We start from the raw sequence: 230,686 nt of genomic DNA, 5'->3' as shown, positions 1-230,686 counted from the left end.
AATTTTTGCCACAGAGATTTTGTTGTCCAAAAGATTGGATAAACTGTTCAATTCACTCACCTAATTACTTTTAAGATAAATTTCTTATCAGGATCTTTTTTTGCTGCGTTTAAAAGAATGTTTATGGATTTAATAGTTCTACCGTCTTTTCCAATTATTTGTCCAACATCTTCAGAATTTGCATATATTTCAAATATTACGTTTTGTTCCTCGTTGGACTCTACTATCTTTATTTCATCTGGATGTTTAACGATGTTATTCAAAATGTCTAAAAGCAGATTTTTCATTCTTTAACTTCTTCTCCTTCTGGTTCAACAATTTCATTAGATTCTTTGACACCCTTTTCTTTTCTAGCTTGAAATTTTATTTCATCATATCTTTTCATAACACCCATTTTTCTAAGAATTCTTCTTGCTGTGTCTGTGGGTTGAGCACCTTTTAAAAGCCAATCTAAAGCCTTGTCTTCATCGACTTTGTACTGGTTTGAGTTATTTAGAGGATCATAGTATCCTATTGATTCTATATATTTTCCGCTCCTTTTGTTTCTTGAGTCTACGATAACTATTCTGTAAAACGGTTGATGTCTCCTTCCCATCCTGTTCAATCTGATTTTTACCATTAATACACCTCCATATATTTTTAATTATTATTGGTATTTCAAAACGGTAGATTGTTCATTAGTTTTCTGCCCTTTAGTTTCTTCATTTGCTTCATAGTTTTTTTCAGTTGATCGTATGATTTCAATAGTCTGTTAATATCTTGCAGAGTTGTCCCACTTCCCTTGGCTATCCGCTGTTTTCTTGAATAAGTAAGTATTCCTGGGTTTTTACGTTCCTTAGGGGTCATTGAATTTATTATTGCCTCGAATTTTTTTAATTCTTGCTCACCTTTTGTTACATCTACTTGCTCCTTTGGGACACCAGGAACCATTTCTAAAAGACTACTTAGAGGCCCTAATTTTCTTATTTGTCGAATTTGCTCGAGAAAGTCTTTTAAATCAAACTTTCCATCCATAAACCTTTCGGCATCTTCTTCTGCTTTCTTTTTATCTATATCTTGTTCTACTTTTTCTATGAAAGAAAGTACGTCTCCCATTCCCAAAATTCTTCCAACATATCTATCTGGGTAAAACTCTTCCAAATCATCTATCTTCTCACCAACACCAACTAATTTGACGGGTTTTCCAGTTATGTACCTAATAGAGATGATGACCCCGCCTCGAGAATCACCGTCGAGTTTTGAAACAACAAAACCAGAAAGATCCAATTTATCGTTAAATTCTTTTGCTGAATTAACTGCATCTTGACCAACCATTGAATCGACAACCATCAAAATTTCATCAGGATTGATTAATTTTTTTATATTTTCTAGCTCTTCCATCATCTTTTCATCGATGTGTAAACGCCCTGCGGTATCTACAATAACAATATCATGCAAAAGCTTTTCTGCATATTTTTTACTTTCTTCTATAATTTTCAAAGCGTTTACTCTGTCACCAGTAAAAACGGGAATGCCAATATCCTCACCCAACTGTACAAGTTGATCGATAGCCGCTGGTCTGTAAGTATCGGCAGCAACTAACAAAGGGTTTTTTCCTTTTTTCTTATAAAAATTTGCTAACTTAGCGGCGGTTGATGTTTTACCGCTTCCTTGCAAACCCGTAAGCATTATAAAACCTGGATTACGAGAAATGGTAATTTTATTGTTTTCTTTACCACCCATCAATTCTATTAAATCGTCTCTAACTATTCTGATAAATTCTTGATCAGGGGTTAAACTTTCGAGAACCTTAGATCCAATTGCTTCTTCTTTGACTCTGTCAATCAGTTCTTTTACCACTTTATAGTGAACGTCTGCTTCCAAAAGAGAAAGTTTCACTTCTCTAACAGCATCTTTTATATTTTTTTCGGATAATTTTCCTTTACCCGATAGGTTCTTGAAGACTCCTGTCAGCTTTTTTTGTAAGTTTTCAAACATTATTTGCTCACCCCATGACTTAAAATAATCCTTCCTTAGTATACTATAAAAAGAAAGAAATTTGGTAAAAAGTATGAAAAAAGTAGAAGACGAGGTATAATTTAAAGTTACTATTACATTAAATTTTTTATAATATAAATAGAAGAACACTTATTTTAAAATACGCGTTGTATTTCTCTATTCATAAGCTTATCACATTATTGTTAACAAATCAATTCACTCTAATTTAAAGAAAAAAATGCTTGATAGATCTCTATTTTTATGTTATAATATTGAAGCAATACGCCTGTAGCTCAACTGGCAGAGCGGCGGTCTCCAAAACCGCAGGTTGGGGGTTCGATTCCCTCCGGGCGTGCCATTTTTATTTCTCCTTTGCTCCCCCACCCATCGAAATTCTAAAAAATTCCCTTAAATGCACTTAAAACGTCTTTTACTATCTTTCCTTTCCCCATCGTAAAAAGATGTACTCCTGGAACTCCCAGTTCTAAAAGTTGCTCAATTAGTTTTATTGCGTGCCTTACTCCTATAATATATTCATCTTGAGATGATTTTGCGTTTTCAAACTCTTCCACAATGGATTTAGGTATATTAACATGAAAAGTTTTAGGAATGTTGTATAGTGTTTTTTTGCTTCCCAACGGTTTGATGCCTGGGATTATTGGCACTTCTATGCCGAGATCTCGAACTTTATTAACGAAGTTTTTGTAATACTCAATGTCAAAAAACATCTGAGTTATTATGAATGTTGCCCCCATATCGACCTTTAATTTCAAATAGTCCAAATCTTTTTCAAAGTTTGGGGATTCAAAATGTTTTTCTGGGTATCCTGCAACGCCCACGCAGAAATTTGTAGAATTATGTTCTTTTGTTGGGAACGTGTATATTCCTCTGTTCATATTTGCTATTTGCTCAACTAATTGACTTGCATGTTCGTATTCATCGGTTTCTTTCCATGTATACCTTTTCTTATCTCCTCTTACGACGAATATGTTTTCTATCCTGAGATAATTTAGATCTATTAGTATGTCTTCCAGTTGATATTTGTTAAAGCCCGTACATATTAAGTGAGGGACTACTTCGATATTATATCTATGTTTTATTGAAGCACTTACTCCGACGGTCCCAGGTCTCTTCTTTTGGATGATTTTCATAATCTTCCCATTTTCTTCAACATAGTCTATTTCGTTGGCGTGCTTAGTGACATTGATATATTTAGGAGAAAATTCGATTAAATTATCCACAACATTAAATATTGAATCAATACTTTCTCCAACATTAGGGGGGATAATTTCAAAGGAAAGAACAGGTTTGTTTGATTGTTTGATCAAATCTACTATTTTCATTGTATTTCACCCCGGACATTATATATAATAAAACATTTGTTCAATTTTAACATATTGGCAAAAAATAGTCAACAGCTAATAGACGGCATAACAAAAAGGGTGGAGAGGTCTCCACCCTGCAACTATTATAAAATCAACATTTTAATTTTAAGACTATTATGATTGCTGATTTTCTTACCTATTGATTAATAATTAACTTTTTTACCTCTCTTATAATTTACTGCCGCTTGGGCGGCTGCTAATCTAGCGACTGGTACTCTGTATGGAGAACAGCTTACATAATCCAACCCTACCAAGTGTGCAAACTCAATAGAATCAGGATCTCCACCGTGTTCACCACAAATTCCTACCTTTAATTTTGGGTTTGTGGATCTACCACCATCCAAAGCAAGTTTTATTAATTTTCCAACGCCTTCTCTATCGATTTGTTGGAATGGGTCTTTTTCGTAGATACCTTTTTCAATGTAATCTCCAATGAATTTTCCATAATCATCTCTTGAAAAACCTAAGCCTAGCTGTGTAAGATCGTTGGTACCAAAGCTAAAGAAATCAGCTTCTGCACCAATTTGATCGGCAACCACACAGGCCCTGGGAACTTCGATCATTGTTCCAATTTTGTATTCTAAGTCTACGTTGTTTTCTTTTATTAATTCGTCAGCAATCTGCTTGATGGATTCTTTAAGGATGGTAAGCTCTTTAACGTCTCCAACTAATGGGATCATTATTTCTGGCTGTACCTTTTTACCTTCTTTTATCATATCAATAGCGGCTAAAATTATTGCTTTTGTTTGCATTTCTGCTATTTCTGGGTAAGTGATAGCTAATCTCACACCTCTGTGACCCATCATTGGGTTAAATTCTTCTAGATCTTTAACTGTACTTCTTAATTCTTCCTCACTGATTCCAATCATTTTTGCTACTTCTTTTATTTGTTCATCGCTCTCTGGAACAAATTCATGAAGAGGTGGATCCAAAAGCCTTATTGTAACAGAAAATCCTTCCATCTCTTCAAATAATCCTTTGAAGTCTGATCTTTGAAATGGTAACAGTTGTTCTAAAGCTGCTTTTCTTTGTTCTTCTGTTTTTGAGACGATCATAGTTCTCATCTTGTTTATTCTTTCTGGTCCAAAGAACATGTGTTCTGTCCTACAAAGTCCAATTCCTTGAGCTCCGAACTCCCTTGCAACTTTTGCATCTCTTGGGATATCTGCGTTTGCTCTGACCCCTAAAACTGAAACCTCATCTGCGTACTCAAGCAATACTGAAATATCCCCTGCTAATCCTTCGGGTCTAACTGTTTTGATTTTTCCAGCGTAAACTTTTCCTTCGTTTCCATCGATGGAAATCCAATCGCCTTCCTTTAATTCAACTCCATTAGATTTTATAACTTTATTTTTTAAATCGATGACTATATCTTCTGCTCCAACAACAGCTGTCTTACCCATTCCTCTGGCAACTACGGCAGCATGAGAAGTCATGCCTCCACGTGATGTTAATATTCCTTCTGCAACGTTCATACCGCCAACATCTTCGGGGGATGTTTCGGGTCTAGCGAGGATTACTTTTTCACCATCTTTTGCCAGCTTTTCGGCATCGTCTGCGCTAAAAACAATCTTTCCAGTTGCAGCACCAGGAGATGCGGGTAATCCTTTCCCAATGTATTGGGCATTTTTTAATTCTTCAGAATCGAAAATAGGATGTAGTAATTTTTCTATATCTGCGGGCTTAACTCTCATCACTGCTTCTTGTTTGCTTATGAGACCTTCTTTTACCATATCTACCGCAATTTTAACAGCCGCAGCAGCAGTTCTTTTTCCGCTTCTTGTTTGAAGCATATATAATTGTCCTTTTTCAACTGTAAATTCTATGTCTTGCATATCTCTAAAATGTTTCTCCAATTTATCCATAACCTCAAGTAACTGGTTATATGTTTTAGGATTGATACTCTTTAACTCATCCAAACTTTTTGGAGTTCTTATACCAGCAACGACATCTTCCCCTTGTGCATTGGTTAGAAATTCACCGTAATATTTCTTTTCACCAGTATTTGGATCTCTTGTGAAAGCCACACCTGTACCGCTGTCTTCTCCCATGTTACCAAAAACCATAGCAACTACATTCACAGCAGTTCCTAAAAGCCCTTGTTTATCCATTTCATTAATTTGTCTATACTTTATAGCCCTTGGATTGTTCCAACTTCCAAAAACTGCTTCAATAGCAATCCAAAGTTGTTTCATAGGATCTTGTGGGAACTCTTTTCCCTCTTCTTTGTACAATTTCTTGTATAATTCAACAACTTTTTTGAGATCGTTCGCATCTAATTCTAAATCTTGTTTTACGCCTTTTTCTCTTTTAACTTCATTAAGGGCTTCTTCGAATTTTTCATGGGCGATACCTAAAGCAACATCACCAAACATTTGGATAAATCTTCTATAAGAATCCCAAGCAAATCTTTCGTTGTTAGTTAGCTTGGCTAATCCCTCGACTGATTCATCGTTAAGACCTAAATTCAATATAGTATCCATCATTCCAGGCATAGAAACAGCGGCACCTGACCTGACTGAAACCAAAAGAGGATTTTTGTTGTCACCGAATTTTTTGCCAGTAACATTTTCAAGCTCTGTCATGGCTTCTTCAACAACAGATTTAAGATCTTCTGGGAATTTTCTGCCATTATCCCAATAATATTTACATACTTCCGTTGAAATAGTGAAACCTGGAGGTACTGGCAAACCTAAAGATGCCATCTCTGCTAAGTTAGCACCTTTTCCACCAAGAATGTCTTTCATTTTCGAGTTGCCTTCTACTCGGTTTTTATTCCACACGTATACGTACTTTTTTCCCATCTGTTTCCCTCCTAGCTATTTTTATGAAAAAATTATAATTACAAAAAAACTAGTGTTTAAATCATCACACTTTGTTTAATTATATTCTAATTACTTTTTTTCTATTTCTCATTTGGGTAAAATTTAACATACAATTTTAAGAATTAAAACGCCTCTTCTCTCACTAATTTAAAATTCATGGACTTATTTGAGTCGTCTATCAACAGATAGGAAATTAACTTTTTTTTGATGAACTCATTTCTATTTATTCCAAAATTTCTATTTACCATGAATTTCCATGTTCCAGTATTAATATAAACTTCTTTTGAGCCTCCGTTTTTTATGATATTAAAGGACGCTCTATGGTTATGACCCATAACTATTCCCTTTATTTCTCCCTTAGCAAAAGAAATATCTTGATCATAAAACCCAATAAGATATTCTTTCGGTATATAGAATTTATCGTTTAAAAGTTCTTCTGCCTTCATTAAAAGAGAATTCGAATTTCTCATACTTCTGAAGAACATTCCTACTCTAACTATAGCTTCACCTAATTTCATGCCCCCCAAGTTATTCACAAATATATTGGATAGAATATTTACACCAGGAAAGTTTATTTTCATCCACTTTTTTACCTGAGGGGTTTTAATCAGTTGTGTGAAGGTTTCAATCCATTTGTTTTTTAAATTGTAATTAAGATCATATTTTTCTTTTATAATATCCAACCACTTGAAAACATCCAACTGAGGATAAATATTTTGATAATCTGAATAAAGCTCAGCAGGTAGAATTTTCCCGGCGACTTTTCCAAAATTATAATTCATGTATTTGTTCATGTACTCTGCAAATGGCGGAATAAGGTTTCCATCTTTATCTTTGCTCAATCTGTTGACTATATCGAACTGATTACCATGTATAACAAATAATCTTAAGTTTGGATCATAATAATAGGGTAAAATTTCACAATTCTCGAATGCTTCTTTGATCTTTTCGTTTATTTTTTGATTCAAAAGAATGTAATAATCGTGGTTACCTGCGATATAATAAATGTTATGTTTTTTTGAAAATTTTCGGAGCTCTTCGATCATCTTTTCATGGCTAGCAAATATTGTATCTATTAAAGAGGGATCAAATTTTTCTGCATATTCAGAAGCTGTATCCATCATGAGACCATCATTGATTAAATTAGATAACTCGAAAAAATCTCCAACGATAAATAACTCATTGTTTTCATCATCAAGATCACGTAGTAACTTGATTAGTCTGTCATCGTATATAAAGTCATCTGATTCATTACCTAAACCGATGTGCAAATCACTCAGAAAAACCTTCATTTGGTTTCCTCCAGCAGATTTTTTCGAAATTCTGAAGGTAATTATAACACAAACATTTTCCACTTTTTATAAGATTTATTAAAAATATATGAACCTCAAATTCGACTTGCATAATAACAAAATGTGTGGTATAATTTAATTACGACAAAAATTATCGGAAATTAAATCAAATTATGGAGGTGTAATTATGGCTTTTGAATTACCAAAATTGAGTTATCCCTACGATGCTCTAGAACCTTACATAGATGCTACAACAATGGAGATTCACCACACTAAGCATCATGGAGGTTACGTTAAAAATTTAAATGCTGCCTTAGAAAAATATCCTGAATGGGCAAGCAAAAGTATAGAAGACATTCTCAAGGATTTAGACAATATACCAGAAGATATTAGAACAACAGTAAGGAATAACGGAGGCGGGCATTACAATCATTCCATATTTTGGACAATAATGGGGCCCAACGGTGGTGGCGAACCTTCTGGAAAGTTAGCTGAAAGTATTGATAAGACTTTCGGAAGTTTCGACAAATTTAAAGAGGAATTTTCAAATGCTGCAGTAACAAGATTTGGGAGCGGATGGGCTTGGTTAGTATTAGATAACTACGGGCATCTTTCGATTCTATCCACACCGAATCAAGATAATCCTATTACATACAGTTTAAAACCTGTGTTAGGCTTAGATGTTTGGGAACACGCCTATTATTTAAAATATCAAAACAAGAGACCCGAATATATACAAGCTTGGTGGAACATAGTTAATTGGGAAGCAGTTACTAAAAGGTATGAAATGTTGCTAAAATAAATAATAGTAAAACAAAAAGATCTCGGTTGCTTATGCAACCGAGATTACTTATTTTACTTTTGGGAATTTTCAAAAAGCTTTGTATTTTGTAACCCAAATAACACTATGTATGCAACGATAATTCCTACGGTGAATTGTAAAACATTCCAAGGTACCTCAAAAATAGGCATCACCCAATTACCAACTATGATTCTACCTGTAAAAAAGTATCCTATAACCATCCATAGACCGGCTATCATACTTCCCATCAAATTACCTAATCTGAAGATTTTTGAATCCTTCCCCCTAAGAAACAACGAAATTAGTATTATGGCTATTGGTATTGCTAAAAGAATAATGTTGATTAATACCCTAGCGTTTAATAAAAAATTTTCTAACTCTTCTATATTTTCATATCCCAATTCATTCATTAAATTGTTAGTGAAAGGAGAAGTAGCTAAATTCGCTATCAAGTTTTTTAAGAATAAGGAAAGAGTTAAGGAAAAAGCCAACCATATACCTATACTTGAGAGAAAAATTGTAAGTTCTTTTTTGCCCGAATATTTGTTTCTATAACTATCGGAAATCCAACCGACTAAAGCCCCCATAACGGACTTTATAATTAAAGTAGGTATAGCCCAATAAGCATAACCTCCAACCAAATCTGCCAAAGCCGAACCTAATCCTCCGGCTAAAGCTCCAACCCTCCTGCCAAACAAAATTGCTGAAATGAATATCATGCTGTCTCCCAAATGTACGTAGCCCCTTGTGAACGGGACAGGAACTTTTATCGCAAAGGTTAAAACAAAAACTAAGGCAATCATTATACCAGAAATTGCAACATCTTTCGTTTTCAATATAAATTCCTCCTCTAAGTAGAAATCCAATAATAAACTAAAAGCCTTATTTTTCACTTAATTATACAACATCCACTCTTTGAATACAACAGTTCAAATATATCTTTCGTTAATGAGAAAATATTTTCTATGAAATTTTTTTCATTGCTTGAATAATTGCCTGTAAAAAGCTATAATCACTTATAATCAGCTCTGGCGTCCTTTGACTTTTTAGCTTATTTAAATTATAATAAGTACTGTTAGAAAATAAATTTATACTTTATCCCTACGGAATGGGGAAAGAAACTGGGTGGGGAGCGGGGCAAAGGGGAGCAAGTCTCAGAAGAGATAATAAAAATGAGAATGAGGAGGGCAAGATATGAAAATATCTCAAAGAGTTTTAAATACACAATTTTCTCCTATTAGAAAATTAGTTCCATATGCAGAAAGGGCAAAGGAAGAAGGTAAAAAAGTTTACCTTTTAAACATAGGGCAACCTGATATTGAAACACCTAAAGCATTCTTCGAAGGGATAAAAAAGTACTCATCCAAAGTAATTTATTACAGTCATTCTGCAGGGCTATTAGAGTTACGTGGGGCTTTTTCCGATTATTATAAGTTGTGGGATATAGACTTTGACCCCCAAGAGTTGATCGTCACTACAGGTGGAAGCGAGGCAGCAATTTTCGCTTTGGCATCTGTTGCAGATCCAGGAGATGAAGTAATGGTTATAGAGCCTTTTTATGCTAATTATAAAGGTTTTGCAGAGATGCTAAATGTAAAACTTTGCCCAGTGAAATCGGATCCGGAAACCGGCTACGCTGTTCCAAGTATAGAAGAATTCGAAAAGGCTTACAACGAAAACGTTAAGGCAATAATCTTTTCAAATCCTTCAAACCCGACAGGAGCTGTGTACAGTTACGAAGAAGTAAAAAGAATCGTTGACTTTGCAAAAGAAAAAGACATATTTGTAATATCAGATGAGGTATATAAAGAATTCACTTTTGATGGAACTAAGCATGTATCCGTCATGGATTTTGAAGACAAAGACAGATTCATTTTAATCGATAGTGTATCGAAAAGATACAGCGCTTGCGGTGCAAGAATTGGAGTTTTTGCTACTAAAAACAAAAAACTTTTAGAGCAAGTTATGAAATTTGCTCAATCTCGATTATCTCCACCTTTGTTGGCTCAATTTGGTGTTTTAGGGTTACTAAAGGATTTGGGGAAAGATTATTATCAAGGTGTTGCATTAGAGTACCAAAAAAGAAGGGACGCTGCATACGAAGAGATAAAAAAGATCGAAGGAGCCGTTTGTAAGAAACCCCATGGTTCATTTTATCTCTCCGTTAAACTACCGATCGATGATTCTGAGGAGTTCATTAAGTGGATGCTTACAGACTTCGATGTGAATGGAGAAACTGTAATGGTTTCACCGTTGTCAGGCTTTTATGCTACACCAGGTGCTGGCAAGCAAGAAATAAGAATCGCTTATGTATTAAACAGCGAAGAGTTAAGAAAGGCTTGTAATATCCTAAAAGAAGCTGTGACCGTTTACAATGAGAGAAAAATAAAAGTTAAATGATATCAATAGGCGCCGTTTCAATATACGGCGCCTTTGAATTAATTTTCTGAATTTTTGTCAGTTTGTTCTTTGGCAGTTTTGGGCGATGAAGGTTTAACGTACTTTTTGTTTTCCGGCTTTTGCCTTGTGAAATATATTGCCAAAGATAATCCAATAAGGTTGGCAATAAAAATAACGCTTAAAATCATTGAAGAGTATACAACAATAGACAAAGCAGAAAGCACACTAAGTAGTATGATCGAAAATGTCATACCGTATTTTTTGTTAAATAGAAACAGAAAATAAAAAAATATTAAACCTCCTACCAATCCGACAAATAAACCTATAAAAAGAAAGTTTAAAAAATCCGAAAAATTAAAATACTCGAAAAGTCTTTGATTGACACTTTCAAGATAAAACAAGTAGACAGAAAGTCCCGCTACCACGATACTTCCAATAATTGCTATGCTTCTTAAAAAAACTTTCAAGTTATTCATTCTATCCCCTCCTCGGCGGTTGAATTTTCTTGGCTAATATTTTCTTCTTGCGGTGCATGAGCTGAATATGTAAACTTTCTATACAAGTTTTCTATTAATATTATAACTAACAAAAGTAAAAGAGAAACTAAAAAACCGTTGAGCGTTCGTAAGACACTCAAGTTCAACGGTGTGTGTATATGTAAAAAAGTGTCAAGTATCGATACCGGTAGTAAAGCCTTAAAAAAGTCCCATATAAAACTTCTCCCTGAAAGAGGAGTTGTATAATAAAACAAGTACGAAATAAGTTCTTTTGTTCGCGGCCTTGCTATAAGCGCTCTTTCTAACGCATCCCTAACTCTTCTTTCAAAATTTGTAACAAAAGCCCAGTTTGAACTTCTTACTATGTATATAATTCCAGCAAATGCGACAAAAATAAGTAATAAAATATCCGACTTGTTAAATTTAAACTCTTTAACCTTCTTAAAAGATTCCGCGATATTAAATTTGCTAAATCTAAAACCGGTAAAATCCATAAACGCTTTCAACAGTACTAACAAAGGCAAAACTAAAAGTAGAATTTTGATCCCTCTAACGTTGTTAAGCTTGAAGATAAATAAAGAGTTGTAAGCGCTCATATACACTAAAACTCCAAACAATAAAGCATAGCCAATTATTTTTAGGAGGTTATTTTTAGAAATTCTAAAAAAGATGATGACTGAAAACAAAGTTGCGGCCAAAGTGAAAGACCAATTGTATAAAAAGAAAAAAGCCAAAATATATAAGATAGCAAAAAGGGGTATATATACTAATAAATTCATTGTGATGAGTCCAAAACCTACCCATGGAACGATAACGTTGGGAGAAGAGTACTTAATTGAATCGATTGTAACTGGGGTTCCTAAATCTTTTTGAACTAATCTTATTAGCTCTGGGGTCCTTGGATGATCGGGGAACAAAAAGTATCTTATCTTTCTCTCTTTCAATGCCCTATGAAATCTTTGAACTATCATCTGATCATCAAATTTATCTATTTCTCCAGGTTTGATGTAATGTACATATCTCATATTATTAAGGATGTCCTTATTCATTTTATCTTTTATTTCTGTAAAATACTTATCAAAATCAGAAAACTCGACAACTAGTAGGCAATCGTATTGGTTTGTTAATTCTCTTAGAAAAGATTGATCTTCTTCGAAGCCTTGAGATTCAAAGTCTTTTAATATGGCATATTGGTTATAAACCAAGTAATTATAGCCGCTTTTTTGTTCAGAATTCAATTGATCTTCTGTAGGCAGTATAGAATAATTTTTAGAATTTTGATAATCAATATAAAAGGCGTAAAAGAAGAAAATCAAAGAGCTAAATAAAGTAATAAAAATTATCGGCTTTCTTATTTTGTTCATTTTAGATCCCTCAATTCCTCTTTGGGCTTTTCTCCAGTTTGTCCAATACAGTTTGAAGATCTTCACTCAGCGGTGCATAAAAATCGTAATGCTTATTATTATAATCAAAAGAAATCTTACTCGCATGAAGAAAAATTCTTTTTAAACCATAATTTTTTCTTAAAAGCTTATTCTGCTTTTTATCCCCGTGATTATCATCCCCAGCGATGGGAAAACCTAAATCAGCGAATTGAACTCTTATTTGATGTTTTCTGCCTGTGTATAATTCAATCTCTACCAAAGAATATAGCTCACCAAATAAATCGAATTTTTTCTTAAGGTTAAATTTTAACTGTGCTGTTTTACCATAAACTGTAGAAACTAATTCTCCACTTTTTTTATTTAAATTCCCTACCAATAAGGTTAAGTAGTATTTCCTTGTTTCTCTACTTTTGATTAACTGTGTTAACTCACGAGCTGTTTGCTTGTTTTTTGCCACAACCATTACCCCAGATGTTAATTTATCTAAACGATGTACCAAGTGAGGCTCAAATTCACCTCGTGAGTAATGCATCACTCCTTCGATTATCGTTGCCATTTCTTCTTTAGAACCCGGATGTACAGACACTTTGGCAGGTTTGTTTATCACTAGAAGGTCTTTATCTTCATAGATAATGTCAAAAGAGACTGGTCTTGCCTTTAAAGAAGGTTGAGTAGGTCTGGATAATTCTTCTAATTTATTTTCATCCAGAATAATTTTAACGTTGTCTCCTATTTCTAAGATATAATTGTTCTTTTTGACCCTCTTTTCATTGACTTTAACAAAACCTTTTCTTATCAAACCATAAATAGCTCCCAATTTTATTTCGGGATAATTTTTTCTTATAAACGTGTCTAACCTAGAATAATAATTTTTTTCGTTCACTGTTGTTTCTTTTTCCAACCTTAAATGAGCCTCCCTTAGATTAACCTCCTTGCCGAAAAAAAGAAAAACTTTTTTGACGCAATATTCATTCGTTTATTTATTATATCACCTTTTTGTTTTTCTTGTGAAAAAACCTTGGAATATTTTATATCCCTAGAAAAAAATAAAATGTTCTTTCTGGTTTTGGGATTTTTTTGAAAAATTTAATCTTTTTTCTTATCTTTTGTATTACCTTAAAAATTTTAATATAACTTGACTTTGTTGAATTGAGTCGGCATAATAAAAATGGTGTCACAATGAATCAACTTCTAAAAAGGGGTGAAAAATTCTGTTGTTTTTTAGAAAATTAATAAAAAGAGCTTCAAATACTGAATAGGAGGAGAAAAATGGAGATAAAAGCAAACCCAGAACCTTTTAAAATTAAGATGGTGGAACCTATCAAAAAAATTTCAAGAAAAGAAAGGGAAGAAGCTTTAAAGAGGGGTGGTTATAATTTATTTGCCTTGAAATCAGAAGAAGTCTACATTGATTTGTTGACTGACAGCGGTACTGGCGCAATGAGCGATAATCAATGGTCAGGATTGATGTTGGGAGATGAATCTTACGCAGGAAGTAAAAGTTTCTACCATTTATGGGAAACAAGTAGAGAAATCTTTGGACATAACTATTTTGTTCCAACTCATCAAGGAAGAGGAGCAGAACAGGTTTTATTCCCCCTTTTAATTAAAAAACCTGGTCAATACGTTTTGAGTAACATGCATTTTGATACAACTAAGGCACACGTCGAATTAGCTAAAGGTAAACCTGTCGACTTAGTTATAGAAGAGGCTCTTGATACAGATACCTATCATCCCTTTAAAGGAAATTTTGACTTGGAAAAATTGGAATCCTTTATATTAGATAAAGGAAGTAATAGTATTGCTTTTATCATAATAACTATAACTTGTAACAGTTCGGGTGGACAACCTGTTTCTATGCAAAATATAAGGCAAGTTAGTGAAATAGCCAATAAATATGGGATTCGTGTATTTCTAGATGCAGCTCGTTACGCTGAAAATGCTTATTTTATAAAGCAAAGAGAAAAAGAATATTTTGAAAAATCCATAGAAGAAATAGTGAAAGAGATGTTCAGTTATGCCGATGGGTTCACCATGAGTGCAAAAAAAGACGCCATAGTAAATATAGGTGGATTAATTGGGATTAAAGAAGATGAAGCCCTGTTTAATCAAGTAAAAGCAGCTCTTGTCCCTTTAGAAGGATTTCCTACATATGGTGGTTTAGCCGGTCGAGATATGGAAGTGATGGCAAGAGGTTTAAAAGAAGGAATTCAATTTGATTATTTGGATTATAGAATAAAACAAGTAAAATACTTGGGAGATAGGTTAAAAGAGGGTGGAGTACCAATTCAATATCCAACTGGAGGACATGCTGTTTTTGTGGATGCTAAAAAAATGCTTCCTCATATACCTTATTACCAGTTTCCAGCTCAAGCATTGGCAAACGCACTTTATTTAGAGTCTGGAGTTCGTGGTGTAGAAGTTGGATCATTAATGATGGGGCGTGATCCTCAGACCGGTGAACAACTTGAATCTCCTTTTGAATTTTTAAGATTGGCTATTCCAAGAAGAGTCTACACTTACACTCACCTTGATTACGTTGCTGAAGGATTATTAGCTGTAAAAAATATATCTAACTCACTCAAAGGATTAGAATTCACATATGAACCAGAAATCCTTAGACATTTCACTGGCAGGTTAAAACCAGTAGAATAAAGTGGCATGATTGAAGAGATTCTAAAGAGAGCAATTTTACAACATCAGGAGGTTGATAAAAAATGAGTAAAAAAATAGCGATCAAGACAAAAAATGCTCCTTCTGCAATTGGCCCCTATTCTCAGGCTATTAAAATCGGAAATCTGGTTATAACAAGTGGTCAAATTCCTTTTACGGCTGGAGGCGAACTAGTAAGTGGTGATATTAAAGATCAAACCAGGCAGTCTTTAACAAACATTAAAAAAGTCCTGGAAGAAGCGGGTTTAAGTATGGATAAAATAGTTAAATGCACCCTTTTTATCCAGGACATGAATGAAATGGCAGCAATAAACGAAGTTTATCAGGAATTCTTTACTGAACCTTATCCCGCCCGTAGTGCTGTGGAAGTCGCTCGACTGCCCAAAGATGTCAAAATTGAGATTGAGGCAATTGCCTCCGCTGAATAGCAAATATCGCAGCAACCAAAAGTATCTTTAAAAAGCTCCCCTATCCAGTAGGCAAATTCCTTACTTTGATGGTTAAAAGATGAGTTTTTAGTGAACTGAACATAAGAAAGGGGATCTGAGGGGGGATAAAAACACCTATTTTCCACTTCCTGCAGTTAACCCTCTAACCAAATTGTTTTGAACGAGTAGTCCGAAGATTATCATGGGTATAACAGTGATCAACGCAGCAGCGCTCATTACCCCCCAATCAACATTCTTTTCACTTACAAACATATTCACAAGTACTGGCAGTGTTCGGGTCTCCTGACCAGTTAAAATTAAGGCGAATAAAAATTCATTCCATGATACGAGTGCACATAATATCGAAGTTGCCGAAATTCCTGGTAATACTAAAGGAAGAACTATTTTTCTCAACGATTCAAATCTTGTACACCCATCTATCATAGCAGCTTCCTCTAGTGATTCAGGAATTTCAGAAAAAAAGCCTTGCATCATCCACACCGCAAAAGGTACGCTGAAAAAAGAACTAGCAATGATAATAGGGATGTATGTTCCTGATAGATTTAGAATGCGAGAAATTAAGAAAAAAGGTAACACCATAACAATCGGTGGAGTCATACGTGCTAACAGTATAATAAATGACAATAGACTTGCATGTTTCCATTTAAAACGAGCCAATCCATAAGCTGCTGGTATACCAAGAATTAGAGCTAAAATAGTGGAGGAGGCGGTAACTATAATACTATTGAAGAAGGCTCTTACGAATTCCGTGTTGCTAAAAAAAATCTTATAATTTCTTAAAGTGAAATTTTCTGGGATCCATTTTGGTGGAATTGTGAACTGATCAATAGGTGTTTTAAAGGATGAAAAAAGAATCCACATAAGGGGATAAAGCGTCCAAATTAACGCTATAACTACTATTGTCAATGACAATACTTTTATAATTTTACTTTTACTCATTATTATCCCACCCTAATATTTTCATATAGACTAAAGTAAAAACAATTGCTAAGAAAAATGAAATCAGATTAATCGCTGACGAATATCCCATTTGGTATGATTGAAATGCAGTTCTATAGCCATAAAAAGAAAGTGTTTCTGTAGCAGAACCTGGTCCACCACCCGTCATGATAAAAATGGTGTCAAATACTCTTAAAGACGTTAACGTCCTAATTACAATAGCAACCATGATTGAGGGTCGTAGTAAAGGTAGAGTTATATAAAAAAATCTTTGAATAGCTGAAGCTCCATCCACATATGCGGCTTCATATGGTTCTTGTGGCAAAGCTTTTAAACCAGCCAATAAAACTAAAGTAACAAAAGGGGTATATTCCCAAACATCCGCTAATATGACCATGAACATGGCAGAGTTTGGATTTGCTAACAATGGATTTTCTGCTATTGAACCAAATCCTATGTTCATTAAAAGTTGTGGTAAAGGACCGTAATCAGGATTTAAAATAAATTTCCACACGAATCCGACTACAACTGGAGCAATCATGAAAGGAATTAAAATTATCGATTGAACAACTTTCCAACCTTTAAATTCTGTATTTAGCGAAAGAGCTATTATAAAACCAAATATTAGTTCCAATAGAACTGAAACTATAACAAAGTAGAAAGTTCTTCCCATTGTCTCCCAGGTAAAAGAGTCTCTAAAAGCTCTTATATAATTTTGTAAACCTACAAACCTTACTCCTAAATCCGGTCTTAAAAGATTCCAATTAAAGAAAGAAATGACTACAGTATATACAATAGGAATCAAAAAGATCGATATTATGAAAATAAGTGTGGGTAAAACATATCCTAAATTATTTAATTTGATCTTCGGTTGCAATCAACAAAACCTCCTTTGGAGTAAAGCCCCGTTTTAACGGGGCTTTCTTGGATTCAATAATAACCATGGTCTTTCAATAGTTGGAAAACACCATCAGCAGCTTCATTCAAAGCTTCTTCAGCTGTTTTTGAACCGCTTAGATATTCAGACACAGCAGGGGCTATATAATCATTTACTATAGAATTTCCTTCCGGAATGAGTGGGACCATAGGTGTTGGGATAGAGTTTTCCATTGCTTTAGAAAAGCCATCCAGCCACGGAAATTTTTCTCTCAATGCTGGATCATTTATAGATGAAAAACGCGCTGGAATGTTACCGTAAGGAGCAGCTTTTACTTCATTTTGGGTTTCGGTTACAAACTTTATCCATTCTAAGGCTTCTTCTTTATTCTTACTTGCAGAGCTGACAGTAAACCCCCATGAAATATACAGCATTGGTAATTTTTCATCTTTCAATTCTTCCGGTCTTGGGAATCCAACAAAGGATGATTTGCCGACAACTTTAGAAGTTTCTGGATCTTCTGTGTAAAGCATAGCTGTCGTCCATAGTTCAGCCATAGCACTTCTTCCTTGTGTAAATTCTGTCAAAGCATCCTGGAATACATAGGTTTTTGCAGCAGGATTTGCGAATTCAAACATTTCACCAACTTCTTCCAACGCTTCAATACCTTCTTTGGAATTGAAAACAGGTTTCATTTCATCATTTAAAAGGCTTCCACCTCTTGCCCATAATCTTTGCATGAAATGAGTGGCAAGGAATATACTTCTTTGGCCCATGAGAGTTACACCGTATAATTCTGGAGGTCTATAGAAAAATTCTGCTATATCTTTATATTGTTCCAACGTCTGGGGTGGAGTTAGTTCATACCCGTATTTTTCTTTAAAAGCCTCTTTCTCCTTAGGATCGTTGAACAAATCAGTCCTGTAAACTACACCTCCCAACTCATTCATATACGGTATGAAATACAGATTTCCATTTTGCCAGGCGTTTTCGATACCAGAAATATCTTCTAAATTTAACTCCTCGTATCCAGCGATTTTGTTTATGGGGTATATATATCCAGCAGTAGCTAAAGCAGGATACCAAAGCATTGAAACATAAGGTACATCAAAATCGACTCTTCCAGAGGTAAAGGTTAACATCAGCTGATCGAAATAATTTGCATAAGGGAATTGCTGGATAGTTGCCTTTATCCCTGTTTCTTTTTGAAAATCATCCATAACCGTTTTCCACGCCTCAGTGTGTATACCTACTTCACTCACTAAATTCACTTCTGAAAACATATTTGCAAAAACTAATAAAAAAACAAAAAGAATAACTAATACTCTACCTTTCCGCACTTTTAACACCTCCTAATTAAAGTTCGTTTTGGTACAAGTCTTTAATTGCCCTTAAAGTAATATCAATAGCTTTGCTTGTTGAAGACTTTATTATGCTTCTATTAGTATCTGGAACGCTTAGATCTACTTTGTCTTTATTGGATTGTTTGAACCTATTTGCATAACATATTCCAATAAATCCAGCTTTTACCCCTCTTAACGCTGAGACAACGAAAAGAGAAGAAGCTTCCATATCCATAGAAACAACTCTGTATCTACTCCATCTTTGAAAATATTCAGGATCCCTATTGTAAAAACAAGAATGACTCCAATTTATTCCTGTTTTGAAATCAAGATTTAGACTTTTTGCTGCAGAAATAAGTCTTAAATATACTTCTGGTGAAGCTACCGCAGGGAAATTCTGTGGTACATAATATTGACTAGCTCCATCATCTCTCACGCAAGCATGAGGAATTATGACATCTCCTTCTTCAATTTCTTCTTGTAATCCAGCAACACTTCCAATCCTAATCAGTATCTTTGCCCCAATATTTATAAGCTCTTCGTAGACAATGCTTGCAGAAGGCCCACCCATTCCTGTTGAAGTGACTGATACAGGGTAATCTTCATGATAACCGGTATAAGTAATAAGTCCTCTGTTTTCTGAAACTTTTTTGGGATCGTGTAGTTTACTGATAATACTTTCTACTCTGCCTTGATCACCGGGAACAATCACTACAGGAGCAACGTCACCCGGCCCACATTGAATATGGTATTGAATTTGATTTTCTAATCCTGTTGGAACCCTAAAATCTTGTTTAAACACAGAATCTCCTCCTTGTAGTTTTAAATACGTTATATTTTTCTTCTGAATACACTCAATTTGAAAATAGAGGTATTTATGTAATCCAATGAGTGAAGTAAGGGAATATTATTTTCATCGTAGTGAACTTCTAATAAAAGAGTGACTGCTTTTTTCTCGGGAATTTTCAATAAGTTGGCAAGTTTCTTATCAGCATCAATAGCTTCTATTTCTGAGATAGCATGTTTAATGGGTCTCATAAAATATTTGTCTAAATAGGTAAAAATCTCCTCATTTTTACTGTTTTCATCTTTTAAAACGGAAATTATTGCGTCTTTCCCTCCGGGAATCCTGTTGATAACCATATACGTTTCTGCGTATATAACGGGGATACCGTCAGCCGTATAAACTCTTTTAATTTTGATTAATGGTTCTTTAGGAGTAATTTCCAATTTTTTTGAGAGCGAAGGAGATGCGTCTACTTCCTCAAACTCGTTTAAAATAAGGTCAGGTAATTTTCCTGAGGTCGAAATTATAGTTGAAACACCCCTTAAATAATCTAAGCCTGTTTGAACAATACCTTCTTTCTTCACTACAAATGTACCAAGTCCTTGTTTTCTAATGATCAAACCTTCTCGCTCAAGGCTTACTAATACTTCTCTGATTAATGTTCTGCTAACCCCTAAATTTTCACATAGTTCCTGTTGAGAGGGTAATTTATACCCTTCAGGGAGTTGAGTTATTTTTGTTCTTAATTCATTCAATATTTCTTTATATAAGGATCTACCAGCTTTTGAAATCATTTAGCACCTCCTCAGATTAAAACATGAAAATAAAATAACTTTTAGGTTAAAATTAAATAACATATCATACTTCATATCTTTATTCTAATTATAACTTTAATTTTTATATTTTGCAAACTTAATTATTCTTGATTTGAGATGATTAAGAGTAATTAAGAGCTTTTATAGCCGATTACGTTGAAAATTCTTAAAAATGCTCTTTCTAAACATCGTACTATGATCTGGTAAAATACATTCAAGGGGGGGCATAAAATGATCAGCATAGAGAAAGCAACTACGAAGGAAAGCGAAGATAATGGATGCAGAAAAAGAAAATACTATAGCTATCAAGTTTTATAAAAAGTTAGGATATAAAAAAACAAGTGAATCAACGTTAGAATTAAGTCGGCAACGAAAATTAAGCTTTTTTCGTATGGAAAAAGTATTATGATTGAAAACAAAAACTCGGCTAAATATTTTTTAGCCGAGCTGTGAAAGATAAAAATTAACCATAAAATTTATCTGTAAGAATCGTTGATATCTTTTCTAAAAGGTTAAACTCATGAGCTAATTGAAGAATAGTGTATCTATTTCTGATTTCTCGGGCATGTATAATACTATCTTGAAAAACATCTTTTGGAATACCTAATTCTTTTGGGCTGTATATCGAACCTACCTTTTTGTGAAGTGAAATTAAATACTCAGGATCTGGTGGAGTTAATCCTTTTGGAAGTTTATCTTTCATTAATTGATAGATCATCGAAACAACAACCGTTCCTACTCCAACAGAATTTCCATGTAAAGGGTGTGGTATATTTTTTGATATGGCATCCATTTCCCAATAATGAGCTAAATGATGCTCTGCTCCCGATGCAGGCCTAGAGTAACCTACAAATCCAATGGCTATTCCAGAGATAATTAACGCTTCCATTATTTGTTTAGTGACTTCTTCGCTTCTTTGGCTTATTTCTTCAGCGTTTTTTACACAAAGATCTCTTGCTTTTTCTACGAATTCAACGGTTTTTTCACAATAATATTCATCGTTGATTAATTTAGAAAGTTTCCAATCCGTCAAAGAAGTGAACTTTCCAAGAATGTCTCCAAATCCTGCATGAATCATTTCTAAAGGTGCATTTCTTAGAACTTGTGTATCCGATACAATTGCTTTTGCATAAGTTGCTTCATACGTTTTTTTAAAACCTTCTACAATTAAAGGGGAAACCATTGAAGCATATCCGTCCATTGAAGGGGCGGTTGCGAAGATTACATAAGGGATATTGAGTTTGTAACTTAAAAATCTACAAAGATCGTTTATAGTCCCAGAGCCAACGCCAATTATTAACGATGTATTCTTAGGGATTTCTATCAATAATCTTCCGACGCTTTTTTCATTTGGAATCAAATGATCTTCATTTTGAAAAATAAACTCAGTTATTTGGTAATTTTCTCTTTTTAAGAGTCTGATTAGTTCTTTCCCCCAACTCTTATAGGTATTTTTATCAGCCACAACAAATAAATTTTCAGAGTTAATAATATCTATAAAACTACTTTTATCATTCAGAATATTACTTCCTACAATTATTTTTTCAATATCTACTTTATGAGTTCTTCCACATTCACATTTGAAATTCAAATCAGCCATTTGTTCTATTTTAAGATTTAAAAGATCAACCATCTTTTTTCCTCACTTTTTTTGAATAAGGCTATTTCTTCCTATGAACTCAGCTTTCTCGACAATTTTTTCTGGTTTTCCATTGTTATTTTCCACGATCATTTTAAGCAGCATTTGAGCTGCTTTTTCACCAAATTGCTGTTTTGGATGCCTAAAAGTAGAAATTTCGAGTGCTTGTGCAAAATCTGCATCATCAAAACCTATTAACGAAATATCGTTTGGTATATCAAGATTCAACTTTTTTGCGGCCATTATCACTTGCATAGCTACCAAATCGTTTGAACAAAAAATTGCAGTGGGTATATTGTTTTTTGGAAGGCTCAAAAGTGACATGATTAAATTGAAAACTTCATCGGATGTTTCTTGACCATGAAAAGGCAATTCGTATAGCAATATTTGCTTATGTTCTTTTATTGTGTCTATAAATCCATTAGCTCTTTCATTTGCTGCTTTATGAACGGCTTTGTATATCACAGCGACCCTTTTATGCCCTAATTCGATAAATTTCTTCGCTGCAAAAGATCCACAATCGTAGTCGTTCAAAACCAACGTTCCAGCGTATGGAATATTCAGATCACTATTTATAATCACGGTTGGGATCTGTTCACTTATTTCTTTTAAAAGAGTTACATTGGCTTGTTTGGTGGCACTTACTACTGGATCTACTATCATACCTTTTAATCCAAGATCCATCCACCTTTCTAAAGTCTCTCTTTCAACAACAGGATCGTTTTTTGCGTTACCTATAAAAGATTTACATTTAGTATTTTTTAATACCTCTTCTGCCCCCATAACTATAAAAGGAAATATATAGTCAGTCAAAGATTGAGTTAAAATGCCGATGTTTTCTTTATCTTTTCTCATGGATTTAACGTAAGTTCCACTGCCTCTTCTAGTAACCAAATACCCTTCTTTTTCTAAATCGTAGATAGCTTTTCTAACTGTCTGCCTGCTGACGGAAAAAAATTCAGCCAATTTATTTTCAGATAGAATTCTATCTCCTTTTTTTAATTCTCCACTCTTCAATTGATCAAGGATGTAATCTTTTATGATAGATTGCTTGGTCTTTTTCACTGCCAAAACTCCTCCATAGTTTTTTGCTATAACTAGTATAGTATAATACTTAAGAAATGCTATAATTTTGGAAAGATTTCACTTCCTGATCCATACTGCCATTGGTCCTGCTTCTCTATTTGTCCAGGCAAAATATGGAATTAGATTAACATCGATTTTCTTTTTTCCTACTTTTATTCTTCCGGCTTGTGAGTACAATCTTCCCTCCCAATTTTGTAAATCCTCATCGTGTCCTTTTGCTTTTAATTTTATCACTCTTTTTGAATTTATTTGATAATTTTCTGGTTCGATTTTTTCATTTAAATCGATTCAAAAATGGTTCTATCACGAAAATAGTGGGTAATTAAGCTGGAGTTAAATTAAGTTTACCAAGGGCAATAAATATAGTGATTTTTAAATTCTTTAATGTTTTAAAACCAAAAGCTCTTTTAGTAAATCCTCTAAGTTTAGAGTTCATACCTTCTATTTTACCGTTTGAGATATTCGTTTTTATGTGCAACAAGATACCTTCTATGTGATTTAAGAGAGTCTTAGCAGCTTTAATCATTTCGGGTATGTTTGATTTCATTACCTTTTCATACCATCGTTTAAAATACTTAGCTGCATAAGAAGGTTTCTTGTAATCGAACATCTTTTTAAACTCAAGTACCAATCCGTAGGCTTGAACTGTGTCAAGATGTTGTTCTTCCTTGAACCCCTTTCGGGGCGTTTCATCGAGTCTAGCTTTATCTTTCTTGGTAAGGTTGTTAGGATTTTTTAATAGCAAGTATTTTGTCCTTTTGAGTATTTCATGGTACCCTTTATTCTCTCTGGCTCTCACTTTATCAAGTTGGACACTTAATACATTAAGCACATGGAATTTGTCAAATATTATCTTTGCTTTTGGGAAATGTTTCCTTGCTCCAGCTTTGAAAGGTACCGACATATCCATGCATATGGACTCTATGTCTGTTGGATCACCGTTTTTTTCAGTGTATCTTTCTTTAAACGATAGAAAGGTTTCTGCATCTTTACCATCAGCTATATGTACAACCTTTTCTCGTTCCACATCTAAGAAATTGGTTAAATATACATGATGCTTTTTCCTTGCTATTTCATCAACAGATAACGTTTTTATCGGTTCTTTTGAGAAATCTTGTTTTTCTAATTCCTTTGAAACGTAAAAGTCTAATATTCTCCACAACCTATTTTGTGTTGTATTATACTTTTTAGCTATCTCAGCAACCGTCATGTGGTTGTACAACTCGAGAATAAACGCTTCAAACAATAAGGTGAATCCAGAGTTTTTTCGAGCCCAAGGAACCTCTACAGTCTTTGTTCCATCATCTGTTTTTATCCTAGCTACCCTTGCATGTATGTATGTTTCATACTGGAATAAGTTTAAGTGTCTCCAACTCCTTTGAACCGTATCGTATGCACTGTAATATTTACCATTGTATTCGAACTTTGCACCTTTTTTGAAATCCACATATATGTTGATTGTATTTCCTTGTTGTTCTATCTCTTCTATGTACCATGGCTCTGTTATATTCAGTATCTGTTCAAAAAATTTTGGTAACTCTTTTCTCATCTGGTATCACTCCCTATATGTTTTGTGTTCTTCTACATGATACCAGATTATTTAATCATTTGTTCATATTTCATTTTTTCTACCCACACTTTTTGGAAGAGAACCAAAGATATATGTAGTTTTATATGTGTTCCTTTGTACATAAGATCAAGGTTGAGTGGCATAATCCACATATATTACAAAGAAGTATATATATATTCTGAAGAAGAGATAAAGTATTTAGAGACTATAGCCCATCAAGCAGCATTGGCAATTCATGACACAAGGTTAGTTGGAAGTTCTGTATTGTTACAAGAGAGTCATCATCGAATCAAGAATAATCTACAGTCCATAATTAGTTTGATGTCTTTGTACAAAATGTCGATCAAAAAAGATTCCAGGAAAGATGTAGCAGAGATGCTCGATGATTTAATGTCCAAGATAAAAAGCATCGCCGCTGTGCATGAATTGTTGTCGAAAGATAAATTAGGTAGAAGTATTATCAATCTCAAAGAGATGATAATAAAGATAGTCAAATTCATGAACAGTACAAGAGAAGAGATAAAATTTAACTTTGAATTAGACGATATTTTTGTTTCATATAGCAAGGCCTCCGCTATAGCTTTGGTGGTGAACGAGTTAGTTACTAACAGTCTAAAGTATGCTTTTGTTGGTAAAGATAATTGTGAGATTACTATTATTTCAAAATTTGAGAATGAATCAATAAAACTAGTGGTTTCAGATAATGGAGTAGGATTTCCACAAAATTTCGATATTCAAAAAACCCAGGGGCTTGGTTTATCGATCGTATATTCTATAATTACCAAACAACTAAATGGGGAAATAGAGATGGAAAGTTCGAACGGTGCTAAAGTTCGAATTGAGATCCCGTTAAAACAGATTAGTAAGAATATTTCTGTTGAAGAAATGGAGAAAATTTGAAGATGTTGGGGGTTAAACTATGAAGGATTTGAAAGTATTGGTCGCCGAGGATGAATATCTAATTTTAATGGGGTTAAAAAGTAACTTAGAAAATCTAGGGTGTAAAGTAGTTGGAGAAGCTACAAACGGTAAAGAGTTGATCAAATTAGCTTTAGAAAAAAAGCCAGATATGATTATAGCCGATATCAATCTCCCTGTTATGGATGGTTTAGAGGCATTAAGAAGGATAAATGAGAAGGTTTTTATTTCCACATTGATTGTAAGTGGCTACGATGATGAGGAATTGATCGATAAAGCGAAAAATCTGGGAGTATTGGGGTATCTAATAAAGCCGATAGATGAAACAGATTTAAAAGCCGCTATTGAAATCGCTATTTCTAGATTTGAGGATATTAAGAATTTAAAAAATGAATTAGAAGTAACCAAAGAAACCTTGGAATCAAGAAAATTAATAGAAAAAGCCAAAGGTATCGTAATGGAAAGATTACGATTGAACGAAGAAGAATCTATGAAATTTTTGCAAAAAAAGAGTAGAAATTCCAACAAAAAGTTAGTTGATGTAGCGCAGGAGATTATAGAAGCTGACAAGGCTTTTAGAATTGATTAAGTTGCATATAGCAGTCTATTTTCAATCTTTTATTTCTTCTATTTTGTATTCCATAATGTTATTTAAAATATTTTTGTCGTCTCTCCATTTTTCACGAACCTTTACGTAAAGATCGAGGTAGACTTTTCTTTCAAAAAGTTCTTCTATGTCTTGTCTTGCTAATTGACCGATCTTTTTAATCATACTTCCGTTTTTACCTATTATAATAGGTTTTTGACTTTTCTTTTCAACATAAATTTCTGCTCTTACGTACAAAACGCCGTTTTCTCTTTCTTTCAATTCTTCTACAACTACACCGCTTGAATGAGGGATCTCTTCCTTTGTTAAATGAAAGATTTTTTCCCGAATTAATTCAGAAATGATGAACCTTGAAGGTTTATCAGTGATCATATCTTCTGGGTAGTATTGTGGACCTTCGGGTAATAAATCTATAATACTTTGTTTTAATTCAGAAAGATTTTTACCCGTCAAAGCGGAAATTTCAATGGTTTTAACTATATTTGAACACAAACTTTGTATTTTTTCCGTCATCAGGTTAATCTTTTCTTTGTCTTTTACTAGGTCAACTTTGTTGACAAGAAGAATGGTAGGAATTTTTGATTTATCAACTATTTCAGTAACTCTTAAATCTGAATTTCTTAAACCATCCTTTGCATCGATTATAAAAAGTATCAGGTCAACGCCTTTCAATGCATTTATTGCAATATTGACCATGTATTCCCCAATTTTTCTTATAGGTTTGTGAATACCTGGGGTGTCGACAAAGACTATTTGATAATGATCTTCCGTTAATATACAGTTTACTCTATTTCTTGTGGTTTGTGTCTTGTCAGAAACGATAACCACTTTTTGACCCAACAAAGCGTTTATCAATGTTGATTTTCCAACGTTAGGTTTTCCTGCCAAGGCAACAAAGCCACTTTTAAAACTGTCGTTTTCCATGTTTTCCTCCAAAAAACTATATTTGAAAAATCACACTCATTATTGATATTGTATTGTAGTCTGATGCAAAAGTCAAGTTATAAACGGCAATTTGTCAAACTGGGTTATATTGCATTTCGCTTCCAGAACGGAAAAGATGGCTTAGCACTTTTACCTTTTTAAAATTAAAATTTCTAAAATCATAAATATTATAATTAATCCTAAATTAAATATGGTATAATTTCAGTGAAAAAGTAACCTCAATCTTTGCTCTATTATCTGGCAAAGGAGGTGAAAAAATGGTCGAAGTAACCAATGATCTTTCTTTAAAGGTAGAAAATCTAAATTCCCAAGTTGGTGGATTCAGGCTAAAAAATATCTCTTTTGAATTACCAGTTGGAGAAGTTTTAGCTATTTTAGGACCTTCAGGTTCAGGTAAGACGGTGCTATTAAGAACCCTTGCGGGTTTGAATAAAACTGAGTCTGGAGCAATTGTCTTTGGAGACGAAAGGATAGAGAAGTATTCTCCAAGAGACAGGAAAGTCGGGTTTGTCTTTCAAAACTATGCAATTTTTCCTCATTTAGATACGAAATTGAATTTAGGTTTCCCTTTGTACATTGGTGGGAAAAAGAAAAAAGAAGTGTATAAGATAGCGATAAAAGAGGCAGAAGAGTTAGATGGTTTACCAAATTATTTAGAGCTAAAGCCTGATGAATTGCCCGAAGGCATGAAGCAGTTGATCGCCTTTGGAAGAGAAAAATTACACGATTGCAGATTGTTGCTCCTTGATGAACCGCTAAGTCAGTTGGATAGAAAGCTTCACGTAGAAATGAGAGCTTTGCTCAAAAGCTTTATAAAAGAATTAGGTAAAACAACGATTGCGGTTTTCAGTGATCCTGAAGATGCTTTGTCGGTTAGTGATTATCTTGCTATACTGGATGATGGAGAGCTTTTGCAATTTGGGGAAACCTTCGATATTTACAAGAACCCATCAAACTTAAAAGTTATGGAACTTACTTCCAGATTAGGATTGAACACAATAGACGTTGAAATCAAAGGTGGAAACGTATTAAATAAATTAAAAGTGGATAAAGAGGATGGTAGTTACAAGTTATGCTTTAGACCAGAAGAAATAACCATTAAAGACGAAGGATTCGAAGTTCAGGCTGTAGAAAGTCATATCTACGACTCTTCTCATAATTTGGTAGAATGCGATTTCCATGGAAAGCCTATCAGACTCTTGGTACATAAAAATGCACCTGAGAAATTTAATTTTATTCCAACTAATCCTAAATATTTTTTATAAGCTATACTAAGGGATTTTGGAGAGTGACCTCCAAAATCCCTTCTTAAAAAGTATTCATGAAGGAAGGCAGAAAAAAGAAAAATGGGAGGAAAATACATTTTTGGAAAAAGTTGGTGGGGCAAAAAATGGGTAGAGGCCTTAGAAAATATTGACAGGGACACTAACAGGTTGCCCCGCGGTAGAAATTACGCAAAAAAAGGGGCGGTTTTGGAGATTAAAATTCAAAAAAACTCTGTAATATCAGCAAGGGTTCAAGGTACGAGACCAAATCCGTACAGAGAAAAAATCGCTTTACCTTCATTTACGGAAGAAGAGAAAGAAAAAATCAAAAAGGTACTAAATGAAAGATTAGACCTTTCTGCGATGTTAATTGGTGGAAACCTTCCAGAAGAACTTTTAGATATCACCGAAAATATGGGAATAAAGTTGTTCCCAAAAAGTTGGAATGAGATAAACGCTCATTGTACATGTCCCGATTGGGCAAATCCTTGTAAACATTTGGCAGCCGTTTACTATATTATAGCAGATGAGATAGACAAGGACCCTTTTTTGATCTTTGAAATGCACGGCATGAAAAAGAAAGATTTGATAGAAATCGCTAAAGAGACAGAAAAAACTTCTGATTCTATATTTACAGATAAAAAAGAAGAACCTTCCAAACCGATGGAACAACCAGACCCTTCGTATGAAAAATATGAAATAGAAAAGGTTATAAACCTACTACCCGACGAGGCGTATTTTTACGATGGGAAAAACTTTAAAAACCTTCTGTTGAGGATGTACAATCAGTTATCGAAAGCTATAAATGAAGAAGATGGAAGGGTAGATGAAGAGTTTAACCCATATTTCAAAGAGACAGAAATAAAATTTGTTTATTCTCCCATTACTCCCAATATTATTTTAGATGGTGAACCGCTAGAAGAATTAAAATGTAAAAAAGAAAAAAGCCATTATACTGTGTATTATGAAGATTTGTTCGATTTATTTGGATCGATACCTCTTGTAGAAACCGATGAGGACAGTGAAGCATCACTATTTTTAAAAAGATTGGTTTCTTTCGTATACAGGCTTATCGACATGAAGGCATTCATTCCTACTCCACAAAAGATTAACGAAGAAGAATTCGTTATCGATTACTCACCTGTTTACTTTAACGATTATATAAGGGATTACGTTAATTATTTGAATTCTATTGTTCCTGGGGGTCTAGTAATCAACGAAAAAGGTCAGTACATGAAAAGGGACAAGATCGTTGAGTACCTTGTATCCCAGTACATCAAATATCTCATAAAAAAGTATTACAAATCGGATGTAAAGAATAAAATAACCGATGTGTTCTTTGAATCTAAAGTTTACACCGCCCAAAAGTTTGAAGAAAAAAGAACCTACGAAAGTATAAAGAACTATCTTGAACCTTTACTTTTGAGGCAAAGCAAGTATCAATTGGTTATTAGTATAGAGGATATGGGAGAGTTGTTTTTCAACCTATCACTCGATATCTACAGAAAAGATGAGCCTTTTGATACTTACCAAGATATAAAAACTTTCTTTGAGAGCCAAGAAGATGGAAAGTCAGAGGTCTTGAAAGAGATAGTAACCATTGCAAAATACGCGGAATTCTTTGGTGAGTTTTTAAAGAAGAAAAGTTCTAAAATAATGGTCAACACCCAACAATTATCTGAAATAATGATAAATGCCATGCCCATATTGAAACTCCTGAACGTTGAAATACTAGCTCCAAAAGGACTTCAAAAGGTTTCAAGGCCAAAACTCGTTTTAAAAGCAAACTCTACAGGCAGTCACGTATCCTTTTTATCTTTGTCCAAGCTCATACGATTCAATTACACCGTACTCATAGGAGATTCAGAAATTTCACTTGAAGAGTTCGAAAAATTGGCAAAAAAATCAAAAGGGATAGTTAAGATAAAAGAAAATTACGTGTTTTTAGGTGCCAACGAGTTTGAAGCTATCATGGAAAAGGTCAAGAATATAAACTTAACCTCAGACTTTGAAACTTTGAAAGTTATACTTTCACAAGAGATGAACGTTCTTCCCGTGATATTGGATAACAACCTGCAAAAGTTTTTAGAAGAGTTGAGAAAAGTTTCTCCAGTAAGGTTACCAAAAAATCTTAATGCGGAGTTAAGGCATTATCAGAAAACTGGATTCAGATGGTTGTACACGAATTTAGAAAAAGGTTTCAACGTCTGTATAGCAGATGATATGGGTTTGGGTAAAACGATCCAAGTTATTTCTGTAATTCTCAAAATGAAAGAAGAAAAAGCTTTAGAGAATCCGGTTTTAGTGGTTTGTCCAACGACACTTGTTGGAAATTGGTACAAAGAGTGTGAAAAATTTGCACCTACTTTGAATGTAAGCATTTACCATGGAAGTGATAGGAAGTTTGAGGATAATTCTGATGTAATTATAACGACATACAGTGTTGTGAGAAACGACGTTGAATTTCTAACGAAAAAAGAATTTTCAATGGTTGTTGTAGACGAAGCACAAAACATAAAAAATTCGGATACACAACAAACCAAAGCGGTAAAAGCCCTCTACGCTCCAAAGAGGATCGCAATGACAGGGACCCCCATAGAAAACAGATTAACCGAATTATGGAGCTTATACGATTTCCTTATGTCTGGATATTTAGGTGGGAAGAATCGTTTTATAGAAACCTTCGCTAAACCTATTGAAAAATATGGGGATACAACGGCAACCAAAAGATTACAAAGTTTAATAAATCCATTCTTGATAAGAAGAATTAAAACTGATAAAAATATCATTAAAGACCTTCCAGAAAAGTTCACATACGACGAATATGTATACTTAAAGCCATCACAAATTGCACTTTACAAAGAAGTTGTTGAACACGTAGAAGAAGAGTTGGAAAAGATGGAAGCTGACGGCATACAAAGAAAAGGATTAATACTTAAAATGTTGACCTCACTCAAACAGATCTGCAATCATCCTGTTAACTACACTAAAAAAGGAGTTCCTTTACCGGATGATTCTGGTAAAACAGAAAAATTATTGGATCTACTTCAAAATATTGTAGACAACAACGAAAAAGTAGTACTTTTCACACAATACAAAGAGATGGGAGATATATTAACGAAGATACTTGCAGATAACATTAAGATAGAACCTCTATTTTTTCATGGAGGGCTCAACAGAAAAAAGAGAGACAAAATGATAAACGACTTTCAAACAAAGCATAGATATCCAATTATGATACTGTCTTTAAAAGCTGGGGGCACTGGATTAAATTTAACTGCGGCAAACCACGTTATACATTATGACCTCTGGTGGAACCCGGCAGTGGAAAGTCAGGCAACCGATAGAACTTTCAGGATTGGTCAAACAAAAGACGTGATAGTTCACAGATTCATCACCTTAGAAACATTTGAAGAGAAAATAAACGAGATGTTAGAAAAAAAGAAAGAGTTATCTGAAAATATCATAAAAACGGGAGAAAGTTGGATAACTGAGTTATCCAACCAGGAGATAAAGAACTTATTTAAATTGGGTAATTAAGGCTTAAAACTTTTTTGGTTCTCTTCCAAAAAGTGTGGATTGGGTAGTGCTAATTGCAAAGAGTACAAAATGTGAGTTTTTTTGTGCCGAAAAGAATTGCTACAGAAACGTTAGAGGAAATAAAATCTAAAATAAGCTCGTAAGGAAAAAAGTTGTATAATATATCTAAGTTTGAATAAAAAACCGAAAAGGGGTGGTTCTATGCTGAATATGAATATATTATGTGTACTAATAGCAAATATTCGAAAGTCGGCTATCCCTTCGGTTTGTAAAAAATAGACCTTTCTAAAAAGATGAGTCTCTTTTTAAGATCCGATGGGATATAAAAAGTTACTCAATTTTTTATACACTCACTTTTTAGGAGGTCTAAAAGTTGAAAGAATTATTTCACAACAGGAATTATATGCTCTATTGGTTTAGCAGTGCTTTTACTATGGCAGCAAGCAACATTGTTCAATTTATGCTTTCATTGTACGTTTTGGATACAACAGGTTCTGCTACTCTTTTTGCAACTATGCTATCCATAACCATCTTCCCAAGATTGTTATTTTCTCCCATCGCAGGAGTTTTTGGAGATCGTTTCGACAGAAAAAACTGGATGTTTTTGTTAGGGCTATGTTCAGGAATCACAATAGCTTTATTTGGAATACTTCACGAATCAGGAATTATTTTAACTATTTGGATAATCTATGTATTAGTCATATTATTGGAAACATTTGAAACATTTTACAGCAGCTCATCCGTTGGAATAATACCCCTTATAGTAAAAAAAGAAGAAATAGGTGTAGCAACTTCTTTTGCGGATATTGATGAAGGGATAGTAGGGATTATTGGTCCTCTTTTAGCAGCAACGTTCTATGCCACCATTGGAATAGGTGTAGGACTAATAATGGCAGGTGTTATATCATTCTTTGGATCTGTACTTCTTCTTTTTATGCATACTCAGGATATTAAAGATGGTGAAGAAAACGTTAAAAATACAATTTGGAAAGATTTTTTAGATGGGGTTAACCTTGTAAAAAAAGAACCATTCTTAAGAAAATTAGTAATCCTCGCTCCACTGACAAACTTTTTCCTGACCTCGGCTTTCAACATAAGCTTAGTGTTTTTTTTAAGAAATAAATTGAATGTCTCTGATATAGTATTTGGTGGTTACGAGGCTATTTTATCGGTGATGGTTTTAATAGCTCCATTTATAGCCATGAAATTACTAAAAAAAGAAGACGCCGCTAATTTATTACCTCCCTTAATCTTCGGAATTACTATTGGTTTTACAGTCTTAGCCACCATTGTCATTTTCAATTACTTTCAAATTCTCGGTCAACTTTCAACGATAATTATTTTATGCATAGCTAGCGGTATAATTGTTGCCATAATAGAAATTATGAATATCGCATCATCAGTTATGTTTAAAACATTAGTCTCAATTAAATTTTTGGGAAGGGTTATCTCCATAGTCAATCTTCTTGCTACTATCTCTATTCCTCTTGGACAGATGATATATGGAATTATGAATGATTTTTATCCTATTTACTGGACATTAATATTATCAGCAGGAGGATTTTTCTTAATGTACTTTTTATCAGCCTCTATTTTAAAAGACCTAGCAAAACCAAAAGAGCGAATGTGTAAGAAGGAGGATTGAGTGGGAAACGTAAAGGAAGGTACGGCTTTGAAATTGATTTGCTTTTTTTTAGTTGACTGTTATATAATTTATTCGCAAAAAAGTTTATTTATTTCTCAATTTTACTATGTGCACTTACTAAAATAAAAGTATACTGAAAATAAGTTTCTGCTAAACAGAAAGTTAGATTAGTTATACCATAGCCTTAATCATAGAAAATTTTAATAAGGGAAATCAAGAATGATACTAAAAGCAGAAAATCTTACAAAAAGCTTTAAAAATGGGAAAAAAGAACATATTGTTTTAAACTCAATTGATTTTGAGGTAAAAGAAGGGGAAATTTTCAGCATTCTTGGGCCGAATGGCGCTGGAAAAACAACCCTTATAAAGTTAATGACAAAATTATTAAATCCAAACAACGGGAGTATATACTACAAAGGAAAGAATATCGCAAAAATTGGTGAAAAATACTATAAGGAGATAGGGTGTGTTCTTGAAGGGAATAGAAACACATATTGGTTTCTTTCTTCGTTAGAGAATATCTTTTATTTCGGAAGATTGTATGGCTTAAAAGATGGATACATAAAGAAAAAAGGCTATGAATTACTTGAATTTTTTGAGCTAATAGATGACAAGGACAAAAAGGTTGGACAATTCTCTCTTGGGATGCAGCAGAAGCTCTCCATAATAATTTCGTTGATTCATCAGCCAAAAATACTATTTCTCGATGAGCCTACACTTGGCCTCGATGTTGTGTCAAAACTCGATATAATTGATAAACTCAAACAGCTTTCCAAAAATGAAGGAGTAACAATAATATTGACATCTCACCAAATGGATGTTATCGAAAAAACCGCTGATAGGGTATTGCTTCTCAAAGATTCAAAAATTCATTTCCTTGATACTATTGATAAGCTAAAAAGTATGTATTCAAAAAATAAATATCTACTAAAAATAGAAGGAGATTTCACTAAAAAACAAATCGATAAGTATTTTGATGGATTGACGATAGGAAATCACACAAGAAATGAAAGTTACACAGAAATAGAATTCTACACAGATTACTGTACCATGCAGCAAAATTTTTTAAAATCAATGATAAACGATGGAATTAAAATAACAGAATTCTTCAAAATAGAAACCGATTTGGAGGAGATTATCTATATGTTTTTAAAAAATCAAGGGGATGGTCAAAATATTTAAAACAATAAAAGCTGAATTTGGGAAATACCTTATCGAATTTAGAACCTATTATCCTGATCACATAGTAAGCTTAGTGGTGACCTACATATTATTTGCCGGATTTTTCCTAGGTTTCAGAAACACAGGTAATTTAAGTGAAGGTTTCTACATAGGATTTTTATGCTGGTATTTCGCTTCTAATATAATAAGTGAATCCTCAGTTTCCATATCGTTTGAAAAACAGGCTGGGACTTTCGAGCAGCTTCTTTTAAAGCCTGTTAATGTCGAGTTTTTATGCTTAATAAAAACATTCATATGGTTGATATTCTCATCTATTCAAGTTGTTTTTCTTTTGTTGTTGGTGAAACTTACTTTACCTATTCAATTAAAATTCGATATAAGAATAATTCCTATTCTCATCATAACTTTAATTGGACTTTCAGGATTTGGGTTATTCTTGGCAGCTTTGACACTCAGATACACTAAAACCGCATCATTTGAAGGCATAATATCGTACTTTCTTTTATTTTTTACAGGAACAATAATAAACGTAAATGCAATGCCCAAAATTTTTCAAATTGTTAGCAAAAGTCTTCCACTAACACAAGGAATAATGATTTCAACAAATATCCTTGAGAATCGAGCAGTCTCGCCATTACAGATTTTAACACTTTGTCTGAACAGCTTCTTTTATCTATTCTTGGGGATAATTATCTTCAAGATTATATACAACAAAACCAAATTGGTGGGTCTTAACACAGATTATTAAATGTAAATTATTCTTCGATCCAGGAGATAAAGAACTTATTTAAATTGGGTAATTAAGGTTTAAAAATCTTTTCTTATTAATTCCATAAAGGAGATGGAAAAGTGAAAAGTGAAAAACTACCTTTGAAAACTAAGTTGTTCTATGCGTCGGGGGATATTTTTGGTGGTGGTGCTTTCAATATAATAAATTTTTTCTACGCTATCTTCCTTACTGATGTCATTGGTCTGAAAATGCAGTATATTGCTCCCATTCTTTTGATTGGTAAGATTTGGGATGCCGTTACAGATCCTTTGATGGGATTCATTACAGATAATACAAGAACTAGGTTTGGCAGAAGAAGACCTTACTTGTTGGCAGGAACATTTTTGGTCTTTATATCTTTTTTCATTCTTTGGTATCCGGCAAGTTTTCCTAATCAATTGGGGAAATTCATTTACGCGTTAATTGCATATATAGCTTTTACAACCGTTTATACAATGGTGATGACTCCTTATACTGCTTTAGGAGCAGAACTAACCTTAGATTACCATGAAAGGACATCTTTAAATTCCTATAGGCTTGCCTTTTCATTGGCGGCGGGGCTGGTTTGTGCAGTGCTTCCAATGTTAATTGTGAATGCTTTTTCTGATATCAGAACAGGTTATATAATGATGGCAATAACCTTTGGCTTGATCTTTTCAATTCCATGGATAGGTGTTTTTCTATTCACCAAGGAAAGAAAAGAGTTCTCTAAAGAAAAAAGTGCCTTCAACTTTTTCAATATGTTTTTTGAACCTTTTAAAATCAAGAGCTTTCGGCTACTTATCGCTATGTATCTTTTTGCATACTTATCGATAGATGTAGTTTCAACTATCTTTGCCTATTATACTAAATATTATATTGGAAATGAAGGCCTACTTCCCATAGCGTTAGGCGCTCTTTTCATAACCGAAATTGTTTTTATCCCATTTTATGCCTTTATTGCTAAAAAGACATCCAAAAATATCTCATATATTTTAGGTGCATTAGTATGGTGTGTTGCGGGATTCATTCTTTTTACGTTGCCTCCTGATGTAACGATGTTCCACATAATTTTAATGGCGGCAACAATAGGAGCGGGAGTTTCAGGGGTTGCAGTTATGCCTCATACTATATTTGGGGATGTAACCGATGTTGCTGAATTAAAATTCGGTAAAAGAGAAGAGGGTACTTTGAGTGGTTTGATGACGTTTGTGAGGAAAGTGGCATCTGGCTTGGCTGTTGCCGGAGTTACTTTTTCATTAGGAATAGCGGGATTTGTTAACCCAATAGACGGAGTAGAACAACTTCAACCTGAGAGTTTTTTGTTTGCATTGAGATTTATAATCTCTTTCGTCCCCATAATCTTATTGGTTTTAGGAATAATTGCTGCAGTTAGATATCCTTTAAATCCGAAAAGACATGAAAAATTAAGAGAATATCTAGAGGCAAAAAGAGAGAATGAAACAATAAAAGAGGAGTTAGAAAAAGAAATAACCGAATTGAAAAAGGAATTGATTTAATACCAATAGTTGTAGCCATTTTTTATAAATTATAAAAAGAAAGAAAAACTAAGTATTTACTAGATAAATGCCTCTAATCTATGATAAATGACTGTAATTGGTCGTAAATGGTTATAATTGACCTTGACAATTTAAAAACTTTAATATAGAATTAATTTAAAAGTTTCTAAATCACGTAATTTGTAAAATTTTGTAAAATAATGAAACAGTGAAACTAGGCTTAAGACTTAAAGTTAATAAAAGTGATAAGGTGGAGAAGAAGAGAAAACCTTAATAAATATTGGTATATCGAAGAGTGGGTAACCACTCTTGGATGAGAAGCAGTATTTATTAAGGTTTTTTGTTTTGTAATAAGGTAAAGGTAAAGTGAAATAAGGAATATTGAAATTAGTTTTTTTCTATCGTGTTAGAAATTCTAGAAATAGAAAAATTTTGAAAATGGTAGGTTGTTTTTTATGAGGGTTATGGGATGCGATTAAATGTCTCACTTTTCAGAGAATTAATAAAAAACAGCTTTAAATACTGAATAAGAACGAATAAGGAGAAGGGAGGTACTATGGAAAAAGTCATTTTTTAAAACCATGATGTAATGGGAGTTTTAGAGTTTTCAAAGGCAGTACCTATCTTGTTAAAAGGAGGTGAAATAATACTAAAACCTGGTTTCTCCCTTTAAAAAGCAAAAATCTATTGGAGGTGAGTTTTGTGAAAAGGTTGGTTATGTTTGTATTTATGGTTTCTTTGTTAGGTGTTTTGTCTTTTCCTGTTACCATAGAATTTTGGCATGCGATGAGTGGAGACAGGATAGCTTTGATCGAAGATATTGTGAGTGATTTTGAAGAGGCTTATCCAGACATAAATGTAAATGCACAATATTCAGGAAGTTATCCTGAGACGTTGAATAAGCTTATTGCAGGGGTACAATCCGGGAATGCACCTCACATAGTACAGATTTACGAAATAGGTACAAGATTGATGATAGACAGCGGTGTCATAGTTCCTGTCCAAGATTTACTTGATCAAGATGATTCTTATGATGTAGGGGTTTTGTTGGAACCGATATTAAATTATTACAAAGTTGATGGGAAGTTGTACTCCATGCCTTTCAATTCATCTACCGCTTTGTTGTATTACAACAAAACGCTCTTTGAAGAAGCAGGCTTAGATCCAAATAGACCTCCTCAAACTTACGAAGAACTACTGGAATACTCCAGAATTTTAACAAAGAAAGACTCAAGAGGAAATACAGTGCAATACGGATTAACTTGGCCTACCCATTCATGGATAATTGAACAACTTATGGCTGCCGCTGATGCGCCACTTGTTAACAACGATAACGGAAGAACCGCTAGAGCGACAGAGGCTGTTTTCAATAGTGAAGCGGGTTTAAAAATATTTGAACTGTTTGATCAGTTGAACGAAGAAGGTTTAATTCTTAACACAGCTAGGGAAGACTGGAGTGCTGCTAGACAAAATTTCATTTCTGGTAAAGCTGCTATGCTCTACACTTCAACATCTGATGTAAAGATGTTTCAAGAAGGGTTAAAAAGCAATGGCTACGAGTTAGGTACAGCCTTTTTGCCTGTTCCAGATATAAGTGTCAGTGGAGGTCCAGTTATTGGTGGAGCAAGCTTATGGTTGATAGCCGGACACCCAGATGAAGAAACAAAAGCTGCTTGGGAATTTTTGAAGTTTGTCAATCGTGAAGATCAACAAATAAGATGGCACCAAGGTACAGGGTATTTCCCAGTAAGAAAAGATGCCATTCAGAGGTTGCATTATGAAGGGTTTTATGCCGAGAACCCAAATTACTTCACTTCCTTATTGCAACTATTGCTAGCTAAAAGAAATTTCAACTCAGCTGGAGCAGTTATTGGCGTCTTCCCTGAAACCCGAGAGACTATAGAAATAGCATATGAAAGAATGGTTGATGGGCAAATGACACCTGAAGAGGCATTGAGTTGGGCTGAAAACCAAGTGACAGAATTAATCCAAGAATATAACGAATTCTATCAGTAATCTATCAATCACATCTCTAAGATAATTCTATAATTTCAAATGTTATTAATCCAAGGAAGAATTTTCTTCCTTGGATTTTAGGAGGAAATAAAATATGAAGTGGGGAAAATACACACCTTATCTTTTGCTTGCACCTACACTAATAATTATTGCCCTTTTTATATATTGGCCAGCAATTAACTCCTTTCTAATGAGTTTTTACAAAATATCACCTTTTGGCGATAAGAGGATATTTGCTGGTGTTGACAACTACATTAAGCTTTTTGAAAATGAGGCATATTGGGAAGCTTTAAAGGTTACATTTATATATATAGTTACAACGGTAATAATAGTCGTTATTTTAGGTTACTTTATTGCACAATTACTAGATAATAAGGTCTTTGGGGTAAAAATTTATAGAACTTTAATTTTTGTTCCTTATGTTATTTCCTTTACAATCGGGGGAGCATTGTGGACCTTTATGTTGAACCCAGTAGCAGGGCATGTTAATTATTTTTTGTCACAAATCATTGGGAAAAATATTAATTGGTTAAATCAAGTGCCATATGCCTTAATTTCAATTATAGTTTCCAGTGTTTGGAAGATGCTGCCTTTTTCGATTATATTCTATCTTGCGGGGTTACAGTCTATATCGGAAACAATAATAGAGAGTTCTGTTATTGATGGAGCGAACATGTGGCAAAGGATGTGGAAAATAAAATTTCCTATGCTTTCTCCCATTACATTTTACTTAGTTATCATGAATATTACCAATGGAATGTTTAAGTCGTTTGGAATCATTGACATTATGACCAGAGGAGGCCCTTTAGGAAGCACCACAACCTTAATTTACAAACTATATCAAGACGCGTTCTTTTTCCAAAAGACAAGTTTAGCAGCTGCAGAAAGTGTTGTTCTATTTATTATTATGTCATTTATCACCTTTCTTTATTTCAGATTTGGTGAGAAAAGGGTTCATTATCAATGAAGGGAGTCAAGCAATAATGAGGAAATCTACCAGAGAAAAAGCGAATTATATTTTTGTGGAATTAGGGTTAATAATTGTATCATTTTTCATGTTTTTACCTTTTATACTGGCAATTTCCATGAGTTTTATGGAACCAACGGAGGTTTTTTCTTATCCACCTAAGTTTTTTCCTTCGAGTATCAATTTTAAAAATTACATAGCGGCGATGGACCTCGTTCCAATGGGCAGAATGTTGTTTAATTCATTGCTTGTGGCTTCATTTACAACATTAGGAAAGTTAATAACAGGGACATTGGCTGCTTATGCCTTTTCTTCTTTTCGATTTAAAGGAAAGAACATATTGTTTTCCACCCTCTTTGTAACTTTATTTTTGCCTGCTGAAACTGTAATGATTTTACCTTTGTTTATGCTGATGTCAAATCTTGGTTGGGTTAACACTTACTGGGCATTGATAATACCTTTTACCGCGTCTGCCACCAACACCTTTCTATTTAGGCAACATTTTATGACAATCCCTCGCTCTTTAGAGGATGCAGCAAAAATAGATGGTGCTTCAGCTATGCAATATTTTTTCAAGGTGCTTATACCCTTATCTGGACCAATGATCGCTGGAGCGACTATTATTAATTTTGTTTATGCATGGAATATGTATCTTTGGCCTTTGATAGTTACCATGCAAGACAACATGAGGACGGTACAGGTTGGTGTGAAGATGATGATCTCAGGAGAGTCCAGTAACAATTGGGGTGTAATAATGGCAGGGACACTGTTAGCTGCTTTACCTACTCTTATTATATTTTTTCTACTTCAAGATTTGTTTGTAAAAAGTTTGGTTAGTAGTGGACTTAAAGAGTAAAGTAAGCTATCACAAATTTAAGGCGATCTTCTGAGAAAAGCCTATGATTGCCAATATGGTGAAAATGGGCTTTAATTTTTTAAAATCTTCCTAAAATGGGGGAATATTTTTAATATGATATTATTTTACTTGATCCCGGCTATTTTGTTAGGATGGTCCTTAGGCTCCAACAATTCTTCCAATGTATTTGGACCAGCTGTGGCTTCTGGATTGGTTCCATACAAAAAAGCTATTACAATATCTGCAATTCTTGTTTTTGTTGGTTCTGTTGTTGGAGGTAGAAATGGATTAAACACATTGGGGACTTTGACAAATTTAAATATTGAACTACTGTCATTAGCTTTATTTTGTGCTTTTTTAACCATGATGTTCATGAGTTTGATTGGGCTTCCCGCATCTGCTACTCAAGCTGTTGTAGGAGCTCTGATTGGTGTAAGTATTCTAAAAGGAGATTTCAACTCATCCATTTTAACAAGAATTTTCGTTTCGTGGATATTTACTCCTATTGGTGCCTTGCTCTTTGCTTTTATATTATATAGACTTTTGGCCCTAATATTTAGAAAATTTTTAGGGGTTACAGCCCAAGATAGATTCTTAAAAATACTAACATGGCTCGCTATTTGTTATAGTGCATACTCATTAGGAGCTAACAATGTTGCAAACGTTACTGGAGTATTTGCAAACGTTTTATTTACTCCTAGCCTTTTACTCATTATAGGTGGTTCATCAATAGCCGTTGGAATTTTATCTACCAACAAGAAGGTTTTGTATACAGTAGGAAAAGGGATTGTCGAATTGGATCATTTTTCTTCATCCGTATCGATTTTAGGGGCAGGGGTTACCCTGTGGATCTACTCTTTAATTGGTGTCCCCGTCAGTGCGGCACAGGCTACAATAGGAGCTATTGTAGGCGTTGGAATAGCAACAGGTACTAGAACTTTTGATACGAGCACAATAATGAAAGTAATTTTTGGTTGGATAGGAACCCCTATGATTTCTGGGCTTATTTCACTTGCAGTATTATTTCTAATTCAATTATTATCTTAAAAAGGTTGAGTCCAATATGTCTCCTACATTTCTGAATGTACTTAACATACATAACAATTAAGAGATGAAAATTCGTATCGATCTAAGTGGTGCGGTTAACCACTAATCGGAAGTGAGGAGGACCATCGTTAGGTAAAATCCGAAGACAGTAAATTGCGAAGTTATACGCGGAGGTGCACGATGAAGCTTTTTTTTGGAAAAAAGGAAGAAAAAGTAATAAAACTTTTTTCTAAACATTTAGACAAAGTCGAAGAAGGTTTAAACTTATTTACAGAATTAATAGAATTGTACGTAACTAACGATATTGAAAAATCTGTAGAATTATCAAAACAAATAGCTAATATAGAAAGCGAAGCTGACACATTAAGAAGAAAAACGGAAAGTGAAATGTATCAAGGAGCCTTTTTGCCAAATTTCAGAGGAGAGCTTTTAGAATTAATAGAATCGGTTGATAAGGTTATGAATAAAACACAAACCGTTTCAGAAATCTTAGCTTTTCAAAAACCAAAAATACCTAAGGATTTTAAAGCAGATTTTTTAGAACAAAGTCGATTAGTAAAGAAAACTTATAAGTCTTTGAAAAAGTCAATAGAAAACGTATTCGAAAATATAGAAAAAAGTGGTGATTATATTCAAAAAGTTGAATTACATGAACATGAAGAAGATATTTTAGAGAAGGATTTAATACGAAGATTATTTGAAATAAATAACCTTGAATTATCCGAAAAGTTGCAGTTAAAAGATCTTTTTCTACAGATAGGAGATATAGCAGACAGGGCTGAAGATGCTTCTGATAAGTTAGAAATTATAGTCTTGAAAAGAAATATTAAATAAAAAAGATTCTCTTCCAAAAAGAGTGGGTAGAAAAAAATGAAATATGAAACGTGCATATTTTACGAGGAGGATTGTAATGGAAAAGTATATTTTATCAATCGATCAAGGTACTACAAGTTCTCGGGCAATAATTTTTGATCACGATGGAAATGTTGTTAGTGTAGCACAACAAGAATTTTTACAGTATTATCCTAAACCCGGATGGGTAGAGCATGATCCTAATGAAATTTGGGCAACTACGATGGGAGTTATAGCAGATGCCATGGCCCGAGGGAATATTAAACGTAGTCAGATCAGTGCGATCGGTATAACTAATCAAAGAGAGACAACCGTCATTTGGGATGCAGAAACAGGGAAACCTGTTCACAATGCGATTGTTTGGCAAGATAGAAGGACTTCAAAAATTTGCGATAATTTGAAAGAAAAAGGTTTGGAAGAAACGATTAAGCATAAAACAGGACTTATGGTAGATGCTTATTTTTCTGGAACCAAAATTAAATGGATTTTGGACAACGTTGAGGGAGCTAGAGAAAAAGCAGAAGCAGGAAAACTTAGATTCGGAACTATAGATACGTGGTTAATCTGGAAGCTAACTAATGGAAAAGTTCACGTTACTGATTATACCAATGCTTCCAGGACAATGATATACAATATTTTTGATCTTAAATGGGATGAAGATCTTCTTAAAGAGTTAAACATTCCTTCTTCCCTTTTGCCAGAGGTAAAGCCTTCGAGTCAAATATACGGTAATACCGATGCAGATGTATTTGGCGCCGAAGTACCCATTGCAGGAATAGCAGGGGATCAGCAAGCTGCTACGTTTGGTCAAGTTTGCTATGAGAAAGGTATGGCAAAAAACACATATGGCACAGGTTGTTTCATGTTAATGAACACTGGAGAAGATCCCATTGAATCTAAACATGGTTTATTAACTACGATCGCTTATGGAATTAATGGGAAGGTTAACTATGCCTTGGAAGGATCCATATTCGTTACGGGTGCTGCTGTTCAATGGCTTAGAGATGAATTAAAGATAGTTGATAGCGCTGCAGATACAGAATATTATGCAACTAAAGTCAAAGATAATGGTGGCGTCTATGTGGTACCCGCATTCGTAGGACTAGGAGCACCTTATTGGGATATGTATGCAAGGGGTACAATCGTTGGATTAACAAGAGGATCATCAAAAGCTCACATTGTTAGAGCTACTTTGGAATCTATAGCATATCAAACAAGAGATGTTCTTGAAGCTATGGAGGCTGATTCGGGTATAAAGCTTAAGACTCTGCGTGTAGATGGTGGTGCCGCATTAAATAATTTCTTGATGCAGTTCCAGTCGGATATTCTTGGCGTAGAGGTAGAAAGGCCAGTAGTTAACGAGACGACAGCGTTAGGTGCGGCATATTTAGCAGGGTTGGCTGTAGGATATTGGAATGGTCAGGAAGAATTATTAAGAAAATGGAAACGGGATGCCCTTTTTACTCCTAAAATGGCGGAGGATGAAAGGGAAAGATTGTACGCTGGTTGGAAGAGAGCCGTTGAAAGGGCACGAAATTGGATTGAAGAAAAATAATCAAATAATTGTAAGTCTGTTAACTTTCACTTAATTTAAGTATGTTAGAATGTGTGGTGAAATAAAAGTTAATAATAAAATGGTGGAGAATAAGAGAAAACCATATCCTAAAGCGAAATTATTTCGTAAAGGGTATGGTTTTTTTTATAATATCAGGAGGTTGGTAAAAGTTGATAGCGGTTATAGGTTCTGGAATAGTAGGAAGTTTAATCGCAAGAGAAATTAACAAATATATAGAAGATGTCTTCATATTTGAGGCAAGAAACGGAATAGGAACAGGTGTCACAAAAGGAAATTCTGGAATAATTCACGGGGGGTATGACGATACTCCTGGAAGTTTAAGGTCAGAACTGTGTTATAAGGGTAATAAATTGTACGATGAGATATCCCAGGAACTTTCTGTAGAAGTGAAAAGAGTTGGATCACATGTTGTCGCACTAAACGATGAAGAGTTAAAGGCAATCGATGAGTTGGAAGAAAGAGCAATTCAAAACGGCGTAAAAGAATATGAGATTTTAGATAAGGCAGAACTATTAGAAATGGAACCAAATTTAAATAAAAGTGCTTTAAAATCCTTTTATTGCCCAATAGCAGGTGTGACTGAGCCGTGGGAAGTAGCTATGCAAGCTTCAAAATCGGTAGAGATTAATGGAGGAAAAGTTTTAAAAAATAAGAAACTCGTGGAAGTGAAAAAGAAAGATAACAAGTTTGAATTGTTCTTTGAAGATGGGAGCAGTTATATAGCTGATTTAGTTATTAATGTTGCAGGATTGTATGCAGATGAAATTGCGAAATTGTTTGGTGATGAGGTACCTTATATTTTCCCTGTGAAAGGTGAATATTATCTTTTGGGTAAAGATGTAAAGTACGCAAATTCTGTCATTTTTCCAACTCCCTCTAAGTTGACGAAAGGTTGTTTGGTGGTTCCAACTGTGGATGGGGGTTATTTAGCTGGACCTACTGCTCATGGTGTGAAATCCAAACAAGATCTTTCTACGACTCAAGAAGGGCTTTTAGAAGTCAAAGAAAAATCTTTGAGATTGGTTCCAACTTTAGATTTTTCAAGAAACGTAGTGAAAACATTTGCCGGTCTAAGACCTGAAACAAAGGAAAAAGATTTTCATATCGATGTAGGTGGAGGGAATGTGATACATGTTTCTGGCATAAGATCACCTGGATTAACCGCTGCACCTGCTATTGCTAAATACGTTGTAGAATATCTTATTCAAGAAAAGTTGCATATTAATTTAGAAAAAAGGAAAAATTACATCAATCATATTGAAAAAGTCTCACATTTAGTAGAAGAGGATTATGAGCATTGGAAAAGAGTCATTCAAGAAGATCCAGATGCTGGAGAAATGATCTGCTATTGTAACAAAATAACAAAAAAGGAGATTAAAGAGGCTATAAAAAATGGCGCACGAACTCTAGATGATGTTAAATTTGCCACAAGAGCTTCCTTTGGAGAATGTCAAGGAAGTTTTTGCATACCAAAGATATTAAAAATAATCTCCGAAGAGACAGGGTTAAAACCAGAAGAAGTACTTCAAAATGAAAAAGGTTCGTGGATAATAAATTCCGAGGTGAGAGCGATATGAAATACGAAACAGATGTTGTTGTATTAGGTGGTGGCGGAGGAGGAATGGCCGCTGCTAAGGCTGCAGATAAAAATGGTGCAAACGTTATTCTTATAGAAAGGGAAGAAGAAAACGGTGGAGTTTTAAATCAATGTATTCACAATGGTTTTGGGATACATTACTATAGAAAGGATTTAACTGGTCCAGAATTCAAAGAAACGCTTCAAGAAGAATTAGCCAATACGAATATAAAAATATTGAACAGTGCCTTTGTGTTGAATGTGAATAAAGATAAACAATTGACTTTTGTGAATCATAAAGGGATACACGAGATAAAAACAAAGGCTTTAGTTATGGCAACAGGGGCAAGAGAAAGACATTTTAATTCACTTGCGGTTCCTGGAGACAGGGTTGCTGGTATTTTTACTGCAGGAGTAGCTCAAAAATACATCAACCTTCAAAATCTTAAGCCAGCTAATAGCGCCTTGATAGTTGGTTCTGGAGATATTGGATTGATAATGGCTCGCAGGCTTCATTTAGAGGGAATAGAAGTTAAAGGTGTTGTAGAAATTTTGCCATACCCAGGTGGGTTGGAAAGGAACGTTCAACAATGTCTCAGAGATTATAATATTCCATTGTATCTTTCCCATACCGTCACAAGGGTAGAGGGAAATAAGAGATTAGGTAAAGTTTACGTATCTCAAGTGGATGAAAATAGACAAATCATTCCAAATACCGAAAAGATATTCAACGTAGATTCTCTCGTAACCTCAGTGGGCCTCATACCTTTAACAGATCCTATTAAATTTGTTGAAACTGGTCCTGGATTTATCACATCTAATACAAACCAAACCTCTGAAGATTGGATCTTTGCAGCTGGTAACTGTACAGTTGTATTTGATTTAGTGGACTATGTTTCAAGAGAAGGAGAAAAAGCCGGTAAATATGCAGCTCTGTATGCACAAAATCAGTACTTTCCTGAACAAAAGGTAAAAGTTATAAAAGGGAAAAACATAAATATAATGCATCCAATGTATATAGATCCCAACGAAAGGACAAAATTGTACCTTAGAGTTTCAAAAACTTTCAAAAGAGCAGAAGTTACAGTAGAACCTCTTGGAATTAAGATGGTGGAAGAAGAGGCCAGACCATCTGAAATGATTGAAATTTCCATGAAACCATTTAAGGATAAGAATTTGAAAGAAATAGAGGTGAGTGCACGTGAACTCGGTTGAATATAAAAAAAAGAAAGTAGTTTGTACAACTTGTCCTTTGGGATGTAAAATAAACGTTATTTATGCAGACGCGGATGAAATAGAAATTGTAGAAGTTAAAGGGAACAGATGCAAAAGAGGATTAGAATTTGTAAAGCAAGAAATCACCGATCCTTTAAGAGTTGTGGTAACAAGCGTAAAAGTAGAAGATGGAGAAATCCCGATGGCTTCGGTTAGGTCTGATAAACCCGTTCCATTAAGACTTATAAATGACATAATGAAAATATTAAAAGAAACAAAGGTAAAAGCACCTATCAAAAGAGGGGATGTTGTTATACAAAATATATTGGACACAGGTAGTGATATAATAGCTACTAGAAGTGTGAATAGAAAAAAATAAGATACAAAAAAGTATCTTGATAGGAGATAAAATGAATAGTTTATGTAATTTAATCAAAAAAAATACGATAATTCCTGCCGTCAGAAATTTAGAAGACTTAGATGATGCTTTAAAAACTGAATCCCCTATCATCTTTTTGCTTACGGGATCTATATTAATTTTAGAAGATGTTATGCCCATTGTAAAACAATTTAATAAAAAGTTATTTATCAATATCGATTTACTAGAAGGTATCGCTTCTGATAAAAAAGGTATTGAGTATTTAGCTCGTAAACAATTATGTGATGGAATAATATCTACAAAAAATAACGCTATAAAAACAGCTATGCAAGAAAATTTAATGGCAGTTCAAAGGGTGTTTTTGATAGATTCTAATTCTTTAAAATCTGTTGTAAATTTTCTGGAAAAAACTTCTCAACCTGATGCCTTTGAAATATTACCAGCGATAGCAGCACCATATTTTTTAGAAAATATAGGAACAAAAGTATGTTTGATAGCTGGAGGATTAATCAGTAAAGAAGAGGAAGTTCTGGAACTCTTTAAGAATGGTATCCATGCTATTTCTACAAGTGCTAAAGATTTGTGGTGAAAAGATTATTTAAAAGTATATAATAAAGAAGTTGTATACTAAGTCTGCTCTGAGAAAACTCTTTTTGAGTAGACTTATTTCTTTCTAGTATTTGATATTGTCCAATTTTACTCTAGTAAATTCACAGTTTTTCTTTCGAGTGATTCTTAACAATTATTTTCATATTTTTTAGAATAAAAGCCATGACAGTTATGATAGAATTTCTTTTGTGTATATATTCTTCGTTTTACAAAATGTATTGTGGGGGTTCCAATGGATATCTACAAAAGAATAATAAGAATAGCTTTCCCGATAGCCCTTCAGCAAGTTATCTTTACAAGTGTTAATTTTGTTGATACCTTAATGATTGGCCTTTTGGGGGAGGTTGCCATCGCTTCGGTTGGACTTTCAAACCAGTTTTTCTTCTTGTACAACTTAATATTATTTGGATTAGTCTCTGGAGGAGGCATTTTCTTTGCCCAGTATTGGGGGAAAAAAGATGAGGATGGTTTATCCCGTTCCGTTGCGTTAACTATCTTGTCCTCCCTTCTTTTCTCTATTCCATTCTTTTTATTGAGTTATTTCGCGCCAGAAATGGTTTTGAGATTTTTTAGTCCAGATATTGAAGTTATAAAAGCGGGAATCCCTTATTTAAAGGTAATTGCTTTCAGTTACCCCTTATTTGCAATTACGATGGTTTTTTCTTTTATGCTTAGAAGCATAGGAAAGGCTCATTTGCCATTGATAATAACTATTATAGAATTATCTACAAACATCGTTCTAAATTATTTGCTAATCTTTGGTAAGCTTGGTTTCCCTGTTTTAGGTATAAAAGGTGCTGCAATAGGGACTTTGATTGCTAGGGCAATAGGATGTATTGCAACAGTTTTTATAGTTTACGTTGGAAAGCTCCCCGGGAGAGCATATTTTAAACATGTTGCAGAATTGAATTCAAAATTTGTGAAAAACTTCTTTCATTACGCCTTACCTACTTTGGCAAATGAATTTGCCTGGTCATTGGGGTTCACTATGTATTCTGTTGTTTATGCCCATATGGGAACTGATGTTATAGCTGCTCAAAGAGTTATGTCAACTATAGAAGGGTTTGCGGTTTCTGTGACTTTTTCTATAGCAAACGCCGCATCTGTAATTATTGGAAATATATTGGGAGTATCTAAATTTGAAGAAGCCTTTGAAACTTCTAAAAAAGCCTTAAAATTAGCGGAGTTAATAAGTGTAATAGCAGCTATTATAGGGATAGTAACTACATTTTTAGTAGTTGATGTATTCGATGTTTCAGAAGAAGTTAAAAATATGGTAAAAGTCACAATAGTTATTTCAATGGGTTTTCTTCCGGTGAAGATCTTCAACGGTATGAACGTTGTCGGATTTTTAAGAGCCGGAGGAGATACAAGATTCTCTTTTTTGGTTGAAGCCTCTACGTTATGGCTTATAGGTGTTCCTCTAGCTGCGGTTGGAGGACTGATATTAGATTTGAGTTTTCCCACCGTCTACTTTTTAACAATGATGGAAGAGATTATAAAATCCATAATTCTTTTTTTCAGATACAGAAGTAAGAAATGGCTTAGAAACGTTTTAGAAGAGGCTTAGGTTTTGGATATTATAGGGGGGATGTTCATTATGGAGAGTATTATTGAAGTGAAGAATTTGAAGAAGTATTATAAGAACGTAAAAGCGGTTGACGATGTTTCTTTTGATGTAAAAAAAGGAGAGATTGTTGCTATTTTAGGGCCAAATGGTGCTGGAAAAACAACAACACTTGAAATAATAGAAGGATTAAGAAAGAAAGATGCTGGAGAAATTTACTATTTCGGGAAAAAGATAGAAAACGTAGATTCTAATATTAAGGAAAGAATAGGCATTCAATTACAAGATACTAATTTTTTCCCAAATTTAAAAGTTTTGGAAACCCTTAAGGCGTTCTCGGGATTATACAAAAACAGTCTTGATGTAAATAAGATTATGAAAGATTTTAATCTTGAAGAAAAAAAGAATAGTAGGGTATCGAAACTTTCAGGTGGACAATTACAAAGATTAGCGTTAGCTACAGCGGTAATTAACGATCCTGTGTTGTTGTTTCTTGATGAGCCAACTACAGGGTTAGATCCTCAAGCAAGAAGAAGTACATGGGAAAAAATAGAAGACTTAAGAAATTCCGGGAAGACCATAATACTAACTACCCATTATATGGAAGAAGCTGAATTTTTGGCTGATAGGATCTACATTTTTGATCAAGGCAGGGTAATAGCCCAAGGAACACTTAATGAGCTTATACATTCATTGAAAATGGATTCCATAATCACCTTTGAAATTAACTCTAATGGGAATTTTGATGAGGTAAAAGAAGAGCTTTTCAAAGATGCAAATTTTCAAGTCACCAAAAGCGAAAATTTTTATACCATAGAAACAAAAGATGTAGAAGGTGCTCTTGTAAAAATATTTGAGGATGCAAAAATACAGAAATTTGATATATCGAATATTGTTATTAGAAAGCCTAACTTAGAGGATGTTTTTCTCCATTTAACCGGGAAAAGCTTAAGGGATTAGGTGAGATAGCATGAAAAAAATCAGAAATCTCACAAAGGCCTTTTTTGTTAATTCTTCAAGAGAATTTGCTGTTCCTTTTTGGACTATAATATTTCCTACGTTATTTTTCGTTTTATTCGTGGGTATCTTTGAAAATATTGGCACCTCGGAAAATTTGGATTTGAAGGTTGGAATATATTACGAAGAGCCTTTGCAGGGAGTAATAAAAACCACCTTCGATGATGTCTTTTCTCCATCGGATTCCAATGATATCCCTTTTCAAGTAGTAGAGTATGATTCTTTTGAAAAAGGGCTTCAGAATTTAAAAAATTCTGAAATAAGTGCTTTTGTAGTGTTCCCTGAAAACTTTAATTTGCTGAATCTGAAATTTTTTATCGAAACCACTGAGGTTCCTGATATAAAAGTTTATTATACCAACGATAGTGCTTCTATGTATGCAAAAGACATTTTTGAAGTATTTATAGATGAAATCAATATAATGATGTATACAAGAGGGGAAGAAGTAAAACTAACTGTTAATGAAGAGATTATAGGGATAAAACAATCAGAACCTTATAGATACAGAGATTTCCTATTTCCTGCCATTATTTTGATGTCTGTTTTGACAGTAGCTGTATTTAATATGCCTTTTGATTTTTCATATTACGTTGAAAAAGGGGTTTTTAAAAAACTAAACTCTACTCCTATAAAAGGGAACGAATATTTTTTTAGTTTTTTACTTTCACATCTCATTTTACTGTTAATTTCTTTGATAGTTTTATACATTGAGGCTTACCTTTTTGATGTTAGTTCATATATATATAAACCAGGGTTTATAGCTTACAGTGGTTTTTCAATCCTGGTAATACTGAGTGTTGGCCTTCTTCTTTCTTCATTCTATAAAAATATGGGATCCGCCGAAGCGATTTCTCAGGTCATATATCAAGCGACCATTTTTTTAAGCGGATTTTATTTTGAAGTTACTAATACACCTTGGTTTATAAGATGGTACGTTTATTTTAACCCTGCTACTTATTTAGTAGATGGGTTGAGAAAGTTGATGACTGGTAATGTTCTTGTCCCCGTTAATATAATTGTTCCTGTTATCTGGATGATGGCATCTATCTTAATCTTTTCGATGAGTTATAAGGGGATGGTTTACCGTGAAAAATAATCGCATGTTTTCGTTAATGAGTATATTTTATAAAGAAACCTTTAGAAACGGTATAGAAGTGTTCTTTACCCTACTTCTACCTGTACTATTGCTGTTGCTTTTCGGGTTTATTTTTGGTACAGAAACTGACCAAAGTGTGGAATATAAATTGGGAATCGCTGGTAACTTTGAAGGGGGAATTGTAGAAGCTCTTCCTTATGAAATTTTGATTTTTGAGGACAAAAACTCTTTAAGTCAAGCTTTAGAAAGTGATCAAATCGATATTGGAATAATTATGGTTGAGAATAATCAAATAACTTTTGTCGAAAAAGAAACAGACATAAATAATCAGAGCAATATATTTTTAAAGTTAAAATTGCAAAGTTTTTTGAAAAAGTATTTAATAGGTATGAATGAAGATTATATAAACTTGGAATTTGTTGAAACCCCCATAGGAGAAAGTCAAGAAAATTCTTTGGATTTTATTTTGACAGGGGTTATAGGATTATCGCTTTTATCAGGTGGAATGTTTTCAATGATAAATGTATTTGGAAGATATCGAAAACTAGGTACAATTAAAAGATTTAAAGCCTCACCAATGAAACCGATAGAATTTACTTTATCGGCTTCATCCACTAAGCTTTTTTTGAATCTCATATCCATGTTTATTATAGTTTTTTTGGGTAAAATAATATTTGATTTGAGTTTGACATTCAACTGGGGACTGCTTGTTATAGTGTTTTTTACTTCATCTATAGGAATGATGGGATTTGGGATATTGCTTTTATTGTTGTTCAAAGAACCTTCGGTAACAATAGAAATTGCTTCTATCCTTTATGTTGTAATGACTTTCTTTTCAGGGGTATATTTCCCTGTTGAATTTTTGCCCACTTCTGTCAGATGGGTAAGTAATATTTTACCGGTTAAGTATGTGGTGGATGTAATAAGGTACACAGGAAATATCAAACAGATTAACTTAAACGAATTTTTAATAATTAATTTGGTTTTGTTTGTAGGAGGGCTTTTTCTCTTGTTTGTCTCGTCTAAAGTTTTTCTGAAAGAAGAGAGATAATTGTAAAAGAATTAAAAAAGCTATGAATATTAAACTCAATTTTACTTGTTGTTTTAACTTTGTACTTGACAAAAGTGTTGTGAGCGGTTATAATATTCAACGGTTGCAAAAAAGAATTTTGATATATGTAACTACTAAGTGACCCGCTAGCTCAGCTGGTAGAGCATTTGACTTTTAATCAAAGGGTCCTGGGTTCGAATCCCAGGCGGGTCACCATTTTTTTATAGTTATTAGCGCGAGTGGCGGAACTGGCAGACGCGCAGGACTTAGAATCCTGTGGATTTATAATCCGTGTGGGTTCAAGTCCCACCTCGCGCACCAGCCAAATATTGCGGATATAGCTCAGCGGTAGAGCACTTGCTTGCCAAGCAAGGGGTCGTGGGTTCGAATCCCATTATCCGCTCCAACAAAAAAGTCCCCTGGTGGGGACATTTTCTTTACCTGCCGTGAGGCTGTCTTCATTCTTCTTTCATGAATGGATATTTGAAATCTTTTGGTGGAGCAAAATTTTCTTTAATTGCTCTGGTGGAAACCCATCTTAAAAGGTTTATAACGCTTCCAGCTTTGTCGTTTGTTCCTGAAGCCCTTGAACCACCAAACGGTTGTTGAGCTACTACAGCACCTGTAGGTTTATCGTTGATGTAGAAGTTTCCGGCAGCGTTAACGAGTACTTCTTCTGCCTTTTTAATAGCATTTCTATCTTGAGCGAAGATCGCTCCAGTCAAACCATAGGGTGAAGTTTCATCACATAATTTCAATACACTGTCAAATTCTTTTGCATCGTAAACGTAAATACTCAAAACAGGGCCGAATATTTCTTCTTCCATAGTTTTAAACTTTGGATTAGTAGTTAATATTACAGTTGGCTCAATGAAATATCCAATAGAATCATCACACTTTCCATCATAGATTATTTCTGCTTCATTACTTTCCTTTGCAAAATCTATGTAACTTTTTATCTTATCAAAAGCCTCTTTGTCAATTACAGCATTCATAAAGTTGGTGAAATTTTCTGGAGAGCCGATTTTAATTTCTTTCAAATTTTCGATCAAATTTTCTTTTACCTTCGGCCAGATGTTGTTAGGTATATAAGCTCTTGAGACAGCCGAACATTTTTGACCTTGATATTCAAAGGCTCCCCTAATTAGCGCTGTTGCCAGTGTTTCTATTTCACTACTTTCGTGTGCAATCACAAAGTCTTTTCCACCTGTTTCCCCTACTATTCTTGGGTAAGTTTTGTAATTTCTTATGTTCTTCCCAATTGTTTCCCACATATTTTGAAATGTTGGAGCTGAACCAGTGAAATGTAATCCCGTAAAGTTAGGATCTTTAAAAACTATACTTCCAATTTTGGACCCTGAACCAGGTATGAAATTTATTACGCCATCGGGTAAGCCGGCTTCTTGTAGCAATTTCATAAAGAAATATGCCGAATATACGGCCGAAGATGCTGGTTTCCACAAAACCGTATTTCCCATGATAGCAGGAGCAGTGGGTAGGTTTCCTGCTATGGAAGTAAAATTAAATGGAGTAACTGCGAAAACAAAGCCTTCTAAAGGTCTATACTCTAATCTGTTCCAAATACCTTTTGTAGATTTTGGTTGATCCATGTATATCTTTGTTGCATAGTATGAGTTGAATCTCAAAAAGTCTATCAATTCACAGGCTGAATCTATTTCCGCTTGAAATACATTTTTGCTTTGACCAAGCATGGTAGCGGCATTTAATGTTGACCTCCAATTCGTCGATAACAGTTCAGCTGCTTTTTTGAAAATGGATTGTCTATCAACCCATGAAAATTTATCCCACACTTTCTTTGCCTCTAAGGAACTTTTTATTGCCATTTCGATTTCTTTTTCACTAGCTTTGTGATATTCTGCTAAGACATAGTTATGATCATGTGGCATAACACATTTTCCAAGATCACCGGTTCTTACTTCTTTCCCACCTATTATAAGAGGTATTTCGATTTTATCGTTTTTTAGTTTGGAAAGTTTTTCTTTCAATTCTTTTTTTTCTTTACTTCCAGGCTCATAGTTTAAAATTGGCTCATTTTCAGGCATTTCGTAAATAGGTATTGAGTTGTTCAAAATTGATTCCTCCTTTTTAAGTTTTATACAACAGAGGGCTCTTCAATGATTTCTCCTCTGTTGAATCTTTCTAAATCTAAAATGACATCGTATGTTAATTTATCACCTGTAACTATATCTGCCATTAGAATTCCAACAGCTGGTGCAAGCATAAAACCATGCCCACTGAACCCACAAGCAACATATAGACCTTCTACCTCATTGATTTGAGATACTATTGGTTGTCTATCTGGCGAAATGTTGTATAAACCCGCCCATTGCCTAATGATGCGGATATTTTTAAGAGGAGGCAATAACCACGTTGCCTTTTTTGACATAGTTTCAAGGAATTCCCATGAACTTTCCATATTGTAACTAGGTGGTTCGTTCTCCGGCCCATAACCCATGATAAAGCTGCCATTGGGTTCTTGTTGACAATAAATATTGTAAGAGAAGGACATTAACATTGGATCGAGTATATTTTTAACAGATTCTGTTACCAATATTTCGTGTCTTTCGGAGTAAACTGGGAGTTCTATTCCAGCCATTTTAGCTATATTTTGTGTCCAACCTCCTGCTGCTACAACTACATTCTTACATTCTATGAAACCTTTGTTTGTTTGTACCCCCAGCACTGTGTCATTCTTAATTTTTATATCTTTGACTTCGGTAAATTTGTTTATTTCCACACCTAATCTTTGCGCAGCTTCTGCGTAACCCAAAGTCACTTGGAAAGGGTTGGCATGCCCATCTTTAGCACAGTAAGCGGCTCCTACCAACTTTTCTATGTTTAAGTCGGGAACAATCTCTTTAGCTTCTTTAGGAGTTAATAGAATAGAAGGTATATTTAAACTGTGTTGAACTTCGATATTTTTTTTAAATTGCTCTAATTCTTTGTCAGAGTATGCTAGTAACAAATAACCTTTTTGCTTTAATTCTATGTATCTTTTTATTTGAAGGACATCTTCAAAGTGTTCAAAAATATGCATACTTTCGCTTGCCAAAAGACAGTTTTGTTTGGTGCCCCATTGTTGCCTAACTCCCGCACCACATCTACCAGTTGCTCCGCTTGAAAGGTAGGATTTTTCAAGCAACACTACATCTTTAAGCCCTTTTTTGGCAAGGTTATAAGCGATGGAACAACCTACGACGCCTCCTCCTATTATCACAACGTTTGCTTTATTTTTCATATTTTTCACCTGCTAGTTATATTAAGGTTTATTTATCATTTTCCGTTATGGTTCCTTTTATTACTTCTTCAAAGGTTATTCCTCCGTAAGGAGGTCTGATGTTTTGTAATTCTATTTCTTCCATTGGTTTACCCGTCATCTGCGAAATTTCTTTTGCGATCAACAAGCCACAGGTTTTACCTTGACAAGGTCCCATCCCGCTCCTTGTTACCCTCTTTATTTCTTCAACGGTGGTGAATCCTTCTCTTATGGCATCCCTTATTTCTTTTAAAGTTACATCTTCACATCTACAAATTATTACCTTGTTTTCATCCATGGGTTCCTTCCTCCACTTTAAAATTCCTAGCTTGTAAATAGTATCTCTTTGGAATTTCTATACTCACTGCGGCTGTTTTGTCTTGAAATTTTCCATCCAATATTCTTATTACTTTGCCATCACATAAGTATTTTCCCTCTCTATCAAGTACCTTGACAATTTCTCCTTTATGAGGTCTTGGAAGAAATTCGTAAGGTATGATTACAACCGAAGTTGTTTCACTGAAATTTTTATGAATCACAAACATTGCCAGTCCTGGGCATTTGCTAACACATATGCCACATCCGGTGCATTTTTCAAAGTCAACGTAGGGAATGTTGTTGATGTTACCATTTTCAGATATGGCGTTGAAAGGGCAGCTTTTTACGCATGGATCACAAGGGAATCTTTGAAAGCACTCTGATATGGCTATAGGTCCTTTGTCAAATACCTTTTCTTCTGATGGTAGCTTGTTTTTTAAATTTTCTTCTGAAGGTACTCCAGTTTTCATCAAATAAGAAATGTCGAGTGTTTCTTCTGAAAAATTTTCGTTATAATTTTTCCCGTGATTCAAACCTAATTTAGACAATCCTTTCCTAATTTTCTTGCCTACAGGACCAGATCTTAGCAATTCTAATTCATTTTTAGCTTCTTCTATTCTTTTTTCAATTTCACCTTTGTTGTTTTTTCCGATTCTTATGGCAACGGATAAACCGGCTATTTGACCTTCGATCATTGCTACTGTTGCTTCTTCTATTCCTGAAACATCCCCTGCAACAAATAAATTTTTAATTGAGGTTTCCATATTTTCATCTCTTAAGGGGACGTAGCCGCCCAACTCTGAGACATAAGTGGTTTTTACTTTCCTTTGTTTTAAGAGGTCAACCAATGGGGTTAATCCAACAGATAGACAGATTGCATCACATTTGATCAGTTGTTCGGTATCTTTTACTTCGTTCCAATCGTTGTCAAGTTCACATATTACCGCTCCTTCAACTTTTTCTTTTCCAATGGCTTTTTTTATGGTATGAGAGGTTAAAATAGGTACGCCCAACCTTCTGAGTTTTGATGCATGAACAGAGTATCCGCCTATTTTTGGTGCTGCTTCAACTATTGCAGCTACTTTTACACCAGCTTGTAATAATTGGTAAGAAACTATCAACCCAATATTTCCCGAACCAATCATTAAGACATTTGTTGCTGGCATGACGCCATAAACATTCATCAAAGTCTGAACTGCACCGGCACCAAAGATGCCAGGAAGGTCGTTATTCTCAAAAGCTAAAAATTTTTCGGATGCCCCCGTTGCAAAAATAATACTTTGAGGATAATACTTTTTCATTTTATGATCGTTTAATATAGTTACAACGTTATCCTCATAGATTCCCAAGACTCGAGAAGATAATAACACTTCTATGTTTTTATTTTTGTTAACTTCGTCGATCAACTTTCTCAGTATATCTATTCCCCTTGTGCCTGCGTATTCTTTTTCTGAACCGAAAAATCTATGGGTTTGTTTTATTAGCTGTCCACCTAAAAATTCTCTTTCTTCTGCTAAAGATACTTTAATTCCGTAATTAGCAGCAGCAAGTGCAGCTGAAAGTCCTGCAGGACCTCCACCTACAACCAATAATTCAAGGTTTTCAATTTTACTCATTTATCTCAACTCCGATATTTTGGGATTCCACTTTCATTCCATCTTTTAGAGGAGTTATGCACGTTCTTACGTTTGGGACTCCATCAACTGTCATCAAACAGGAGGAACAATGTCCAATAGCGCAGAAAATTCCTCTTGGTCTGTGTAATTTCTTACTTTCACTGAATTTAAAAACACCATTTGCGTACAATGCTGCCGCAATGGTTTCTCCTTCGTAACCTATCAATTCTTTACCATTGTAATAGAACTTTATTTGTTTATCTCTATTGAAACTTAGTATGGGATGATTTTGTATTCTCATTTTTTCTCCTTCTTAAATAAATTATATACTCCTTTCTTTAGTGCCCCTTCGTCCCGCTGTCCACAACACAAGTATTATGGTTCTACTATTAATTGAATCACAATTCTCGTTTTTTAAAAAAGGTGATTATAGACGATTATGAAAAAAATTTCATGATTATAGACGATTAAAGCCAAATATTGAAGTTTTTTTCAATTTTTGAAAAATATTATAAAGTTAATTATTTCTTTGTATAAAAAAAGAGGCCTTTAGGCCTCTTTTCATCGTTTTTACTTTGAATTAGTCGTTGTAATAGGGACAATCTTGATATCTTTGTTGATTGAATCTTTGGTAGTTTTGGTATCTTTGAAAATCTTGGTAGTCTTGATAATTCTTGTACTGTTGATATCTTTTGAAATCTTGGTAATTTTGGTAGTCTCTATATCTTTGATAATCTTGATTTTGTGGGAAATTTTCTTGGTATCTTTCGGAAATTTGAGATCTAGTATTTTCCATATATCTCTGCATATTCACAATTCTATCTTGATATTTGATTTCTAAAGGTACAAAGTTTTTGTTGTCGTTTATTACTACCTTGTATCCTGTTAGTTCAATACTTTCGCCTGCTTTTACTTCATTCAAAAGATTCTTTGGTACTCTTACTGAGTAAATTTCGGAGTCTACTTCAACACTCAAGGTTAAAGATACATCGTCATCCACTATGGTTTTTACAGTTCCGGTAACGGTTACTGGTGAAACATCTTGAGATAATACTCTTTCTTGCAATCTTTCCTGAACTTGGAGCATCTGGTTGTCACGGTCTTGACTTTGTACCTGGGACATTGGAGCCCCACCAGCTGGTCCTACTTGTGCAAATAACGATCCGACTAAAAGAATACCTATAAAGAAAGACAGAAAAACTTTTTTCATACCAACACCTCCACTAAGTAATGTTTTTTATTTTTGATACATCAGAATAATAAAACAATATGCTTAATGTTCACTTAATGGAAGCTTAGAAGAAGCTTAAGAAAGTGTGATGTGGTTTCAAAGTTTTAAACCGTCACTCCTAGATAAGTTTTCCTAACTTCATCGTTTTCTAAGAGATCTTTTGCAGGTCCTTCGAGAACAATTTTGCCGGTTTCTAAGACATAACCATAATGAGCGATTTTTAATGCACCAACGGCATTTTGTTCTACAAGCAGTATGGTTACCCCCTCTTCACATATTTTTTCTATAGTTTCTAAAACCTCTTTAACTAGAATAGGAGCTAGTCCAAGAGAAGGTTCATCGAGCATTAGAACCTTTGGTCTTGACATTAACCCTCTTGCAACCGCCAGCATTTGTTGTTCTCCCCCAGATAGTGTGCCTCCAAGTTGCTTGAGTCTTTCCTTTAATCGTGGGAAAAGTGTAAGTACCCAATCGAAATCTTCGCTTATTTTTTCAGAGTCTTTGCGAGAATACGAACCCAATCGGAGGTTTTCTAAAACCGTTAGATTTGGGAATATACGTCTACCTTCAGGGACTAGAACTACTCCTTTTTCTACCATTCTATGAGTTTCCATGCTTGTAATATCAACATTATCTAAAAACACCTTTCCACCGCTCTTTTTAACTACATTCATTATTCCGTTCAAGGTTGTAGTTTTTCCCGCTCCATTTGATCCAATCAACGTTGTGATTTCATTCTTTTTGATTTCCATATCGATTCCTTTTACTGCATGGATACCACCATAGTGAACGTTCATATCAGATATTTTAAGAATTATGTTTGAATTTTCACTGTTCATATTGCCAACTCCTCACCTAAATAGGCTTTTATTACCAAAGGATCTTTTTGAATCTCCTGTGGACTTCCTTCAGCGATTTTTCTTCCATAATCCAATACATAAATACGCTCACAAATTCCCATGATAACTTTCATGTCATGCTCTATAATGAGAATAGATAGCTCAAACTCCTGTCTTATATGTTTTATAAATTCCATCAATTCGCTCGTTTCATGAGGGTTCATTCCTGCTGCTGGTTCGTCTAACAGAAGTAGGTTTGCTCCGGTGGCAAGTGCTCTTGCGATTTCTAACTTTCTTTGTAATCCATATGGAAGAGAGTTTGCCTTGTCATTAGCGTAAACAGACAATCCGACTTCTTCTAGAAGATCCCAGGCTTCGTTTTGCATCTCTTTTTCCACTTTTAAAACGTCAGGAGTTTTTAAAACACTTTTAAAAAGCCAAATCCAACTTTTCAATTTCAAATGCTGAGAGACTAAAACATTTTCTAGAACTGTCATATCTTTAAACAATCGAATATTTTGAAAAGTTCTAGCAATTCCCAACTGAGTTATTTCATGAGGTTTTTTAGAATTTATTTTTTGTTTCTTAAATAAAATTTTTCCAGTATCTGGAGTGTATATACCAGTGATCAAATTGAAAAGAGTGGTTTTCCCTGCCCCATTGGGACCTATTAGACCAAGTAATTCGCCATTTTTCAAATAGCCATTGAAGTTATTAACTGCCATTAAACCTCCAAATCTTTTGGTTACATTCTCAAATTCTAAGATATATTCGTTATCGTATTGGTTAGTCATTGGAAGCCTCCTTGAAAATTTTCTAATTCATTCATCATCTCTCAATCTATTTTTATTTCTTACTTTCATTATCAGTTTATAGATGCCATCCCATGTTATTTCATTTCTTCCCATTATGCCTCTTCTCCAAAATAGCATTGTAATTATGAGAATGAGAGATAAAACCACCATTCTCATTCCCGGGATACCTGGTATGTAGATAGGACCAATCGATATGGGTTCTTCTAGAACTCTAAGGAACTCTAATCCTACTGTATAAAGTGAAGCTCCGATTATGGCTCCGCTAATACTCCCAAGTCCACCGATGACCACCATTATCAATATTTCAAAGGTTTTTTGAAACATGAAAGATTTTGGATCTATAGTAGTGATTAAGTGAGCCCATAATGCTCCACCAACTCCTGCAAAAAAAGAACCAATTACAAAAGTGACTACTTGATGAGAAAAAACATTAATTCCCATAGATTTAGCAGCAATTGGATCTTCTCTTATTGCCTTCAAAGCTCTTCCATAACTACTTTTTATTAAGCTGGAAATGAAGACTACGGTAATTAAAGCAAATCCCCAAGTCCACCATAGGTTAGAATATTGTGGGATGCTTTTTAAACCCAAAGCCCCATTTGTGATAGACCAGGTATTATTTGCAACGATTCTAACCACCTCACCTAAACCAAGGGTTGCGATGGCTAAATAATCACCAATTAGTCGAAGAGATGGGGCAGCAACTAAGTAACCAAACGCAGCAGCTACCAGTCCAGCTATTATAATTGCTGGTAGGAAAGGGATTTGGATAACATTTAAGGGGTATATTAAAGGTTTTATCAGAAAACTTATTTCTTTTTGAGCAGGAGAAAGTGTTAAAATGGACGATACATATGCCCCAATTGCGATGAATCCAACATGCCCCAACGAAAAGATACCTGTAATACCGTTAATAAAGGTTAAACTTACGGCGAATATTATATTAATTGCCATTAAATTCAATATCAAAATTAAATAATCACTAGCTTTGTTATTAGCTGTCAACAGTAATAGAAAGATTGCCAATATAAAAAGAATTGTCAAAAAGAATTTAGTCTTAAAAGATAGCGTTTTTTCCATATTCACACCTTCTCCCCTATTTCCACACCGAGAAGCCCGTTTGGTTTTACTAAAAGAATAACTATCAAAATAATATAAGCAATAGCGTCTCTATATCCTGCCAAAGCGGGTAAGAATGCGACTATCATTATTTCGGCAACCCCTAAAATAAAACCTCCAAGCATAGCTCCTGGAATACTTCCAATTCCTCCGACAACTGCAGCTATAAATGCCTTTAAACCGGGGATCATGCCGGTATAAGGATAGATTTGAGGGTATTTCATAGCCCAAAGAATACCTCCCACAGCTGCTAAGGCGGACCCCAACATAAATGTTTGAGAAATAGTTCTGTCGGTGTTTATGCCCATTAATTTTGCTGCAGTAACATCTTTAGAAACTGCCCTCATCGCCATGCCGGCTTTTGTTCTATAAACTATCCAAACCAATACAAAAAGTGCAAGAATAGAAACACCTATAATAATGAAGGTTAATAAAGGTATCCTTACATCTCCAAAAGTTAGTACTTGTGCAAATTGTGTTGGGTAAACTCCTAATTGGGGATTGAATGATTTTGCTCTTCCACCAAAGACAACTATTGCGAAGTTTTGTAGGAAGAACGATACACCAATAGCTGTGATTAATGCTGAGATCTTGGGGGCATTAGCCTTTCTTAATGGTCTGTAAGCAACTCGTTCGATTGTAGCACCTAGTAGAGTCGTTAAAACAATCGCAAAAATAAAAGCTGCCCACCATGGAAATAAAAAGAGAGTAACTGCATAAAAAGCAAAATACATGCTAAAAGTAAAAATGTCACCATGAGCAAAATTTATTAAATTGAGTATCCCATAAACCATAGTATAACCTATGGCAATAAGTGCGTATATGCTGCCAAGAGAGATGGCATTTGCTAGATGTTGAAAGAACATTTGGATAGTCAATTATGAGCCCCCTTTCTGGATCCAAGAAAGTATAGCCATCTCATTTTGTGAGATGGCTTTAATATAGTTAAATATTACATCCTGGGTTTTATAACGGTACGGAAAACAAATTGTCCGTTTTCAACCATGTTTATTACCGCTGGTTTTATAGGGTTTCCAGAGCCTTGAGGATACGTAATTGTACCGGCGACACCCGGAAAGTCTCTAGTTTGTGCTAAAGCGTCTCTAATTTTTACAGGATCTGTGGACTGTGCAGACTCAATAGCGTTAACTATTACCATGTAAGCATCATAGGCCAAAGCTCCAAATGCGTCGGCTCTTCTGTTGTATTCCTCTTGATAGGCCTCTACAAAAGGTTTAGTAGCAGGGGATAATTCTGCATCCTCATGAAAGTAAGTTGTATAAGAAAGGCCTTCTACGTATTCTCCACCAATTTGTATTAATTCTGGTGCGTCGGCACCATCTCCAGCAAACATGGGTCCTGTGAAACCTAAATCTCTAGCTTGCTTGGAAATTAAGGCTATTTCAGCGTAGTACCCTGGCATAAAAATAGCATCTGGATTTTTTGAAAGGGCGTCGGTAAGTTGAGCGGTGAAATCTTGGTCACCAGTAGTATAAAATTCAGTAAAATACGTTCCTCCAAACTGTTCAAAAGCTTTTTCAAAATAATTAGCAAGTCCCACAACGTAATCTTGTGCTACATCTACCATTATGGCGACGTTTTGAGCTCCAAGTTCTTCCCAGGCAAATGTTGCAAGTAGAGCACCTTGCAAGGTATCCTCAAAACAGGTCCTGAATACATACTTTTTGTTTTGGGCAACTAAAGGGTTAGTGGCGGTGTTGACCACCATTGGTATTTGCCTTTCTTCCGCTATTGAAGCTGCAGCTAATGCTGCCGAACTTGTTGCAGGACCAATAACTGCAACTACCTTTTCGTGATCTATCAACCTTCTTATTGCGTTAGCTGATTCTGCTTTGTCAGATTTGTTATCGACAGCTACAACTTCCACTTTGATTTCTTTACCCCCGATGTTAACTGTTGGTTTCAACTTGTTGGCTAACATTACACCGTCTCTTGACATTTGACCATACCCAGAAACAGGTCCTGTTAGTTCGAAGTTCATACCAATTTTGATGACTTCTTGACCAAAGAGTGTGAAAGTCATAATAACTACCAAAAACACCAAAACAACGGTTTTTCTCATGTTTTTCCCCTCCTCATATAATATGTGTGGATGTTATTTTGCTTAATAAAGTGTAGAAAAAATTTTCATAGTCTTTATCTTATGTGAACAGAATTTCATAAGAATATATTAATAATCTAACAGAAAAGAAATCAAATAGTAATTTTCTTAATTATACAACAAATAAAATTATAATGCAACTTTTTTTGCAGTCTTGTGCAAAAAGCTTTATTCATAATGTTTTAGAAGTACTTTCCATATTCTCATTTGTGAGGTAAATGACATGTAAAAACTGGGCAGAAGGTAGATAATTGATTTATCTACCGTTCTCCTACACCACCAATGAACACTCTTTGCTTTCAACTACTGATTGCCGCTACCTCTACTCACGAAGAACTTTTACCACTTAGATTTTATCTATACGCACTAAAAAAGAGGCCTTTAGGCCTCTTTTTAAAGTATTTGGTTTAAATTAGTCGTCGTAATAAGGACAATCTTGGTATCTTTGCTGGTTGAATCTTTGGTAGTTTTGGTATCTTTGGAAATCTTGGAAATCTTGAAAATCCTTGTACTGTTGATATCTTTCTTCGAAATCTTGAAAAGTATGAAATAGTTTCAAGGTTTTAAGCCGTTACTCCTAGATAAGTTTTCCTAACTTCATCGTTTTCTAAGAGATCTTCTGCCGGACCTTCAAGAACAATTTTTCCAGTTTCTAAGACGTAACCATAATTAGCGATTTTTAACGCACCAACAGCATTTTGCTCTATAAGCAATATAGTTACTCCCTGTTGGCTTATTTTTTCTATAGTTCCTAAAACCTCTTTGACTAGAATTGGAGCTAGTCCCAGAGATGGTTCGTCGAGCATTAGAACCTTTGGCCTTGACATTAACCCCCTTGCAACCGCCAACATTTGTTGTTCCCCTCCAGAGAGTGTACCCCCAAGTTGCTTAAGTCTTTCCTTTAATCGCGGGAAAAGTGTAAGTACCCAATCGAAATCTTCGTTTATTTTTTCAGAGTCTTTGCGAGAATACGAACCTAATCGGAGGTTTTCTAAAACAGTGAGATTAGGGAAAATACGTCTACCTTCAGGAACTAGGGCTATCCCCTTTTCTACTATTTTGTGAAAATCCAACGAGAACACTCTCCAATTTATTGGAGAGATGATAGCTAGCTTCAAACACAAAACGAATTTGAATCAAAAAATGTTGTTAATTATATGTATATGTGATACAATTGTATTATATCATACAATTATCGAATTAAGGTGATTGAATATGCTTAAAACATACAAGTTTCGTATATATCCAACTAACGAACAAATTGAGAAATTTAGCCAACATTTTGGACATACTCGATTTGTTTACAACCTATTCTTAGAGTTTGCTAACAAGGCATATAAGAATACTAAAACGTATACTAATTATTATATGTGGGCTAAAGTGCTTACGGTTCTTAAAAAGACAGAGAAGTATCGATGGTTGAATGATGTCAACTCTCAATCATTACAACAGTCCATAAAGAACTTAGAAACTGGATTCAAACGTTTCTTCAAGAAACAAAGTAAATACCCCAAATTTAAGAAAAAATCAAGTAGACAATCTTTTAGAGTTCCTCAACATATACAGTTATATGAAAATGAGAATAACGATAAATATGGAATTCTATTCGTGCCAAAGTTTAAAGAAGGTATCAAAGTAAGAGTCCATCGGAAAATAGATCCAAATGCAAAGATAAAAAATTGTACTTTCATTAAAACTCCAACAGGTAAGTACTTTGTCTCTATAACATTCCAAGTAGAAGGTTCTTACCCTGAAAGAGATATAGACTATGAGAACTCAATCGGTATGGATATGGGATTGAAAGATTGTGTGGTACTATCCGATGGAACAAAGTATCAAGCTCCTAAAGTTTTGTCTAAATACGAAAGAAAACTAAAACATGCATATAAAAAGTTTTCAAGCAAAGAACAAAGGTCAAAGAATTGGGACAAAGCAAAATTAGAAGTTGCTAGAATACATGAGAAAATAAAAAATACACGAGAGGATTTTCTACATAAACTAACAAAAGAAATCAGTGAGAACCAAGCTGATGTCTTTGTTGTAGAAACTCTCAACATAAGAGGCATGTTAAAGAATCATCACTTAGCTAAAAGTATCTCAGATTTAGGATGGTACAAATTCAAGACGTTCCTAAAATACAAAGCAGAAAGACTAGGTAAGAAAGTAATCGAGATAGGAACGTTCGAACCTTCGTCTAAAACTTGTAGTGTATGTGGGTATAAGAACGCAGGTTTAAAACTTTCTGATAGAGAATGGGTATGTCCTGAATGTGGAACTAAACATGATAGAGATATAAATGCTGCCGTTAACATTAGGCAGTTTGGATTAAAACAGGCATTTGCAACACTGCCTTACGGCAGATAAGGAAACAGCTAGTCACTGTATAAACTGACTCTACCCCAGGGACTGGGGAAAGTAAAGCCTTTGGAGACTGTGTAAGTCGAGCACCCTTAGATTCATTCTAGGATGTTTCGCAACGGTCGCTGAATTAGGAAGCTTACCTCTTTAGAGATAAGTAGTTCACAATGCAACTATTTTGCCGATTTGTGCAAAATCTTTTTTCGTAATGCTTTTGAAACAACGTTCAAACCCTCATTTGCTTTGCAAATGACGTAAATTAAAAAAAATTGACCGGAATATTTCCAGTCAATTTTTGTTGTAATAAAAGATTATTAACTTTAAACTTTAACCTTCGATGATTTTTACTATAAAATTTCTGTTTCTTGGACCATCGAACTCACAGAAATAAATTCCTTGCCATGTCCCCAATAAAAGCTTTCCATTTTCAATAATTAAAGACAATGTTGGTCCAACGAGCGTTGATTTTATATGCGAGTCAGCATTGCCTTCAAGATGAGAATATTCCGTACTTTTAGGGATTTTATTTCTTAGAAAATCTGTGATGTCTTTTCTTACAGATGGATCTGCATTTTCGTTGATTGTTACGGCGGCAGTTGTATGGGGGACATATACTATCAAAATGCCTTCTTCTATTTTTGAATTTTCGACACTCTGTTGAATATAGCTGGTTATGTCGATCATTTCTTCTCTATTATGGGTTTTTAAAGAGTAGGTATATATCATAATTCTCAACTCCTTATTTATTACTGGTAAAATATATTAGCAACAATAGTGATAGAGTTGCCTTCTTTGGAGACATGTACTTTGACATCTTCTTTTTTTACTGACAGATGTTTAACAGCATAATCTTTAATATAGTTTATTACGAAATCCAAATCTTCTTGTTTGACATTTTCAAATCTAATTTGGCTCTTTCCTCCATTTTTTCGGTCTGAGGTACTTAAGAAAGAATTCATTCTTTTTATTGCGGTTTCCCGAGTTTTAGTCTTTTTACTTTTGAAAGGCCACATTTACTTTCACCCTCTTCTGAATATTCTTTTGATGAATTCTATAAATCCTTGAGGGGCGTGGTCGACATCTATCAAATCTTTTTCTAAAGGTATATCTTTTCCTAAGATTCTATCGCTTATATTATTGAAAACAGAATAAAGTTTAGCTTCTTGGTTTGTCGATATTGGAGTTCCTTCGTTGGAAGAAAGTAAAATTTCCTCACTATCAGGTATTATTCCGATTAAATTCAATGCTAGAGCTTCTTTAATATCATCAGCGGAAAGCATTTCGTTTCTTTTAACAAGTCTCAATTTTAATCGATTCACAATTAATGATATGCGATCGTCGGTATAACCTTGATTTTCAAGCAACCCTATGACTCTATCTGCGTCGCTTATGGCAGTCAGGTCTGGTGTAGTAACAACGATAGCGTGTTGTGCAGATGAAACAGCGTTTTGGAATCCTCTTTCTATTCCTGCTGGGGAATCTATAATAATGTAATGAAAATGTTTAGAGAGTTTAGAAACTATATCGCTCATATCTTGAGGGGACATTAAATCTTTGTTGGCAATCTGAGAAGAAGCCAGTAGAGAGAGATTTTTTAACTGTTTGTGTTTTACGAGTGCTTCCATAACAGTTTTGTTACCACTTACAACATCCATTATAGTGTAAACTATTCTGTTTTCCAACCCCAAAATCAAATCCAGATTTTTCAATCCAATATCTGCATCTATAAGGCAAACATTGTAACCTTTTTTTGCTAAGGTGGCCCCTAAATTAGCTGTGATGGTAGTTTTACCAACTCCCCCTTTTCCAGAGGTAATAACAAACACCTTTGCATTTTCCATCTCTACCCCTCCACTAGAAAACTTTGCCCATTTTTTATAAATTAAAAAAGTTAAGATATTCTAAGGGCTAAACAGATTATACTACAAATTGATTAAAAATAAAAAAATCGGGGAAAAATCCCCGATTAATTTAAAAACTATTTTTGTTACTTATTCTTCGATGCTTATAGCCTCAGTTGGGCAAGCATCTATAGCATCTTGCACGCATGGGGCGTCACTTTGTTCATCAATAACTTCGGCTTTTCCATCATCGGCCATTTGGAATACGTCTGGGCATAGACTTTCACATATAGCGTCTCCTATACAAGCTTCTTTGTCAATAACTATCTTCATAGCTACACCTCCAAATAGTTTTTAAAATCTTTGCTATCTGTTACATATGCTAATTATAGCCATCTGATTATACCATAAATCTACTCAATTAAATTTAAAAATTGATTTAAGAAAATATAACTTCATTTCGTCAGTTAAGTTTCTTAACTTCTTCTACCACTCTGTCTACTATATTTATTCCCACTCGTTCTTGCGCTTCTTTTGTAGAAGCACCTATATGTGGTGTTAAGACAACATTTGGTAAAGCAAAAAGTTCCTTGTAAAAATCACCTTTTGGAGGTTCTTCTTCGAAAACATCCAATCCTACTCCAAGGAGCTTGCCATTTTTCAAATATTTAAGCACATAATTCTCGTCGAGGACGCCTCCCCTTGCAGCATTAATTATTACAGCACCATCTTTCATCATTTTGATTTGGGGTTCACTTATAAAGTGATAAGTTTTTTCGTTTTTTGGAATATGTAAAGAAATAATATCAGAATTTTGGAGTAACTCCTCCAAAGATACCTGTCTAACGTTATAATTCTTTTGCTCTTCTGCACTTATTTCAAAAACATCATACACCAGAGTATTGGTCTGAAAACCTTTTAGTAATTGTGCCAAATTTTTTCCTACATAACCAAAGCCGATGATACCAAAGGTTTTTTGTGACAACTCAAATCCTTCTAGTTGTTTTTTTTCCCATTGTTCATTTTTTAAACCGATCGTCCCTCTTGTAATGTGCCGATAAATATCTAAAACCATTCCTATAACCAATTCTGCAACGGATAAAGAATTCTGGCCCGGCGTATTTAAGACGGTTATTCCTTTCAATTTAGCAGTATCGACATCTATATTATCTAATCCCATGCCCGCTCTTGCTACAATCTTTAATTTATCTGCGTGTTCTAATATTTCTTTTGTTACCTTAGTTGCACTTCTTACAATTAATACGTCAATTTCTTTAATTTTATCTTTGAGGACATCTTTTTCGAGGTGTTCCGAAGTAATTTCAAGATCAGGTAATTCGTTTTGTAATTTTTTTAAGGCATTTTCATCCAAAGGGTCATTTATATGAATTTTCATAGTAATTTAAACCCCCTCTTTCATGAAAACTTCTTCGGCAGCTTTTACCCCTTTGCCAAGTTCAACTTCGAAGCCGAATTTGTTAAAAGCCATTTCTAAAGCACTTACAGCAATGATGACATCAAATTTTGACATGTAACCAAGGTGGGCAATTCTTATTATTTTTCCTTTTAATTGCGATTGTCCGCCTGCAAAGGTAACACCCCATTCATCTCTCAAAAATTTAACTATACCTTCACCATTAACATTATGAGGTACCTTTATTGCTGTTAATACATTTCCAGGTCTTTCTGCGAAAAGTTCTAAGTTCATAGCTTTAATAGCAGCCCTTGTTGCTTCTGCTAGGATTCTGTGCCTTTCCCAAACGTTTTCAATTGTTTCCTCTTTTAGCGACTCGGTTGCCTTTGCTAACTGATAAACAAGGTTAACAGGAGGAGTATATGGAGAATCTGGGAAACTTTTTTTATATGCTCTTAAATCAAAGTAATATCTACGGTTGTTAGAATTTTCAACAACTTTCATTGCTTTGTCACTTAACGCTATCATCGCTACTCCTGGAGGCATCATAAATCCCTTTTGAACTCCAGTTACTACTACATCAATGTTCCAATCATCCATTTTTAAAGGTTCAGCCAGCATTCCAGAAATAGCATCAACAACTAAAACCGCATCAGTTTCTTTTACAATCTCAGCTATTTCTTTGATAGGATGTACAACACCTGTAGAGGTTTCGCTTATGGTGGTGAAAACAGCTTTTGTTTCTGGATGCTCTTCTAGTGCTTTTTTGATTTGTTCTACTCGAACATATTTTCCCCATTCGATATCGATTTCAACTAAATTTGCATCGTAAGCTTTACACAATTCGCACCATCTTTCCCCAAATTTACCTCCATTTACAGCAATAGCCGTATCACCTGGTGAAATAAGGTTGGCAACTGCAGCTTCCATTACTCCTGTTCCAGAAGCAGCTAAGGTGTATACATTATTCTTTGTTTGAAAGAGATATTTAAGATTTTCTAGGGCTGTGCTTTGAATTTCCAAATATTGTGGGGTTCTATGATGGATGGTATCCTTTGCACCTTCCAATAAAAGATCAATTGGAACTGGGGTTGGTCCTGGAGCCATGAGATAATTCTTTCTTACTAACTTTGCCACTTGAATCCCTCCTCTAAAAAATTGTGAAAGTTTTCTTATTTTTATTTTACCATACTTTTTAAAGTACAAATACGGATATTTTTTATCCTTTTTATTTTGGATTTTCTTAAAATGTAATGAAAAAATATTTTGAATGACAGCAATAAAATGTTATAATAAAAAAGAAATCAAGGAATCACGAAAAAGGGGATTTTGAATAAAGCATGGGGAATGGGAATTCCTTAAATGAACAAAAGATTTTGAGTTATATGGGTTTTGCCTCTAAAGCAAAGAAGATTGTTTATGGCAAGCAAGGATTGAGGAATTATATACGCTCATTTCAAAAAAAGAAATTAATACTTATTCCAAAAGATGTTGGTTCAAGAGTGAAACTAGACGTAATAAAACATTGTCAAGTTTTCGATGTACCTTATATAGAATTATATTGCTCAAAGTCAACAATAGCTAAGGCTCTTGGTAAACAAAATATAAGTGTCATAGGAATTACAGATGAAAGTATCATTGAAGGAATATTGAAATTGTACCAATAGTGGAGGTGGTTTATAGGTGTCGAAGACCCGAATATATGAAGTTGCAAAGGAGTTGGGAATGAACTCTAAAGAATTAATGGAATTTTTAGAAAAGGAATTAAATATTTCTGTCAAAAGTCATATGAGCACTATAGAAGAAGAAACTGTGCAAGTTATCATGGATCTTATTGAGGAAGAAAGGCAAACTAAAAAGGAAGTAAAAAAGCAAAAAGAACCTTCGAAAGAGAAAGGCAAATCTTCAGAACAAGTGAAAGTCAAGGAAAAATCAAAAGAAGAACCTGTTGAAGAAAAGTTTTTAAGAGAGGTTACTATAACTTCCCACGATTTAAGCCTTGATATTTTAGCAAAACAAATTGGATTGGAACAAAATGATATTATAAAAGACATGTTTATGAAAGGCGTTGTATTAAGGCCAGGTCAGAAACTAGATATAACCATGGCAGAAAATATTGCTATGAATTATAACGTTATATTGAATTTCGAAATTGAAAAAAAGGAAACAGAAGAAGGAAAAGAACAAGATATAGAAGCTATCCTTGCTAAAAAATGGAACGATATTTATGAAAAAGAGAAAGACAAATTGGCTCCACGCCCTCCGGTTGTCACTATTATGGGACACGTTGATCATGGGAAAACAACCTTGTTAGACAAAATTAGAAATACCCACGTCGCTGATAAAGAAGAAGGCGGTATTACTCAATCTATAGGTGCTTACCAGATAGAGTACAACGGCCAAAAGATTACTTTTATTGATACCCCTGGCCACGAAGCATTTACAGAAATGAGAGCCAGAGGAGCTCAAGTAACTGATATAGTTGTTCTTATCATTGCGGCAGATGATGGTGTAATGCCTCAAACAATAGAAGCTTATAATCATGCAAAAAGTGCCAACGTTCCTATAATAGTGGCTATAAATAAAATTGATAAACCTAACGCCAATGTTGAATTAACAAAACAACAGATGGTATCTAAACTCAATCTTATTCCAGAAGATTGGGGAGGAGATACAATAACAGTTCTTGTTTCTGCAAAAACAGGCGAAGGAATCGATGAATTGTTGGAAATGATTCTCTTAGTATCTGAAATGCAGGAGATAAGGTGCATCCCCGATGGAAAAGCTAGAGCAGTAATCATAGAAAGTCGAGTTGACAAAGCTATGGGTCCTTTGGGAACGGTTATAGTTAAAGATGGAATATTGAAAGTTGGGGATGATTTTATCTCAGGTTCTACTTATGGCAGAGTCAGAAGATTGATAAATGACAAAGGAGAAAGTTTAATAAAAGCCGTTCCTTCCACTCCTGTCCAAGTTTTGGGGTTTAATGATGTTCCAAACACACATTCTATTTTATACGTTATTGATTCAAAAGAAGAAGCCAGAACGCTAGCAGAAAAAGTAAAAGAAAAAGAAGAAGAAAAAAGTAAAGGTCCAGCTAAAAGACACGTGAAGCTTGAAGATATTATGCAAAAAATGGAAGAGGAAGAAAAAAAGAAATTAAATATTTTATTAAAAGCCAGTACTTATGGAGAAATAGAGGCTTTAAGAAACGCTATACAGAAATTCGAAAATCCGGAAATAGATATTGAAATTATACATGCGGGGATAGGACCGGTAAGCACAAGTGATATAATGTTAGCTTCCGCTTCAGATGCGATTGTTCTGGGTTTTAGAGTAAAAGCTGATTCAAAGGCATTAAAGATGGCAGAAGCTGAGGGAATAGAAGTCAGAAGGTACAATATTATATTTGATTTGATTGATGATATCAAAAAAGCTTTAGAAGGTATGTTAGAACCCATTCAAAAGGAAGAACTCACGGGAAATGGTGTAATTAAGGAAGAGTTCAAGATAAAAGGTGTAGGGAAAATTGCTGGTGTTCAAGTAAATGAAGGGTACGTTCAAAGAGATGGCGGAGTTAGAATTTACAGGAATGGCGGTTTGATTGCCGATGTAAAAATTAAGAGTTTGAAACATTATAAAGATGAAGTTAAATCTATTGAAGCACCTAAAGAATGTGGAATTCAATTTGAAAATTTCGAAGATTTCACTAAAGGTGATGAATTAGAGTTTTATAAGCATGTATTCGTTAAGCGAGAATTAGGTTTGGAACAAAAAACTAAATAATTAAGTGTTTTGGTGATAATAAATGGGGATATGATAATATGGATTCTGAATATAAAATAGTGGGAATAAGAGGAGCGACTTCCTTAAACGAAGATCATCCAATAGAATTAACTGAAAATGTTATAGAGTTATGGAATGAAATAATGAATAAAAACGATATATCACGTATAATATCAGTGATATTCTCTGTAACCCCTGACATCAAAAGTCTCAATCCTGCTACAATTCTACGTGAGAAATTAGATCTTAATAACGTCCCTTTTATGAGTTTAGAAGAAGCTTCCTTTAATGATTCTCGAAAAAAAATAATAAGGGTGCTGATTATTTGTGAAAGCAGCACCCAAAATTTTGTTTACCTACATGAGGCAAAGAATTTAAGAACCAAAAAAGAATGATTCTTTTCATATTTCAGTTTGAGAGTTTATTAAATCTAAAATCATGCTTTTTGATTTGACAACTTGTAAGTAAATCTAGTCTGAACTCAGGTATTAACGAATTCAGCTTCTATTATTATATTAGAGACTCGTATATCAGTTTTATCCAAAAATCTTTCTTGCCGTTAGTTTAGTTGAATATTCAACATCCACCCCTCTTAATTAAATCATTCACGAAAAAAACTAAATAAAGATTTGTTTATTTGTTTTGAATGGATTGAGTTTAATGCTATAATTAAAAAGAGGCTTTTTCGATAATTTTTTTGGTTGAACGAGAGAGGTGAAATATTTGAAAGGCCAAATAAAAATGATCTACTTTGATTTAGACCATACACTTTGGGATTTTGAAAGTAATTCGCAGGAAGCATTGAAGATGGTTTATCAAAAGTACAATCACATTTTTCGTGAGATATCCTTAAATAGGTTTGTGGAATCGTACAAAAAAATAAATAAACGATTGTGGGAAATGTATAGAAAAAAAGAAATCGGTCAAGTAGAGTTAAAGCTTCTTCGATTTGAAATAACCTTAAATGCCTTAAAAATAAAGCATAGAGAAGATTTGATAGAAGAGATGAATAGTACTTACCTAGAAATCTTATCGAAGCAAAAACTTCTCGTTGATGGTGCAGTGGAAACTTTGGAATATTTGAAAGATAAGTATGAATTAGGAATTTTGACAAACGGCTTTAGAAAAACTCAAATTGTCAAAATGAAAAGTTCCGGAATATTTGATTATTTTAGTATTTTAGTTAGTTCTGAAGATGTTGGTTTCCCTAAACCTGATGAAAAGATTTTTAATTATGCAATTTTAATGTCTAAAAAATCTAAAGATGAAATCGTCTACATTGGTGATGATTTTGAAAATGACATCTTACCAGCAATAAGATGTGGGATAGGCGCCATTTGGTTTAAAAATCATGAAGATTCTCTTGAAACCCAAGAGACTGATGTTCTCAGTATATCCAAGCTCATAGAGCTGAAAAATATATTTTAAATTTATTGAAGATAATAAATGCCTTTTTTTAATTTCAAAACTTTTGTATTTCTAATTAGATCTAAATATTCTTTATCCAAATGATACTCTTGTTCTCCGATATAAATGACTACCTTTATCTCATCATATCCCTCTTTCTTGTTAAAAATCAGTAAATTTTCTTCTGAATTAACAAATTCATAGTTCCCTGATGAAAGAGACGTGTGAACTTTCCTTAAGTTAATGAGATTTTTACAGTAATTGAAGGTTTCTTTTTCTAAATTTGACCAATCTTCTTTGAATTTCATCGCAACTCTTCCACTTTCGTGAAAATTATTAATTGTTTGGTCTCCTTTTAAAGCTATCTCATTGCCATATTCCAGCATCACATTACCTGTAAGAGCCATTAATAAACCAACCGCAATGTAAAATATCTCTATTTCTTGGCATATATCTATGAACCTTGGAAGATCATGATTTTCTATAAAATAAGTTAACTGGAATTCTCTTTCGTTTAATTTGTTTGATAATACTATTTGATCGTATAGCTCGATTAACGATCCATTTTTCTTTCCCAAAACCTCTTTAATAGTATCGTATGTAGAAAAATCAAACATACTGGTAAAACGTTGAGCATCATCTCCCTTGAACTTTTTAAGAAGATTAAAATTTTTTAACTTATCTCCTTCATCTTCCCATACTTCACCTAAAATTATCGCATCTTTTTTTATTTTTTTCATCCTTATAGAAAATTCCTCTAAAAAGTTTAATGGCAAGCCTAAGGCATGATCCAATCTAAATCCGTCTAATTCAAAGTTTTTTAGCCAATACTCTCCAACTCTTATTAAAAATTCTCTTGTATCTTCGTCATCTAGATTCCAGAACAAAAAGGATCTTTGCCATCTTTCTTCTTGAGGTGAACGGGGAGATTCGGTTTTAACGTTCAAATCTTTAGGGATGGAATTAAAATCAAACTCCTTTGAGGCATGGTTAAGTACTAGATCGATAATAACTTTTATTCCTCTTTTATGAGCATCTTCAATAAGCTTTGTAAAGATAGCTTTAGCTTCTTCTTTGGAATTAGAACTTATGTTTTCTGAGATAGAAAAATAATTGGTAATATCGTATCCGTGTGTGGTTTTACTTTTAAAAATAGGCCCAAGATATATCAAATCTATCCCAAGCTCTTTTAAATAGTCTAATTCTTTAATGACACCTTGAAGATCTCCATCTATTGCATTTTTTTCGTAATAGCGATAACTCTCCTTTGGAAAATCATTTGTTAATTCTCCATTTTTATAAAATTTTATTAGAATGTGGTATCCTAAAAACATAAAATACCTCCCATAGATTACTTCTCGTTATTTTACCACTCTTTTTTTAAAGAAATGAAAACGTTTCCTAAAGATATTCACTTTTTTTACTTTTAAAATTTAAAATTAAAAAATGTGGTATAATTAAATTATAAATGGATCGTTAGCCCCGTTGCAATAAAGCACCTAGAAGGAGGGGTAACTATGAACATACTTTTGGTTTATCCCGCTTATCCTGAAACATTTTGGAGTTTCAAACACGCACTGAAATTTATTTCCAAACGCGCTGCATTGCCGCCTTTGGGTTTGATTACAATAGCTTCTTATCTACCAAAAGAATGGAATGTTAGATTGGTGGATATGAATTGTGAAAAGTTAAAAAAAGAGGATATACTGAATTCAGATTATGTTTTTATAAGTGCCATGGCTGTTCAAAGAGAGTCTGCAATAAATGTGATCAAACAATGTAATGAATTTGGTAAACCTATAGTCGCTGGCGGTCCTCTTTTTACAATGGAACCTGACACATTTCAAAATACTGTTGATCATTTTGTCCTCGGAGAAGCAGAAGAACTTATGGATGAGCTAGTTGAAGATATTAAAAATAATAAATTGAAAAGATATTATGCAAAACCTAATTTTTGTAATATCGAAGCTACACCCGTTCCCAGGTGGGATCTGTTAAATCTCAAATGGTATGGGTCCATGAGCATCCAGTATTCTAGAGGTTGCCCTTATAATTGTGAATTTTGCGATATTGCCGCCTTGAATGGTAGAAAACCCAGAACTAAGACAAGTAAACAGTTGATTCAAGAACTTCAATCTTTGTACGATGCATGGTGGAGGCGTTCTGTTTTCTTTGTAGACGATAATTTTATCTCAAATAAATCAAAATTAAAAAAAGATGTGTTACCCGCAATAATACAGTGGCAAAAAGCTCATGGTTACCCGTTTTCTTTCTATACTGAAGTTTCTATAGATTTCTCCAATGATGATCAACTCATGGACTTGATGTTCAAAGCGGGTTTTGACAGAGTTTTTATTGGCTTAGAAACCCCTGATCCGGATAGTCTAAGAGAAGCTAATAAGTATCAAAATATTAAGCAAAATCTTGAAGAGTCTATCAAAAAAATTCAAAGTTTTGGTTTTGAAATTCAGGGAGGATTTATTGTCGGTTTTGACAGTGATAAGCCCACAATTTTCGATAAGCAATTCGAGTTTATTCAGAAAAACGGCATAGTTACCGCCATGGTTGGTATTTTAAATGCACCAAGGGGAAGTGAATTATACTCAAGATTACTCAAGGAAAATAGATTACGGGGAGAAATAAGTGGAAACAATGTGGATATCAATACGAATATAATTCCAAAGATGAACTTGGAAATCCTAGTCAAGAATTACAAAAATCTTGTTGCTAAGCTTTATCAGCCCAAAAACTATTATTATCGTTTGAAAAAATTTTTGGTTAATTATAAAGTACCTGGATTCTCCAAGGCTAAGATAGGGTTTCAAGAAATTAGTGCTTTTATTAAATCCATTATTATTTTAGGGATTGTTGGTAAAGAAAGAAAACAATATTGGAAAATGTTTTTTTGGAGTTTGTTTAAGAAACCTAAAGCTTTTCCAAAGATGATTTCTCTTTCAATTTACGGTTACCATTTCAGGAAAATTGCAGAAAATTTATAAGGTGAGAAAAGGTATGATAAAAAAGATAATTTTGGTTTTTGTATTTATTCCCATTATAGTAGTCTCTTTTGCTGCAAATCTATCAAAAGATAATATGATTATAAATTTAAACGATAATACATGGATAACAAATCAAATTGCAGAAAAAATAAAAAGTATCGGAAGTTATATGTACAATATAAACATAAAAGATGCGATGTCTAACTCCATAAATATCAATGATTATGATGTAACAATGAATATATTTACAAATACTAAGGAAAATATCACAATTGCGTTTGGATACTTTGATGGCGGAGGTTTTTCATACTCTGAAGAATCTGGTGAAACTAGTGATTGGGTAGAAAAGTTTGCGGTAAAAACTCTGGAGACATTATCCATTCAAAGGTTTCTGTATGGAGAAAACTGGGATGTTTTACAGATCACTTTTTGGAAAGGGGTAGATGAATACCCTGTTTTTCAAAATAATAAGTTGTATCTTGTAAGCGACAGATATATTGGTAATAGGGAAATTTATATTTTCGACTTTAAAGAAGGTACACAAGATAAGATTCCATTGGAATATTCTGCTGAGTATTTTCCTGATATTTCCCCAAACGATGAGTATTTAACTTTTCAAACTACATTGTTTGGAAAATGGGATATTGTATTGTATAATCTAGAAACTAAGGAGATTCAAAAAATCAGTCCACCCGATAAGAATGCTTATTCACCATATTTTTATGATAATACTTTGATTCTATTCACTATGGATGAAGATAGTGGTCAGTGGACGGAAGTTTGGATTTATGACTTATACTACGATAAACTTGAGAAATTAACGGAATCAAAGGATCTTTTGAAATTTAGACCCACCAAATGGGATGGTAACAAAATCAGTTTTTATGGTGTGGATCATCAAACGGCGAATATGAATGTTTATTTTGTTGACGAAGAAAACAGTATCTCACCGTTAATAGCACAACAAAATAATCAAACCGATAATTGGTCAAATGGTTCAGAGCTTCTTGTGTTTTCTGAGTTTAACGGAACCTATTTCAGTATATATGAATACGATGATGGAGAAAAAAGGAATTTATCAGGCATGTTGACAAATGACTGCTTCTATCCAACATATACACCCGACAAAAAATATGTTTTTTTTACTAATTATTATTCAGAATCTGATATTTTTGTTATAAACAGAGAAAAGATCAATATGAACGAACAATAAAACTCTATTGGAGTGATTTGAATAATTAACGAAAAGGTGAAGAAAGAAGTTTCTAACAAAGGTGAGTATAAAAAAATCTTTAAGATTTTTGGAATAATTCTGTTGTTTTTTCTTTTTTTCTGGAATGCTTTAATAACTTTTTTTCTAATAATTCTGTTAAACGTAAAAACAATTAAGAAATCTGTGTTTGGGAATCTTCCGTTGGAAGTTAAGAAAGGTTCCTATACTGATGCAATTACTGTAGAGTATAAAAAAGACAAGATACCTTTGAAATTTGATATATACTATCCTTCTAAGGTAAAAAGCAAATTTCCCGTAGTTTTTTTTGCTCATGGCGGAGGTTGGATAACAGGAAGTAGGAAGTTATCAAGCGTTACCGCATGGGCCAAATTTTTAGCGAGTAGAGGATTCGCCGTTGTTGCGATAGATTACAGGTATGGTTATTTCAACAAATATGAAGAATTGATAGAGGATTACAACGATGCCTTAAATTATATAAAAGATCATAGTGAAGAGCTGAATTTAGACAAAGAAAATATCCTGTTGATGGGCACGTCCGCAGGCGGTACTTTGTCACTTTATTATGCAGCATATAATTCTTACTACAATCATTTTGAAAAGATGAAGGGAATAAAGGGAGTTGTGGCTTGGTACGCTCCATCGGATCTTTTAGATCTCTGGAGTAAGCAAATTGATTCACTTTTTGCACAATTTGCAGTTACAACTACAATGAAAGGAACGCCTAAAACAAAATTTGAAGAATATAAGTTATATTCACCTATAAATTATATATCTGAAAGAATGGTTCCAACACTGTTAGTACATGGGGAAAAAGACGCTACCGTCCCGGTAACAACTTCTATAAAGTTAAACCAGAAGATAAAAGAATGTGGTGTTCCTTCTACATTGTTAATTCATCCGAAAGGGAAGCATTCTTTCGAATTAGAATTAAAAGATGTTTTAACCCAGAAGTTTGTTGAAAAAACGGTGAGTTTCATTAAAAAAGTATGCCAAAATAAAGAAACTGATGATACATTAAATAGAAGAGCTGTTTAGAAATAAAGATCTACGAAGATGGGGAGATGAAAATATGCTACAAGAGAATTTTAAAATAGATTTTACTTATGCAAAACAAAATATAGAATTTACTCAAGCTTTCATAAATAAAGGTAAAAATTATAGAGAATCATTAATAAAATTCAATTCTTTATACAAATATAATAAAAAAGGTACTGAAACTAATGAAATCTATCTTTTTGAACCCCGAGGAAAGGCTTTGGGTGTTGCTTTGATACTTCATGGTTTGGGAACCAAAAACATTACCTATATCTTAAAAATGGGGCGATATTTTTCCAAATTAGGCATAAGGGCTGTAGTACCATTATTACCTGACAATTATACCAGAACATCTAACGGATCTATGAGTGGTAAAAATTATTTTTCTGCCGATATTTATACAACTTTAAATACCTGGGAGCATGCGGTTGTTGATGTATTAAGTATCATAGATTTTTTGAAAGCGAACGCACTTTGGCACGAGCGAAACTTCATGATAGGATACTGCCTTGGGGGCATGGTATCTGTTATCGCTAACGCTTTAAATCCTGAAATAAAGCACAATTTCATTATAGCCAGTGGTGGAAACATGGCTGAACTTATATGGGAATCACCTACATTGGAATTTACAAGAAGGGAATTGCTTAAAAAGAAAGACCAAATAGCTTATTTAAGCGATAGAGAAAGGCTAAGAAAGACCTTTCAAAATGATTTAAAGAGGATAGGAGAGTTTAAGAACATTCAAGAGTTTTTAAATTCAGGTATACATCCATTGATGAAGGTTGATCCTGCAGCCTATGCCAAATTTTTAAACAGAGAAAAGGTAACATTCTTAGAAGCAGCTTTTGATAAAACCTTACCCAAAAATACAAGAAAAGTTCTATGGGAAAACTTAGGAAGACCTAGAAGGATGACGGTCCCCATCGATCATATTACTTGGCTACCTTTTCAAAGATTGATATCAAATATTATAATCAACGAAATGAGGTTTGAAGATATCAAATATCGTTTCGCTAATTTAGGATATTTAGCTATTTTCTCAAAGTGAATTAATATTTCTTCGAGAGTTTCTACCTAACAAATTTCTGTTAATATATATATCATTGAAAAAAATAAAGGCGCCAAAATTGAACGCCTTTATTTTTTTCAATGCCTACTGTTTCTAAATATTACTTAGTTTACAGTTTCTTCAGACTTTTCAGTGTTTTCAATTTCTTCAGAGTAAAGATGGCATTTTACTTTTCTTTATTAAAATGTTAACTGTCCCGGCTTATAGAAGTAAGAGTTTCGTGGTGAGGTTGACTTTCGTTACCAAATTGCTTACGCTCAAAGTGAAGTTCTTTTGTTGAGTTTTATGTTAGAATAAGATAGGAAATAGTGACTTAAAAGGGGGAAAGTGAATTTTGTTTAAACTCAGTAGAAATGGTAAGTTTAAATTTGTAAGCACTAAACACAACAAGCAGATATTCGTTACTCCGTTGATAACAGATTCACATTTACATATATTGGGATTGGGAGAAAAGTTATCTCAACCAACTTTGGAGAAAAAGAAACTATCTGAAATTAAAAGCATTATAGAAGAAATTGTCAGTAAAAGACCGTATAAAATTGTTTTAAGAGGTTGGACCGAAGAATTTGCAAATCCTAATAAAGATTTTTTGGATTCGATAAACAGAGAAATCCCTATCATGCTGGTTAGAAGATGTGGACATTTTGCGGTTGTTAATTCAAAGGTTTTTGAGAGTATTGATTTTTCAGATTCAAGTAATTACGTGGATTTTGAAGAAGGAAAAATCAAAGAAAGTGCTATCGATAAATTTTATAAAACCTTTGGTCCTTTCACAGACGTGAAAAATAATTACGAAACCTCAAAGAAGTATCTAAAAAATAAAGGTTATGGTTTTGTGCATTCAGATGATTTACATGGTATTTATAAAGATAACTTGCCGTTTGTACATGATAATGAGTTTTTTGTATATGAAAAAGTTGCTATTAAGGATTATAATGAGCTTTCAAAATATTATGAATCAGGATACTTTGAAGAATTTAAATGTGTTAAAATATATTTGGATGGTTCCCTAGGAGCACGAACAGCTTTGTTGCTTAATAAGTACAACGATTCTGATACGTACGGGGAAAAATTATGGGAAGATGCTGAGCTAACTTCCGTCGTTGAGTTTTGTGAAGACAATGGACTTCATTTAGCTGCTCATGCTATAGGAGATGGGGCTATAGAACAAATTTTACGAGTTTTTGAAAAGGTCAATCCTAAATTAAGGCATAGAATAATTCATGCTATAGTGCTTAGATCTAATCAAATAGAAAGAATTAAAAAACATAATCTTATTGTAGATATACAACCTCAATTCATAGAATCCGATAAGGTTTTTATTGAAGATAGATTGGGTGAAAGGGTAAAAGATGCCTTTAGATTTTATGATTTATACAGTTCACAAGTGCCTCTTTTTATTTCATCAGATGCCCCAGTTGAAGAACCAGATTGGTTGAGAGATATTAAAAGGTTGAGAGAAATAGGTATCCCTTATAATTACTCTTTGTATCAGCTTACCTATGGTCCAGAAATTATAGACAACGTTGATAGGCAAGAAAGTATGGAAAGTAACGCTTTAATATTTCAAAATGATCCTTTTGTTGAAATATCTCAACCAAAGATCTATCAAACTGAAAATTAGGTTTTGATTTTAAAAAAGTTTAAGTATTAGAGTTTCTAATGACAGTAATAATTATATTTTGCGAGGAGGTTGCATAATGGAGAAGTTAGCTTTAGAGGATTTTACAAAGTACAAATTTATATCGAACACTAAATTTTCACCGGATGGTAAAAACTTAGCTTTTGTTGTCTCTGAGATGGATGTAGATGAAAACAAGTATCTATCAAACATATGGCTTTACAATGTTGATAATAAAACGATCAACAAGCTCACCACTTTCAATCAAGAAAGTTCTTATCTATGGTTAGACAATGAAAATATCATCTTTTCAACGGTGAGAGAAGAAAAAGATAAAAAGAGAAAGGAAAAAGGAGAACCTTTTACAATTTATTATATAATAAACATCAAAGGAGGAGAGGCTCAAAAATATTTTGAACTTCCGTTCTTTGCATCAGATATCGAACCCATATCTAAAGATAAGTTTGTTGTAACTGGTATTTACGATCCGAAATATAAGAATTTGGAGAGCCTTTCAAAGGAAGAAAAAGAAAAGGAATTGGATAAGCTCAAAGAAGAAAAAGATTACGAAGTTTTAGATGAAATACCTTTCTGGTCGAATGGGAGGGGATTTACCAACAAGAAAAGGAATAGATTATACATTTATACGTTAAAAGATAAAAAAATTACCCCAATAACGGATGAATTGACAAACGTAGAAGGTTTTAAATTGAATAAAGGAAAAGATTTAATGCTTTTTATTTCCAATACTTTTAAAGATAAAATGGAAATAAGATCCGATCTTTATTTATACGACTTAAAGAAAGAAAGTTTTGAAAAATTAACTCACGAAGACCCTTTCAATTACGTATATGCAGACTTTCTCAAGGAGAAAATAATCTTCTTAGGTTCCAACATGAAAGAGTACGGAATCAACGAAAACCCCAAGTTTTATTTGATGGATTTACAAACAAAAGAAGTAAAACAAATTCAAACTGATTTTGATTATAGTACTTGGAGTTCTGTAGGCTCTGATTGTAGATATGGTTCTAATAGTGAATTCAAAGTGGAGGACGATTACCTTTATTTTGAAACCACAGAATATGGAAATTCTTTCATAAATAGAATAGATGAGAAGGGCAAGAGAGAAAAATTGACAACACAAAGCGGATCCGTTGATGGTTTTGATGTATTTAAAGATCGTATCATCTTTGTGGGGATGAGAGATGTTAAACTTCAAGAACTATACGAATTAGCAGGCAATGAAGAGAGACAACTAACTACTTTCAATGAATGGATAATGAAAGAAAAAACTTTATCTAAGCCAGAAAGAATAACCTTTCTCGGTAAAGGTGAAATAGAAATTGAAGGATGGGTTATGAAACCTGTTAATTTTGAAGAGAACAAGAAATACCCCGCAATCTTAGATATTCATGGTGGCCCAAAAACCGTTTATGGTGGAGATGTTTTTTTCCATGAAATGCAGTATTGGGCAAATGAGGGTTATGTTGTTATGTTTTGTAATCCCCGAGGAAGTGATGGAAGAGGGGATGAGTTTGCAGATATCAGAGGAAAGTATGGAACAATAGACTATGAAGACATAATGGACTTTGTTGATAAAGTATTGGAAAAGTTCTCTTTCATAGACGAAAATAGAATAGGGGTAACAGGTGGTTCTTATGGTGGTTATATGACCAACTGGGTAATTGGACATACTGATAGGTTCAAGGCTGCCGTTTCTCAAAGAAGTATAGCAAATTGGATTTCCAAGTTTGGCACTACCGATATCGGTTACTATTTCGTTGAAGATCAACAAGCAGCCACTCCCTGGAGTGATTATGAAAAGTTATGGTTCCACTCACCTATGAAATACGCAGATAACGTTAAAACTCCAACTCTTTTTATACATTCGGAAGAAGATTACCGTTGTTGGTTGGCTGAAGGATTGCAGATGTTCACTTCACTCAAATACAATGGCGTGGAATCAAAATTGGTTATGTTCAGAGGAGAAAATCATGAGTTGAGCAGAAGTGGAAAACCAAAACATCGAGTAAGAAGATTAAAAGAGATTACCGCGTGGTTTGACAATTATTTAAAATAGTTAAATGTATGTAGCTAACTTTTCACATTAAAAGGAGAAAAAGCATGAGATCAAAAACCAAACGCTTGGTAACTATATCGTTGTTATCTGGTATTTCTTTTGTTCTAGGATTTACTCCATTGGGATTTATCCCTATTCCTCCAGCGAATGCAACAACTATGCATATTCCAGTTATAATTGGGGCAATATTGGAGGGACCTATTGCAGGAATGGTTATAGGTTTGATATTTGGCGTATCTAGTATAATTCAAGCACTTTTAAGGCCAAACATATTGTCTTTTGCTTTTGTTAATCCTTTAGTTTCTGTTCTACCAAGAATATTGATTGGTTTAGTTTCATATTATTCATACAGGTTAGTATTTGAACTTTTCTCGAGTAATAAAGAAAAAGTTTCAAAATGGAGAGATAGCGTATCTATTGGTGTAAGTGCTGCTTTAGGAACTTTTACTAACACCGCAGGTGTTTTAGGTATGATGTATCTCTTATTTGCCGACAGGATAGCTACCGCTATGGGAGTAGCAAGGGAAGCCGTAGGTGGGGTAGTGTTGGCTATAGGCCTAACAAACGGTATTCCAGAGATCATAATAGCGATTTTAATAACTGTTGGGGTAATCAGAGCGGTAAAAAAGGCAGGCTATTGATTATCTCATCATTTGGGTGGGATGCGGGGGAAGGGCGCTATAGCAACTTTTTTGATTTCTATAGACAACAAAAATTACAAATTAAAAGGAGGAGTCAAGTATTATGAAGAAATACACAGCTACCCACGAATATGTAACAATAGAAGGAAACATTGCAACTGTTGGGATTTCTGCGAAGGCTGCTGAAGAATTAGGTGATGTAACCTACGTTGAATTACCAGAAGTTGGAAAAGAAGTGAAAAAAGGCGAAGTCCTGTGCACCATAGAATCTGTGAAGTCAGCTGAAGATATTTATGTACCTTTAAGTGGAAAAATCGTTGAAGTCAACAATGATCTTGAAGACCAGCCGGAAATAATAAACGAAGACGCCGAAAATAAAGGATGGATTGTAAAAATTGAATTTTCTGATCAATCAGAGATTGAAGACCTTTTGGATGAAGAAACTCCAATGTAGACAAGTATAATTCAAAATTAAGGGCCCTTATTAAATTGGGGTCCTTTTTTCTTTAACTTGAAGAAGCCAGATATAAAGCAAAAAGATAAAGCTCCATAGAAATAGCGGAATAAATAAAGAATTAAATTCAATTGGCTCCCAAAAGGTAAAAAGATTTACGAAGTTTTTTATTGACAAAGCAAAAAAAGTTGAAAAAGAATGAACAAAATTGAAAGGCAATAATATTGAAAGAACGCTACATAAGATTAGTAATGAAATAGCAGGGGTTAGAATAGGTGTTATGAAAAGTCCAATCAAAGAAATCTCTCCAAAGTGTATCAACGCTATAGGAAATATACCGACATATGCCGCTATGGGGACAGATAAAGACCTGAAATATTGATTTTCTATATGGTTCATCGTAAATAAAATCATAAAAGTTGCAGCATAACTCATTTGGAAACTAACGTTCATAAGATTATTGGGGATGAACAATAGGTTGAGATATCCTATTAATCCTAAGATGTTGAAAGAGCTAACAGGAACGTCGAAAAGTCTGAATAAGTTTAAAGTGACTAAAAGCGATACAGCCCGTACAGAACTTGGGGTGAATCCGGTAAAAACCAAATAAAAAGTGATAATAGTGGAGTATAAGATGAGTCTTAGGTTTCTTTTCAAGATAAAAAAGTTGAGAAAGAAGCTGATCATCGAGTAAATTATGTACACGTGCATACCTGAAACGGCAAATAGATGCAAAGTCCCTGTTTTTTGAAATACCTCTTTATCCCGTATATTACCCATAAAAGAGCTCGTCAATATATCAAGTGCCTCGGTATTTTGAATGTTTTCAGACAATCTATTGGTTGCAAGATCTTTTATCTTCATAATCGAATTGTTGTTGGCGGGAGCCATATATTCAGCTCTAAGAAAATCGTTTTCAATGGTTCCGTATATGTAGACGTTTTTGCCCGTAGTGATGGGAACCGTGCTGAATTCACCGTAGTAAAATTTATAATAATTCCTGTATTTCTGCCATTGATTTTCATAATAGATTTTTTTTGAAAATACCGTATAATAATTTCCTCTTTTGTCTATAACTTTCCCTAAAATACCTACTTCTGAATTGAGATTGATGGGGATGTATAACAAGGCCGGAAACAACAAGACACCGATTAAAAAGACTTTTAATTTATCTTTCTCAAAGAGTTTTAAAAGAAGAAGAAACAAAAAATAGCCTATTAATACTGCGGCTTTATTCAAGTAGGAAAGTACTAATAACAAAGAAAAGGCAATGAATAATTCAATAAAAAAGGGGAAATTAACTTCAGGGCTCTTTTCTATACTTTTACCCCCAGTAGATAGAAATCAGAAGTGAGATTATCAATCAGGAATATAATAAAATTAATTCAAAAAACAAAAGGATCGTAAAACACGATCCTTTATTCTGGTGCCGGGGGCGGGACTTGAACCCGCACGAGTGTAAATACTCATATGGCCCTCAACCATACGTGTCTACCAATTCCACCACCCCGGCGAAAAAGTTATTTATGTTAATATATCAAAATTATTATACACTACGTTATAGGCTTTGTCAAGAGACCACGGCTATATCATGAACCTCTCCATTTTTGATAACAGTTTGAGTGTGGTTTACTCCGAAGTGGTATATTAAGTATTCTATATTTGGAACATCGAAAATCGCCATATCAGCTTTTTTACCTACCTCCAAACTACCAATTTTATCTTCTAATTTCAACGCACAGGCTGCGTTAATAGTAACCGATGTAATTATTTCCTTTGGATTCATATGTAATTTTATTGCCCCAAACGTCATAACCAATTGTAAATTTTCTGTAGGCGAACTTCCTGGGTTATAATCGGTCGACAATGCAATTGGTATACCAAGTTCAATCATCTTTCTAGCGTTTGCATACTTCTCACTTTGCAAAAAGAAGGTTGTTGTAGGAAGAAGGGTAGCTATAACGTTGTTCTCAGCCATTTTTTTCAAGCCTTCATCGCTTGCACCTACCAAATGATCTGCTGAAACGCAGCCTAACTCAGCAGCTAATTCGGTACCTCCTAAAGGTTCTATTTCGTCTGCGTGAATTTTGAGGAATAGACCGTGTTCTTTTGCAGCAGAAAGTATTTTTCTGGATTGATCAACTGAGAAAACTCCTTTTTCACAGAATACATCACAAAATTTAGCTAAATTTTTTTCTGCCACATACGGGATCATTTCAGTTATGAGTATATCTACGAATTTATCGACGTTGCCTTGGTACTTTTTAGGTATTGCATGGGCCCCCAAAAATGTAGGAACCAAATCTATGGGGTGGATTCTATTGAGTTCCTTTATGACCTCAAGCTGTTTCAATTCTGTGTCAAAGTCATCAAGCCCATAACCGCTTTTTGCTTCAACGGTTGTTACTCCGTAAGACAACATTCTATTTAAACTCTTTTCTGCCTTTTTAAGTAATTCATCAAAAGATGCCTTTTTAGTTGATTCAACGGTGTCGTATATTCCTCCCCCAGAACTTAAAATATCTAAGTAACTCTCACCTTCTAATTTTTTAAATAATTCATATTCCCTTGAGCCACCATGGACCAAATGAGTGTGAGAGTCTATTAAACCGGGTGTTACAGTTTTCCCTTGGGCGTTTATAATTTTTGCATCTTGAGCTATTTCTATGTCTTTTGGCAAATCACCACTTCCAACGTAGATAATCTTATCTTTTGAAGCAGCAATTATGCCATTTTTTATTAAGCCAATTTCTGACATTTCCTCTTTCTTTCTTGGTCTATTAGGACCTCTCATCGTTATTAAATTTGAGATGTTTTTTATTATTAAAGTAGCTTTTTCGCTCATATCAATCGCCATAAATCCTATTCTCCAAAACTTTGTCATAACTGAAATCTTCTAATTTTAAAAAGTAATCAGCTGTATCAACAAGGGCATTCAAAGGTACCAACCCAACTATTTCACTTCCAACAACGTTCACTCCATACCTGTTCGCTTCATTTTCTATCACCTGAAATACCCTGTACAAAGGTGTTTTTGTGTAATCAACCATATTCATGGAAACTTGGACTATATTTCTTTCTTTCAATTCAAAACCCAACGCTTTACAATATTTAAATCCTCCACTTTTACCTCTCACAGCTTGGGCTATCTTTTTTGCAATGTCTATGTTGTTGGTATTTAGGTTCACGTTGAAAGCTATCAAAGGCATCCTTGCCCCCACGGCGGTAACTCCTGCACTTTCATGCGGTTTATCTGGGCCAAAATCTGGTTTGAACGCTTCTTGTTTTAACTTCTCAAACATTCCTTCGAACTCGCCTTTTCTTATAACAGCTAAATCCTCTCTTTCAGGTCGGCTGGCTGATTTTTCATACAATATTACGGGGATATTCAACTCTTCTCCTATTCTTTTTGCCAATTTTTTAGAGTACTCTACACACTCTTGCATCGATATGTTTTTAATTGGAATGAACGGTATGACGTCTGTAGCCCCCATTCTTGGATGTTCACCTTTGTGGGTTCTCAAATCTATCAATTCAGCCGCTTTTTTACAAGCGTTAAAAGCTGCTTCTATTACTTGATCTGGTTCCCCCACAAAAGTAACTACGCTTCTGTTGTGGTCTCTGTCCATAGAGTAATCCAGCAATTTTATTCCTTCTTGTTTTCTTATTTCATCTACAATACGCTCTAATTTTTCTTTATCTCTTCCTTCACTGAAATTTGGAACACATTCTACAATTTTGTTCAAAGTATCTACCTCCTAACCCTGATAATATTTATCAACTAAATCTTTTACCATATTTTCATCAGCAATGTACGGTAAAGTTATGTGGTCTGTATTTTTGTTTTCTTTGTTGTACTCTATGGATGTTTCTATAGAAGCTTCATTCCTAGCCCATGATCGCCTGGCGACACCAACCATAACATCCCATGGAATTGCGTTCTTTATTATTTCATCCACCCTTTCACTTCCATCCAGAACCAAGCCAAAGCCACCGTTAATGGCCTTACCGATACCAACTCCACCTCCGTTGTGCAGTGTTACCAAACTCATTCCCCTTGCTATATTTCCAGCGAAATCATGGGTTGCCATATCCGCCATTATATTACTCCCATCTTTTATATTCGCTGTTTCTCTAAAAGGAGAGTCAGCTCCGCCTGCATCGTGATGATCCCTTCCAAGCATAATGGGGCCAACTTCCCCTTTTCTAACCATTTCGTTGAATTTAAGGGCTATCTTCATCCTGCCCATAGCATCCTGATAAAGAATTCGTGCTTGAGTACCAACAACAAGATTGTTTTTATCTGCATCTCTAATCCATATGTAGTTATCTCTATCCTGACCCCTTCTGTTGGGATCTATGCATTCCATCGCTGCTTTATCCGTTTTCAATAGATCTTCCCGTTTTCCACTTAAACATACCCACCTGAAAGGTCCATAACCATAGTCGAATATTAATGGCCCCATTATATCTTCCACATACGAGGGAAATATGAACCCTTCGCTTTCATCCAACCCATTTTTTGCTATTTCTTTCACTCCTGCATCAAAAATCGCCTTCATGAAACTATTCCCATAGTCAAAAAAGTAGGTTCCCCTTTCAACCATTGTTTTTATAAGCTCGAAATGTCTTCTCAATGAATTGTTGACTAATTCAACAAATCTCTCTTTATTTGTTTCTAAGAGGTGATTCTTCTCTTCATGAGTCAAGCCTTGCGGGCAGTACCCTCCCTCGTAGGCAGCGTGACAAGACGTCTGATCTGATAGCAAATCTACCTTTATACCTTTCTTTACAATGTATTCCAATAGATCTACAATATTACCATAATAACCGATGGAAATGGGTTCTTTTCTATTCAGATGATCGAAGGCTATTTCAAAAACTTCGTCCAAATCTTTGCTGTAGGTTTTTAACCAACCTTGGTTTAGTCTTGTTTGTATTCTCGAATAATCCACTTCTGCAATTATTCCAACGCCTCTTGCGATTTCTATCGCTTTAGCTTGAGCACCGCTCATTCCACCTAAACCTGAACTAACAAATAAACGTCCTCTTAGATCACTATCTTGTGGTATCCCTAATTTCAACCTTCCAGCGTTCAACAAGGTATTGTAAGTGCCATGAACGATACCTTGAGGTCCTATATACATCCAACCTCCCGCAGTCATTTGCCCGTAGTTGGCAACACCCATAGCTTGTGCCTTGATCCAATGTTCTTGGTCATCAAACATCCCAACCATCAAAGCGTTTGTTATTATCACTCGTGGACTATTTGGTGTTGATCTGAACAAGCCAAGGGGATGTCCTGAAGCCACAACTAAAGTTTGTTCCCTTGTTAGTTCTTCTAGGTACTTTTTAATCAATCTGTACTGCATCCAATTTTGACATACTTGACCGGTTTCACCGTAGGTTACCAGTTCATAAGGATACAAAGCAACATCGAAATCCAAGTTGTTGTCGATCATGACCTGAAATGCCTTTCCTTCAGTACATTTACCCTTGTACATATCTATAGGTTTTGCCTTAATGTTGCCCTCAGGCCTATACCTGTATCCATAAATTCTACCTCGAGTAAGCAACTCTTGCAGAAATTCTGGAGCCAATTTTTCATGCAAATTTTCCGGCACGTACCTTAAGGCGTTTGCAAGGGCTAGTTCTACTTCTCTTTTTGATAAGTTTAAAGGTCTTTTAGGTGCCCTTCTTATGCCTTCGATGAATTTGGGCATAGGAGGGAGTTCATCATCCAACTTAATGGACATTGCATTTGAAATATCAATATTGTTCACCATGATAATTTCTCCTTTCTTTAAAATAATTTACCAGTTTCTTTTTCCACTTCTTTAACGATTATGCCAGATTTTAAGATTTCTTCACTCTTATCTATCATTTCGTACATCGCTCTGTCTTCGGTTATCTTCGGTACCTTATCTCTAACTATATCATATACTATCTTTGAACCTTTTCCTAAACCTTTATTTCCTCGTAAGTCTATCGCTTGGCAAGCACACAGCATTTCCATAGCTAATACTTTTTGGACGTTGTTTAGAATATTCTTTGCCTTTCTCGCTGCGATTGTACCCATAGAAACGTGATCTTCCTGGTTTGCAGAAGAAGGAATTGAGTCAACACTTGCAGGATGGGCTAAGACTTTGTTTTCTGAAACCAACGAAGCGGCTGAATATTGAACCAGCATAAACCCAGAATTCAATCCACTTTCTTCTATCAGAAAAGGAGGTAATCCACTCAATTTAGGATTAACAAGCCTTTCTATTCGTCTTTCTGATATATTTGCAATTTCAGACAAAGCAATCGCCAAAAAGTCCATGCCCAATGCAATTGGTTGGCCGTGAAAATTCCCCGCGGATATTGCTTCTTCTTCTTTTGAAAATATCAAAGGATTATCGGTTGCTGCATTCATCTCTTTCACGATGATATCTTCTACATAATTTACCGCATCACGTGAAGCACCGTGAACCTGCGGGATACATCTCAAGGAATAAGCATCTTGAACACGTAATACCCCTTGATGAGACACCATTTTACTACCTTCAAGTATTTTCCTTAAATTATTAGCGGACCCAATTTGCCCTTTATGAGGTCTTAGATTGTGTACCCTGTCATCAAAAGCCTCGATGACACCGTTCAGCGCCTCAAAACTCAACGATGAAATTATGTCTGCTGTTTTTAAAAGTTCTATGCTATCGTATATCGATAATGCACCTATAGCCGTCATAACTTGTGTTCCATTTATCAAAGCGAGACCTTCCTTGGCAACAAGATTTATCGTATCTATTCCCGCCAACTTCATCGCTTCTTTTCCATTTAACCGTTTGCCCTCGTAATAAGCTTCTCCTTCTCCTATCATCGGTAAAACCATATGGGCTAAAGGAGCAAGATCACCACTGGCTCCTAAAGATCCTTTTTCTGGTATTATTGGGTGAACCTTCTTGTTGATCATATCAATCAGAGATTGTATGGTGGATAACCTTATTCCAGAAAAACCTTTGACCAAAGAATTCGCACGAAGCAACATAATCGCTCTAACAGTTTCTATATCCAAAGGATCCCCAATTCCGCATGCATGGCTTCTGATCAGATTCTTTTGTAATTTCTCTGTTTTATCGTTCGAAATGAAAACATTACAGAGTTCTCCAAAGCCAGTAGTTATACCATATATGACTTTTTCCTCTTCTGCAAACTTTTCTACAATTTTTCTGGAGTTCTCAATGTTCTCAAGGACAGATTTATCGATAGCCACTTCGTAATAATGTTTAGCTACATTAATCACATCTTCCAAACTCAGATGTTCACCGTCTATATAGACCTTTTTCAAATATAAGACCTCACTTTCGATCAAACAAAAATTTCCCATCTTCTAACAAAATTATAACACTGTGAAAAAAATTTCTCACTTTCAAATAGAGCTAATTAATGGTGATTAAAAACAATCTAAGTCGATTAAACGAGAAAATCTAACGAAATCTTAGAAAACAATTTTTTACAAAAATTAAGAAAAACTAAGAAAAAGCTTCCTAATCGCAAATAATTGTCCGTAATTGCTCCTAATATTAGTTGATTGGATAAATTAATGATTGACAAAAAAAGTTAACTCACATATAATTATTCTGAACAAAATTTGAACTTGTTTAGATGATTATTTTCTTTGAAATTATATAAATCCAATTTGCTACATTGCAATAAAAAATGTTGGTTAGATTAAAAAACTGTTTAATTGTAAGATTTAATAAAATTATTTTAATTTCCAATTCAAAGACAAAGATTTTTTTGATTTTTTAAAAAATAAATTAGAAAGAATGAAAATGAGTTGTCGTTGATTCGAATATTAATTGATTGGATAAACTTACCATTGATTTTTTTTGCTTAGTATTCCTAATGGAGAACTCTATGATTTTTATGTTTGAAGTTTAATAATGGGGAAAAGATTGTTAATGGACTTTAATTTTTATTACTTTGGGAAGAAAATCCAAAGTAAGTGTAAAAAATTCATTAGGAGGTGTGAAAGAATGAAAAAGAGCTTATTGGTGATTTTTGTTTCCGTGTTACTTGTTGTTGCAGGATTTTCACAAGTAGCTGGGATTCCAAGGGAAGAAACACTCATTGCTAACGTTTTAACCGGAAGAGTAAACTCACCTGGTATCTTCAACATATTTACCAGTAGCTGGAGAACTCCTGATCAAGGGATTCAACAATTGATGCTGGAACCATTGTGGATGATGGAACCTACCAGGGGAGAAGTTATTAATTCTCTTGCAGCGGAAGGTCCGATTTACAACGAAGACTTCACAAAGATGACGGTTAAGTTAAGGGAAGGATGTTATTGGAGTGATGGTGTTGAAATTACTGCCGATGATATTGTGTACGCCATCACAACAGCCATGAAATATCAAGGAATGGCTTATCATGATCAGTTTAGGCTTCACGTTGATAAAGTATACAAAACAGATGATTACACTGTGGTATTTGAACTAAAGGAACCTAATGCACGATTCCACGCTAATTTTGTAGACAGATGGGGAGCATGGAGACCTTTCCCAAAACATATTTTTGAAAAAGTAGAAGACCCGCTATCCTTTAATTACAACCCTCCGATAAGCAGTGGTCCATACGTTCTAAAAGATTATGATCGTGCTGGTTATTGGACACTTTGGGAAAAAAGGGAAGATTGGGATAGAACACCAACTGGAATGTTGTTTGGTGAGCCAAAACCAAAATACGTACTTTTCTATTACTATGGAGAAGCTACAAATCAAGTAATTGCACAAGCCAACCATAACTTAGACATGGCAGATTTAACAATGGAAGCATTCAGAGCACTCATTCAAAGGAATCAATACTCAAGGGGATACAGAATAGAATACCCGTGGGTAGTTAACACGGATCCATGTATGACAGGTGTTATATTCAATACTGATGTATATCCATACAACATAAAAGATGTAAGGTGGGCATTAACTCTCGCAATAGATATAGTAGATTACATAGGGATAGCGTTTGATGGTGCTGCACCTATGGGCGCACTTCACCTTCCTCCTATGCCGGTTTACCAAGAATGGTACTATGAACCATTAGAAGATTGGTTGAAGAATTTCACATTAGACATAGAAGTTAATGGGAGACCATTCAAACCGTACGATCCAACGGCTACATTAAGAGCAGCCCAATATGCGAGAGAAAGAGGATACGAGGTACCAAACGATATAGAAGCGTTGAAAGAGATGTTTGGACCAGGATGGTGGAAATACGCACCTGATGTAGCGGAACAACTGTTAGAAAGGAATGGATTTACAAAAGATAAAAATGGCAAATGGTTGTTACCAGACGGTACACCTTGGAAAATTAATATTATTGCCAATGCAAATCCTTCACATCCTGCACATAGGAATGCACTTGCTGCAGCACAACAATGGAGAAACTTTGGTATAGATGTTTCAGTTACTCCTAGTGAACAAGATGCAAGTATTGTTGTATCAGGTAACTTTGAAGTCAGTGCCCAATGGCCTGCATCTGAGCCGTGGGGTGGTCATCCTGATTTGTACCGTGTTTTTTCAAGTACACACTCAAAATACTACCAACCTATAGGAGAAAATGCTATTACTAATTTGGGACCTGCACCAGGCAGATGGACAGATCCGAGAATGGATAAGGTTATAGAAGGAATGGAAAAGGTAGACTGGGATAGTGAGGAAAACATGGAATTAGGTATAGAAGGGTTAAAAATACTTGTAGAAGAAATGCCTTCAATTCCAACTTTTGGATATCCTGGAGTAGTAGGATGGGATGAGTATTATTGGACGAATTATCCTGGTGCTGAAAATCCATATATGATTCCCTATCATCACTGGCCTAACTTCAAATACGTACTGCCCTTTCTTGAACCAACAGGAAGGAAATAAGGGCTACATATAAATACATTGAGCCCCCTTCGGGGGGCTTATTATGGAGGTGTAACACTTTGCTATTTTTCAAGCGATACTTGCTACCAAGAATAATACAATTTCTAGTTGTAGTATTCGTAGGGATAACGGTGGTATTTATTGTACCCAGGCTAACGCCGGTTGATCCCGTACAACAAGTAATCAGTCAAATGACATCACAAGGTGCCTTCTTAGACCCAGCGGCAGTTGAAGCATTAAGGCAATCGCTCACAGAGATGTACGGATTAGAAGGAGGGATGTTTGAACAATACGTTGCCTTTTGGGGAAGACTGCTACATGGAGACTTTGGTCCATCCCTTTTTCAATTTCCTGTACCTGTAATGGAGCTAATAATGGACTCACTGCCCTGGACGGCTGGATTACTATTAACAACTACAATCATCTCTTGGTTAGTAGGAAGTATAATAGGGGCGCTTGCAGGATACTTCAAAAACAAAACATGGGCACAAACATTAGATAACATAGCGATGGTGGTAAGGCCCATACCCTACTACATATTTGCATTACTACTACTCATAGTATTTGCCTATCTGATACCGATATTCCCATCGGCGGGTGGATACTCAGTTGGAAGACAAATAGGGTTCAACTGGGCGTTCATATCGGACGTGTTATTACACTCGTTTCTACCTGCGATATCGTTGATGGTTTTAGGAATAGCAGCCAACATACAAACGATGAAACTCATAGTATCAAACATAGTAGCCGAAGACTATGTGATGTATGCGAAAGCCGGTGGATTAAAAGAATCAAAGATAGCCTTCAAATACGTATTCAGAAACGGGTTATTACCGCAAGTAACAAACTTAGCCCTATCTTTAGGGCAAATCTTTGGAGGGGCATTGATAACAGAAATAGTATTCGCCTATCCAGGGCTAGGAACGTTACTATACGGAGCGATAAACTCAAACGACTACAACCTAATAATAGGGATAGTCTCGTTATCGGTAATAGGGATAGCGTCAGCAACGCTGATAATAGATCTAATATATCCACTCTTTGACCCAAGAGTAAGGTACAGATGAGGTGATAATGTTGGAAGGATTCAAGGAACTAATGAAAGATGGAAGGTTCAGATTTGCGTTCATAGTAATATGTATTTTAGCCTTCATGTCAATACTCTCATTCTTCTCGCCATACGATCCACTAAGGTGGAACGTGGTTCCTAGGGACAAACCACCCAGTTGGCCACACATATTCGGAACGACATCCCAAGGACAAGACCTATTCTGGCAATCTACGTTTGCGATAAGGAACTCACTAACGATAGCGTTGATAGCCTCAGGAATATCGAGGATGATAGCGATAATAATGGGATTAGTATCGGGGTACAAAGGGGGAAAAACCGACAAAGTATTGATGTCGATAAACGACAGTTTTGTGGTAATACCGCTCTTACCGATCCTGATACTGATAGCATCGGTAATAAGGGAAAACTTAACGATGGTACTATTAGGACTCATACTAAGTCTATTTGGATGGGCGTGGGATGCCCGGGTAATACGATCACAAATACTAAGTCTAAGGGAAAGGGAATTCACATACACATCGATACTATCAGGGACAAGGACGTTCAACCTGGTAATAAAAGAATACTTTCCATTCATAATACCGGTAATATTCTCGACGTTGATAAACAACATGATATGGGCGGTAGGGATGGAAGTAACGTTATCGGTATTGGGTTTATCCAACACAGAAATACCAACGATAGGAACGATGATACACTGGGCGGTAAACTACCAAGCGATGCTACTGGGATACTGGTGGTGGATACTAACACCTGTAATAATATCGATCTTCTTGTTTGTAGCCTTGTACCTACTCTCGACAAGTCTAAGTGAATACCTAGACCCAAGGACAAGGATACAAAGAATCGGTAAGGCGAAGGAGTGAAAAGGTTGGAAGTATTAAAAACAGAAAAACTAAAATCGTATTACATATTTGAAATGCAAGAAGAGAAAAAAGAAGTAAAAGCGGTCAACGATGTAAGTATAAGTATACGAGAAGATGAAATATACGGGATAGCAGGGGAAAGTGGATGTGGGAAAAGCACATTTCTAAAAACGATATGTGGTTTAGCCGAACCACCACTGAGGATAGTAGATGGAAAGATATACTACGAAGTTGAAGGGAAAGAGATAGACATAACCAAAATGAGTCAAGAAGAATACAGGAAATTAAGATGGCAATTCATATCGTACATACCGCAAGGATCGATGAGTGCGTTGAATCCGATAATAAGGATAAAAGAATCATTCAAAGACTTTGTGACCTCACACAAAAAGATAAAAGACGAAGAAAAAGAATTTGAAGAACCACTGAAGAAACATTTAACCGCCTTGGGATTACCGCTAAGGGTATTAAAATCATACCCACACCAACTATCTGGAGGAATGAGGCAAAGGACGACGATAGCCTTAGCAACGATACTCAATCCAAGGATCATAGTAGCGGACGAACCAACAACGGCGTTGGATGTAGTAGCGCAAAGGGCGGTAATACAATTACTAAAAGACATACAAAAAATACAAAAAAACACGATAATACTGGTAACCCACGACATGGCTGTACATGCGAACATAACGGACAGGATGGGGATAATGTACGCAGGTATGTTTGTAGAAGAAGGGGAAACGGATGAGATATTCGAAAACCCACTACACCCATACACAAAATTTCTAATAGGCTCACTACCAAAGATGGGAGACAAAAGTTACAAAGTCAGTGCACCTGGATCACCCCCCTCACTAGCGAGCCTACCGCAAGGATGTCCATTCCATCCACGATGTCCATATGCGATGGAAATATGTAAAAAGGAACGTCCACAACTCGTTGAGATAAGTGACGGACACAAATCAGCCTGTTTTTTGAACTCAAAGGAGCGTGTGGAAGATGCAAGAAAATAAAACGGCAATAAATACACAAGAAAAGTTGTTGGAAACGAAAAAACTACAAAAGGTATTCGTAGTAGGAGGGGGATTTGCAAGAAGTAAATTACTAGCGGTAGATGATGTGAACTTTCACATATACAAAAATGAAATATTCACACTTGCAGGGGAAAGTGGATGTGGAAAATCAACGGTCTCAAAGATGCTGCTAGGATTTCTTGAACCAACACAAGGTGAAGTGTACTACAAAGGTAAAGACATAGTAAACCTAAAAAAATGGGAAGAGAAAAAAGAGTTCATGAAAGAAGTACAATCGGTATTTCAAAATCCTTTTGAAACATTCAATCCGTTGAGGAAGGTAGACAGATACCTATACGACACAGCAAAGCAATACGGGATAACAAAGAACGGGAATGGAAAAAGGGTAGAAGAAGCACTAAAGGCGGTAGGATTAAGTATGACGGAAGTAAAAGGAAGGTACCCCAACGAGTTTTCAGGAGGACAACTACAAAGGATATCGGTAGCGCGATCGCTCATAACGACACCATCGTTGTTGGTAGCAGACGAACCGGTATCGATGGTGGATGCATCGTTGAGGATGTCGATAGTGAACTTGTTCAAAGATTTAAGGGACAAGTACAATGTAAGTGTGTTGTACATAACGCATGATTTAGCGACCGCATACTACGTAAGTGACAGGATAGGGATAATGTTCAGAGGGAACATAATAGAGATGGGTGGGGTGGAAGAAGTACTGATGAATCCGAAACACCCATACACACAGATGTTAAAAGAATCGATACCGGAACCTGATCCGAAAAAGAAATGGACAGAACGGATAAGTATAAAAGAATTGGAAACAGAAGAGTACATGAGAAAAGGATGTAAGTTTGCAGGTAGATGCCCGTTTGTTATGGAAAAGTGTAAAGATAATATGCCACCAGAAATACAAACAGAAAACCGTATGGTCCGTTGTTGGTTGTATGAGAATAAGGAAGAAAAATAAAACAAGTGTCGTACAAATAAAAAGGGGGATTTAAAAAACATGGAATATCATGTGGCAAAGACTGGCTTTGATCGAGCTTTAGGAACTAAACAAGATCCTTTTTTAACGATAAATAAAGCTGCTTCTGTTGCTATGGCTGGAGATAAAGTTATAGTTCACGAAGGGGTATATCGTGAATGGGTAAAACCTAAAAACAAAGGATTAAGCAACAAAAGAAGAATTACATATCAAGCAGCTGAAGGAGAAAAGGTAATTATTAAAGGATCTGAAAGGATCCAAGATTGGCAAAAGGTTGAAGGAAATATTTGGAAATGTGAATTACCAAACTCATTTTTTGGTGAGTTTAATCCATACAAAGAAGAGATATTTGGTGATTGGCTTGTTACGACTGATCAGAAGAGACATTTAGGAGACGTTTATCTAAACGGTATGTCATTTTACGAAGCTAACAGCTTTGAAGATTTGAAAGATCCTAAGATTAGAACAGAGACGGTAGACCATTGGACACAAAAAAAGGTTCCGGTTTTAAATCCAGAGCAAACAAAGTATGTTTGGTATGCGGAAGTAGATGATCAAAAAACAACTATATACGCAAACTTCCATGGTGCGAACCCAAATGAAGAATTAGTAGAGATCAATGTACGCAGATCCTGTTTTTATCCAGATCAAATTGGGAGAGATTATATAACGGTGAAAGGTTTTGAAATGGCTCATGCTGCGACACCATGGGTCCCACCAACAGCAGATCAACCTGGATTAATTGGAGCAAATTGGAGCAAAGGTTGGATAATTGAAAACAATATTATTCATGATTCAAAATGTAGTGCAATAAGTATAGGTAAGGAAGGTTCGACCGGCCATCTATATCATTCAACTCGTAAAGACAAAACTGGGCATCAATATCAATTAGAATCTGTTTTTAGTGCTGAACATATCGGATGGAGTAAAGAAAGTATTGGGTCACATATTATTCGGAACAATACAATTTATGATTGTGGTCAAAATGCTATTGTAGGTCATTTAGGATGTGTTTTTAGTGAAATCTACAATAACCACATTTATAGAATTGCTATAAAAAGAGAATTTTGGGGACATGAGATTGCAGGTATCAAATTACATGCAGCCATAGATGTTCAGATTTACCATAATCGTATACATGATTGTTCTTTGGGATTATGGCTGGACTGGCAAGCCCAAGGAACGAGGGTAAGTAAAAACTTATTTTACAAAAATAACCGTGATTTATTTGTGGAAGTAAGTCATGGTCCGTATGTTATCGATCACAACATCTTAGCTTCTGAATATGCAATAGATAACATGTCTCAGGGTGGTGCCTACATTAACAATTTAATTGCTGGTAAGATGGAGAAAAGGAAAGTATTAAACCGTTATACTCCATACCATAGACCACATAGTACAACGGTTGCAGGGTATGCCTGTGTTTACGGTGGTGACGATCGTTTCTACAACAATATCTTCATTGGAAAAGATGGTATAGAAGGTGTTGGGACATCACATTATATGAATCATACAACATCATTAGAAGAGTACATGAAGAAGGTAGATGAAAAAGGTTGGGATATTAAAACTCTTGAGTTAATAGAACAACCGGTGTATATTAATAACAATGCCTACTTCAATGGAGCGGAACCATTTGAAAGAGAAAAAGAGAAGTTAGTTGATAAAAGTTTTGATTCGAAATTTAGTGTTATCGAGAAAGGTGAAGAAGTTTATATGTTTTGTGAACTTCCCGATACTTTTGAAGATATTGCAGGCAAAGTATGTTCAACAAATTCTTTAGAAAGAGTTAGGATTGTTGATGCTGATTTTGAACGTCCTGATGGTGGAAATTTAGTTTTAGACACAGACTTTTTAGATAAACAAAAACCAGAAAAGAGTTCCTTAGGTCCAATCTCTAATTTAAAAAAGGGTAAGAATTATATCAAAATTTGGTAATGAAAAATCGATACTAAATGTTCTATTTTTCAGAATTGTTGAGAAGGAGCCAGTATACAATGAAAATATCTTTCGGCTTTTATCCACAAGGTAAAATAAAGGCTTTAACCATGAGTTATGATGATGGACAAATTTATGACAGAAGATTGATAAGGATCTTCAATAAGTACGGAATCAAAGGTACCTTCCATTTAAATTCAGGAAAATTAGATTCAGAACCATTTTTAAACTCTTCCGAAATAAGGGATCTCTTTGAGGGGCATGAAGTTGCTATACATACATTAAATCACCCTTATCTCACAAGAGTACCAAAGGAATCAATAATTGAGGAAATTATGGAGGATAGGGAAAGATTAGAGTCTTTAGTAAACTATCCAATAAGGGGAATGTCATATCCTTATGGGGATTACGATGAAGAACTTTTAGAATTACTTCCATATTTGGGAATTGAATATTCAAGAACAGTTAGTTCCCATGGTAACTTTTCTTTACCTACACATTTTTTGAGGTGGAATCCTACTTGTCATCATGATGATAACTTGTTAAAAAAATATGAAGAATTCAAGAAATTAGAATCTAACGAAACTATGCCTTTGTTGTATGTATGGGGACACAGTTTTGAATTTGAGAGAAATAATAATTGGGATATGATTGAAGAGTTTTGCAAAAAAATATCGAACGATGAAACAATTTGGTATGCGACAAATGTAGAGATTGTGGATTATTTGAAAGCTTTAAGGAATTTAAAGTTTAGTGTAAATAAAAAAATAGTTTATAATCCTTCTTCTTTAACAGTATGGATAGGAGTGGATGGTAATCCAGTGAAGGTAGAAGGTGGTAGATATCTGACTTTATAGTTCGATATCTATGTGTCATAGTGAAATTAAGATTTTGATTTTAAAAGGGATTCATAAGGTAACGGTTAGGTTAAAGTATGTTTTGGAATATCTCAGGCAGGACTATTTTTGTGGAAAGGAGGAGTGGTAAAATGAAGGATTTATTATTTGTAGCATCATTGTTAGGTATTGGTTTACTGGCTGCTATTCTATTGGGAGGATCAAGTGAGACAAATAGTCTAAATGGATTTATAAATCCAGGAGATTATGAGATGGTTTTGAACTTCGAAGAACCGGTTCAAATTGAAAAAGTTGGAGAAGCAGTTTCGATTACAGTAGTAGATGAATTTTCCTACGAAGCTCAAAAATCCTTAAAGATAGAGAATAGAACCTCAGGATGGGAAGGAGCAGAAATTGATCTAACAAAAGATTGGCAAATTTTTAATTCAGCTAATTTCCAAATTACTACTCGTATTTATCAAACTTCTCCTGATCCTCAATTATTTAGGATAGTAGCCTATATAAAAGATAGTAAAGGGGAGCGCTTTGAAACAATCGCAGAGAAGGTTGTGATGCCAAATTATTGGAAGGAGATAAATGAAGAGTTCAAATTTAGTTTTAATGAACCTGTTGAAAAATTTTCCCTGAGAATAGTAACTCCTTTGGAAAGTAACTTCACATACTATATAGACAACTTTCAGATTCTGGGAACTAACAAAGTTGAAAGAGCAGGAGTGATCTCTAAGACAAGTTTTGAAGACGAACAGCATAGTTGGGAACCAAGAGGAGATGAAGTCTCTATTTCGCTATCTAATGAAGTATCCTATAGTGGGAAATATTCTTTAGCTGTTGAGGGAAGAAAAAGCAATTGGAATGGCGCACAAATAAATCTTGCAAAAACCTTAAAACCTGGAACCAGTTATGATTTTGAAATATATGTATATCAAGATACGGGGGAAGATCAATTAATCACTCTCACAATGCAAAGAAAATACGCTTCTGACGCTAATACTAACTACGACACGATCTTATGGCAAAAAAAGGTTCCTTCGGATACATGGACACAATTGACAGGTTCTTATACCGTTAAATCTGGAGCAGTAGTGGAAGAGTTGATCTTTTATATTGAATCACCGAATCCTACGCTCTCATTTTATTTGGATGATTTTTCAATAATAGATAAATCGATTCCTCTCTATGAACCTGAATGGGAAATTATGGCTTTAAAAGATAAATATAAAGACAATTTTGATATAGGAGTTGCTATTCCTTACAAAGTTCTAGTTAATCCTCTTGAAATGAAGATGGTCGAAAAGCACTTTAACTCTATTACCGCTGAAAACGAAATGAAGCCAGAAAGTATTTTAATGGAGTTAGGAAGTTATGATTTTTCAGTTGCCGATGAGTATATTGAATATGCTAAAGAAAAAGGGATAAAAGTTCGCGGACATACTTTAGTCTGGCACAATCAAACACCTGAGTGGTTCTTTAAAGACGAAGATGGAAATTTAATTTCAAAGGACGAGCTTCTTTCAAGAATGGAAACTTATATACACGACGTTGTCGGACATTTCAAGGGAGAAGTATACGCGTGGGATGTTGTCAATGAAGCCATTGATCCCAATCAACCAGATGGTTATAGAAGGTCTCTTTGGTATGAAATCATGGGCCCAGAGTATATTGAGTATGCATTCAAATTCGCTCATGAAGCCGATCCAAACGCTAAGCTTTTCTATAACGATTACAATACTTACGAGCCAGAAAAGAGAGATTATATATACAACATGGTAAAGGAATTAAAAGCAAAAGGAGTTCCAATTGATGGGATTGGAATGCAAATGCATATTGGAATTGGAACGGATCTCAGACAGGTTGAAGAGGCTATTAAGTTATTTAGTTCTATTCCTGGTATAGAAATTCAAATAACTGAAATTGATATGAGTATTTATACAGATCAAGGATCCAATTACATGTCTCCACCATACGAAGCCTTAGTTGAGCAAGGGTACAAATACCAAGAACTTTTTGATATCCTCAAAAAATACGATGATGTTATAACCAGTGTAACTTTCTGGGGTCTTAAAGACGACTATTCTTGGAAAAATCAAACCAGAAATGATTGGCCGCTTTTGTTTGATAAAGATTATCAATCGAAATATGCATATTGGGGAATTGTAGAACCAGCTGTTTTGCCAATTGTTCCAAAATCCAATGCAATCTCTCAAGGTACCGCTATTCCATATGGTATGTTAGATGACGATTATTTGTTTTCAAAACCAATATTTATAAATGATGAAAATGGAAAAGAAAAACTTAATGCCAGAATAATATGGGATGAAAACAAATTGTTTATTTATGGTGAAGTCTTTAATGAAACAAGTGATGAAGAAGATGGAGTGGCGATATTCATTGATCCTAGTAATGCCAAGACACCTTACCTACAAGAAGATGATAGATGGGTAATCATTCATCCAGATTGGACTGTTGAGAAAAATAAAGAAGATGTGGAAGTTGAATATTTCGTTAGTCCAGGCTATAAAAAGTATTCTTTTGAATGTTCCATAAATCTTCCGAAAAAATTAGAAAAAGAGCAGAAAATTGGATTTGACATAGCAGTAATAGACGGAGAGAACATATATAGTTGGAGTGATAATACAAATCAACAGAAATCGCAAACAATAAATTATGGAGTATTAACCTTGGAAGGTGCATCCGTAGGAACAGCAAAATACGGTACACCGGTTATAGATGCAGAAATAGATGAGGTTTGGTCTCAAAACGAAGAATATATCACCGAAACTATTGTATCGAGTAGCTCAAATAACGCAAAAGCCAGCTTTCGAGTACTTTGGGATGAAAATGCTTTGTATGTATTGGCTATTGTTGAAGATCCGGTTCTTAATAAAGAAAATACAAACGCTTGGGAGCAGGATTCATTAGAAATATTCATAGATGAAAATAATAATAAAACAGGTTTTTACGAAAATGATGATGCACAGTACAGAGTCAATTACGTAAATACCCCTTCATTTGGTACGGGAGGCTCTGCAGCCAATTTTAAAACTGCTACAAAGATTGTAGAAAATGGTTATATAGTAGAAGCAGCAATTTCTTGGAAATTTATTTCCCCAAGTGGAGGAGAAGTCGTTGGATTTGATGTTCAAGTCAATGATGCAGGTGCAACTGGAAGTAGAGTAGGTATAACCACTTGGAATGACCCAACTGGGAATAATTATCAGAGCACTGTAAACTTTGGGAATATTATTTTAGAAAAATAAGTAAAAATTTGTACTTTTTATTCTTGGTGGTTAGGAGGAAGTTTAAATGTTTCCATATTCAAATGATGTAGATTATCAATGTTGGTTGAATTACCAAAGATTAGAAACTCCAAGTTTATATGATCAATATAAAGAATATTTTAAAAATATTGTAATAAGTATCGATGGATATATAATCGATTCTATTAAAAATGAACTTTATTATAGTATAAAGAAATTTTTTAATATAGAAGCCATCATAACTAACAAACCTATTAAACGTACTTTTACAATAATTTCGGAATTAGAGGGTGGTTCATTTTTCAATAACACAATAAAAGAAGAAGAATACACATCATTAAATGAAGAAGGCTTTTTGATCAAAAAAGTAGAAAATTCTACAAAAAAATTTATTTTAATAGCAGCGAAATCTGATAGAGGTTTGCTATACGGTACCTACAAATTAATTCAAAACATACAAATGGGAAAAACTTTAGATCAGCTAAAGCTATTAGAAAACCCTTATGTTCCTCTTAGAATTATTAATCACTGGGATAATTTGGAGGGAACCATAGAAAGAGGATACGCAGGTAAATCCTTTATTTGCGGGGGTCCAAAAAACAAATCAAATACTTGAATTTCAGATTACTCGAGAATACACTGGACAACAAAAACATCTTTGTTATCTTGTTCCCCAATGGAAAGAAGTTAAAGACTTTGATACTTTCTTATTTGGTGAGGGGACCTCAGTAGCAAAGATCGTTTCTGGTTCTGTATTTAATTCACAGAATTTTGGAATAGCCGGAATATCAAATATAGGGGATGAAATTAACTGGACTGGCCATACTTTAGCACAAGCAAATTTGTACGGATTTGGTCGCCTTGCTTGGGATCCTTCCTTGACTGGCAAGAAAATTATAGAAGAATGGATAAAATGTACTTTCGGAAATAATGAAACTGTTTTAAATAATTTATCAGAAATTATGTTAAAGTCATGGAATATATATGAGAAATATACAGCGCCTTTAGGAGTAGGAAGGAAAGTGCTAAAGAATGGAGAGATGTTATAAATTCATACTTTTATAGAAAAACAATGATCTATGATGAAAAAGGGAGAAAAATATACTGAAAAAAACAAAAACGATAAAATACTTTACAAGGGGGAAGTTTTTATGCAAGTTTACAAAAATCCGGATAAACCTATAGAAGAACGTATTGAAGACCTTTTAGAACAAATGACTTTGGATGAAAAAATAGCCCAACTTGGTTCTTTTTGGAGCTACGAACTTCTTGATAATGGTAATTTCTCTTTTGAAAAAGCTCAAAATTTATTGAAAGAAGGAATTGGTCAAATAACTCGTCCAGGAGGGGCTACAGGATTCTCTCCAAAAAAAACAGCCGAGTTAGCAAATAAAATTCAAAAATTTCTTCTCACTGAAACAAGATTGGGGATTCCCGCTTTTATGCATGAAGAGTGTTTGAGTGGTTACATGACGAGAGGTGCGACCATTTTCCCTCAGATGATTGGTGCGGCAAGTACGTGGGAACCTCCATTGATAGAGCGAATGACAACAAGTATAAGAAATCAAATGAAAGCCCTTGGAATACATCAGGGATTATCTCCGGTTGTTGATGTAACTAGAGATCCTAGATGGGGGAGAACTGAGGAAACTTTTGGAGAAGATCCATATTTGATAGCAAAGATGGGAGTTGCATATGTTAAAGGATTACAATCTGATGATTTGAAGAATGGAATAGTAGCTACTTTAAAGCATTTTGTGGGTTATGGGGTTTCTGAAGGTGGGATGAATTGGGCGCCAGCTCATATCCCAGAAAGGGAACTAAAAGAAACCTTTCTCTTTCCTTTTGAAGCTGCTATTAAGGAAGGAAAAGTTAAATCTGTTATGAATGCTTATCATGAGATTGATGGTATACCTTGTGGAGCCTCTGAAACTTTGTTGAGAAGGATTTTGCGAGAGGAATGGGGTTTTGATGGTATTGTTGTTTCCGATTACTTTGCAATCAATTCATTGATGGAATATCATAAAATAGCGTTAAATAAAGAAGAAGCGGCCATAAAAGCGTTAAAAGCTGGGATCGATGTTGAACTTCCCTCTTTTGATTGTTATAAAGAACCATTAAAGAATGCGATAGAGAATGGAGAGTTTTCCGAAGCATTTATTGATAAATCTGTTAGAAATATTTTGCGATTAAAGTTTGAGATGGGATTATTTGAAAATCCTTATGTCGATTTGGAAAAAGTTCCAGATAATTTGGATACACCTGAGGATAGAAAACTTGCATATGAAATTGCTAAAAAATCAATTGTTCTATTGAAAAATGACGGAATAGTACCTTTGAAAAAGAATTCAAAAATAAAAAAAGTTGCAGTAATTGGGCCGAATGCAAACAGCGCTAGAAATTTAACAGGGGATTATACTTATTTAACACACTTAGAAACCTTAAAACAAGGAGCTTTTGGTACTTCTGCAATGGAGGGAATTACTTTTTCCGAAAGTGAATTGCCAATAAAAACCATATATGAAAGTTTGAAAGAAAAATTAGAAAAATTAAATGTAGAAACCTCTTACGCAAAAGGTTGTGAAATAAATGATGACAACAAAGAAATGATTAAAGAAGCGGTTGAACTTGCTGAAAACTCTGATGTTGCCCTTCTAGTTTTAGGTGATAAATCCGGGTTAACATTGGATTGCACAACTGGTGAATCTCGTGATAGTTCTACGTTGATTTTACCAGGCGTACAACTTGATTTACTAAAATCTGTTATAAATACTGGAACACCTGTAATTGTTGTTCTTGTAAACGGAAGGCCATATTCGTTAGACTGGGTGTCAAAAAATGTTTCTGCAATATTTGAAGCTTGGTTACCTGGTGAAGAAGGTGGCAATGCTCTGGCAGATATTATTTTGGGTGATGAATCCCCTTCAGGGAAATTACCTATATCTTTTCCGCGTCATGTGGGGCAAATTCCAGTTTATTATAATCACAAGCCTTCTGGAGGAAGGAGTCAATGGTGGGGAGATTATACAGATTCACCTGCCAAACCACTATATCCTTTTGGTCATGGCCTCAGTTATACGCAATTTGAATATGGGAATCTTCAAATTGAAAATAACGATAGAATTGTGAAAATAAGCATGGATGTTAAAAACATAGGTGAAGAAACGGGTGACGAAATTGTTCAGCTGTATATGAATGATGAAGTAGCCAGTGTAACTAGACCTGTAAAAGAATTAAAGGGTTTTCAAAGGGTTACACTTAAACCTTCAGAAAAGAAAAGAATCATTTTTAATCTCCCAATAGAGACTTTAGCGCTATATAATGAAAAAATGGAATTTTTAGTTGAAAAAGGTTATTTTAAAGTTATGGTGGGATCCTCTTCTGAAGATATAAGGTTAACTGGAAAGTTCTACATTAATGAAGATATTCGAATTTTGCCTCAAAACAAGAAGTTTTTTAGCGATGTGATTCTGGAAGAAAATTAAAGCTTCTTTTGCGGAATTTAATATAAAAATCGAGGTGGATTACCTTGTTTAAAAGCATAAGGGGAAGGATAACTTTAATTATCGTTATAATTTTTATTTTATTTGGGGCAGCGGTATTTTTCAATATCTTTTCTTTGATAAGGTCCAACGATGGTTTGGGTAGTTATAGAGATTTAGCTGATGAAACGAATCAAATCTCTGAAATAGAAAACACCTTTTTTGAAGCTGCTTTAGCCTTCAAAGATTATGTGATCAACTATGATGAACAAACAAGAGAAATTATTATTCAGAATATCGATACAGTTCAAAGCTTCTTTACAGATGAAACTACCGATTCTACACTAGTACAAAACATAATCACAAAGATAGGCGACTATGAAAACAGCTTTAATCAAATTGTTCAATTGAATGAAGGAAAAAATAGGCTCGTAAATCAAGATTTTAAAGATATATCCAATGAATTACGCCAAAGTATTACTGACTTTAAAACCTTAGCCCAAGAAAATAACATTTCAACCCTCGTTTTTTACGCTGATAGCTCGTTAGAAATAGTAGATAGTATAAAAGAGCTTGCTTCTGTTTATTTTTCTTCTAAATCAGTAGGTGACAAAAACAGTGTCATGAATGCTTTTGATGAGTTAGAATCACAAATAGCCATTTTAGAGCAAGGATTAGTATCAGACGAATTAACTGAACTGTTCAACGAGATGAAAGACATGGTCGAACAGTTCAAAAGCACCTTTGATCAAATAGTCACAGCGATAGAATCCCAACAACCCATAATCGGGCAGATGGAACAAGCAAGGGTAGAGATACTTAACCTATTAGAAGAACAAAGAAATGAATTAAAGGTCCAACAAGACACGTTAGGTCCATCACTCATAGAAGAAAACAATCAAGCAATAACCTTGACAGCCATCCTAACCGTAGTAGCTTTCGTAGTATCGATAATCATGGTCATCTATCTAATAAGGAGTATAACGAAACCACTGTTAGACTTCAAAAACAAGATAAACCAATTCAAAGAAGGAGACCTAACGGTAAACTTTGAAAGTAAAAGCAAAGACGAGATAGGTCAGATGGCAAACGCCCTATCAGAAATGAGTAAAGAATTAAGAAGATCCATGGGGTCAATAAAACAGGCATCGGACAAAGTAGAAAACGCATCAGAAAGTCTAACGCGCTCATCACAAGAAAGCAGGAAGAACTCAGAAGAACTCAAAAACCAGATGGACAAGATACAAACAAGTACGGAAGAAACGGCAGGAAACGTAGAAGAAGTGACCTCAGGTGTAGACGAAGTAGCAAGGGCTGCACAAGGTGTATCCCAAGACGCACAAAGACTAAGTGAAGAAGCAGATGAAACAAGTAAAGCTGCAGAAGAAGGAAGCAAAACGATAGAAAGCATAAGTCAAGCTGTGAAAGAAGCGGTAGAAAGGACGAAAGAAAGTCAAAAAGAAGTAGAAACACTCGCAAGCAACGCCAAGAACGTACAAAGTATAGTAGAAACGATAAACTCGATAACGGAGCAAACGAACCTGTTGGCACTAAACGCAGCGATAGAAGCGGCAAGGGCAGGGGAAGCAGGAAGAGGATTTGCAGTTGTAGCGGATGAGATAAGGAAGTTAGCGGAAGAATCAAGGAATGCAACGGATGAAATATCCGAAATACTAACCAACATAACGCAAGGAACGAACAAAGTAAACGAATCGACGAACAAGGTAGTAGGAACGATAGGAGAAATAAACGAAAAGATGGAGAATGTACAGAAAAGTTTCAATCGTATAAAAGAAAGGATAGAAAGGATGGACCAAGGGATAGAAAACATGACGGCAAGTGCAGAGGAACAAAGTGCAAGTGCGCAAGAGATGAGCACAGCGATGGACAGGGTAGCGAAAGCGGTAACAGAAATAAGTGAACAACTAGAAAGGTCAAGAAGTGTAATAGACGAACAAGTAAAACAAGGGATAGGGATAAACGAAGAAGCGAAAGAGTTGAGTGAATTAGCCACAGAGTTAAAAGGATTGGTTGGAAGTTTTAAGATATAAAATTTTGCAGCTTTGTGCAAAAAGATTTTTAATTGAACAAAGATATTGGATTTGGGGATTTTAAGGGGTTAACCCCTTAATGTTAACAAATAAAGCGAAAAGGTTGAAAAGTGATTGTTCCTAATATTAGTTGATTGGATAAATTAATGGTTGACAATATCAAATAAAATATTTTAAAATGAACATAGTTATATGTGGTTTTTACCATTAGTACTAATGGTAAAAAAATAAATAAATTATCGATGTTATTCTCGTAATGATGGCAGAGCTTAATTCTTGGAGGTATTTTTTTACTTCGCGACTTAATGCAGCTTCTGTTCCGGCCCGAGAAGGAGCGGAGTTAGATACAATAGCTGCGTGTGTTATAGGTGGTACAAGCTTAATGGGTGGAATTGGTACTGTTGTTGGTGCAGTAATTGGAGCGCTTGTTATGGCAAGTTTAGGCAATGGAATGAGTCTTATGAATGTCCCTGTGTTTTGGCAGTCTATAATAAAAGGGTTAGTATTAATATTTGCGGTATGGTTTGATGTTGCAAATAAAAAGAAAGAGGCATAACTATTTGCAAAATAACATATAGGAGGTCTTAAAATGGCAGAATACTTCAAAGATATTAAAAAAGTTGAGTATGTAGGTAAGGAATCAAAGGATCCATTAGCTTTTCACTATTATGATCCCGAGAGAAAAATTGGTAATAAAACTATGGAAGAACACTTGAGATTTTCTGTGGCTTACTGGCACACTTTCACCGCAGAAGGAAGGGACATGTTCGGGGTCGAAAGTGCCAACAGAGAATGGAACAAATTTTCGGATCCTTTAGATAAAGCTTACGCAAGATGTGATGCAGCATTTGAGTTCATGAGCAAATTGGGTGTTAAATATTTTTGTACCCATGATAGAGACTTGGTTGATGAACAAGAGACATTGAGAGAAACCAATAAGTTATTAGATAAAGTAGTAGAAAGAATAAAGGAGAGAATGAAAGAAACGGGTATAAAGCTTCTTTGGGGAACAGCAAATCTTTTCACTCATCCAAGGTTTATGCAGGGTGCGGCTACATCTTGTGATGCGGATGTGTATGCATATGCCGCTGCACAGGTAAAAAAAGCACTTGAAATAACTAAGGAATTAAATGGTGAAAATTACGTTTTCTGGGGTGGAAGAGAAGGATATGAAACCCTTTTAAACACCAATATGGAGTTGGAATTGAACAATTTGGCTAATTTTATGCACATGGCTGTAGATTACGCCAAAGAAATTGGTTTTGATGGCCAATTTTTGATAGAACCCAAACCAAAAGAGCCCACAAAACATCAATATGATTTTGATGTTGCAAGCTCTTATGCATTTTTGCAAAAATACGATCTTGATAAGTATTTCAAGTTCAATATAGAAGCAAATCATGCCACTCTTGCTGGTCATACTTTTCAGCATGAATTAAGGTATGCACGAATAAATAATATATTGGGCAGCGTTGATGCTAATATGGGTGATCTATTGTTAGGATGGGATACAGACCAATTCCCAACAAACGTATTTGAAAACGTTTTGGCAATGTATGAAATACTTAAAAATGGTGGGATAGCTCCAGGTGGTTTGAACTTTGACTCACATGTCAGAAGGCCTTCTTACGAAAATATTGATCTGTTCTACGCACATATAGCAGGAATGGATGCGTTTGCGTTAGGATTGATATTAGCCAACAAGATTTTAGAAGACAAAGTTTTGGAAGACTTTGTAGAAAAAAGGTATAATACTTTTAATGAGGGAATGGGTAAAAAGATAGTGGATGGACGAACTAATTTCAAAGAACTCGAAGAGTATGTACTAGATAAAAAAGTGGGAGTACCAAAATCGGGAAGACAAGAATATTTGGAAAACTTATTGAATCTATACATCTACGAATAGACGACAAATTGGGAGGCCTTTGTTTTGAAGATAAAGAAAATCAATGCAGAAAGAATGGGATACTCAAACAAATTAATGGTTTTCAATTTAATCAGATATTATTCTGGCATCTCCAGAAATGAGATTTCTAAGCTTACAGGTTTAGATAAAAGTACGGTGACAAAGATTACATATGATTTGATTTCTAAAAACTTAATAGAAGAAGGAGATAGAAAATCTTCTAAAAGGGTTGGAAGGAAACCTATAAAACTGGAAGCAGCGAAAGGCGTTGCTGCTTCCATTATCGTTAAGGTTGGAGTTGAAAAAACAGTCGTAGGTCTTGGATATATGAATAATTCAATAAATAAGATTGTTGAATTTGAAACCCCAAAAAATTTTAATGTTTTTATTGGTAAATTAGCTGTTGAGATAAAAAGAATATATGAAAATGCTAATGGGAATAATATAGTAGGCCTTTCTTTTTCTTTTCCAGGAATGATCGATAGGAAAAACTTGATTATCGAATACGTACCTCATTTTAATTGGAGTGAGATCGATCTTAAAGCAGCTCTTTTAAAGGAACTACCCAAATGTGACAAACCAATTTTCGCTGCAAATGAGGCAAAGTTAGCTCTACAAGCAGAGATGTATTTTAACAAGAATATTGCCAACCTAAACAACGGAGTCTATGTTTTCATATCTCAGGGGATAGGAGGAGCTTTGCTTATAGACGGTCAAATTCATTTAGGGCCTAATTACACAGCAGGTGAGTTTGGTCACATGAGTATCGATGAAGATGGGAGAAAATGTTTTTGTAATAATCAAGGATGTTGGGAGACGTTTGCTTCAATTGATACCGTTTCTAAGATATACGAATACAGCAATGGGCGATTGGAAGGCAACAATTACGAAGAAAAATTCAGAAATCTTCTTTTAAAAGCAGAGAAGAAGGAAGGAAACGCCAATGAAATAATTAAACAGATGTTGTATTATTTGGGAGTAGGAACGGTTAATTTAATAAATATCTTAAATCCTGAGTTTGTAATTTTTGGGGGGTATGGGTATCTTTTTCCGGATGAGTATTTCACAGAGATTGAAAATATTATAAGGACGCGGGCTCTGAAACCAGCATTAAAATCTTTCAAAAAGCCTATGAGGCCTGTTTTTGATATAGATACAGCATGTCTAACAGGAGCAAATTTAAGGGTAATGGATGATTTTGCAGAAAAAGCGGTAATTTAGAATGAGGTGATCAGTTTGCATAAGTACTTAGGAATTGACGTTGGGACAACTGGATTGAAGGGTTTAGTAGTATCTGAAGAAGGAGAATTATTGGATAGTTATTCCTATGAATTAGATATGAAAGTTCCCAAACCGGCATGGGCTGAACAAGAGCCTGAAGATTGGTGGATTGGTGTATACGAAATATTAAAAAAAGTGTCTAGAACGCATCAAATAGATGTAATAGGGTTTTCCGGACAAATGCATAGCTTGGTGGTTTTGGATGAAAATAATGAGCCTATTAGGCCTGCAATCCTTTGGTGTGATCAAAGGACGACCCCACAGTGCAAAGAAGCTACAGAAGCTTTTGGTGGCGAAGAAAAGGTTATCTCCAAAATAGGCAATCCCTTTTTAGAAGGTTTCACTTTCCCCAAAATACTGTGGTTAAAAGAAAATGAAAAAGAGAATTTTAAAAAAATAAAGAAGATTCTTCTACCTAAGGATTATGTAGTTTTTAAGTTAACAGGAACCATTGGTATAGATTACTCGGATGCGTCTGGAACGGCGTGTTTTAATGTAAAAACAAATTATTGGGATGAAGAGATTTTGGAAACTTTTGGTATTAATATGGATATAATGCCTGAATTGTATCCTTCTTATGGGATTCGAGGGGAAGTAAAAGAAAGTTTACAAAAAGAATTGGGATGGAAGAACACAAAGGTTGTTTCTGGGGGAGCAGATAATGCATCAGCTGCATTTGGAATAGGTATATCAAAAGCAGGAGAGTCGATGGTTAGTATCGGAACTTCAGGCACTGTTTTAACCCTCACTGATAAAAAAGAACCTGACTTATCGGGAAAAATACATTACTTTAACAGTGTAATACAAGATAAATATTACTACATGGGGGTAATGCTTTCAGCCGCTCATTCTCTAAATTGGGTAAAGAATCGATTTTTTCACAGTTCAGATTGGACAGAAATAGAAAAAAGAATAAACCAATCAGTACCAGGTTCAAATGGTATTATTTTTCTTCCTTACTTAAACGGAGAAAGAACCCCACATAGAGACCCTAACGCAAGAGGTGTTTTCTTTGGAATTTCTTCTTTGAATACTGAAAACGACATACTAAGAGCAACAATGGAAGGTATAACCTTCGGCCTGAGGGATTCCTTTGAACTTATAAAAGAAAAAACTGAAATAAAAGATATGAGGATAGTGGGGGGAGGAGCTAAAAATAAAAGTTGGGCAAAGATAGTTGCAACAAACTTCAAAATGCCCGTTAAAATGCCAAAGATTGATGAAGGTGGTGCTTATGGAGCGGCTATGTTGGCTGCAGTAGGAGATGGCCAACAGCTTGAAGATGTTTTAAAATGGGTAAAATTCAAAGAAATTATTGAACCTAATTATCAAGATATCAAGATTTACGATGATTATTATGAGGCTTACAAGAATTTGTATAAATCGTTGAAGGGAAATTTCGAAGAGTTGGCAAAAATTCAAAAATGATATATAAAAAGAGCGGCTAAAGCCGCTTTTAAAATTGTTAATTTAATTCCGACTTTTTTTGTGATATAATTAGTATGGATCATTAAACAGTTTCCTTAAAAACTAATCACTTCGAGGGGGCATTGAAAAAATTGAAAGTATTGTTTATGAACAAGTTAAACTCGTATTGGAGAGAAAAAATTAGTGAATTGAAGAAATTATTTCCCAACGATGAATTTTTAGATAGTGATGAAATCAGCAATATTAAAGATGCAATGGAAGTTGCAGATGCAATAGTGTTTGGTGGAGACTTGGACGAGAACGTCTTGGGAAAATCAAAGAATTTGAAAATAATTTTTGTTCCCTATGCTGGAGTGAACCAATTACCTTTAGAAATACTTAAAGAAAAAGGCATTAGCGTTGCAAATAGTCATGGTAATGCTAGAATAGTTGCAGAAAGGGCTTTTACTCTTGCTTTAGCTCTTCTTGGAAAAATTGTACCTTATCATAACGATTTAAAAGAAGGAATTTGGCATGGATTTAGTGCCGGAGAAAGCGTTAAAGATTCATGGGTATCTATTCAGAACAAAAGTTGTGCAATATTGGGATTAGGCAATATAGGAAAAAATCTTGCACAAATGCTTAAAACCTTTGACTGTAAAATTGTTGGTTATAAAAGAAACGCAAATATAGATATTGAAAATGTGGATGAGATTAGTTCCAATTTAGATTATGTAATAGAAAAAAGTGAAATTGTATTCGTAACTTTGCCCTTGACGAAATATACAAAAGGTCTTATCGACGAAAAGGTGTTTAATAAGATGACTGGCAAATACATAATAAATGTTGGAAGAGGTGATGTTATAGATCAAAAGGCACTATACGAGGCTTTGAAATCTAAAAAATTAGCTGGAGCCGCTATAGATGTTTGGTACAATTATCCTTCCAAAGAAAAGCCATCGATCTTGCCAGCTAATTATCCGATTCATACCTTTGATAACGTTGTTTTGTCTCCACATGTTGGAGGCTATAACACTGAAGCTACAAAGTACAGTATCGATGAAACTGTAGAAAATATAAAAAGTTTTCTAAAAGATGGTACGGCAAAAGACTTAATTGATTTAGAATTTGGATACTGAATTTAAAGAATTGCAAGCAGAAGAGCTCCGATAAAAAATAAGATTTTTAATATATCTGAAGCCTTAGAATAAAAAGAGATGTTATCGTTTGGATTGACAAAAAAGATTCCCGTTTTTTCTTCTTTGGATTCAAATATGTTGGTAATTCTTCCATATTTGTCGATTGAGCCGGTTAAGCCTGTATTTGAAACCTGGATGAAATCTCTTCTCGTTTCTACTGCTCTAAAAACGCCCTGACTGAAGTGTTGAAACAGGCCTGTTTTCGAATTAAACCAACCGTCGTTAGATATTGCAATCAATAAATTTGCTCCATTCTTAGCTTGATTAATTGCGACTTCCGGGAAATAGGTTTCAAAACATATTTGTACTCCAATATCAGTTTCGTTCAATGAAAAGGTTAGGTAATCTTCCCCAGGGGTATAATAGTTTAATAATCTAAAAACATCAAAGTTTCCAAATATAGTTTCATACGGTAAAAATTCGGCAAATGGTGTTAATTTAACCTTATCGTAGATACCCTCAATACTCCCATGTGGGTTATATACCCAGGCAGAGTTAAAATGGTTATCGTTTCCTATCCTTGGGTGTCCTAATATTACAGGTTTGTATAAGTTTTGAATGTCTCTTACCATTTGACTTTCTATTTCTGATTTTGAGATGTCTTCAAGAAAAGTTGATTCTGGAAAAACTACTACATCCACATCCCTATTTTTAAATTCTTCGATATTCTTAGAAAAAGTTGAATAATCTTGTATTGGATTTGAGGAGTATTTTATCTCTTGAGGAACATTCGTTTGAACGGCTCCAACTTTTATGGAATCGTTTGTGCCATTAATGGGAGGTAGATACCTCACTATAGCAAAGTTAGAAATGTATATAGTAGTAAATATAGCAAGAATTTTAAATACCTTATCACGTGAATTATCGAAAGCAATCAGGGCATTGACAAAAACTATGATAAAAGTTAGACCAAAAGACCCTATAATTGAGGCAATTTGTATTATCCCTGTATGATCGTAAAGGGCGTAGGATAAATTTCCTCCCATAAAAGCCAAATCTCCAAAACCCCTCAAAATTTCCGCAACAGTGTAGGCAAAAGAATAGAAAAAAACCAAAGAAAGATAATTGTATTGCCTATCTTTTCGATGGTAAAGTTCTGATAACAGCCAAATGATGAGGTAAGGTATCATTAAAAGTATTATCATTCCAACGTATCCAAAAAAACCTACTATTGAAGAATAATTTTTTAAAATTTGGGGTATATTTTTAGACAAAGTAGGAAGCAGCCACCAAAGAGTAGTTACAAGCATGGAAGAGGAATATATTATCGTATGAAGTAATCTTTCATAATGAGTTTTTGATCTGGCTATGTTTCTAAGAAAGAAAACCAATGAAAACCAGATGAAAAAAGAAAATAAATTACCCGGCATAGCCAAACCGGTTAAAACACCTGAAATTAAAGTAAGTAGATATTTCATATATACCCCCATGGATTATATTTTGAAAATCTTGTTTCTTGTATAATTATGTTGTCGTTACAATATTATACAGCAAACTTTGTGATAGTTCAAGAAATCTGATATAATAAGGATAACTAACAAAATTTGTGTTACTCCTTTATCCTTAAGGGTGGGGAGCGGGGCAAAGGGGCGCTATAACAAGTTTTAGAATATCTAAAGAGTGAAAAAATTTATGTAAGAGGGGGTAAAAAGATGTCTAAATTGGAAGAATTTAAAGAGTTTCAAGCCAAGATTTCAAGATACAGTCAGGCTATCGCACTCATGCACTGGGATTTAGAAACTAACGCTCCCAACAATGCTTTTGAGTATCGTTCTAAAGCTTTGGGAGAACTTATGGAGGCACTTTTTAGAATGTCTGTTTCTGATCAGATGGGTGAATTTTTGGATTATTTTTCAAAGAAGGAAAATTATGATGAATTGAGTGAAATTGATCAAGCAATGGTAAGAGTAACCAAGAAAGATTTCGATAAGTTTAAAAAGTTACCTCCACAGCTTGTCAGAAAATTAGCCGAAACGACTTCAAAAGCAGGTCATTTTTGGAAAAAAGCCAGGGAGGAAAATAACTTTTCTTTATTTGAGCCTTATTTGCAAGAAGTCGTATCTTTAGAAAAAGAGCAAGCAGAGGCTTTGGGATATGAAAAAAATAGATACGATGCTCTTTTAGACTTATTCGAACCTGGAATGAAAACAGAAACGGTGAAAGGTACAATAAATTATTTAAAAGAGTATCTACTACCTTTTCTGAAAGAGCTTTTAGAAAAGGGAAAAGAACCAAGATACGATTTCTTTGAAGGAGATTTCGACGTAAATAAGCAAAAAGAGTTATCCCTGGAAGCGTTAAAATTTATGAATTTCGATTTCGATTCTGGACGTATGGACATGTCTGCTCATCCTTTCACAACAAAAATTGGTCCAAAAGACGTAAGAATTACAACAAGATACAACAACAAAGATTTGAGATATTCTTTATTTTCAACTATGCACGAAGGTGGACATGCTTTATACGAACTTCATATCCCTGAGGAATTTTCAGAGACTCCTTTGGATGAAGGTGCTTCTATGGCTGTGCATGAATCCCAATCAAGATTTTGGGAAAATATTATAGGAAGAGGGCCTCATTTTTGGGTTTTCTTTTCTAAAAAGTTAAAAGATATTTTCCCATCTTTTGAAGGAATAAGTAGTGATGAGCTGTATAAAGGTGTTAATATAGTTAAAAAAGATTTCATCAGAACTGAGGCAGATGAAGTAACTTACAACTTTCATATTATGCTGAGATTTGAAATCGAAGAAGCACTGATAAACGATAGAATAAAAGTAAATGAACTTCCAACGGTATGGAACGATAAAATGAAAGAATATTTAGGTATTGTGCCGCCAAACGACGCAGTAGGTGTTTTGCAAGATGTTCATTGGTCAAATGGACAATTTGGTTATTTTCCTTCATATATGTTGGGTAATCTTTACAGTGCTCAATTGTTCTCAAAATTGAAAAAAGATCTAAAAGATTATCCATCTCAAATAGAAAAAGGAGATTCAAAAGAAGTTTTGAACTGGATGGTTGAGAATGTCCATAAGTACGGTAAAATGTACGAACCAGAAGAACTTTTGAAAAAGGTTACAGGTGAAACTCTTAATCCCAAATATTTTGTAGAGTATATAAAAGAAAAGTTTTCTGCAATTTATGGTTTATAATTAAAATCCCCCATCTATATACGATGGGGGATTTTAAAATTAATCACAGCTATTTGTTATCTTTTTCGTCTTTTTCTTTTTTCTCCTCTTTTGATAATTTCTTGAGGTTTTCACTTACATAGTAATAAAATGTGCCTTCTTCGTATTCACCGTTTTCATTTGGTGTCCCTGCTTTGTAATCTGTCATTAGTTCGATCCCTTCATCTATATTATCAATAGCCCAAATATGGAACTTTCCATTTTGTATATCTTCATTTATTTCGTCTTTCAATACGATATTATCGATATTTTTACTTGGAATAATCACCCCTTGATCTCCAGTAAAATTGAGATTTTTACAGGCGTCGTAAAATCCTTCAATTTTTTCGATTATTCCTCCAACTGGCAAAACTTCTCCGTTTTGATTCATAGATCCGGTGATGGCAATATTTTGTTTCAATGGAATGTTAGCTATGGAAGACATTAAAGCCAGCGTTTCTGCTATTGTAGCGCTGTCTCCTTCGATGATAGAATAAACTTGTTCAAAATTTAAAGATACACCGAAACCTGTTTCTATGAAAGAAGAAAATTTATGTTTGAAATAGTTTTCTATGATCAATGAGGATTTTTTGTATATTTTCCCGCTTAAATCGATATCCCTGTGTATGTTTATGATTTTTTCAGAAGAGGATCTGTAACTTTTTGCTGTTATTTTGACGGGATGCCCAAAGGTGAAATCTCCTGTATCCAAAACAGTCAATCCATTTATTTGTCCGACTTCAGAGCCTTCAGTTCTTATGTCAATCTTTTGTTCTTTTATCGCATTAAATAATTTTTTCTTATGAAAGGAAAACATTTTTTCTCTAAACTTTGTAGTATCTTTTATATCTTTGGCGGTTATGTATGGGCTTGATCCATTTTTCCGTGAAATGTTGAAAGAGTCTATTAGTAGATTCTTAATTTCCCCCAATCTTAAGGAGAACCTTTTGTTGTTTCCATTCATCCTACAACTGTACTTGATAATCTCTTCAATCGCATCTTTTGTAAAGTGTGAGATATCGTTTTCTTCCACTGTGTTGCTTAAGAAAGCTAAAAATTTATTTAAATTCTCGTTGCTTAACTCTGCCTCATAGTCAAATTGTGATTTTATGGGAAAAAGTTTTTCGAATTCGCTATCGTAAACTCTTAATAAATTGTACACCCATTCTTCTCCTATGAGAATCACTTTAACGGTTAAAGATAAAGGTTCTGGTTCCAAACTTTCAACACTCGAATAGCCTTCAGCGGTTTGAATATTTTCAATTTTTACTTCTTTCTCCGATAAAAACCTTTTAATTACCTCCCACGCGTAAGGTTTTCTTAAAACTTTTTCTGCTTCCATTATTAGATAACCACCGTTTGCCCTGTGAAAAGCTCCAGATTTTATCATTGTAAAATCCGTTTGAAGGAGTCCCATTTGGGAATAATACTCTATTCTACCAACTAAATTTGAAAAAGTGGGATTGTCTTCTTCTATCACAGGTGCACCTTGTAGATAAGAATTATCCACTATAATGTTGACATTGTATCTTTTTTCTTTAAGATAAGTTATTAGATTTTGATTTTCGGAAGTTAATTGGGATAGGTGAGAAGCTATGTCCTCTTTCAAGTTTTGAAGGTATTCAAAAACATCAGAATATTTGAGATATTTCTTTTCAAGGGGTTCGAAAAGCTTAGCTAAGCTAAAAGCTGCCCAGTAACGTCGTAAGTTTTTAACTTCCTCCCAGTATTCTTTATCCATCTCCGTGATCTTTACCATTGTTTTTTCAATTAATTCTCGCAACTTCTCGGAATTTTTTCGAAAATACTCTTTTATCTCTTCCGGAAGATTTTCAAACTCAGAGGTGCTTATTTTTTTGCCATCGTACACTGGAACGCTCACTATACCTTTTTCAGAAGCCTCAAGTATAAAACCAAGAGCTTGAGCCTGTTTTCTCAGATCTGACCACAATTTTTCCCTCTGCTCGTTGTATTCTTTTTCTAACGAACTTAACCTTTGTTGAAATTCTTCTGTCTGCATCGTTTTATTTAAAACTTGTACAGAGGAATTAATAATAGATTGCAATTCAGATTTGAAATTTTTGGCTTCTCCGGCGGGCAGTTTCAACAACTTGGGTTTCTTTTCTTCCTTAAAATTAAAAACATACATAAGATCTTGAGGAGCTTTTTGAGTTAACGATATTCTTTCGATTATCTTTCGAGTCATACCTCTTCTACCACTACGATTTGGACCAACTAAGAAAACATTGTTTGAATCGTTGCTGCTTTCCAAGGCAAATTGTAAAATTTCACAAGCATCCGTTTGTATGGTGTAATCTTGATAAGAACCAATTTTTATTTCTGAAGTGTTATCGATTTTGATATCTGGGATTTTAATTTCAAAATCACTTAAAGTTAGTTTCATTATCTACGCCTCCATTATTTGCACTTTTACCGTTGTTAAAAATTCTAAAAACTTGTTTAATAGCGGCCCCTTCGCCCCGCTCCCCACCCTTCTAAGGAATGGGCCTGCAGCCCTCTACTAAAGTTCAAACCTTTCATAAATTTCATTTATATTTTTTAGATAATAATCAGGTGAGAATATATCTTCAAATGCTTCTTTATCTGATAATTTTGCCTTTACTCTATTATCTTCCAATAAAATTGCTTTAAAATCACGCCTTTCATTCCAAGCTTTCATAGCGTTTTCTTGAACTATTTTATAAGCTTCCTCTCTACTTACCCCTAATTCAACTAACTTCAGCAATACCCGTTGAGAATAAATTAAATTATACGATTTTTCTATGTTTTCTTTCATTCTATCTTTGTGAACCACTAAGTTTTCAACTAAGTAATTTGCTTTATTCAACATATAGTAAGTAAGCATGGTTGCATCCGGTATAAACACCCTTTCTACAGACGAATGAGAAATATCTCTTTCGTGCCATAAGGAGATATTCTCATAAGCAGAAGATAGATAAGATCTTAGCATTCTTGACATCCCGGTCAACCTTTCGCACAATATGGGGTTTTTCTTATGTGGCATCGCTGAAGAGCCCCGTTGCTCTTTTTTAAAAGGTTCTTCTACTTCCAGGACCTCTGTTTTTTGAAGGTGCCTGATTTCTATGGCAAGTCTTTCTATACTGCTTCCTATCATAGCTAAAACACTGAAAAATTCAGCGTGAAGATCCCTTGGTAAAACTTGAGTAGATACTTTACAAGGTCTGAGATTGAGTTTTTTCAAAGCGATTTCCTCTACTTTTGGTTCTATGTTAGCATAATTTCCAACCGCCCCGCTGAGTTTTCCTTGGGAAATGTTATCTATAGCCTTTTCTAATCTTTCTTTGTTTCTTTCTTCTTCCGCAACAAATCCTAAAATTTTTAATCCAAAAGATGTTGGCTCAGCGTGTACCCCATGGGTTCTTCCAACTATAATAGTATACTTATGATCCACAGCTAATTTTTTGAGGTTAGCTATGTATTGAGTTAGCTCATCAAGAATAATCTCTTCTGCTCTTTTTATAGCTAAGGATAAAGCTGTATCGACAACATCTGATGATGTTAAACCCTTGTGAAAGTATCTTGCCTCATCTCCCATGTCTTCAGTTACCACTTTTATAAAGGCTATCACGTCATGATCCACTATTTTTTCTGTGTCTAATATTTTTTGAACGTCTAATTTTGCTTTTTGTCGAATGTTTTGGGATGTGCCTTTGGGAGCAAGGTTAAGTTCTTCAAAGGCTTCTATTACAGCTATTTCTACTTCAAGCCATCTTTTATACTGGGCATCTAAAGTCCAAATGTCTTTAATTGGAGAAAGAGAGTACCTTTCAATCAACATCCACACCCCTTTGTGAATTAAGTTCTTTTGACCTTATAGTTGCTTCTTTTACTGCGTCCATAAGGATACCTCGTAAACCATGAGATTCTAAAACTTCTATTCCTTTAATTGCTGTGCCTCCTGGGGAAGTAACCATATCTTTCAACTCTCCAGGATGTTTTCCCGTTTCTAAAACCATCCTTGCAGCGCCAAGTAATGTTCTTGCGGCAAATTCAGTGGAAAGCTCTCTAGGTAAACCCATCAGGACACCGCCGTCGGATAAAGCCTCTATCATCATATAGACATATGCTGGTCCGCTCCCGCTTAAAGCCGTTATCGCATCCATTATATCCTCTTCAACCAAATATACCTTTCCAACGCTTTCCAAAATCTCCTTAACCCTTTTCAAGTCATTTTCGTCAACGTTCTTCTTTTTGCTAATAGCAATAACACCTTCACCTACTAAAATAGGGGTGTTGGGCATAGCTCTTATTATCTTTGATGAAGTTGGTAAAGCTTTATCCAAATGGCGCAGACTTACTCCTGCAGCTATTGATATAACTATCTTGTTTTCACAAGAAGAACTTATTTCTTCCAATACTTTGTCTATTACTTGTGGTTTCACAGCTAAAAGAACGATGTCGGATTCTTTCACCGCTTTTGCGTTATCCGAGATAGTTTTTATGTCGGAGTAATTAGAATTTTTTTCAGAATCGTATTCAAAGAGATCTGTTCCGATTATTTGTTCTCTTTTAAGTGTTTTTGTTTGGATTAGACCTTTTACTAACGTGCTCCCCATTTTTCCCAATCCTATTACACACAGTTTTTCATTCATACTATCTAACCTGCCCGTTTCCCAAGATAATATATTTGGTGGTCGTTAATTCGTTGATTCCAATCGGTCCTCGAACATGTAATTTTTGTGTACTTATTCCCATTTCTGCACCAAAACCGAACTCTTCACCATCGGTAAATCTCGTAGAAGCATTGACATAAACCGCAGCAGAGTCTATTTCGTTTAGAAATTTTTGAGCGATCGTATAATTTTCGGTTATAATGGCTTCAGAATGTTTTGTGCTGTACTTGTTTATATGGTTTATCGCTTCTTCAGTGCTATCAACAATTTTTACTGCCATTATGTAATCTAAATATTCAGTTGACCAGTCTTCTTCTTGTGCCGCTTTCATTTGAGGTATTATTTTCAAGGTTTTTTCACAACCTCTTAATTCTACTTTCTTTTCAAAGAGTGTATATATTTTTGGTAGAAACTCTTCCGCTATATCTTTGTGAACCAACAATTTTTCTGCGGCGTTACATACTGATGGTCTGCTTATTTTAGCGTTTTCAACGATTTTTAGTGCCTTTTCGAGATCTGCTTGTCTATCAACATAAACGTGACAGTTTCCAGCCCCCGTTTGTATAACAGGGATCATAGAATTTTCAACGGTATTTTTAATTAAAGATGGTCCGCCTCGAGGTATCAAAACATCGATGTATTCGTACAGTTTCATCAATTCATCAACGGCTTTCCTATCTGTAATCTCAATGAACTGCACTATATCCTTTGAGAAACCAGCTCTTTCAATAGCTTGGTGGATAATTTTTACTAAGGCATTGTTAGAATGAATCGCTTCAGAACCACCTCTTAATACCACACAATTACCAGATTTTATACATAAAGCAGCTGCATCTACTGTTACATTTGGTCTGCTTTCATATATAATGGCGATTACCCCTAAAGGAACTACCATCTTTCCAATCATCAAGCCGTTTGGTCTTTTCCACATCTGAGAGATGTTGCCCACACTACTTTGAAGTTGTGCGACTTTTTGGACACCTTCAGCCATTTTGGTGATTCTTTCCTGGTTCAGTAACAATCTATCTAAAAGACTGCTTGACATCCCAGTGTTTTTAGCCGATTCGACATCCTTTTGGTTTTCTGATATTATATAGTTTTTATTGGCCATTAGCTCTTCCGAAATATAGTTAAGAATTCTGATCTTATCTGTTTCGGAAGAGGAGCTAAATTTTCTTGAAGTATCTTTAGCCTTTTTTGCCTTATTTAAGACATATTCCTGTAAATTCACTATTATACCCTCCCTCTGTCGATCTTTTCCCCGTTCTTTTTTCTATGTTTTTTAATTATATCATAACTTTTTGAATGTGAAAGTAAAGGCAAATCTCACCTTTTTTATATAATTATATTATTTCATGAAATAGTTCTTTTACTTTTGCTTTTAATTCCTTTAATAGGTTTTCTCCTTGGCTTGTAATAGAGTAGTATATTCTTTTTTTACCTTCTACTATTTCAGTTCTTTTAGTGAGAAGATTTTCTTTTTCCATCTTGTGTAATAAAGGATACAAAGTACCTGGGCTAATATTGTACCCATGCCTTTTTAATTCATAAATCATCCAGCTTCCATAGATTGGAGCTTTTTGTGAATGGTGCAATATATGTATTTGAATCAAACCATTCAAGATTTTATTTAAATATTTATTCTTTTCAATATAATCTTTTGATTCTTTTATGATTATTTCCCCCTTTCTTTTTAATTTAGAGGGTTGCCAAGCTTAGATTTAAGCAGAAAAAGAGTGAAAACGGCTGCACTTTCTACTATCATGGAAAAGACAACCAAACTCACGATTGCGCGATCGTACAAGATTCCCATAACTGCACTACCTATGAACCAAAAAAGGCCAAAGATAGCGTTAAAAAAACCATATGCTGTTCCTCTTTTCTCAGGGGTGACGATATCGGCTACTACAGATTTTAAAATGGATTCCTGGGCACCCATTCCGATTCCCCACAAAATAACACCTAAAATCACTAACAGTGAAGATTCAGATAAAAATGAAAAGGGTGAAAAGAATATTGAGAGGCTGGAGGCAATTATAAGACTTGTAACTCCGACTTTATCGTAAAGGAAGCCGAAGATCAATGCAGAAATAGCATCCACGCCCATAGCTATCGCATACATAAAAGGTATCATAGTTGAATTGAAAATATCAATTCTTTGAAAATGGAACGCCAACAAAGGGAAATCCGCAAAACCTGCAGCAATCAGGGAAATGGCTACTAAATACAACCAGTACGATTTTGATATTCCCTCAAAGTTGATTTTCTCCTCTTTCACTTCAAACTTCTCGGGTTGTGGAAAGTTCAATCTACTAATCAACAACAAGATTAAAGTAATCAATGCAGGTATCAATAATATTGCAAATGCGAATCGGTAATTTGCTAACTCATCCCCCGACTTGAATAATAGAATCAAACTTAAAATAACAGGTCCTGAGACAGCTCCAATTTGATCAAGGACCTCTGCTATGGCAAATCCTTTACCACTTCCCACATTTCGTGCTGCATAAGACATAAGGGTATCTTTCGAAGGCTTTCTTATAGCTTTTCCTGTTCTTTCCATAATTATTAGCATGGCTGCTATTTCCCATCTTCCGGCAAGAGCCAATAAAGGAACAGCAAATAGATCCATTCCATAACCTAAAAATGTGAAAAGCCAATATCTATGAGTTTTATCGCTTAAATAACCCGTTAACAACCTTAAACCATAACCTATGAACTCACCTAAACCTGAAATGATTCCCACCGCTGTAGCACTTGCTCCTAATAAACCTAAATAAGGACCGATTAAACTTCTTGCTCCTTCATGTGTGATGTCTGCGAATAAACTCACAATTCCCATAGCAACTATAAAACCAATAGCTGTTTTTTTCGTTTTAGAACACCTTCCTTTGCTTATTTTTTAAAGATATCTTGGCGAAGTATCCCATACTCATCGAAGCTACTTTTCATTGTGAATAATATCGTTAAGGTTACAGAAAGAGAAACCGATGTTAAAATAGCTACATATATGGCAATTTGGTATTTTATAGCTGTTTGTGGAGATGCACCTCCCAAAATCTGACCTGTCATCATTCCAGGCAGATACACGATTCCAACTGTAGCCATACTTGCTATGGTTGGTCTAAGGGCAGATATTAATGCGTTCCTTAAATATGGAAGTGTGGCTTCATAAACGGTAGCCCCATTTCCCAAAGCAAAAAAATATCGTTGTTTATTTCTTTCTATATCTTTATAAAAATTACTAATTCCAATAATATCTCCTGTTAAAGCGTTACCTAAGAGCATTCCACCTAGGACAACGAAATATCTTGCGGTGAAAATATCATCCAATCTTAAAATTATAAAATCGAAGTAAAAGAGTACAATAAAATTAGAAATACCAAGGGCAAAAAATACTGGCCAAACGAACCTTTTGAAATTTAAACCGCTGCTACCAATAACTCGAAATACAGCAAAAGAAATCATAAAAAATAACCAGCCTATATTCAACCATGTATAATCAAATTGGAAAAGATATACTAAAATTAAAGACATGATGAAAAGCTGAATGCTCATTCTGAATGTTGAAATTAAAGTATCTCGGGTAATTTTTAAATTAAAAATATAACTCAAGATAATGGGGAAAAATATTAACAAATACGCCATTGCAAGTGAAAATAAAGAAATATCAGTTGTAGGTTCCATTATTATTCCCTCCCATTTCTATTATATTCAAACCTTCTTTATTTAACCATTCCTGATCATGAGATATTGCAATCAAAGTCCACTCTTTTTTTGATAGTAAATATTCTATGACTTTATTTTTCATTTCTCTATCCAGAGAAGAGGTAATCTCATCTAGTAAGTATAATTTTTTGTTTAAAAGTGTAAAAATAGATATCAAAACTCTTTGTTTTTCTCCACCTGAAAGAGATTGGAAGTCTTTATCTAAAATATTTGCTGGTAGTTCAAAAAAATCAAATAATTTTATTAATTTTGATTCTTCAAAAGGTACTTTGAGATTTATTTTATAATTCAATATAGTACGAATTATTTCTCTTACGGTTCCATCAGAAATATCTAATTCCTGCCCGATGTACACAGCATCTCTTCTTAAATCCCATACATTTTTACCATTCAACTCTTCATTTTTGTATAGTAATTGTCCTTCATCTGGTTTAATGAATCCTAAAAGTAATCTAAAAATAGTGGTTTTTCCAATTCCGGATTTTCCAAAGATAAGAGTTTTACTCCCTTCTTGAACCTTGAGATTAAAATTTCTTAGAACGTACTTATCTTGGAATTTTTTTGAAACATTTTTAAATTCGATCAAAATTATTCCCTCCTTATATCTAATGTCGATATCGGAAATCGATATTGTAATTATAACTCTTTTTTTCAAATTGTCAATAAAGATGTCAGTTTTTTCTATTGTTATGGTATAATTTTCTTTTGGAGGGATAACTATTGGTATTAATCAATTCACTGAAAAAATTGTTATGCCTTTGTACCTGATTACAATTAAAAGTAGTTCTTTATAAATTAGATAATAGTGTCTTAAAATAGCTTTAATAGATAAGTGCTTTGAGAGATTCAAAAAATGATAAAAAGAGGTGTGCAAGGTGATTGAAGAGGAAATTTCAAATAGCATCATGCTGGATATTGTACAACCTTCTATCACCTTTCCAGAGATTAAGTTGGAAAAAGGTAATTCGTTAGGTTTATATACCAGTGAGACTGAATTAATGACATCGTATTTCTTTAAATTAATTTCTGAACCTGAAAAGTACGCAAAGGAAGTTAAAATAAATGGATTTCTTGCAAATGGTATGAATTGGGTGGGAAGATCTTTTACTCATATAGTGGTTCCTCAAATTTGGAAAGATAGCATATACAACATACTTAAAAACAAACCTAAAAGGCGTCATTTGATATTTATAGGAGCAAAAAAGTGTGATATTAATTACGACGAGCTTTCTGACATTTCAACGATCATTTCTTATTATAGAAAGGATTGCAGTATATTAGTGATAAGTGATTCTTTTGAACTATTGCAAGCTACCACAGACAGAGTAGTTAATATGTTGGGAGAACCTATCATATCTGGATCAAAAGATTATTTCAAATGATAATTCAGAAAAAAGTACTTTTCAAAGCTAAAATTTTTAAAATTTAGGAGGATTTTGATGGCTTTAACAATAGACAGAGATGAAATCATAGGTACTTTAAAAAGAGAAATACAAGAAATAACAGATATGCAGGAATTTCAAAATCTAAAATCTAAATATTTAGGTAAGAAAGGTTTAATCAAGTCTCTAATGAACAGTCTTAAAGATATCGATGATGTAGAATTAAAAAAAGAGTATGGTAAAAGTGTAAATGAACTAAAAGAAGAATTAGAAACCCTTTTTGATGAGAAGTTAAGTGAGTTGAAAGAAAAAGAAAGAGAAGAAAAGGAGAAAAAAAACTGGGTTGATATTACGATTCCTGGGGCTCGTAGAAAGATAGGAAAAGAGAATTTGATCACAAAAACAAGGAAAGAAATAGAAGAAATATTCATTGGAATGGGTTTTTCGGTAGCTGAAGGTCCAGAAATTGAAAATTCTTGGTACAATTTTGACGCACTTAATACTCCTGAATGGCATCCTGCCAGAGAAATGCAGGATACTTTTTATTTGTCTTTGGACAAAGAAAAGCTTTTAAGGACGCATACTTCTCCCGTTCAAGTGAGAACTATGTTGAAAAGTAAGCCCCCCTTGGCTATAATATCCCCGGGAAGGGTATACAGAAAAGATGAATTAGACGCCACTCATTCCCCGGTTTTTCATCAGGTAGAAGGGCTCTATGTTGATAGAAATGTTTCCGTTTCCCATTTAAAAATGTATCTTGAAGTTTTTGCTCAAAAATTTTTTGGAAATAAAGTTTCGGTCTTGTTGCGTCCGAGCTATTTCCCTTTTACCGAACCAAGTTTTGAGGTAGATATCAGTTGTATCTTTTGTGGAGGGAAAGGGTGTAATGTTTGTAAAAATACCGGATGGATAGAAATATTGGGAGCCGGTTTAGTTCATCCAAACGTTTTTCAAAGCGTTAATTACGATCCAAAAGTATGGCAAGGCTTTGCTTTTGGAATGGGGATTGAAAGAGTAGCGATGTTGAAATATAACATTCCAGATATGAGAGAATTATACAAAAACGACATTAGGTTTATAGAAAATTCATAATCAATTATCCGTCATTGGCAAGCAAAATTTTAGAGGGAGGTAACGATGAAAGTATCTTTAAATTGGCTTGAAGATTATATAAAAGTCACAAAAAATATCGAAGAATTAGTAAAAGAAATAAAACTCCACTCGGTAGATGTAGAAGGTTTTGAAAAAGCGGGGAATAATCTTAATAATATAACAGTTGGAGAGATTATGGAAATAACCCCACTTGAAAATGCTGATAATTTAGTAGTTTGTAAGATAGACGTAGGGAAAGATATCAAAAATATAGTCACCGGGGATCTTACAGTTAAGATTGGAGAAAAAGTTCCAGTTGCACTTCCTGGGGCAACTTTAGCAAACAATATAAAAATAGAAGAACGAGAATTCAAGGGAGTTATCTCTGAGGGAATGATGTGTTCTTTGAAGGAATTAGGTATATCTGGGGATGCGGATAAAATTTACAGAATAGTGGATGACGTTCCGAATGGAATGGATTTTGTAAAATTTTTTGATCTTTATGACCAAATTTTGGAATTAGATATACTTCCCAATAGGCCTGATTTACTGTCTTACTTAGGTGTTGCCAAAGAGTTAGAAACAATAGATTGTGGTGTGGGATTTAATTTACCTGACTATATAAAAATTAGTAAGGGTGAGGGGTTTCCGGTAAGAATAGAATATGAAAAATGTAATCGATATATGGCAACAGTTGTAAAAGATATAAAAGTTGGTCCATCCCCAATGTGGCTGGTTAAAAGGTTAGGAAGGTCAGGAATAAGAAGTATAAATAATATTGTAGACATAACAAACTATGTAATGTTAGAGACAGGTCACCCCATCCATGCATTCGATTTAGATCTTATAGGTGACCAAATAGTAGTTAGAAAAGCTAAAAAAGGCGAAAAAATCCTGCTTTTGGATGGTAAAGAGTACACCATGGAAGGGGAAGAAACACTTATAACCGATGGTGACAACATAATTGCACTTGGTGGCATAATGGGGGGAGAATTAAGCGGCATCAATGAAAATACGAAAGATATCTTATTAGAAGTTGCCCATTTCGATCCTGTCAATATAAGAAAGTCCTCTACTTACCATAAGATAACCTCTGATTCTTCGTATCGTTTTGAAAGAGGAGTTGATCCAAACGATAGTGAGATGGTTATGGGTAGATTGATTAAATTGATTAACGAATTGGCAGGAGGAAAGGTAGAAGGAGCTACAACGGATATATATCCTAAGCCTATAGAAAATAAAAAAATATCGATTAAAAAAAGTTTTATAAACGATAGGTTGGGGAAAGACTTAGCAGAAAAAGAAATTGAACAAATATTAAAAAAATTAGATTTCTCTTTCACAATAGTGGAAAAAAGTTCGCAGCAGAAGGCAATGGAAGATGTAGTCAAGATGATTGATTTACCTTGGGATATAATAGATGAAGAATGGAACGTTTCTATTCCCACAAAAAGACCAGATATTACCCAAGATATTGATCTCGTTGAAGAGGTTGGTAGAGTTTACGGTTACTCAAAAATTCAGCCTGCTTTCCCAAATCTAAATGGATTGATAGGAAGTAAGGGAGATTTTGTTTCTTTTAAAGAAAAGGTAGAAGATACTATGTTGGCTAATGGTTATCATGAGGCAAAGACCTTTCCGTTGAACAATGGCAACAGAATGTGGATGGAAAACGAATTGGAGTTAAGATTGATTAATCCTATCTCCTCAGAATTAGAATACATGTCATCCAAATTGATATATGGTTTGTTAGATTCAGTTTCTTTTAATTATAGAAACCAAACAAAAGATATAAAAATGTTCGAAATTGATAAAGTTTTCCATGCAGATAAAGACAGTGAAACAGGTGCAAAGGAGTTTACTAATCTCGCCTTTGTGGCAACAGGGAGAGAAAATAATGATGATTTCACGGATAAGAGAGAGGTTACATTTTATTCTGTAAAAGGTGCTTTAGAAAACTTATTGAATGAATTTCATGTGAAAGTAGAATACGTAAGAAGTGATCAACCTGGTTTTTTGAAAGCTCAAAGTGCTCGTCTATTTATCAACAACGAAGAAATTGGTTTTTTAGGTCTACTTGATCCGGTGATAGCCGATAATTATTACGAAATAAAAGACCCTATATATATCTGTGAGATAAATTTGGATAAAATATTTGAAGGTAAGAAAGAAATAAAAAGGGAATTCAGAAAAGTAGATTTTCCTGCTATCAAAAGAGAGTATTCTATGATTGTTCCACTAAACATCGAATTTAAAGAGATTCAAGAAATAATAATAAGTGTGGCAGATATCGTAGAAGATTTTAAAATTTTTGATGTTTACAGAGGAAAAAATATAGAAGAAGATAAAACAAGTATTACCGTTTCAATAGTTTATAGATCAGAAAATAAAACTTTGACAGAAGAAGAAGTCAATCAAGTCGAAAGATCTATTTTAGAAAGTTTGAACAATAAAGGGATCAAACTTCGAGAATCCTAGGCATACCATACACATAGACAAAGAAAGGAGAAAGAGATGCAAAGAAATGTCACGAGTTACTTAATAATGTTGAATGTTTTGATATTTATAATGATGTTTTTATTTGGTGGTTTAAGCGCTTTTTCTAACCCACGTATATACATACTTTTTGGTGCACAATTGGGTAATTTAATCACAGCCGGAGAATGGTTCAGATTGATTACATCAATGTTTGTTCATGGTGGGTTATTTCACATATTTTTCAATATGATCGCTTTATTTTACGTGGGTAACATAGTTGAAAGGGCTTATGGAAAAGAAAGATTTATCTCAATATACATGTTATCAGGTATTTTTGGTAACCTTTTAACCCACTTATTTTTACCTAATGCGATCTCTGTAGGTGCATCAGGTGCGATATTCGGATTGATAGGTCTGCTTTTTGGGGCGGGATTTAGGCACGATACCCCAACTATATTGAGACCTGTAACAGGTACCGCTTTACTCCCCATTATTTTAATAAACGTGATCTGGGGATTCTTACCAGGTGCTAATATAAACAATTTTGCCCATTTAGGAGGATTAGGAATAGGTTTTACCTTTGGTTGGTTAACATCTATAAGGTACACGAAGAGGAGTTACCAAGGGTGGAGAACGTTTTCTTACTTGTCTTACGGATTAATTATTGCAAGTTTTGTTTTACTTTTGATATTCGATTTTAGATACTACATATTTTAATTAAAACTCTTTTTTGAGGTGATGTATTTGACCATAGATGATTTGATTGGTAAAAATGTCATAGAAGAAAGTATCAAAAAGATTTATGAAAAAGATAAAGAAATAAATTCAGTTTTGAGAATAGAAAAGGCAGAAGGCAACAAAGATGGCGATTATTTTGGCATACCTTTTTTGGTCAAGGATAACATTTTAGTTGAAGGGACTAAAACAACAAACGGTTCTAAAATCCTTGAAAATTATAATTCTCCTTATACCGCAACTGCCGTTGAAAGACTTTTAAAAGCAGGTTTTACAGTAGTAGGGAAAACTAATATGGACGAGTTTGCCATGGGTAATACCAACGAACATTCAGCCTTTGGACCTGTAAGAAATCCTAAGGATTTGGCACGAGTCCCAGGGGGTAGTAGTGGAGGTTCAGCTGCAGCTGTAGCAGCAGGGTACGTTCCATTTTCTCTGGGATCCGATACCGGAGGCTCAGTAAGACAACCTGCCGCTTTTTGTGGTGTTGTTGGATTTAAGCCGTCATACGGTATGATATCACGATACGGTTTAACCGCTTTTTCATCTTCATTGGATCAAATAGGTGTTTTTGCGAATAATGTTAAGGACGCTAGAACTGTTACAGAAATTATGAAAGGAAAAGATCCCAAGGATTCAACCACGTTGGAGCACGATAAAGATCTCGTAAAAGATGTAGAGATAGATTTATCCAAAACCAAAATTTGCATTCCAAAGGTTGTTTACCATGAAAATGCAGATGATAATGTAATAAAACAATTTGAAAGGGCTATTAACTTTTTGAGAAGCAAAGGAGCAATAGTTGACGTAAAAGACATACCGGAACTTGAATATTCGGTAGCAATTTATTACATAATAGCCCCTGCTGAAGCCTCATCCAACCTTTCAAGATACGATGGTGTCAAATATGGGTTGAGGAACGATGCCTTAGGTTTGAATAGAATGTATAAATCTACTAGAGAAGTTGGTTTTGGTATGGAAGTAAAAAGAAGAATAATGATGGGAACTTTTAATCTATCTTCTCTTTATTATGATCAATATTACTCAAAAGCCTCAAAAGTAAGAAAATTGTTGAGTGACAAAATAAAGGAAGTTTTAAACGATTATAATTTGATAATGACCCCCACATCTCCTGTTCTCCCACCAAAGATAGGGGAAAAGTTAAAACCTTTAGATTATTATTTAATGGATATTTTTACAATCCCTGCGAATTTAAATGGATCACCTGCCATAAGTATTCCCTTTGGTGATGTCCAAGGGTTACCTTTTGGTATACAATTCATTGGTCGATATATGAAGGATGAGGAACTATTAACTATAGCAGACAATTTCTTTAAAGAGACCTCCAGGGAGTTGAAAAATTATGTATAAAACTATTATAGGATTAGAAATACACGTCCAATTACTAACAAAATCTAAAGCCTTTTGTTCATGTAGTACAGAGCATTATGAAGCTGAGCCGAATATTAATATTTGTCCAGTATGTACAGGTCAACCTGGAACGTTGCCGGTATTAAACGAGGAAGCACTTAAACTTGCGATAAAAGCTGGATTAATATTAAATGGACGTATAAATAAGTTTTCTAGGTTCGATAGAAAGAATTATTTTTACCCCGATTTGCCAAAGGGTTATCAAATTACGCAGTATTTTCATCCCATAGTAAGTGGAGGATACATCGACGTTGAAGGCAAAAAGATAAGAATAAGAAGGATGCATATGGAAGAAGATACGGCTAAGATGCTTCATGAAGGGGATCAGATTTCCTATGCTCAAGAAAGTTTAATTGATTTTAATAGGGCAGGCATACCTCTTTTAGAAATTGTAACCGAGCCGGATATAGAGACTCCTAAACAGGCAAGGATATTTATGGAGAAATTAAGAAATTTGCTTAGATACGCTGATATTTCAACGGGTGATATGGAAAAAGGAGCTTTGAGATGTGATGCAAATATCTCTATTCTCAACCAAGAAAACGAAGAAGTAAGTAAAAGGGTAGAGATTAAGAATATAAACTCATTCAAATTTGTAGAAAAAGCGTTAGAATATGAAAGAGATAGGATTATTAATAATTTAGAAGAAGGTCGAGAGTTAATACAAGAAACGAGAGGGTGGGATGCCAACAAAAAAGAGACATTTTCGATGAGAACAAAAGAAGAAGAGATGGACTACAGATATTTTCCTGAACCTGATCTCCCTATACTGATTTTGAATGACGAACTTATCGAAACCGTTAAAAAACTCATTCCGGAAATGCCAGAAGAGAAGGCTAAAAGGTTTGTTACTCAGTACAATATTCCGGAATATGACGCACAGATCCTCTCTTCTGACAAAGAGTTAGCTGATTACTATGAAAGATGTGTAAAGTTAGCAAAGGATGCCAAATTTGTTAGTAATTTTATTTTGACTGAGTTATTAAGAGAGATGAAAGAAAATGATGATACTATTGAAAATGTAAAGATTAAACCTGAGCATTTTGCTGAGTTGAAAATGCTTTTAGATACAAATACAATTTCAACAAAAATTGCTAAAGATATCTTTCCCCAGATGTATAAAACAGGTGATAGCCCCAAACTGATCGTTGAAAAGAAAGGTTTAGAGCAAATAGAAAATGAAGATGAATTGAAAAAAATAATTGAAAATATTTTAAAAGAAAATCCCGATAGTGTTGAAAAGTACAAAAATGGTAAGAAGAAACTTTTAGGTTTTTTTGTTGGACAAGTTATGAAAGAAACAAAAGGTAAAGCTAGCCCTCAAAAAACAAACGAGATACTCAAAGAATTACTTGAAGATAATTGAGAAAACCACGAGGTGATAAACCTTGAGAAAATTATATTTCATCGGGGCTTTTATGCTTATTTCAACAATAGTTTTGACTTATGTAGGTTACACTCCTTTTGAGCCTCAGATAGAAAATAAAGGTGCAACCTTTTCACTTTACACATCGTCTTTTGAAGATTTTGGATTAGAACTAGGTTATACCGATTACCACTCTTTGTATATAGAAAATAAGATCTTCAACAGAACGATAAAACTGAAAAGTGGAGAGTCTTTTTTCAAAGCCTTTGTGAACGTACCCGTATATAATAGTGAATTTGGTCTAGGATATGAGTACAAACTTGAAAATAATTTTTTAGGAGTTTTGACATTAAAAAATTTTCAAAGAGTTGAGGTAAAAAATTTTGACCATGATATATATAACTTTACTCAAGCTAAATTCAATGTCCCTTCGTATGCTATAGGGAATTTATTTCTTTTTAACAATAAAAATATAAATCTATTTGAAGTAAAGGCTAGGATATATAGGCCTGTGGAAATGCCTATTAGTTTAGGCTTTTCAAATGGCTTCTATTTTAATTTTCCTATCGTTAATTTAGATCGTTACTATGTAGATACAATAGAGGTAGGAATGTCTCTGATACAACAAAAATGGTATCCAAATATTGGATTTTCAATTCCATTAAATATATTTGATCAACATTTGCATATTGGTACAAAAATAGCTTTTGGTCAAGACTTTTTTTATGAATTTTATCTTTACAATGAAAATCTTAAGTTACCTCTACTTTTTTCGTTCAACGAAAAAGGAGGAAGTTTATTTTTTGAATTCTAATGATATTGCTGTATATTTACATATACCCTTTTGTGTGAAGAGATGTCTTTATTGTGATTATGTGTCTACAACTGATTTATCCTTAAAAGCCAAATATTTTAATGCCTTAAGTAAAGAAATCGCCTTGAAAGGTGAAAAATTAAAAGGTAGGAAGGTTAGAACTATTTATTTTGGAGGTGGAACTCCATCTTTTGTTGAGGAAGAATTTATTTTACAAACCTTTCGTTCGTTACAAGAACATATGGACCTATCTGATTTAGAAGAATTCACGATAGAGGTAAATCCAGAAAGTGTTAATGAGAAAAAAGTACAATTTTACAAGGAAATAGGAATCAACAGAATATCAATGGGGTTCCAAAGCACTTCTGATAAGATATTAAAAACTGTTGGAAGATCCCATGATTTTAATAAAGGGTTAGAATCTTATAAACTTTTGACGTCTTTTTATGACAATATAAATATAGATTTTATTGTTGGATTACCATATGAAAATTTTGAGACGGTTAATAGCAATTTGGAATTTATAGAAAAGATGAAACCCTCTCATATTTCTTATTATTTATTGGATTCTTCACATGATACTCCTTTAAAACATTTTCTTGAAATCAAGGAAATGAAACTTCCGGAAGATGACTTAGTATATGACCTTCTTGATTATATCTATGATCAATTGAAAAAATTGCAATATAATAGATATGAAATTTCAAGTTGGTCGTTACCCCAAAAAGAATGTATTCACAATCAATTTTATTGGTATAACTTAGATTATGTCGGATTTGGGGTTTCCGCAGGAGGGCATATCAACAACGAAAGATATGTCAATACTTCAGATGTTAAAGCATATATTACAAAATTAAATAATGAGGAACTTCCATACGACACAAAAAATGCGAATGACGAGTTTGCTGAGTTGTTAGAAACACTATTTATGTCTTTGAGGCTAACAAAAGGAATAACTTATGATTCTTTGGTTCAAAGATTCTCTAAAAATGTGGTTGACAATGTCTTAAATCAGTTAAAAAATAATTTGGAAGAATATATATCTATAGATGATTCTATTAAATTAACTACAAAAGGTTTAAACTTTTCAAGGTTTGTTTTTGAGAAGTTATTAGATGTATCTCCAACTTAAGGGAGGTTTTTTCTTGGATAAAAAGGACGAAGTTGAAAATTATTTGAAGAATAAAAATTTTAATAATCCCAACTTATTCAAAAAAAGGAAAGATTGGGACAAATATTTTATGGAAGTAGCGGATTTGGTAAGTAAAAGATCAACCTGTTTGCATAGAAAAGTAGGAGCAGTAATTGTAAAAGAAAAAAGGATCTTAGCAACCGGTTACAATCAACCACCGTCCGGTTTTCCTCACTGTGATGATATAGGTTGCATAAGGGACGATTTAGGTATAAAAAGTGGAGAAAACCAAGAAATTTGTTATGGTCTTCATGCAGAACAAAATGCCTTGATGCAAGCTGCTAAATTCGGTATTAGCACTGATAACGCATCAATTTATATCACCCACCAACCTTGTTCTGTATGTGCTAGGTTGGTAATAAATGCGGGAATAAAGAATGTTTATTATAGAGAAGGTTATCCGGATAGTCTAACAAAACTGTTTTTTGATACTTGTAACATACAAACAAAAGTTATCGAATGATCAAAATAAATATCAAAATGGAAAGGTGGGATAAAATGCCTATAGAGAGATACTTTAAGTATTTAAGAAAAGATAGAATGACCCATGTATGGTGTCCTGGATGTGGTAATGGAATAATAATGAAAAATTTTGTGGAAGCAGTGGATAATTTAAGTTTGGATAAAAACAAGGTGGCAGTTGTATCGGGTATAGGATGTTCTTCAAGAGTCACGGGGTACCTAGATTTTAACACTATGCACACACTCCATGGAAGGGCTGTGGCCTTTGCAACAGGAGTTAAACTAGCAAAGCCAGAGTTTAATGTGGTAGTAATGGGAGGAGATGGGGATATACTTGCAATAGGAGGAAATCATTTTATTCACGCTTGCCGTAGAAACATGGATCTAACAGTTATTATCTTCAACAATTCTATTTATGGCATGACAGGCGGGCAATATTCACCTGAAACACCTCCTGGGACTTACGCTTCAACTTCCCCTTATGGGAATTTAGAAAGCAATTTTGATGCAGTTAATCTTGCAATCACTTCTGGTGCCACTTACGTTGCTAGATCAACCGTTTTTCATTACATGTTATCCGTTAAATACATAGAAAACGCCTTAAAACACAAAGGTATGTCGGTTGTTGAGATAGTCACAAATTGTCACACTTATTATGGAAGATACAACAAAATGACGGAACCTACCCAAATGTTGCAATATTTCAAAGATAACTCTGTCATGTTGAGCAAAGCCAAAAAAATGGATGAAAATGATTTGGAAGATAAGATTATAATAGGTGAATTTCTGAATATTGAAAAAGAAGGCTACGTTGACAGGTATGAAAAATTAAGGAAAAAATTGGTTTCACAGGAGGTATCACCGAAATGAGTAGTTCAATAAGTACACCTAATTCGGTGAGATTCAGTGGAGAAGCCGGTCAAGGTAACATCTTAATGGGAATAATATTTGCGAAAGCACTGGTAAAAGAAGGATTTTGGGTTGTTCAATCTCAACATTACGGTGCCCAAGTGAGAGGTGGACTTTCTTATTGTGATGTGCTCTTTGATCAAGAACCTATAGATTATCCTGAAGCTAAAAATTTTGATATATTGTATTTGATGCATAATGTTGGTTTAAGTCATATTGGGAATCTCAAAAGAAATGGTATTTTATTATACGATGAAAAATTTGTTGAAAATATACCTCAGTATGTAGAAAGGATCACCAAAAAAATAATTAAAGTCCCAGCTTCACAAATAGCTATAGAAGAATTATCAAACAAAAATGTGGCTAACATGATAGGGTTAGGGGTCCTTTGTTCAGTAACTGAGGTAATTAGTTTGGAAAGGCTTATAGAAGAAGTCAAATCGAACGTATCAAAAAGTTACTTAGAAATTGATGAAAAAGCTCTCAAAATTGGTTATGCTTTATATAAAAAAAGGTATCCGTTAGAGTCAACTAAAATGTATAAAAAATTAGGGAAAGGTTATGAATAGAAACGATGAAAATAGGAGCCTAAAAAGTAGTTTTTCTTATGCATTAAAAGGGCTCATAGAAATTTATAAATCTCAAAGAAACTTTAGAATACAAAGTTTAATAGGATTAATAGTTTTAATCGTTGCTATTTTTGCCGACTTAACTGAAGTAGAGTTTATACTTTTAATATTTACAGTTATGCTAGTGTTGATAATGGAAACAGTGAATACTGTAACAGAGAAACTGTTGGATTTTCTCCATCCTTTTTATAGTTCTTCGGTAAAGATAATAAAAGATGTTTCTGCAGCTGCGGTTTTTATTACTTCGATTTTCGCTGTTGCGATTGGAATAATTATATTCGGTGACGCTTTTTTCAATCTAAGCCCTCAATATGGTATAATCTTAGCAATAGTTTTTTTGCTTTTCTTGAATTTATGTGGCTTCATTTATAAAAAAAGAGAAAAATAATGAGGAGGAAGATACTTGGAGCAGATAAAGATCTTAATAGTGGATGATTCTGCTTTTATGCGAATGGTTCTAAAAGATATTATAGACAAGGAACCTGACATGAAAGTGGTTGGATTAGCTAAAGATGGAGTTGAAGCCGTAGAAAAAGCTGTGTCCTTAAAACCAGACGTGATTACTTTAGATGTTGAAATGCCTAAAAAGAATGGGCTCGATGCTTTAAGTGAGATAATGTTAAAATCTCCAACAAGGGTTATTATGGTAAGCAGTTTAACTTCAAATGAAGCCTCTATTACTATAGAATGTTTAGAAAAGGGAGCTTTTGATTTTATTCAAAAACCGGCTGGAAGTACCTCTTGGACTATAAGAGACGTTCAGGATGAATTGTTGAGAAAGATAAGAGAAAGTATGAAGGTCTCTATCGAAAAATTGAAAAATATCCATTTTGTTGGAAGCAAGAAGATAAGGAAAAGTGCAAGAGTAAATATATTGGGAGAAAAAGTTGTGTTGATAGCGAGTTCAACGGGAGGTCCGCGTTCTTTAGATGTTATAATTCCGCAACTACCTGAAAATTTAAATGTTCCTATAATTATTGTTCAACATATGCCGGCAGGTTTTACAGCTTCTTTAGCTTATCGGTTGGATAAAATTTCAAACTTAAAGGTCAAAGAAGCGGAAGATGATGAATTTTTACAAAAAAATGTTGTATATATTGCTCCGGGAGATTTTCATTTAGGTTTAAAGCAAGAAGATCATAAAATAAAATTGTTTTTAGACAAAAGTGATAAAATTAATAACGTAAGGCCTTCAGCTGATTTCACTTTTGACCTAGCTGCTGAGTTTTTTAAAGAAAATGCTCTGGTAGTTATTCTGACAGGGATGGGAAGAGATGGAGCGAAAGGGGCATTTAAAGTTAAACATTACGGCGGGAAAGTTATAGCTGAGTCAAAAGAAACTTCTGTTGTTTATGGAATGCCTAAAACTGTTGTCCAAGAAGGTTATGCGGATTTTGTTCTTCCCAATTATGATATTGCAGAAAAAATGTTAGAAATTTTGGCTGATCAACCAAGGGGGATAAAAAGGTGAATAAAGGGATAATTAGGCGGTTAATAATTTTTGGTTTTTTATTTCTCTCGGTTATTACGTTTCCAAAAGCACTTTATTTTCAATGGAGAGAAATAGATTCGGCTTACTATTTCGAAGATGGGGAGAATCTATATGTTAGTTTAAAGGTTATTTCTGAAAAAAGTGGAAGAACCTTAGATGTATATAATGATACGTTGATTTACGTAAAAGATAGTAAATGGAACGTTTTCATTTTTCCTCAGAATAGTTTAGCCATTATCAACAGCACTGAATCCCTTCATTTCGATCCAAATGATCTGAAAATAATTGATGGAGAAATTTATTTAACCGCAGAATTAATGGCTAAGTTGATCAATCTAGAATTAATTTCTAACGATTCCGCTGTATACTTGAATCTGCCACTAACTCAATTAACTTCAATAAAAACGATCATACAAAAAACTGATGCTAGAATAATAATAGAGCTTTCTTCGAGTCCTGACGATGTTGGAATATATCCTTTGGTTAATAAATCTGGATATTTGATTAAGATTAAAGGTGCCGAAATCCCCAATTCTTATTACTATGAAGAATACAACAATAAGATTAATTACATAAAGGCGTATCACTATTCGCCAACAGAAGTATGGATACAAGTAAAACTGAACAACTCTGCGGATATAGAAGAATTAATTGAAGAAAGTAGGATAATATTAGATCTTTCTTTTAAAGATAAAATCACTTTGCCAGTTTTAGTTTTGGATCCAGGTCATGGAGGGATAGATCCAGGAGCGGTTGGTCCAAACAAAACTTTTGAAAAAGATATAACTTTAAAGGTAGCAAAAAGAGCTCAAGAACTATTGAAACCTTACAGTGTTGACGTTTATCTAACTAGGACAAGCGATGTATACGTTGATTTACACGATAGAGCGGTTTTTTCTAATGAAAAAGTTGCGGATTTATTCGTTAGTTTACACTTGAATGATTATCCTCAAGATACAACAGTTTATGGATCGGAGGTTTACTATTTTGATTTTTCAGAAAGCGCATATGCGAGAAGAATAGCCTATCGGGAAAATTTGGATTTTAATACTGATAAGACTCTCATAGAAACATGGGTAACGGATAAAGAAAACAGTCTAGATGAAAGCGAGAAGTTTGCTAATATATTGGGAAATTATTTGAATGTAAATGGAGTTAAACTTAGGGGAGTTTATACTGCGGAGTTTGCTGTTTTGGCTTATACTAGAAGCCCCGCTGTTTTATTTGAAATGGAATTTATCAGTAACCCTAAAGTAGTAGATGAGTTTACGAGTGGAAAATATGTGGATGTTTTTGCTGAAATTATTAAAAATGCAGTTATTGATTTTTTTGGTCTAAAATAGGGCGTTGGGGTAAACCCCAAACCCCAAAGATCAAAAACAAAAATCAACAAGAATTAAAATCTGAGTTTGGGAGTTCACCAAACGGGGGATACCCCCCAAGACCCCCTACAACCTTTAAATCTATTTTAAGAGTTAGGAGGACATTCTTAAAGGCTTATGCCTTTAAGAACCAAAGCCCCTAAAACCTTTTTAAAAACCATAAAACAATTAAAAAACATCGTTTAGAAAACCGGCAAATCAAACCCCCAGAGAAATTTTAAATCTATTTTGATTAATTGGTTCGCACAAACCAGCGAACAACAGAGGAGGTAAATTATTTGCAAGAGAAAGCAAAGATTCCTAATGATATATTGATTTTGTTAGTTTTGTTTGCTTTAATACCTTTTTTAATGATACCCAATTTGGTGTATGAGTATTCTACCCAAAAACATTTAGTTTTTTCTTTATTCATGGTTGTTATTTTAATTTATTATTTGTTCAAATACTTTTCTAAACCTATTTCAATAAAATTCACTTATCCACATATTTTTTTATCTTTTTTCAGTATTTCTGCTTTTTTATCTTTAATATCGGTCTACTTGGAGAATAAATATTACCTTCCAACGTCTGTAGGAGTAGCTTTTTATATTGTTCTTGTTATGTTTTTTTCTTACGTAATTACTACACGCTTTGGAAAAGATTTTAAATTCATTGAGTATGGTCTTTTTGTTTTTATGGTTACTGGCACTGTTATTGCCATAGATGGACTTTTGAATAAGTTCTTAGGCTTTGATTTGTTTTTTGGTAAGTATGGGGATCCTTCTCAAAGAATAGCCTTAAGAACAACTATAGGGAATCCCAATTTTGTTTCAGACTATTTGGCACAGCTGTTACCAATTTCTATATATTTTACTTTAAGGAAAAATACGAATACCTACATTCGAATATATGCTTTAGCGAATGTTTTCATAATGTATTGGGTTGTTTTGTTGGCACAAACTCGTTCGATTTACCTTGCCACTTTTGTTGGTTTAGGATTCGCTATAATATCTTACCTCATTTCCAATAAAAAAGAAACCCTGAAAAATTATGTAAAAAGTAAAGAGTTTAAAATTTGGATAATTTTGGTTTTATCTGTTTTAGCCTTTTTATTTCTTATGTTTAATTTTGAAACTCCATTCAACCGAGGTGGGGAAGTAATTGCTGCAGACCGCTTCGCAGCAATGACTTCTGTCTCTTCTTGGGATGAAAGAAGTTTGTCGTGGCTTTCCGCTGTAAAACAATTTGCAGATGAGAACCATAAAAACCATTTTATAATTGGAAGTGGAATAAATACATATCCAGTGTATGCGGTTCATTACTTAGCTGAGGTACAGGCAGAAAACCCCGAAAGGTTTTTATATGCATGGAATAATTTTAAAAGGGCTCACAACGACTATCTACAGGTATTGGGAGAGACAGGTATTTTAGGTTTTTCTTCAATAGTGTTAATGCTCGTAAGTTTAATGGTGGTATACTTTAAAGTTTTAAAGCTCGAAAAAGATGATGACAACAAAATCCTTTTATTTCCCTTATTTGGATGGAGTGCCACTATCATGGTAATCCACGCATTTACAGAGTTTGCATTTCACATGCATCCCAACCTTATATTAAGTGTATTTATCCTCTCAAGTGCTGTATCAGAACAGTTCCATCCACATGTGAAAAGCTTAAATATCAAAAAAAGTCAGTTTGTGATTATTCCTTTAGTTGTGGTTGGAGTAGTAGCGTCTTATTACAAAATAAACGAGGTTACATCCGAGGCCCTCTTCGTTAAAGGAAATCGTGAATACAATTCAATGGTATCTCTTATTAACGCTACTGAAAGTCAAATACCAAATATTATAAGCCAACTTGAATCTCAAAAATCCACTCTTCAAAAACAATTAGCAAATTACACTCCAGGAAGTGCAAATTTTCAAAGGATAACACAGAGTATAAACCAGATAGAGACGCAGATAGAAGATTATAAAAATATGCAGTTATCATATGAAAGTAGAGCTGAACAAAGCTATAATAATGCTTTTGAATATTTTCAGAAATCATTAAAATGGGACCCTAATTTTGGTAAATCGGCATTTTACCTGTCCCAGCTTTTAACGTCCAGTATTCGGCAAAATTCTCTTACTTATGAAGATTTACCTAAAATATTTGAAAAAGAAATCGATGGTTACGATTTTATTATCGAAGAGTTTAATGGCTCACTTGATTTAATGCCATTTCCTGATAACATTTTGAGAGACACCGTAGAACCGATTTATTCTATCGACCTAAGCAACAATGCTAAACAGATTACATTAAAAATTCAAACCCTATACGATGGCATAAATCAATTGGAGTATTCATACTTATCATTCAATGAAAAAAATGCCTATAGATTGATAGGCAGAATATATTATAACATCGTAGTTCTATACGAACAGTTAAAAAATTATATACCACTGGATAAGTTAGAAGTAGTAGAAGAACTTCAAAATGAAGCTTACAGTAATTTTCATCATTGGGAGCAGCAAGCTATTTACATCCTTCCTGGTGGTTGGAATAGGTTCCCTGAATGGGAAGACGTTTATTATGAATATTTGCTGTTAACTGCAAGGCTGATAAACATATATCCACAAGATGAATTAATAAACAAAATAATTTTTATAACCCAGAAAGAGGGAGAAGCGGACTATTACATGGCACAAAAATTTAGAGGGATACCAGATAGTTCCTTAAAATTGTTATCTGAGTTATACTCAACCTTGAGGGATGAAAATTTAAAAAATCAACTAGCAGAAAATGTTGTTAGCAATTATGAGGCTGTTTACAACTATTACAAGGGTCAAAAAGAAGAAGGATCTCCTAATTATACTAGATATCAAGATAGAATCGAAAGTTTCTTCAGTGATTACGAATTTTTTACAAGAAGGTTGGTAAAGTAGTGAACAAGGTAATGACATTTTTGTTGCTGATATCTTTGAGTTGGTTTTTGATCGTATTTTCTGTTTTTTTGAAAATAAACTCTTATGGATACACACTTGAAGGTAGCCTCAAAGATTTCTACGTTGAAAATGCTTCTTTGATGGAAGTTAAGCCTTTTATAGAAGATGGTCACATTGAAGAAGTTGAATTGAATGGATATAAAATTTATAAGAAAGATGATAAAATTATTATAAGGAAAGTTATTGAGTAATGTTGAAAAATATTCTCTCAAAAAGTAGGAGTTTTCATGAGCAATGATTGAAGAAGTTATAAATTCTTTTGATTATATAGTTCAACTGAAAGAAAAGGGTATGATAACTTGGGAAGAGATCTTCCCAAGTTTTTATAGCATTGCAAAAAATAATTTCAAAGTAATTCAAGAAAATGGCCTTTTAGAAGATGTTAAGAAGATTTTGGCTTATACAAAACCTCTTAAAACATTGTCAGAAGAACGTAAAGAAAGGCGTCTAGAAGGCTTAAAGGATTCCTTAAAGATTTTAAAAGAGCGGTATTTAGTTGATGAAGTTTTGGAAAAACCAGAAAAAAAATTGGCACCACTCACCGATATAAAATATATAAAAAAAGTAGGAACAAAAAGGGCTTTAATTCTAAATAAATTAGGTATTTTTTCGTTAAAAGATTTCTTTTACTATCCACCTAGGGATTACGAAGACAGAAGAAAGGTGGTTAAAATATTCAACGCCAAAGAGGACGAAAAAGTCGTAATAATAGGAAATGTAGTAAAAAGTGAGGAAGTAAAAATAAATAAAGGTTTAACTATTTACAACTTTTCTGTGGAAGATGACAGTGGAGTCATAATCGTTACTTTTTTCAACCAGGATTACGTTAAATCTTATTTAAAAAGAGGTGTGAAATCCGCTTTTTATGGAAAGATAGAATATTCATACGGTATGAAACAGATGAAGTCTCCAGATTTTCAAGTGATTGAAAGTGATGAGGATTTCAAAAGTGAAATTCTGCCGGTTTATCCATTAACCTTTGGTATCTTCCAAACAACTATGCGAAGAATAGCAAAAGAAGCCATCCAACAGACATATTTTTTAGAAGAATTTTTACCTGAAGAATTTGTCCAAGAATTCAATTTATTAGATTTGAAAAAGAGAATAAAGGGAATTCATTTCCCTTTAAGTATTTATCACAAAGAAAGATCTTGGTACTCTTTAAAATACGAAGAGGCAATTTTATTTGAGTTAGCAATGATATATCTGAAATTAAAGATGAAAGAAATGAAAAAAGGTGAGACGAAAGAGATAAAAGGAGAATTAACGAAAAAATTTCTCAATACTTTAAATTTTGAACTCACTCAAGCTCAGAAAAGAAGTTATGAAGAAATAAGAAAAGATTTAATTTCTCCATATCCTATGAATAGACTTTTACAGGGAGATGTTGGTTCTGGTAAAACCGTTGTTTCAGAACTAGCGATTATAGATGTTTGTGAAGCTGGATATCAGGCAGCAGTTATGAACCCTACCTCTGTTTTAGCTAAGCAACAGTTTAAGAAGCTTTCAAAAGATTTAGAGCCGTTAGGTTTGAAAATAGTTTTGCTAACAGGAGATACTAAGGAAAGCGACAAAATATTAATAAAAGAAAAGCTAAAATTAGGAGAAATTGATGTTGTAGTTGGTACTCACGCAATTATTCAACAGGATGTTGAATTTAAAAAACTAGGGTTGGTGGTGATTGATGAACAACATAGATTTGGAGTGAATCAAAGACTTGAACTTATTAAAAAGGGGAATCATCCAGATATTTTGGTAATGACTGCTACTCCCATTCCTAGGACTTTGGCAATGACTTTTTACGGCGACTTAGACGTTAGCTTAATTGATGAGATGCCTAAAGGTAGAAGACCTATTAAAACAATACTTATTGCTGAATCCAACAGAAAAAGTTTGTATGAATTTGTTAAAGAAGAATTGGATCAAGGGAATCAAGTTTTTTTCGTGTATCCATTGATAGAAGAATCTGAAGCCTTAGAATTAAAAAACGCTATCAGTATGTATGAAGAGCTAAGTAAAGTATTTGAAGAATATAAAGTGGGGCTTTTGCATGGGAGGCTTTCACCTTCAGAAAAAAATGACGTGATGGACAAATTTGTTCAAAAAGAGTATGATATATTAGTTTCGACATCGGTAGTAGAAGTGGGGATAGATATCCCTGATGCTACGGTAATGGTCATCGAACATCCCGATCGTTTTGGATTATCTCAATTGCATCAGCTCAGAGGAAGAGTGGGCAGAAGTGATAAACAGTCTTATTGTTTTTTAGTAATAGATGATGATGCCAACAATGAGATAAAAAGTAAAATGAACTCCTTTTCTAAGACGTTAGATGGTTTTGAAGTGGCAGAAATTGACTTAAAATGGAGGGGACCAGGAAAATTCTTTGGAGTGGAACAGCACGGGATACCAGAATTTAAATTTTTGGATTTAGTCGAAGATATAAATATAATAGAGAATTCAAGAAAAAAGGTAGAGCGATTTTTAGCAACTATCCAAAGTTTCGATAGATATCCTAATTTAAAACACGAATTGCAAACAAGATATGGAGATTCAATACATTTGGTCAACGTTCTATAGAGATTTTTAAGTCTTTAGGAGGAAAAACATGAAAAGAGATAAAGTCTTTTTAAGCACTTTGTTGGTTTCGATAGCCTCTTTTTTAGTCATTAGTATAATTATTTTACCAAAAAGTTTTTCTGGGGAATGGTATTTCAGCCCTGTTTTAGTCACAGTTGGTCCATTAGAAATAAGATGGTATGGACTGTTAATTGCTTCATCCATACTGTTGGCAACTTTTATTGCTCAAAAAGAAGCTGAAAGAGAAAAAATAAATGAAGACGATCTTTTCACAGCTGTTTCTTTGGGAATTATATTTGGGATTATAGGTGCAAGGCTATATTATGTTCTTTTTAATCTTGAATATTTCTCTCAAAATCCTTCAGAAATTTTTAAGATTTGGCATGGAGGATTGGCTATACATGGAGCAATATTGGCTGCTTTTTTGGTAGTTTTTTTGTATACACGTTTGAAAAAAAAGTGTACCTTTACATTTCTTCAAGGGTTAGATTTATTCACCTTTGTTTTACCGTTAGCTCAGGCTATTGGAAGATGGGGTAATTTTTTCAACCATGAGGCATACGGTTCACCAACAAATCTTCCCTGGAAGATGTACATTTCATTACCGGATAGAATGCCAGGGTATGAAGCCTATGAGTATTTTCATCCAACATTCTTGTATGAATCTGCATGGAATTTGTTGGTATTTCTAATATTGTTTTATTTTATTAGAAATAAGAGAAAAACATATGGAGAAGTGACTGCTCTGTATTTAATTCTTTATTCTATTGGGCGAATTCCTATTGAAAGGTTAAGAACGGACAGTCTCTATATTGGGGATCTACGAGTTGCTGTAGTTATAAGCTTTATATTGATAGTGTTGGGTTCTTTGCTTTTTGTATACCTCAGAAATAAGAGAGTAATCGTCGAAAAAAAGGAGTGAATATTGATTGATAAATATTCTATTGATAGCTTTAGGTATTTTTCTATTAATAAGAGGGGCAGATAGGTTAATAGAAGGAGCCCTTGGATTGACAAGAAAACTAGGTGTTTCCGAACTATTTGCGGGTTTGACGGTGGTGGCCTTTGGTACCAGTGCGCCGGAATTAGTTGTTACGATTTCTTCGTCTATAAAAGGAGCCAGTGTAGGTTTAGGAAATGTTCTTGGCTCAAATGTTGCAAATATTGGTTTAATTTTGGGGATCTCTTTTTTAATATCTCCAACAAAAATTCAAAAATCTACAGTAAACATAGAAATGCCTTTTTTGCTTATTATTTCAGTGGTTATATTTGCAATGATAATGGAAGGGAATAGCGTATTAACTCGATACGATGGTATGATTTTGATAACCTTTTTGTTTATTTTTATGGCTTATCTTTATTATATGGCAAAAAATGATCAACAAGTCAGGAAACAACTTGTTGAAAATGAAGAAATGAAAAAAGTTGAAAAAGAAGAGTCTTGGGCTAAAATAATCACTTTTTCTGCCTTAGGATTAGCTATGTTGATAATAGGAGGAGAACTGACGGTAAGTAATGCAGTTATATTTGCTAAAAGTATTGGGATCTCAGAATCTTTGATAGGGGTGACTATTGTTGCAGTAGGGACTTCCCTTCCGGAATTAGTAACCGCTATTGTTGCAGCGATCAAACATTCAGATGATATTGTGATGGGAAATATAGTTGGTTCCAATACTTTCAATATCGCTGCCATACTGGGCATATCAGCATTAATAAATGGTGCCAGCGCGGATAGATCAGTTGCTTTTGATGTGTCATATGGTCTTTTACTGGCTTTAGTCTTGTTGTTTGGTACGATGATGAAAAAAGATAGAAAAGTTGGAAGAGGTTTGGGAGCTGTATTGCTTTCTTTGTATGTGATCTACCTAATAATTAGTATAAGAATTGGATAATATTTTAAGTGTGAAGAAAGGAATAAAAATGGGCATCGATAATAGAAAAAGTGCTCTACTCGCTATTTTTGTTTTTATTTTATTTCTATTTTTTTTCTTTTATCCTGTTACTTTAGTTGATGAAGGAGATAACAATATTAGAGTATTTTCGACGGGATTAACACAGGTGATTTTCTATGATGACATTCAATATACCTTCAAAGAGGAAAACATCTTTTTTTACGAAGAAATACCTTTTGAGGAGTTTATCTTGCTAAATGTACAAAACGGATTTTTGCTACGTCAAAGCGGAGATTCTTTAGTTCAAAGGCAAAGTAACGATTCATCGGCAATGGTTTATTTCAAAAATAAAAATACTCTTTATAACCTTTATAACCTTGATAATTTTTTCTATAATGAAAAATGGTTAGAGGAGTTAGTTGTTGAATCTAAAGACTTTTTAGAAAATATTTCAGAAATCGATGAACCTATGTATATTATTTATATGGATCAAAGTAGGTCTTTTCAAGTTTTGCCAAGTGTCTACGTTGTTAATTCTAGCAAGGATTTAGTTCATGAGTTATCTCATTATTTTTTCGGTTACAAGGTGAAGGCTTCCCCAACGGATACTTGGCATGAAATATTAGCAGAAACTAATTCATTATTGTTTCTTAGAGAAGTTTATCCAGAGGAGTATTTGAAAGAGTTAGAACTCAAAAAATCAGGTTTTTATGATGAACCTTATGGGGAAAGTGTAATATCCTTCATGGAATGGTTGGATTTTGACAAAGAAAAAATATTTGATATAGAAAGATACATTTTAAATAATTTTGATAGATTAGATGACAAAAGGTTTGAAAATTTAGTCGAAAACATTAATTAAACAACGAAGGTGTTAGAAGTGAAAAAAATTCTGTTGGTTTTTCTCCTTGCCCTTTTAGGGTATTTTTCTTTTTCATTTGACTATGTTTTTTTGTTTATAGCCGATGGAATGGGAATTCCACATATGCAGTTATCTAATATGTACAAACAATATTTATACACAGATCAACTGCACATGCTTGAACTACCTTACTATGGAATGGTTGAAACTTCTTCGATTAACGGAGTAACGGATTCAGCAGCAGCCATAACGGCAATTTTATCTAAAGAAAAAACCTACAACGACAGGATAAACATTAATCCTGATGATGAAAAGATACTGCCCATTACTTATGAATTAAAAAAACGAGGGTACAAAATTGGTGTCATAACAACTAACACCATCATCGATGCTACCCCGGCGGGAGCTTATAGTTTCGTTGAAAATAGAAGAGATTACCAAGAGATAATGCAAGATCTTTTAGAAAGCAATTTTGATCTTTTCATAGGGGGAGGAAAAGCTTATTTTAAGGATAGAAACACAAAAGAGTATGGATATTTATACACAGAAGAACTAAGTAAAATTCCGTTTCCTGGTAATGAAATTGTTATGTTGTATTATGGAAATTTTACTTTTTTAACAGACGATCCGAAAAGAGTTACGTTAGAAGAAACTTTAAATTATGCGTTGAGTAAATTTAAAGGTTCTCCTTTTTTCATTCTGATAGAGGGGGGAAGAATCGATCACGCTGCACACGCACATGATACTTATTCATTGATAAACGAAATATTAGACTTTGATAGTGCAGTAAAAGTTGCTATCGATTTTTATAAGCAATATCCTCAAGAAACCTTAATCATAGTAACTGCGGATCATTCAACAGGAGGTTTGAGTTTAGGCGATGGTTTTTTGGCGCTGAATAAGCTTCAACCCACTGAGTTTTCTTATGAAAAGCTGATAAGTACATTTAACCAATCTAAGAACTATGAAGAGTTTCAAGAAAAATTGGGTTTGACGCTTGATTTAGAAAAAGAGTTTTACGATACCAAGAATTCAGAAGAAAATGTAACTTATCAATCGCCAATAATCAAAAGTTTTTATGAAGCGTTAAACGATCCTGTGGGTATAAATTGGAGTACTTTTGGGCATACATTAGATTACGTACCTCTTTTTTCCAACGTTCCATTTGATAAAAATATAATATCAAATAATGAAATTTTTTCTATTTTTGAGATTTATTGACTTAAATGGGGTTAAACGACTTTAATCGCTGCTAATTGAAAGTAATTGCCTATAATTAGATTTTGAGAAAAAAATTTCATGATGTATAATATCTCTACAGAGCACTTTTGTAGGTTACCCTCCCTCCTGGAGTGTTCTGTCCCCGGAAGAATTCATTTCCAAATTAGGGCCTTATTAAGGCCCTTTTTTTAAGGTTTAAAAAAGATTAGAATTTCAATATCACCGTAATCTCTTACTTCTTCTCTAATTAAATTTTTAGGTATATAATCAGATTTTTCATTCTTATATTTTTCAATAATGATGTAGCCGCCGTTTCTAATTAAAAATACATTTGAATCTATGAATTTCAAAAATTCTTGGACATAACTGTTATTAAAAGGTGGATCAGCAAATATGTAATCAAACTGTTCATTTGAAAGTTTTGTAATAGATTTTCTAAAATCTGATTTTATAACTTTTATTTTATTTAGTACCCCTAAAGATTCAGCGTTTTTTAAAATCGAGCTCACGGCCTTAGTCGAAATATCAACCATTGTAGAACTTTTTGCCCCATTACTTAAAACTTCAAAACTCATTATGCCGCTACCTGCAAAAAATTCTAAAAAATTAGCTCCTGTAAAATCAAAAATGCTTATCAGAGCTCTTCTTAAAGTAGCGGGAGTATATCTCGTCCTACGATCATCAACTGTTTCTATATTGGTATTCTTAAATTTGCCGCTTTCAATCTTCAAAGCCATTTTTACACCTCATACAAACAAAGAAGGGCTTCATTAAGCCCCTTTCGTTTTTGGAGCGGATGACGGGACTCGAACCCGCGACTCCCAGCTTGGGAAGCTGGAGCTCTACCAACTGAGCCACATCCGCATTTGAAATTTTTATTTTAAATCAAATATATTATACCAATAATTTAAAACAAAATCAATATTTAATATTTTAATTATATTTTATCCTTGTTAACGTCATAAAATAATTTATGAAAGAACTTTTGTATATTATTTTGAGAAATCTTTTTTGTCTCTAATTCCTTAGTTATGTCAAAAAGCCCAACATCTAAATCATCTTCAAATAATAATTCTTTTTCTTCTTTTTTCATTATCGAAGAAAAGTTATTTTTTATCTCAGAATCAGGTTTTATGACATTTTCCAAATGAGAATACGCTTCTTGGTTCTTTCCGTTACTTTCCTCTTCAAGAGTAGCTGGTTCTTGAACTCTACTTTTGTCACCATTACCTTCTAACTCATTTAGAATTTCTTCAATCTCTTCCAGGCTTGATTCTTTCAAGATATCGTTTATATCCTTATCAAGTTTATTCTCAAGGTCTTCTATCTCACTTAATTTGCCATCTTTTTGGTCTTTGGATACAATAGCTTCTTCTAGTGAAGGGTCTTCATTTGAAGTTATCCCAATAAGTTTTTTTAAAGGGGATGATACTTGCCAAACGTTTTTTATGTATGGTTCATTAAATTGGTCTATTGTTTTGTATTTGATTCCTTGAGTTTCTACTTTGTTTATATTGGTCAGAGTTTCCATATTATTTAACTCGTTCTCTCTTTTCTCAAAAGTAACATGTCGACGAATCAAAAAAACAGTAAAAAATGAGGCAGCTAAGGAAATAGCAAATATTATTAGCATTATGGTAAAAAAGGTTAAAAGATTAAAGTTTTGCTGCTCTTCTTCCAACGGTTGAGTATTATTAATTTTTAGGTTTGATGTGTCTAAAAGCTCTGATTGTTGAGATGTAGATTCAATAACACTTAGAGCTTCATCCACAATGGGGATACCTTTTAGGGGTTGCAAGTATATTTTAGCTGTGGCATAATCTTTGTTGTGAAATGCAGATAATCCTAGATACATTTTTATTTCTGGTATTTCACTTTCTAATCTAGGTGATAGTTGCAAGGCTTGCTCAAAAAAAATTTGAGCTAAATCATATTGGGCATTTCTATAGTAGTTTAAGCCGTTCATATAGTATTCGTAGGCAACTTCGTAATTATCAGCAAATATTAGCATTATGTGGAGCAGAATTATCAACAGAGTGATTGCTTTCTTAATGTTGACACACCTCACAAGGAAAAATTAATTATTTCAATTTGGTTATTTTTGGTAACCATCCATCCTTTGCCCCTTTTATCGATGAGGACATCAATTATATTAGTATCTGATCTTTGAAAAAAACCGGGGAAAGTAGCTTCTTTTAAAAGTAAGTAACTCACATGATCTTTCCCAAATACAAATAATTTATCATTAAATATTTGTAATTTTAATCTTCCTATGTTTCCGTCTTCTATGAGTTGTAACCCATTTTTTGAACTATCCCACAGAACTAATTTATAGTTTGAAAATAAAATAAAGTAGTCATTGTTATACAAAGCAAAATCAGTAATCTCTCCAAACTGAGTTCCCAAAACTTCTTGAATTGTAGAAGTATTTATCATTTCCACAATATCCATGTTTTGTAGTTTTGATATTTTATCCTCAAAGATGACATATACTTCCCCATTTATTACTTTTAATGATATAAAATTGCTGCCTTCATTTATCAGAGAATCGTTGAGATAGACATTACAATTGTTTGGTTCATATTCCACACTTAAAAACCCTACATTTGGTAAATAATAAATTTCGGTACCTTTAGAAGGTATTTGTGAATTAATTTTATCAATTTTGCCGTTTTCATTCAAAATGTATACTCCATCAACAGTAGATATATAATACTGGTTGTTGAATACTAATCCACCCATAATTTTATTTGAAAATATTTTTTCTAGTTTGCTGTTGTAAATAGCATTAGGACTTTTAAAGTAAATATTTTCTCCTACTTCGATAATGCTCATTGTATCTTCGTCTATTTCTCCTTGCTTCTCAGAATTGAGCAAAATTGTACTTTCTTTATACGCTGAAGGGAGTTTAAAAGTAGAAATAATAGTTGGGCGGGGATTTTCACTTTGATCTGGAGTTGGGGTACCTTCTACTGTTTCGTATGTGTATTCGACGAAATTATCATCTGTAAAGGGCTCCACTGAATATGAAGGGACGGATTCTTCTAAAAAATTAACTATTATATTCAAAACATCTGAATCATTGTAAATTTCATAAAAGCTCTTTTGAGAATAGTAAGTTTTATCAATCCCTTCTAAGTTAGCGCTGTCAACACTTACTATTCCATCTCCCTTTCCTCGAACAAATTCTGGATACAGCCTGGCAATATATTTATTTGATAAATCTTCATCAATTGCGGGACTAGTACCAATAATCGTTAAATATCTGATGTCATTTCTTATGCCAAAAGAGTTTAATTTGTTCAGAAATTCAGAGTCAGGAATAAGATCTTCATAGTAAGAATTTATTTGATCTAGGTAAGAACCAATTTGCAAAGTGATTTTTAATATCGTGCTATACTCAACATTAAACAATTGAGATAAAATATCTGTGTTTTTCCCAAAGAGTAAATTGAAAAAAAGGGGGTTTGCTAGGTTACTACCTTTATTTGGAGTAGAAATGAGTACTAAATTTTCAACATTTTGAATTGTTTGAGTAGACTCCAAAGCATATCTAGCAATTAATCCGCCAATGCCATGTGCAATAATGTCAAACTTTTTATTAGGAAATCTAGAAAGTTCTTGAGCGAGACGCCTTCCTTCAAATTCAATGTAACTATCAATCCCTGTTCTTTCAACAAAACTGATAAAAGAATCGTTGTAATTTTTACTTCTAGTAGATGTCAGTGGGTAATTGTAACTCCAAATGGTTCTATTTGGAAAAAGGGATGACCAAAAAGATTGTGGATAACCATTTTCAGGTACATTCATTATCTTTCCTAAGAAATTAATATCAGTTCCAGGAATTAAAATAATATCAGGTTCAAGGGTTGGTGGCGCTTCTTTTATAACCTTGAGCCCACTGGATGATTCTTCTGGAGATTCAATGACTAGACCTATATAATTTACTTTAGTTATTTGGAATGTTTGCGCTTCTATGTAATACTCGTCATCTATTTTTACTATTGTTTCTCCACTGAATTCAGAGATAACAGGAGGTTCTTCCTGTGTGATGTAAGCCAAGGAGAAATTGACGAAGTTATCTCCAAAGTAATTATCCTTTGGAATCTTGTATCTTAAGGTAATTGGTAAAATAGAGGATTCATTACTTTCATCTGAGAAAGTAATTTTATATATTTCACCGTAAAAATTTTTGTAGTTGATCAATTCTTGATATTCCGCAGAACTTTTATCCACAACGCTTATATCAATGTGTTTCTTTGAAGGAAAAGCAAAATCAGGAACCATTATTTGAATATTGTTAGAAGAAGGAGTTATCTGATTTGGAGGCAAAAATATGTTTTTAAAAATAATAGAAAAAACAAGAATTAAAATACCTATTACAACAATCGATAAGAGAATTTTGTATTTTTTTTCCATATATTTAATTTTATTTAAAAAGTTGAAAGGTTTGAATTTTATAGCTCAGTCAACTCCTTTTGAGACTTTTACCTTGTTTCTATAATCTTTCGAACTTCTTTCAAAAGTTGAGATAGTTCTTTTAGATTTAGGTCTTCCAATTTTTGTAAAACATTTATATAAATATTATCGGCTATTATTTGTGTTTCTTGAAAATTATAAAAATTTAAAAGAGTTTTTTTGTTTACATCTTTATTAGTTTCTTTTCCAATATCTTCTTCTTTAGTAAAGATATCTTTTAGATCATCGAAAATTTGGAAAGAAACACCAAAATCAGTTCCTATTTTATTCATCTCTTTAGCAAGCTCTGCTTCCCCAGCCATTAAAAAAGGAGATGCAAAACAAAAACCAAAAACCGCCCCTGTTTTCTTTGAATACATCTCAAGAATTTCTTTCTCACCTACATTTTTATCTTCTTTTTCGAAGATTAGATCTTCCATTTCTCCTTGAAATAATTTTAAAATGGTTTTTATAAAATAATCCACTAAGAGAAGTTTGTTCCCTTCTTTAATATTATCTAAACCGGCAACAATCTGTAGTGGGAGAGTGAATCCATAATCTCCAGCTAGTATGGCTTTATATTCTCCAAACTTTAAATGAGTTGTTAGAGCTCCTCTTCTTAACTTTGCATTGTCTAAGGCAGGTAGATCATCATGTATCAAGGATGATGAGTGTAAAATTTCGACAGCTATCGCAATGTCAATTAAATTCTTTTTATTTATAGAGATTATTTGTCCGAAGTTATATATTATCCAGGGTCTAAGTCTTTTGCCTCCATTTTCTATGTAATAAAACAGTGGCTCTTTTAAATAATCTTCCAGGTCCAAATTTTCGAAAAAATTCTTTATCTTCTTGTCAAAGAAATCTTTAAACTCTAATAATTTTAGAAATTCCATTGATTCACCTCGTGCTTTTAGAAAAAATTATTCGTCATCTTCATCTTCAGTTTTATTTTTATTTTCGAACTTCCTTCTCAGTTCGTCTATATCGAAGTTTTCAATATCTTGTCTGAACTCGCTTTGTTCTTCTGCGTTTATAAAAGAAGCTTCAATACCGTGTTCGGATACTATTTCTTCGTCTATGTAAATAGGTAAGTTATTTTTTAATGATAAAATTATGCAATCAGAAGGCCTGGCATCGATATAGATCTCTTTTGAACCACTATCTTTCAGGACTAATTTAGCGTAATAAATATCCTGCTTGAATTGGTCAATTTCTATCTTAATAGGTTGAGCTTTAAGTTGTTCGATAATATTACCAATGAGATCGTGCGTTAAAGGTCTTTCAAAATCTTCGTTTCTCAATATTAAAGCCAAAACACCAGCTTCACATGGCCCAATCCATATTGGTACAACAACGTTTGTATCTTCTACCTTTAAAAAAACTATCGGTGAATTTGAAACTTTATCTATTCCCATAGTAACATTGCTTACTTTTTTCATGTTTGAAAACCTCCTTTAAAAAACTGAAATTACGCTCTTGTTTCTTTTAAAGCTAGTTGAGGTTCGCTTGTAATATTTTCGCTGATTATGCTTTTGAGACATTCTCTTAATTCTCCTTCGCTAGCGAAAAGTTTTGGCTCGACTGGTTCATGTATGAATAGATTAACATTCGAAGGTTTGATAAAGACGCTTCCTTTTTTGCTCATTTTGATAGTTCCATCTATTGTGACAGGTAATAGTTTTATATTATATCTAAAAGGGATTAAAAGAGCTCCCTTTTTAAATTCACCTACTTGACCATCTAAACTCCTTGTTCCTTCAGGAAAAATAGTTATAATTTCCCCTGATTGAGATATTTTTGCAAATTTTTTAAGAGCTATAGCACCACTTTTTGAATTATTCCTATCTATGAAGATAGAGCCAAGTCTTTTGATGAAATTTCCTAATATAGGAATCATAGAAAGCTCTTTTTTTGCAATAAAAGCTGTGGGATATATATATCCTAAAATTAAAGGAATATCGAAAAGGCTTTGATGATTCGCTACTACTACATAAGGGCCTTGCTGAGGAATATTCTCTTCACCATGAACTGAAATCTTACTATTTAAGAATTTAAAAGTAACTTTTCCAAACCAAGATACAACCTTTCTAATATATTCTTGAGAGACTTTGTGTCCCTTTCTTTTTTCCAAGATATTGGCTTTTATCAACACATAACTTCCATATACAATTACAACTCCGAGAAATCCGATAATTAACCATATTGTGAAGAATATTGCCTTTATTGTTTCTAATACCTTTTTCATGAATTGTCCTCCTTTTTCTTCCCTTTTCTTTAAGATACATGAGACTATGATTCAAAGTGATCAATTTATGAGACTTTACTATCTTCAATCTTATACTTTTTAACTTCATCTAAAGCATCTTTTTCCAATTTACTTAGATGTTGTAAAGAATCCTCAATTGATTTTATGTAATTTGTATTTGATTTAGTGGCAGGTTTAGAAGGTATAAATACGCTACATGAATCTTCGTATGGTAAAATAGATGTTTTATACAATGCGAATTTTTGGGATAATTTAATTGTTCCGTTTTTTGTTAAATCTTTTGAAGATGTACCAATGGGTAATCCGCTTGGTCTTTTTAAACGATTGTCAAATATAATCGTACCTTCTTTTCTAATATCTATTTCTATATCAAGCTCCGGGTTATTTAAGTCAACTTTTAGTTTAGGGAAATTGTTCAATATAAATTCACCTATTATTCCAGCAAATTCTTGACTGTTGTAGGGAAGAGATTTATTGGCTCTATTGACGTTTATTTTAAAAGTACTATAATTGTTGCTTTCAAGAGATTTTTTGCTACTTCGTAGACTTTATTTTTAAATGAATCTATATTTAATTCAGTTTTTTCAGCTATTGAAGATGAATGTATTCCAAAAATCTTTTTTAGAGTATCGATATCTTTAACGGTTATTCCCATATTTTGTTGAGGAATTAGATATATTCTATTGTTGTTAACCTTGAAAATGAAGTTTTGGGAAATTTTGCTTTGGATGTTGTTTTTAAGTTTATGCATAAAAGACATTTTATTTTTATTTTTTAGACTGATCTCGTCAACCCTTACTACTAAAAATAGCATTCATTTGCCACCTTATAATTTATAAAAAATATTTTCTTCAACTAAATTATAACATAACTGGGTTTTTTCAACTATATTTTTTTAAGAGTCACTTTGGAAAATATTGAGGAAAAGAGTCGACCAATTCAAAAAAACAAAAAAGTAACTTTTTCAACGAAAATATGTAATTAGAATATCTTTTCTGAAAATATTAAGTTAAGAACATACGATTGTTATTTTATTTAATATATGTGCTTTCTATTGACTTTAAATAAAGGGTTATGACTTATTATAAAATGTACGTTATTAAATTAGACAAATTCAGTCATATTTGAATTATTTTTCACAATAGTTTATAATTTAACTGACTGACCAGTCAGTCAGAAAAGAGGTGATCCAAATGAACACGGGGTTAAAGATTTTGGATAAGCAAGAACGAAAAAAATACATTGCAGAAAAAACGTTGGAATTAATAAGCGAAAAAGGTTTGTCAAATCTAACGATGGAAGATGTCGCCTCTTCGTGTAACTTATCTAAGGGTTCTATATATAACTATTTCAAAAATAAAAATGCACTAATTGTTTCTGCTTTTAGTGCTCTTTTAGAAAAAGTCCAAGGTTTTTTCGAAGAAAATGAATCGATGCCCTCTCAGGATTGTGTGGAAGCAAGTGCTGATTTTTATGCAAATCTTTATTCGCAAATTTTAAATACTTTTCCTTCAAAAGAATTGATGCGATTGTTTGAAATTTTAATAAATTCTACACATGATCAAAGTATGATGAAAATTTTAACTCAAACATTCAAAGAAAATTACGGAAAGATCCTTGGCAAATTTGAAAAATTATTTAATTCAAAAACGAAAGCTTTTATGCTGCAAGCGATGTTTGATGGTTTAGTTATATACAGGGCCGTAGGAATAGAATTTTCTAATGATGAAATAAAGAATAATTTTAAAAAAATGATTTTAAGTTTTACAGAAGATGACAAAAATTAGGAGGTGTCCGGTATGGCAGTTGTGGACTCAATGAAAAATATGTTACTTAAACAAAGTTCTAAATTAATAACCAACGTTGTAAGACATTCTGATGTGGATCAACTTGGGAAGTTGTTATGGACATTATCAAAATTCTCTAAGGAACCTGCAAAAAGTGGGCTTAGAAAATTAGCAACTGGGGCAGAAAATCATGATCCGATGCTGGAGAATTGGGCTAATTTGTTCAAGAAATCTAATCCCAAAGTTGTTGAAAAAATAATAAACAATCTAATCATTAACGAATTTGCAGTTGGTGAAAAAACGAGACAGGATAAGATGCATGAATATGGGATAGTCCTTCCAAAATTAGCTGTGCTTTCTCCAACATATGCATGTAACCTCAGATGTGTGGGTTGTTACGCTGCTATGTATGGTCACAAGTATATGCTTTCCAAAGAAGAAATTTTTGATGTAATAAGACAATTCAATGATTTAGGCATCTATTTCTTCATTATAACAGGTGGAGAGCCATTTGTATATCCTTATCTATTCGATGTACTAGAAGAGTTCAGCGATTCTTACTTTTTGCTTTATACGAATGGAACGTTAATTAATGAAGAAAACGCTAAAAAATTAGCTGAATTGGGTAACGCTACATTGGCTATATCAGTAGAAGGATATGAAGCTGATACCGATTGGAGAAGAGGTAAGGGTGTTTTTGAAAAAATTCAAAACGCTTGGAAGCTCTTAAGTGAAAATGGGGTAATATATGGAGCCTCTGTCACAGCAACAAGAAAGAATCACGATGCAATAATGAGTGATGATTTTTGGGAATATTTAAAAGAAAACAATGTGAGTTATGCATGGGTTTTCCAATTTATGCCCGTAGGAGCAGATGCTTCGATGGATTTAGTACCTACTGCCGAACAAAGGTATGAAAGATTCTACAAATTGGAAGAGTTAAGGTTAGGTGGAAAGTTTGCGTTTGTTGCTGATTTTTGGAATCATGGTTTCTTAACTAACGGTTGTTTAGCAGCGGGAGCTAAATATTTACATATAAACGCCAAAGGTTATGCTGAACCATGTGTCTTCCAACAGTTTGCCGTGGATAATATAAGGGAAAAACGAATTATAGATATTTTAAAATCACCATTTTTTGAGGCTTATAAGAGGACCATTCCCTATTCCAATAATTTATTTAGACCATGCCCCATAATAGACAATCCAAAAGTATTCAGGGCAATGGTAAAGAAGTTCAACGCTATTCCACAACATCCTGGTAGTGAGCGAACCGTGAATGAATTAGCTCCTGAATTAGACCAACTTGCCGAAGAATGGAAAAAATATGCCGATAAACTTTGGTACGAAGAAGGCTACGCTGAGAAGTATCCTTCAAAAAGAGGTGTATATAACTACAAAGTAAGGATGAGAAGATATTCAGAAAATGAAGAAAAATTAGCACTGGATAAAAAAGCATAATATTGATTCTTCAAAAGTAGTATTATCTTTTAAAATAACGGGTATTTTCTACCCGTTATTTTAATTTTTCAGTTAATAATACTTAGGTTTGATATGGTATAATATAAAAAATAAAAGATTATTCTAATAAGATAGAGAGTTATAGTACATAGTCCTTTCTTAGAAACGAGGGGTGGGAAGAAAAGGGCATTATAGCAAGTGTGGGGTTTCCATAATAGTAAAATAATAATGGTATTAGGAGGAAATCGATGGAGTACGATTTTTTATCTGTCACATTAAATCCTTCGCTGGATAGAGAAGTTATAATTGATAATTTTGAAGTAGGTAACATGTATAGAATAGAAAATCCTTCAAATTCCAAAATGGAACCAGGAGGTAAGGGTATTAACGTTTCAATAATGCTATCTAATTTGCAAATGAAATCGATAGTAACAGGTTTTTTGGGGGGACACATAGGTAGGGTTATTCAGAGTAAGCTTTCTGCGTATGAAAATATAACGATGAATTTTGTTTATTCAGAAGAAGAAAGTAGAGAAAACATTGAAATAATAGATCCCTTGAAGGAAGTAATGACTCTAATAAACAGTAAAGGTCCCTTCATTAATGATGAAGATTACGATCATTTTTTAAGGAGATATAAAAATTCTCTTTCATTAGTGGAACATGTCGTAGTGTCAGGAAGTGTTCCTCCTGGCTTGAAAACTGATGTTTATTCCGATCTGATGTTTGAAGCTAAGAAAAGAGGAAAAACTACTTACATGGAATCAATTGGACCGTGTTTTGAAAAAGCTATTTTAAATAATTGCCCTACCGTTGTTAGACCAGACTTTAGAAGAAAAGCAGAAATTTTCGGGAAAACCCTTGAAAGTATAGATGATTTTATTGATGCTTCAAAAAAAATTATAGAAAATGGTGCCAGATTAGTTGTTATGAGTTATCAGATTTTTGGTGATGTGATAACAACAAATGAGGGTGTCTGGCTTTTTAATCCAGAAGAAAGGATTGAGAAATCACATCTTTTTGGAGCAGGAGATGCATTTATGTCGGGAATAATATATTATATTATAAATTATAATTTTAATTATTTTGAAGCTGCAAAATTCGGTATGGCTAGTGCCATTTCCAAAACGGATTATATAGAAAAAAAGATAGGAACTTTAGAAGATATAAAAAGAAGTTTAAGTAGGTTTTCCATTGAAAGATTAGAATAACAAAGAGGTGTTTACCTTGAAAGCTAAGGAAATAATGGAGAGAGATCTAACGTCTTTAATGGAAGATGAGAAAGTAGAGCGTTTTATTACGGTATGTCGTAGGCATAATTTATCTGCGCTTCCCATAGTTACAAGTGATTTTAGACTGGTGGGATATTTAAGCGAAAGTGGTATCATTGACGCCTCACTTCCGGGGTATTTGAAGCTTATGGAAACTACTTCTTTTATACCGGATAGCCATCAATTTTTTAATGGATTAAAAAAAATATTGGATCGTCCAGTATCTGATTTTATGATAAAAAAGCCATTTAAGGTTTACTTTGATGATACGGTTTTACATGTAGCAGATGTAATAATAAAAAATAAATTAAAGGTTCTGCCAGTTGTTGATGACAATGAAAGATTAGTGGGGGTTATTAGAAGAATAGGTTTACTTAGTAGAACATTGACTGGTGAAATAGAATATGAAGCGTAAAGTTTCTTTTATTACTTTTGGATGTAAAATGAACCAAGCTGAAAGTCAAGCGATGGCCGAGAAACTATCTCCTCATTTTGATATTGTATTTGAAGAAAAAATGGGTAAGAGTGATATCTACGTTTTAAACACTTGTGCCGTAACTTCAGAGGCTGAAAGAAAGGTAAGGCAAACAATTAGGAGATTAAAAAAATCAAATGAAAATTCCAAGATTATAGCTACAGGCTGTTATTCTGTATCTGATCCCGAAGAATTAAAAAAAGTAGGCGCCGATTTGGTCTTAGGTAATTTAGAAAAAAAACAAATAGACCGTTTATTGTGTGAAGAAGGTATATACTCAGATAAACATTTTTGGTTCCATAATGAAAAATATGACATATTAGTTCCCAACGAACCGTATGGTGACAGAACACGGATCTTTTTACCTATTGAAGAAGGATGTATTAACTCATGTACATTCTGTAAAATAAGATTCTTGAGAGGATTAAAAATAGTCAGTTTACCAACAGAAGAAGTTATAAAAAGTATAGAAAAATTTATTGAAAAAGGGTATAAAGAAATAGTGCTAACTGGAACAAATTTGGGATATTATGGAATGGACAATTCAGAAACCTTAGAAGAACTATTAAATCAAATCGGGAAGAGTTTTGCTGATAAAGAAATTAGAATAAGAATAACGTCTCTATATCCTGAAATAATTACTGACAATTTGTCTACCATATTGAATTCTTATCCAATATTTGAAAAACACATACACCTTTCGATTCAACATTTTTCTGATAAAATTTTACAATCAATGCATAGAAAATATAATAGAAAAATGATTTATACAGCCATCGAAAACTTAAGAAAATACGACTCAAAGTTTTCTATTACTTGTGATCTCATAGTTGGTTTTCCTGGTGAAGATGAGGAAGATTTAAGAATCCTGTTTGATTCAATTGAAGAACTTAAGGTTTTAAAAGTCCATAGTTTTAGGTACTCATTACGTGAGGGAACTGTAGCAGCTAAGATGCAAAATCAGATACCTGGAAATGAAAAAAAAGACAGACTTTCACAAATGGATAAAATTGCTGATCTCTCAAGAAAAAATTACTTGAATGATATGTTAGGGTCTAGAGTTAAAGTATTAACAGAAAGTAGCTCAAAAAAAGGTCTTTTTGGATACGATGAATATTACATCCCCCATAATGTTCAATTTCATGAGAAAAAAATTGAAAAAGGTGAGTTTTTTAGTACGGTGATATCTTCTTTGTCTAAAGAAAATAAAGGGGTGGTATCGAATGTTCTATAATGGTAAAGAGTGGGTAGAATTTCCATTGGTTAGTGGAGATGATGAAGGGTTCGTGAATGGTTATTCGATTTATGATGTACTTAGAACTTATTCAGGTATTCCTTACAATTTAAAAAGACATTATGATAGATTGAAACGATCTGCTGATTTTATGGCATTTGAAATACCACCTCTTGAAAAGATAAAAATAATTTTAAATCAGGCAAAAAAGATTCATAATTATGAAGAATTCAGATTTAAAATATATGTAACTCCTTTCACTTCTAAATATAAAACATTTTATTGCTTTGTTGAAGAGTTGAAAGAGGATGTAGATTTGATCGAAGAAGGTGTTGTAGTTAATATAGCGAGAGAAAGAAAAACTTCGTCTCCTATTATTCCTTATTATGTAAAAACACCTTTAAATGGTTCAATCAAATACATCCATAAAAAATATGATTATTATTATGATTCCATCGTTTTAAATGAGTTCGGTAATGTAACCGAAGGTACATACTCTAATATTTTTTATGTCAGTGGAGGTGTTTTATTGACTCCTCATATTTCATCGGGGATATTACCAGGGATAACTAGAGAAGATGTCCTTGAGTTAGCAAATGATTTATCTTTAGAAGTTGAAGAGAAAGCAAATGTTCAAGTATGGGAACTTTTATCTGCCGAGGAAGTATTTCTTACCCACACTTCAAGAGGTGTAGTACCTGTTAGAAGAATTTTTCCTGATTTTACTTTTACTGTACCTGGTGTAGTAACGGAAGCTATTCTTGACAATTGGAAAGATTTTATAACAGAAAAAATAGAAGATTGAGAGGAATACTTTACTATTAAGATGGTCTAAAATGGAGGAAAAATTTGAAGGTGTTTTAAAACAACTTTCTAAAAAAAATTTGGTTTACAAAAAAATATATATAATAAAAAGATTAAGAGAAGAATTACCTAAGTATATTCCTGAGAATTTATCAAAAAATGTAACAGTTAAAAATTATCTCTTAAAAGATAAGATAGTGGAAATAGCCTGTGCTGACAATTATGTTAAACAGGAAATACTTTTTAGGGAAAAATTATTATTGAACGCGATAAATTCTATTCTGGAAAATGAAACGATAAATAGAATTAGAATTGTTTCTTGAGAAACGCTTGTGGAGGTGTTTAAATGGTAGAAAAAACTTATTCTGGAAACGATATAAAGGTCTTGAAAGGGTTAGAACCTGTTAGGTTAAGACCTGGAATGTACATAGGATCAACGGGTAAAACAGGGTTAAACCATATGGTTTATGAAATAATCGATAACGCCATAGATGAGCATGTTAACGGGTTTTGTGATACAATTCGAGTTACTTTGAATGAGGATGATTCTATTGAAGTTGAGGATAACGGAAGAGGTATACCTGTAGATATACATCCAACTGAAAATAAAAATACATTGGAGTTAGTTATGACTTCGCTTCATGCTGGTGGAAAGTTTGATAAAAAAGCCTATAAGGTTAGTGGAGGACTTCATGGAGTAGGAGCATCGGTTGTTAACGCTTTGTCCGAATATATGGAGGTAAAGGTTTACAGAGACGGGAAAATATACTATCAAAAGTATGCAAGAGGTGTTCCTCAAACAGATGTAATTATTGTAGGCGAAACAGACAAGAGTGGGACTGTTGTGAAATTTCTCCCTGATAAAGAAATATTCGATGATGGAGATATAACTGTTGAATCACGATTAATAGAGAATAGGTTGAAAGAAATAGCCTTTTTAAATCCTAACTTGAAAGTTATCTTTGAAGATAGAAAAAGAGATTACAAGCAAGAATTTCATTTTCTTGGCGGTTTGAACGAATTTATAAATTACATCTTGAAACGGCGGAAGATGAATTCTATTTCCGAGCCGGTTTACATGTACGGATCATATCAATATAGTAAAGTGGAGTCAGAAATTCAAGTGGAAGCAGCTTTTGTCTATACGGATTCTGAAGAAAGCGAAGTAATCTCTTTTGTGAACAACATTAGGACTATCGATGGCGGGGAACATGAATCTGGATTCAAACAAGCTCTAACAAGATTATCAAATGAATATGCAAGAAAGTACAATGTTTTAAAGGAAAAAGACGAGAATTTTAGTGGAGAAGATGTGAGAGAAGGATTATTAGCCATAATACATATAAAAATGCCCAATCCTGTTTTCGAAGGTCAAACAAAGGGAAGATTGGGATCTAAAGTTGCCAGAGAAGCAGTAAATCAAATAACTACAGAGAAATTATCTTTATATTTTGATGCAAATATAAAAGAAGCAAAAAATATTTTTGAAAGAATGTTTTTAGCATATAAAAAAAGACTTGCTGCTAAAAGAGCCAGAGACAGCATTAAAAGAAAAACAATATTCGAAAATACAACTCTACCAGGCAAATTGGCAGATTGTACATCGAGGGATTTAAACGAATCAGAACTTTTTATAGTTGAAGGAGATTCGGCTGGGGGAAATGCCAAACAAGCTAGGGATAGAATGTACCAGGCGATTTTACCTTTGAGGGGGAAAATTCTAAATGCAGAAAAAACTGATTTTTTAAAACTTTTAAAAAATGAACAAGTTTCGAATATTATCATTGCATTAGGAACTGGTATAGGAGAAGAGTTCAATTTGTCTAAATTGAGATACGGTAAAATCATTATCATGACTGATGCAGATGTTGATGGCGCACATATTAGAACTTTAGTGTTGACGCTTTTTCACAAATACATGCGTTCTTTAATAGAGGAAGGATATGTATACATTGCTCAACCTCCTCTGTATAGATTTGAGATTGGTAAACAACATTTTTATCTTTATTCCGACGAAGAACTTGAAGAGTTGAAGAAAAAATATGGGGATAAAAAATGGAGAATACAAAGATATAAAGGATTAGGAGAAATGAACCCTGACCAATTGAGAGAGACCACTATGGATAGAGACACTAGAAAACTTGTAAAAATAAAGATGGAAGATTTAGAAATGGCAGAAGAGATGATAGAAATACTCATGGGATACGATCCCTCTATTAGAAGAGAGTTTATTGAATCTAATGCTAATAAGGTGAAAGAGCTAGATATCTAGTGCAATGGAAAAAGTTAATCTTAACCTTTTTTTACCTTCTACTTTTAATAATTTGTGTTTACAATCTCCTCCCTTTTTTTGAAACTCAAGAAGAATTTTTTGTTTATAAAGATAAAGTAGAAATTGAGAAAAGTATTTATTACGTAGAAATAAATAATAGATATTTTTATTTTGATATTTATGATAAAATAACATTTGTTAGCGATCATCCCTATCCAAAATTCATCAAAGTAATTTTTTCGAAAGATAAAATAAAAAAAGAAGAAGAACTCAATTTTGTCAAAAGTATTTGTTGTAATACGTCGATTAGAGAAATAAATTTTCCGAATAAAGAAATACTTTGTTATAATAACATTAGAATTGAGTACCTTGAATTACCAGAAATTAAAGATTTTTTGATCACTCTTAGTAATATAGAATTTTTGGGACCTGGGAATTATTTCATTAGTAACCATAGTTTCTTTAAAATCGATGATCGGGGGCTTTAGTATGGCTAAGAATTATTTGATTGGAATAGATATCGGTAGTTTTTTTCTAAAGGGAGTACTTTTTGAAATAGAAGAAGATGGAAGTATTGTGCCAATTTCACTGAGTAAACTTCCAGTGGACGGTATCATTAATGGTGAAATACAAGATATGGAATCACTACGTAGATCAATTGAAACGCTTATAGAAAAGTTGAACCAGGAGTCTCCAAAGAAGATTAAAAATCCAGAAATTATTGTAGGATATTCCACTAACTCTTTGAATATCACAGAAGAGCATTTTACTGTTGAGTTTAGCAAAAGGACAGAAATAAGAGAAGAGGAACTCAGAAACATCAAGAAAAGCATTATCAAAAAATACACAGACGAGGGAAAAATAATTTTAGATTCAAACTTTGTGAAGTTTCATATCGACGAAAAAAAAGTAAAAAATCCAGTTTCTTTTTTTGCTGAAAAATCTTTAACTACAACACTAAACATTGTATGGGTAGATGAAAATTCCTTTTCGCTGTTAATTAACGTCTTAAAAGATATTGTCTATACTTCTGAAATTCCTATATACGATTCAACTTTATCGAATAGTTATATAATTACCACCCCCAACGATAGAAATGTCGGCATCACTGTGATAGACTTTGGGTACAATTCTTGTAGAATAATCATCTTTAAAGATGGAATTCCAAAATTATTCTACACTTTTCCGTATGGAATTAAATATGTATTAAAAGATATCTCCAATATACTCAAGGTTTCTGAAAGAGAGGCACATAGGTTATTGGAAGAGGAAGGGGCATGTTCAAGAGAAACGAAAACAATGAAAAAGGTGAATTTCCAATTATTGACAGGTAGTGGGTATTCTTATGTTCCTCTAAGTCTTTTAAATAAAATTATTTTTGCTCGAGTCAGAGAAATTATAAGCAGGTTAAATGGAGAGCTCTCAAAAATAGGTTATGAAAGAACTTTTGAAGTAGGTGCTTTACAGGGAGGAATAGTATTGACCGGGGGAGGCTCGAAAATAAAAAATATTGAAATCACCGTTAAAGAACTGATGGGTGAAAATTTCAGGAAAAGTTCCATAGTATCTTTTGACTCGTTCAAGAACATTCCAGAAGAATTAGCTAAGGATCCGGAATTTCAAACTGTTTTTGGGTTAATAGAAAGGTACAGAATCGATTTGTTAGAAGAAAATCTTTATGAAAAAAACAAAGAGACGCGTTCAGAATCCTCCAAAAGAAATAAATCTTCCAAAAAAACAACATCCACCTTAAAGACTTTTTTTAAGAAAATAACGGGAGGTGAAGAAGAAGATGCCCTTTGAAATGGAAGAAATCAACAAACGAAATAAATTGTTTAGTAGGAAAACGAGTTATAAGATAAAAGTAATAGGCGTTGGAGGAGCAGGGAATAATGCTATTCAAAGAATGATAAAAAAGGGCATTGATGATGTAGAACTGATTGCTGCAAACACGGATGTACAGGTATTAGAAAATAATGACGCACCTACAAAAATTCAATTGGGTAAAGAACTGACAAAAGGTCTAGGTGCCGGTGGAGATCCAGAAATTGGTAAAAAATCAGCTTTAGAAAGTCAGGATGATTTAAAAGAAACTTTGAAAGATACAGATCTTTTATTTATAACCGCGGGTTTAGGGGGAGGTACAGGAACAGGGGCTGTACCTATTATAGCTGATTTAGCTACACAAATGGGTATTTTGACTGTGGCAATAGTTACCTTACCTTTTCACTTTGAAGGATCAACAAAAGAAAGAATAGCTTTGAAAGGGTTTCAAGAAACTAAAAAGTATGTGGATAGTTTAATTAAAATATCAAACGATAAACTTATAGATAACGATGATGATATTCCGATTGACAAAGCCTTTGAGAAAGCTGATGAAATACTTATTCAAGCAATTACTGGTATTTCCGATTTGATAACCAAACCAGGTATGATCAATTTAGATTTTGCAGATGTAGCGTCGGTATTACGCATAAAAGGTTCTGCGATGCTTGGTATTGGACTTGCAAAAGGAGAAAAAAGAGCTGAAGAAGCTATAAAAAATGCATTGAATAGTAAAATTTTAGAGGATCCTGTAAGGAATGCAACAGCTGCTTTAGTAAACATCGCGGGTAAGACTCCAACCACACAAGATGTCAAAATTGTCAATGAAATTTTACGTTCATACGCAATTGATGATGCACGACTAAAAATGGGAATTACAATTATAGATTTGCCTCCTGAAGTTATTAAGGTAACGGTTATAGCATCCGGTTACGACAAATTGCCTGGAGAAGAAAACTATCTAGATCTTTATGAACAACCAGCATTATATAGACAGTTTGGAAAAGGTGTGGTTGCCGAAGAAATATCCAGATTGAACAAGTATTTGCAAGATCATGTAGAAGAAATTCCAGGAGAAGAAGTCCAACAACAATAACAATAATAATGAAAAAGAAACCCTCTAATTTCTACCTCTTGTATAATAAAGACCTAAAGAATTATGAAGTAGAAGAAAATATTTTAGACAACTTTTTGAAAAAATATGACGATGAAAATATTACAGATTTTCATTTTGAACCTCATGACGAAAAGGTAGGCGTTAAAGCCAGATACTGTGGAGATTTAATAACTTTAGAAACTATGGGGGCATATGAATACGAAGTAGTGCTAAACAAATTGCTTATCAATTGTGGGTACGATATAGTAAAAGATTTTGAAAATATTGATGGTTCTTTTCGTTTCCAGAACATCAATTATAGAGCTTCCTTTGTTAGATCTTCTGGAGGAATAAGTTGTGTCTTAAGAAAATTGAGAAACATAAACGACATAAAAGTTTTCATGGAACCAATGATTCTTTCTAACGTCGAAAAATTAATTGATCAAAAATCAAAAATGCTTATTTTTTCTGGTCCTACAGGGTCTGGCAAAACTACAACGATGCAGTACATAGTTAATAAGTTCAAAAAAAGGAGAAAAGTTCATAGCATAGAAAATCCAGTAGAGTATATTAATCCAGGTATAATTCAAATAGTATCAAAAAACGAGGAAGACAAAGCAGATATTTTAAAATATATATTGAGACAAGATCCTGATTTAATAGTTGTGGGCGAAATTAGGGAGGAAAATTTTGCAAAATTGTTATTTGAATCTTCGATAACAGGTCATTTGGTATTTTCCACGTTACACGCTAAGAATGTTTTTTTAGTGCTTCAAAGGTTGAAGATGTTTGGAATAGAAGTAAGAAATCTCTCTGAAAGCTTAGATCTCATCCTTAATCAAAGATTAATCCCTAAAAACTGTCCTTTTTGCCAAGGAAATGGATGTGAACACTGTTATAATACAGGGAAAAAAGGTTTTATAACTGTTTTTGAAGGTTTGATAATTTCAAAAAATTTGAAAAGAGACATATCACAAGGTAAGAGTATTAATTTTGTAAGTGAAAAATACAAAGATTCTGATTGTTATATAGATCCGTTGCCCACACTTCGGGAATTTTTTAATAAAGGGGTAATCAATGAAGATCAGTATTTAAGTAACTTATCTTCCTTCTAAATAATATTGAAAATAGTGAGATGAATTCATGCAATATTTTTCAAAAAGCCCGGAAGAATGGCAAAAGTATGATGAAGAAAGGAAAAAAGAAAGAGAAAGAAGAGAACAATCTAAAAAAAGAATAATTAGATGGACATTTTACATCGTTATATTTTTGTCCATGTTAGTGTTCATATTTATTATTATGGGGCGTAGAGGTTCAAGATTTGATTTACCTTACAATGTAGTTATAAAAGGGATTCATATCAATTTAGAATCAAAAGAAGAATATTACTATCCAGATAATTTAGATATAAAAGTTACTATACAAAATACCAACAACAATGATTCTCATGTAGAAATTAATAACTTTTCATTTTTGATAGTAAATCAGGAAAGTTCTGAGGTTGAATACAGTTATGTGTTCTCACAACCTGTAGAAGCTGATATCTCACCGTATAAAACAATTTTAGTTTTTGACCTGTTAAGAGAAAAGGAGATTTCAGATTTAGAAAAAGGAACCTATGAAGCCCGAGTGTCCTTTATCTTAAATGACGAAAGTGTAAATCTTGTTAAAACCTTTGAATACAATAAAGGATTGATTATAGATGTTTCTGCTAAAGAGATGTTTTACTTAACTACGGAATTCCCTTCTATTAGCATATTAGCAATAAATGGGACCAATGAAACCTTTAACAAAGAATTATTTGGAACGCTAACAATAAAACAAAAAGAAAAGGTTATCCATTCACAGAAATTTTCCTTTGGAACATTAAATTTGAATCCTCTGTCTTCGATACCTTTAGATTTTGAAATCAATAAAAATTTCGATCCAGGAAATTATTATTTATTATTCGACTTTGATTCTTTTGAGCAAACTTATGTAACCACTTTGAATATAGTTAATCAAATAGATAGAAATTACAACGATATTTCCCTTTTAGTTTATGTTATTTCGGCGGCCTCAAGAGGAGATCAGCTTTATTTTGAAGGTTTACTAAGAAATTCTAATGAAGAACCAAAAGCCTTTGAAATTTCACAAGTGATCTTTAGGTTATTCTATGAAGGACAGCTAATTTATAATTACGAGAATAACGATTTATCTCGAGTATATATAACAGAATTGGGAACGGCTAAGGTATTTGATTTATCAAACGTTAAGACTATAAATTTAGATAGATCAGGAGAGTATGAAATTCAATTCAGTGTAAATATTGGGGATAAGACATTTTCAAAGAAACATACAGTGAAAGTTTATTAAATTCACCTAACTCCTTTATCCTAATAGAGGAAAATTAAAACAAATGAGGTTAAAATAATGTACGGATACATATCTATATATTTTACTCCAACAGAAGAAGAGAGGAAAAATTATCTATATTACTATTGTGGATTATGTCACTCTTTAAAGGAGAATTTAGGTGAGTTCTATAGACTCACGACAGTAAAAGAAGTGGTTTTCTTTTCCATGTTGAACAACCCTGTTGAGAATATAAACGAATTCAGATGTCCATATGTAGGATTAAAAAAACGATTTAAACCTGAAAATAATTCTTTTATGACACCTTATGCGTATCTCAATTTGCTTATAATCTATGGAAAACTTTTAGATTACAATTTAGAAGGGAAACCAGTTCCAAAGAAAATTTTGAAAAAGTTGGAAATGAAGTTACTTGAACAGTTTGATCCCACAACTATCAATGAATACAAACATCTATTAAAAATGCAACAAAGGGTAGAAGAACAAAATTTAGATTTGGATGATTATGCCAAACCATCTCAAGGAATTATGGAGATGTTATTCGATGAATTTTTCCCTCAAGGATATCCAGCAACCATGCCTGTTGTGACAGCTTATTTGCTATATTTGGTAGATAGTGTGTACGATTTTAACAAAGATATAAAAAAAAGAAATTTTAACTCTATAGCAAACTCTTTTGGGGTAAAAAAATTAGATGAATTAACTCAAGATCAAAAAGAAAGAATTTTATTTACTTACGATTTATGTTCAAAAGAGTTCTTAGAAAATGTTGAAGAAGTCGCAAATTTTAACAAGCATTTAGTAAAAAAGCTAGCGACTTTTTCTTTGATATATCACAGAAATTCTGTCACAAAAATTTTAGATGGAGGAGAAATTGATGAAAGAGCAACAAACCATTCTAGAGCAAATAAAAAAGGGAGAGTTCAAAAACCTATTTTTAAAATATAAGGAAGATGAAAAGTTTAGAGAAAAAATGGATACTTTTAGAGCTGGTTACTATAGCTATGGAAGAAGTGGATGTGGTAATTGTTTAGAATGTTTAGGAGCCACTGTCTGTTTAGATACCCTTTGTGAATGTGGTGGCGGAGATCTTTGTAATTGGTTTTAAAAATTTATGAATTTAGTTATAAAAAATCCCCTTATAAAGACAGCTTTTTTGGTTATCCTTTTTTTCTTGCTATTCCTTATGTCAAGATATTTGAGAATTGCTCCCACTGTGGTTAGTTTAACTCTTCCTCTGGGAGTTTTCTTTTTAGAAAAAAGATATGCATTTATCTTCAGTATTTCAATTTTCTTTTTAATATTTATCAGTGGATTTGTTGTTGAAGCAATTGGAATATTTTTACTCTTTTTTCTTCCGATCCTTGCTTTTGCTGTTGTAGAAAAAAGGTTATTTAAACACTTATTTATTACAACCCTTTCAATTCTCGCCTTTTATCTTATGTTTGCCTTTTTTGGTGAACTTCTTCCGGATTTTGCAACACAAGGAAAAGGGTTATTATTTATAATATTTATTTATTTGATATTTACCAATATTTATGGGTATTTATTGAAGAGATTGAAATGTGAGATTTCTTCCTTACTCCAAAATTTTTTTAAAAAACAATAATATAAATAACTTGTGATGAAAAAGTTTGAAAGGAGTGATATCTTTGTATCCAGAATATGTAACTAAGTTAGAAAAAGTAAAAGGGATTTCACAAGAAGAACTAAAAGAACTTCAACCTGTTGAAGAAAAGTATAAGTTTAGAGCTAATGAATATTACTTGGACTTAATCAATTGGAAAGACAAAAACGATCCTATAAGAAAGATTATAATTCCGAGTGTTGAAGAATTGGAAGAATGGGGATTAGAAGACGCTTCAAGAGAACATTCGTATACAATAAGTAAGGGACTGCAACACAAGTATAGGGATACCGCTTTACTGTTAGTAAATGATGTATGCGGAAGTTTCTGTAGATTCTGTTTTAGAAAAAGATTGTTCAAGAACGTTGGTAAAGAAGTAGTTAGAACCCGTGAAATTGATAAAGATCTCGATTATATTCGAAAACACGAAGAAATCACAAATGTTCTCCTAACAGGGGGTGATCCTTTACTCCTTTCAACTAATAAACTTAAATCAATTATAGAATCTATTAATGAAATAGATCATATAAAAATCATTCGCATAGGTACTAAAACTCCAGCTTTTAATCCTTTCAGAATAATATCGGATGATGCCCTATCAAATTTAATTAAAAAAATTACCAATAGTGGTAAAAAATTATATTTTATTGTGCACTTTAATCACCCAAGAGAATTAACTTCTGCTTCTATTCAGGGGATAAATATATTGCAAAATTCTGGAGCCATAATAGCCAATCAAACCCCTCTTTTGCATGGTATTAATGATAATCCCAAAACATTATCAACATTATTTAAAAAGCTATCCTTTAATGGTATTCCCCCCTATTATGTATTTCAAAATAGACCTGTAATGGGAAATAAAGGTTTTACTATTCCTTTAGAAAAAGCTTATTCAATATTCCTAGAATCTTTAGAAGATATCTCAGGTTTAGCCAAAAGGCCTAGATTTGTAATGTCTCATGAATCTGGAAAAATAGAAGTTGCCGCATTAACTAGCAAAAATATTATCTTTCGTTATCATAGATCACACAATCTTGATAACTATGGTAAATTTTTTGTATTCAAAAGAAATCCACAAGCCTATTGGTTTGATGATTACAAAGAATTAGTTGAAATATATAATTACAAAAGCTTTTAAAATATATAGATAAAGTTCCGTCACTTGAGGGTTGGAAACTTTCAGATAGTTATTTTAAAAAAGGAGAAGAATTGATATGATCAAAGGTATAACAGACGTACCAGGAATAAAAGTAGGACACTACACTGACAATAAATCCTTAACAGGTTGTACGGTAATTCTAGCCGAAAATGGGGCGGTAGGTGGGGTTGATGTCAAAGGTTCAGCCCCAGGTACAAGAGAAACTGACTTACTAAAACCGGGGAATCTTGTTCAAATGGTACACGCTGTCTTATTAACCGGGGGAAGTGCTTTTGGCTTAGATGCAGCAAGTGGAGTCATGCAATTTTTAGAGGAAAATAGTATAGGTTTTCAAACAAGTACCGTGAAAGTCCCCATAGTACCTGCTGCAGTTATTTACGATTTGGATATAGGAGACCCAAACGTTAGGCCAGATAAAAGATCTGGTTATATTGCAGCAAATTTAGCAACATCAAATTGCGTTGAAGAAGGATGCGTTGGTGTAGGAACCGGGGCACTCGTTGGTAAGGCGGCAGGCGTTAATAGTGCTATGAAAGGTGGGGTAGGAAGTTACTCCATTGAATTAGGTAACGGGATAATAGTCGGGGCGATAACGGTTGTGAACGCTACAGGAGATGTTTACGAAGAAGGGGATATAATAGCCGGAGCTATTGATAAAAACAATAAATTTTTGAATATATCTGAATATATGAAAAAATCGAGTTTTAATGCTAATCCAGGTGAAAATACAACTCTATCCGTTGTAGCTACAAATGCAAAATTATCTAAAGAAGAAGCCAACAAAGTTGCTCAAATGAGCCACGATGGGTTGGCAAGAGCGATAAGACCTGTTCACACCATGTACGATGGAGATACTATTTTTTGCTTGTCTACGGGTGATTTACAAAGCGACGTTACTTTAATTGGTGAAGTGGCGGCAGAAGTAGTAGAAATATCCATTATAAGGGCTATCAAATCGGCAAGAAAAGTTGGTAACATTCTCAGTTACAAAGATATGAATCCTAATAAAAGATAATTCCAACTATTCCTGTCATAATTATTATAAAAATCGGATTTAATTTTGTGAAAAACAGGAGCAACAAAACCCCAATAAATATAAGAAAGCTCGCCAAATTTACGATATTAGCAACGCCAATTGTATATGCGGAACCAAGAATCAATCCGATAACAGCAGGTTTTAGAAATTTAAGAATATTTTGTTGAGTATCACCATTTCCGTTCTTAAAATATCTGCCTACCAATAATCCTACAATTAGCGAAGGTAATATAACAGCAGTTGTTGCAACCAACGAACCAACTACCCCAAAAACCCTATACCCAACAAAAGTGGCACTATTTACTGCTATTGGTCCGGGAGTAACCTCTGCTATAGCTATTAAATCGAGAAATTCTTGGATCGACATCCAACCTCTTCTTTCTAAATGTGTTTGAATGAGTGGAATCATGGCGTAACCACCGCCAAATCCAAATAAACCAATTTCAAAAAAAGAAAGGAACAAACCAAATAAAGTTTTCATGAATTTTTTCTCCCTTGCGGTATTGAATAAAGGCTTCCTATAATGAAAGCGATAACAATTATATAAATAGGATTAATGTTAAATACTCCAATTGCAACAAAAGCCCCTGCAGCTAATAAAACTAAAACCATGGACCATTTAACTGATTTTGATAAACTTATCCCCGCGTATACAATAAGTGCCGCTATAGCAGGTCTTATTCCTTCAAAGGCACTTTGTAAAACGCTGATTCCTGCTGTTTTCGTAAGAGTAAAAGCTATCACCAATATTATTATAAAAGAAGGTAAAGAAACCCCTATTACTGACATAACCGCTCCTAATACTCCCTTTATATCGTATCCTACTAAAATAGAAAGATTGATAGCTACAGCTCCAGGTATAGTTTGAGTTAAAGAAACCTTGTCTGTAAACTTATCCTTTTCTACCCACTTTTTATTTTCTACGACTTCTTTCTCTATTAAAGGAATCATTGCGTACCCGCCACCAAAAGTGAAGAGCCCTATTTTAAAAAATGTGATGAACATTTTTAACAATAATTTTGATCTGCCTTTTTCATCCATTTTTATTATTCTCCCTACAATTTCAATTCAGTAAAGAATCTAAAATGATCAGCTCTTATAAGACTTTCTCTGAATTCTACCAATCTATTTTCGGAATCATATGTGTATCTTGTAGTTTGAAAAAGGGGAATATTTTCTTCAATTTCTAGCAATTCTTGGGCTTCTAGTGAAGGAAGAACTGGTTCAAGATATTCTTTTGCATTGACACATCTTATTCCTTCTCTGGCAAGTAAATCATACAGAGGTTTTGTTTTCAGATTTTCATTATCCACTTTTTTTAAAAATTCGACAGGGATGTAAGAGGTTTCCAATATTAAAGGAATTTCACCAACTAATCTCAACCTCGTAATTTCCCATAATTCTAGGTTTTCAAATTCATCAACATCTTCCAAGCCAGAGACGTTTTTTACCGATATAAGTTTAGTATTAGAATTTTCAACCTTGCTAGCTATACTTTTCCCAAAGCTGTAAAACTTTAAAAGACTTTGCTCCCATAAAAGAGTTTGAACTTTATACCCTCTTCCTTGGTAACTTTTAATTGTCCCTTGCTGTTTCAATAAACTTAAAACTTTTCTTATCGTAGTTCTTGTTACATGAAATTCCTCGGCTAAGTCATTTTCTGACGGAAGAAATGAGTTCATTGGATATTCCCCTTCATATATTCTTGAAACTATTTTGTCAGCAATCCTTTGATAGATTGGCGTCTTATAATCGGCCATTTAAGTTACCTTCCTTCAAGAAAGATATACAAATATGTCTACTCATACTTGTATACACAAATTATATCAAATAAAACGAATCAAGTCAAGAATTCTCAGAGTAATCTGAAAATATGAATGATTTTCTAAACAAATTGATTGTAGTGAAATAATATTAGCAAAAATTCGAATGCTATTATTAATCAATATATTAAAAAAACATTGATGGCCTTAAGTGTGGGAGCCACACAAAAATTCAAAAAATAAGGTAAGTTATCAGCAACTTTTTTTATAGAAAGACATTCTGACTAGTTGTTTTATGGAGATTTAAAGAGGTTCAAATGCAAAATATGTTTTGAAGAAGATGAGAATTGAAAACGACCATAATCCTATTGAAACATCAATTGCAGAAATATTTTCATTTAGTATATAAATGAGCAACATTGGTAGCTGCAAAAGATTCTGGTTTTATTTTACAATCATATCCCAGACCCTTCACATAGCCAGTGACAACATTAAAAACCTCTTTTGATCTACCATTTAAACCTATATCAAGGTGTATTTCTGGCTTTATTAAATTTAAGTGATTTTCGATAAATTCTGCGGTGTTTAAACTAAATTCTGCTTCTCTTATCAATCTTGAGTACATATCATATGGTCTACGTTCGTGAGTGACATAATAAAAATAAGTAGCCCCATTACCTACTTTGTAAATTACTATAGCGGTAGCAAAAGTTACCACTCCATCTCTTGCATGGCTATCTGTTCCCACCCAAACTTTGTAACTTTTGTTTTCTAAAAATAATTCAATGAAATTAGTCAAGTCTTTGAATTCTATAGTGCCTATAGTTGGATTTTTTAACTTGAAAACGTTACCCCCTTTTTTCAAAATAAGTTTTTTTCAATTATACACCAAAATGCAACGATTTTTATTAAAAACTTTTAAGATTAATTAAGAATGATACTAAAATTCGAATTAAAATTTTGATATAATACACTAAAACATGTGAATAAGATGAGGGATTATAGGTTGATTAGAGCGTTTTTTTGGCTTTTGTTAGCCACATTAATATGGGGTACTACTTTTCCGATTCACAAGGTGGTGTTGACGGATCTTCAAACCTTGCCTTATTTGTTTATCAGGTTTGGTATTGCTGCCGTTTTGTCTTTTCTTATTTGGAAAAAACATTCTTTCAAATATGGGGCAACCTTAGGAGTAATTTTAGGATTGGCACATGCTTTGCAAACTTATGGGATTAATTTTACAGATGCTTCCAAAAGTAGTTTTATTACCTCTTTATATATTCCACTCACTCCCATAATTTCTTATCTAATTGAAAAAGAGAAACCCAACTTTATTCAGTGGGTATGTTTTCCTTTGTCTTTGTTAGGTTCTTACATGCTTTTTGGAGGTATTTCGGGATTTAATTTTGGAGATTTCTTAACGTTTTTGAGTGCTGTTTTGTTTGCCGTTCATATTGTTTTAATAACAAAATTTTCAAAAGTTGTTGATGAAACTTCGCTTTTAGCTTATCAGTTTTTATTTGCTGCTATAATCAATTTGTCAATGTCATTCAATTCTAACTGGAAGTTAGGTGTTCCGATTTGGTTAACAGTTATATATACAGCGATCGCTGCAACCATAGTAGTGAATTTTTTGCAAGTTAAATATCAAAAGGTAATTGGTTCTAATTCCACCGTTCTTATATTCATTGGAGAACCCATATTTGCTTCATTATTTTCATTTATTTTTTTGGGAGAGAGATTTTCTGGATTGCAGATAGTCGGGGCTTCAATTATGATTGGGGTAATAATTTTAACTACTTTTTCGTACAGGGTTAATAAATATTTGAAAAAGAAATTAGATTTAAAAGAGCTTTGAGAAAGAGGAGGAGTTTTAGTGAAATACATAGACATCAGAAGTGATACCGTTACGCAACCTACTCAAGAGATGAGAGAAGCCATGTTTAAGGCAGAAGTTGGTGATGATGTATACGATGAAGACCCAACAATGAAAAAATTAGAAAAATACGCTGCAGAAGTAGTAGGAAAGGAAGATGCACTTTTTGTTCCCAGTGGAACGTTTGGTAACCAACTTTCCATCTTTACACATTGTGAAAGAGGAAATGAAGTTATCCTTGATGATAGTTGCCATATCGTTGTTCACGAAGTCGGGGCGGCTTCAGTAATAGCTGGCGTACAATTAAGAACTATAAATAGTGATAACGGGGTTATGTCGCCTAAGGATATTAAAAATAGAATAAGAAAGGGAGAAGAGGATCTTCATTTCCCATCTACAGGTTTGATATGTCTAGAGAATGCTCATTCCAATGGAACGGTTGTGCCGCTTGAAAATATGAAAGAAATATCTGAAATAGCTCACAAGAATGAGATCCCCGTTCATTTGGATGGAGCTAGAGTATTCAACGCTGCAACCTACTTGAATGTTGATCCTACGGAGGTAACTCAATACTGTGATTCAGTCATGTTTTGCCTTTCAAAGGGTTTATGTGCACCTGTAGGTTCTATTGTGGCCGGGAGTAAAGATTTCATTCAAAAAGCCAAAAAGAAACGCAAACTGATGGGTGGAGGTTTAAGGCAAGCAGGATTTCTAGCTGCAGCAGGGTTAATAGCCCTTGAAAAGATGAGATTCAGACTAAAAGAGGATCATGAAAACGCCAGATATCTGGGAGAAAGGCTGAGCGAGATCCCTGAAATTTCTTTGAACTTAGACGATATTCATATAAATATGGTTTTTTTCACAATAAACGAAGATATAAATTTTAGGGAAATGGTATCATTTTTTTTAGAAAAAGGTATCAAAATAAATCCCCCAGAAAATGGGGAATTCAGATTTGTAACTAATTATTGGGTAAGCAAGAAAGATGTGGATTATATTGTTGAAACAATGAAAGAATATTTAAAGAAGTGATAAAAAATGTCTAATTCAAAAAAAGCAGTAGCTTTACGGTATAAACAAGGAACGGATCAAGCACCTAAAGTGGTTGCAAAAGGTATAGATTCAATAGCCAGGAGAATCATAGAAATAGCTGAAGAGGAAAACATACCAATAGTTAAAAGTGAAAAAGCCGTAGAAGAGTTTTATGGTTTAGATTTGGATGAAGAAATTCCTCCCGAATTGTATGAATTGGCCGCTGAAATAATTGCTTTTGTCTTTAAGTTAGATAAAGAGTTCAGTTAGCATAAATTACTTTGTATAATGTACTACCTGAACCAGACATCAAAGCAAATATAATTCCTTCATCCTTTTCCATGTCTTCCTTTTTTTGCTTCAATTTAGGATATTCTTTGAATGCCACTTGTTCGAATACGTTAAACGCATTTTGTTTAGCAGTTATAATGTCGTTATTTTTTAAAGCTTCGTACAAATTGTATGGATCACCGAAATGGTTTATACTTTTCCAATTTTGATCAAGTTTTTCGTACATTTTTTTAGTATCAATATTATAGTTCATGGGGTATATTTGAATATTTAATTTTAAAGGTTCCAAAAATTCCAAAATTTCTCCTTTCCCTTTACCTATAGCGGTTCCACCTTTTAGCAAAAATGGGACATCACTCCCGATTTTGCAACTTATTTCGAATAAGTCTTTTTCTGATATTTTAAAATTCTTTGAAAGGAAGTTTAAGACAGCAGCAGCGTCGGCACTTCCACCCCCTAGTCCTCCACCCATAGGTAAATTCTTAATAAGCTTAATTTTTAAGTTAAAATTGTCAAAACCCGTTTCTTTTTTAAAGGTCTCTATGGACTTTTTTATTATATTATTATCCCATGAAATATTTAAAGGAGGTTCTGATTCGAATATTTCACTTTCAGAAAATTCAATAAATATATCGTCGTGTTCGTTAATAGATTGGAAAAGGGTTAAAATATTATGGTAATTATCTTTTCTCCTACTAATTACATCTAAGTAAAGGTTAACTTTCCCAAAGGCTTTTAAATGCATTTAACTCCTCTTTCATTCGTTTGTCTCTTCTTCTTTTAACATGGCTTCTTCGTCTTCGAAAGCCATGGGTTTTACAATTGGAAAAGGTATAATGTCGCGAATAGTTGGAGTATCAGTAAGCAGCATACAAACCCTGTCAATACCTATTCCTAGTCCTCCAGTTGGAGGCAAACCATATTCTAATGCCCTAATGAAATCAAGATCCATCATTTGAGCTTCTTCATCGCCCAACTCTTTCAGTTCCATTTGCTTTTTAAACCTTTCAAATTGGTCTTGAGGATCGTTCAATTCAGAAAAGGCGTTCGCTATTTCATTGCCCTTTATTATTAATTCAAACCTTTCGGTTAACCTTGGATCATCTTTTTTTCTTTTTGCCAGTGGAGATAATTCGATAGGATAATCCATAACAAAAGTAGGTTGAACGATCTTATCTTCGACTAAATCCCATACTTTGTCGAGGTAATGGTATCTGTCTTCTATTTCTACCTCTTCACCCTTGTTTTTCAAAAACTCTTTCAGTTCCTGATCACTAGCTTCCACTATATCTATTCCAAGATTTTCTTGTATGAATTCTCTCATCTTTATTCTTTTGAAAGGAGGTGTGAAATCTATTTCTTCTCCTTGGTACATAATCTTTGCTTTGTTGTGAACTTTTTTGGTAATGTTGTATAAGAGATCTTCGGTTAGTTCCATCATATCGTTGTAGTCAGCGAAAGCTTGGTACAATTCAATAGATGTGAATTCAGGATTATGTTTGTTTGAAACACCTTCGTTTCTGAATATTTTCCCTATTTCATAAACTTTCTCCATCCCACCTACGACTAGTCTTTTTAGATGTAATTCCGTGGCTATGCGTAAGTACATATCTATATCATATACGTTTAGATGGGTAATAAAAGGTCTTGCATTTGCTCCACCCATTATACTTTGAAGAACTGGGGTTTCAACTTCTAAAAAACCTTTGTTGTTTAAATACTCTCTGATGTATTTTATGATTAAAAAACGTGTTCTGAGGGTTTTAATGGTGTCATCGTTTGCGATCATATCCACATATCTTTGTCTATATCGAACTTCTTTATCTTTAAGGCCATGCCATTTTTCAGGAAGAGGGCGAATAGCTTTTGAGAGTAATTCTATATCTAAAGCCAAAAGAGTTAATTCGCCAGTTCTCGTTTTGAAGGGATAACCTTTTATTCCTATCCAGTCTCCAATATCAATATATTCTTTGAAAAAATCATAGTTTTCTTGCCCTACTTGATCCAAACGGATATATACCTGGATACGTCCAAATTCATCTTTTAAATCAGCAAAAGCAGATTTGCCATGTTTTCTTAAATTCATCAGCCTTCCGCCGAAATTAAAAACTTCATCCGGTAATTGTTGGCCAGCCTCTATTTTACTATCGAAAAGGTCTTTGATTTGTTGGGAAGTATAATTTTTTTGAAAATTGTACTTATACGGATTGTATCCTTTTTCCCTCATTTCTTTTAATTGATGCATTCGTATATTTCTAAGGTCCATACTTTGCCTCCTGCTTGGTAAGGTTAGTTTTGTGATCTATGAAATCTTAGCTTATCTCTTTGATTTCTATTTTTTTTGAACTTCCTCTGGCGGTTTTAATGTTGATAACTTCACCTTTTTTCCTTCCTAGTAATGATCTTCCAATAGGAGATTCAATACTGATCTTATTTTCTTCTATATTTGCCTCTTGAGGGGTAACTAGAACGAATTCCTGCTCTCTATTCAATCTATAGTCTTTTATTTTCACTTTTTTCCCCAAACTTACGGTAGAGTTATCGTGGTTGCCTCCATTTTCAATTATTTCTGCATTGTCTAATATATAATCTATCTCTTTGATTCTGGAATCTATCATTCCTTGTTCGTTTTTTGCCTCTTCGTACTCACTGTTTTCTGAAAGATCTCCCAATTCCCTGGCTTCTTTAATTCTTTCGGCAACTTCTCCCATAAGTCTTTTTTTAAGCTCTTCTCGTTCCCTCTTTAATTTTTCGTACCCTTCTCGGGTTAGTTGGTATACTTGTTCAGCCACTTTTGTATCGCTCCTCCCATTTCTAATAATGGTGATTAACTATTTTTTAATTCTCTTATAGCTTGTAAAAAGCTGTCTAAATCTCTAAATTCTTTATACACGGAAGCAAATCTCACATAAGCTACCTGGTCGATTGATTTCAATTGCTCCATAACCTTATCACCAATTTCAGAAGAATAAATTTCTGAATTGCCACTTCTTCTTAATTGTTCTTCTATATTATCAACAATTTCTTCGATTTGATCAGTACTTACAGGCCTTTTTTCACAAGCTTTTAAGATCCCGTTCATTAGTTTTTTTCTATCGTAAAGTTCTCTTCTGCCATCTTTTTTTATTATTCTTATCCTTGTTTGCTCGTATCTTTCATAAGTTGTAAAGCGCGCTTGGCATTGCAAGCACTCTCTTCTTCTTCTTATGGAAGTGCCGTTACTAACTGGTCTTGAGTCCAGAACTTTAGTTTCCTCGTAACCACAGAAAGGACATTTCATAATTATTGCACCACCATTTTACCTAAATTAGGTATTTTTTAGAGATTCGGCAATTTTTGAGATTTTTTTTAGTTTGTTGTACAAGGTAGATTTTTTCATTGATAAAGATTCTGCCATGTTACTCAAACTTGCATCTTCATTTTCTAATCTAAAAGCAGCAATTTGTTTTAGGTCATTTGGTAAACTATCTATACCAATGCTTTCTTGAATAATTTGTATATCGTTAATTTGCTTTATTGAGCTACGAGCCGTTTTTGATGAATTAGCAGATATTAAATTAATAGTCCTTGTGACGTTGCTACGTAAATCCCTTATATCCATTAATTCACTTAGTTCTTTTACTTTTTCTTTGGCGTTGAGAAGCTCAAGGATATTCAAAATGTCATCGCGTGATTTTATGTATACTTTAGAGCCCTTACTTCTATTTAAAAATCTGGCATTTACCCCTAAAAGATTCTTAAATGTTCTAACTAAATCCTCTTTAAATACATTGTTAGTTTTCAAATTAAATTCTAAATGATAGGATTCTTTTACTGATATAGATCCACAAGACAACAATAAACCTTTAATAAAAGATCCAAAAATTACTGGATCTTTTTTTAAAGGTGGGGAAAATTTAGTTTCATTTAGATAAAGGTTGTTTTTCTTTAATATTTTATATATCGTTTGATAGTTTAAGAATATAGAACCTGTTCCACCAAGATTTAACCTTTTTTCGTTGTTAAATTTTACTTCAAATTTTTCTGTGAAAGAAAATTTGCACAGTTTGTATAATCTTTTAAAACTATTCAAAGATGTTATGGATATTTTTATTAATTTTTCAGTTTCTTTTTCAATAATTTCACCTTTTCCTATGAAAAAACCATAGAACTCAGCCTCTGGGAAAATGTAATCACTGTTCACTAGGCTTAATTTTAAAGCTTCTGAAAATGAATTCATAGAACGCATTTTAAAATCAACTCTGATGTTTTCTTTGGATCATGTCTAATTTTCGGTTCCTCATCGTTTATAATATAAACCAAATCAGATACCACTACTCTTCTATCTTCTTCCATATCCAACTTTACCGGACTAGATCCCATTTTCTGGTATCTTTGAATTATTTCATATGGTAAATTTGATTTATTGGCTATGATGTAATCTAATTCTTCGCCTAAATAATTTTCTAGTTCTTCAACATGATCTTTCAAAGAATAATTGGTCGTTTCCCCTGGCTGTGTCATAATATTTGCTATATATAATTTCTTTGCTTTGCATAAATTGATTGCGTTTCTTATTCCGTCTACCAATATATTGGGGATAATACTCGTATATAAACTGCCAGGTCCAAAAATTATTATATCAGCTTTTTGAATTGCCATAACGCTTTCATCAAATGCTTCGGCATTGCCGTCCAACCAGATTCTTTTTATATTTTTGTTTTTCAACACAATTGATGTTTCCCCAAAAATGATTTCACCATCGTCAAGTTCTGCTACAAGTTTTAGAGAGTCCAAAGAGGCAGGAAAGACCCTCCCTTTTATTTTCAGAGCTTCCGACAATGTTTTGATAGCTAAGGGAAAATTATTGCCGTTAATTCTAGTTAATGCTAGCAAAATTATGTTACCGAGATTATGATTTTTTAAGAATCCTTCATTAAATCGATATTTAAGTAATTTAGTCAGAAAGGTTTCTTGTTCAGCCAAAGCTAAGATATTGTTCCTAATATCTCCTGGCGGTAATATATTAAAATCTTCACGCAATATACCGGAACTTCCTCCATCATCTGTAACGGTTACTATGGAAACAATATCTATATCTTGATTCCATTTCAATCCCCTTAATATTTGACTTGTTCCCGTTCCACCACCAATAGTTACAATATTTTTCACAGCATATCTACCCACCTGACGAATATTTCCATGTTATCGTTCTATATCTCTGTGATCTATGCTTACTTCTCTTCCTTCTTTTTTTAAAATTTCATAAACCTTTTGGGCAATGTAAACCGATCTATGTTGGCCTCCGGTGCAACCTATGCAAAAATATGCTTCTATACGGCCACTTTCAGAATATTTATCTTGAATAAACTTCGCTAAATTAGCAATCTTATCCACGGTTTCATGAGTTTCTTTAAATTTTTCAAGGAATTCCATTACTTTCATATCTAAACCAGTTAGTTCATACATCTCTGGAAAATAAAAAGGATTTGGAAGATATCTCACGTCAAAAACATAATCAGAGATTGGCGGAATACCATTTTTAAATCCAAAGCTGATAAAATTTAACTTTAGTTTTTTCATATCTTCTTTTATCATCTGAAAGAATCTTTTTTTAAATTCAGTTGGTTCAGTTGAGGAAGTATCGATAACTATGTCACAAGAACTCTCTATTTCTGACATAACTTTTATTTCTTCATCAATGGCATTCTCTAAGGAAAGACCTAACGGATGGGTTCTTCTCGTTTTTTTGTATCTATTGATTAGTTCACTTTTATCAGCTTTTAAAAAGACTTTATGAATTTCCATAGTACATTTGGCTAAACTTTCAACATTTTTAAATAATTCGATCAATTTTTGGGGATCTTTCCATCTAATATCACTTACTATAGCAAGTTTTTTGACATTGCTAGTGCATAAAATATTTAAAAAAGATTCTATTAAATGAGGGGGTATGTTGTCAACTGTATAGTACCCTTCGTCTTCTAGAGATTGTAACAATAAAGTTTTACCTGCGCCAGATAAACCGGTAATTAAAAAAACTGTTGGTTTTGTTAGCAATGTTATCAATCGCCTTTTATATAGTTTATAATACGATTTTTTTAAAAATAGGGTGATACTTTACGTCTTTCATAAAAACTTTGGAAAGAAATTTGAATTTTTCTAGGTTGCCAGTAACTAAAAAATTTACTTTAATTTTCCCATCTATTCTCTCTAATTTGATCTCATTTTTTAAAAAATCAACAACCCCATCTGCAGGATCAACGATGGAAGAATTTGTGTATTTTCTAATTTGCTTTTCTAAAATTGGATAATGGGTGCATCCTAATATTACTTTGTGGTACTTAGATTTGGAATCTTGTAAATAAAATCTCAAAACTGACTCTGCCATCTGTCCATCCCAATAACCTTCTTCTATAAGTGGAACGAACAATGGGCATGCCTTTTCTTCCAGATTGGTTATTTTTTTGCTTATAAGAGCTTCCTTATAAGCCCCCAAATTAATGGTGTTCTCGGTGGCTAACAAAAGAACAGTATCGTTTCTTTCTATTGTTTTTATAGCGTTGTCAATTATACTTACATATGTGAAGTTATAATTTTTCGTGTCGAAATTGGTTTTTTTTACAATGGAATCTGTTGTATTACATGCAGAAATTAGAAAATCAACTTTCATCTTTTGAAAAAAAGAAAGTATGTTTTTTAAATTTTCTCTTAAAAAAGGAATAGGCTTTGAACCATAAGGTACATTTAAATTATCAGCTAAATAAAAATACTCATGATTACCAAAATTTTCTATCACTTTTTTTAAAACCGTTAAACCACCTATTCCTGAATCAAAAAGTCCTATTTTCATAATTGGAAAATATCTTACCCCCATTGAATACTTTTACTTTGTTCATCGCTACCTTCATCATTGCTTTTAAGTGCGGTATTCAACATATCACTGAACTTATCAACCATTTGTTTGATTTCTTGTTTCGTTCTTATACTGTTTAATCTTTCATTTAGAAGTAATAGGAGAAAGATATAATCCACTTCTTCTCCACCGATTTTTTTTGCATAGGTTTCAACTTCCGATTTTATGTTTTCTAAAATTTCTTTTATAACATCCTCGGGTTCGTCCACTTTATATTTATAATCTTTTCCTAAGATTTTTACTTCAATTGAGCGATAATTCTTCATGATTTTTCATCCTTAAATGATTTTAATGAATCAATTAATAACGATTTTGATCCGGTTCATCTTGGAATGAAGTATTTGAAGATGCCGGATTATCAAATTCTCCAGTTCTAAACTCATCTCCTAATCTTGATATAAGTGAACTTTTTAACTGGTTTAGATGGTTTTCAATTTCATCATTCTTTCTTCTTAATTCTTCCAATTCACGTCCCATCTCTTCTTTTTCGTTGTTTATTTTTTCGTATTCGCTGAACAATTCATCGTACTGAGTTTGAAGATCGTTTTTTTCTTTTTTTAGTTCGTTGTATTTGTCGGCCAACGTTTCTAACATATTTTCCAGTTCCTTCAAAACGTCCATTTTGTACATTCCCCCTTTATTAAAATAATTTGTTGAAGTGAAACTAAAGCAATTATAACACAGCTAGATGAAAAAAAACTAAAAATACGCATATTTTTTAATTCTAAAACTAAAAAAACTAAAAGAGGCATAGCCTCTTTTAGTCTCTTGCTTTAACCAAAAATTTAATTGCCGTTCTCTCTTCCCCTTCAATTTCAACATCTGAAAACGCTGGAACACAAACTAAATCGATTCCGCTCGGAGCTACGTACCCCCTGGCTATTGCTATAGCTTTAACAGCTTGATTAACTGCGCCGGCTCCTATAGCCTGTAACTCAGCGCTTCCTTTATCTCTAATGATAGCAGCTAAAGCACCGGCAACAGCAACAGGATTTGAATTAGCAGCTACTTTTAGTACTTCCATTTCTGCCATGAATGATACCTCCCTGTAATGTTTTGTTTGTAATTTTGACTTATATAGAGCATATGGCGCATCTGGTGGGATTTGAACCCACAACCTTCGGATCCGAAGTCCGACGCTCTATCCAGTTGAGCTACAGACGCTCATCACTAATGATAATTATACCTTAAAATGACTATTTAAATCAAGACCAAAAATTTTTTAAATCATATGATATAATTTATTCGTGGAGGTAAAGATTGTGATGAAAGTTAAAGATAAAGTTTTTTTAGCTTTAGATTTTGAAACAACCGGTTTGAACCCTGAGTTAGGAGATCGGATTATAGAAATAGCAGCGATCCCCATATACGATAAAAAAATTAATTTCAAATATGCATTTCATACCTTGGTAAATCCAAATATATTCATACCTGGAGAGGTCTCTAAATTTCATAAATTAAATAATCAAGATATTTCTAACGCTCCATCCTTATCAGAAGTTTTCCCAAGATTTAAAGAGTATATTGATGATTCTATAATTGTATCACATAACGTAAAAATGGATCTGAGGTTTCTAGATATTGCTGCAAAAGAAAGTGGAATGTTTTCAATAGACAATTACTATATTGACACCCTCGAAATTTCAAAATACTATTTTGATAAAGGGCCATACAATCTTGAATTCCTTTCGAAAAAATTCAATTTAGGGATAAAACAATTTCATAGAGCCTGGGATGATGCACTATCTACAGCCAAACTTTTCCAAAAATATATAAAACTTTTTTCTTTCGAAGCAATAATCAATTTTATTAAAAAATGGGGTGATTGATTTTGGTTAAAAATTTCATTATCGATACAAATGTTTTGATTCATGATCCTAACAGTATTCTCAATTTTCAGGATAACAATGTTGTGATACCTTTTCCTGTAATAGAAGAAATAGATAAGTTAAAAACAAGAAGCGATAAAGTCGCTAAATCCGCCAGAGAGGTTAATAGAATTTTAGATAGTTTTAGAAACGGGACACCATTACATAAAGGGATCAAATTGCCTGGTGGAGGCATATTGAAAATCTTGGCGCTGGAAAAAAACGATGAAAAACATAAAATTCCTACTTACCTTGGGGAATCAAAAGATGATTTCATATTATATTACGCCATGTTTTTAAAAAGAACAGACAACTTACCAACAATAATAGTTAGTAAAGATTTAAATCTGAGGATCAAGGCTGATGCGTTGGGTTTAGAAAGTCAAGATTATTTGACTGATAAAATAGACATAAAACTTCTTCCTGATGGTTATTATATTGAAGAAAATCCAGATAAAGAGGTTGAAGAGAAGGGTGAGTATGATTTTTCAGAATTAGGGTTCAAAGAAGAACCTCTTCCAAATTCATATCTTAACTATGGAAACTTATTTTTAAGATATGATTCTAAGCTAAAGAAGTTTCAATCAATTTTGATAGATTTTGAAAGCGAAATTTTTGGAATAAAACCTAGAAACGTAGAACAAGTTTTTTCCTTGGATGCACTTTTAAACCCAGATATACCTTTTGTGACGTTGGTGGGCAAGGCTGGAACTGGTAAGACGTTACTAGCATTGGCAGCAGGATTATACTGTGTTCAAGTTGAAAAATTGTACAATAAACTTTTGGTTTCAAAGCCTGTTATACCGATGGGGAAAGATATTGGTTATATACCCGGAGATATAGAAGAAAAAATGCGTCCTTGGTTACAACCCATATATGATAATTTAGATTTGTTATTCAAAGGTAGTGGTAAAAAACCAGAAGAATATTTAGCTAAGAAAGATTTATTGGAAATAGAAGTACTTTCATATATAAGAGGAAGAACAATCCCAAACCAATATATGATAGTTGACGAAGCACAGAATTTAACTCCTGCTGAAGTAAAAACTATTTTGACCCGAGTTGGAGAAGGCACAAAGATTGTATTAACGGGAGATCCATATCAAATAGATAACCCGTATTTGGACAGTTCATCTAACGGCTTAGTCTATACAGCTTCAAAATTTAAAGATAACCCTTTATCAGCTAATATTACAATGAAAAAAGGTGAAAGGTCAGAATTAGCTACAGTGTCTTCTGAAATTTTGTAAGAGATGGATGGGGGAAAGATGGGTGGGGAGCGAGGCAAAGGGATAAAACTCTTTTTTCCTTTAGGGTGGGCTGCGGGGCGAAGGGGCGCTAAAGTAAGTATTAGAAGTTCTAAAGAAGCCAAAAAAATAAATAACTAGGAGGAAAAATAAGTTAATGGAGAAAGAAAAATTGCATCTTGAATACGATATTTACATAGACATTGCAAAAGAAGATATTCACCTTTTAATTTATCTGGTCGAAGCTGAAGCACACATAATGAACGTTAGAAAAAAACAAGAGAATGGGTATTTTAAAATAATAGTACCAGCAGGCTTGGTTGATGAAGCATTAACTTTACTCAACTCTTTGAAAAATTCCGACATAAAAGTGGAGGTTGTAAGTATTGAACCGCACAATGGGATTATTTAAGTACATTCCAATACCTAGAGAATATAGTCCTGATATATACTCTATTGATTATGAAAAATTAAAAAAACTTGGTTTCAATACTATTCTTATGGATTATGATTTTACTATTACTGTATGGAGAGATGACAATATTCCTGATAAAACATTAAACCTTTTAAACAAATTAATAAACGATGATTTTAAAGTTGCAATAGTTACCAATGCCAAAAGGGAAAAGGTAAAAAGAATTGAAAAACTGACTAACGGGAAGGTAAAAGTACATACAAGTATGAAAAAGCCTAATCCTAAAAAATTGAAATCCGTTTTAGAAGAGCTCGGTTCAAAAGAGTCAGAAACTGTTATTATAGGTGATCTTTTTATCACAGATATTAGCGCAGGAAATCGTCTGGGGTTGTATACGATTTTGATAAATCCGTATACCTATGGACTCGAAAATAAGTTTAAACAGTTTATGGCTGGATTCACGAAATTTGCTTACAACGTGTTTTTTTATACTATAGGTTGGTTTTTTAGAGCTATTGATTTAGTAGGTCCAAATGAATTTGAAAAAAGTGTATTTGATATTGATTATTTGCACCTCAAAGATAAGGGGTATAAAATTTTAATTTTTGATTTCGATAATACCCTCAATGAATGGCATAGTGATTATTTACAACCAGAAGTCATCGATCTTTTTTTAAAATTAAAAGATCTCGGATTCTATATATTAATAGCAAGTAATAGCTCAAAAAAGCGTTTTATGAATTTATATATACAATTAAATGAGTTAGGAGTAGATTTATTGACTTCTGCAATGAAGCCATTAAGATTTAAAATCAGAAAAAAAATAAAGTTTCATGGTTACAAACCTGGGGAAGGCGTGGTGATTGGAGATCAACTTTTCACTGATGTTGCGCTAGGGAATGCCTTAGGATTTTACACGATAAAAGTTAAGCCTCTATCTAAAAAAGAAGGACTATGGACTAGATTTATGAGATTTTTTGAAAAAATAGCTTTGAAATGGATAAGAAAAAAGCCAACTTTGATAAAGAACGAATAGTTATTTTGAAATATCAAAAAAAATATAAATATTGAGGAAAATAAAGGATTTTCAAAATAATCGACTTTAAATGGTTTTAATCGTCCTTAAATGCCTTTAATTGGACTTGCTAGTTTTAAAGTTTTTTTATATAATTAATGTAACCGATTACATTAATGCTCTTGATTCTTGAAAATAAATTAAAAGTATAGAATTCAAGTTCAATATTTAAAGGTATTAAAGAAATTAAACTCATTCTATTTTTATGTAAACGATTACAAAAACTGTTTTAAGGGGTAATTATTATGGCTCTAAAAATAAAAGATATTGCTAAGATGGCAAATGTATCCGTAGCGACAGTTTCCAGGGTATTAAACAATTCTGATAAAGTAAGCCTTGAAACAAAAAACAAGATTATAAAAATAATTCAGAAATATGATTATAAACCAGACAGGATAGCGACTTCCTTAAGAAGCAAAAAAACGGGAATTTACGCGGTTATTTTTTCGGTGAAAGGTGGAAAGGTTTTAGAGGATACTTACTCCACAAAATTTTTAAAAGGTGTTTTAAATTACTTTTCTTCAAAAGGTCTTAAACTAATCGTAGATATCCATGAAAATGGCAACGTCGCTGAATATTATAGTAATACGATAAAAAGTAAGATTGTTGATGGTTTTATTCTATTAGACATCAGAAAAAATGATGAAAGGGTTGATCTTTTAAATAAAGAAAAATTTCCATATGTTGTTATAGGTAGAAATGATGAAAACAATTTTGTATACATAGATAGTGATAACGTAGCTGGAGCTTATATGGCTATCAAACATTTAAAACAGATAAAATGTAAAAAGATTCTTTATATTAGTGGTAATATGGGAATCCCTGTCTCAGAGCAAAGATTAGCCGGGGTAAAAAGTGCTCAAAAAGACCTAGGCGTTGAAGTAGATGTAGAATTCGGGGATTTTGATGAAGAAAAAACAGTCGAAATATAAAAATCTATTCTAAAAAAAGGATTTGAATATGATGGAATATTTTGTGCCTCAGATATTATGGCTTATGCAGCTATGAAATTTTTGAGGGGGTTGAATATAGAAGTACCAATAGTTGGATACGATAATATTCCCCTTTCCGAATTTGTAGGTTTAAGTACCATCGACCAGAACATTATAAAAATAGGATACAGTGCTGCGCAAGCTGTAGATAACATAGCAAATGGGAAAGATACAATTTCTATGGTTGTTCCTTCAAAATTAATTAAGAGACAAAGCACATTGAGTTTTATTCAGAAGCATATTTAGTACCATAAAAACATTTTAAAGGAGGTAGTATTGTATGAGAAAGTTAGCTTTATTTGTTCTAATGGTTTTGTTAGTTGGTTCATCTTTTTCCGCAGTAACTATTACTATCACTGGATGGCCTGGAAACCCTGCTGAAGAATCAGCTATAAACGAGATTGTTCAGAAATTTAACTCTTCGCATCAAGATATCCAAGTCAGATGGGATCCCATTGCAGGAGATTATAAACAAACTCTTATGACTAGGTTATCTGGGGGTCAAGGACCTGATCTGTTCTATGTAGATGTGTATGTTTTCGAAGAACTTGCTAGAGCCAATGTTTTGCAACCTTTAGATCTATACATACAAAGAGATAACTTTGATATCGACGACTTCTATCCTAACTTGGTAGATGCATTCACGTTTAACAACAGAATATACGGAATAGCTAAAGATTACTCAACTCTTGCGCTTTTCTACAACGAAGAGATTTTTGATGAATATGGTGTTCCATATCCTACTAACGATGATACATGGTTTGATTTGTTGTACAAAGCGGCCTTGTTGAAAGAAAGAGGATTTGATGCACCTTTGTCTTTGGCAGCAGATTTTAACAGATTGATTCCATTTATTCATAGTTTTGGTGGAAGTTTGGTGAAAGAAGATTTATCAACTGCTTTAACCGAAAAAGAAGCGGTTGCTGCCATGAAGTTTTATACTGAACTAGCTACAAACTACGATTTAGCTTATTTACCTTCCACGTTGGGTGCAGGATGGCTCGGAGATGCGTTTGCTAAAGAGATGACTGCTATGGTTATGGAAGGTCCTTGGGCTTTGGGATATATAAGAGAATCTTTCCCAAATGTTGAAGAAAAGACAGGTATAGTTGAAATACCAAGTCTTGTTGAGGAATCCACTATGATATATACCGTTGCTTGGGGTATGAATAGACAATCCCCACATAAGGATGAAGCATGGGAGGTTTTAAAATTCTTAGTAACTGAAGGACAAGAAATTTTCGTTGAAAAGGCAGGAGTTCTTGGTTCAAGGCAAAGTGTTGCCGCTGAAGATACAGATCCTATGAAGAAAGTATTCTATGATTCAGTTGAATTTGGTTACCCATGGAGAGTTCCTACTCCTACCGGGATATTTGCCAAAGCAAACGATTATTTGAACTCTTTACTGAATGATCTTTTTGCAGGAAGAATTACAATTGAAGAAGCTGTAAATTCTATCGAAAAGAATTATAATTCTTGGGTGACTCAATAGATCAGACTAGGTGTCTTCAAGGCTTTTATTAAAGTTAATTAAATGATGAGGGGCAACCCCTCATCATTTTTTAAGAAAAGAGGTGATTTTGTGAAACCTAAAACTAGAGAAGCAATATCTGGGTATCTGTTCGCTTCTCCTGTTATAATTATAGTCTTATTATTTGTAATATATCCAATTATCATGATATTTTATTATAGTTTTACTAATTTTAATCCTTTAGAAACACAAAAATTCAAGGCACCGCTTAACCCACAAGAAGCCATTGAGCTTCATCTAGGTATGTTTCAGACAGATGTGAAATCTGTTGATGAAATAGAAAGCTGGTTTGACGTACTCACTTTTATCCAATACGACGTTGGCATTAATTTAAATGAGGAACAAAAAGAAGCGATATTGAAATATTTTGATAGTCAGAAACTTTTGGAAGATTTTATCGAAGGTAAATTAGATACAACTATGACAAGTTCTGAATTTATGACAACCTATATGAAAGAAGAAAAAGATCTATTTAAAAAATATAAACCCCAAATTGTCGGATTGGGAAATTTTCAGAGAATGTTTAATGATGATTATGTCAGAATATCTCTTTTTAATACATTATTGTATACTATTATCGTGGTTCCTATACAAACTTTTTTAGCTGTTTTGTTAGCAGTCGCAGCGAATTCAAAAGTTAAGGGTGTTAAATTTTACAAAGTTGTATTTTTTCTTCCAGCCATAACATCATCTGCTGCTATCTCTATGATTTTTTGGTTGATTTATTCTAAACCAGGAGTCTTAAATCGAATTCTTGTTGGACTTTTCGGCAATTTTGGATATCAACCGATAGATTGGCTTAATAACCCAAATACCGCATTATTTTCAATAATGCTCATGAACATATGGTCTACAGCTGGATATTTTATGATTACCTTTTTAGCAGGACTGCAAGACATTCCCAATTCATTATATGAAGCTGCAGAGATAGATGGTGCTTCTGGGGGACAGAAATTTTGGAGGATTACTCTACCTCTTTTAAGACCGCAGATATTGTTTGTTATAGTCATGGGAACTATTGGCTGTATGCAAGTGTTTGATCAGATCTATTTTTTAATCGAAAATATGAGAAATATCACGATCTCATTTTACATATATAAAAATGCTTTTGAATACGGAAATATGGGTTATGCTTCATCACTAGCATTGATACTTTTTGCGATCATTATGTTCATAACGTTTTTACAACGGAGATACATCCCTGAAGAATATTGAGGTGAAATCAATGACAGAGAAAAAATGGAAAATTGCAAGGATAATATCTTATATTGTTTTAATTGTCTACACTTTAATTTCTCTTTTTCCCTTTTTATGGGCAGCACTCGTATCGTTTGTACCTATGAATTATGTTGACGAAAACGGTATTACTAAAGGTACCGATGTAATGAGTTGGCCACCCAAGATACGAGTTTTTGAATGGCCACCTAAGGCTTTTGGTGCTCCTTTAACATTTGAAAACTATGCGAAGGTTTTTGAAGTAGTTCCGTTGTATTCGAGATGGTTTTTAAATACAGTTTTATACGCAGGGTTTATTACCATTGGGAACATTCTCATAGGTACCCTTGGAGGTTATGCTTTTGCGAGACTAAGATTTCCCTTAAAGGAAGTGTGGTTTGCTCTTTTTTTAGGGACCATGATGGTTCCAGCTCAAGTTACCATGATACCACAATATACTTTAATGGTAAATTGGGATTTAGTCAATACGTATTATGGAATGGTGTTTCCAAAATTAGCAAATATTTTTGGACTATTTTTGATGAGACAATTCTTTATGAATTTTCCAAAAGAGATGGAAGAAGCTGCACGAATAGATGGGGCTGGGATTGGAGGAACTTTTTTCAGAATAGTGTTACCCAATGCTAGGCCTGCTGTTGGGGCGTTAGCTATATATACTTTTTTAGGTGCTTGGAATGATTTTCAATGGCCTTTAATAATTACTTCTCAAAAAGAGATGTACACCTTAACCCTAGGATTAAATTTCTTTAAGACATCTTATTATACTTTCTGGCAGTACATGATGGCGGCAACTATCATAATGACAATTCCAATGATAATTATATTTCTTTCATTTCAAAAACAGTTTGTTGAAACAGGTAGAGCTGCTGCAGTTAAAGGTTAATTGATCAAGAATTTGATGATGAAGGTATTGAGTTTAGAAATACAAAGGAGGATTAATCTGTGATAAAAGCCTGCATTTTCGATTTAGATGGAGTAATAGTCGATACAGCAAAATATCATTATATGGCATGGAAGAAACTTGCAGACCAGTTGAATATACCTTTTAATGAAAAAGATAACGAAAGGTTAAAAGGTGTTAGTAGGATGAAAAGTTTGGAGATTATATTAGATTTGGGAAATTTAAATCTTAGTCTAGAAGAAAAAGAAGAGTTGGCACAAAAGAAAAATAATTGGTACGTTGAGTACATAAGTAAGATGGACAAAAGTGAATTACTTCCTGGTGTAGAGAAATTTATAAAAATTTTGAAAAGCAAAGGTATTAAGATCGCAATTGCATCAGCAAGCAAAAACACAAAATTAATTTTAGAGCGATTAAATTTTGAAGACGTCTTCGACGCGGTTATAGATGGAACAATGATAAGTAATGCAAAACCTAATCCGGAAATCTTTTTAACAGCATCTAATTATTTAAGTTTAAAACCAGAAGAATGTGTCGTTTTTGAAGATGCTGTAGCAGGGATACAAGCTGCGAAAAGAGCCGGAATGAAAGTTATTGGTGTGGGAGAAGAAGAAGTATTGAAAGGTGCGGATAAAGTAATTAAGAATTTTGAAAACATTAATTTAACGTTAATTGAATCTATTTAAAAAATATGTTTTATGGGAGGGAGCAAATTTTGAACCTTTGGGAAATTGTACAAGATGAATACAATCCAGAAGAAAACAAAAAATACGAGACTATTTTCACATTAGCAAACGGTTATCGAGGACTTAGAGGGTTCAATGAATTTTCAAGTTACGGTTGGAAAGGTAACTTTATTGCTGGTATATATGACAAATCAGAAGCAGAAGTACAGGAGATCGTGAATAATCCGGACCCTTTAACAATAAAATTCTATATCGATGGAAAAAGGATTAATTTAGATAATCACAAAATTAGAAATTTCAAAAGATTTCTTGATATGAGAAAAGCAATTTTAAAAACAAACTTAGAAGTTGAATTGACTTCTGGTGAAATATTAACGATCAACGTCGAAAGATTTGTCAGCAAGAATGATGTCCACAGATGGGCAACTAAATATGAAATAGTACCGAAGAATTTTTCAGGAAAACTTATAATCGAAAACACAATAGATGGATCAATTACAAATTCTGTTCACGATCCTTATAAAGAGGTAAAACATTATAATGTTCTAAAAATGAAAGATTTGGAGCCAGGTATATTTCTAAAATCTTCTACAAAAGAGAAAGCAATTGACGTAGTCGAAGCAACGACGTTGCGTTGCTATAGAAATAACAATAACCTTTTAAGAAATCGTTCTTTTAAAATTTTAGGTGATAAAGTAAAAGAACTTTATGAGATTTTTCTTGAAAAAGATGAAGTTTATACTATATATAAATACGGAGTAACTTACACAACGAGAGATAACATAAGTGATGTTGAAAAAGTATCAGAAGAAGCTTTAGTAGAATTTGCCTTTGAAGGTTATGAAAAAGAGTTAAAAAAACACTGTGAAGAATGGGAAAAGATTTGGGATGATATTGATATAGAAATAAAAGGTGATGAGAAAGCTCAGTTAGGCATTAGATTCAACGTTTTTCAGTTAACCTCATGTGCCAATAAAAATGATACTAGTGTTAGTATAGCCGCTAAAGGATTACACGGGGAAGGATATAAAGGGCACATATTTTGGGATACCGAAATATTTATGGTCCCGTTTTTTATATATTCTCAACCGGAAACAGCAAAATCGCTTCTACTATACAGATATAATACACTAAACGGAGCCAGGGAAAATGCCATTTTGAATGGATACAAAGGTGCCCAATTTCCATGGGAGTCGACAGATAATGGTTTAGAAACTACTCCAAAGTGGGGAAAAGATTATTTGGGTAATCCAGTGAGAATATGGACCGGTGATGAAGAAATACATATTACAGCAGATATTCCTTTTGCTTATTGGGAATATTTTCGAGCTACTAACGATGAGAACTTCATGTTTGATTATGGAGCAGAAATATTTTTTGAAACCGCAAAATTTTGGGAATCTCGATTAGAGTATAATGAGCAAAAAGACAGATATGAAATCAATAATGTTATAGGTCCTGATGAGTTTCATGAGCACGTAAATAACAATGCCTATACGAATTATCTAGCTAGGTGGAATTTAAAAAAAGCTTATGAGATTTCTAATTTACTTAAGCAAAAAGATTTTATAAAATATGACAGATTGTGTAATAATTTGGGTTTATCAGAAAAAGATTTCAAGAACTGGAAAGAAATTTCGGAAAAGATATTTATCCCAAAATTTGACGACACAGAACTTATAGAACAATTTGAGGGCTATTTTAAACTGAAGGACTATATTATCAATGAGTGGGACAAAAACAAAATGCCACTGTGGCCTAAAGGTGTAGAGATCAATAAATTAGATAAAACTCAACTTGTGAAACAGGCAGATGTGATAATGCTTTTATTGTTATTGGAAGATGAATTTGATAGTAGTACGAAAAAATTGAATTATGACTATTATGAGAAAAGGACTATGCATAAATCTTCTTTGAGTCCGTCTATGTATTCAATAATGGGTTTGAAAGTGGGAGATCATCACAATGCCTATGAATATTTTATGAAAACAGTGATGACTGATTTGGAAGATAATCAAGGAAACACGGAGTTTGGTTTACACGCTGCATCTACTGGAGGTTCATGGCAAAGCATTGTCTATGGTTTTGGGGGATTGAGTGTAGATGAGAGTGGAGTTTTGAATCTCAACCCTTGGATACCAGAAAAATGGGAGAAATTATCTTTCAAAATCTACTGGAAGGGAGCAAAGATAACAATCAGTATTTTTCAAGATAAAGTAATCTTGGAATCAACACATGATCTAATGGTAAAGGTTTTTTCTCAAGATTGCGAATTAACCAGTTACAAATTGTTTGTTTTTAATACTTCAAATATAATTTAAAAAGTGGGCCATATGGCCCACTTTGATTAAGCTCCGTACTTTTCTAGTTTTAAAGCATTTGCCAAAGCTAACGGCATAATATCCAAGGCTGATATCGTTCCAAGGGTCCCCTTCGCGCATTCATACTCATCAAAAGAAACAGACAATCCTTTTCTTACATATTTTGAATAGAGCAAAACAGGAACAGGATGCCAGCTGTGTGCTTTTAGTAAAGCAGGGGTAGAATGGTCTCCGGTGATGATTAAAACATCTGGTTTCAGGTTTAAAATTTCTTTCACGGCTTTATCGGTGTTTTCGATAACTTTCACTTTTTCTTCGAAATTTCCGTCTTCACCATAGGAATCAGTTTTTTTCACATGAAAGTAGAAGAAGTCATAATCATTCCATACTTTTTTCAGTGTTTCGACCTCGTCTTCTATTGTTTGACCTGCTTCTAGCACTTCCATTCCTACTAATTTGGCAAGCCCTTTATACATAGGATAGGTAGCAATAGCCGCGGCTTTCAATTTATAATTCTCTTCAAAAGATGGCAATAGAGGATGCTTGGAAAATCCTCGTAATAGTGCGAAATTCATTTTTGGTTGATCTTTCAAGACTTCCCCTATCTCTTTTATCAATTTGTTGACAATATTAGCCATTTTTTCTGAATCGGGATTAGTTGCCTTAGCCCATTCCATTGGTGATCCTTCTCTTTGTGGATCAGCATCCGTTACTTCATCAAATAAGCCATCTCCTGTAAATTTAACTACAAGTCTATGTTCTTTACCTGGGTAGAAAGTTATATCAACATCGTCTATTTTTTTAATATTTTCAGAGAGAATTTCTACAATTTTTTTTGATTCTTCACTGGATGGCCTTCCAGCTCTTCTATCAACTATTATTCCATCTTTTATTGTTGCAAAATTACCTCTTGCAACAACGTCCTTTTTATCTACTTTGATTCCTAATCCAAGGGCTTCCAATATACCTCTTCCTATGTCATACTTTAATGAGTCATAGCCAAAAAGGGAAAGATGCCCTGGACCGCTGCCAGGAGTGACTCCTTGTAGAACAGGTACACTTTGCCCTAAATCACTTTCTTTCGCTAAAGCATCCATGTGGGGTTTGTATGCCGCTTGAAGAGGAGTTTTACCATCTTTTGGCAGGTCTCCCAATCCATCCATGACGAGTAATACTATTTTTGAATCTGTCTTAACTACTAAGTCTTTTATAACTTGTTGTCGATCTACACTGTTCACTAAATTACACCTCCGATATTAATTTTTTAAGTGAATCCTTTAACGTAATAAAAACTCTATTTCTGATATCATGTTGTTTAAAGCTCTTTCAACTGAAATTCTTCCAGTTAAGGCATCATACACATTATTTTGTATAGCAAAAGAAATTTCTGTGTATATAGGAGATTTTGGTTTTAAAACTAAATTTTCTAAAGATGATCTAAAATTCAATAAATTGGGATCAACTTCAGAGATAGTTGGTTCGTTAAATACTTCTAAATTAGTTGGTAAAAAGTTTAATTGTATTAATCTTTGTGTTTGACTTTCATTGGAAGTCAAGTATTTTATAAATTTCTTTGCAGCTTCTCTTTCTTCATCAGAGGAGTTTGGGTTGATAGCCAATGCTTTTCCTTCAAGAACAGATACATGTTGATTTGTAAATTCAGTTTTTGGAATAGGAGCGATCCCCACCTTTCCATTAACAGCTGAATCTTCGCTGTTTAATAAATGCCAAGCATAGGTCAAATTCCTCATGAAAACGGCATCACCACTTTGAAATATGTTTCTGCATTCTTCTTCTCTGTAAGTTGTTACACCTTTTGGACTAATTTCTTCAGATATAATGTTATTTAACAGGTTTAGGCTAAGTAAAGCCTTTTCTTTATTTTCTGCTTGTTCTAGAACTAAGTGATCTCCTTCAAATATCTTGCCTCCATGAGAATACAAAATTTCGAGAAAAAAAGTCGTTAATTCTTCGTATCTAGCACCAGGCCAGACAAATCCTTCTATTCCTTCTTTTTGAGAAATATCCTTTGCAATTGTAATCAATTCATTCCAAGTTGTCGGCACGTCATATCCATATTTTTCCAATAAATCCTTTCGATAATATAAAACACCTGTTTCAACATAATAAGGAATTGCTTTTAATTCACCGTTAATTGTTACCATTTCTAAGATTTGTGGATCAAGATTGTTTACATCAAAATATTCAGAATCTTGATTTAAGTTTACCAGGAAAGGTGAAAATTCATTTATCCACTCCATATCAAGAGATAAGATCGTAGGTTCTTTCGCATTGGTAACTACAAATGTCCCGTAAAATTTGTAAGTTGAACCTGGGTAACTTGGAATCGAATAAATTTCAACATCAATGTCTGGATTTTGTTTTTCAAAATTCTCTATTTGGGAGGTTAGTAATTGAATTTGATCTTCTATTGATTCAACGGCGATATTTATTTGAACAGCAAACAAGTTGATAAATAAAGATGTGATAATGAAAATAAAAAATTTCTTCTTCATTTTACACACCCCCTTGTATTTTTATCTTCAATAAAATTATATCATAAAAATAGCGCTTGTTTTTAAGTGAAATTAATTTGTCAATTATAAAAGGCAGACTAATTAAGTCTGCCTTTTATCAAAATAGATCTTTTTATATCTTAAAACTTCCAACTAATCCTTTTAACTCTGTGGCTAACTCACTCAACTCTTTCGCTTCTTCGTTTATTCCTATCCCTTGTTTTACTTGTTCGTCTATTACACTTCTTGACCTTTCTAGTTGTTTACTTATTTCTGTTACCGCTTTCGCTACCCTGTCCATCGCTGTGCTCATCTCTTGTGCACTCGCACTTTGTTCCTCTGCACTTGCCGTCATGTTTTCTATCCCTTGGTCCATCCTTTCTATCCTTTCTTTTATCCGGTTGAAACTTTTCTGTACATTCTCCATCTTTTCGTTTATTTCTCCTATCGTTCCTACTACCTTGTTCGTCGATTCGTTTACTTTGTTCGTTCCTTGCGTTATGTTGGTTAGTATTTCTGATATTTCATCCGTTGCATTCCTTGATTCTTCGGCTAACTTCCTTATCTCATCCGCTACAACTGCAAATCCTCTTCCCGCTTCCCCTGCCCTTGCTGCTTCTATCGCTGCGTTTAGTGCCAACAGGTTCGTTTGTTCCGTTATCGAGTTTATCGTTTCTACTATACTTTGTACGTTTTTGGCGTTGCTTGCGAGTGTTTCTACTTCTTTTTGACTTTCTTTTGTCCTTTCTACCGCTTCTTTCACCGCTTGACTTATACTTTCTATCGTTTTGCTTCCTTCTTCTGCCGCTTTACTTGTTTCATCTGCTTCTTCACTTAGTCTTTGTGCGTCTTGGGATACTCCTTGTGCTGCCCTTGCTACTTCGTCTACCCCTGAGGTTACTTCTTCTACGTTTCCTGCCGTTTCTTCTGTACTTGTTTGTATCTTGTCCATCTGGTTTTTGAGTTCTTCTGAGTTCTTCCTGCTTTCTTGTGATGAGCGCGTTAGACTTTCTGATGCGTTTTCTACTTTGTCCGATGCCTGCCTTATTGACCCCATGGATCTTCTTAATTCTTTACTCATTTCCGATAGAGCATTAGCCATCTGACCTATCTCGTCTTTGCTTTTACTTTCAAAGTTTACCGTTAGGTCTCCTTCTGAAAGTTTTTTAACCGCATTTGTTAATTGTTCAATTCTATTTCCAAATTGTTTTGTAAATAAAAAAGTAACAACGATAATAATAACGATTAGAATTAACAATAAAAGCATAACGTTTCTGATAATTTTGTTCAAACCTAATTCTAATTCAAAGTCTACTTTTTTCGGGGTTAATGAAGGTAATTCAAAAGATGTTTGTAAAGGGATATGGACTGAAGTCTCTAATGTTTGGAATTCTTTGGCAATTTGAAGGTGTATGCCATCAAATTCGTCTATTTGAAAATAAAAGCTTCTCAACTGTTTTTTGATTATTTCTTCGGTGATAAATTGCTCATTTAATTTACTTTCGTTTAAAGAAACTTCTTCTTCTGGTAGATTTGAATAAATAACTTTATAATCTTTATCGAATAAAGTTATGTATGCATCTAGAAGCTTGGATATTTCCAATAATTTTTGATGATCAAACTCTTCTAAGATCACTAGAAACCCATTTACCGTATTTGTTGCAATGGGATCAACTACGGGAAAAATTCCGATAAAGTAAGGTGTAGAATTGAATGACTTACTTTCTATGACTGGCGTCATATATCCAATGTCTAGAATTGTTTTAAATTGTTTATTTAAAAAATCTTCAATATTCAATTCTTTTGTATATTCATATCCTGGTAAATACGTTTCGGCCTTTTTTTGTACTTTATACGAAGTATTTCTTGATGTTATTTCCAAACCACTTCCACGAGTATCAGGGGTGTTCATGATCCAAAGTTGCATCCCGTTGTATTGTTGGGATGTTACGTAAGGTTCTAACAAACTGTACCTTTCTACCAAAGAAATAGATTTCGAAGCAGTTTTCTCTTGAATGCCTGGAATAGCTGCAATCATTTTTCCTAATTTCTCAAGTGAATTTTTTTGGGTATCTACGAAATTGGTGAAAACTTGACTTAAGGTTTCTAGAGAATTATCAAAAGAATCTGTATAATTTTTTTCTAGTTGTTCAGAAAATTGTGCTTCTATGTTTTTTATTTGATCAGTTAAATAGTCATTGTATTGGTTTAGTTGCTCTTGAATTAAATAGTTATATTCATTAATTTGATTCGAATAATCTTGATTCAAGGATTCAATCAAAGTTGATACTTGCGCCTCGTTTTGTTCAGAACTTTTTTGAATGGCATTTGTAATGTATATTACAAAAAAAGCACTTGGTATCAGAGCGAAAAGAATCAACTAAATTCCTATTTTGTTACCAAATTTATTAAACAAATGAACTTTAGACAAGCCCAATTTTTTCATTTGGATTCCTCCTTTATGGAAGCGTTTTCTTTAAAATTATACCATATCAGAAAAAATTAGTAAACTAAACTAATATAAAAAGTGAATCCCTCTATTTAATTAAAGTATTAATTAATCTAATGTTTTAATAAATGAAAGAATTATAAGTTATAATTTACTTAAAGATAGCGGCTTTAGGAACAATGAAATTTCAAAAATATACTAAGAAATCACGAGGAGGAATAAACATATGAAATTAGAAGATAAGATGTTAAATGCCCTTAATGAACAAATAAACAAAGAAATTTTTTCCGCGTACCTCTATTATTCAATGGCAGCATATTTTGATTCACTGAATTTAGAAGGATTTGCTAATTGGATGAAAGTCCAGGCAAAAGAAGAGCTTACTCACGCCCAGAAGTTGTATGATTATATTTACGATAAAGGCGGTATAGTAGAATTAGATAATATTGACAAACCAAAGAAAGAATGGGGCAGTCCCTTAGAAGCCTTCAAAGATGCGTATGACCATGAGCTTTCAGTTACACAATCTATCGACAAGTTGGTTGATTTAGCCAAAGAATTAAACGACCATGCAACTCAAAACTTTCTTCAATGGTTTGTAAACGAACAAGTTGAAGAGGAAGCTAATACAAAAAAGATTGTAGATACTTTGCAAATGATCGGTGAAAGTAAAACCGCTTTGTTCATGTTCAATGGTCAACTAGGTAGTAGGCAGTAGAATGATTCAATAAAATAGGCTATTATAAACAACAGGGAGTTTACTCCCTGTTGTTTGATAGTTCTTTCAAGCTTTCCAATACTTCTAAAACATGATCTTTTACCCTTACATTTTCCCACACTTTTTTAATTATTCCATTTGGATCTATCAGGATTGTTGATCTGACAACTCCCCAATTTTCTTTACCATAATTCTTTTTTAGTTGCCAAACGCCAAATTTTTCAAGAATGGAATGTTCGGGGTCACTTAGCAAAATCACTTTTAAATCATTTTTTTCTTTAAAGTTTGCATGTTTTTCTGCAGTATCGGGACTTACTCCCACTATTTGACAATTATACTTTTTGAACTCTTCTAAGTAATTTGAAAAATCAACGGCTTCTTTAGTACAACCAGGTGTGTTATCCCGTGGATAGAAATAAAGCACAAGCCATTTTCCCATAAAATCCTTGATATTAATCTGATCACCATCAGCATCTTTAAGTGAAAACTCTGGGATTTTATCGCCTATTTCAAAATTTAGATATCTCATTTTAAACCCTCTCCTTTATTAAAAAGCTAGTCCTCCACCACCTATTCTAAAAGTGATATATGGACCTGTGGGTCCAAAATTTGGAACACTTCCAATGGTTCTTTCAGATAATTGCCAATCACTTATCAATCCAACAGGCGCATATGTGTACCCCACTGCTAAACCAATAGCTAAACCTCCTGCTGCCTCATCATCACTAAATGATAATATGTAATCAGCATTTATTCCTACTTTAAAGATAGGAAATTCGGTATAAAAAGTGTTTTGGTTGAAAGTGGACAAATTGCTATCGAAATCTGAAGAAGCAGGGTCTTGGGAAATTTTCAACTCTATTCCACCACCACCAATACCCCCAAGAGCGTATATTCTAAAAGCCTGCTTAGAAAAAATCAAATAACCAATATTGAATGTTCCATAACCAATATCGAGTTGTACCGTTTTCCCACTCTCTTTCTCATTAGTAGATATACCGTATCCTTCTCCCCCTATTAGAAATCTTCCCATTACTCCATAACCGCCACCCCCGTTAGCCAATGCCACATCTTTTAATTCAGGGAGTCCAGCGGCTGTTAACTGTGTATTTAATTCTTTAACATCAAGCCACTGAGCACCAATATCTCCACCACCAAGTCCTCCATACTGACCGTTTTTTACTTCTTGTGAAAAAACCAAACCTATTAAAAGAATAATCAACGTTATTAACCAACCAGTCTTTTTCATATTTACCCCCCATTTGTAAAAAATTTTGTTACACTTGATTTTATAAAAATTAAATGAATTTGAAATAAAGAAATATTAACTTTATTTTAAGAGCAATTTGGTTTTTAATATTCATCATTTTATTACTTTCTTGAAAAAACTTGAAATCTATTCTCATAATAAACCAAGAGAGTATAAGAGGCAGTCTTTTGGTTGTATTAATTATATCATTTCTGCTTTTGAAAAGAAGCAAAAGCCTCTTTCCAGATATCATGTTCTTTAGGTTCAAAAATTTGAAAGTCGAAAGATCTTTTTATTAAGTTCCGTGCCTCTTCAAAGTTTTTTACAAATTGTAAGGCATATAGCTGGGAAACTAAATTCCCTACTGCCGTTCCTTCAATGGGTCCAGTTAGAACAGTTAGTCCTGTTGCATCTGCGATTAATTGACAGAGTAATTTATTCCTGGTACCTCCACCTACCGCATGAACCCTTTTAAAATCAATATTCAAAATCTTTGATAGTTTTTCTTTAACTTCATTTACTTTGAAGGCAATTCCTTCCAATGCCGTTCTTATGACTTGAGATGTTTCATTTAAAACAGTATCGTTATCTTTTATAGACTGCTGAATTATTGCTTGAATCATGTCTTGAGGGTTTTGTAAAGAAGGATCGTCTACATTGATATAAGAAGAAAATGGTTTTGCATTCTGTGCCATATCTGTAATTTTTTGATAAGTATCGCTGTTATCCGGCAAGTTAAGACTTTTTATAATCCCCTGAATTAACCACATCCCTGTTACGTTTGCCAATATTCTAAAGGATCCATCCAAACAACCCTCTGCGGCTAAATTGTTTTCCATGAGTTCTTCGTTGTAGGGGACCTCCTTGATAATAGCGCCAGTCAAGCACCATGTTCCTAAACTAATATACAAGGTATCTTGGGGATCTGAAGCAATTGCGGCATATGCGGATCCTGTATCATGACTTGCTGGCAGAATAACATCTATGTTTGAATTATTATTTAACACATCTTTTTTTATTTTACCAATTTTTGTACCAGCAGGGACTATTTCAGGTAATATATCAGGAATGTCAAACTTTTTCATTATTTCTTCGTCCCATTTTCTTTTTCTATGATTATAAATTTGAGTAGTTGTAGCCATTGTAAAATCAATAGCTTTTTCACCTGTTAAAAAATAATTTAGCAACGAAGGGATCATCAATAGGTCTTTTGAGATTTTGACAAAATCTGGAGCATATTTTTGGTAGGCTAATATTTGGTACAATGTATTGAACGGTTGAAACTGTGTTGGGGAGTGTTCATATATCCATTTCTTGCCAACCTTTTCTATTGTCTCTTGCATTATATTCGTTTTAAACATATTTCTGTAATGAATTGGATTGTTTATTAAATAACCGTTTTTGTTTAAAAGTCCGAAGTCCACTCCCCAACTATCTATACCTAAAGACAGTATCTTTTGATCATTTTTTTGAGCTATGTGAATGCTCTCAATTATATGATCATACAGATTCAAGATATTCCAATAAGATATTCCATTTATTTCAACCGGGGAGTTTGAAAAACGGTTTACTTCACTCAAGATAAGTTTGTCATTCTGTATGTTACCTGCCATTACTTTTCCACCTGACGCTCCGAGGTCGATAGCTAAGTGTAGATATTTCAAAATTATCACCTTTTCTTTGAAAATTTTTTTAGAATAACTTCCCTGGGTTCATAATGTTATTAGGGTCAAGCGTTTCTTTTACCTCTTGCATCCATTTGTACTGTTTTGGTTTTGTCTTTTTTAGTAACTCCTTTTTTATGAACCCTACTCCATGTTCCCCGCTTATGGCTCCACCCATTTGGGCAGCTTTCATCGCTATTTTTCCAAGTATCTCTTCCGATAAGGTTTTCCATTCATTTGGTGGAAGATTTTTTGGTTTTAATGGTGCAGGATGGAGGTTACCATCAGCTGCATGTCCTGCCACAGGAATATCTATTTTAAACTCGTTGGCTACTTCGTTGATGTATGTCATCATTTCAGGTATCTTAGATGTTGGTACTACGACATCTCCTGTGGGTACATACGGATCTACGGCTTTTAAGCTTTCCAGCCAGTTCCTTCTCATACGCCATATCTTTTCAGAATTACTTCTGTTATCTGCTATGAATACGTCTTTTGCTCCATTTTTTTGTAAGGCTTTTCCACCTTTTTCGTACAATTCTTCAATTTCTTGCAAGCTCGTTGCTTCGTATTGAACTATGAGATACGATTCTACCTCGTCTTGGTAGGGTAATTTCATTCCAGTGTATTTTGAAGCATAGTAAATGGATTTCTTGTCTATGAATTCTATTCCTGAGGGCAAACTCTTTGTTTCGACCATTAAGGGTGCAACATTGCTTATAGCTTTTTCAACACTTTCAAAGGGAACCAGCAGGTCAACGACTTTTCCTGGTTGAGGTATGAGATTCACGTATATCTTTGTGAATATTCCAAGCGTTCCTTCTGAGCCAATGAAAAGTTGTAATAGGTTGTAACCACTAGAATCTTTTCTTCTTTTTCCCCCATATTCTACTATCTCACCGTCAGGCATTACTACCTCTAATCCCAATATATGGTGAGCTGTGTTTCCATATTTTATTACCTTACTTCCACCTGCATTGGTAGCAACGTTGCCTCCAATGAAACTCGTTTCTACACTCATGGGATATCCCGCGTAGTATAATCCCTTATCTGATACAATTCTACATAGATCGTTAGTGACTACCCCTGGTTCAACCACAGCGACTAAGTTTTCTGAATCTATTTCTATTATTCTGTTCATTCTCTCAAGTGATATTACTATCCCACCATATATTGGTATATCCGCACCAGCCAATCCACTGCCAGCTCCTCGTGGTGTTATGGGAATCATTTCGTCGTTTGCCAATTTTATTATTTGGGAAATTTGCTCTTTGGTTTCTGGTTTCACTACAACATCTGGCATGTGTGCGTAATACTCTCCACCTGATTCATCGTTTGAGTAACTTTTTAGACTTTCTGTATCCTCGTATATCAACAGTGCATCGTTTTTTAATATTTTTCTCAACTTTTCAACGGTATTGGTAGTTACCTTTCTGTATTCACTCATTTTGATCACCTGATTTTATTTCTTTTTCTAACAACGGCAGTATATCCAAAGCATCACATACTATTCCAAGATCAGATATCTTGAAAATCGGTGCCTCTGGATCCTTGTTAATCGCTATAATATACTTAGATGACGATATTCCAGCTAAGTGTTGCACCGCACCAGATATTCCAATCGCTATGTACAGTTTTGGGCTAACGGTTTTTCCGGAAAGTCCCACTTGGTGAGAGTAGTCTATCCATCCCATATCTACTACCGCCCTTGTTGCCCCAACTGCGCCCTTTAATTTTTTTGATAGATTTTGTAAGTATTTGAAGTTCTCGGGTTTTTTTAAACCTTTACCCCCAGCTACGATTACATCAGCTTGTTGAAGTGGTTGTACACTGGATTCGTCTTTTTTAAATTCTATCCACGTATATTTTGATCGAAAGAGTTCTTCATCGTACTCTATTTTTGTTATTTTTCCTTTCCTGTTTTCGTCTTTAGCTAAAGGTAGTTTCGATTTAGGTCTTACCGTAGCCATCTGTGGTTTTGTTATTGTTTTTATCTTTGCCATCACGTTTCCACCTATAGCAGGCCTTATTTGTATCAGAGATCTTGTTTTTTCTTCTATTTCAAAGTCCGTACAATCAGCTGTTAAGCCAGTGTTTAATTTTGCAGCAAGAGCGGGCATGAGAGTTCTTCCCCTTGTAGTTGCAGATGCAAGTATTATTTCAGGTTTGAAATCTTCTACCATTTTTTTGAGTATGTTTGTGTGTACATCAGGATAGAAATGTTCTAGTTTCTTATCTTCAACATAGTATACGTTGTCAGCCCCATATTGAATAAGGCTATCTAAATTCTCCACTTTGTTTGATATTACTACACTTGATAGTTCAACATTCAATTTTGTGGCTAAGTCCCTTCCCCATGATAGCAATTCGTACGATACTGTTTCTATTTTTCCATCATTTATTTCCGCTACTGTCCATACACCTTTGAATTCTTGGTTCATGATATCACGCCTTTTTCTTTTAGAAAGTTTGTTATTTTTTCTAAGGCTTCTTGTGGAGTTTTTACTATTACCTTTTCACCATTTCTTGATATCTTTGGATAGAATACCTTTACAACCCTTGTTGGAGATCCTTTAAGTCCTATCTTTCCTTCCTCTATTTTTAACTCTTGGTTACTTACTATTTTTATACTACTTTTCTTAGCTTTTAGTTTGTTTTCTAAATTCGGTAGCCTGGGTTCGTTTATCTCCTTTACAACCGTTATTAAAGCCGGTAACCCAGTTTGAATAATTTCGTTTCCACCTTCTACAGCCCTTTGAACTGTTATCGTGTCGTTTGCTATGTTAATTATCTTGTTGACGTAGGTTAGTATAGGAATATCTAACTGAGTTCCAACGGATGGTCCCACTTGACCTGTTTCTCCATCTGTTGCCCTTTCACCGGCAAATATAATGTCGTAATGTTTGTCTTTTAAATATTGACTCAATGTATAAGCGGTTGCTAAGGTATCTGCACCGGCAAACTTTCTATCGGTTAACAATACCCCTTCATCACATCCCATGGATATTGCTTCTTTTAGTGCATATTCTGCTGAAGGAGGTCCCATCGTTACAACCGTTATCTTAGTTTGTGGTGTGCTTTCTTTAATTCTCACCGCTTCTTCGACTGCGTACATATCCAATGGGTTGAGTTCGGATTCTAATTCACTTCTTATCATTGTTCCAGTTTCCTCATCTATCTGTACCTTGTCAGTGGAAGGTACTTGTTTGACTAATACGCATATTTCCATTAAACTTGGCTCCTTTTTAATTTTTTATCTTTCCAACAACATAGGGCCCTTCAGGTATAACTGCTATCTTGGCGCCGCGCCCTTTTAATTTTAAAGCCTTTTTTAATCCTTCCTCTAAAGTATTGATTTTAGTTGAAAAAGTATATTTGTACTCTTCATCATCCAGCGACGACAACATGAAAATGTTTTTCGTTTTCTCTAATACTTGAGTTAACTTTTGTACCTCCCATTGATCACTTTTGAAAGTTTCTGGTGAATCATGGCTTTTTAAAAATTCTTTTATTCCTTTTTCTTTTACTTCTAAAAGCAATTCTTTAAACTCTTTTTTCCCGATACCTTTTTCGCATTTTGAAGCCATTATTATTACTCCATCAGGTTTTAAAATCTCTGAAGCTTCTACTAAACCTTTAACCGTTTGATAAAAGTTTTGGTCTAAAGGATATCCACCATTTGAGGTTATAACTATATCAACGGGTTCTTTAATTTTCACTATCGAAGTATATGCTACCATTCTACAACCTACTTCGTGAGCTTCAAAGATATCACCTGCATAAATCCCGTCAACTTCTTTTTTCTCGTTTAAAGAAACGTTTACTATGAAATCACACCCAGCCATTGAAGCTACTTCTCTAGCGATCTCATCGACAGGATTATTTTCTAACTGACAACTTTTTGAATTTGGATCTCCCATCGCCTTAACGCCATGAAATACTTTCAAGGTTTCGATGCCAACTATTCCCGGGCAGATTGATTTTCTCCCTCCTGAATATCCTGCCATAAAATGGGGTTCTATTAAACCTGTACAGATTTTTAAATCCGCTTCTAAATATTTTTTATTCACAATAACAGGGCAACCAGAAGAGGTTTCTCCAATCTTCTTCAATTGAGTATCATCGTATGCATCGTGATTAATTATTTTTATATTTTCTTCTAAAACTTCTTTACCAACTAATTTTTCAAACATACTTTCTGGAACCGGTTCATGTGAACCATTTGCGATCAAAATTGTTATATTCTCCTTTTTAATGCCAGCAAACCTCACATCATAGATTATGTAGGGCAAAATTAGAGAATTTGGTACGGGCCTTGTGGTGTCAGAAATAACTATGCAACAATCCTTTTTTCTTTTTGCTAAGGTTGAAAGAGAACGGGTACCAAAGGGAAGACCTAACGATTTCATCATCTCAATGTCAAAGAGTTCCCCCAAGCCTCTAAATTCACGCTTTTTTAATAAAGAAACATTTAAGTTTTTATCTAAATCTAAAATCTTTTCTTCTTTACCGTATGGAATTTTAACTTTTATTTTTCACACCTTCAAAATTATCAAAATTATTTTTTCACTTTTATCTCAGTTAACTCTATCATTGGTCCGCCTTGTTTCTTCTGAAAAATTCTTTGAATGCAGCTATTTTTTCTTCTGGTATTTCGTTCACATTTGAATAGAGTTTAGAAACAAATGAAACTTGAGCGAGAAATTCTAAAGTTTCCAACTTTACATATGCTTCATTCATGTCTTTTCCTGCAACCGTGACACCATGGTTTTGAAGAACGAATACCCGAGATCCCTTTTCTAAACCTTCATTGAAGGCATCTGCAAATTCTTGAGTTCCAGGCATTTGATATGGTATATAGGTTATTGGATCCAATACTAAAGAAGATTCTGGAAGAGCGTTTATAGGTAATTTCTCAAAGGTAATTGCAAAAGAGGTAGCATACATTGGGTGAGCATGAATAACTGCGTTTACATCATTTGCTTTTTCGTATATTTTTATATGCATTTTTTTTTCTGAAGAAGGTTTCTTGAGTCCGTCGATTTTATTCCCGTTTTTATCTATGGTGATGATATCTTTCTCAGTTAGAAAGTGTTTTATGGTCGATGTGGGAGTGATATATATTTTTTCTCCATATTTTATACTCATGTTTCCACCCGTACCATCCGTTAGCTTTCTGTCCCAGACTAATTTTGCAAATTCTGCAACTTCTTTTTTTAATTGCTCTTCTAGCATATTGTAACCTCCTGTATTATTGCTTTTTGAATTAATAATTCTAAACTTAACGTTATAATACAATTTTAACACAATATATAAGTAATATAGTGGTATATAAAACTAACATAATCACAGAATCTAAGAGTTATTTCAAAATAATTCATCATAATCGACCGTAAAAATACACTTATAACGAAGATTTATACAAAATTTAGATAGATTTGTTTATTAAATTAAGGGGGCATTAGCCCCCTTAATTAAACTATTATTTGCTGTAGTGCTTCCTCATTTCTTCATTACCTGGCAAAGCAAGGATTTCCTCTAAAACTTTTACTACCTGGTCGTAAGATTTGGTACGTGGATCTCTGATCAAAAATTCTTCGAGTACTTTTTTATCTCCAGTTAGGAATGCTTCTAATGCCCATTCCATTCTCATAATTCTTGGGTATAAGTACATCTTTTTAATTCTCTCTGGAAGTGGTGGATCTATTTTGTAACGATGGATTCCATCTTTGTCTGCATACACAGGAATCTCCACGGCTACATCGTCTGGGATTCCAGGTATAGTACCGTTATTTGGTAAATTGAGAACGAGATCTACTTTTTCGTTGTTTAATAAGGCATTTGCCAACAATATATGTTGTTCGCCGCTTTTCCTTTGAGGATCTAACAAGTTGTATATTTCTTTTGTGAGTTCTTCTTTTACATCGTTTTTGGTTTGAGAGATAATTTCATTGAGTGAATCTTTTGAAAGTAATTTGGCGTTCTTATTCTCTTGGAAATATTTGGCAACTTTTTGCATTGCTATTGCAATCTCTGCTTGTCTGTCTTGATACCATTTCCATCCTAACTCTGAATCAACGCCTCCCCATGGTTCTCCAAACCACTTTTTCTTCGTTTCGAGGTTGTAATGATATTTCCAACTTCCGTTCCTGACTGTGTCTCCAATGGGCATTTTTCCATAGAATTCATACATATCTTTTGCAACTGGAGAGAGTTGATCGTCGAATGGATTGGTGGGTTTGAAGTTTTCAACCTCTTTTTCTAATAATTCATCAATGAGTGGATAGGCATCTTTTCCTTCATACATGAATTTTGTCAACCAAATTCCATGGTTTACACCTGCTACTTGCCATTCAACTTTTTCTGCATCTAAGCCTAATTTTTCAATTATGTGGTCTACTCCATGATGGCCGTGGCATATTCCAACCATGTTTATTGGAACCGTTCTTGTTATTAAATTTGTCAATTCAAAGACAGGATTTGCCGCCTGCAAAAGCCATGCCTTAGGGGATATTCTTTCAATAGCTTTTGCAACATCGTGCATAAACTTTAATTGGTTGAAATTGCTTATTGTGTAATAATCTGAAACCATGTTGAATTCTTGTGAGTCTATTCCTCTGTAATATCCGTATTTTTCTGAAATTTTTCTTACTTGTTCAAAGTAACTGTGCCCTCCAACAAGGGCAGTATTTACAACAAAACTTGAGTCTTTTATTGCGTCTTCAACGTTTGTTGTAGTTTCAAACCTCAAATCCGCTCCGAACTCTTCTGCAAATTTCATAGCAAGCATGTGTACTGCGTTCAATCTGTCTTTATCTATATCCATTAAGGATACTAGACTCCCTGATAATCCCTTTGTTTTACAAAGATCGCTAACCAATCTTAAAGAAAATGCTGCGCTTCCTGCTCCAATGATCCCTACCTTGATAGCTGTCATTTACATCTTTCCTCCTCTTTTATCAACTATTGAACTTTTTTGTTGCTATAATGTTGTTTATAGTGTAAATCGTTATGATATTGTTATCTATTTTTTTAATAGCTTTTTTCACTACTCTTTCTGAAATCAGATATCACTAAAGTATGGATTACGTTGTTATGTGAGATATCAAGTTAAGAAAATTCCTTTCTTTTTCTTCATTCCATATAAATTCTTTTTGGTGTTTTTCAACGTTTTTTATAATTTTTTCGTAATTTTTGTATGCGTTAGTGATTTTTTCAACACTTTCTTCCACTTTAGATGGATCTATAACCACTCCTAAGCCTAAATTTTCTACCTGTTTAGCCATTGAAACAAAAGATTCTTTTACAATAACGGGGGTGCCTGCAGCTAAGGAATCGTAAAACTTGTGAGGTAAGGCGTAAATGTCGTTTTTATAATCTCTGTTTTTGACGGTGTTGTAAGAAATTAGAGAAAACAGGGAATTGGATAGTTCATTCATCATTTCATCGTAAGGTAAAAATTCTGTAGATTCATGGGTTATGTCCATAAACTCTTTCGAATCCATTCCTATAATCTTGAAGCTAAAACCCTTTTCGATTAAAGATTTTAATATTTTTTTCTCATCTTCTATCTTTCTTGTTACTTTACCAACTAAGACAATTTCTTTTCTCTTTTTTTGAATATCAGGTTTTATAATAAAATTTGCGTAATTGGGTATAATATAGGTTTTTTCTTTATCTATGTTCGTTTTGTTAACAACATCATTTCTTGTTTCTTCTGAGACGAATATTGCCAGATCTGAGAGATCTAATTGCTTTTTAAAGAACCTCCAGACGGTTTTTACTTTTAAATTTCCAATCATCCCTTCTAACTCTGCTAAAAAGTTTTCTGGATGGTATTCGTGAATATCGTAAACGATTTTTTTATTTCTTTTTTTTGCTATTTTAAAAGGATCCAAAGGTTTGCTTGCTAAAAAATGATGCATGTATAAGATGTCGTAATTTTCTTCGGCTACCAAATCGCATATTTTTTTATCGAGAGGCCTTCTATTAATAAGCTTTTTTAATGGATTGCCTATTGTTTCATTGATTTCTTTTATGGGTAGGTATTTAATATTTCCATCTGTATATTCTTTGTCGTCTTTATTAGTCCAATATTGATAAATAACTTCATGAACTTTAGAAAGGGATTTAACCGTTCTGTATACTCTTTTGTCAAATTTTGGATGCATGTAACCAATGATCAGAATTTTCATAAAATTTCACCTTGAAATTATAAAGACTTTTGTTGTTATTATCCCCGATTTATTATATCATAAGAAACAACCGCTTTCTACATGGAGGTGAAGGGTGATATAGAATTAAAAGTTGGGTTTAATGTTATAATTATGAATATGTGATTTATTAAGATTAATAGATTTCCTCATTGGGGAGGTTTTTGTATGATCAATACATTGTTTAAATCTTTTTTGTTTTTGCTTTCGTATCTGCCTCTTTTTGTTATCTTTGCCATTAATAATTTTGGGAACGTTTTGTTCTTATTTTTTAGTTTTTTTTCGATTTTTGTTTTTGTTGTTTCTTTGGTTCTTTTTATTTCTGCTAAGACGAATGCCGAGGAAAAGTTCATTAAATTTGAGAAAGTAGAATCGCAGAATGTGAGGCTGCTGGATTATATTTTTGTTTATATCTTGCCTTTTATCAATATGGGTGGCATAAAAGAATTGATTTCTTTTGCTATAATCGTTTTTATTGTAGGCAATATTTATGTAAAAACGGATTTGATAGCTATAAACCCTGTCCTTTCTTTGTTTGGCTATAATATTTACAGAGTTTGTCTTATGGACGGACGTGAAAAGAGTATCCGGTCCGCTTGGTTGATTTCAAAATCAATAACCGAAGGAATGAAAGTTAAAGAGTTTTCCAAAGATTTTTATTTGGGGATGGCTGACAAGAAATGAATAAAGTTAATTGGGATGAGATTTTAAAGAATATCTTTTTAAAAGAAAATTTAGAATCTCTTAGGGAGCTAATCGCTACTTCAACAGATTTCACAATGGATGTTTTTATCCAAAATGAGAACAACCAGATATTTTGGTTGAAAAATGAAGATCCCTCTTTTTTCAAGGGAATTTTTCTCACTTCTACTGACGAGTTTTTAAATGATTTACGCGTCAAAGAATCAAACAAGGTAGATGAATACGAGACAGTCATTGATGATAGGAGCTTTTTGTATCTAAAAGATGTCAAAGAGAATGTAAGCGATATTGGGGATATTGTTGAGATTATTCGTGAAGGTAAGTATATAAAAAATTATTCTAATAAAGACTTGGAAACAATTAAGAAGTTCAAACTGATAGTAAAATTGTACAGTAATGAGTTGAATGATTTTTTGTTGGGTATTCAATATTTAACAGCTTCCAAAATCTTTAAAGATAAAAGGATTTTAGCCCTTACTGCACGTAAAATTCAACCTTTAAAGGAACAGTTTTACTTAATTCCAAAAAATAGTTTTGATTACATGGTTGTTGGAGATACCGTCTTAATTAGAAATCTGACTTATTTTGAAAGAGATTTCGGGTTTTACAAGAAATATGAAGAGGCTAAAGATGAAGTTATCGAGGAAATAAAGAAAAAGGGAAATCTATTTGGTAAGGATATTAAATTAAAAAGTATCGATTATTTTAGTGAGAAAATCAAAAATAAACCTTTGTATTTGAAGAGGTTTTATAAGGTTATCAAAAAAGGTAATTATAAGAAATTTGAGTTTTCTAAGGTTAAGGAGATAATAGATGATTTCAATCTAAAAGTTAAACTAGATGAGGGTAATAAATGTATTGATTTGGGCGAAGAGACTTCTATTAAAGATTTTTTACAACTCTACGACGAACTGTATTATAGATCTGAGTTGTCAGGGAATAGAATGGTGGCAAGTGAAAATAGCCCTTATCAAGAGTAATATCTTTTTTTCAAAAATTCAACGATTCTTTGAGATGCCTTGCCATCCCCAAAAGGGTTGCTCGCTTTGCTCATTTGAGCATATTTTTCTGTTTCTAGTTCTTTCATGGCTTGATACACTTGTTCTTCTTGTGTTCCTATTAATTTTGCTGTTCCCGCTTCTATTGCTTCAGGCCTTTCCGTTGTTTCTCTTAATACCAACGTTGGTTTGCCCAATGTGGGTGCTTCTTCTTGTATCCCTCCTGAATCTGTCATTATGTAATGACTTTCGTCCATTAACGCGATGAATTCTAAGTATTCAACAGGATCTATCAATATCGCTTTTTCCTCATTCCCAAGTATTTTATACACACTTTCTCTCACTATCGGATTTAAGTGAACTGGAAATACTATATGCATTTCTTCGTTTTCGTGTAGATACCTTTTTATCGCTTTCATCACGTTTTCTATCGGTTTTCCCCAGTTCTCCCTTCTATGCATGGTTACTAAGATAAACTTTTTGTTCTTTATGTTGTACTTTTCTTTTATCTTTTCTATATCTTTGTTTTTATTTTCTTTTACCCATAGTAATGCATCTATAACCGTGTTCCCTGTTACTATTATGTTTTTTTCTTCTACACCTTCTTTTAGTAGGTTATCTTTTGCCTTTTGGGTAGAAGCAAAGTGATGCTTTGCAATTGTACCTGTTAGTCTTCTGTTCATTTCTTCTGGGAAGGGGTTGTATATGTCGTTCGTTCTTAAACCCGCTTCCACGTGCCCAACAAATATTTTGTTGTAAAAAGCAGCGAGACTTCCAACAAAAGTGGAGGTTGTATCCCCTTGTACTAGTATGTAATCGAATGGTTCAATTTTTAGTATTTTATCTATCTCTGTAACTAGTTTTGAAGTTAGTTGTGGTAGAGTTTGATTTTTTGTCATTATATTTAAGTCGTAGTCTGGTTTTATTTCGAAAAGATTCAACACTTGATCGAGCATTTCTCTGTGCTGAGCGGTTGCTATTACTTTTACCTCCATATTTTCTTCTTTCAGCTTTTTGTATAATGGTGCCATTTTTATTGCTTCTGGCCGTGTTCCAAATATCATCGCTATTTTCATTCGAGGACTCCTTGTTATGGTAATGTTTTTAGTTTTTTTATGTAAGCTGCGTTTAGTCTTTGTTAGCGCCCCTTCGCCGAACGTTAAGGGGGTTCCCCTTAAAAACCCCAAATCAAGGTCAAAATCATTTAAAAACATTGTTTGCACACTGCGGCAAATACTCCCCACCCAGTTGCCAATCACATAATGTAATTATATCATATATGTTTTTAGGTCCATGGTTTTTTGATGGTAAAACCAACAATGAAGATGTTTTGAGGTTTCTTTGTTAAAAGATAAATAAAATTCTTTTAGCGTTAATTTTTTGATTGTATAATATAAATGTATAAAAAAGGTGTGAATTTTTGCCTTTCCAGAAGGGCGAAAATAGTTAAAAAATATATTGACAAATGTGTTTGTATGTGATGAAATATACCTGTAAGAGGTGATAGCATATGAATGCATATAAACTACATGAATTTGCTGAAATGATCGGTGTATCGGTCAAAACATTGCACAGGTGGGACAGAAAAGGGATACTTAAGGCGTTTCGAAGTCCAACCAATTGACGCTATTATACTCATAAGCAGTACGTAGATTATATAGGTGAAAGTAATTCTAAACATAGGAAAACAATAATTTACGCAAGAGTTTTAGCAAATAACCAGAAAGATGATTTAAAAAATCAAGTGGAATTTTTAACACAATATACTAACGCAAAAGGAATTATTGTTGATGAAATATTTGAAGATATTGGCTCTGGATTAAATTACAATCGTAAAAAGTGGAATAAATTAATAGGAAATTGTAGGTTAGGTTTAGTAAAAACAATATTAATTGCACACAAAGACAGATTTATTTGTAGTGGTTACGATTGGTTTGAAAGATTTTTAAAATCTAATGGTGTAGAAATTATTGTAGTAAACAATGAGAAACTATCAACCCTATTCATGTTTTTTCGTGTAAAATCGACGGACTTAGAAAGTATAAAAAGCAAATAAAGGGCGATGATGAGATTGCTAAAGAGCTACAAAACAGAGATAAATCCGACGCTTGAACAAGAACAACAAATTAAAAAAACACTAGGTGTTTGTAGGTTTATATACAATTTCTACATTGCACATAACAAGGAGATTTATGAAAAAGAAAGGCGATTTGTTTCGGGTATGGAGTTTTCAGTATGGTTAAATAACGAGTTTATACCGAACAGTCAAGAATTCAATTGGATAAAAGATGTATCGAGTAAAGCTGTTAAACAATCAATTATGAATGGTGAAAGAGCTTTTAAAAAGTTTTTTAAAGGTAAATCAAAATTTCCTAGATTCAAAAAGAAAAAGAATAATGACGTTAAAGCCTACTTTCCTAGAAATAATAAAACTGATTGGACGATTGAAAGACATAGAGTAAAAATACCAACATTGGGATTTGTTCGACTAAAAGAAAAAGGCTACATCCCTACAAATGCTAAAGTTGGAAGTGGTTCAGTTTCTTTTGAAGCAGGTAGATATTATGTTAGCGTTCTTGTAGAAGAAGACAGCCTCACGGCAGTTGAAAAAGGAATAAAGCAAGACAATATATCATTCTCCGAAGGGATTGGTATCGATGTAGGTATAAGAGAATTTGTAGTAGCTAGTAACGGTATTAAGAAGAAAAATATAAATAAAAGCAAAGAAATTAAAAAACTCGAAAAAAAACTTAAGCGTGAGCAGAGACGGTTATCAAAAAAATACGAAAATAAAAAGAAAGGAGGTACTGCCACAAATTCTGCAAAAAATATAGACAAACAAGTATTAAAGGTCCAGAAACTTCATCAAAAACTTAAAAACAAACGTCATGACTATGTGAATAAAGTAGTTTGTGAACTGGTGAAAACCAAACCAGAATATTTCACTATCGAAGATTTGAATGTTAAAGGAATGATGAAGAATAGGCATTTATCAAAAGCAATTGCAAAACAGAATTTCCACTATTTCAAGATTAGACTCGAAAACAAATGTAAACATTTAGGAATTCAATTGAGGATAGTTTCAAGATTTTATCCATCAAGTAAAATATGTTCTCATTGTGGTAATATCAAGAAAGACCTAAGATTATCAGACAGAGTTTACATTTGCGAAGAATGTGGATCGAAAATAGATAGAGATTTGAACGCAGCAATTAATCTGAAGAATGCCAAAGAATATGCGATAGCTTGTTGAAATTGCTTTGCATATGTGTACCGATGGCCAGTCGGGAATTCACGCCTGTGGAGTGTCAAACAAACCGTAGTAGATATATATCGAGGCGGGACACGTTGAAGCAGGAAACTTCTGGATATAGGCATGTTTGTCTATGTTTTCAGTGGCAGGATGTGTATGGATAACAAATGGATTAGAATAAAAGGTGCTCGAGAGCATAATTTAAAAAATATAGATGTTGAGATACCTAAGAATACCCTTTCAGTCATTACCGGCTTATCTGGTTCAGGAAAATCAACTTTAGCACTTGATACTATATATGCGGAAGGTCAAAGAAGGTATTTAGAGTCTGTTTCTTCCTATGCAAGACAGTTTTTAGGAAATTTGAAAAAACCCGATGTAGAATTTATCGAGGGGCTCTCACCTTCAATTGCTATTGAACAAAAATCTGTAAGTCATAATCCAAGGTCAACGGTAGGTACCATCACAGAGATTTATGATTATATTAGGGTGTTGTTTGCAAGGGTTGGTAAGGCTTACTGCCCAAAGTGCAATATCCCACTGCAAAGTTCTACTGTAGATGAAATTGTGGATAATATTTTTAAGAATTTTAATGAGGATGCAAGATTGTATATCTTTGCTCCAATTGCCAAGGAAAAGAAAGGTGAGTTTAAAAAGGAACTACATAGTATGAAGCTGTCAGGTTTTAAAAGGGTGGAAATCGATGGAGTGATATACGATTTAGATGAGATAGACTCACTTGAAAAGACCTACAGGCATAATATAAACCTACTTGTTGACAGAGTTAAGTTGAGAAAAGATAATTTTGAGAGAATCTTCGAAGCCGTTGAATTGTGCCTTAAAGAAGGAGATGGCTTTGTAGAAATTAGGGAAATGGATAATGATGAGAACGTTATTTCTTCTCAAACTTATTCTGAGAATTTAGCTTGCCCTAAATGTGGTTACAGCTTTCCAGAAATTAATCCCAAATTGTTTTCATTTAATAGTCCTTATGGGGCATGTTCGGAATGCCATGGATTAGGTTTTAAGTTGGAGGTTGAGCCTGAATATATATTTGATATAAACAAGTCTTTGGAAGATGGCGCTGCTTTGAATATGGGGAAAGATACTTTTATGGTGAGCATGATGAAAGATGTTGTTCGAAGTTTGGGTGAGGATCCATCAAAACCTTTAAAAAGTATGCCTTCAAAAGTTTTAAATACCTTGCTGTATGGGACTGACAAAGAAATAGATTTTTCCTTTTCAAAAAAGAACGGAGACAGTTATGAGTTTACTAGAGGGTTTGAAGGAATGGTGAATTGGTACGAAAGAAGGTACAAGCAAACGGATTCCCGGGAAATAAAGGAATGGATCGAAAGAAATTTCATGATTCAAAAGACATGTCAAGCCTGTAATGGCAAAAGGTTGAGGGAAGAAGCCCTCAGCGTTAGGATAGATGGATACAATATATATGATTTGACAGAAATGCCAATTAGTGAACTAAAACTTTTCTTTGATGCTTTAAAACTGAGTGATTTTGAAATGGAAATTGCCCACGAACTTCTTAGAGAAATAAAGAGAAGGTTAACTTTTTTGATCGATGTAGGACTTGATTATTTGACACTTGGAAGAAATGCGACAACTCTTTCTGGTGGAGAGTCCCAGAGGGTTAGATTGGCTACACAGATTGGATCGGGGTTAACAGGAGTGACATATGTTTTGGATGAGCCAACTATAGGTCTTCACCAAAGAGATAACGACAGGCTTATAAATACTTTGAAAAAGTTGAGAGACCTCGATAATACGGTAATAGTTGTCGAACATGACGAGAACGTTATTAGAGCCTCAGATTATATTATAGATCTTGGGCTCGGCGCAGGTGTCAATGGGGGAAAAGTCATCTTTCAAGGTCCTACTAGTAAGTTGTTAGAGAATTCTAATGGGTCCCTTACAGGGAAGTATTTAAGGGGAGAAACAAGAATAGAAATAATTGATAAAAAACGAGTAGAAAAGAACGCTAGTTTAAAGATAATCGGTGCCAAACACAACAATTTGAAAAATGTCACGGTTGAGATTCCCTTGGGGAAATTTGTGGTTATAACAGGAGTTTCAGGCTCAGGTAAATCTTCGTTGATTATGGATACGTTGTATCCGGCTTTGCAAAAGGAGCTTTATAATTCCAGGGTGAGACCCGGAGAGTATGAAAAGATCGAAGGTTTAGAATATATAGATAGCGTGATCTCTATCGATCAAAGTCCTATTGGTAGAACTCCAAGAAGTAACCCAGCTACATATACAGGAGTATTTGATTATATTCGTGAACTGTTCGCTGCAACACCTGAGGCTAAGATTAGAGGATACGACAAGGGAAGATTTTCCTTCAACGTTAAGGGCGGAAGGTGTGAAGCCTGTAAAGGCCATGGAGTTTTGAAGATTGAGATGCAATTTCTACCTGATGTGTATGTAACCTGTGACGTATGTAAAGGTAAGAGATACAACAAAGAAACGTTAAAGGTCACTTATAAAGGTAAAAATATTTCTGATGTTTTAGATATGACTGTGGATGAGGCTTTGGACTTTTTCAAGAACTTACCTTTAATAAAAAATGTTCTAGAACTGCTGCAAGATGTGGGTTTGGGATACATAAGATTGGGTCAATCCGCAACCACCCTTTCTGGTGGAGAAGCTCAAAGGATCAAATTAACTTCCGAGCTAAGGAAAAAAGCAACGGGGAATACCGTTTATATACTCGATGAACCTACTACGGGTCTTCATTTTGAAGATATAAAGAAATTAATAAAAGTTCTCAATATTCTCGTTGAAAAGGGTAATACCGTTATAGTAATAGAACACGAGATGGACATTGTAAAAAACGCAGATTACATTATAGACTTAGGACCAGAAGGCGGAGAAAATGGGGGTTACATTGTGGCTACAGGCACCCCAGAAGAAGTAGCTGAGAGCGGTACTTACACCGGGTACTACTTGCAAGAGGTTTTATCAAAAGAAAGAATTTCAAAGTAGAAATAATTAAATTATTTTTACGTTGACTATTCTTTTTTAAGCCAATTTATAGTCTGTTCTGCCACTTTTTCTTTTTCGATATCGTTTACAACTACGTGCCCGCTTTCTTCTAATATCAGAAATTCGGTTTTTCCTTTAATATTATTTTCTATAATTTCCTTTACCGAAAAAGGAACGGCTTCGTCTTTTTTTGAAAGTATCACATAAGTGTTAGATGTGACTTTTGAAAGGTTTTTAAGAGCCATTTTTTGCAGTTTGTAAAGATCAGCTGCCTTTGAAGGCCAGTCATAATTCCAGTATTGGCTAGCTAGATAAGCAAGCTTTTCGTCATCGAATGTCTGAGGATTTTTTCTTTTTATTTTCTTAACGATAAGGCCAAAGAATGGAGTTAAATTTATTCTCCAATCTTTTGCTTTTAGTGCAGGAGCAGCTAAGACAATTTTTTCTGGATGAAATTTACTTGCTAAGAGAGTTGCTATTACACCACCCATAGAAAGGCCTAAAATGTAGACTTTTTCATGGTAGGTTTTTAAATTAATATAAGAGTCTATAGATTTTCTCAGCCAATCTCTCCAATTAGAGTTTAAAAAATCGTTGGAATTGGTTCCGTGCCCGGGGAGTCGAGGTATGTATATAGAAAAACCAGATTTGTGAATCTGTCTACCTATGTAGTACATATCATGAGGAGAACCCGTGTAACCATGTAGAATCAATACCGCAATATTTGAATCATTTTTTAAATAAAGCTCCTTTGATATTGGTGAAACAGATGTGCTTGGTGGTATGTTATCGAAGAAATTCAAGATATAGACCCCCTTCATAGTCTGGTAATTATTAGCTATTTTCGAACTGAAGTCTGTAAAGATCGTAATAAATTCCGTGGTTGTTGATAAGTTCTTCGTGCCTTCCTTCTTCAACAACTAGCCCTTTATGCACAACTATTATCCTGTTGGAGCTTTTCACAGTCGAAAGTCTGTGGGCAATGGAAATTATAGTTGAACGTTCAGATATTTTATTCAAAGCTTGTTGTATTAAAAATTCAGTTTCTACATCAACATTTGCTGTAGCTTCGTCTAAAATTATAATCTTTGAATTAAAAAGTACCGCCCTCGTTAAGGCTACCAATTGTCTTTCACCAGATGATAAAGTTCCGCCTCTTTCTGTAATGACTGTGTAGTAATTTTGGGGCAACCGCGAGATAATTTCATCGGCATATACGGATTTTGCAACCTTTTTTACTTCTTCATCCGGAATGTCTTGGTTAAATAATCTCATGTTGTCTAAAATAGTTCCCGAGAACAGGAATACGTCTTGAGGTACAACAGCGATTTTTTTGCGTAATTCGTTGAGATCGTAGTCGTATAATTCTTTATCGTCTAATAGTATTTTACCACTTTGATATTTGTAAAGTCCACTTATCAATTTAATTATCGTAGTTTTTCCTGAACCTGTTTCCCCAACTATGGCTACTCTTTCGTTGGGATTTATTTTGAAACTTACACCTTTTAAAACTTCTTTATTTCCATCGTAGGAGAATTTAACGTTTTGAAATTCAACTTTTCCTTCTTGAATAGTAGTATATTTTTTCCTCCCAAAATTTTCCTGTTCTTGATCAAATATCTTAAAAATTTTTCCAGCCGATGCAAATGCGTTTTGCATTATGTCATACTTTTCTGCTAGGTCAAACAAGGGTCTAAAAAACATATCTATGTAAGAAGTGAAAGCATAGATGGTTCCAAAGGTTGTTTGCCCATCTGTTAACTGCAAGGAACCAAACCAAAGCAAAATACTAATCGTAAAATACTGTAATAGACTCATCAAAGGTCTAAAGATCGCAAATACATACATTTGTTGCAAATTAGCACGATATACCTTTGTACTCATGTAATCGAATTCCTTTTTCTTTCTTTCTTCTTGATTGAATAATCTTGTAACATTACTTCCAGCTAAATTTTCGGCTAAGTAGGAATTTAAGGCAGATATTCTAGTTCTGACTTTGTCGTAGGCTTTTCTATCAAAATGTCTGAATAACACAACTGAAACTACAATAACTGGGAACATAGACATTGTATACAAACTAAGTTCAAAGTCTAGGACCATCATTAAAATGATCACCCCAATTATTATAGCTATATCTTTAAGCAAACTTGTTACAACATCACTGAAGAAATCCGATAAATTTTGGGTATCATTAACCACACGTGTGGTAACTTTGCCTGGAGGATTTTTTTCAAAATATGTATATTTGAGTTTTAATATATGGCTGAATAAGTCTTTCCTCAGGTGAAAAATAACTTTTTGGCCAACTACGTTGGCAAAGAAAACTTGGCCGTAATTTAAAAGAAATTGTCCCACAAGCACTGATATAAAAATAAGGCTAAAAATCTGTATTTTTCGAATAGCTAAGTCAAAGTATTGGGAATATTGCTCGCCTGAGACTTGTATTCTTTCGCCTGTTTGATTGTTAACCATATAATAGTTGTTGTCTCTTTTTTCTAGATTATAAGCTCCATTCTCCTGTTCAACAAATTGTGTTTCGTTTTCAGGGACTAGATCAAACGAATAATTCACATTAATTACATTATCAATCCCATATCGTATGAAAACTGGCAACGCTAACTCTATTATCGTTGCTATAGCCAAAGTTAAAAAGGTCAAAAAAAGTAGTAACTTGTATTTTTTTATATACACCCACAGTCTCAGGAAAGTTTTGAGATCGCCTTCGCTTTTTTCTTTTTCTTCTAAAAATATTTCCTCATGAACAGAAGCCATTA

Annotated in this window: 206 protein-coding genes, 7 tRNA genes and 4 pseudogenes (1 of these 217 only partly in view); 119 read left to right on the top strand and 98 right to left on the bottom strand. The window is 33.7% G+C overall.

Annotated features, from left to right (window positions below):
• The 4 genes in view from rimM to ffh are tightly spaced (at most 38 nt apart) and all read right to left on the bottom strand, a layout consistent with a single transcriptional unit that may run on beyond the window.
• Positions 1-51 carry the 5' end (the start) of a ribosome maturation factor RimM gene (gene rimM / locus PMOB_RS01660; RefSeq protein ID WP_012208171.1) on the bottom strand. It extends 507 nt beyond the left edge of the window, so only the first 51 of its 558 coding nucleotides appear in the window; its start codon is at positions 49-51; the stop codon falls past the left edge of the window.
• Between the two features lie 5 nt (positions 52-56).
• Positions 57-287, bottom strand: coding sequence for a KH domain-containing protein (locus PMOB_RS01655; RefSeq protein WP_012208170.1), 231 nt, complete (start codon positions 285-287; stop codon positions 57-59).
• Positions 284-619, bottom strand: coding sequence for a 30S ribosomal protein S16 (rpsP, locus tag PMOB_RS01650; RefSeq protein ID WP_012208169.1), 336 nt, complete (start codon positions 617-619; stop codon positions 284-286). The genes PMOB_RS01655 and rpsP overlap by 4 nt, the downstream gene beginning before the upstream one ends.
• Before the next feature lie 38 nt (positions 620-657).
• Positions 658-1,977 (bottom strand): signal recognition particle protein, encoded by a 1,320-nt coding sequence (gene ffh, locus PMOB_RS01645; RefSeq protein WP_012208168.1) that lies wholly within the window; start codon positions 1,975-1,977, stop codon positions 658-660.
• A 282-nt stretch (positions 1,978-2,259) separates the two neighbouring features.
• Between ffh and PMOB_RS01640 the strand changes: the two genes are divergently transcribed.
• Positions 2,260-2,335: transfer RNA gene (locus PMOB_RS01640), tRNA-Trp, on the top strand.
• 37 nt (positions 2,336-2,372) lie between these two features.
• Here the strand turns inward: PMOB_RS01640 and PMOB_RS01635 are convergent.
• The 3 genes from PMOB_RS01635 to PMOB_RS01625 all read right to left on the bottom strand — a co-directional run bounded on the left by PMOB_RS01635 (position 2,373) and on the right by PMOB_RS01625 (position 7,479).
• Positions 2,373-3,320 (bottom strand): methylenetetrahydrofolate reductase, encoded by a 948-nt coding sequence (locus tag PMOB_RS01635; RefSeq protein ID WP_012208167.1) that lies wholly within the window; start codon positions 3,318-3,320, stop codon positions 2,373-2,375.
• Between the two features lie 185 nt (positions 3,321-3,505).
• Positions 3,506-6,166 (bottom strand): pyruvate, phosphate dikinase, encoded by a 2,661-nt coding sequence (gene ppdK / locus PMOB_RS01630; protein ID WP_012208166.1) that lies wholly within the window; start codon positions 6,164-6,166, stop codon positions 3,506-3,508.
• Positions 6,167-6,309: 143 nt separating this feature from the next.
• Positions 6,310-7,479: a metallophosphoesterase gene (locus PMOB_RS01625; protein ID WP_012208165.1), complete on the bottom strand. Its 1,170-nt coding sequence runs from the start codon at positions 7,477-7,479 to the stop codon at positions 6,310-6,312.
• A 187-nt stretch (positions 7,480-7,666) separates the two neighbouring features.
• Here PMOB_RS01625 and PMOB_RS01620 point away from each other — a divergent pair, with 187 nt between their 5' ends.
• A complete protein-coding gene (locus PMOB_RS01620) occupies positions 7,667-8,281 on the top strand; it encodes a superoxide dismutase (RefSeq protein WP_012208164.1) in 615 nt (204 codons plus the stop codon).
• A gap of 53 nt (positions 8,282-8,334) precedes the next feature.
• Here PMOB_RS01620 and PMOB_RS10120 read toward each other — a convergent pair whose 3' ends face one another.
• Positions 8,335-9,117, bottom strand: coding sequence for an ECF transporter S component (locus PMOB_RS10120; protein ID WP_012208163.1), 783 nt, complete (start codon positions 9,115-9,117; stop codon positions 8,335-8,337).
• A 358-nt stretch (positions 9,118-9,475) separates the two neighbouring features.
• Here PMOB_RS10120 and PMOB_RS01610 point away from each other — a divergent pair, with 358 nt between their 5' ends.
• The gene (locus tag PMOB_RS01610; RefSeq protein WP_012208162.1) at positions 9,476-10,681 is read left to right on the top strand and encodes a pyridoxal phosphate-dependent aminotransferase; all 1,206 of its coding nucleotides are present in this window, start codon (positions 9,476-9,478) and stop codon (positions 10,679-10,681) included.
• 38 nt (positions 10,682-10,719) lie between these two features.
• Here PMOB_RS01610 and PMOB_RS01605 read toward each other — a convergent pair whose 3' ends face one another.
• The 3 genes from PMOB_RS01605 to PMOB_RS01595 are packed head-to-tail and all read right to left on the bottom strand — an operon-like array spanning position 10,720 to position 13,464.
• Positions 10,720-11,157, bottom strand: a complete 438-nt coding sequence (locus PMOB_RS01605) for a hypothetical protein (RefSeq protein WP_012208161.1) — start codon at positions 11,155-11,157, stop codon at positions 10,720-10,722.
• On the bottom strand, positions 11,154-12,542 hold the full coding sequence (locus PMOB_RS01600; protein ID WP_012208160.1) for a DUF5693 family protein: 1,389 nt from the start codon (positions 12,540-12,542) through the stop codon (positions 11,154-11,156). The genes PMOB_RS01605 and PMOB_RS01600 overlap by 4 nt, the downstream gene beginning before the upstream one ends.
• A 10-nt stretch (positions 12,543-12,552) precedes the next feature.
• Positions 12,553-13,464 (bottom strand): RluA family pseudouridine synthase, encoded by a 912-nt coding sequence (locus PMOB_RS01595; protein ID WP_012208159.1) that lies wholly within the window; start codon positions 13,462-13,464, stop codon positions 12,553-12,555.
• A 368-nt stretch (positions 13,465-13,832) separates the two neighbouring features.
• On the opposite strand from PMOB_RS01595, the gene PMOB_RS01590 reads away from it, so the two are divergent.
• Together PMOB_RS01590 and PMOB_RS01585 are read left to right on the top strand one after the other, a co-directional pair.
• Positions 13,833-15,218, top strand: a complete 1,386-nt coding sequence (locus tag PMOB_RS01590; protein WP_012208158.1) for a tryptophanase — start codon at positions 13,833-13,835, stop codon at positions 15,216-15,218.
• Between the two features lie 62 nt (positions 15,219-15,280).
• A complete protein-coding gene (locus PMOB_RS01585) occupies positions 15,281-15,664 on the top strand; it encodes a RidA family protein (RefSeq protein WP_012208157.1) in 384 nt (127 codons plus the stop codon).
• A gap of 135 nt (positions 15,665-15,799) precedes the next feature.
• Here PMOB_RS01585 and PMOB_RS01580 read toward each other — a convergent pair whose 3' ends face one another.
• The 9 genes from PMOB_RS01580 to PMOB_RS01545 all read right to left on the bottom strand — a co-directional run bounded on the left by PMOB_RS01580 (position 15,800) and on the right by PMOB_RS01545 (position 24,720).
• Complete coding sequence (locus PMOB_RS01580; RefSeq protein ID WP_012208156.1) at positions 15,800-16,624, bottom strand: carbohydrate ABC transporter permease; 825 nt, start codon at positions 16,622-16,624, stop codon at positions 15,800-15,802.
• Positions 16,617-17,501, bottom strand: coding sequence for a carbohydrate ABC transporter permease (locus tag PMOB_RS01575; RefSeq protein WP_012208155.1), 885 nt, complete (start codon positions 17,499-17,501; stop codon positions 16,617-16,619). The genes PMOB_RS01580 and PMOB_RS01575 overlap by 8 nt, the downstream gene beginning before the upstream one ends.
• A 53-nt stretch (positions 17,502-17,554) precedes the next feature.
• Positions 17,555-18,841 (bottom strand): ABC transporter substrate-binding protein, encoded by a 1,287-nt coding sequence (locus tag PMOB_RS01570; RefSeq protein ID WP_012208154.1) that lies wholly within the window; start codon positions 18,839-18,841, stop codon positions 17,555-17,557.
• Positions 18,842-18,857: 16 nt separating this feature from the next.
• Positions 18,858-19,646 carry a nucleoside phosphorylase gene (locus PMOB_RS01565; RefSeq protein ID WP_012208153.1) on the bottom strand — a complete coding sequence of 263 codons (789 nt, stop codon included), beginning with the start codon at positions 19,644-19,646 and terminating at the stop codon, positions 18,858-18,860.
• 29 nt (positions 19,647-19,675) lie between these two features.
• A complete protein-coding gene (locus PMOB_RS01560; RefSeq protein WP_012208152.1) occupies positions 19,676-20,425 on the bottom strand; it encodes a GntR family transcriptional regulator in 750 nt (249 codons plus the stop codon).
• Between the two features lie 484 nt (positions 20,426-20,909).
• Complete coding sequence (locus tag PMOB_RS01555) at positions 20,910-22,079, bottom strand: sn-glycerol-1-phosphate dehydrogenase (protein ID WP_012208151.1); 1,170 nt, start codon at positions 22,077-22,079, stop codon at positions 20,910-20,912.
• 9 nt (positions 22,080-22,088) lie between these two features.
• Positions 22,089-23,150: a GntR family transcriptional regulator gene (locus PMOB_RS01550; RefSeq protein ID WP_012208150.1), complete on the bottom strand. Its 1,062-nt coding sequence runs from the start codon at positions 23,148-23,150 to the stop codon at positions 22,089-22,091.
• 78 nt (positions 23,151-23,228) lie between these two features.
• Positions 23,229-23,405: a hypothetical protein gene (locus PMOB_RS10755; RefSeq protein WP_012208149.1), complete on the bottom strand. Its 177-nt coding sequence runs from the start codon at positions 23,403-23,405 to the stop codon at positions 23,229-23,231.
• Positions 23,406-23,493: 88 nt separating this feature from the next.
• Positions 23,494-24,720, bottom strand: coding sequence for an ISL3 family transposase (locus PMOB_RS01545; protein ID WP_012208148.1), 1,227 nt, complete (start codon positions 24,718-24,720; stop codon positions 23,494-23,496).
• 36 nt (positions 24,721-24,756) lie between these two features.
• Between PMOB_RS01545 and PMOB_RS01540 the strand changes: the two genes are divergently transcribed.
• Together PMOB_RS01540 and PMOB_RS01535 are read left to right on the top strand one after the other, a co-directional pair.
• Entirely contained in the window at positions 24,757-25,641 is an 885-nt protein-coding gene (locus PMOB_RS01540) for a histidine kinase dimerization/phosphoacceptor domain -containing protein (protein ID WP_012208147.1), read from the top strand.
• Positions 25,642-25,660: 19 nt separating this feature from the next.
• Complete coding sequence (locus PMOB_RS01535) at positions 25,661-26,248, top strand: ANTAR domain-containing response regulator (protein ID WP_012208146.1); 588 nt, start codon at positions 25,661-25,663, stop codon at positions 26,246-26,248.
• 21 nt (positions 26,249-26,269) lie between these two features.
• Here the strand turns inward: PMOB_RS01535 and era are convergent, their stop codons facing one another.
• Complete coding sequence (gene era / locus PMOB_RS01530; RefSeq protein WP_012208145.1) at positions 26,270-27,190, bottom strand: GTPase Era; 921 nt, start codon at positions 27,188-27,190, stop codon at positions 26,270-26,272.
• Between the two features lie 278 nt (positions 27,191-27,468).
• Between era and PMOB_RS01525 the strand changes: the two genes are divergently transcribed.
• From PMOB_RS01525 to PMOB_RS01415, 23 genes are all read left to right on the top strand, one after another.
• On the top strand, positions 27,469-28,476 hold the full coding sequence (locus PMOB_RS01525) for an ABC transporter ATP-binding protein (RefSeq protein ID WP_012208144.1): 1,008 nt from the start codon (positions 27,469-27,471) through the stop codon (positions 28,474-28,476).
• An 81-nt stretch (positions 28,477-28,557) separates the two neighbouring features.
• Positions 28,558-32,016, top strand: coding sequence for an SNF2-related protein (locus PMOB_RS01520; RefSeq protein WP_012208143.1), 3,459 nt, complete (start codon positions 28,558-28,560; stop codon positions 32,014-32,016).
• Positions 32,017-32,389: 373 nt separating this feature from the next.
• On the top strand, positions 32,390-33,661 hold the full coding sequence (locus tag PMOB_RS01515) for an MFS transporter (protein WP_041534010.1): 1,272 nt from the start codon (positions 32,390-32,392) through the stop codon (positions 33,659-33,661).
• Positions 33,662-33,880: 219 nt separating this feature from the next.
• On the top strand, positions 33,881-34,843 hold the full coding sequence (locus tag PMOB_RS01510) for an ABC transporter ATP-binding protein (protein ID WP_012208141.1): 963 nt from the start codon (positions 33,881-33,883) through the stop codon (positions 34,841-34,843).
• Positions 34,827-35,591, top strand: coding sequence for an ABC transporter permease (locus tag PMOB_RS01505; protein ID WP_012208140.1), 765 nt, complete (start codon positions 34,827-34,829; stop codon positions 35,589-35,591). Before PMOB_RS01510 ends, PMOB_RS01505 begins: the two co-directional genes overlap by 17 nt.
• Positions 35,592-35,692: 101 nt before the next feature.
• Positions 35,693-37,111, top strand: coding sequence for an MFS transporter (locus tag PMOB_RS01500; protein ID WP_012208139.1), 1,419 nt, complete (start codon positions 35,693-35,695; stop codon positions 37,109-37,111).
• A gap of 702 nt (positions 37,112-37,813) precedes the next feature.
• Positions 37,814-39,127 (top strand): ABC transporter substrate-binding protein, encoded by a 1,314-nt coding sequence (locus tag PMOB_RS01495; RefSeq protein ID WP_012208138.1) that lies wholly within the window; start codon positions 37,814-37,816, stop codon positions 39,125-39,127.
• Positions 39,128-39,221: 94 nt separating this feature from the next.
• On the top strand, positions 39,222-40,094 hold the full coding sequence (locus PMOB_RS01490; RefSeq protein ID WP_012208137.1) for a carbohydrate ABC transporter permease: 873 nt from the start codon (positions 39,222-39,224) through the stop codon (positions 40,092-40,094).
• A 16-nt stretch (positions 40,095-40,110) separates the two neighbouring features.
• A complete protein-coding gene (locus PMOB_RS01485) occupies positions 40,111-40,950 on the top strand; it encodes a carbohydrate ABC transporter permease (RefSeq protein ID WP_012208136.1) in 840 nt (279 codons plus the stop codon).
• 114 nt (positions 40,951-41,064) lie between these two features.
• Positions 41,065-41,997 (top strand): inorganic phosphate transporter, encoded by a 933-nt coding sequence (locus PMOB_RS01480; RefSeq protein WP_012208135.1) that lies wholly within the window; start codon positions 41,065-41,067, stop codon positions 41,995-41,997.
• Positions 41,998-42,177: 180 nt separating this feature from the next.
• Positions 42,178-42,831 carry a TIGR00153 family protein gene (locus PMOB_RS01475; RefSeq protein WP_012208134.1) on the top strand — a complete coding sequence of 218 codons (654 nt, stop codon included), beginning with the start codon at positions 42,178-42,180 and terminating at the stop codon, positions 42,829-42,831.
• A gap of 76 nt (positions 42,832-42,907) precedes the next feature.
• On the top strand, positions 42,908-44,404 hold the full coding sequence (glpK, locus tag PMOB_RS01470) for a glycerol kinase GlpK (protein WP_012208133.1): 1,497 nt from the start codon (positions 42,908-42,910) through the stop codon (positions 44,402-44,404).
• 170 nt (positions 44,405-44,574) lie between these two features.
• A complete protein-coding gene (locus PMOB_RS01465; RefSeq protein ID WP_012208132.1) occupies positions 44,575-46,002 on the top strand; it encodes an NAD(P)/FAD-dependent oxidoreductase in 1,428 nt (475 codons plus the stop codon).
• Positions 45,999-47,216 (top strand): NAD(P)/FAD-dependent oxidoreductase, encoded by a 1,218-nt coding sequence (locus PMOB_RS01460; protein WP_012208131.1) that lies wholly within the window; start codon positions 45,999-46,001, stop codon positions 47,214-47,216. Before PMOB_RS01465 ends, PMOB_RS01460 begins: the two co-directional genes overlap by 4 nt.
• Positions 47,203-47,595, top strand: coding sequence for a DUF1667 domain-containing protein (locus PMOB_RS01455; protein ID WP_012208130.1), 393 nt, complete (start codon positions 47,203-47,205; stop codon positions 47,593-47,595). Before PMOB_RS01460 ends, PMOB_RS01455 begins: the two co-directional genes overlap by 14 nt.
• A gap of 31 nt (positions 47,596-47,626) precedes the next feature.
• Positions 47,627-48,184: a glycerol-3-phosphate responsive antiterminator gene (locus tag PMOB_RS01450; RefSeq protein ID WP_012208129.1), complete on the top strand. Its 558-nt coding sequence runs from the start codon at positions 47,627-47,629 to the stop codon at positions 48,182-48,184.
• Positions 48,185-48,436: 252 nt separating this feature from the next.
• On the top strand, positions 48,437-49,774 hold the full coding sequence (locus PMOB_RS01445) for an MATE family efflux transporter (protein ID WP_012208128.1): 1,338 nt from the start codon (positions 48,437-48,439) through the stop codon (positions 49,772-49,774).
• Positions 49,775-49,804: 30 nt separating this feature from the next.
• Positions 49,805-50,731, top strand: coding sequence for an ABC transporter ATP-binding protein (locus PMOB_RS01440; protein ID WP_012208127.1), 927 nt, complete (start codon positions 49,805-49,807; stop codon positions 50,729-50,731).
• A gap of 10 nt (positions 50,732-50,741) precedes the next feature.
• A complete protein-coding gene (locus PMOB_RS01435) occupies positions 50,742-51,884 on the top strand; it encodes an ABC transporter permease (RefSeq protein WP_012208126.1) in 1,143 nt (380 codons plus the stop codon).
• On the top strand, positions 51,874-52,935 hold the full coding sequence (locus tag PMOB_RS01430; RefSeq protein WP_041534009.1) for an ABC transporter permease: 1,062 nt from the start codon (positions 51,874-51,876) through the stop codon (positions 52,933-52,935). The genes PMOB_RS01435 and PMOB_RS01430 overlap by 11 nt, the downstream gene beginning before the upstream one ends.
• A 140-nt stretch (positions 52,936-53,075) precedes the next feature.
• Positions 53,076-53,151, top strand: a tRNA-Lys gene (locus tag PMOB_RS01425).
• A gap of 17 nt (positions 53,152-53,168) precedes the next feature.
• Positions 53,169-53,256 (top strand) — tRNA-Leu (locus tag PMOB_RS01420).
• A 10-nt stretch (positions 53,257-53,266) separates the two neighbouring features.
• Positions 53,267-53,341: transfer RNA gene (locus PMOB_RS01415), tRNA-Gly, on the top strand.
• Positions 53,342-53,393: 52 nt separating this feature from the next.
• On the opposite strand, the gene pruA is transcribed toward PMOB_RS01415, so the two are convergent.
• The 13 genes from pruA to PMOB_RS01355 form a co-directional block, all read right to left on the bottom strand.
• Positions 53,394-55,025, bottom strand: a complete 1,632-nt coding sequence (pruA, locus tag PMOB_RS01410) for an L-glutamate gamma-semialdehyde dehydrogenase (RefSeq protein WP_012208124.1) — start codon at positions 55,023-55,025, stop codon at positions 53,394-53,396.
• A 23-nt stretch (positions 55,026-55,048) separates the two neighbouring features.
• The gene (locus PMOB_RS01405) at positions 55,049-56,194 is read right to left on the bottom strand and encodes an NAD(P)/FAD-dependent oxidoreductase (RefSeq protein ID WP_012208123.1); all 1,146 of its coding nucleotides are present in this window, start codon (positions 56,192-56,194) and stop codon (positions 55,049-55,051) included.
• A 28-nt stretch (positions 56,195-56,222) separates the two neighbouring features.
• Positions 56,223-56,510, bottom strand: coding sequence for a (2Fe-2S)-binding protein (locus PMOB_RS01400; RefSeq protein ID WP_012208122.1), 288 nt, complete (start codon positions 56,508-56,510; stop codon positions 56,223-56,225).
• The gene (locus PMOB_RS01395; protein WP_081429163.1) at positions 56,503-58,146 is read right to left on the bottom strand and encodes an FAD-dependent oxidoreductase; all 1,644 of its coding nucleotides are present in this window, start codon (positions 58,144-58,146) and stop codon (positions 56,503-56,505) included. Before PMOB_RS01395 ends, PMOB_RS01400 begins: the two co-directional genes overlap by 8 nt.
• Positions 58,139-58,447 carry a (2Fe-2S)-binding protein gene (locus PMOB_RS01390; protein WP_041534008.1) on the bottom strand — a complete coding sequence of 103 codons (309 nt, stop codon included), beginning with the start codon at positions 58,445-58,447 and terminating at the stop codon, positions 58,139-58,141. Before PMOB_RS01390 ends, PMOB_RS01395 begins: the two co-directional genes overlap by 8 nt.
• A 279-nt stretch (positions 58,448-58,726) precedes the next feature.
• Positions 58,727-59,356 (bottom strand): hypothetical protein, encoded by a 630-nt coding sequence (locus PMOB_RS01385; RefSeq protein ID WP_012208121.1) that lies wholly within the window; start codon positions 59,354-59,356, stop codon positions 58,727-58,729.
• Between the two features lie 125 nt (positions 59,357-59,481).
• Positions 59,482-60,216: an ABC transporter ATP-binding protein gene (locus PMOB_RS01380; protein ID WP_012208120.1), complete on the bottom strand. Its 735-nt coding sequence runs from the start codon at positions 60,214-60,216 to the stop codon at positions 59,482-59,484.
• Positions 60,213-61,010: an ABC transporter ATP-binding protein gene (locus PMOB_RS01375; RefSeq protein WP_012208119.1), complete on the bottom strand. Its 798-nt coding sequence runs from the start codon at positions 61,008-61,010 to the stop codon at positions 60,213-60,215. The genes PMOB_RS01380 and PMOB_RS01375 overlap by 4 nt, the downstream gene beginning before the upstream one ends.
• Positions 61,011-61,037: 27 nt before the next feature.
• Positions 61,038-62,111 carry a branched-chain amino acid ABC transporter permease gene (locus PMOB_RS01370; protein ID WP_012208118.1) on the bottom strand — a complete coding sequence of 358 codons (1,074 nt, stop codon included), beginning with the start codon at positions 62,109-62,111 and terminating at the stop codon, positions 61,038-61,040.
• A gap of 2 nt (positions 62,112-62,113) precedes the next feature.
• Positions 62,114-63,028 carry a branched-chain amino acid ABC transporter permease gene (locus PMOB_RS01365; protein ID WP_012208117.1) on the bottom strand — a complete coding sequence of 305 codons (915 nt, stop codon included), beginning with the start codon at positions 63,026-63,028 and terminating at the stop codon, positions 62,114-62,116.
• Positions 63,029-63,102: 74 nt separating this feature from the next.
• Complete coding sequence (locus tag PMOB_RS01360; protein WP_012208116.1) at positions 63,103-64,233, bottom strand: ABC transporter substrate-binding protein; 1,131 nt, start codon at positions 64,231-64,233, stop codon at positions 63,103-63,105.
• A 451-nt stretch (positions 64,234-64,684) separates the two neighbouring features.
• Entirely contained in the window at positions 64,685-64,831 is a 147-nt protein-coding gene (locus PMOB_RS10500; protein ID WP_155811035.1) for a hypothetical protein, read from the bottom strand.
• A 4-nt stretch (positions 64,832-64,835) separates the two neighbouring features.
• Positions 64,836-65,396 (bottom strand): ABC transporter ATP-binding protein, encoded by a 561-nt coding sequence (locus tag PMOB_RS01355; RefSeq protein WP_012208115.1) that lies wholly within the window; start codon positions 65,394-65,396, stop codon positions 64,836-64,838.
• A gap of 91 nt (positions 65,397-65,487) precedes the next feature.
• On the opposite strand from PMOB_RS01355, the gene PMOB_RS01350 reads away from it, so the two are divergent.
• Positions 65,488-66,636: an RNA-guided endonuclease TnpB family protein gene (locus PMOB_RS01350; RefSeq protein ID WP_012208114.1), complete on the top strand. Its 1,149-nt coding sequence runs from the start codon at positions 65,488-65,490 to the stop codon at positions 66,634-66,636.
• 321 nt (positions 66,637-66,957) lie between these two features.
• Here PMOB_RS01350 and PMOB_RS01345 read toward each other — a convergent pair whose 3' ends face one another.
• The 6 genes from PMOB_RS01345 to PMOB_RS01320 form a co-directional block, all read right to left on the bottom strand.
• Positions 66,958-67,356 (bottom strand): secondary thiamine-phosphate synthase enzyme YjbQ, encoded by a 399-nt coding sequence (locus PMOB_RS01345; protein WP_012208113.1) that lies wholly within the window; start codon positions 67,354-67,356, stop codon positions 66,958-66,960.
• Positions 67,357-67,376: 20 nt separating this feature from the next.
• Positions 67,377-67,643, bottom strand: a complete 267-nt coding sequence (locus PMOB_RS01340) for a hypothetical protein (RefSeq protein WP_012208112.1) — start codon at positions 67,641-67,643, stop codon at positions 67,377-67,379.
• A gap of 6 nt (positions 67,644-67,649) precedes the next feature.
• Positions 67,650-68,471 (bottom strand): septum site-determining protein MinD, encoded by an 822-nt coding sequence (gene minD / locus PMOB_RS01335; RefSeq protein WP_012208111.1) that lies wholly within the window; start codon positions 68,469-68,471, stop codon positions 67,650-67,652.
• Between the two features lie 150 nt (positions 68,472-68,621).
• Positions 68,622-68,804: a ferredoxin gene (locus PMOB_RS01330; protein ID WP_012208110.1), complete on the bottom strand. Its 183-nt coding sequence runs from the start codon at positions 68,802-68,804 to the stop codon at positions 68,622-68,624.
• Between the two features lie 130 nt (positions 68,805-68,934).
• The gene (locus PMOB_RS01325) at positions 68,935-69,867 is read right to left on the bottom strand and encodes a D-2-hydroxyacid dehydrogenase (RefSeq protein ID WP_012208109.1); all 933 of its coding nucleotides are present in this window, start codon (positions 69,865-69,867) and stop codon (positions 68,935-68,937) included.
• A gap of 6 nt (positions 69,868-69,873) precedes the next feature.
• Positions 69,874-71,022, bottom strand: coding sequence for a pyridoxal-phosphate-dependent aminotransferase family protein (locus PMOB_RS01320; protein WP_012208108.1), 1,149 nt, complete (start codon positions 71,020-71,022; stop codon positions 69,874-69,876).
• A gap of 203 nt (positions 71,023-71,225) precedes the next feature.
• Between PMOB_RS01320 and PMOB_RS01315 the strand changes: the two genes are divergently transcribed.
• The 4 genes from PMOB_RS01315 (at position 71,226) to PMOB_RS01300 (ending at position 75,099) form a co-directional block, all read left to right on the top strand.
• Positions 71,226-71,552 carry a L7Ae/L30e/S12e/Gadd45 family ribosomal protein gene (locus tag PMOB_RS01315; protein ID WP_012208107.1) on the top strand — a complete coding sequence of 109 codons (327 nt, stop codon included), beginning with the start codon at positions 71,226-71,228 and terminating at the stop codon, positions 71,550-71,552.
• A gap of 16 nt (positions 71,553-71,568) precedes the next feature.
• Positions 71,569-73,671 (top strand): translation initiation factor IF-2, encoded by a 2,103-nt coding sequence (gene infB / locus PMOB_RS01310; RefSeq protein ID WP_012208106.1) that lies wholly within the window; start codon positions 71,569-71,571, stop codon positions 73,669-73,671.
• A 38-nt stretch (positions 73,672-73,709) separates the two neighbouring features.
• Positions 73,710-74,066 (top strand): chorismate mutase, encoded by a 357-nt coding sequence (aroH, locus tag PMOB_RS01305; protein ID WP_012208105.1) that lies wholly within the window; start codon positions 73,710-73,712, stop codon positions 74,064-74,066.
• Between the two features lie 328 nt (positions 74,067-74,394).
• The gene (locus PMOB_RS01300; protein WP_012208104.1) at positions 74,395-75,099 is read left to right on the top strand and encodes a YjjG family noncanonical pyrimidine nucleotidase; all 705 of its coding nucleotides are present in this window, start codon (positions 74,395-74,397) and stop codon (positions 75,097-75,099) included.
• A 2-nt stretch (positions 75,100-75,101) separates the two neighbouring features.
• Here the strand turns inward: PMOB_RS01300 and PMOB_RS01295 are convergent, their stop codons facing one another.
• Complete coding sequence (locus tag PMOB_RS01295) at positions 75,102-76,412, bottom strand: alpha-amylase family glycosyl hydrolase (protein WP_012208103.1); 1,311 nt, start codon at positions 76,410-76,412, stop codon at positions 75,102-75,104.
• Between the two features lie 183 nt (positions 76,413-76,595).
• On the opposite strand from PMOB_RS01295, the gene PMOB_RS01290 reads away from it, so the two are divergent.
• The 8 genes from PMOB_RS01290 (at position 76,596) to gcvH (ending at position 86,211) form a co-directional block, all read left to right on the top strand.
• Positions 76,596-78,077: a B12-binding domain-containing radical SAM protein gene (locus PMOB_RS01290; protein ID WP_012208102.1), complete on the top strand. Its 1,482-nt coding sequence runs from the start codon at positions 76,596-76,598 to the stop codon at positions 78,075-78,077.
• Between the two features lie 13 nt (positions 78,078-78,090).
• Entirely contained in the window at positions 78,091-79,290 is a 1,200-nt protein-coding gene (locus PMOB_RS01285; RefSeq protein ID WP_012208101.1) for a TolB family protein, read from the top strand.
• A 102-nt stretch (positions 79,291-79,392) separates the two neighbouring features.
• Positions 79,393-80,346 carry an alpha/beta fold hydrolase gene (locus PMOB_RS01280; RefSeq protein WP_196793036.1) on the top strand — a complete coding sequence of 318 codons (954 nt, stop codon included), beginning with the start codon at positions 79,393-79,395 and terminating at the stop codon, positions 80,344-80,346.
• A 34-nt stretch (positions 80,347-80,380) separates the two neighbouring features.
• Positions 80,381-81,394, top strand: coding sequence for a dienelactone hydrolase family protein (locus PMOB_RS01275; RefSeq protein WP_012208099.1), 1,014 nt, complete (start codon positions 80,381-80,383; stop codon positions 81,392-81,394).
• Between the two features lie 355 nt (positions 81,395-81,749).
• Positions 81,750-83,039: an amidohydrolase family protein gene (locus PMOB_RS10115; protein WP_012208098.1), complete on the top strand. Its 1,290-nt coding sequence runs from the start codon at positions 81,750-81,752 to the stop codon at positions 83,037-83,039.
• Between the two features lie 76 nt (positions 83,040-83,115).
• Positions 83,116-85,116 (top strand): S9 family peptidase, encoded by a 2,001-nt coding sequence (locus tag PMOB_RS01265; RefSeq protein ID WP_012208097.1) that lies wholly within the window; start codon positions 83,116-83,118, stop codon positions 85,114-85,116.
• A 44-nt stretch (positions 85,117-85,160) separates the two neighbouring features.
• Positions 85,161-85,757 (top strand): ECF transporter S component, encoded by a 597-nt coding sequence (locus PMOB_RS01260; RefSeq protein WP_012208096.1) that lies wholly within the window; start codon positions 85,161-85,163, stop codon positions 85,755-85,757.
• Between the two features lie 103 nt (positions 85,758-85,860).
• The gene (gene gcvH / locus PMOB_RS01255; RefSeq protein WP_012208095.1) at positions 85,861-86,211 is read left to right on the top strand and encodes a glycine cleavage system protein GcvH; all 351 of its coding nucleotides are present in this window, start codon (positions 85,861-85,863) and stop codon (positions 86,209-86,211) included.
• A 30-nt stretch (positions 86,212-86,241) separates the two neighbouring features.
• On the opposite strand, the gene PMOB_RS01250 is transcribed toward gcvH, so the two are convergent.
• The 6 genes from PMOB_RS01250 to hutH all read right to left on the bottom strand — a co-directional run bounded on the left by PMOB_RS01250 (position 86,242) and on the right by hutH (position 93,541).
• Positions 86,242-87,417 (bottom strand): ComEC/Rec2 family competence protein, encoded by a 1,176-nt coding sequence (locus tag PMOB_RS01250; RefSeq protein ID WP_041534007.1) that lies wholly within the window; start codon positions 87,415-87,417, stop codon positions 86,242-86,244.
• A 218-nt stretch (positions 87,418-87,635) separates the two neighbouring features.
• Positions 87,636-87,724: transfer RNA gene (locus PMOB_RS01245), tRNA-Leu, on the bottom strand.
• Positions 87,725-87,781: 57 nt separating this feature from the next.
• Complete coding sequence (gene hutI / locus PMOB_RS01240) at positions 87,782-89,095, bottom strand: imidazolonepropionase (RefSeq protein WP_269207888.1); 1,314 nt, start codon at positions 89,093-89,095, stop codon at positions 87,782-87,784.
• Positions 89,058-89,957: a glutamate formimidoyltransferase gene (ftcD, locus tag PMOB_RS01235; RefSeq protein ID WP_012208092.1), complete on the bottom strand. Its 900-nt coding sequence runs from the start codon at positions 89,955-89,957 to the stop codon at positions 89,058-89,060. Before ftcD ends, hutI begins: the two co-directional genes overlap by 38 nt.
• A 12-nt stretch (positions 89,958-89,969) precedes the next feature.
• Positions 89,970-91,997, bottom strand: coding sequence for a urocanate hydratase (locus PMOB_RS01230; RefSeq protein ID WP_012208091.1), 2,028 nt, complete (start codon positions 91,995-91,997; stop codon positions 89,970-89,972).
• 17 nt (positions 91,998-92,014) lie between these two features.
• Positions 92,015-93,541 (bottom strand): histidine ammonia-lyase, encoded by a 1,527-nt coding sequence (gene hutH / locus PMOB_RS01225; protein ID WP_041534006.1) that lies wholly within the window; start codon positions 93,539-93,541, stop codon positions 92,015-92,017.
• A 691-nt stretch (positions 93,542-94,232) separates the two neighbouring features.
• On the opposite strand from hutH, the gene PMOB_RS01220 reads away from it, so the two are divergent.
• The 18 genes and pseudogenes from PMOB_RS01220 to PMOB_RS01150 all read left to right on the top strand — a co-directional run bounded on the left by PMOB_RS01220 (position 94,233) and on the right by PMOB_RS01150 (position 117,397).
• Complete coding sequence (locus tag PMOB_RS01220) at positions 94,233-96,122, top strand: ABC transporter substrate-binding protein (protein WP_041534005.1); 1,890 nt, start codon at positions 94,233-94,235, stop codon at positions 96,120-96,122.
• 59 nt (positions 96,123-96,181) lie between these two features.
• Complete coding sequence (locus PMOB_RS01215) at positions 96,182-97,189, top strand: ABC transporter permease (RefSeq protein WP_012208088.1); 1,008 nt, start codon at positions 96,182-96,184, stop codon at positions 97,187-97,189.
• Between the two features lie 7 nt (positions 97,190-97,196).
• On the top strand, positions 97,197-98,060 hold the full coding sequence (locus tag PMOB_RS01210) for an ABC transporter permease (protein WP_081429157.1): 864 nt from the start codon (positions 97,197-97,199) through the stop codon (positions 98,058-98,060).
• A gap of 5 nt (positions 98,061-98,065) precedes the next feature.
• Positions 98,066-99,073, top strand: a complete 1,008-nt coding sequence (locus PMOB_RS01205; RefSeq protein ID WP_012208086.1) for an ABC transporter ATP-binding protein — start codon at positions 98,066-98,068, stop codon at positions 99,071-99,073.
• The gene (locus PMOB_RS01200) at positions 99,060-100,061 is read left to right on the top strand and encodes an ABC transporter ATP-binding protein (protein ID WP_012208085.1); all 1,002 of its coding nucleotides are present in this window, start codon (positions 99,060-99,062) and stop codon (positions 100,059-100,061) included. The genes PMOB_RS01205 and PMOB_RS01200 overlap by 14 nt, the downstream gene beginning before the upstream one ends.
• Before the next feature lie 39 nt (positions 100,062-100,100).
• The gene (locus tag PMOB_RS01195) at positions 100,101-102,017 is read left to right on the top strand and encodes a right-handed parallel beta-helix repeat-containing protein (RefSeq protein ID WP_012208084.1); all 1,917 of its coding nucleotides are present in this window, start codon (positions 100,101-100,103) and stop codon (positions 102,015-102,017) included.
• A gap of 59 nt (positions 102,018-102,076) precedes the next feature.
• Positions 102,077-102,874, top strand: coding sequence for a polysaccharide deacetylase family protein (locus PMOB_RS01190; protein ID WP_012208083.1), 798 nt, complete (start codon positions 102,077-102,079; stop codon positions 102,872-102,874).
• Positions 102,875-103,005: 131 nt separating this feature from the next.
• Positions 103,006-106,131: an endo-1,4-beta-xylanase gene (locus tag PMOB_RS01185; RefSeq protein WP_012208082.1), complete on the top strand. Its 3,126-nt coding sequence runs from the start codon at positions 103,006-103,008 to the stop codon at positions 106,129-106,131.
• 46 nt (positions 106,132-106,177) lie between these two features.
• Positions 106,178-106,747, top strand: coding sequence for an alpha-glucuronidase family glycosyl hydrolase (locus tag PMOB_RS01180; RefSeq protein WP_041534003.1), 570 nt, complete (start codon positions 106,178-106,180; stop codon positions 106,745-106,747).
• Positions 106,701-107,147, top strand: a pseudogene (locus PMOB_RS11100) (alpha-glucuronidase); the annotation flags it as partial. The gene PMOB_RS01180 and the pseudogene PMOB_RS11100, both read left to right, overlap by 47 nt.
• Entirely contained in the window at positions 107,123-107,239 is a 117-nt protein-coding gene (locus PMOB_RS11095; protein ID WP_121875388.1) for a hypothetical protein, read from the top strand. The pseudogene PMOB_RS11100 and the gene PMOB_RS11095, both read left to right, overlap by 25 nt.
• A 43-nt stretch (positions 107,240-107,282) precedes the next feature.
• Positions 107,283-109,616 (top strand): glycoside hydrolase family 3 N-terminal domain-containing protein, encoded by a 2,334-nt coding sequence (locus PMOB_RS01175; protein WP_012208081.1) that lies wholly within the window; start codon positions 107,283-107,285, stop codon positions 109,614-109,616.
• A 44-nt stretch (positions 109,617-109,660) separates the two neighbouring features.
• Positions 109,661-111,664 (top strand): methyl-accepting chemotaxis protein, encoded by a 2,004-nt coding sequence (locus tag PMOB_RS10110; protein ID WP_012208080.1) that lies wholly within the window; start codon positions 109,661-109,663, stop codon positions 111,662-111,664.
• A gap of 292 nt (positions 111,665-111,956) precedes the next feature.
• Positions 111,957-112,220, top strand: a pseudogene (locus PMOB_RS10370) (ABC transporter permease subunit); the annotation flags it as partial.
• A gap of 33 nt (positions 112,221-112,253) precedes the next feature.
• Positions 112,254-113,570 (top strand): xylose isomerase, encoded by a 1,317-nt coding sequence (gene xylA, locus PMOB_RS01165; RefSeq protein ID WP_012208079.1) that lies wholly within the window; start codon positions 112,254-112,256, stop codon positions 113,568-113,570.
• A gap of 24 nt (positions 113,571-113,594) precedes the next feature.
• Entirely contained in the window at positions 113,595-114,791 is a 1,197-nt protein-coding gene (locus tag PMOB_RS01160) for an ROK family transcriptional regulator (RefSeq protein WP_012208078.1), read from the top strand.
• 15 nt (positions 114,792-114,806) lie between these two features.
• Positions 114,807-116,279 carry a xylulokinase gene (gene xylB, locus PMOB_RS01155; RefSeq protein ID WP_012208077.1) on the top strand — a complete coding sequence of 491 codons (1,473 nt, stop codon included), beginning with the start codon at positions 114,807-114,809 and terminating at the stop codon, positions 116,277-116,279.
• Between the two features lie 131 nt (positions 116,280-116,410).
• Complete coding sequence (locus tag PMOB_RS01150; protein WP_012208076.1) at positions 116,411-117,397, top strand: 2-hydroxyacid dehydrogenase; 987 nt, start codon at positions 116,411-116,413, stop codon at positions 117,395-117,397.
• A 2-nt stretch (positions 117,398-117,399) separates the two neighbouring features.
• Here PMOB_RS01150 and lnt read toward each other — a convergent pair whose 3' ends face one another.
• The gene (gene lnt / locus PMOB_RS01145; protein ID WP_012208075.1) at positions 117,400-118,875 is read right to left on the bottom strand and encodes an apolipoprotein N-acyltransferase; all 1,476 of its coding nucleotides are present in this window, start codon (positions 118,873-118,875) and stop codon (positions 117,400-117,402) included.
• A 234-nt stretch (positions 118,876-119,109) separates the two neighbouring features.
• Here lnt and PMOB_RS01140 point away from each other — a divergent pair, with 234 nt between their 5' ends.
• Complete coding sequence (locus PMOB_RS01140) at positions 119,110-120,609, top strand: carboxypeptidase M32 (protein ID WP_012208074.1); 1,500 nt, start codon at positions 119,110-119,112, stop codon at positions 120,607-120,609.
• Positions 120,610-120,658: 49 nt separating this feature from the next.
• On the opposite strand, the gene PMOB_RS01135 is transcribed toward PMOB_RS01140, so the two are convergent.
• The 8 genes from PMOB_RS01135 to PMOB_RS01100 form a co-directional block, all read right to left on the bottom strand.
• The gene (locus PMOB_RS01135) at positions 120,659-123,031 is read right to left on the bottom strand and encodes a Lon protease family protein (protein ID WP_012208073.1); all 2,373 of its coding nucleotides are present in this window, start codon (positions 123,029-123,031) and stop codon (positions 120,659-120,661) included.
• Positions 123,032-123,148: 117 nt separating this feature from the next.
• Positions 123,149-124,444, bottom strand: a complete 1,296-nt coding sequence (gene purB, locus PMOB_RS01130) for an adenylosuccinate lyase (RefSeq protein WP_041534192.1) — start codon at positions 124,442-124,444, stop codon at positions 123,149-123,151.
• Complete coding sequence (gene proC / locus PMOB_RS01125; protein ID WP_012208071.1) at positions 124,437-125,261, bottom strand: pyrroline-5-carboxylate reductase; 825 nt, start codon at positions 125,259-125,261, stop codon at positions 124,437-124,439. Before proC ends, purB begins: the two co-directional genes overlap by 8 nt.
• Before the next feature lies 1 nt (position 125,262).
• Positions 125,263-126,513, bottom strand: coding sequence for a glutamate-5-semialdehyde dehydrogenase (locus tag PMOB_RS01120; protein ID WP_012208070.1), 1,251 nt, complete (start codon positions 126,511-126,513; stop codon positions 125,263-125,265).
• Positions 126,514-126,625: 112 nt separating this feature from the next.
• Positions 126,626-126,904 carry a PadR family transcriptional regulator gene (locus PMOB_RS01115; RefSeq protein WP_012208069.1) on the bottom strand — a complete coding sequence of 93 codons (279 nt, stop codon included), beginning with the start codon at positions 126,902-126,904 and terminating at the stop codon, positions 126,626-126,628.
• Positions 126,905-126,975: 71 nt separating this feature from the next.
• Positions 126,976-128,124 carry an MFS transporter gene (locus PMOB_RS01110; RefSeq protein WP_012208068.1) on the bottom strand — a complete coding sequence of 383 codons (1,149 nt, stop codon included), beginning with the start codon at positions 128,122-128,124 and terminating at the stop codon, positions 126,976-126,978.
• A 53-nt stretch (positions 128,125-128,177) separates the two neighbouring features.
• Positions 128,178-128,969 carry an ABC transporter permease gene (locus PMOB_RS01105; protein WP_012208067.1) on the bottom strand — a complete coding sequence of 264 codons (792 nt, stop codon included), beginning with the start codon at positions 128,967-128,969 and terminating at the stop codon, positions 128,178-128,180.
• Positions 128,953-129,597, bottom strand: a complete 645-nt coding sequence (locus tag PMOB_RS01100; protein WP_012208066.1) for an ABC transporter ATP-binding protein — start codon at positions 129,595-129,597, stop codon at positions 128,953-128,955. Before PMOB_RS01100 ends, PMOB_RS01105 begins: the two co-directional genes overlap by 17 nt.
• Positions 129,598-129,886: 289 nt before the next feature.
• Between PMOB_RS01100 and PMOB_RS01095 the strand changes: the two genes are divergently transcribed.
• The 21 genes from PMOB_RS01095 to PMOB_RS00995 all read left to right on the top strand — a co-directional run bounded on the left by PMOB_RS01095 (position 129,887) and on the right by PMOB_RS00995 (position 153,893).
• Positions 129,887-130,393 carry a hypothetical protein gene (locus tag PMOB_RS01095; RefSeq protein ID WP_012208065.1) on the top strand — a complete coding sequence of 169 codons (507 nt, stop codon included), beginning with the start codon at positions 129,887-129,889 and terminating at the stop codon, positions 130,391-130,393.
• A 57-nt stretch (positions 130,394-130,450) separates the two neighbouring features.
• Positions 130,451-131,485 carry a phenylalanine--tRNA ligase subunit alpha gene (locus PMOB_RS01090; protein WP_012208064.1) on the top strand — a complete coding sequence of 345 codons (1,035 nt, stop codon included), beginning with the start codon at positions 130,451-130,453 and terminating at the stop codon, positions 131,483-131,485.
• Positions 131,486-131,530: 45 nt separating this feature from the next.
• Positions 131,531-133,963: a phenylalanine--tRNA ligase subunit beta gene (gene pheT, locus PMOB_RS01085; RefSeq protein ID WP_012208063.1), complete on the top strand. Its 2,433-nt coding sequence runs from the start codon at positions 131,531-131,533 to the stop codon at positions 133,961-133,963.
• Between the two features lie 36 nt (positions 133,964-133,999).
• Positions 134,000-134,680, top strand: coding sequence for a rhomboid family intramembrane serine protease (locus PMOB_RS01080; protein WP_012208062.1), 681 nt, complete (start codon positions 134,000-134,002; stop codon positions 134,678-134,680).
• Between the two features lie 27 nt (positions 134,681-134,707).
• Positions 134,708-136,069: an Asp-tRNA(Asn)/Glu-tRNA(Gln) amidotransferase subunit GatA gene (gatA, locus tag PMOB_RS01075; protein WP_012208061.1), complete on the top strand. Its 1,362-nt coding sequence runs from the start codon at positions 134,708-134,710 to the stop codon at positions 136,067-136,069.
• Complete coding sequence (gene gatB / locus PMOB_RS01070; RefSeq protein ID WP_041533999.1) at positions 136,059-137,495, top strand: Asp-tRNA(Asn)/Glu-tRNA(Gln) amidotransferase subunit GatB; 1,437 nt, start codon at positions 136,059-136,061, stop codon at positions 137,493-137,495. The genes gatA and gatB overlap by 11 nt, the downstream gene beginning before the upstream one ends.
• Before the next feature lie 22 nt (positions 137,496-137,517).
• Positions 137,518-138,309 (top strand): hypothetical protein, encoded by a 792-nt coding sequence (locus tag PMOB_RS01065; RefSeq protein ID WP_041533998.1) that lies wholly within the window; start codon positions 137,518-137,520, stop codon positions 138,307-138,309.
• Complete coding sequence (hemW, locus tag PMOB_RS01060) at positions 138,299-139,441, top strand: radical SAM family heme chaperone HemW (RefSeq protein WP_012208058.1); 1,143 nt, start codon at positions 138,299-138,301, stop codon at positions 139,439-139,441. Before PMOB_RS01065 ends, hemW begins: the two co-directional genes overlap by 11 nt.
• 13 nt (positions 139,442-139,454) lie before the next feature.
• Entirely contained in the window at positions 139,455-139,964 is a 510-nt protein-coding gene (locus PMOB_RS01055; RefSeq protein ID WP_012208057.1) for a deoxycytidylate deaminase, read from the top strand.
• A gap of 35 nt (positions 139,965-139,999) precedes the next feature.
• Positions 140,000-140,833 carry a 2-oxoacid:ferredoxin oxidoreductase subunit beta gene (locus PMOB_RS01050; protein ID WP_012208056.1) on the top strand — a complete coding sequence of 278 codons (834 nt, stop codon included), beginning with the start codon at positions 140,000-140,002 and terminating at the stop codon, positions 140,831-140,833.
• Positions 140,830-141,441 carry a 2-oxoacid:acceptor oxidoreductase family protein gene (locus PMOB_RS01045; RefSeq protein WP_012208055.1) on the top strand — a complete coding sequence of 204 codons (612 nt, stop codon included), beginning with the start codon at positions 140,830-140,832 and terminating at the stop codon, positions 141,439-141,441. Before PMOB_RS01050 ends, PMOB_RS01045 begins: the two co-directional genes overlap by 4 nt.
• Entirely contained in the window at positions 141,434-141,889 is a 456-nt protein-coding gene (locus PMOB_RS01040; RefSeq protein WP_012208054.1) for a diacylglycerol kinase, read from the top strand. The genes PMOB_RS01045 and PMOB_RS01040 overlap by 8 nt, the downstream gene beginning before the upstream one ends.
• A 57-nt stretch (positions 141,890-141,946) precedes the next feature.
• Entirely contained in the window at positions 141,947-142,972 is a 1,026-nt protein-coding gene (locus PMOB_RS01035) for a protein-glutamate methylesterase/protein-glutamine glutaminase (RefSeq protein ID WP_049755320.1), read from the top strand.
• Positions 142,969-144,336, top strand: coding sequence for an N-acetylmuramoyl-L-alanine amidase family protein (locus tag PMOB_RS01030; RefSeq protein ID WP_012208052.1), 1,368 nt, complete (start codon positions 142,969-142,971; stop codon positions 144,334-144,336). The genes PMOB_RS01035 and PMOB_RS01030 overlap by 4 nt, the downstream gene beginning before the upstream one ends.
• A gap of 317 nt (positions 144,337-144,653) precedes the next feature.
• Positions 144,654-147,278 carry an O-antigen ligase family protein gene (locus PMOB_RS01025; RefSeq protein ID WP_012208051.1) on the top strand — a complete coding sequence of 875 codons (2,625 nt, stop codon included), beginning with the start codon at positions 144,654-144,656 and terminating at the stop codon, positions 147,276-147,278.
• Positions 147,278-147,529 (top strand): hypothetical protein, encoded by a 252-nt coding sequence (locus PMOB_RS01020; protein WP_041533997.1) that lies wholly within the window; start codon positions 147,278-147,280, stop codon positions 147,527-147,529. The genes PMOB_RS01025 and PMOB_RS01020 overlap by 1 nt, the downstream gene beginning before the upstream one ends.
• Positions 147,530-147,572: 43 nt before the next feature.
• On the top strand, positions 147,573-149,918 hold the full coding sequence (gene recG, locus PMOB_RS01015; protein ID WP_012208049.1) for an ATP-dependent DNA helicase RecG: 2,346 nt from the start codon (positions 147,573-147,575) through the stop codon (positions 149,916-149,918).
• 28 nt (positions 149,919-149,946) lie between these two features.
• The gene (gene lgt, locus PMOB_RS01010; protein WP_012208048.1) at positions 149,947-150,840 is read left to right on the top strand and encodes a prolipoprotein diacylglyceryl transferase; all 894 of its coding nucleotides are present in this window, start codon (positions 149,947-149,949) and stop codon (positions 150,838-150,840) included.
• 7 nt (positions 150,841-150,847) lie between these two features.
• The gene (locus PMOB_RS01005) at positions 150,848-151,810 is read left to right on the top strand and encodes a calcium/sodium antiporter (RefSeq protein WP_012208047.1); all 963 of its coding nucleotides are present in this window, start codon (positions 150,848-150,850) and stop codon (positions 151,808-151,810) included.
• Positions 151,811-151,838: 28 nt separating this feature from the next.
• Positions 151,839-152,672 (top strand): hypothetical protein, encoded by an 834-nt coding sequence (locus PMOB_RS01000; protein ID WP_012208046.1) that lies wholly within the window; start codon positions 151,839-151,841, stop codon positions 152,670-152,672.
• A gap of 18 nt (positions 152,673-152,690) precedes the next feature.
• Positions 152,691-153,893, top strand: coding sequence for an alkaline phosphatase (locus PMOB_RS00995; protein WP_012208045.1), 1,203 nt, complete (start codon positions 152,691-152,693; stop codon positions 153,891-153,893).
• A 188-nt stretch (positions 153,894-154,081) separates the two neighbouring features.
• Here the strand turns inward: PMOB_RS00995 and PMOB_RS00990 are convergent, their stop codons facing one another.
• The 9 genes from PMOB_RS00990 to PMOB_RS00950 all read right to left on the bottom strand — a co-directional run bounded on the left by PMOB_RS00990 (position 154,082) and on the right by PMOB_RS00950 (position 161,434).
• Entirely contained in the window at positions 154,082-154,630 is a 549-nt protein-coding gene (locus tag PMOB_RS00990; protein ID WP_012208044.1) for an RsmD family RNA methyltransferase, read from the bottom strand.
• Positions 154,631-154,681: 51 nt separating this feature from the next.
• A tRNA-Gly gene (locus PMOB_RS00985) sits at positions 154,682-154,757 on the bottom strand.
• A gap of 73 nt (positions 154,758-154,830) precedes the next feature.
• Positions 154,831-155,925, bottom strand: coding sequence for a tetratricopeptide repeat protein (locus PMOB_RS00980; protein ID WP_155811033.1), 1,095 nt, complete (start codon positions 155,923-155,925; stop codon positions 154,831-154,833).
• A 32-nt stretch (positions 155,926-155,957) separates the two neighbouring features.
• Positions 155,958-158,312 carry an esterase/lipase family protein gene (locus tag PMOB_RS00975; protein WP_012208042.1) on the bottom strand — a complete coding sequence of 785 codons (2,355 nt, stop codon included), beginning with the start codon at positions 158,310-158,312 and terminating at the stop codon, positions 155,958-155,960.
• Positions 158,313-158,380: 68 nt separating this feature from the next.
• The gene (locus PMOB_RS00970) at positions 158,381-159,247 is read right to left on the bottom strand and encodes a polyprenyl synthetase family protein (protein WP_012208041.1); all 867 of its coding nucleotides are present in this window, start codon (positions 159,245-159,247) and stop codon (positions 158,381-158,383) included.
• Between the two features lie 27 nt (positions 159,248-159,274).
• Positions 159,275-159,793, bottom strand: coding sequence for a bifunctional nuclease family protein (locus PMOB_RS00965; protein ID WP_012208040.1), 519 nt, complete (start codon positions 159,791-159,793; stop codon positions 159,275-159,277).
• A gap of 29 nt (positions 159,794-159,822) precedes the next feature.
• Positions 159,823-160,599 (bottom strand): lysophospholipid acyltransferase family protein, encoded by a 777-nt coding sequence (locus PMOB_RS00960; protein ID WP_012208039.1) that lies wholly within the window; start codon positions 160,597-160,599, stop codon positions 159,823-159,825.
• 65 nt (positions 160,600-160,664) lie between these two features.
• Positions 160,665-161,114, bottom strand: a complete 450-nt coding sequence (locus tag PMOB_RS00955) for a THUMP domain-containing protein (protein ID WP_081429146.1) — start codon at positions 161,112-161,114, stop codon at positions 160,665-160,667.
• Positions 161,111-161,434: a tRNA sulfurtransferase gene (locus tag PMOB_RS00950; RefSeq protein ID WP_041533993.1), complete on the bottom strand. Its 324-nt coding sequence runs from the start codon at positions 161,432-161,434 to the stop codon at positions 161,111-161,113. The genes PMOB_RS00955 and PMOB_RS00950 overlap by 4 nt, the downstream gene beginning before the upstream one ends.
• Before the next feature lie 379 nt (positions 161,435-161,813).
• On the opposite strand from PMOB_RS00950, the gene PMOB_RS00945 reads away from it, so the two are divergent.
• From PMOB_RS00945 to PMOB_RS00860, 16 genes are all read left to right on the top strand, one after another.
• Positions 161,814-162,407, top strand: coding sequence for a TetR/AcrR family transcriptional regulator (locus PMOB_RS00945; protein WP_012208038.1), 594 nt, complete (start codon positions 161,814-161,816; stop codon positions 162,405-162,407).
• A gap of 12 nt (positions 162,408-162,419) precedes the next feature.
• Entirely contained in the window at positions 162,420-163,865 is a 1,446-nt protein-coding gene (locus PMOB_RS00940) for a radical SAM protein (protein WP_012208037.1), read from the top strand.
• Positions 163,866-164,113: 248 nt separating this feature from the next.
• Positions 164,114-165,076, top strand: a complete 963-nt coding sequence (locus tag PMOB_RS00935; protein ID WP_012208036.1) for a 1-phosphofructokinase family hexose kinase — start codon at positions 164,114-164,116, stop codon at positions 165,074-165,076.
• Between the two features lie 16 nt (positions 165,077-165,092).
• Complete coding sequence (locus PMOB_RS00930) at positions 165,093-165,551, top strand: CBS domain-containing protein (RefSeq protein WP_012208035.1); 459 nt, start codon at positions 165,093-165,095, stop codon at positions 165,549-165,551.
• Entirely contained in the window at positions 165,541-166,845 is a 1,305-nt protein-coding gene (gene mtaB, locus PMOB_RS00925; protein ID WP_012208034.1) for a tRNA (N(6)-L-threonylcarbamoyladenosine(37)-C(2))-methylthiotransferase MtaB, read from the top strand. The genes PMOB_RS00930 and mtaB overlap by 11 nt, the downstream gene beginning before the upstream one ends.
• The gene (locus tag PMOB_RS00920; RefSeq protein ID WP_012208033.1) at positions 166,835-167,650 is read left to right on the top strand and encodes an aminotransferase class IV; all 816 of its coding nucleotides are present in this window, start codon (positions 166,835-166,837) and stop codon (positions 167,648-167,650) included. The genes mtaB and PMOB_RS00920 overlap by 11 nt, the downstream gene beginning before the upstream one ends.
• A gap of 31 nt (positions 167,651-167,681) precedes the next feature.
• The gene (locus PMOB_RS00915; RefSeq protein ID WP_012208032.1) at positions 167,682-167,972 is read left to right on the top strand and encodes a DciA family protein; all 291 of its coding nucleotides are present in this window, start codon (positions 167,682-167,684) and stop codon (positions 167,970-167,972) included.
• A 23-nt stretch (positions 167,973-167,995) separates the two neighbouring features.
• Positions 167,996-169,921 (top strand): DNA gyrase/topoisomerase IV subunit B, encoded by a 1,926-nt coding sequence (locus tag PMOB_RS00910; protein WP_012208031.1) that lies wholly within the window; start codon positions 167,996-167,998, stop codon positions 169,919-169,921.
• Positions 169,921-170,409 (top strand): hypothetical protein, encoded by a 489-nt coding sequence (locus PMOB_RS00905; RefSeq protein WP_012208030.1) that lies wholly within the window; start codon positions 169,921-169,923, stop codon positions 170,407-170,409. The genes PMOB_RS00910 and PMOB_RS00905 overlap by 1 nt, the downstream gene beginning before the upstream one ends.
• 1 nt (position 170,410) lies before the next feature.
• Positions 170,411-171,724 carry a cell division protein FtsA gene (locus tag PMOB_RS00900; protein ID WP_012208029.1) on the top strand — a complete coding sequence of 438 codons (1,314 nt, stop codon included), beginning with the start codon at positions 170,411-170,413 and terminating at the stop codon, positions 171,722-171,724.
• Positions 171,714-172,841 (top strand): cell division protein FtsZ, encoded by a 1,128-nt coding sequence (gene ftsZ / locus PMOB_RS00895; protein ID WP_012208028.1) that lies wholly within the window; start codon positions 171,714-171,716, stop codon positions 172,839-172,841. The genes PMOB_RS00900 and ftsZ overlap by 11 nt, the downstream gene beginning before the upstream one ends.
• An 8-nt stretch (positions 172,842-172,849) precedes the next feature.
• Positions 172,850-173,956, top strand: coding sequence for a GspE/PulE family protein (locus tag PMOB_RS00890; protein WP_012208027.1), 1,107 nt, complete (start codon positions 172,850-172,852; stop codon positions 173,954-173,956).
• A gap of 28 nt (positions 173,957-173,984) precedes the next feature.
• Positions 173,985-175,196, top strand: a complete 1,212-nt coding sequence (locus tag PMOB_RS00885; protein WP_012208026.1) for a hypothetical protein — start codon at positions 173,985-173,987, stop codon at positions 175,194-175,196.
• A gap of 57 nt (positions 175,197-175,253) precedes the next feature.
• Positions 175,254-176,144, top strand: a complete 891-nt coding sequence (locus tag PMOB_RS00880; RefSeq protein ID WP_012208025.1) for a DUF5685 family protein — start codon at positions 175,254-175,256, stop codon at positions 176,142-176,144.
• A gap of 704 nt (positions 176,145-176,848) precedes the next feature.
• Positions 176,849-177,961, top strand: coding sequence for a KamA family radical SAM protein (locus tag PMOB_RS00865; protein WP_012208023.1), 1,113 nt, complete (start codon positions 176,849-176,851; stop codon positions 177,959-177,961).
• A 76-nt stretch (positions 177,962-178,037) separates the two neighbouring features.
• Entirely contained in the window at positions 178,038-178,997 is a 960-nt protein-coding gene (locus PMOB_RS00860) for a P1 family peptidase (protein WP_012208022.1), read from the top strand.
• Here PMOB_RS00860 and PMOB_RS00855 read toward each other — a convergent pair.
• From PMOB_RS00855 to PMOB_RS00840, 4 genes are all read right to left on the bottom strand, one after another.
• Positions 178,984-179,499, bottom strand: coding sequence for a chromate transporter (locus tag PMOB_RS00855; RefSeq protein ID WP_012208021.1), 516 nt, complete (start codon positions 179,497-179,499; stop codon positions 178,984-178,986). The two genes, PMOB_RS00860 and PMOB_RS00855, sit on opposite strands and share 14 nt — an antisense overlap.
• Positions 179,496-180,059 (bottom strand): chromate transporter, encoded by a 564-nt coding sequence (locus PMOB_RS00850; RefSeq protein WP_012208020.1) that lies wholly within the window; start codon positions 180,057-180,059, stop codon positions 179,496-179,498. The genes PMOB_RS00855 and PMOB_RS00850 overlap by 4 nt, the downstream gene beginning before the upstream one ends.
• 14 nt (positions 180,060-180,073) lie before the next feature.
• Positions 180,074-180,778 carry a GntR family transcriptional regulator gene (locus PMOB_RS00845; protein WP_012208019.1) on the bottom strand — a complete coding sequence of 235 codons (705 nt, stop codon included), beginning with the start codon at positions 180,776-180,778 and terminating at the stop codon, positions 180,074-180,076.
• A gap of 397 nt (positions 180,779-181,175) precedes the next feature.
• The gene (locus PMOB_RS00840; RefSeq protein WP_012208018.1) at positions 181,176-181,646 is read right to left on the bottom strand and encodes a ribonuclease H-like YkuK family protein; all 471 of its coding nucleotides are present in this window, start codon (positions 181,644-181,646) and stop codon (positions 181,176-181,178) included.
• Positions 181,647-181,787: 141 nt separating this feature from the next.
• Here PMOB_RS00840 and PMOB_RS00835 point away from each other — a divergent pair, with 141 nt between their 5' ends.
• From PMOB_RS00835 to PMOB_RS00825, 3 genes are read left to right on the top strand one after another with little or no spacing between them, the layout of a single operon-like run.
• Entirely contained in the window at positions 181,788-182,639 is an 852-nt protein-coding gene (locus PMOB_RS00835) for a DMT family transporter (protein ID WP_196793032.1), read from the top strand.
• Between the two features lie 18 nt (positions 182,640-182,657).
• The gene (gene ltaE / locus PMOB_RS00830; RefSeq protein ID WP_012208016.1) at positions 182,658-183,689 is read left to right on the top strand and encodes a low-specificity L-threonine aldolase; all 1,032 of its coding nucleotides are present in this window, start codon (positions 182,658-182,660) and stop codon (positions 183,687-183,689) included.
• Positions 183,690-183,695: 6 nt separating this feature from the next.
• Positions 183,696-183,959, top strand: a complete 264-nt coding sequence (locus PMOB_RS00825) for an EscU/YscU/HrcU family type III secretion system export apparatus switch protein (RefSeq protein WP_012208015.1) — start codon at positions 183,696-183,698, stop codon at positions 183,957-183,959.
• Here the strand turns inward: PMOB_RS00825 and ispE are convergent.
• From ispE to PMOB_RS00765, 12 genes are all read right to left on the bottom strand, one after another.
• Positions 183,952-184,725, bottom strand: coding sequence for a 4-(cytidine 5'-diphospho)-2-C-methyl-D-erythritol kinase (gene ispE / locus PMOB_RS00820; RefSeq protein WP_012208014.1), 774 nt, complete (start codon positions 184,723-184,725; stop codon positions 183,952-183,954). The two genes, PMOB_RS00825 and ispE, sit on opposite strands and share 8 nt — an antisense overlap.
• A gap of 12 nt (positions 184,726-184,737) precedes the next feature.
• Positions 184,738-186,246 carry a lysine--tRNA ligase gene (gene lysS, locus PMOB_RS00815; protein WP_012208013.1) on the bottom strand — a complete coding sequence of 503 codons (1,509 nt, stop codon included), beginning with the start codon at positions 186,244-186,246 and terminating at the stop codon, positions 184,738-184,740.
• A gap of 46 nt (positions 186,247-186,292) precedes the next feature.
• A complete protein-coding gene (gene greA / locus PMOB_RS00810) occupies positions 186,293-186,772 on the bottom strand; it encodes a transcription elongation factor GreA (protein ID WP_012208012.1) in 480 nt (159 codons plus the stop codon).
• Between the two features lie 35 nt (positions 186,773-186,807).
• Positions 186,808-187,260 carry a transcriptional regulator NrdR gene (nrdR, locus tag PMOB_RS00805; RefSeq protein ID WP_012208011.1) on the bottom strand — a complete coding sequence of 151 codons (453 nt, stop codon included), beginning with the start codon at positions 187,258-187,260 and terminating at the stop codon, positions 186,808-186,810.
• Positions 187,261-187,287: 27 nt separating this feature from the next.
• Complete coding sequence (whiA, locus tag PMOB_RS10105; RefSeq protein ID WP_012208010.1) at positions 187,288-188,208, bottom strand: DNA-binding protein WhiA; 921 nt, start codon at positions 188,206-188,208, stop codon at positions 187,288-187,290.
• Positions 188,196-189,131, bottom strand: coding sequence for a gluconeogenesis factor YvcK family protein (locus PMOB_RS00795; RefSeq protein ID WP_012208009.1), 936 nt, complete (start codon positions 189,129-189,131; stop codon positions 188,196-188,198). Before PMOB_RS00795 ends, whiA begins: the two co-directional genes overlap by 13 nt.
• A 33-nt stretch (positions 189,132-189,164) precedes the next feature.
• Positions 189,165-190,028, bottom strand: coding sequence for an RNase adapter RapZ (gene rapZ / locus PMOB_RS00790; protein WP_012208008.1), 864 nt, complete (start codon positions 190,026-190,028; stop codon positions 189,165-189,167).
• Positions 190,029-190,044: 16 nt separating this feature from the next.
• Entirely contained in the window at positions 190,045-190,812 is a 768-nt protein-coding gene (murI, locus tag PMOB_RS00785; protein ID WP_158245422.1) for a glutamate racemase, read from the bottom strand.
• A 14-nt stretch (positions 190,813-190,826) separates the two neighbouring features.
• The gene (gene zapA, locus PMOB_RS00780) at positions 190,827-191,141 is read right to left on the bottom strand and encodes a cell division protein ZapA (RefSeq protein WP_012208006.1); all 315 of its coding nucleotides are present in this window, start codon (positions 191,139-191,141) and stop codon (positions 190,827-190,829) included.
• A gap of 34 nt (positions 191,142-191,175) precedes the next feature.
• Entirely contained in the window at positions 191,176-191,496 is a 321-nt protein-coding gene (locus PMOB_RS00775; protein ID WP_012208005.1) for a coiled-coil domain-containing protein, read from the bottom strand.
• 139 nt (positions 191,497-191,635) lie between these two features.
• Entirely contained in the window at positions 191,636-191,899 is a 264-nt protein-coding gene (locus PMOB_RS00770) for a stage V sporulation protein S (RefSeq protein WP_041534184.1), read from the bottom strand.
• A 63-nt stretch (positions 191,900-191,962) separates the two neighbouring features.
• Positions 191,963-192,039: transfer RNA gene (locus PMOB_RS00765), tRNA-Arg, on the bottom strand.
• Between the two features lie 101 nt (positions 192,040-192,140).
• On the opposite strand from PMOB_RS00765, the gene PMOB_RS00760 reads away from it, so the two are divergent.
• The 11 genes from PMOB_RS00760 (at position 192,141) to PMOB_RS00710 (ending at position 203,147) form a co-directional block, all read left to right on the top strand.
• A complete protein-coding gene (locus PMOB_RS00760) occupies positions 192,141-192,704 on the top strand; it encodes a 3'-5' exonuclease (protein WP_012208003.1) in 564 nt (187 codons plus the stop codon).
• A 2-nt stretch (positions 192,705-192,706) separates the two neighbouring features.
• The gene (locus PMOB_RS00755) at positions 192,707-193,993 is read left to right on the top strand and encodes a PhoH family protein (protein ID WP_012208002.1); all 1,287 of its coding nucleotides are present in this window, start codon (positions 192,707-192,709) and stop codon (positions 193,991-193,993) included.
• Between the two features lie 154 nt (positions 193,994-194,147).
• Positions 194,148-194,402 carry a DUF4911 domain-containing protein gene (locus PMOB_RS00750; protein ID WP_012208001.1) on the top strand — a complete coding sequence of 85 codons (255 nt, stop codon included), beginning with the start codon at positions 194,148-194,150 and terminating at the stop codon, positions 194,400-194,402.
• Entirely contained in the window at positions 194,377-195,441 is a 1,065-nt protein-coding gene (locus tag PMOB_RS00745) for a YqeG family HAD IIIA-type phosphatase (RefSeq protein ID WP_012208000.1), read from the top strand. Before PMOB_RS00750 ends, PMOB_RS00745 begins: the two co-directional genes overlap by 26 nt.
• A gap of 284 nt (positions 195,442-195,725) precedes the next feature.
• Positions 195,726-196,412 (top strand): LacI family DNA-binding transcriptional regulator, encoded by a 687-nt coding sequence (locus PMOB_RS00740; RefSeq protein ID WP_041533990.1) that lies wholly within the window; start codon positions 195,726-195,728, stop codon positions 196,410-196,412.
• Positions 196,413-196,418: 6 nt separating this feature from the next.
• Positions 196,419-196,718 (top strand): substrate-binding domain-containing protein, encoded by a 300-nt coding sequence (locus PMOB_RS00735; protein ID WP_331270668.1) that lies wholly within the window; start codon positions 196,419-196,421, stop codon positions 196,716-196,718.
• A 34-nt stretch (positions 196,719-196,752) separates the two neighbouring features.
• The gene (locus tag PMOB_RS00730) at positions 196,753-197,964 is read left to right on the top strand and encodes an ABC transporter substrate-binding protein (RefSeq protein WP_012207999.1); all 1,212 of its coding nucleotides are present in this window, start codon (positions 196,753-196,755) and stop codon (positions 197,962-197,964) included.
• A gap of 90 nt (positions 197,965-198,054) precedes the next feature.
• On the top strand, positions 198,055-199,218 hold the full coding sequence (locus PMOB_RS00725) for a carbohydrate ABC transporter permease (RefSeq protein WP_041533988.1): 1,164 nt from the start codon (positions 198,055-198,057) through the stop codon (positions 199,216-199,218).
• A 10-nt stretch (positions 199,219-199,228) separates the two neighbouring features.
• Positions 199,229-200,122 (top strand): carbohydrate ABC transporter permease, encoded by an 894-nt coding sequence (locus PMOB_RS00720; RefSeq protein WP_012207997.1) that lies wholly within the window; start codon positions 199,229-199,231, stop codon positions 200,120-200,122.
• A 59-nt stretch (positions 200,123-200,181) separates the two neighbouring features.
• Positions 200,182-200,826, top strand: coding sequence for a beta-phosphoglucomutase (gene pgmB, locus PMOB_RS00715; protein WP_012207996.1), 645 nt, complete (start codon positions 200,182-200,184; stop codon positions 200,824-200,826).
• Between the two features lie 5 nt (positions 200,827-200,831).
• Positions 200,832-203,147 carry a glycoside hydrolase family 65 protein gene (locus PMOB_RS00710; protein ID WP_041533987.1) on the top strand — a complete coding sequence of 772 codons (2,316 nt, stop codon included), beginning with the start codon at positions 200,832-200,834 and terminating at the stop codon, positions 203,145-203,147.
• A gap of 26 nt (positions 203,148-203,173) precedes the next feature.
• Here PMOB_RS00710 and PMOB_RS00705 read toward each other — a convergent pair whose 3' ends face one another.
• The 3 genes from PMOB_RS00705 to PMOB_RS10880 form a co-directional block, all read right to left on the bottom strand.
• Positions 203,174-204,385: a 2,3-bisphosphoglycerate-independent phosphoglycerate mutase gene (locus PMOB_RS00705; protein ID WP_012207994.1), complete on the bottom strand. Its 1,212-nt coding sequence runs from the start codon at positions 204,383-204,385 to the stop codon at positions 203,174-203,176.
• Between the two features lie 39 nt (positions 204,386-204,424).
• Entirely contained in the window at positions 204,425-205,663 is a 1,239-nt protein-coding gene (locus PMOB_RS00700) for an ABC transporter substrate-binding protein (RefSeq protein WP_012207993.1), read from the bottom strand.
• A 133-nt stretch (positions 205,664-205,796) separates the two neighbouring features.
• Entirely contained in the window at positions 205,797-208,043 is a 2,247-nt protein-coding gene (locus tag PMOB_RS10880) for a methyl-accepting chemotaxis protein (RefSeq protein WP_012207992.1), read from the bottom strand.
• A 295-nt stretch (positions 208,044-208,338) separates the two neighbouring features.
• On the opposite strand from PMOB_RS10880, the gene PMOB_RS00690 reads away from it, so the two are divergent.
• Positions 208,339-208,830 (top strand): ferritin, encoded by a 492-nt coding sequence (locus tag PMOB_RS00690; protein ID WP_012207991.1) that lies wholly within the window; start codon positions 208,339-208,341, stop codon positions 208,828-208,830.
• A gap of 40 nt (positions 208,831-208,870) precedes the next feature.
• Here the strand turns inward: PMOB_RS00690 and bcp are convergent, their stop codons facing one another.
• The 10 genes from bcp to PMOB_RS00635 form a co-directional block, all read right to left on the bottom strand.
• Positions 208,871-209,359 carry a thioredoxin-dependent thiol peroxidase gene (bcp, locus tag PMOB_RS00685; RefSeq protein WP_012207990.1) on the bottom strand — a complete coding sequence of 163 codons (489 nt, stop codon included), beginning with the start codon at positions 209,357-209,359 and terminating at the stop codon, positions 208,871-208,873.
• Positions 209,360-209,377: 18 nt separating this feature from the next.
• Positions 209,378-210,079, bottom strand: a complete 702-nt coding sequence (locus PMOB_RS00680; protein WP_012207989.1) for a hypothetical protein — start codon at positions 210,077-210,079, stop codon at positions 209,378-209,380.
• Between the two features lie 206 nt (positions 210,080-210,285).
• Entirely contained in the window at positions 210,286-211,752 is a 1,467-nt protein-coding gene (locus PMOB_RS00670) for a rhamnulokinase (RefSeq protein ID WP_269207887.1), read from the bottom strand.
• 19 nt (positions 211,753-211,771) lie between these two features.
• Positions 211,772-213,190 carry an FAD-binding oxidoreductase gene (locus tag PMOB_RS00665; protein WP_012207987.1) on the bottom strand — a complete coding sequence of 473 codons (1,419 nt, stop codon included), beginning with the start codon at positions 213,188-213,190 and terminating at the stop codon, positions 211,772-211,774.
• Positions 213,183-214,184: an electron transfer flavoprotein subunit alpha/FixB family protein gene (locus tag PMOB_RS00660; RefSeq protein WP_012207986.1), complete on the bottom strand. Its 1,002-nt coding sequence runs from the start codon at positions 214,182-214,184 to the stop codon at positions 213,183-213,185. The genes PMOB_RS00665 and PMOB_RS00660 overlap by 8 nt, the downstream gene beginning before the upstream one ends.
• Positions 214,181-214,972, bottom strand: coding sequence for an electron transfer flavoprotein subunit beta/FixA family protein (locus PMOB_RS00655; RefSeq protein ID WP_012207985.1), 792 nt, complete (start codon positions 214,970-214,972; stop codon positions 214,181-214,183). The genes PMOB_RS00660 and PMOB_RS00655 overlap by 4 nt, the downstream gene beginning before the upstream one ends.
• Before the next feature lie 16 nt (positions 214,973-214,988).
• Complete coding sequence (locus PMOB_RS00650) at positions 214,989-216,263, bottom strand: nickel-dependent lactate racemase family protein (RefSeq protein WP_269207891.1); 1,275 nt, start codon at positions 216,261-216,263, stop codon at positions 214,989-214,991.
• Positions 216,264-216,333: 70 nt separating this feature from the next.
• A complete protein-coding gene (locus tag PMOB_RS00645) occupies positions 216,334-216,978 on the bottom strand; it encodes a class II aldolase/adducin family protein (protein WP_012207983.1) in 645 nt (214 codons plus the stop codon).
• A gap of 247 nt (positions 216,979-217,225) precedes the next feature.
• Positions 217,226-218,680 (bottom strand): alpha-glucosidase AglA, encoded by a 1,455-nt coding sequence (gene aglA / locus PMOB_RS00640; protein ID WP_012207982.1) that lies wholly within the window; start codon positions 218,678-218,680, stop codon positions 217,226-217,228.
• Between the two features lie 148 nt (positions 218,681-218,828).
• Positions 218,829-219,938, bottom strand: a complete 1,110-nt coding sequence (locus PMOB_RS00635) for a glycosyltransferase (protein WP_012207981.1) — start codon at positions 219,936-219,938, stop codon at positions 218,829-218,831.
• 186 nt (positions 219,939-220,124) lie between these two features.
• Here PMOB_RS00635 and PMOB_RS00630 point away from each other — a divergent pair, with 186 nt between their 5' ends.
• Together PMOB_RS00630 and PMOB_RS00625 are read left to right on the top strand one after the other, a co-directional pair.
• A complete protein-coding gene (locus tag PMOB_RS00630; protein WP_041533985.1) occupies positions 220,125-220,640 on the top strand; it encodes a hypothetical protein in 516 nt (171 codons plus the stop codon).
• Positions 220,637-221,638, top strand: a complete 1,002-nt coding sequence (locus tag PMOB_RS00625; protein WP_012207979.1) for a Kiwa anti-phage protein KwaB-like domain-containing protein — start codon at positions 220,637-220,639, stop codon at positions 221,636-221,638. Before PMOB_RS00630 ends, PMOB_RS00625 begins: the two co-directional genes overlap by 4 nt.
• On the opposite strand, the gene wecB is transcribed toward PMOB_RS00625, so the two are convergent.
• Positions 221,629-222,732: a non-hydrolyzing UDP-N-acetylglucosamine 2-epimerase gene (wecB, locus tag PMOB_RS00620; protein ID WP_012207978.1), complete on the bottom strand. Its 1,104-nt coding sequence runs from the start codon at positions 222,730-222,732 to the stop codon at positions 221,629-221,631. The genes PMOB_RS00625 and wecB overlap by 10 nt on opposite strands.
• A gap of 434 nt (positions 222,733-223,166) precedes the next feature.
• Here wecB and PMOB_RS00610 point away from each other — a divergent pair.
• From PMOB_RS00610 to uvrA, 3 genes and pseudogenes are all read left to right on the top strand, one after another.
• Positions 223,167-223,768, top strand: a pseudogene (locus tag PMOB_RS00610) (IS607 family transposase).
• Positions 223,719-224,909: an RNA-guided endonuclease InsQ/TnpB family protein gene (locus PMOB_RS00605; RefSeq protein ID WP_081429131.1), complete on the top strand. Its 1,191-nt coding sequence runs from the start codon at positions 223,719-223,721 to the stop codon at positions 224,907-224,909. Before PMOB_RS00610 ends, PMOB_RS00605 begins: the two are co-directional and overlap by 50 nt.
• 156 nt (positions 224,910-225,065) lie before the next feature.
• Positions 225,066-227,912, top strand: a complete 2,847-nt coding sequence (uvrA, locus tag PMOB_RS00600) for an excinuclease ABC subunit UvrA (RefSeq protein ID WP_012207976.1) — start codon at positions 225,066-225,068, stop codon at positions 227,910-227,912.
• Between the two features lie 26 nt (positions 227,913-227,938).
• On the opposite strand, the gene PMOB_RS00595 is transcribed toward uvrA, so the two are convergent.
• The 3 genes and pseudogenes from PMOB_RS00595 to PMOB_RS11085 all read right to left on the bottom strand — a co-directional run.
• The gene (locus tag PMOB_RS00595; RefSeq protein ID WP_012207975.1) at positions 227,939-228,715 is read right to left on the bottom strand and encodes an alpha/beta hydrolase; all 777 of its coding nucleotides are present in this window, start codon (positions 228,713-228,715) and stop codon (positions 227,939-227,941) included.
• A gap of 31 nt (positions 228,716-228,746) precedes the next feature.
• A complete protein-coding gene (locus tag PMOB_RS11090) occupies positions 228,747-229,571 on the bottom strand; it encodes an ABC transporter ATP-binding protein (protein ID WP_369973995.1) in 825 nt (274 codons plus the stop codon).
• Between the two features lie 87 nt (positions 229,572-229,658).
• Positions 229,659-230,516: pseudogene (locus PMOB_RS11085) on the bottom strand (ABC transporter transmembrane domain-containing protein); the annotation flags it as partial.
• Positions 230,517-230,686: the final 170 nt, after the last annotated feature.

The sequence above is a fragment of the Petrotoga mobilis SJ95 genome, assembly GCF_000018605.1.
GTDB classification, from domain to species: Bacteria; Thermotogota; Thermotogae; order Petrotogales; family Petrotogaceae; genus Petrotoga; species Petrotoga mobilis.
This window is presented reverse-complemented; position numbering and strand designations above follow the sequence as displayed.

Excerpts from the sequence above, each read along its gene's own strand:
- PMOB_RS00920 (WP_012208033.1), top strand. The coding sequence starts at position 166,835 with ATGTTCTATAATGGTAAAGAGTGGGTAGAATTTCCATTGGTTAGTGGA.
- PMOB_RS01555 (WP_012208151.1), bottom strand. The coding sequence starts at position 22,079 with ATGGTTGATCTTTTAAATCTTAAAATAGAACAAATGGCTGATTTGAAT.
- PMOB_RS01535 (WP_012208146.1), top strand. The coding sequence starts at position 25,661 with ATGAAGGATTTGAAAGTATTGGTCGCCGAGGATGAATATCTAATTTTA.
- PMOB_RS00900 (WP_012208029.1), top strand. The coding sequence starts at position 170,411 with ATGGCTAAGAATTATTTGATTGGAATAGATATCGGTAGTTTTTTTCTA.
- PMOB_RS00845 (WP_012208019.1), bottom strand. The coding sequence starts at position 180,778 with ATGGCCGATTATAAGACGCCAATCTATCAAAGGATTGCTGACAAAATA.
- PMOB_RS01370 (WP_012208118.1), bottom strand. The coding sequence starts at position 62,111 with ATGGAAAAAACGCTATCTTTTAAGACTAAATTCTTTTTGACAATTCTT.
- PMOB_RS01400 (WP_012208122.1), bottom strand. The coding sequence starts at position 56,510 with ATGGATGAAAACAAGGTAATAATTTGTAGATGTGAAGATGTAACTTTA.
- era (WP_012208145.1), bottom strand. The coding sequence starts at position 27,190 with ATGGAAAACGACAGTTTTAAAAGTGGCTTTGTTGCCTTGGCAGGAAAA.
- PMOB_RS01605 (WP_012208161.1), bottom strand. The coding sequence starts at position 11,157 with ATGAATAACTTGAAAGTTTTTTTAAGAAGCATAGCAATTATTGGAAGT.
- PMOB_RS00700 (WP_012207993.1), bottom strand. The coding sequence starts at position 205,663 with ATGAAGAAGAAATTTTTTATTTTCATTATCACATCTTTATTTATCAAC.
- PMOB_RS01590 (WP_012208158.1), top strand. The coding sequence starts at position 13,833 with ATGGAGATAAAAGCAAACCCAGAACCTTTTAAAATTAAGATGGTGGAA.
- whiA (WP_012208010.1), bottom strand. The coding sequence starts at position 188,208 with ATGCGTTCTATGAATTCATTTTCAGAAGCTTTAAAATTAAGCCTAGTG.
- PMOB_RS00950 (WP_041533993.1), bottom strand. The coding sequence starts at position 161,434 with ATGCTATTTTTAGTAGTAAGGGTTGACGAGATCAGTCTAAAAAATAAA.
- PMOB_RS01360 (WP_012208116.1), bottom strand. The coding sequence starts at position 64,233 with ATGAGAAAAACCGTTGTTTTGGTGTTTTTGGTAGTTATTATGACTTTC.
- aroH (WP_012208105.1), top strand. The coding sequence starts at position 73,710 with ATGGATTCTGAATATAAAATAGTGGGAATAAGAGGAGCGACTTCCTTA.
- PMOB_RS01440 (WP_012208127.1), top strand. The coding sequence starts at position 49,805 with ATGGAGAGTATTATTGAAGTGAAGAATTTGAAGAAGTATTATAAGAAC.
- PMOB_RS00660 (WP_012207986.1), bottom strand. The coding sequence starts at position 214,184 with ATGAACCAAGAATTCAAAGGTGTATGGACAGTAGCGGAAATAAATGAT.
- ffh (WP_012208168.1), bottom strand. The coding sequence starts at position 1,977 with ATGTTTGAAAACTTACAAAAAAAGCTGACAGGAGTCTTCAAGAACCTA.
- PMOB_RS01480 (WP_012208135.1), top strand. The coding sequence starts at position 41,065 with ATGATATTATTTTACTTGATCCCGGCTATTTTGTTAGGATGGTCCTTA.
- PMOB_RS01110 (WP_012208068.1), bottom strand. The coding sequence starts at position 128,124 with ATGGGAATTGTGAGTTTATTCGCAGACATCACACATGAAGGAGCAAGA.
- PMOB_RS01290 (WP_012208102.1), top strand. The coding sequence starts at position 76,596 with ATGAACATACTTTTGGTTTATCCCGCTTATCCTGAAACATTTTGGAGT.
- ispE (WP_012208014.1), bottom strand. The coding sequence starts at position 184,725 with ATGCATTTAAAAGCCTTTGGGAAAGTTAACCTTTACTTAGATGTAATT.
- PMOB_RS00750 (WP_012208001.1), top strand. The coding sequence starts at position 194,148 with ATGGAGAAAGAAAAATTGCATCTTGAATACGATATTTACATAGACATT.
- PMOB_RS00740 (WP_041533990.1), top strand. The coding sequence starts at position 195,726 with ATGGCTCTAAAAATAAAAGATATTGCTAAGATGGCAAATGTATCCGTA.
- PMOB_RS00665 (WP_012207987.1), bottom strand. The coding sequence starts at position 213,190 with ATGAGTGAATACAGAAAGGTAACTACCAATACCGTTGAAAAGTTGAGA.
- PMOB_RS01625 (WP_012208165.1), bottom strand. The coding sequence starts at position 7,479 with ATGAAGGTTTTTCTGAGTGATTTGCACATCGGTTTAGGTAATGAATCA.
- PMOB_RS01135 (WP_012208073.1), bottom strand. The coding sequence starts at position 123,031 with ATGAAACTAACTTTAAGTGATTTTGAAATTAAAATCCCAGATATCAAA.
- PMOB_RS01140 (WP_012208074.1), top strand. The coding sequence starts at position 119,110 with ATGTCTAAATTGGAAGAATTTAAAGAGTTTCAAGCCAAGATTTCAAGA.
- PMOB_RS01460 (WP_012208131.1), top strand. The coding sequence starts at position 45,999 with ATGAAATACGAAACAGATGTTGTTGTATTAGGTGGTGGCGGAGGAGGA.
- zapA (WP_012208006.1), bottom strand. The coding sequence starts at position 191,141 with ATGAAGAATTATCGCTCAATTGAAGTAAAAATCTTAGGAAAAGATTAT.
- PMOB_RS01275 (WP_012208099.1), top strand. The coding sequence starts at position 80,381 with ATGCTACAAGAGAATTTTAAAATAGATTTTACTTATGCAAAACAAAAT.
- xylA (WP_012208079.1), top strand. The coding sequence starts at position 112,254 with ATGGCAGAATACTTCAAAGATATTAAAAAAGTTGAGTATGTAGGTAAG.
- gcvH (WP_012208095.1), top strand. The coding sequence starts at position 85,861 with ATGAAGAAATACACAGCTACCCACGAATATGTAACAATAGAAGGAAAC.
- PMOB_RS00935 (WP_012208036.1), top strand. The coding sequence starts at position 164,114 with ATGGAGTACGATTTTTTATCTGTCACATTAAATCCTTCGCTGGATAGA.
- PMOB_RS01340 (WP_012208112.1), bottom strand. The coding sequence starts at position 67,643 with ATGTGGCCTTTCAAAAGTAAAAAGACTAAAACTCGGGAAACCGCAATA.
- murI (WP_158245422.1), bottom strand. The coding sequence starts at position 190,812 with ATGAAAATAGGACTTTTTGATTCAGGAATAGGTGGTTTAACGGTTTTA.
- proC (WP_012208071.1), bottom strand. The coding sequence starts at position 125,261 with ATGAATGAAAAACTGTGTGTAATAGGATTGGGAAAAATGGGGAGCACG.
- uvrA (WP_012207976.1), top strand. The coding sequence starts at position 225,066 with ATGGATAACAAATGGATTAGAATAAAAGGTGCTCGAGAGCATAATTTA.
- PMOB_RS01585 (WP_012208157.1), top strand. The coding sequence starts at position 15,281 with ATGAGTAAAAAAATAGCGATCAAGACAAAAAATGCTCCTTCTGCAATT.
- PMOB_RS00970 (WP_012208041.1), bottom strand. The coding sequence starts at position 159,247 with ATGGAATTTCTAAAATTATTAGAGTTTAAAGATTTCTTTGACAAGAAG.
- PMOB_RS00965 (WP_012208040.1), bottom strand. The coding sequence starts at position 159,793 with ATGAAAAAAGTAAGCAATGTTACTATGGGAATAGATAAAGTTTCAAAT.
- mtaB (WP_012208034.1), top strand. The coding sequence starts at position 165,541 with ATGAAGCGTAAAGTTTCTTTTATTACTTTTGGATGTAAAATGAACCAA.
- PMOB_RS01090 (WP_012208064.1), top strand. The coding sequence starts at position 130,451 with ATGGCTTTAACAATAGACAGAGATGAAATCATAGGTACTTTAAAAAGA.
- recG (WP_012208049.1), top strand. The coding sequence starts at position 147,573 with ATGATTGAAGAAGTTATAAATTCTTTTGATTATATAGTTCAACTGAAA.
- PMOB_RS00760 (WP_012208003.1), top strand. The coding sequence starts at position 192,141 with ATGAAAGTTAAAGATAAAGTTTTTTTAGCTTTAGATTTTGAAACAACC.
- PMOB_RS01485 (WP_012208136.1), top strand. The coding sequence starts at position 40,111 with ATGAGGAAATCTACCAGAGAAAAAGCGAATTATATTTTTGTGGAATTA.
- PMOB_RS01345 (WP_012208113.1), bottom strand. The coding sequence starts at position 67,356 with ATGATATATACCTACTCTTTAAAAACCCATAATAGAGAAGAAATGATC.
- PMOB_RS01330 (WP_012208110.1), bottom strand. The coding sequence starts at position 68,804 with ATGAAGATAGTTATTGACAAAGAAGCTTGTATAGGAGACGCTATATGT.
- PMOB_RS00770 (WP_041534184.1), bottom strand. The coding sequence starts at position 191,899 with ATGGAAGTACTAAAAGTAGCTGCTAATTCAAATCCTGTTGCTGTTGCC.
- PMOB_RS00625 (WP_012207979.1), top strand. The coding sequence starts at position 220,637 with ATGAATAAAGTTAATTGGGATGAGATTTTAAAGAATATCTTTTTAAAA.
- rpsP (WP_012208169.1), bottom strand. The coding sequence starts at position 619 with ATGGTAAAAATCAGATTGAACAGGATGGGAAGGAGACATCAACCGTTT.
- PMOB_RS01180 (WP_041534003.1), top strand. The coding sequence starts at position 106,178 with ATGTTTCCATATTCAAATGATGTAGATTATCAATGTTGGTTGAATTAC.
- PMOB_RS01040 (WP_012208054.1), top strand. The coding sequence starts at position 141,434 with ATGAATAGAAACGATGAAAATAGGAGCCTAAAAAGTAGTTTTTCTTAT.
- PMOB_RS01000 (WP_012208046.1), top strand. The coding sequence starts at position 151,839 with ATGGGCATCGATAATAGAAAAAGTGCTCTACTCGCTATTTTTGTTTTT.
- PMOB_RS01325 (WP_012208109.1), bottom strand. The coding sequence starts at position 69,867 with ATGAAAATTCATATAAATGACCCTTTGGATGAAAATGCCTTAAAAAAA.
- PMOB_RS00855 (WP_012208021.1), bottom strand. The coding sequence starts at position 179,499 with ATGAAAACTTTATTTGGTTTGTTCCTTTCTTTTTTTGAAATTGGTTTA.
- PMOB_RS00860 (WP_012208022.1), top strand. The coding sequence starts at position 178,038 with ATGATCAAAGGTATAACAGACGTACCAGGAATAAAAGTAGGACACTAC.
- lysS (WP_012208013.1), bottom strand. The coding sequence starts at position 186,246 with ATGGACCTTAGAAATATACGAATGCATCAATTAAAAGAAATGAGGGAA.
- PMOB_RS01520 (WP_012208143.1), top strand. The coding sequence starts at position 28,558 with ATGGGAGGAAAATACATTTTTGGAAAAAGTTGGTGGGGCAAAAAATGG.
- PMOB_RS00910 (WP_012208031.1), top strand. The coding sequence starts at position 167,996 with ATGGTAGAAAAAACTTATTCTGGAAACGATATAAAGGTCTTGAAAGGG.
- PMOB_RS01445 (WP_012208128.1), top strand. The coding sequence starts at position 48,437 with ATGGATATCTACAAAAGAATAATAAGAATAGCTTTCCCGATAGCCCTT.
- PMOB_RS01385 (WP_012208121.1), bottom strand. The coding sequence starts at position 59,356 with ATGAAAAAAGTTTTTCTGTCTTTCTTTATAGGTATTCTTTTAGTCGGA.
- PMOB_RS01390 (WP_041534008.1), bottom strand. The coding sequence starts at position 58,447 with ATGAGAATACAAAATCATCCCATACTAAGTTTCAATAGAGATAAACAA.
- PMOB_RS00960 (WP_012208039.1), bottom strand. The coding sequence starts at position 160,599 with ATGAAAAAGGTATTAGAAACAATAAAGGCAATATTCTTCACAATATGG.
- PMOB_RS00945 (WP_012208038.1), top strand. The coding sequence starts at position 161,814 with ATGAACACGGGGTTAAAGATTTTGGATAAGCAAGAACGAAAAAAATAC.
- ftsZ (WP_012208028.1), top strand. The coding sequence starts at position 171,714 with ATGCCCTTTGAAATGGAAGAAATCAACAAACGAAATAAATTGTTTAGT.
- PMOB_RS00630 (WP_041533985.1), top strand. The coding sequence starts at position 220,125 with ATGATCAATACATTGTTTAAATCTTTTTTGTTTTTGCTTTCGTATCTG.
- PMOB_RS01195 (WP_012208084.1), top strand. The coding sequence starts at position 100,101 with ATGGAATATCATGTGGCAAAGACTGGCTTTGATCGAGCTTTAGGAACT.
- PMOB_RS01580 (WP_012208156.1), bottom strand. The coding sequence starts at position 16,624 with ATGAGTAAAAGTAAAATTATAAAAGTATTGTCATTGACAATAGTAGTT.
- PMOB_RS01450 (WP_012208129.1), top strand. The coding sequence starts at position 47,627 with ATGAATAGTTTATGTAATTTAATCAAAAAAAATACGATAATTCCTGCC.
- PMOB_RS00775 (WP_012208005.1), bottom strand. The coding sequence starts at position 191,496 with ATGGACGTTTTGAAGGAACTGGAAAATATGTTAGAAACGTTGGCCGAC.
- PMOB_RS00710 (WP_041533987.1), top strand. The coding sequence starts at position 200,832 with ATGTTTTATGGGAGGGAGCAAATTTTGAACCTTTGGGAAATTGTACAA.
- PMOB_RS01560 (WP_012208152.1), bottom strand. The coding sequence starts at position 20,425 with ATGATTTCAAAAGCTGGTAGATCCTTATATAAAGAAATATTGAATGAA.
- PMOB_RS01350 (WP_012208114.1), top strand. The coding sequence starts at position 65,488 with ATGCTTAAAACATACAAGTTTCGTATATATCCAACTAACGAACAAATT.
- PMOB_RS01285 (WP_012208101.1), top strand. The coding sequence starts at position 78,091 with ATGATAAAAAAGATAATTTTGGTTTTTGTATTTATTCCCATTATAGTA.
- PMOB_RS01080 (WP_012208062.1), top strand. The coding sequence starts at position 134,000 with ATGCAAAGAAATGTCACGAGTTACTTAATAATGTTGAATGTTTTGATA.
- PMOB_RS01610 (WP_012208162.1), top strand. The coding sequence starts at position 9,476 with ATGAAAATATCTCAAAGAGTTTTAAATACACAATTTTCTCCTATTAGA.
- PMOB_RS01635 (WP_012208167.1), bottom strand. The coding sequence starts at position 3,320 with ATGAAAATAGTAGATTTGATCAAACAATCAAACAAACCTGTTCTTTCC.
- PMOB_RS00635 (WP_012207981.1), bottom strand. The coding sequence starts at position 219,938 with ATGAAAATTCTGATCATTGGTTACATGCATCCAAAATTTGACAAAAGA.
- PMOB_RS01315 (WP_012208107.1), top strand. The coding sequence starts at position 71,226 with ATGGGGAATGGGAATTCCTTAAATGAACAAAAGATTTTGAGTTATATG.
- PMOB_RS01210 (WP_081429157.1), top strand. The coding sequence starts at position 97,197 with ATGTTGGAAGGATTCAAGGAACTAATGAAAGATGGAAGGTTCAGATTT.
- PMOB_RS01260 (WP_012208096.1), top strand. The coding sequence starts at position 85,161 with ATGAGATCAAAAACCAAACGCTTGGTAACTATATCGTTGTTATCTGGT.
- wecB (WP_012207978.1), bottom strand. The coding sequence starts at position 222,732 with ATGAAAATAGCGATGATATTTGGAACACGGCCAGAAGCAATAAAAATG.
- PMOB_RS01405 (WP_012208123.1), bottom strand. The coding sequence starts at position 56,194 with ATGAAAAATAAAGCAAACGTTGTGATAATAGGAGGAGGCGTCGTAGGT.
- PMOB_RS01045 (WP_012208055.1), top strand. The coding sequence starts at position 140,830 with ATGAGTAGTTCAATAAGTACACCTAATTCGGTGAGATTCAGTGGAGAA.
- minD (WP_012208111.1), bottom strand. The coding sequence starts at position 68,471 with ATGGAAAATGCAAAGGTGTTTGTTATTACCTCTGGAAAAGGGGGAGTT.
- PMOB_RS01620 (WP_012208164.1), top strand. The coding sequence starts at position 7,667 with ATGGCTTTTGAATTACCAAAATTGAGTTATCCCTACGATGCTCTAGAA.
- PMOB_RS00720 (WP_012207997.1), top strand. The coding sequence starts at position 199,229 with ATGACAGAGAAAAAATGGAAAATTGCAAGGATAATATCTTATATTGTT.
- PMOB_RS01050 (WP_012208056.1), top strand. The coding sequence starts at position 140,000 with ATGCCTATAGAGAGATACTTTAAGTATTTAAGAAAAGATAGAATGACC.
- PMOB_RS00825 (WP_012208015.1), top strand. The coding sequence starts at position 183,696 with ATGTCTAATTCAAAAAAAGCAGTAGCTTTACGGTATAAACAAGGAACG.
- PMOB_RS01035 (WP_049755320.1), top strand. The coding sequence starts at position 141,947 with ATGCGAATGGTTCTAAAAGATATTATAGACAAGGAACCTGACATGAAA.
- PMOB_RS00655 (WP_012207985.1), bottom strand. The coding sequence starts at position 214,972 with ATGGAAATATGCGTATTAGTCAAACAAGTACCTTCCACTGACAAGGTA.
- PMOB_RS01655 (WP_012208170.1), bottom strand. The coding sequence starts at position 287 with ATGAAAAATCTGCTTTTAGACATTTTGAATAACATCGTTAAACATCCA.
- PMOB_RS01200 (WP_012208085.1), top strand. The coding sequence starts at position 99,060 with ATGCAAGAAAATAAAACGGCAATAAATACACAAGAAAAGTTGTTGGAA.
- PMOB_RS01190 (WP_012208083.1), top strand. The coding sequence starts at position 102,077 with ATGAAAATATCTTTCGGCTTTTATCCACAAGGTAAAATAAAGGCTTTA.
- PMOB_RS00690 (WP_012207991.1), top strand. The coding sequence starts at position 208,339 with ATGAAATTAGAAGATAAGATGTTAAATGCCCTTAATGAACAAATAAAC.
- PMOB_RS00940 (WP_012208037.1), top strand. The coding sequence starts at position 162,420 with ATGGCAGTTGTGGACTCAATGAAAAATATGTTACTTAAACAAAGTTCT.
- PMOB_RS01105 (WP_012208067.1), bottom strand. The coding sequence starts at position 128,969 with ATGGAACCTACAACTGATATTTCTTTATTTTCACTTGCAATGGCGTAT.
- PMOB_RS00990 (WP_012208044.1), bottom strand. The coding sequence starts at position 154,630 with ATGGCTTTGAAGATTGAAAGCGGCAAATTTAAGAATACCAATATAGAA.
- PMOB_RS00885 (WP_012208026.1), top strand. The coding sequence starts at position 173,985 with ATGCAATATTTTTCAAAAAGCCCGGAAGAATGGCAAAAGTATGATGAA.
- PMOB_RS00915 (WP_012208032.1), top strand. The coding sequence starts at position 167,682 with ATGGAGGAAAAATTTGAAGGTGTTTTAAAACAACTTTCTAAAAAAAAT.
- PMOB_RS00890 (WP_012208027.1), top strand. The coding sequence starts at position 172,850 with ATGAAAAAGAAACCCTCTAATTTCTACCTCTTGTATAATAAAGACCTA.
- PMOB_RS00730 (WP_012207999.1), top strand. The coding sequence starts at position 196,753 with ATGAGAAAGTTAGCTTTATTTGTTCTAATGGTTTTGTTAGTTGGTTCA.
- PMOB_RS01265 (WP_012208097.1), top strand. The coding sequence starts at position 83,116 with ATGGAGAAGTTAGCTTTAGAGGATTTTACAAAGTACAAATTTATATCG.
- PMOB_RS01395 (WP_081429163.1), bottom strand. The coding sequence starts at position 58,146 with ATGAGTAAAATTGAAAACCTTGAATTATTGGTTGTAGGTGGAGGTCCT.
- PMOB_RS01510 (WP_012208141.1), top strand. The coding sequence starts at position 33,881 with ATGATACTAAAAGCAGAAAATCTTACAAAAAGCTTTAAAAATGGGAAA.
- PMOB_RS01490 (WP_012208137.1), top strand. The coding sequence starts at position 39,222 with ATGAAGTGGGGAAAATACACACCTTATCTTTTGCTTGCACCTACACTA.
- PMOB_RS11090 (WP_369973995.1), bottom strand. The coding sequence starts at position 229,571 with ATGCAAAACGCATTTGCATCGGCTGGAAAAATTTTTAAGATATTTGAT.
- PMOB_RS01600 (WP_012208160.1), bottom strand. The coding sequence starts at position 12,542 with ATGAACAAAATAAGAAAGCCGATAATTTTTATTACTTTATTTAGCTCT.
- pheT (WP_012208063.1), top strand. The coding sequence starts at position 131,531 with ATGAAAGTATCTTTAAATTGGCTTGAAGATTATATAAAAGTCACAAAA.
- PMOB_RS00850 (WP_012208020.1), bottom strand. The coding sequence starts at position 180,059 with ATGGATGAAAAAGGCAGATCAAAATTATTGTTAAAAATGTTCATCACA.
- PMOB_RS00645 (WP_012207983.1), bottom strand. The coding sequence starts at position 216,978 with ATGCTAGAAGAGCAATTAAAAAAAGAAGTTGCAGAATTTGCAAAATTA.
- PMOB_RS01230 (WP_012208091.1), bottom strand. The coding sequence starts at position 91,997 with ATGGTGAACAATATTGATATTTCAAATGCAATGTCCATTAAGTTGGAT.
- bcp (WP_012207990.1), bottom strand. The coding sequence starts at position 209,359 with ATGAGATATCTAAATTTTGAAATAGGCGATAAAATCCCAGAGTTTTCA.
- lgt (WP_012208048.1), top strand. The coding sequence starts at position 149,947 with ATGAAAAGAGATAAAGTCTTTTTAAGCACTTTGTTGGTTTCGATAGCC.
- PMOB_RS01540 (WP_012208147.1), top strand. The coding sequence starts at position 24,757 with ATGATACCAGATTATTTAATCATTTGTTCATATTTCATTTTTTCTACC.
- PMOB_RS01525 (WP_012208144.1), top strand. The coding sequence starts at position 27,469 with ATGGTCGAAGTAACCAATGATCTTTCTTTAAAGGTAGAAAATCTAAAT.
- hutI (WP_269207888.1), bottom strand. The coding sequence starts at position 89,095 with ATGACAAAGTTTTGGAGAATAGGATTTATGGCGATTGATATGAGCGAA.
- PMOB_RS01175 (WP_012208081.1), top strand. The coding sequence starts at position 107,283 with ATGCAAGTTTACAAAAATCCGGATAAACCTATAGAAGAACGTATTGAA.
- glpK (WP_012208133.1), top strand. The coding sequence starts at position 42,908 with ATGGAAAAGTATATTTTATCAATCGATCAAGGTACTACAAGTTCTCGG.
- PMOB_RS01375 (WP_012208119.1), bottom strand. The coding sequence starts at position 61,010 with ATGACTAACCAATACGATAACGAATATATCTTAGAATTTGAGAATGTA.
- nrdR (WP_012208011.1), bottom strand. The coding sequence starts at position 187,260 with ATGAAATGTCCTTTCTGTGGTTACGAGGAAACTAAAGTTCTGGACTCA.
- aglA (WP_012207982.1), bottom strand. The coding sequence starts at position 218,680 with ATGACAGCTATCAAGGTAGGGATCATTGGAGCAGGAAGCGCAGCATTT.
- PMOB_RS01220 (WP_041534005.1), top strand. The coding sequence starts at position 94,233 with ATGAAAAAGAGCTTATTGGTGATTTTTGTTTCCGTGTTACTTGTTGTT.
- PMOB_RS01545 (WP_012208148.1), bottom strand. The coding sequence starts at position 24,720 with ATGAGAAAAGAGTTACCAAAATTTTTTGAACAGATACTGAATATAACA.
- PMOB_RS00975 (WP_012208042.1), bottom strand. The coding sequence starts at position 158,312 with ATGGAAAAAAAATACAAAATTCTCTTATCGATTGTTGTAATAGGTATT.
- PMOB_RS00880 (WP_012208025.1), top strand. The coding sequence starts at position 175,254 with ATGTACGGATACATATCTATATATTTTACTCCAACAGAAGAAGAGAGG.
- PMOB_RS01185 (WP_012208082.1), top strand. The coding sequence starts at position 103,006 with ATGAAGGATTTATTATTTGTAGCATCATTGTTAGGTATTGGTTTACTG.
- PMOB_RS01475 (WP_012208134.1), top strand. The coding sequence starts at position 42,178 with ATGAAGCTTTTTTTTGGAAAAAAGGAAGAAAAAGTAATAAAACTTTTT.
- PMOB_RS01380 (WP_012208120.1), bottom strand. The coding sequence starts at position 60,216 with ATGAACAGTGAAAATTCAAACATAATTCTTAAAATATCTGATATGAAC.
- lnt (WP_012208075.1), bottom strand. The coding sequence starts at position 118,875 with ATGAAATATCTACTTACTTTAATTTCAGGTGTTTTAACCGGTTTGGCT.
- PMOB_RS01295 (WP_012208103.1), bottom strand. The coding sequence starts at position 76,412 with ATGTTTTTAGGATACCACATTCTAATAAAATTTTATAAAAATGGAGAA.
- PMOB_RS00605 (WP_081429131.1), top strand. The coding sequence starts at position 223,719 with ATGATGAGATTGCTAAAGAGCTACAAAACAGAGATAAATCCGACGCTT.
- ppdK (WP_012208166.1), bottom strand. The coding sequence starts at position 6,166 with ATGGGAAAAAAGTACGTATACGTGTGGAATAAAAACCGAGTAGAAGGC.
- PMOB_RS01505 (WP_012208140.1), top strand. The coding sequence starts at position 34,827 with ATGGTCAAAATATTTAAAACAATAAAAGCTGAATTTGGGAAATACCTT.
- PMOB_RS00680 (WP_012207989.1), bottom strand. The coding sequence starts at position 210,079 with ATGAAAAAGACTGGTTGGTTAATAACGTTGATTATTCTTTTAATAGGT.
- PMOB_RS01435 (WP_012208126.1), top strand. The coding sequence starts at position 50,742 with ATGAAAAAAATCAGAAATCTCACAAAGGCCTTTTTTGTTAATTCTTCA.